The organism is Hymenobacter koreensis (genome assembly GCF_039541855.1).
In the GTDB taxonomy this organism is placed as follows: Bacteria; Bacteroidota; Bacteroidia; order Cytophagales; family Hymenobacteraceae; genus Solirubrum; species Solirubrum koreensis.
Genome location: NZ_BAABHA010000002.1, coordinates 172,307 through 402,992 on the forward strand (window position 1 = coordinate 172,307; position 230,686 = coordinate 402,992).

Annotated in this window: 196 protein-coding genes (2 of these 196 cut by a window edge); 107 read left to right on the forward strand and 89 right to left on the reverse strand. The window is 58.7% G+C overall.

The genetic code is table 11. The features are described from left to right. The 8 genes from ABD903_RS03650 to ABD903_RS03685 form a co-directional block, all read left to right on the forward strand. Window positions 1-535 carry the final stretch of a carboxypeptidase-like regulatory domain-containing protein gene (locus ABD903_RS03650; RefSeq protein ID WP_345221503.1) on the forward strand. 731 nt of this gene lie to the left of the window's left edge, so only the last 535 of its 1,266 coding nucleotides appear in the window; the start codon falls outside the window, past its left edge; the stop codon is at window positions 533-535. Window positions 536-622: 87 nt separating this feature from the next. Further along, complete coding sequence (locus tag ABD903_RS03655) at window positions 623-1,321, forward strand: CoA transferase subunit A (protein WP_345221505.1); 699 nt, start codon at window positions 623-625, stop codon at window positions 1,319-1,321. 18 nt (window positions 1,322-1,339) lie between these two features. Next, on the forward strand, window positions 1,340-1,720 hold the full coding sequence (locus tag ABD903_RS03660) for a hypothetical protein (protein WP_345221506.1): 381 nt from the start codon (window positions 1,340-1,342) through the stop codon (window positions 1,718-1,720). Then, the gene (locus ABD903_RS03665) at window positions 1,713-1,961 is read left to right on the forward strand and encodes a hypothetical protein (RefSeq protein WP_345221507.1); all 249 of its coding nucleotides are present in this window, start codon (window positions 1,713-1,715) and stop codon (window positions 1,959-1,961) included. Before ABD903_RS03660 ends, ABD903_RS03665 begins: the two co-directional genes overlap by 8 nt. A 4-nt stretch (window positions 1,962-1,965) precedes the next feature. Further along, the gene (locus tag ABD903_RS03670; RefSeq protein WP_345221509.1) at window positions 1,966-2,622 is read left to right on the forward strand and encodes a 3-oxoacid CoA-transferase subunit B; all 657 of its coding nucleotides are present in this window, start codon (window positions 1,966-1,968) and stop codon (window positions 2,620-2,622) included. 138 nt (window positions 2,623-2,760) lie between these two features. Next, on the forward strand, window positions 2,761-3,918 hold the full coding sequence (locus tag ABD903_RS03675; protein WP_345221510.1) for a T9SS type A sorting domain-containing protein: 1,158 nt from the start codon (window positions 2,761-2,763) through the stop codon (window positions 3,916-3,918). 279 nt (window positions 3,919-4,197) lie between these two features. Beyond that, on the forward strand, window positions 4,198-5,844 hold the full coding sequence (locus tag ABD903_RS03680) for a carbon-nitrogen hydrolase family protein (RefSeq protein WP_425555428.1): 1,647 nt from the start codon (window positions 4,198-4,200) through the stop codon (window positions 5,842-5,844). Window positions 5,845-5,992: 148 nt separating this feature from the next. Next, window positions 5,993-6,691 carry an energy transducer TonB gene (locus tag ABD903_RS03685; RefSeq protein ID WP_345221512.1) on the forward strand — a complete coding sequence of 233 codons (699 nt, stop codon included), beginning with the start codon at window positions 5,993-5,995 and terminating at the stop codon, window positions 6,689-6,691. A gap of 76 nt (window positions 6,692-6,767) precedes the next feature. Here ABD903_RS03685 and ABD903_RS03690 read toward each other — a convergent pair whose 3' ends face one another. After that, on the reverse strand, window positions 6,768-7,139 hold the full coding sequence (locus tag ABD903_RS03690; RefSeq protein WP_345221513.1) for a hypothetical protein: 372 nt from the start codon (window positions 7,137-7,139) through the stop codon (window positions 6,768-6,770). A 74-nt stretch (window positions 7,140-7,213) separates the two neighbouring features. Then, entirely contained in the window at window positions 7,214-7,939 is a 726-nt protein-coding gene (locus ABD903_RS03695) for an RDD family protein (protein WP_345221515.1), read from the reverse strand. A 99-nt stretch (window positions 7,940-8,038) separates the two neighbouring features. Between ABD903_RS03695 and ABD903_RS03700 the strand changes: the two genes are divergently transcribed. The 10 genes from ABD903_RS03700 to ABD903_RS03745 all read left to right on the forward strand — a co-directional run bounded on the left by ABD903_RS03700 (window position 8,039) and on the right by ABD903_RS03745 (window position 19,319). Beyond that, complete coding sequence (locus tag ABD903_RS03700) at window positions 8,039-9,022, forward strand: stage II sporulation protein M (RefSeq protein ID WP_345221516.1); 984 nt, start codon at window positions 8,039-8,041, stop codon at window positions 9,020-9,022. Between the two features lie 2 nt (window positions 9,023-9,024). Beyond that, on the forward strand, window positions 9,025-10,047 hold the full coding sequence (locus ABD903_RS03705) for a hypothetical protein (protein WP_345221518.1): 1,023 nt from the start codon (window positions 9,025-9,027) through the stop codon (window positions 10,045-10,047). Further along, entirely contained in the window at window positions 10,028-10,897 is an 870-nt protein-coding gene (locus ABD903_RS03710; protein WP_345221519.1) for a DUF4129 domain-containing protein, read from the forward strand. Before ABD903_RS03705 ends, ABD903_RS03710 begins: the two co-directional genes overlap by 20 nt. Next, on the forward strand, window positions 10,894-12,156 hold the full coding sequence (locus ABD903_RS03715) for a DUF4350 domain-containing protein (protein ID WP_345221520.1): 1,263 nt from the start codon (window positions 10,894-10,896) through the stop codon (window positions 12,154-12,156). Before ABD903_RS03710 ends, ABD903_RS03715 begins: the two co-directional genes overlap by 4 nt. A gap of 19 nt (window positions 12,157-12,175) precedes the next feature. Continuing rightward, window positions 12,176-13,261, forward strand: coding sequence for an AAA family ATPase (locus ABD903_RS03720; protein WP_345221522.1), 1,086 nt, complete (start codon window positions 12,176-12,178; stop codon window positions 13,259-13,261). A 53-nt stretch (window positions 13,262-13,314) separates the two neighbouring features. Further along, complete coding sequence (locus tag ABD903_RS03725; RefSeq protein ID WP_345221523.1) at window positions 13,315-13,950, forward strand: hypothetical protein; 636 nt, start codon at window positions 13,315-13,317, stop codon at window positions 13,948-13,950. Window positions 13,951-13,968: 18 nt separating this feature from the next. Then, complete coding sequence (locus ABD903_RS03730) at window positions 13,969-15,324, forward strand: DUF58 domain-containing protein (protein WP_345221524.1); 1,356 nt, start codon at window positions 13,969-13,971, stop codon at window positions 15,322-15,324. 161 nt (window positions 15,325-15,485) lie between these two features. Then, window positions 15,486-17,567 carry a beta-N-acetylhexosaminidase gene (locus tag ABD903_RS03735; protein WP_345221526.1) on the forward strand — a complete coding sequence of 694 codons (2,082 nt, stop codon included), beginning with the start codon at window positions 15,486-15,488 and terminating at the stop codon, window positions 17,565-17,567. Window positions 17,568-17,630: 63 nt separating this feature from the next. Next, the gene (locus ABD903_RS03740; RefSeq protein ID WP_345221528.1) at window positions 17,631-18,503 is read left to right on the forward strand and encodes a hypothetical protein; all 873 of its coding nucleotides are present in this window, start codon (window positions 17,631-17,633) and stop codon (window positions 18,501-18,503) included. Window positions 18,504-18,692: 189 nt separating this feature from the next. Next, window positions 18,693-19,319: a 3'-5' exonuclease gene (locus tag ABD903_RS03745; protein ID WP_345221529.1), complete on the forward strand. Its 627-nt coding sequence runs from the start codon at window positions 18,693-18,695 to the stop codon at window positions 19,317-19,319. Between the two features lie 17 nt (window positions 19,320-19,336). On the opposite strand, the gene ABD903_RS03750 is transcribed toward ABD903_RS03745, so the two are convergent. From ABD903_RS03750 to ABD903_RS03835, 18 genes are all read right to left on the reverse strand, one after another. Beyond that, window positions 19,337-23,128: a hypothetical protein gene (locus tag ABD903_RS03750; RefSeq protein WP_345221531.1), complete on the reverse strand. Its 3,792-nt coding sequence runs from the start codon at window positions 23,126-23,128 to the stop codon at window positions 19,337-19,339. Between the two features lie 99 nt (window positions 23,129-23,227). Then, window positions 23,228-26,932 carry a sensor histidine kinase gene (locus ABD903_RS03755; protein WP_345221533.1) on the reverse strand — a complete coding sequence of 1,235 codons (3,705 nt, stop codon included), beginning with the start codon at window positions 26,930-26,932 and terminating at the stop codon, window positions 23,228-23,230. A gap of 151 nt (window positions 26,933-27,083) precedes the next feature. Then, complete coding sequence (locus ABD903_RS03760) at window positions 27,084-27,347, reverse strand: hypothetical protein (protein ID WP_345221534.1); 264 nt, start codon at window positions 27,345-27,347, stop codon at window positions 27,084-27,086. A gap of 46 nt (window positions 27,348-27,393) precedes the next feature. Beyond that, a complete protein-coding gene (locus tag ABD903_RS03765; RefSeq protein WP_345221536.1) occupies window positions 27,394-27,951 on the reverse strand; it encodes a DUF420 domain-containing protein in 558 nt (185 codons plus the stop codon). Next, window positions 27,938-28,612, reverse strand: a complete 675-nt coding sequence (locus ABD903_RS03770) for an SCO family protein (RefSeq protein WP_345221538.1) — start codon at window positions 28,610-28,612, stop codon at window positions 27,938-27,940. Before ABD903_RS03770 ends, ABD903_RS03765 begins: the two co-directional genes overlap by 14 nt. A 3-nt stretch (window positions 28,613-28,615) precedes the next feature. Continuing rightward, window positions 28,616-28,966, reverse strand: coding sequence for a cytochrome C oxidase subunit IV family protein (locus ABD903_RS03775; protein WP_345221540.1), 351 nt, complete (start codon window positions 28,964-28,966; stop codon window positions 28,616-28,618). A gap of 88 nt (window positions 28,967-29,054) precedes the next feature. Beyond that, window positions 29,055-29,801: a cytochrome c oxidase subunit 3 gene (locus ABD903_RS03780; RefSeq protein ID WP_345223078.1), complete on the reverse strand. Its 747-nt coding sequence runs from the start codon at window positions 29,799-29,801 to the stop codon at window positions 29,055-29,057. 44 nt (window positions 29,802-29,845) lie between these two features. Further along, entirely contained in the window at window positions 29,846-30,433 is a 588-nt protein-coding gene (locus ABD903_RS03785) for a cytochrome c oxidase subunit 3 (protein WP_345221542.1), read from the reverse strand. 67 nt (window positions 30,434-30,500) lie between these two features. After that, the gene (gene cyoE / locus ABD903_RS03790) at window positions 30,501-31,364 is read right to left on the reverse strand and encodes a heme o synthase (protein WP_345221543.1); all 864 of its coding nucleotides are present in this window, start codon (window positions 31,362-31,364) and stop codon (window positions 30,501-30,503) included. A gap of 51 nt (window positions 31,365-31,415) precedes the next feature. Beyond that, window positions 31,416-32,510, reverse strand: a complete 1,095-nt coding sequence (locus tag ABD903_RS03795; protein WP_345221545.1) for a COX15/CtaA family protein — start codon at window positions 32,508-32,510, stop codon at window positions 31,416-31,418. 104 nt (window positions 32,511-32,614) lie between these two features. Beyond that, window positions 32,615-34,471: a cytochrome c oxidase subunit I gene (locus tag ABD903_RS03800; protein ID WP_345221547.1), complete on the reverse strand. Its 1,857-nt coding sequence runs from the start codon at window positions 34,469-34,471 to the stop codon at window positions 32,615-32,617. A gap of 28 nt (window positions 34,472-34,499) precedes the next feature. Further along, window positions 34,500-35,561, reverse strand: coding sequence for a cytochrome c oxidase subunit II (locus ABD903_RS03805; RefSeq protein ID WP_345221548.1), 1,062 nt, complete (start codon window positions 35,559-35,561; stop codon window positions 34,500-34,502). Window positions 35,562-35,656: 95 nt separating this feature from the next. Further along, window positions 35,657-36,988, reverse strand: a complete 1,332-nt coding sequence (locus ABD903_RS03810) for a quinol:cytochrome C oxidoreductase (RefSeq protein ID WP_345221550.1) — start codon at window positions 36,986-36,988, stop codon at window positions 35,657-35,659. A gap of 2 nt (window positions 36,989-36,990) precedes the next feature. Further along, a complete protein-coding gene (locus ABD903_RS03815; protein ID WP_345221552.1) occupies window positions 36,991-37,713 on the reverse strand; it encodes a c-type cytochrome in 723 nt (240 codons plus the stop codon). Then, window positions 37,713-38,237 carry a DUF3341 domain-containing protein gene (locus ABD903_RS03820; RefSeq protein WP_345221554.1) on the reverse strand — a complete coding sequence of 175 codons (525 nt, stop codon included), beginning with the start codon at window positions 38,235-38,237 and terminating at the stop codon, window positions 37,713-37,715. The genes ABD903_RS03815 and ABD903_RS03820 overlap by 1 nt, the downstream gene beginning before the upstream one ends. After that, a complete protein-coding gene (nrfD, locus tag ABD903_RS03825; RefSeq protein WP_345221556.1) occupies window positions 38,230-39,684 on the reverse strand; it encodes an NrfD/PsrC family molybdoenzyme membrane anchor subunit in 1,455 nt (484 codons plus the stop codon). The genes ABD903_RS03820 and nrfD overlap by 8 nt, the downstream gene beginning before the upstream one ends. Before the next feature lie 73 nt (window positions 39,685-39,757). Beyond that, on the reverse strand, window positions 39,758-42,799 hold the full coding sequence (locus ABD903_RS03830) for a TAT-variant-translocated molybdopterin oxidoreductase (protein ID WP_345221557.1): 3,042 nt from the start codon (window positions 42,797-42,799) through the stop codon (window positions 39,758-39,760). Window positions 42,800-42,893: 94 nt separating this feature from the next. Next, window positions 42,894-44,222: a cytochrome c3 family protein gene (locus ABD903_RS03835; protein ID WP_345221559.1), complete on the reverse strand. Its 1,329-nt coding sequence runs from the start codon at window positions 44,220-44,222 to the stop codon at window positions 42,894-42,896. Between the two features lie 379 nt (window positions 44,223-44,601). Between ABD903_RS03835 and rpsF the strand changes: the two genes are divergently transcribed. From rpsF to ABD903_RS03870, 7 genes are all read left to right on the forward strand, one after another. Then, a complete protein-coding gene (gene rpsF, locus ABD903_RS03840; RefSeq protein WP_345221560.1) occupies window positions 44,602-44,979 on the forward strand; it encodes a 30S ribosomal protein S6 in 378 nt (125 codons plus the stop codon). Window position 44,980: 1 nt separating this feature from the next. Beyond that, window positions 44,981-45,232: a 30S ribosomal protein S18 gene (rpsR, locus tag ABD903_RS03845; RefSeq protein WP_151077796.1), complete on the forward strand. Its 252-nt coding sequence runs from the start codon at window positions 44,981-44,983 to the stop codon at window positions 45,230-45,232. A 30-nt stretch (window positions 45,233-45,262) separates the two neighbouring features. After that, entirely contained in the window at window positions 45,263-45,706 is a 444-nt protein-coding gene (rplI, locus tag ABD903_RS03850) for a 50S ribosomal protein L9 (protein ID WP_345221566.1), read from the forward strand. A 179-nt stretch (window positions 45,707-45,885) separates the two neighbouring features. Beyond that, window positions 45,886-47,928, forward strand: a complete 2,043-nt coding sequence (locus tag ABD903_RS03855; RefSeq protein ID WP_345221567.1) for a GSCFA domain-containing protein — start codon at window positions 45,886-45,888, stop codon at window positions 47,926-47,928. Window positions 47,929-48,015: 87 nt separating this feature from the next. Then, window positions 48,016-50,079 (forward strand): thioredoxin domain-containing protein, encoded by a 2,064-nt coding sequence (locus ABD903_RS03860; RefSeq protein WP_345221569.1) that lies wholly within the window; start codon window positions 48,016-48,018, stop codon window positions 50,077-50,079. A gap of 166 nt (window positions 50,080-50,245) precedes the next feature. Then, a complete protein-coding gene (priA, locus tag ABD903_RS03865) occupies window positions 50,246-52,810 on the forward strand; it encodes a replication restart helicase PriA (RefSeq protein ID WP_345221571.1) in 2,565 nt (854 codons plus the stop codon). 286 nt (window positions 52,811-53,096) lie between these two features. After that, window positions 53,097-53,693, forward strand: a complete 597-nt coding sequence (locus tag ABD903_RS03870) for a TM2 domain-containing protein (protein ID WP_345221572.1) — start codon at window positions 53,097-53,099, stop codon at window positions 53,691-53,693. A 76-nt stretch (window positions 53,694-53,769) separates the two neighbouring features. Here ABD903_RS03870 and ABD903_RS03875 read toward each other — a convergent pair whose 3' ends face one another. Next, window positions 53,770-54,321, reverse strand: coding sequence for a hypothetical protein (locus tag ABD903_RS03875; protein WP_345221573.1), 552 nt, complete (start codon window positions 54,319-54,321; stop codon window positions 53,770-53,772). Window positions 54,322-54,718: 397 nt separating this feature from the next. Here ABD903_RS03875 and ABD903_RS03880 point away from each other — a divergent pair, with 397 nt between their 5' ends. Genes ABD903_RS03880 through ABD903_RS03890 form a run of 3 tightly spaced genes read left to right on the forward strand, consistent with a single transcriptional unit; the run spans window position 54,719 to window position 57,178 of the window. Continuing rightward, window positions 54,719-55,417, forward strand: coding sequence for a class I SAM-dependent methyltransferase (locus ABD903_RS03880; protein WP_345221574.1), 699 nt, complete (start codon window positions 54,719-54,721; stop codon window positions 55,415-55,417). A 38-nt stretch (window positions 55,418-55,455) separates the two neighbouring features. Beyond that, the gene (locus tag ABD903_RS03885; RefSeq protein ID WP_345221575.1) at window positions 55,456-56,688 is read left to right on the forward strand and encodes an S-adenosylmethionine:tRNA ribosyltransferase-isomerase; all 1,233 of its coding nucleotides are present in this window, start codon (window positions 55,456-55,458) and stop codon (window positions 56,686-56,688) included. Window positions 56,689-56,743: 55 nt separating this feature from the next. After that, on the forward strand, window positions 56,744-57,178 hold the full coding sequence (locus ABD903_RS03890) for a hypothetical protein (protein WP_345221577.1): 435 nt from the start codon (window positions 56,744-56,746) through the stop codon (window positions 57,176-57,178). 69 nt (window positions 57,179-57,247) lie between these two features. On the opposite strand, the gene ABD903_RS03895 is transcribed toward ABD903_RS03890, so the two are convergent. Beyond that, entirely contained in the window at window positions 57,248-59,806 is a 2,559-nt protein-coding gene (locus ABD903_RS03895; protein WP_345221578.1) for a M14 family metallopeptidase, read from the reverse strand. A gap of 187 nt (window positions 59,807-59,993) precedes the next feature. Here ABD903_RS03895 and ABD903_RS03900 point away from each other — a divergent pair, with 187 nt between their 5' ends. Beyond that, the gene (locus ABD903_RS03900; RefSeq protein ID WP_345221580.1) at window positions 59,994-60,395 is read left to right on the forward strand and encodes a DUF2721 domain-containing protein; all 402 of its coding nucleotides are present in this window, start codon (window positions 59,994-59,996) and stop codon (window positions 60,393-60,395) included. On the opposite strand, the gene ABD903_RS03905 is transcribed toward ABD903_RS03900, so the two are convergent. Continuing rightward, window positions 60,392-60,670: a hypothetical protein gene (locus tag ABD903_RS03905; RefSeq protein ID WP_345221582.1), complete on the reverse strand. Its 279-nt coding sequence runs from the start codon at window positions 60,668-60,670 to the stop codon at window positions 60,392-60,394. The genes ABD903_RS03900 and ABD903_RS03905 overlap by 4 nt on opposite strands. A 180-nt stretch (window positions 60,671-60,850) precedes the next feature. Between ABD903_RS03905 and ABD903_RS03910 the strand changes: the two genes are divergently transcribed. Together ABD903_RS03910 and ABD903_RS03915 are read left to right on the forward strand one after the other, a co-directional pair. Next, on the forward strand, window positions 60,851-61,327 hold the full coding sequence (locus ABD903_RS03910) for a hypothetical protein (RefSeq protein WP_345221584.1): 477 nt from the start codon (window positions 60,851-60,853) through the stop codon (window positions 61,325-61,327). A 97-nt stretch (window positions 61,328-61,424) separates the two neighbouring features. Further along, on the forward strand, window positions 61,425-61,868 hold the full coding sequence (locus tag ABD903_RS03915; RefSeq protein WP_345221585.1) for a DUF5362 family protein: 444 nt from the start codon (window positions 61,425-61,427) through the stop codon (window positions 61,866-61,868). 160 nt (window positions 61,869-62,028) lie between these two features. Here the strand turns inward: ABD903_RS03915 and ABD903_RS03920 are convergent, their stop codons facing one another. Next, window positions 62,029-63,426 carry a RagB/SusD family nutrient uptake outer membrane protein gene (locus tag ABD903_RS03920; protein ID WP_345221586.1) on the reverse strand — a complete coding sequence of 466 codons (1,398 nt, stop codon included), beginning with the start codon at window positions 63,424-63,426 and terminating at the stop codon, window positions 62,029-62,031. Window positions 63,427-63,462: 36 nt separating this feature from the next. Then, window positions 63,463-66,507 carry a SusC/RagA family TonB-linked outer membrane protein gene (locus ABD903_RS03925; RefSeq protein ID WP_345221588.1) on the reverse strand — a complete coding sequence of 1,015 codons (3,045 nt, stop codon included), beginning with the start codon at window positions 66,505-66,507 and terminating at the stop codon, window positions 63,463-63,465. 326 nt (window positions 66,508-66,833) lie between these two features. Here ABD903_RS03925 and ABD903_RS03930 point away from each other — a divergent pair, with 326 nt between their 5' ends. After that, complete coding sequence (locus tag ABD903_RS03930; RefSeq protein ID WP_345221590.1) at window positions 66,834-68,030, forward strand: ribonuclease D; 1,197 nt, start codon at window positions 66,834-66,836, stop codon at window positions 68,028-68,030. Window positions 68,031-68,148: 118 nt separating this feature from the next. Here ABD903_RS03930 and aceA read toward each other — a convergent pair whose 3' ends face one another. Together aceA and aceB are read right to left on the reverse strand one after the other, a co-directional pair. Beyond that, a complete protein-coding gene (gene aceA, locus ABD903_RS03935; protein ID WP_345221591.1) occupies window positions 68,149-69,438 on the reverse strand; it encodes an isocitrate lyase in 1,290 nt (429 codons plus the stop codon). A 187-nt stretch (window positions 69,439-69,625) separates the two neighbouring features. Beyond that, window positions 69,626-71,254 (reverse strand): malate synthase A, encoded by a 1,629-nt coding sequence (aceB, locus tag ABD903_RS03940; protein ID WP_345221593.1) that lies wholly within the window; start codon window positions 71,252-71,254, stop codon window positions 69,626-69,628. Window positions 71,255-71,504: 250 nt separating this feature from the next. Here aceB and ABD903_RS03945 point away from each other — a divergent pair, with 250 nt between their 5' ends. Next, the gene (locus tag ABD903_RS03945; protein WP_345221595.1) at window positions 71,505-72,983 is read left to right on the forward strand and encodes a helix-turn-helix domain-containing protein; all 1,479 of its coding nucleotides are present in this window, start codon (window positions 71,505-71,507) and stop codon (window positions 72,981-72,983) included. Window positions 72,984-73,016: 33 nt separating this feature from the next. Beyond that, window positions 73,017-74,084 (forward strand): endolytic transglycosylase MltG, encoded by a 1,068-nt coding sequence (mltG, locus tag ABD903_RS03950; RefSeq protein ID WP_345221596.1) that lies wholly within the window; start codon window positions 73,017-73,019, stop codon window positions 74,082-74,084. On the opposite strand, the gene ABD903_RS03955 is transcribed toward mltG, so the two are convergent. Further along, a complete protein-coding gene (locus ABD903_RS03955) occupies window positions 74,081-75,541 on the reverse strand; it encodes a hypothetical protein (protein ID WP_345221598.1) in 1,461 nt (486 codons plus the stop codon). The genes mltG and ABD903_RS03955 overlap by 4 nt on opposite strands. Window positions 75,542-75,641: 100 nt before the next feature. Here ABD903_RS03955 and dtd point away from each other — a divergent pair, with 100 nt between their 5' ends. Continuing rightward, window positions 75,642-76,088 carry a D-aminoacyl-tRNA deacylase gene (gene dtd / locus ABD903_RS03960; protein WP_345221600.1) on the forward strand — a complete coding sequence of 149 codons (447 nt, stop codon included), beginning with the start codon at window positions 75,642-75,644 and terminating at the stop codon, window positions 76,086-76,088. 14 nt (window positions 76,089-76,102) lie between these two features. Next, entirely contained in the window at window positions 76,103-76,429 is a 327-nt protein-coding gene (locus ABD903_RS03965) for a nucleotide pyrophosphohydrolase (protein WP_345221602.1), read from the forward strand. Window positions 76,430-76,446: 17 nt separating this feature from the next. Here the strand turns inward: ABD903_RS03965 and ABD903_RS03970 are convergent, their stop codons facing one another. Continuing rightward, window positions 76,447-77,193: a 2-phosphosulfolactate phosphatase gene (locus tag ABD903_RS03970; RefSeq protein WP_345221604.1), complete on the reverse strand. Its 747-nt coding sequence runs from the start codon at window positions 77,191-77,193 to the stop codon at window positions 76,447-76,449. A gap of 105 nt (window positions 77,194-77,298) precedes the next feature. Next, a complete protein-coding gene (gene gcvT, locus ABD903_RS03975; RefSeq protein WP_345221605.1) occupies window positions 77,299-78,399 on the reverse strand; it encodes a glycine cleavage system aminomethyltransferase GcvT in 1,101 nt (366 codons plus the stop codon). Window positions 78,400-78,577: 178 nt separating this feature from the next. Between gcvT and ABD903_RS03980 the strand changes: the two genes are divergently transcribed. The 3 genes from ABD903_RS03980 to ABD903_RS03990 are packed head-to-tail and all read left to right on the forward strand — an operon-like array spanning window position 78,578 to window position 81,016. After that, window positions 78,578-78,949, forward strand: a complete 372-nt coding sequence (locus ABD903_RS03980) for a CZB domain-containing protein (RefSeq protein ID WP_345221607.1) — start codon at window positions 78,578-78,580, stop codon at window positions 78,947-78,949. A gap of 9 nt (window positions 78,950-78,958) precedes the next feature. After that, window positions 78,959-80,503 carry a sensor histidine kinase gene (locus tag ABD903_RS03985; protein WP_345221608.1) on the forward strand — a complete coding sequence of 515 codons (1,545 nt, stop codon included), beginning with the start codon at window positions 78,959-78,961 and terminating at the stop codon, window positions 80,501-80,503. A gap of 60 nt (window positions 80,504-80,563) precedes the next feature. After that, complete coding sequence (locus tag ABD903_RS03990) at window positions 80,564-81,016, forward strand: response regulator (RefSeq protein ID WP_345221610.1); 453 nt, start codon at window positions 80,564-80,566, stop codon at window positions 81,014-81,016. 77 nt (window positions 81,017-81,093) lie between these two features. Here ABD903_RS03990 and ABD903_RS03995 read toward each other — a convergent pair whose 3' ends face one another. The 3 genes from ABD903_RS03995 to ABD903_RS04005 form a co-directional block, all read right to left on the reverse strand. Beyond that, the gene (locus tag ABD903_RS03995) at window positions 81,094-81,669 is read right to left on the reverse strand and encodes a ribonuclease HII (RefSeq protein ID WP_345221611.1); all 576 of its coding nucleotides are present in this window, start codon (window positions 81,667-81,669) and stop codon (window positions 81,094-81,096) included. A gap of 131 nt (window positions 81,670-81,800) precedes the next feature. Beyond that, on the reverse strand, window positions 81,801-82,088 hold the full coding sequence (locus ABD903_RS04000; RefSeq protein ID WP_345221613.1) for a hypothetical protein: 288 nt from the start codon (window positions 82,086-82,088) through the stop codon (window positions 81,801-81,803). 117 nt (window positions 82,089-82,205) lie between these two features. Next, window positions 82,206-90,140, reverse strand: coding sequence for a T9SS type A sorting domain-containing protein (locus ABD903_RS04005; RefSeq protein ID WP_345221615.1), 7,935 nt, complete (start codon window positions 90,138-90,140; stop codon window positions 82,206-82,208). Between the two features lie 395 nt (window positions 90,141-90,535). On the opposite strand from ABD903_RS04005, the gene ABD903_RS04010 reads away from it, so the two are divergent. The 8 genes from ABD903_RS04010 (at window position 90,536) to prfB (ending at window position 98,867) form a co-directional block, all read left to right on the forward strand. Beyond that, window positions 90,536-91,117 (forward strand): NUDIX domain-containing protein, encoded by a 582-nt coding sequence (locus tag ABD903_RS04010; RefSeq protein ID WP_345221617.1) that lies wholly within the window; start codon window positions 90,536-90,538, stop codon window positions 91,115-91,117. Window positions 91,118-91,221: 104 nt separating this feature from the next. Beyond that, entirely contained in the window at window positions 91,222-92,049 is an 828-nt protein-coding gene (locus tag ABD903_RS04015; RefSeq protein WP_345221619.1) for a lysophospholipid acyltransferase family protein, read from the forward strand. Window positions 92,050-92,085: 36 nt separating this feature from the next. Further along, on the forward strand, window positions 92,086-92,373 hold the full coding sequence (gatC, locus tag ABD903_RS04020; RefSeq protein ID WP_345221621.1) for an Asp-tRNA(Asn)/Glu-tRNA(Gln) amidotransferase subunit GatC: 288 nt from the start codon (window positions 92,086-92,088) through the stop codon (window positions 92,371-92,373). A gap of 3 nt (window positions 92,374-92,376) precedes the next feature. Next, window positions 92,377-95,073, forward strand: coding sequence for a tetratricopeptide repeat protein (locus ABD903_RS04025; protein WP_345221624.1), 2,697 nt, complete (start codon window positions 92,377-92,379; stop codon window positions 95,071-95,073). Window positions 95,074-95,084: 11 nt separating this feature from the next. Then, on the forward strand, window positions 95,085-95,810 hold the full coding sequence (locus ABD903_RS04030; protein WP_345221626.1) for an ABC transporter ATP-binding protein: 726 nt from the start codon (window positions 95,085-95,087) through the stop codon (window positions 95,808-95,810). Window positions 95,811-95,938: 128 nt separating this feature from the next. Then, window positions 95,939-96,487, forward strand: a complete 549-nt coding sequence (locus ABD903_RS04035; protein ID WP_345221628.1) for a cob(I)yrinic acid a,c-diamide adenosyltransferase — start codon at window positions 95,939-95,941, stop codon at window positions 96,485-96,487. An 86-nt stretch (window positions 96,488-96,573) separates the two neighbouring features. Then, window positions 96,574-97,638 carry a branched-chain amino acid aminotransferase gene (locus ABD903_RS04040; protein ID WP_345221630.1) on the forward strand — a complete coding sequence of 355 codons (1,065 nt, stop codon included), beginning with the start codon at window positions 96,574-96,576 and terminating at the stop codon, window positions 97,636-97,638. 151 nt (window positions 97,639-97,789) lie between these two features. Continuing rightward, window positions 97,790-98,867 (forward strand): peptide chain release factor 2 gene (prfB, locus tag ABD903_RS04045; RefSeq protein ID WP_345221631.1). Its coding sequence is split into 2 segments (ribosomal slippage): window positions 97,790-97,840 and window positions 97,842-98,867, totalling 1,077 coding nucleotides; the frame shifts between segments, so codons are not numbered across the junction. A gap of 165 nt (window positions 98,868-99,032) precedes the next feature. Here the strand turns inward: prfB and ABD903_RS04050 are convergent. Continuing rightward, window positions 99,033-100,454 (reverse strand): RagB/SusD family nutrient uptake outer membrane protein, encoded by a 1,422-nt coding sequence (locus ABD903_RS04050; protein WP_345221633.1) that lies wholly within the window; start codon window positions 100,452-100,454, stop codon window positions 99,033-99,035. A 25-nt stretch (window positions 100,455-100,479) separates the two neighbouring features. Further along, complete coding sequence (locus ABD903_RS04055; RefSeq protein ID WP_345221634.1) at window positions 100,480-103,500, reverse strand: SusC/RagA family TonB-linked outer membrane protein; 3,021 nt, start codon at window positions 103,498-103,500, stop codon at window positions 100,480-100,482. 292 nt (window positions 103,501-103,792) lie between these two features. On the opposite strand from ABD903_RS04055, the gene ABD903_RS04060 reads away from it, so the two are divergent. From ABD903_RS04060 to ABD903_RS04080, 5 genes are all read left to right on the forward strand, one after another. After that, the gene (locus tag ABD903_RS04060; protein ID WP_345221636.1) at window positions 103,793-106,897 is read left to right on the forward strand and encodes a SusC/RagA family TonB-linked outer membrane protein; all 3,105 of its coding nucleotides are present in this window, start codon (window positions 103,793-103,795) and stop codon (window positions 106,895-106,897) included. Between the two features lie 21 nt (window positions 106,898-106,918). Next, window positions 106,919-108,328, forward strand: coding sequence for a RagB/SusD family nutrient uptake outer membrane protein (locus ABD903_RS04065; protein WP_345221638.1), 1,410 nt, complete (start codon window positions 106,919-106,921; stop codon window positions 108,326-108,328). A gap of 154 nt (window positions 108,329-108,482) precedes the next feature. Beyond that, window positions 108,483-111,680: a SusC/RagA family TonB-linked outer membrane protein gene (locus tag ABD903_RS04070; RefSeq protein WP_345221639.1), complete on the forward strand. Its 3,198-nt coding sequence runs from the start codon at window positions 108,483-108,485 to the stop codon at window positions 111,678-111,680. Window positions 111,681-111,699: 19 nt separating this feature from the next. Further along, window positions 111,700-113,256 (forward strand): SusD/RagB family nutrient-binding outer membrane lipoprotein, encoded by a 1,557-nt coding sequence (locus ABD903_RS04075; RefSeq protein ID WP_345221641.1) that lies wholly within the window; start codon window positions 111,700-111,702, stop codon window positions 113,254-113,256. A 38-nt stretch (window positions 113,257-113,294) separates the two neighbouring features. Then, a complete protein-coding gene (locus ABD903_RS04080) occupies window positions 113,295-113,924 on the forward strand; it encodes a hypothetical protein (RefSeq protein ID WP_345221642.1) in 630 nt (209 codons plus the stop codon). 163 nt (window positions 113,925-114,087) lie between these two features. Here the strand turns inward: ABD903_RS04080 and ABD903_RS04085 are convergent, their stop codons facing one another. The 4 genes from ABD903_RS04085 to lon form a co-directional block, all read right to left on the reverse strand. Then, window positions 114,088-114,816, reverse strand: coding sequence for an SDR family NAD(P)-dependent oxidoreductase (locus tag ABD903_RS04085; RefSeq protein WP_345221643.1), 729 nt, complete (start codon window positions 114,814-114,816; stop codon window positions 114,088-114,090). A 125-nt stretch (window positions 114,817-114,941) separates the two neighbouring features. Beyond that, window positions 114,942-116,360, reverse strand: coding sequence for an ATP-dependent protease ATPase subunit HslU (gene hslU, locus ABD903_RS04090; protein WP_345221645.1), 1,419 nt, complete (start codon window positions 116,358-116,360; stop codon window positions 114,942-114,944). A 192-nt stretch (window positions 116,361-116,552) separates the two neighbouring features. Then, complete coding sequence (porQ, locus tag ABD903_RS04095; RefSeq protein ID WP_345221647.1) at window positions 116,553-117,605, reverse strand: type IX secretion system protein PorQ; 1,053 nt, start codon at window positions 117,603-117,605, stop codon at window positions 116,553-116,555. Window positions 117,606-117,792: 187 nt separating this feature from the next. Next, window positions 117,793-120,300 carry an endopeptidase La gene (gene lon, locus ABD903_RS04100; RefSeq protein ID WP_425555388.1) on the reverse strand — a complete coding sequence of 836 codons (2,508 nt, stop codon included), beginning with the start codon at window positions 120,298-120,300 and terminating at the stop codon, window positions 117,793-117,795. 249 nt (window positions 120,301-120,549) lie between these two features. Between lon and ABD903_RS04105 the strand changes: the two genes are divergently transcribed. Beyond that, window positions 120,550-122,556 carry an OmpA family protein gene (locus tag ABD903_RS04105; RefSeq protein WP_345221648.1) on the forward strand — a complete coding sequence of 669 codons (2,007 nt, stop codon included), beginning with the start codon at window positions 120,550-120,552 and terminating at the stop codon, window positions 122,554-122,556. 319 nt (window positions 122,557-122,875) lie between these two features. Further along, a complete protein-coding gene (locus tag ABD903_RS04110) occupies window positions 122,876-123,526 on the forward strand; it encodes a hypothetical protein (protein WP_345221650.1) in 651 nt (216 codons plus the stop codon). Window positions 123,527-123,623: 97 nt separating this feature from the next. Here the strand turns inward: ABD903_RS04110 and ABD903_RS04115 are convergent, their stop codons facing one another. The 9 genes from ABD903_RS04115 to ABD903_RS04155 form a co-directional block, all read right to left on the reverse strand. After that, a complete protein-coding gene (locus ABD903_RS04115; protein WP_345221652.1) occupies window positions 123,624-124,136 on the reverse strand; it encodes a DUF6702 family protein in 513 nt (170 codons plus the stop codon). A 129-nt stretch (window positions 124,137-124,265) separates the two neighbouring features. Next, on the reverse strand, window positions 124,266-125,579 hold the full coding sequence (gene rseP / locus ABD903_RS04120) for an RIP metalloprotease RseP (RefSeq protein WP_345221654.1): 1,314 nt from the start codon (window positions 125,577-125,579) through the stop codon (window positions 124,266-124,268). A gap of 27 nt (window positions 125,580-125,606) precedes the next feature. Continuing rightward, window positions 125,607-126,002: a four helix bundle protein gene (locus ABD903_RS04125; protein ID WP_345221656.1), complete on the reverse strand. Its 396-nt coding sequence runs from the start codon at window positions 126,000-126,002 to the stop codon at window positions 125,607-125,609. Between the two features lie 33 nt (window positions 126,003-126,035). Beyond that, window positions 126,036-127,208, reverse strand: coding sequence for a 1-deoxy-D-xylulose-5-phosphate reductoisomerase (locus ABD903_RS04130; protein ID WP_345221658.1), 1,173 nt, complete (start codon window positions 127,206-127,208; stop codon window positions 126,036-126,038). A 112-nt stretch (window positions 127,209-127,320) separates the two neighbouring features. Beyond that, window positions 127,321-127,767, reverse strand: a complete 447-nt coding sequence (locus ABD903_RS04135) for a 3-oxoacyl-ACP synthase (RefSeq protein ID WP_345221659.1) — start codon at window positions 127,765-127,767, stop codon at window positions 127,321-127,323. Continuing rightward, window positions 127,760-128,248: a hypothetical protein gene (locus ABD903_RS04140; RefSeq protein WP_345221661.1), complete on the reverse strand. Its 489-nt coding sequence runs from the start codon at window positions 128,246-128,248 to the stop codon at window positions 127,760-127,762. Before ABD903_RS04140 ends, ABD903_RS04135 begins: the two co-directional genes overlap by 8 nt. Then, window positions 128,245-128,643 (reverse strand): hypothetical protein, encoded by a 399-nt coding sequence (locus tag ABD903_RS04145; RefSeq protein ID WP_345221662.1) that lies wholly within the window; start codon window positions 128,641-128,643, stop codon window positions 128,245-128,247. Before ABD903_RS04145 ends, ABD903_RS04140 begins: the two co-directional genes overlap by 4 nt. Window positions 128,644-128,694: 51 nt before the next feature. Beyond that, window positions 128,695-130,194, reverse strand: coding sequence for a GH3 family acyl-acid amido synthetase (locus ABD903_RS04150; protein ID WP_345221664.1), 1,500 nt, complete (start codon window positions 130,192-130,194; stop codon window positions 128,695-128,697). A 44-nt stretch (window positions 130,195-130,238) separates the two neighbouring features. Beyond that, window positions 130,239-130,769 (reverse strand): hypothetical protein, encoded by a 531-nt coding sequence (locus ABD903_RS04155; RefSeq protein ID WP_345221666.1) that lies wholly within the window; start codon window positions 130,767-130,769, stop codon window positions 130,239-130,241. A 115-nt stretch (window positions 130,770-130,884) separates the two neighbouring features. Here ABD903_RS04155 and ABD903_RS04160 point away from each other — a divergent pair, with 115 nt between their 5' ends. Both ABD903_RS04160 and ABD903_RS04165 read left to right on the forward strand, forming a co-directional pair. Further along, window positions 130,885-131,316, forward strand: coding sequence for an OsmC family peroxiredoxin (locus ABD903_RS04160; protein WP_345221668.1), 432 nt, complete (start codon window positions 130,885-130,887; stop codon window positions 131,314-131,316). 97 nt (window positions 131,317-131,413) lie between these two features. After that, complete coding sequence (locus tag ABD903_RS04165) at window positions 131,414-131,902, forward strand: hypothetical protein (RefSeq protein ID WP_345221670.1); 489 nt, start codon at window positions 131,414-131,416, stop codon at window positions 131,900-131,902. Window positions 131,903-131,979: 77 nt separating this feature from the next. Here the strand turns inward: ABD903_RS04165 and dnaA are convergent, their stop codons facing one another. From dnaA to ABD903_RS04185, 4 genes are all read right to left on the reverse strand, one after another. After that, complete coding sequence (dnaA, locus tag ABD903_RS04170) at window positions 131,980-133,536, reverse strand: chromosomal replication initiator protein DnaA (protein ID WP_345221671.1); 1,557 nt, start codon at window positions 133,534-133,536, stop codon at window positions 131,980-131,982. 129 nt (window positions 133,537-133,665) lie between these two features. Next, entirely contained in the window at window positions 133,666-134,604 is a 939-nt protein-coding gene (locus ABD903_RS04175) for a bifunctional metallophosphatase/5'-nucleotidase (RefSeq protein WP_345221673.1), read from the reverse strand. A gap of 108 nt (window positions 134,605-134,712) precedes the next feature. Continuing rightward, on the reverse strand, window positions 134,713-135,477 hold the full coding sequence (locus ABD903_RS04180; protein ID WP_345221675.1) for a 5'-nucleotidase C-terminal domain-containing protein: 765 nt from the start codon (window positions 135,475-135,477) through the stop codon (window positions 134,713-134,715). A 160-nt stretch (window positions 135,478-135,637) separates the two neighbouring features. Continuing rightward, window positions 135,638-136,867 carry a hypothetical protein gene (locus ABD903_RS04185; protein ID WP_345221677.1) on the reverse strand — a complete coding sequence of 410 codons (1,230 nt, stop codon included), beginning with the start codon at window positions 136,865-136,867 and terminating at the stop codon, window positions 135,638-135,640. Between the two features lie 152 nt (window positions 136,868-137,019). Between ABD903_RS04185 and ABD903_RS04190 the strand changes: the two genes are divergently transcribed. From ABD903_RS04190 to ABD903_RS04225, 8 genes are all read left to right on the forward strand, one after another. Beyond that, window positions 137,020-138,843: a methylmalonyl-CoA mutase family protein gene (locus ABD903_RS04190; protein WP_345221680.1), complete on the forward strand. Its 1,824-nt coding sequence runs from the start codon at window positions 137,020-137,022 to the stop codon at window positions 138,841-138,843. 159 nt (window positions 138,844-139,002) lie between these two features. Beyond that, window positions 139,003-141,255, forward strand: a complete 2,253-nt coding sequence (scpA, locus tag ABD903_RS04195; protein ID WP_345221681.1) for a methylmalonyl-CoA mutase — start codon at window positions 139,003-139,005, stop codon at window positions 141,253-141,255. A 117-nt stretch (window positions 141,256-141,372) separates the two neighbouring features. Then, a complete protein-coding gene (locus ABD903_RS04200; RefSeq protein WP_345221683.1) occupies window positions 141,373-141,981 on the forward strand; it encodes a hypothetical protein in 609 nt (202 codons plus the stop codon). Window positions 141,982-142,290: 309 nt separating this feature from the next. Beyond that, window positions 142,291-142,830 (forward strand): hypothetical protein, encoded by a 540-nt coding sequence (locus ABD903_RS04205; RefSeq protein ID WP_345221685.1) that lies wholly within the window; start codon window positions 142,291-142,293, stop codon window positions 142,828-142,830. Window positions 142,831-143,246: 416 nt separating this feature from the next. Next, window positions 143,247-143,951, forward strand: coding sequence for a hypothetical protein (locus ABD903_RS04210; RefSeq protein ID WP_345221687.1), 705 nt, complete (start codon window positions 143,247-143,249; stop codon window positions 143,949-143,951). A gap of 172 nt (window positions 143,952-144,123) precedes the next feature. Further along, window positions 144,124-145,617: an alpha/beta hydrolase gene (locus ABD903_RS04215; protein WP_345221689.1), complete on the forward strand. Its 1,494-nt coding sequence runs from the start codon at window positions 144,124-144,126 to the stop codon at window positions 145,615-145,617. A gap of 145 nt (window positions 145,618-145,762) precedes the next feature. Next, the gene (locus ABD903_RS04220) at window positions 145,763-146,164 is read left to right on the forward strand and encodes a hypothetical protein (RefSeq protein WP_345221691.1); all 402 of its coding nucleotides are present in this window, start codon (window positions 145,763-145,765) and stop codon (window positions 146,162-146,164) included. Window positions 146,165-146,210: 46 nt separating this feature from the next. Beyond that, window positions 146,211-146,684, forward strand: coding sequence for a hypothetical protein (locus tag ABD903_RS04225; RefSeq protein WP_345221692.1), 474 nt, complete (start codon window positions 146,211-146,213; stop codon window positions 146,682-146,684). A 221-nt stretch (window positions 146,685-146,905) separates the two neighbouring features. Here ABD903_RS04225 and ABD903_RS04230 read toward each other — a convergent pair whose 3' ends face one another. Further along, window positions 146,906-147,679 carry an MBL fold metallo-hydrolase gene (locus ABD903_RS04230; RefSeq protein ID WP_345221694.1) on the reverse strand — a complete coding sequence of 258 codons (774 nt, stop codon included), beginning with the start codon at window positions 147,677-147,679 and terminating at the stop codon, window positions 146,906-146,908. 142 nt (window positions 147,680-147,821) lie between these two features. On the opposite strand from ABD903_RS04230, the gene ABD903_RS04235 reads away from it, so the two are divergent. Together ABD903_RS04235 and ABD903_RS04240 are read left to right on the forward strand one after the other, a co-directional pair. Continuing rightward, window positions 147,822-148,160: a winged helix-turn-helix transcriptional regulator gene (locus ABD903_RS04235; protein ID WP_345221696.1), complete on the forward strand. Its 339-nt coding sequence runs from the start codon at window positions 147,822-147,824 to the stop codon at window positions 148,158-148,160. Between the two features lie 290 nt (window positions 148,161-148,450). Then, a complete protein-coding gene (locus ABD903_RS04240; protein ID WP_345221698.1) occupies window positions 148,451-149,416 on the forward strand; it encodes a GAF domain-containing DNA-binding protein in 966 nt (321 codons plus the stop codon). A gap of 84 nt (window positions 149,417-149,500) precedes the next feature. Here ABD903_RS04240 and ABD903_RS04245 read toward each other — a convergent pair whose 3' ends face one another. Next, the gene (locus tag ABD903_RS04245; protein WP_345221699.1) at window positions 149,501-149,980 is read right to left on the reverse strand and encodes a putative immunity protein; all 480 of its coding nucleotides are present in this window, start codon (window positions 149,978-149,980) and stop codon (window positions 149,501-149,503) included. A gap of 133 nt (window positions 149,981-150,113) precedes the next feature. On the opposite strand from ABD903_RS04245, the gene ABD903_RS04250 reads away from it, so the two are divergent. Both ABD903_RS04250 and ABD903_RS04255 read left to right on the forward strand, forming a co-directional pair. Beyond that, window positions 150,114-150,560 (forward strand): hypothetical protein, encoded by a 447-nt coding sequence (locus ABD903_RS04250; protein WP_345221701.1) that lies wholly within the window; start codon window positions 150,114-150,116, stop codon window positions 150,558-150,560. 315 nt (window positions 150,561-150,875) lie between these two features. Beyond that, window positions 150,876-151,838, forward strand: a complete 963-nt coding sequence (locus tag ABD903_RS04255) for a hypothetical protein (RefSeq protein ID WP_345221703.1) — start codon at window positions 150,876-150,878, stop codon at window positions 151,836-151,838. A gap of 189 nt (window positions 151,839-152,027) precedes the next feature. On the opposite strand, the gene ABD903_RS04260 is transcribed toward ABD903_RS04255, so the two are convergent. Then, window positions 152,028-152,444 carry a DoxX family protein gene (locus ABD903_RS04260; RefSeq protein WP_345221705.1) on the reverse strand — a complete coding sequence of 139 codons (417 nt, stop codon included), beginning with the start codon at window positions 152,442-152,444 and terminating at the stop codon, window positions 152,028-152,030. Window positions 152,445-152,728: 284 nt separating this feature from the next. On the opposite strand from ABD903_RS04260, the gene ABD903_RS04265 reads away from it, so the two are divergent. Further along, window positions 152,729-153,016 (forward strand): hypothetical protein, encoded by a 288-nt coding sequence (locus ABD903_RS04265; protein WP_345221707.1) that lies wholly within the window; start codon window positions 152,729-152,731, stop codon window positions 153,014-153,016. Between the two features lie 160 nt (window positions 153,017-153,176). Here the strand turns inward: ABD903_RS04265 and ABD903_RS04270 are convergent, their stop codons facing one another. Both ABD903_RS04270 and ABD903_RS04275 read right to left on the reverse strand, forming a co-directional pair. After that, window positions 153,177-153,665, reverse strand: coding sequence for an ankyrin repeat domain-containing protein (locus ABD903_RS04270; RefSeq protein ID WP_345221708.1), 489 nt, complete (start codon window positions 153,663-153,665; stop codon window positions 153,177-153,179). A 209-nt stretch (window positions 153,666-153,874) separates the two neighbouring features. Then, window positions 153,875-154,858: an alpha/beta hydrolase gene (locus tag ABD903_RS04275; protein ID WP_345221710.1), complete on the reverse strand. Its 984-nt coding sequence runs from the start codon at window positions 154,856-154,858 to the stop codon at window positions 153,875-153,877. A 160-nt stretch (window positions 154,859-155,018) separates the two neighbouring features. On the opposite strand from ABD903_RS04275, the gene ABD903_RS04280 reads away from it, so the two are divergent. The 5 genes from ABD903_RS04280 (at window position 155,019) to ABD903_RS04300 (ending at window position 158,791) form a co-directional block, all read left to right on the forward strand. Then, window positions 155,019-155,408 (forward strand): YybH family protein, encoded by a 390-nt coding sequence (locus ABD903_RS04280; RefSeq protein ID WP_345221712.1) that lies wholly within the window; start codon window positions 155,019-155,021, stop codon window positions 155,406-155,408. Between the two features lie 355 nt (window positions 155,409-155,763). Beyond that, entirely contained in the window at window positions 155,764-156,414 is a 651-nt protein-coding gene (locus tag ABD903_RS04285) for a L,D-transpeptidase family protein (RefSeq protein WP_345221714.1), read from the forward strand. A 135-nt stretch (window positions 156,415-156,549) separates the two neighbouring features. Further along, a complete protein-coding gene (locus ABD903_RS04290) occupies window positions 156,550-156,999 on the forward strand; it encodes a VOC family protein (protein ID WP_345221716.1) in 450 nt (149 codons plus the stop codon). Then, window positions 156,990-157,550 carry an NUDIX hydrolase gene (locus ABD903_RS04295; protein ID WP_345221718.1) on the forward strand — a complete coding sequence of 187 codons (561 nt, stop codon included), beginning with the start codon at window positions 156,990-156,992 and terminating at the stop codon, window positions 157,548-157,550. The genes ABD903_RS04290 and ABD903_RS04295 overlap by 10 nt, the downstream gene beginning before the upstream one ends. Before the next feature lie 143 nt (window positions 157,551-157,693). After that, a complete protein-coding gene (locus ABD903_RS04300) occupies window positions 157,694-158,791 on the forward strand; it encodes a lactonase family protein (RefSeq protein ID WP_345221719.1) in 1,098 nt (365 codons plus the stop codon). A gap of 97 nt (window positions 158,792-158,888) precedes the next feature. On the opposite strand, the gene ABD903_RS04305 is transcribed toward ABD903_RS04300, so the two are convergent. Continuing rightward, window positions 158,889-160,310 (reverse strand): DUF5723 family protein, encoded by a 1,422-nt coding sequence (locus tag ABD903_RS04305; protein ID WP_345221720.1) that lies wholly within the window; start codon window positions 160,308-160,310, stop codon window positions 158,889-158,891. Between the two features lie 147 nt (window positions 160,311-160,457). On the opposite strand from ABD903_RS04305, the gene meaB reads away from it, so the two are divergent. After that, window positions 160,458-161,435, forward strand: a complete 978-nt coding sequence (gene meaB / locus ABD903_RS04310) for a methylmalonyl Co-A mutase-associated GTPase MeaB (protein ID WP_345221721.1) — start codon at window positions 160,458-160,460, stop codon at window positions 161,433-161,435. Window positions 161,436-161,487: 52 nt separating this feature from the next. Here meaB and ABD903_RS04315 read toward each other — a convergent pair whose 3' ends face one another. From ABD903_RS04315 to ABD903_RS04340, 6 genes are all read right to left on the reverse strand, one after another. Continuing rightward, window positions 161,488-164,049 (reverse strand): DUF5916 domain-containing protein, encoded by a 2,562-nt coding sequence (locus ABD903_RS04315; protein WP_345221723.1) that lies wholly within the window; start codon window positions 164,047-164,049, stop codon window positions 161,488-161,490. A 248-nt stretch (window positions 164,050-164,297) separates the two neighbouring features. Beyond that, a complete protein-coding gene (locus tag ABD903_RS04320; RefSeq protein ID WP_345221725.1) occupies window positions 164,298-166,796 on the reverse strand; it encodes a M56 family metallopeptidase in 2,499 nt (832 codons plus the stop codon). Further along, window positions 166,793-167,209, reverse strand: coding sequence for a BlaI/MecI/CopY family transcriptional regulator (locus ABD903_RS04325; protein ID WP_345221726.1), 417 nt, complete (start codon window positions 167,207-167,209; stop codon window positions 166,793-166,795). Before ABD903_RS04325 ends, ABD903_RS04320 begins: the two co-directional genes overlap by 4 nt. A gap of 189 nt (window positions 167,210-167,398) precedes the next feature. Further along, the gene (folB, locus tag ABD903_RS04330; RefSeq protein ID WP_345221728.1) at window positions 167,399-167,770 is read right to left on the reverse strand and encodes a dihydroneopterin aldolase; all 372 of its coding nucleotides are present in this window, start codon (window positions 167,768-167,770) and stop codon (window positions 167,399-167,401) included. Between the two features lie 217 nt (window positions 167,771-167,987). Next, window positions 167,988-168,995 carry a DivIVA domain-containing protein gene (locus tag ABD903_RS04335; protein ID WP_345221729.1) on the reverse strand — a complete coding sequence of 336 codons (1,008 nt, stop codon included), beginning with the start codon at window positions 168,993-168,995 and terminating at the stop codon, window positions 167,988-167,990. A gap of 122 nt (window positions 168,996-169,117) precedes the next feature. Continuing rightward, on the reverse strand, window positions 169,118-170,044 hold the full coding sequence (locus ABD903_RS04340) for a WD40 repeat domain-containing protein (protein ID WP_345221732.1): 927 nt from the start codon (window positions 170,042-170,044) through the stop codon (window positions 169,118-169,120). A gap of 144 nt (window positions 170,045-170,188) precedes the next feature. Between ABD903_RS04340 and ABD903_RS04345 the strand changes: the two genes are divergently transcribed. Continuing rightward, the gene (locus ABD903_RS04345; protein WP_345221733.1) at window positions 170,189-170,842 is read left to right on the forward strand and encodes a 4'-phosphopantetheinyl transferase family protein; all 654 of its coding nucleotides are present in this window, start codon (window positions 170,189-170,191) and stop codon (window positions 170,840-170,842) included. A gap of 22 nt (window positions 170,843-170,864) precedes the next feature. Further along, window positions 170,865-171,467 (forward strand): redoxin domain-containing protein, encoded by a 603-nt coding sequence (locus ABD903_RS04350; RefSeq protein WP_345221735.1) that lies wholly within the window; start codon window positions 170,865-170,867, stop codon window positions 171,465-171,467. 76 nt (window positions 171,468-171,543) lie between these two features. Here the strand turns inward: ABD903_RS04350 and ABD903_RS04355 are convergent, their stop codons facing one another. The 11 genes from ABD903_RS04355 to ABD903_RS04405 all read right to left on the reverse strand — a co-directional run bounded on the left by ABD903_RS04355 (window position 171,544) and on the right by ABD903_RS04405 (window position 183,326). Continuing rightward, entirely contained in the window at window positions 171,544-172,443 is a 900-nt protein-coding gene (locus ABD903_RS04355; protein WP_345221736.1) for a transglutaminase-like domain-containing protein, read from the reverse strand. A gap of 380 nt (window positions 172,444-172,823) precedes the next feature. Then, a complete protein-coding gene (locus tag ABD903_RS04360) occupies window positions 172,824-174,281 on the reverse strand; it encodes a T9SS type A sorting domain-containing protein (RefSeq protein WP_345223081.1) in 1,458 nt (485 codons plus the stop codon). 21 nt (window positions 174,282-174,302) lie between these two features. Further along, window positions 174,303-176,663 (reverse strand): beta strand repeat-containing protein, encoded by a 2,361-nt coding sequence (locus ABD903_RS04365; RefSeq protein WP_345221738.1) that lies wholly within the window; start codon window positions 176,661-176,663, stop codon window positions 174,303-174,305. A 215-nt stretch (window positions 176,664-176,878) separates the two neighbouring features. Continuing rightward, window positions 176,879-177,289 carry a hypothetical protein gene (locus ABD903_RS04370; RefSeq protein ID WP_345221740.1) on the reverse strand — a complete coding sequence of 137 codons (411 nt, stop codon included), beginning with the start codon at window positions 177,287-177,289 and terminating at the stop codon, window positions 176,879-176,881. Between the two features lie 111 nt (window positions 177,290-177,400). Beyond that, the gene (locus ABD903_RS04375) at window positions 177,401-177,886 is read right to left on the reverse strand and encodes a GyrI-like domain-containing protein (protein WP_345221742.1); all 486 of its coding nucleotides are present in this window, start codon (window positions 177,884-177,886) and stop codon (window positions 177,401-177,403) included. A gap of 354 nt (window positions 177,887-178,240) precedes the next feature. After that, window positions 178,241-178,423 (reverse strand): hypothetical protein, encoded by a 183-nt coding sequence (locus ABD903_RS04380; protein WP_345221743.1) that lies wholly within the window; start codon window positions 178,421-178,423, stop codon window positions 178,241-178,243. Further along, window positions 178,420-178,989 (reverse strand): ATPase, encoded by a 570-nt coding sequence (locus tag ABD903_RS04385; protein WP_345221745.1) that lies wholly within the window; start codon window positions 178,987-178,989, stop codon window positions 178,420-178,422. The genes ABD903_RS04380 and ABD903_RS04385 overlap by 4 nt, the downstream gene beginning before the upstream one ends. Window positions 178,990-178,995: 6 nt before the next feature. Next, the gene (locus ABD903_RS04390; RefSeq protein ID WP_345221747.1) at window positions 178,996-179,601 is read right to left on the reverse strand and encodes a hypothetical protein; all 606 of its coding nucleotides are present in this window, start codon (window positions 179,599-179,601) and stop codon (window positions 178,996-178,998) included. A gap of 5 nt (window positions 179,602-179,606) precedes the next feature. Next, window positions 179,607-181,262 carry an acyl-CoA carboxylase subunit beta gene (locus ABD903_RS04395; RefSeq protein ID WP_345221749.1) on the reverse strand — a complete coding sequence of 552 codons (1,656 nt, stop codon included), beginning with the start codon at window positions 181,260-181,262 and terminating at the stop codon, window positions 179,607-179,609. 232 nt (window positions 181,263-181,494) lie between these two features. Continuing rightward, window positions 181,495-182,520 (reverse strand): MlaD family protein, encoded by a 1,026-nt coding sequence (locus ABD903_RS04400; RefSeq protein ID WP_345221751.1) that lies wholly within the window; start codon window positions 182,518-182,520, stop codon window positions 181,495-181,497. An 86-nt stretch (window positions 182,521-182,606) separates the two neighbouring features. Continuing rightward, entirely contained in the window at window positions 182,607-183,326 is a 720-nt protein-coding gene (locus ABD903_RS04405; protein WP_345223082.1) for an N-acetylmuramoyl-L-alanine amidase family protein, read from the reverse strand. Between the two features lie 332 nt (window positions 183,327-183,658). Here ABD903_RS04405 and ABD903_RS04410 point away from each other — a divergent pair, with 332 nt between their 5' ends. From ABD903_RS04410 to rplS, 10 genes are all read left to right on the forward strand, one after another. Continuing rightward, on the forward strand, window positions 183,659-186,322 hold the full coding sequence (locus tag ABD903_RS04410) for a putative LPS assembly protein LptD (RefSeq protein ID WP_345221753.1): 2,664 nt from the start codon (window positions 183,659-183,661) through the stop codon (window positions 186,320-186,322). A gap of 156 nt (window positions 186,323-186,478) precedes the next feature. Further along, entirely contained in the window at window positions 186,479-187,294 is an 816-nt protein-coding gene (panB, locus tag ABD903_RS04415; protein WP_345221755.1) for a 3-methyl-2-oxobutanoate hydroxymethyltransferase, read from the forward strand. A 90-nt stretch (window positions 187,295-187,384) separates the two neighbouring features. Next, entirely contained in the window at window positions 187,385-187,798 is a 414-nt protein-coding gene (locus tag ABD903_RS04420) for a hypothetical protein (protein WP_345221756.1), read from the forward strand. 17 nt (window positions 187,799-187,815) lie between these two features. Continuing rightward, window positions 187,816-189,285 carry a cell envelope integrity protein CreD gene (gene creD / locus ABD903_RS04425; RefSeq protein WP_345221758.1) on the forward strand — a complete coding sequence of 490 codons (1,470 nt, stop codon included), beginning with the start codon at window positions 187,816-187,818 and terminating at the stop codon, window positions 189,283-189,285. 11 nt (window positions 189,286-189,296) lie between these two features. Continuing rightward, complete coding sequence (locus tag ABD903_RS04430; RefSeq protein ID WP_345221760.1) at window positions 189,297-190,010, forward strand: RluA family pseudouridine synthase; 714 nt, start codon at window positions 189,297-189,299, stop codon at window positions 190,008-190,010. Window positions 190,011-190,210: 200 nt separating this feature from the next. Then, window positions 190,211-190,972, forward strand: a complete 762-nt coding sequence (locus ABD903_RS04435; RefSeq protein ID WP_345221762.1) for an acyl-CoA desaturase — start codon at window positions 190,211-190,213, stop codon at window positions 190,970-190,972. Window positions 190,973-191,137: 165 nt separating this feature from the next. After that, window positions 191,138-191,689: a 30S ribosomal protein S16 gene (locus ABD903_RS04440; RefSeq protein WP_345221764.1), complete on the forward strand. Its 552-nt coding sequence runs from the start codon at window positions 191,138-191,140 to the stop codon at window positions 191,687-191,689. 109 nt (window positions 191,690-191,798) lie between these two features. Continuing rightward, window positions 191,799-192,371 carry a ribosome maturation factor RimM gene (rimM, locus tag ABD903_RS04445; protein ID WP_345221766.1) on the forward strand — a complete coding sequence of 191 codons (573 nt, stop codon included), beginning with the start codon at window positions 191,799-191,801 and terminating at the stop codon, window positions 192,369-192,371. 102 nt (window positions 192,372-192,473) lie between these two features. Further along, window positions 192,474-193,223 (forward strand): tRNA (guanosine(37)-N1)-methyltransferase TrmD, encoded by a 750-nt coding sequence (gene trmD, locus ABD903_RS04450; protein WP_345221768.1) that lies wholly within the window; start codon window positions 192,474-192,476, stop codon window positions 193,221-193,223. Window positions 193,224-193,313: 90 nt separating this feature from the next. Beyond that, the gene (rplS, locus tag ABD903_RS04455) at window positions 193,314-193,670 is read left to right on the forward strand and encodes a 50S ribosomal protein L19 (RefSeq protein WP_345221770.1); all 357 of its coding nucleotides are present in this window, start codon (window positions 193,314-193,316) and stop codon (window positions 193,668-193,670) included. Window positions 193,671-193,752: 82 nt separating this feature from the next. Here the strand turns inward: rplS and ABD903_RS04460 are convergent, their stop codons facing one another. Next, window positions 193,753-194,160: a hypothetical protein gene (locus ABD903_RS04460; protein WP_345221772.1), complete on the reverse strand. Its 408-nt coding sequence runs from the start codon at window positions 194,158-194,160 to the stop codon at window positions 193,753-193,755. 153 nt (window positions 194,161-194,313) lie between these two features. On the opposite strand from ABD903_RS04460, the gene ABD903_RS04465 reads away from it, so the two are divergent. Both ABD903_RS04465 and ABD903_RS04470 read left to right on the forward strand, forming a co-directional pair. Further along, window positions 194,314-197,349 (forward strand): M1 family metallopeptidase, encoded by a 3,036-nt coding sequence (locus ABD903_RS04465; RefSeq protein ID WP_345221774.1) that lies wholly within the window; start codon window positions 194,314-194,316, stop codon window positions 197,347-197,349. A 3-nt stretch (window positions 197,350-197,352) separates the two neighbouring features. After that, on the forward strand, window positions 197,353-197,976 hold the full coding sequence (locus ABD903_RS04470; RefSeq protein ID WP_345221776.1) for an inorganic diphosphatase: 624 nt from the start codon (window positions 197,353-197,355) through the stop codon (window positions 197,974-197,976). An 84-nt stretch (window positions 197,977-198,060) separates the two neighbouring features. Here the strand turns inward: ABD903_RS04470 and ABD903_RS04475 are convergent, their stop codons facing one another. Continuing rightward, window positions 198,061-198,765, reverse strand: a complete 705-nt coding sequence (locus ABD903_RS04475) for a DNA repair ATPase (protein WP_345221778.1) — start codon at window positions 198,763-198,765, stop codon at window positions 198,061-198,063. 269 nt (window positions 198,766-199,034) lie between these two features. On the opposite strand from ABD903_RS04475, the gene ABD903_RS04480 reads away from it, so the two are divergent. From ABD903_RS04480 to ABD903_RS04495, 4 genes are all read left to right on the forward strand, one after another. Further along, window positions 199,035-199,442, forward strand: coding sequence for a 6-pyruvoyl trahydropterin synthase family protein (locus tag ABD903_RS04480; RefSeq protein ID WP_345221780.1), 408 nt, complete (start codon window positions 199,035-199,037; stop codon window positions 199,440-199,442). Further along, the gene (gene folE, locus ABD903_RS04485) at window positions 199,435-200,103 is read left to right on the forward strand and encodes a GTP cyclohydrolase I FolE (protein ID WP_345221781.1); all 669 of its coding nucleotides are present in this window, start codon (window positions 199,435-199,437) and stop codon (window positions 200,101-200,103) included. The genes ABD903_RS04480 and folE overlap by 8 nt, the downstream gene beginning before the upstream one ends. A 177-nt stretch (window positions 200,104-200,280) precedes the next feature. Beyond that, window positions 200,281-201,207 carry a TIGR01777 family oxidoreductase gene (locus ABD903_RS04490; protein WP_345221783.1) on the forward strand — a complete coding sequence of 309 codons (927 nt, stop codon included), beginning with the start codon at window positions 200,281-200,283 and terminating at the stop codon, window positions 201,205-201,207. A 210-nt stretch (window positions 201,208-201,417) separates the two neighbouring features. Next, a complete protein-coding gene (locus tag ABD903_RS04495; protein ID WP_345221785.1) occupies window positions 201,418-202,653 on the forward strand; it encodes a hypothetical protein in 1,236 nt (411 codons plus the stop codon). A gap of 5 nt (window positions 202,654-202,658) precedes the next feature. On the opposite strand, the gene ABD903_RS04500 is transcribed toward ABD903_RS04495, so the two are convergent. After that, a complete protein-coding gene (locus ABD903_RS04500; RefSeq protein ID WP_345221786.1) occupies window positions 202,659-204,917 on the reverse strand; it encodes a transglycosylase domain-containing protein in 2,259 nt (752 codons plus the stop codon). A 455-nt stretch (window positions 204,918-205,372) separates the two neighbouring features. On the opposite strand from ABD903_RS04500, the gene ABD903_RS04505 reads away from it, so the two are divergent. After that, entirely contained in the window at window positions 205,373-206,596 is a 1,224-nt protein-coding gene (locus ABD903_RS04505; protein WP_345221789.1) for a hypothetical protein, read from the forward strand. A gap of 103 nt (window positions 206,597-206,699) precedes the next feature. Here ABD903_RS04505 and ABD903_RS04510 read toward each other — a convergent pair whose 3' ends face one another. Genes ABD903_RS04510 through ABD903_RS04535 form a run of 6 tightly spaced genes read right to left on the reverse strand, consistent with a single transcriptional unit; the run spans window position 206,700 to window position 210,741 of the window. Further along, entirely contained in the window at window positions 206,700-207,038 is a 339-nt protein-coding gene (locus ABD903_RS04510; RefSeq protein WP_345221791.1) for a hypothetical protein, read from the reverse strand. Continuing rightward, window positions 207,035-207,175: a hypothetical protein gene (locus ABD903_RS04515; protein WP_345221793.1), complete on the reverse strand. Its 141-nt coding sequence runs from the start codon at window positions 207,173-207,175 to the stop codon at window positions 207,035-207,037. Before ABD903_RS04515 ends, ABD903_RS04510 begins: the two co-directional genes overlap by 4 nt. A gap of 14 nt (window positions 207,176-207,189) precedes the next feature. Further along, window positions 207,190-207,990, reverse strand: a complete 801-nt coding sequence (locus ABD903_RS04520; protein ID WP_345221794.1) for a ferritin-like domain-containing protein — start codon at window positions 207,988-207,990, stop codon at window positions 207,190-207,192. Between the two features lie 29 nt (window positions 207,991-208,019). Beyond that, a complete protein-coding gene (locus ABD903_RS04525; protein ID WP_345221796.1) occupies window positions 208,020-209,714 on the reverse strand; it encodes a DUF4153 domain-containing protein in 1,695 nt (564 codons plus the stop codon). Window positions 209,715-209,758: 44 nt separating this feature from the next. Beyond that, a complete protein-coding gene (locus ABD903_RS04530; RefSeq protein WP_345221798.1) occupies window positions 209,759-210,058 on the reverse strand; it encodes a winged helix-turn-helix domain-containing protein in 300 nt (99 codons plus the stop codon). Beyond that, window positions 210,055-210,741 (reverse strand): hypothetical protein, encoded by a 687-nt coding sequence (locus ABD903_RS04535; RefSeq protein ID WP_345221799.1) that lies wholly within the window; start codon window positions 210,739-210,741, stop codon window positions 210,055-210,057. The genes ABD903_RS04530 and ABD903_RS04535 overlap by 4 nt, the downstream gene beginning before the upstream one ends. A 79-nt stretch (window positions 210,742-210,820) precedes the next feature. On the opposite strand from ABD903_RS04535, the gene ABD903_RS04540 reads away from it, so the two are divergent. The 4 genes from ABD903_RS04540 to ABD903_RS04555 all read left to right on the forward strand — a co-directional run bounded on the left by ABD903_RS04540 (window position 210,821) and on the right by ABD903_RS04555 (window position 213,794). Continuing rightward, on the forward strand, window positions 210,821-211,279 hold the full coding sequence (locus ABD903_RS04540; RefSeq protein WP_345221801.1) for a hypothetical protein: 459 nt from the start codon (window positions 210,821-210,823) through the stop codon (window positions 211,277-211,279). 11 nt (window positions 211,280-211,290) lie between these two features. Next, window positions 211,291-212,076, forward strand: coding sequence for a class I SAM-dependent methyltransferase (locus ABD903_RS04545; protein ID WP_345221802.1), 786 nt, complete (start codon window positions 211,291-211,293; stop codon window positions 212,074-212,076). Between the two features lie 125 nt (window positions 212,077-212,201). Continuing rightward, window positions 212,202-213,086 (forward strand): UbiA family prenyltransferase, encoded by an 885-nt coding sequence (locus tag ABD903_RS04550; protein ID WP_345221804.1) that lies wholly within the window; start codon window positions 212,202-212,204, stop codon window positions 213,084-213,086. A 75-nt stretch (window positions 213,087-213,161) separates the two neighbouring features. Further along, on the forward strand, window positions 213,162-213,794 hold the full coding sequence (locus ABD903_RS04555; RefSeq protein ID WP_345221805.1) for a hypothetical protein: 633 nt from the start codon (window positions 213,162-213,164) through the stop codon (window positions 213,792-213,794). 26 nt (window positions 213,795-213,820) lie between these two features. Here ABD903_RS04555 and ABD903_RS04560 read toward each other — a convergent pair whose 3' ends face one another. After that, entirely contained in the window at window positions 213,821-214,486 is a 666-nt protein-coding gene (locus ABD903_RS04560) for a DsbA family protein (protein WP_345221807.1), read from the reverse strand. 142 nt (window positions 214,487-214,628) lie between these two features. Between ABD903_RS04560 and ABD903_RS04565 the strand changes: the two genes are divergently transcribed. Next, complete coding sequence (locus tag ABD903_RS04565) at window positions 214,629-215,492, forward strand: DUF3667 domain-containing protein (RefSeq protein WP_345221809.1); 864 nt, start codon at window positions 214,629-214,631, stop codon at window positions 215,490-215,492. Window positions 215,493-215,568: 76 nt separating this feature from the next. Here ABD903_RS04565 and rho read toward each other — a convergent pair whose 3' ends face one another. Further along, window positions 215,569-217,746, reverse strand: coding sequence for a transcription termination factor Rho (gene rho / locus ABD903_RS04570; RefSeq protein WP_345221810.1), 2,178 nt, complete (start codon window positions 217,744-217,746; stop codon window positions 215,569-215,571). 573 nt (window positions 217,747-218,319) lie between these two features. On the opposite strand from rho, the gene serS reads away from it, so the two are divergent. Continuing rightward, window positions 218,320-219,594: a serine--tRNA ligase gene (gene serS / locus ABD903_RS04575; RefSeq protein ID WP_345221812.1), complete on the forward strand. Its 1,275-nt coding sequence runs from the start codon at window positions 218,320-218,322 to the stop codon at window positions 219,592-219,594. A 105-nt stretch (window positions 219,595-219,699) separates the two neighbouring features. Here the strand turns inward: serS and ABD903_RS04580 are convergent, their stop codons facing one another. Together ABD903_RS04580 and polX are read right to left on the reverse strand one after the other, a co-directional pair. Continuing rightward, window positions 219,700-220,767, reverse strand: a complete 1,068-nt coding sequence (locus ABD903_RS04580) for a glycosyltransferase family 9 protein (protein ID WP_345221814.1) — start codon at window positions 220,765-220,767, stop codon at window positions 219,700-219,702. A 173-nt stretch (window positions 220,768-220,940) separates the two neighbouring features. Beyond that, the gene (gene polX, locus ABD903_RS04585) at window positions 220,941-222,710 is read right to left on the reverse strand and encodes a DNA polymerase/3'-5' exonuclease PolX (RefSeq protein ID WP_345221816.1); all 1,770 of its coding nucleotides are present in this window, start codon (window positions 222,708-222,710) and stop codon (window positions 220,941-220,943) included. 236 nt (window positions 222,711-222,946) lie between these two features. Here polX and ABD903_RS04590 point away from each other — a divergent pair, with 236 nt between their 5' ends. From ABD903_RS04590 to ABD903_RS04605, 4 genes are all read left to right on the forward strand, one after another. Next, the gene (locus tag ABD903_RS04590) at window positions 222,947-223,351 is read left to right on the forward strand and encodes a hypothetical protein (protein ID WP_345221817.1); all 405 of its coding nucleotides are present in this window, start codon (window positions 222,947-222,949) and stop codon (window positions 223,349-223,351) included. A 33-nt stretch (window positions 223,352-223,384) separates the two neighbouring features. Continuing rightward, complete coding sequence (locus ABD903_RS04595) at window positions 223,385-223,798, forward strand: EVE domain-containing protein (RefSeq protein ID WP_345221819.1); 414 nt, start codon at window positions 223,385-223,387, stop codon at window positions 223,796-223,798. Window positions 223,799-223,888: 90 nt separating this feature from the next. Beyond that, window positions 223,889-225,367, forward strand: coding sequence for a hypothetical protein (locus tag ABD903_RS04600; RefSeq protein ID WP_345221821.1), 1,479 nt, complete (start codon window positions 223,889-223,891; stop codon window positions 225,365-225,367). A 66-nt stretch (window positions 225,368-225,433) separates the two neighbouring features. Next, entirely contained in the window at window positions 225,434-225,994 is a 561-nt protein-coding gene (locus tag ABD903_RS04605; protein WP_345221822.1) for a DUF4252 domain-containing protein, read from the forward strand. Between the two features lie 132 nt (window positions 225,995-226,126). Here the strand turns inward: ABD903_RS04605 and ABD903_RS04610 are convergent, their stop codons facing one another. After that, window positions 226,127-227,419 (reverse strand): aminopeptidase P N-terminal domain-containing protein, encoded by a 1,293-nt coding sequence (locus tag ABD903_RS04610; RefSeq protein ID WP_345221824.1) that lies wholly within the window; start codon window positions 227,417-227,419, stop codon window positions 226,127-226,129. Window positions 227,420-227,680: 261 nt separating this feature from the next. Here ABD903_RS04610 and ABD903_RS04615 point away from each other — a divergent pair, with 261 nt between their 5' ends. The 3 genes from ABD903_RS04615 to ABD903_RS04625 all read left to right on the forward strand — a co-directional run. After that, on the forward strand, window positions 227,681-228,721 hold the full coding sequence (locus ABD903_RS04615; RefSeq protein WP_345221826.1) for a glycosyltransferase family 9 protein: 1,041 nt from the start codon (window positions 227,681-227,683) through the stop codon (window positions 228,719-228,721). 153 nt (window positions 228,722-228,874) lie between these two features. Continuing rightward, the gene (locus ABD903_RS04620) at window positions 228,875-230,134 is read left to right on the forward strand and encodes a M16 family metallopeptidase (protein WP_345223084.1); all 1,260 of its coding nucleotides are present in this window, start codon (window positions 228,875-228,877) and stop codon (window positions 230,132-230,134) included. Window positions 230,135-230,358: 224 nt separating this feature from the next. Continuing rightward, window positions 230,359-230,686: the 5' portion of a YDG/SRA domain-containing protein gene (locus ABD903_RS04625; protein WP_345221828.1), read on the forward strand. The gene runs 131 nt beyond the window's last position; only the first 328 of its 459 coding nucleotides appear in the window; its start codon is at window positions 230,359-230,361; its stop codon lies off the right edge, out of view.

Genomic DNA, 230,686 nt, shown 5'->3' on the forward strand with positions numbered 1-230,686 from the left:
TAACGGCCGGGTTGCCGACGAAGGCTTCGTGGCCAATCGGTTACGGCGCGTAGCCAACCCACGCTGGGTACTGGCCGACAGCATCCTGAACGTGGAACGAAAAGCCCATGCAGGCCAGGTGTGGCAACCCCACGATACTCTTATGCGCATGCTTCAGGAACCTCCGCGGTTTGCGTACCTCTACACGCTACCCCTGCCAGCCGACAGCCTGCGGCGCCCAGGAAACTCTTCCAAGCAAGTAATGCTGCGGTTTAAGCACCTCACCCAAGTTACGTACACCCGCGAAAAGCCGGACCCGGCCTATTACATTCCCACAGCCGTGGGCAAGCCGCCCATCTTCCCCAAGCAGCAGGTTTCGGTGCTGCACTTACTGCGTTCCGAAACCGAAATTACGCCCACCGGCCAGCTCCTTAACCCGCTCACGGTGTTTACCGAGGGGTATTGGGGCTTTGAAAAGGTAGGCGAACTGCTGCCCGTAGATTACGAGCCCGCTCCCGCGCCCGGCAGCATTGGGGGTGCGGGCAAGAAACAGTAGGTTTGCGCCGCAACCGTACCACGGCGCCACCGCCACCGAGTCGCGCTCTGTGGCGGGTGCATCACTTGCTCTTTCCCCATTTTCCCTATGATCAACAAAGTAGTAGCCGATGCCCAGGCCGCTTTGCACGGCATCACCGACGGCATGACGCTTATGCTGGGCGGCTTTGGCCTGTGCGGCATACCCGAAAACAGCATTCAGGAGTTACTGCGCCTGGGCGTGAAGAACCTGACGTGCATTTCCAACAACGCCGGCGTCGATGATTTTGGCATTGGCCTGCTGCTCCAGCGGCGGCAGGTACGCAAAATGATTTCCAGCTACGTGGGCGAAAACGCCGAATTTGAGCGGCAGCTGCTGGCCGGCGAGCTGGAGGTTGAGCTGATTCCGCAGGGCACCCTGGCCGAGCGTTGCCGCGCGGGCGGCGCGGGCATTCCGGCCTTTTACACCCCAGCTGGCTACGGCACCGAGGTGGGCGAAGGCAAGGAGTCGCGCGAGTTCAACGGCAAAATGTACCTGCTCGAAACCGCTCTGCACGCCGACTACGCCTTTGTAAAAGCCTGGAAAGGCGACACTGCCGGCAACCTCATTTACAAAGGCACGGCCCGCAACTTCAACCCCATGATGGCCACGGCCGGTAAAATCACGGTAGCTGAAGTGGAAGAACTAGTGCCCGCCGGTGAACTGGACCCCAACCAGATTCATACGCCCGGCATTTACGTGCAGCGCATTTTCCAGGGCAAAGACTACGAAAAGCGCATTGAGCAGCGCACCGTCCGGCAAGGGTGATTTTTAGGCTCTCTCGTCATGAAACTTGATCTTAGGACTCTCCTTGGGGTGCTTTGCTTGGTTGGTCTGCTCTCGGCCCTGCCATTGGCCTTCGGGTATTACGTCAACGAAACCGGTCCCCCGCCTACTTATAAGCTATTGGCTGACCGCTGCTCCCGTTACTGCGAAAAGCACGGCTGCCCCCACGCCACACCGGCCAATAGCCCTGCCTTTTTCCGGCTACGGCCGCTGTACGTGGGTACGATAAAGGCACTCGCAGCAGGCGGACTAGGCCTGTACGCCGCCGCCAACATAGCCTTCTATGTGGTCCTGATTCCGCTGCTGCTCATTTGGCTTACGTACGGGGCATTGCGAAACTCTGTATTGATTCGTCGCATCAAATCGGAGCTGCATGAATAATCTCCCGCAGTGGGTTGCCCGCTTTATCGATCTGGCTTTCTGGTACTGCACCGATTTCATGGTAAACCTGGGCAACCTTACGCACGCGTCCTACAACGAAGCCAATACGTGGGTGCTGCTCTTGCTCATCCCGGGTCTGATTACGCTGCTCATTGGCGTGCGAGTAACCCAATGGTTCCAGTTGCGCCGCCTGCGCCGCGCTTTGCTTCTTCGTTCTACTTCCGCCCCTTCCCATCCCTAATCCCATGCTCGACAAACACGGCATTGCCCGGCGCATTGCGCAAGAAGTACAAGACGGCTACTACGTCAACCTCGGCATTGGCATTCCCACGCTGGTAGCCAACTACATTCCTCAAGGCATCAATGTAGTGCTGCAGTCCGAAAACGGGCTGCTGGGCATGGGGCCTTTCCCCACCGAAGCCGAAGTAGACTCAGACCTGATTAATGCCGGCAAGCAAACGGTAACCACGTTGCCCGGTTCGTCGCTTTTCTCCTCGGCCGAGTCGTTTGGCATGATCCGGGGGGAACACGTGGACCTCACCATTCTGGGGGCCATGGAGGTTTCCGAGCGCGGCGACATTGCCAACTGGAAGATTCCCGGCAAAATGGTGAAGGGCATGGGCGGCGCCATGGACCTCGTGGCCTCGGCCAAAAACATCATTGTGGCCATGCAGCACGTGGCCCGCGACGGCAGCAGCAAGCTCCTCACCGATTGCACCCTGCCCATTACCGGCCTGCGCTGCGTGAAAAAGATCGTAACCGAACTGGCCGTTATCGACATCACCCCCGACGGCTTTGTACTACGCGAACGGGCACCGGGCGTAACCGTAGAGCAAATTCAGGCGGCCACGGCTGGCAAGCTGGTTATACCCGAAGGCGGCGTGCCGGAAATGCAACTGTAAAGATTTCAACAGAAGCTGTTTTCAGGGCAGTTATATCCCGGGTTGCTGGCACTAAGTCTGGTGGTTACACCATAATTTAGTGTCGGCCTGGGCTATAGCTGCCCTGCGCGTTTGTTTCAACTCTTCGCTTCGGCTTCTATGCGTCAACCTTTACTTGCCTTCCTTTTGCTTTTAGCGGCCCCGGTCTGGGCTCAGGTTTCGCCCATAATCGACCGCACCGACATGCCGGCCGTTACCGCCGCGGCTCCCGTTGACACCATGCGGATTAGCCGCGCCGCGCCAACCCTGCCGCCCAGCGCCCCGCCCCTTTCCCGCCGCGGAGCCAACCAAACCTGGAACTACGGCGCTTTGGTGGCTACGGCCCAGGCCGTGGACCGTTATGTGGCGGTAAGTGCTACGTTTCCCATCTATCAGCTTTCGTTTGGGGTGCTGGGAGGCGTAAATCGGGCCACGGTAGCGTCGCCGGAGCCGTTGCCGGCAGGCCTGGGGGGCACGTTGCCCATCACCGATCCGTACCAGTTCTACAACGTATCGGCGGCCACAGCCCCCGCGCAGGATTACCGCTCGGTCGGTTTCGGCGGCACGCTGAACGGCTTCCAGGTACCGGTTACGTACCGCAGCCAAGCTGAGCAGGACGTTATTTACCGCTTCCCTTTGAGTTTCGCCAGCGCACCCGATTCCAGCGTATCCTTTCTGGAAACGCCGGCCGCAGCAGCTGCTACGGGCTACTTTAACCGGCGCCGCAAGCGGGTAAACACCGTAGATGCCTGGGGCACGCTCACCACGCCGTTCGGCACGTTCCAAACGGTGCGGGTGGTATCCAAGCTCATCGACCGCGACAGTATCGCCTTAGGTGGCATGCCGGGTTTCGGCATTGCCGTTCCTGTTACCCGGGAGTACAAGTGGCTGGCCAAAACCCACCACGTACCTCTGCTTACCATTACCACCCAAATGCTGGGCGGTGTGGAAACCATTACGGCGGTGCAGTACCGCGACATTTACCGACGCATTGTGCTGGCGGCCCGGCCCACGGCCAATCTTCCGGAGCTAACCGTATTCCCAAACCCAGTGGCTACGGGTCAGTCTACGCACTTGAGCGGGCTGGGGAGCGGCTTGAAAGCAACGGTAACCGCTACCGATCTGGCCGGCCGCATGCTGTTCGAGCAAACGCTGGCAGTAACGCAGGGTGCATGTACCATCCCAGCCGATGCGTTCGGGGCTTTCCGGGGCGTAGCCTTGCTCACGGTGCAAACCGCACAGGGCGTAGCGGTGCGCCGTGTGGTACGTCAAAAGTAGGTTTAGCCAAGATTGTGGAGGAAGCCAGTGGGAACTCTCCTGCTGGCTTTCTGCCTTATAACGGGCTGGTGATGACGCGAGGAAATGCGAAGCAAACACCAGCAAAAAGCGCTGCGGCAACGTATGCCTGAGTTGATGCGGTGGCCCATCGCCCATTATTCCCGCCACCGCTTCTGTAATTCCTACTTTTGCCCCCACACTTCGTTTTCAGATATGGCTACTAATTCGCATTCCGCCAAAGTCGGCGGCAGCCACGCCAAAAAAAATACCTTGCCGGGCATGCCCACCGTCCCGGAGTTGATGACGCCCACGGCTGTACCCGCTCATAAATTGGTGCTGCGGGCCTTGCGCAAGTCTGATTTTAAGGCTGTGAAAAGCATCATGGACAAGGTGTACTCCAACATGGAGGGCGCCTGGGCTCAGGACGAGTACAATAACCTGCTCCGCAAATTCCCCGAAGGCCAGATTTGCATCGAAGACAACGGGGTGGTGGTAGCCGCTGCTTTAGCCATCATTGTGCAATACTCCGACTTTGGCGACCGACACACCTACGCCAAAATTACCGGTAACGGCAAGTTCGATACCCACAATGCCGAAGGCGACACGCTCTACGGTGTAGACGTGTTCGTGGACCCGGAATACCGCTCCCTGCGCCTGGGCCGGCGCCTCTACGACGCCCGCAAGGAGCTGTGCGAAAGCCTGAACCTGCGAGCCATGGTAGCCGGCGGCCGCATTCCAGGCTACAACCAGTACGCCAACGAAATGACGCCCGCCAAGTACGTGGAAATGGTGCGCAATAAGGAGCTGACCGACCCTATTCTCACCTTCCAGCTCTCGAACGAGTTTCACGTGCGCAAAATCATCCGCGGCTACTTGCCCTACGACTCTGAGTCGAAGGCCTTTGCCACGCTGCTGGAATGGATTAACGTGTACTACGACGAGGAATCGGAGAAGCTCATTGGTAACGTCAAGAGCAACGTGCGCATTGGTATTGTGCAGTGGCAAATGCGCGCCGTACGCAGCCTGGAGGACTTTTACCAGCAGATGGAGTTCTTCGTGGACACCGTGTCGGGTTATAAGTCCGACTGCGTGCTATTCCCCGAGTTCTTCAACGCTCCGCTGATGGCCTTGACGGAGGAATCCTCACCGGCAGTGGCTATTCGCGCCATGGCGGCTTTCACCGAGCCCATCAAAACCAAGCTGATGGAGTTTGCGGTGAGCTACAACATCAACATCATTGCCGGCTCCATGCCTGTGTACGAAGACGGTAAGCTGCACAACGTGGCCTACCTCTGCCGCCGCGACGGCACCGTGGACGAGCAGTACAAGCTGCACGTAACCCCCGACGAGACCAGCTACTGGGGCATGCGCGGCGGCGACAAGCTGCGCTGCTTCGATACCGACTTCGGTAAAATCGGCATTCTGATTTGCTACGACGTGGAATTCCCCGAACTGGCTCGTTTGCTGAGCGAAGAAGGCGTGAAAATCCTGTTCGTGCCCTTCTGGACCGATACCAAGAATGCCTACCAACGCGTGCGCCTCTGCGCCCAGGCCCGCGCCATCGAGAACGAGTGCTACGTGGCCATTACCGGCTCGGTGGGCAACCTGCCCCGCGTCGAGAACATGGACATTCAGTACTCGCAGTCGGCCGTGTTCAGCCCCAGTGACTTCGCCTTCCCCCACGATGCCATTGTGGCCGAGGCGACGCCGAATACTGAAATGACCCTGATTGCCGACCTCGACCTGGACTTGCTGAAAGACCTCAACAGCAGCGGCGCCGTGCGTAACCTGCGCGACCGGCGCAAGGACTTGTACTCGGTAAGCTGGGCCGTTAAGAAATCGGAACGCGACGATGAGCTACTGGCCCAGGGTGAGGAGCGCGCCCCGCGCAGCACCAAGCGCAAGCTCATGCACACGGCCGGGTAACTGGCTGAGTTGGAATACGCCGCCCGGAACCCCTTATTGGGTGTTTCGGGCGGTTTTTTTTCATTCTGCTGGTTAGCGCATTCGACTCAACTCATGTACCCTCTATCTTCGCTTTGCTATGCGTCAAAAACTACTTACTCGCGGTTGTATGTGCCGCTTACGATACCTTTTGCTGGTGTTCTTGCTCTTGCCAGGCACCCTTACCTCAGCACAGTCGTTGCTGAAACCCGGTAAAAACAAGTACGAGAAAGGCAAGCTGGTTAACGAGCGGCCCGTGGGTCTATGGGAATACTACGACGAAGCCGGCAACAAAGAATTGGCGGTGCAGTACGACTCCAGCCGCATCGTTTTTCAACGGCCTGATACCGCGCGTTACGAATTGCGAAGCGGTGACACTTGGAAACTGGGTAGGCCTTCTCGTGCGCCGCGGCTGTTGGGCAGCCATGCCAAGGAAATGCGTTTAATCACGGGAAACATCCGGTACCCCGGTGCCGCTTTGCGTGAGCAAGTACAGGGCGACGTATTGATTTCATACGTGGTGACGAAGGAAGGACGCGCCACTAATTTCACAGTTGAGAAAAGCCTTTCGGAAGCCTGCGACCAGGCCGTATGGAACGGGTTAAAGGAGCGACTGTCCACGTGGGTACCGGCCGTTTACCAAGGCCGGCCTACCGATGCGCGGTTTTACCTCCGCGCCACGTTCCGCATTATCGATTCGGAGCAAGACCTTCAGGAAAGCAACAAAAGACTGCAAGAGTCCGAAGCCCGGCAGCCATATACCGACCACGTGATTATCACGGCTATTTTCAAGCCCATAAACGTTCAACTACCACCGCAAGGGCTGTAAGTAGTAAGTATCTACCAACGCCAAGGGGCGGCTCCTGAAGCAGGAGCCGCCCCTTGGCGTTGAGGTGCGTGGCGTACTATTCGCTTTCTGGGCCATGGTGCGGGTTGGCAGGCTCGTTGGTTTCAATGTTCTGGGTGCCGCTGTGGCGGAAACGGGCGTCGCCGCGCTTGGTCTGATCCACGTCGGTGGGCGGGGTTTCCTGGCCGTAGCGGGGCTGGAAGCTTTCGGGCGTCTCAGCAGCCGGGGTTGAGCCGGCGGCGGGGGCCGCGTGGCCGAAGTCGCCGTAGTTCGGGCTGTTCTGGTGCTGGGCGTGCGCGTTAGGGTCGGCGGGTTGGCCGGGGCGGCCTTCGGGCCGGTTAGCGGCTTCGGCGCCGCGGCGAATATTTTCGGGCGTTTCCGCCTTGTTCAGCTCAGAAAATTCGTCGGGGTTTTGGTGATGCGTAGTCATGGGGCGGGATATCGAAGGTTGAGTTAATGCGTACGCATTCGGCCCGCCGAAGGTGACAAACCCACCCGGTTTCGTTAGGCCCGCTGGCCAGCCAGGTGCGCGTGGTCCAGCAGCACCGTGCGCAGAAACGGCTCGTCCTGCATATCGGTTTGAATTTGAATGAGGACTTTCACCTTGTTGGCCACTTCGTTCAGGAGCAGGTAGTTTTCGCGGCGCACGGCCTGGTGGAGCAGCTGGCGTACCAGGGCCGCGTCGTGGTCGGGTAGCAGCCCGGCTTCCGGGAAAGTAACGCGGTATTCCGCAGCACCGAGGGGCTTCAGCAGGTCGTAATCGGGGTTAGCGGGGGCGCGCAAACTCACCACGGTGGTACCGGCGGCCAGGTCGCCGAGGCGCTGCCCACGGCCGCTGAGCAGCACCGCCAGCAGCGCCACCGAACCCGCCGTCATGCTGATTTCGAACAAGCCAATGAGCCAGCGCAGCAGGTAGTCGCCGAGGCTGGGCCGGGTGCCGTCGAGGCGCGTGACCTTGATGTGGCGCAGGTGTTTGCCCAAGCTCTGGCCGTTGAAAAAGATTTCGCACACGGGGTGGTACACCAGCAGCGGCACCCCAATAATCACGATGCCCAGAATGTTCTGCTCGTCGCCCGAGTTCGTGGCCTGATCAATCAGAAAACCTACCACGAGGCTCCAGAGGATCATAACCAGCCAATCGAGCAGTTGCGCCAACAGCCGGTCGCCCACGCTGGCGGTTTCAAATTCGAGGGCCACGTTTTGGGCCGTCTGGATGCGCACCACGCTCATAATTTGCAAGCAAAAATCCCGTGAGCGGCGCCGTCAAATCAGTATATTTGAACGACGCCGCCATTAGCGTAAAGATAGTTTAGTCGTTGTTAGCGCCTTATGCGCGAAGCTGTATTTGTTCGTCAGCACCAGGCCCGCTGGCACCGTTACGAAACCCAGGTTCCGGCCGGCCCCGAGGAGCTGGCCTCCCGTTTTATTGAGCTTACCGATGACCTGGCCTACGCCCGCACGTTTTACCCGGACTCGACCACCACGGCGTACCTGAACACGCTGACGGGCAAGCTGCACCAAGCCCTTTACAAAAACAAAACCGAGGAAAGCGGCCGCCTGCTGCGTTTCTGGCGCCTCGAGCTGCCCCTGCTGGTGGTGCGCCACCGCCGGCCGCTGCTGCTGTCGTTGCTGCTGTTTTTGCTTTCCTGCGGCCTGGGTGCCCTCTCCGCTTCTCTCGACGATACCTTCGTGCGGGTCATTCTCGGCGACGGTTACGTAAACCAAACGCTGGCCAACATCGAGAAAGGCGACCCCATGGCCGTGTATAAGCGCGAGGGCGAAACGCTGATGTTCCTGCAGATTACCTTGAACAACGTAAAAGTGTCGCTGTACGCGTTTGTGGGCGGCATTACGGGCGGGCTGTTCACGGCTTTCATGCTGTTTCGCAACGGCGTAATGCTGGGCGCTTTTCAGCTGTTCTTTTTTCAGAAGCAAGTGGGGCTGCAATCCGTCCTGACCATCTGGATTCACGGCACGCTGGAAATTTCGGCCATTGTGCTGGCGGGCGGTGCGGGCCTGGTTATGGGCCAGGGGCTGCTGTTTCCCGGCACCTACTCCCGCCGCGACGCTCTGCGCCGCTCCGCCCGCGACGGCATGCAGCTGGTGCTGGGCCTGGTACCCATGTTTGTGGTGGCCGGTTTCCTGGAAGGTTTTGTAACCCGCCATACCGAAATGCCGCTGGCGGCCAGCTTGCTCATCATTGGCGGCTCGGCCGCGTGGGTACTCGGTTATTTTGTAGTGTATCCCTGGTGGCTGTACCGGCAAGGCACCCACCTGCTACCCCATTCTTCTGCCACATTAGTACGTGAATAGCCATGCGGCACCTTCCTTTTACCCATCCTTCGCACTTTCTGAAAGAACGCGACTTCGGTCAGAAAATCGAAGCGTCATTTGATTTCGTACGGGCGCATTTCCGGCCGCTGGGCCGGGCCCTGCTGTACATTGTGTTGCCAGCCATGCTGATATCGGGCATCCTTTCGGGGCTGATGCAGGCGCAGCTGATGGGCATGCTGGTGGGCTGGCAAGAAATGGCGAAGAGTGGCAACAGCGCGGCTGTGCTGTCGACCATGAGCGACTTTTTTTCCCAGCCCGAGTACTGGGGTGCTGTAATCGGCGGGCTGATTTCGTTTGTGCTCCTGACGCTGACCGTGTACGGCTACCTGGTGCTGCGGCTCGAAAAAGAAACTTCCGAAGAAGTTACCGTGCGTGAGGTATGGCAACTGGTGCGGCAGCGGTTTGGGGGTGCCATTTTGGCCTTTTTGGGGCTGGGGTTGGTGTTTGTGGTGGGCATGATGGGGCTTGGCTTGGTGCTGGGCATACTCATGAGCATCATGCGCAACTTTGTAACCGTCATCCTTTTTGTGGTGGGCCTGTACGGTTCCATCTTTTACTTCGCCGTCACCCTAAGCCTGTTCTTCATCATCTGGATGCGCGAGCGGCAGGGCTTTTTCGCCAGCCTGCGCCGTTGCTTTCAGCTAATCTGGGGCAAATGGTGGTCTACGTTCGGGCTGCTGTTCGTGATGGGCCTGCTGCTGATGGTGGTGCTGATTCTCGTCTCGGCGGTGGTATCGCTCATAGGATTGCCGTTTATATCGGCTGAAATAGGCGGCGACACTCCCCCCATTAACCGGGTTATATCGGTGGTTAGCAGCTGCATTCAGTCGGTGGTGGCCCTGGGCCTATACCCACTGCTGCTGCTGGCACCCGCGTTTCAGTATTTTAACCTGGTGGAGCGCAAAGAGCAGGAAGGAACGTACCTGCTGGTCGATGCCATTGGGCAGCCAGCCACACCCGTGGCCCCCCGTGCCGTTCGCCCCGATGAAGAAGGCGAGTATTAAGCGCCGCGCCTTTACCAGCCGCTCGCGGCTGGTTGGCCTGGTGCTGTGCGGCGCGGCCTTCACCTGTACGGTTGTCGCCGCGCCGCAACCCACGGCCGTACGGCAGCCGCCTGCCGTGCGCAAGTTGCCCCCGCCCCTCACCCCCACCGATTCGGTTGGTTCGCGCCGCCCCAAAGCGGAGGCGGCACCCGTAATCCTGCCTACCGACCGCAGCACGCCCGTGCAGCTGCGCCGGCCCGAACCGGAACGGCTGCAGGCCTATCGGGCGCAATCCGCTTTCCGGTACGTGGAACCAAGGCACAAGCCGCGCGGCGCCTGGGACCTGTTTTGGTGGCGGTTTGGTCAGTGGTGGTCGAGCCTGTTCGACGGGCCGGGCTACGACCGGTGGGGCCGCTACACGGTTTACGGAGCGTTTGGTCTGGCTTTGCTGTACGCCCTCATGCGCCTGCTGCGCCTCGACCTGACGGGCGCCCTGGGCCGGGCTCCGCGCACCGTACCCCTCGCCTACGACACGGCGCCCGAAGACATTCACGCCGATGACCTGCTGCCCCGCCTAACCGAAGCCGAAACCACGGGCAACTTTCGGGTGGCCGTGCGCCTGGGCTACCTATTGGTGCTGCGCAGCCTGGCCGAGCGGCACTTGGTGCAGTGGCAGCCCGAGAAAACCAACCACGATTACGTGCACGAGTTGGCCGGCACACCCTGGCAGCAGGGCTTTGCCACGCTTACCAGGCAATTTGAGTACGCCTGGTACGGCGAGCAGCCACTCACCGCCGCGCAGTACGCCGCCGTGCGCGAAACCCGCCACGCGTTCGAACGCCATTTCAGCCCCGCCTCCGCCCGCGCATGAGCAAGTTCCGCATGTACTTACTGGGCTTGGCGCTGCTGTTCGTGGGCTTTGTGGCCGTGGAATACTTTCGCCCTACGCCCACCAACTGGTCGCCCACCTTCATCAACCGCGACCGAATTCCCTATGGCACCTACGTGCTTTACGACCTGCTGCCCAGCCTGTTTCCGGGCCAGCCGGTGCGCACCATTCGGCAGCCCATTGCCAATCAGCTTCTGCCCAAGCTAGGCCACGACGTACTGCCCGATTCGGGTTTAACCGAAAAGAGCCCGGAACTGCTGACGCAGCAAGCCAACTACTTGTTCGTTGACAACAGTTTTACGTGCAGCCGCCTCGATGGCGAAACGCTGCTGCGCTACGTGGCCCGCGGCAACACCGCTTTCATCGCCGCTGAATACTTTGATGAGCAACTGGCCGATACGCTGCGCTTCCACATGGAAACGGCAACGGATATCGACAGCATCTTGGCTCGGCAGGAGCGCACGGCGCCCACGCGCCAAACCCTGGTGCAGCTCGCAAACCCCGGTTTTGCCAAGCGCCGGTTTTCGTTTCCGGAAACCGAGGTAGAATGGTTCTTCCAGGCCGACAGCGCCTGCCGGGCCACTGCGCTGGCCACCGACGCGCAGCGCCGGCCGGTGCTGCTGCGGGTACCCTTCGGCCAGGGCTTTTTTTACTTGAGCAGCACCCCCAAGCTGTTCAGCAACGTGGCCCTGCTCCGCCCGGGCGCAGCCGATTACGCCTTCGCGGCCTTGTCGTACCTGCCGGCGCGGCCGGTGTTCTGGGACGAGTACCAGAAGCAAGGGCCGCTGGGCGAGCAGTCGTTGCTGCGGGTGCTGAAGGAGCACCTGGCTTTGCGTACGGCCGGCTGGCTGCTGCTGGTGGGCGCGGTGCTGTTTCTGGTGTTCGAAGCCAAGCGGCGGCAGCGCATTATTCCCATTGTGAAGCCCTTACCGAACACCACGCTGCTGTTCACCCGCAACGTAGCCTCCCTCTACCGGCAAGGCCGCGACCATCACGCCATTGCGGCCCAAAAAACCGAGCTATTTCTGGAGTACCTGCGCACGCGCTTCCACGAAAAAACCGACCACCTCGACGACGAGGCCTTCCGCGAGCGGCTGGCCCAGAAATCAGGCGTGGCCCGCGAGCAGGTTAACGAGCTGATGCGTCAGCTCAATTTTACCCGCACGGCTCCGCGCATCGACGACCACCAACTGTTGCACCTCAGCGAGTTAATGCGCCGCTTCCGGCGCACGGCGCGCTAAGCTTTTTCTTTCGCTACCAATGACCGAATCTGACAACGCTGCCCTGAACGCCGCCGAACCCGCGGCCGATGCAGCCACTACTCCGGCCCAGCCCTTCTCTCCGGAAGCTCCCGCCGGCAGCCCAACCACCCCGGAAGCCGCAGCGCCGTTCGGGCAGCGCACCGACCTCAGCCAATTAAGCGCCGCCGCCGCCCGCGTGCGTGATACGCTGGGCCAGCGCGTTATCGGCCAGCACGGCATTGTGGAGCTGTTGCTCACGGCCCTGCTCGCCGACGGCCACGTGCTGCTGGAGGGCGTGCCCGGCGTGGCCAAAACCCTCATGGCTAAGCTGCTGGCCCGCTCCATCGACGTGCCATTCAGCCGCGTGCAGTTCACGCCCGACCTGATGCCCGCCGATGTACTAGGTACCTCTATTTTCCGGCCCCAGCACGGCGACTTTTCCTTCCGGCCCGGTCCTATTTTCGCCAGCGTGGTGCTCATCGACGAAATCAACCGCGCCCCGGCCAAAACCCAGGCGGCCCTGTTCGAGGTAATGGAGGAACGCCAGATGACCCACGACGGCGTGCGCCACGTGCTGCCCGAGCCCTTTGCGGTGCTGGCCACCCAAAACCCCGTGGAGCAGGAAGGCACCTACCGCCTGCCCGAAGCCCAGCTTGACCGTTTCCTGTTCAAAATAAGCGTGGGCTACCCCACGGCGGAGGAAGAAACGCGCATTCTGGAGCTGCATCACCAAGGCCCGAACGATTTGGCCGACATTCAGCCGGTGCTAACCGCTGCCGATATTGCGGCGCTGCGCCAGCAGGTGCGCCGCCAGCACGTAGAGCCCAAGCTGCTCGACTACATGGCCCGGCTCGTTAGCCACACGCGCAACCATCCGGCTCTGTACCTCGGCGCTTCGCCCCGCGCTTCGCTGGCTTTGCTGAACGGCTCGAAAGCTCTGGCGGCCCTGCGTGGCCGCGACTTTGTGACGCCCGAAGATGTGCAGGAGCTGGCCCCGTCGGTACTCCGGCACCGCATTATGCTCACGCCCGAACGCGAGCTGGAAGGCCAGACGCCCGACGACGTGGTAAAGCAGCTGCTGCAGAGTCTGGAGGTGCCGCGCTAATGGTTATGCACGGTTTTCTGGTGGTTTACTCGTTTTGTTTCGCGTTCTAGTTTATGACCGTATTTCGTTGGGCGTTTTCGGTAACGGCCTTCAACCGAATAAAAGTGGTTTTGATTCTGCTTGCAGGATTTGGCAGTACCGCCGCCCGGGCGCAGGCGCCGATTGATAGCGCTACGGTGGCCCGTTGCCTGACTGCGGCCACCGGCACCTATTTAGGCGCGCAAATAACCCAGGAGCGCGGCGTGGGCCGGTACGCAACTGTGTTGTACGGCTTGGGCGGGCACTACTCGTTTTACTCCACAACTTTACCCATTGGCGGCACACGCTTCGTGAACGTGGTCGATCCGTCTTTTGGGCGTGACTATTCCACAGCTGCACTGGTGCCGTTTGCGCTGCTGGAGGGGCGCTGGTACACGTCTTTGCAGAAGCGTGCAACCCGGCAGAGAAACACCCGCCACAACGCCGCCAACTACCTCGGTTTGTTTGTGAAGCTGCCGCTAGCTTCGGGTCAGCTGATTGACGTGCCGAACCTGCAGCTTGCCCGCGTGGTGGGCTTGCGCTACGGTGTGCGCCGGAACCTGGGCAAACGCATCGGCGCCGAAGGCAGCTTGGGGGTTGCCAGCAAACTCAGTCGTTCCCAACGCACCGTATTGCCCCGGCTTGACGGTGGAGTATCTTGGCTATTTTAGGCGTTAAGCGCCGCCGGTATGCGTAGTCTCTTTCTTACCTCGCGCTTCTTCGGGCTACTGGCCGCTTTGGCGACGGGTTTCGTGGTGGCGTTTTTTGTGCCGGTGCTGCTCGTTCCGCTGCAGGTGGCGCTGGGGTTATTTGTAGCCCTGGCCCTGCTCGATGGGGTGTTGCTGTACGCGCCCGGCACCGGCGGCAGCCGCGGCGGGGTAACGGCCCGGCGCGAGCTGGGCGACAAGCTGGCCAACGGCTCCGACAACAACGTGCGCATCTGGCTCGATAACCAGTACCGCTTTCCGGTGGGCACGCAAACCATTGACGAGTTGCCTGCCCAGTTTCAGCGCCGCGACGCCCTGTTTACCACCGCCCTGCGCGCCGGCGAAAGCACCGTAATTCACTACCAGCTGCGCCCCACCCGGCGCGGCGAGTACCATTTTGGTGCGGTAAACGTGCTCGTAACTTCGCCCATCGGGCTGCTGCGTCGGCGGTTCCGGCACGAAACCGAGGGCCGGACGGTGCCCGTGTACCCATCGTTTTTGCAGATGCGCCAGTACGAGCTGCTGGCCGTTTCTAACCGACTGACCGAGGCCGGCGTGAAGCGCCTGCGCCGGGTGGGCCACAGCATGGAATTTGAGCAGCTGCGTCCCTATGCGCCCGGCGACGACCCGCGCACCGTGAACTGGCGCGCCACTGCCCGCCGCCGCAGCACCGGCGCCGATGCCCTAGTGGTAAACCATTACCAGGACGAGCGCGCCCAGCAGGTGTACTGCCTCATCGACAAGGGCCGGGTGATGCGCATGCCGTTCGAGGGCCTAAGCCTGCTGGATTATGCCATCAATGCCACGCTCGTCATCAGCAACATTGCCTTGCACAAGCACGACAAAGCCGGTCTGATTACGTTTTCCGAGCGCGGGGGCACGGTGCTGGCCGCCGACCGCCGTCCCGACCAACTCCGCCGCCTGCTCGATGCCCTGTATCGGCAAAAAACCCGCTACCTCGAGTCGGACTACGAGCGGCTGTACCTGGCCGTGCAGAAAAACGCCCGCCAGCGCAGCCTACTGATGCTGTTTACCAACTTCGAGTCGGTGAGCAGCCTGCAGCGCCAATTGCCGTATTTGCGCCAAATGGCCCGGCAACACCTGCTGCTGGTGGTGTTCTTCGAAAACACCGAGCTGCAGGCGTTCCTGGACACGCCGCCGTCCACTACCGAGGACGTGTACAACCAAACCATTGCCGAGAAATTCGCGCAGGAAAAGCGGCAAATCGTGCGCGAGTTGCAGCGCTACGGCATCCACGCCTTGCTCACGCCCCCGCAGCACCTCACCGTTAACGCCATTAACAAGTACCTGGAATTCAAGTCGCGCGGCCTGATTTAGTGGCTGGCCATTGGGGCCTCACTCCCCGGCCCCCTCTCCCATGGAGAGGGGGCCGGGGGTGAGGCCACGGAAGATCCTGTACAACAAAGTCTCAGGCCCACCAACTGGCATTCGGCAAAGAAATTGCGTTCGGCTGCGGTGTTTCCCCGTAAACTCGCCCCATGTTCCGTTTACTGCTGCTCCTGTTGCTGCTACCCTTCGCAGCGTTTGCCCAACCCACTAACACCCGCCAGCTGCTACCCGTACCCACCGTTACCCAGTGGGGCGCCGGGCGTTTCGCGCTGCCTGCCGCCTGGCGCGTGCGTTTCGCGGCCGAGCCTGACCCTTCGGTACGCCAGGCGGTGGAGCGGTTTAATAACTGGCTAAGCACACAGGCCGGCGGCCCGAAAAAGCTAACCACCAGCTTCGTGGCCGCCGAGCCGGCAGCCTTGGTTATTCGTTCCAACGGCCCCGTACGCGCGGCCCTCACCGAAAACGAGGGGTATTCCTTGCGCGTTCTGCCCACCGGCATCGAGCTGTCGGCGGCGCAGGGCGTGGGCGTGGTGCGGGGCTTGGCTACGCTGCAACAGTTGCTTACGCGCATAAAGCCCGGTGGCGGCTTTTACTTTCCCGAAACCACCATCATCGATCAGCCGCGCTTTGCCTGGCGTGGCCTGCTCATTGATGCCGCCCGGCACTTTCTGCCCGTGCCCGTTATCAAGCGCAACCTCGACGCCATGGCCGCCGTGAAGCTGAACGTGCTGCACTGGCACCTTTCCGACGACCAGGGCTTTCGGGTGGAAAGCAAAGTGCTGCCCCGCCTGCACGAAGTGGGCGGCGCCAACGGCTACTACACCCAGGCCCAGGTGCGCGAGGTGCTGGCCTACGCCGCCGCCCGCGGCATTCGGGTAGTGCCCGAGTTCGACGTGCCCGGCCACACCACGGCTTGGATTGCGGCCTACCCCGAGCTGGCCTCGAACGACTCTACTTATGCCGTGCCGTTGCGCTGGGGCGTACTGAACATTGCTCTCGACCCCACCCGCGAAACCACGTACCAGCTCCTCGACAAGGTGCTGACCGAGATGACCGCCTTGTTCCCCGACGAATACTTCCACATTGGGGGCGATGAAAACGACGGCCGGCAGTGGCGCCGCAACCCGCGCATTGCCGCCTGGATGCGCGAAAACGGCTTCGTAAAGGAGAAAGACAAAAATCAGGTTGATAAACACGCCCTGCAGACGTACTTCAACCGGCGCATGCTGCAAAAGCTGAACGCGCTTAACAAGAAGATGATCGGCTGGGACGAAATCCTGGGTCCCGGCCTGCCCGAAAGCACGATAATTCAGAGCTGGCGCGGCCAGAAAGGCTTGGTGGAAGCCGTGCAGCAGAAACACCAGGCTCTGCTTTCGAACGGCTACTACATTGACTTGAACCACCCCGCCGCCGCGCATTACGTGGTCGATCCGTTGCCGGCTTCCTCTACCCTATCGGCCGAAGAAAAAGCCCGCGTGCTGGGCGGCGAAGCCGCTATGTGGAGCGAGTTTGCCGATTCCGTCATCATCGATTCGCGCATTTGGCCCCGGGCCGCGGCCGTGGCCGAGCGGCTTTGGTCGCCGGCTACCGTGACCAACGTGCCCGATATGTACCGCCGCCTCGCGCTGGTTTCGGATCAGCTGGAAACCCTGGGCCTGCACCACCGCCGCGCCCCCGAGCAGCTGCTGGCCATGATGGCGGCGGGCCACGACGTAGCCCCGCTTCGTACCCTGGCCAGCGTGCTGGAGCCGGTAAAAGACTACAAGCGCCACTTCCAGGGCTTTAAGTACACCACCCAAACCCCGTTGAACCGCCTCGTGGATGCGGCACCGGCCGAGTCGGAAGCGGCGCGACGGTTTGGGGCTACTCTCGACAGTTTGCTGCAACAGCCGCGCTCGGCGCAGGGGCGGCTGTCTACGGCCCCTGAGGCCCGGCGCCTGCTGCGGCGCGTGCAGGCCCAGCTGAAAACCTGGCAGCAAAACGACGTGCGTGTGCAGCCGCTGCTGCAAACCAACCCCGACCTGCGCGAATACGCGCCGCTTTCAACCCACCTAACGGTGGTTGCCACGCTGGCCCTGCAACGCCTGGAGCAGCTGGAAAAAGGCCAGGTGCCAAACGCCGAATGGATGGCCGCCGCGCAGAAGCAGTTAGAGGCAGCCCGGCAGCCGGCCGGTCAAACCGAACTGGCGCTGGCCACCAAGCTCGGCAAGCAATTGCTGATGCTGCCGTAGCCAAGCGGCGCTGGCTTGCGTACCACCTTTGTTCCGCTCGCCGATTTGCCCTTTGCTCTGCCCATGACGCTTTCCGCTTCCTTGCGCGCCTCCGCCTTGTTGGTGCTGCTTACCCTGGGCTGCCAACGCAGCCAGCCCGACACCGAAAACGCTTCACCCCAAGCCGTTACCGACCCGGCAACCACACCCGCCGCTATGGCGCAGCGCCTGAGCCCCTTGCTGCGCGGTGTGTGGGTGCGCACCGATTATGTGGAAGCCGTGCAGCGCACCCGCTCGCCGCTGGCCGCCGCCGGGCGCCTGCGCGGCGTAGTGGCCCTGTCCATTAACCCGGCGCGCCGCCGCGGCGACAGTTTGCTGGTGGAAGCCAACCTGAACAACCACGAAGCCGATCAGCTTACGGCCTATTTCCGGCCGGGCCGCACTGCTATGTCGCTACCCACCAACCGCGTCGATTACGAACGTTCCGGCGGGTTTTACGAGCTGACCGTATCCGTAAACGGCCCCGATACTACCCTGCTTTGGCAGCGCTACACCAAGAGTGAGCGGCCCCTCGAAACGCTGGCTTTCCAACGGGTACGTGGGCTGACTACCGCGCCCGGTGCTTCCGGTGAGGCCGTGCAGCGTGTAGTTAACGCCCAATTATTGGCTGGGGCTTACGCCGCTACCGACTCTACCGGGCGACGTAGCCAAGTACGCCTCCTGCCCAACGGCACCGTGCAAGGCCTGCCAGGCATCCGGAGCTACCGCGTGGCTACCGACTTTGTGGTGACGCTGGCCAACGACCGCGACAACATGGTACTGAACGCCGGCACCAAACGGCCCCAGCTGTGCACCTACGGCTTCCGCGGCGACACCCTGCGTATTTACGCCGCCCGCATTGTGGAGCCCGAGCTACGCCAGGGAGCGTTGCGTTATACCCTGGTACGCCAGCATTAAGCCCATCCGGCTCCACGCGCTGACTTGTTTCTCCGTGCTGTTTTCAGCCGGGTTTAGGATTGCGGGCGGCAGGCTCCGGGCCTCGTAGTATACTGACGCCACTTTTTACCTGCTGATATAATGCCTTACTTCGGGCTGCGCAACGCAGGCTGCGGCTGCCGCTACTCATTTTTCACTTCCCTTTTGGGTATGCAGCATAAGATTCAGCAAGACCTCCACGAGCTCAACTTTACCGCCCTCGACTTTGAAACGGCCAACGAGAAGCGGCACAGCGCCTGCTCCATTGGCTTGGTGCAGGTGCGCGGTGGCCAGGTGGTGGAGCGGCGGCAATACCTGATTCGGCCCGTGGAGCTGCGCGTGGAACCCATTAACTACAGCATCCACCGCATTTCGGTACAGCAGCTGCGCACGGCACCGTCGTGGCCGGAGCTATGGCCGCTCATCGAACCGTTTGTGCACGAGCAGCTGGTGGTGGCCCACAACGCCGCCTTCGATATGAGCGTGCTCGATAAAACCCTGCTGGCGTACGATCTGCCCACTCCGGCCTTCCACGCCATGTGCTCCGTTAAGCTGGCCAAAGCGGCGTTTCCGCACCTGGAGCGCGCACGCCTCAGCGACCTGGCCACGCATTTCGGCCTGACCCTAAACCACCACGACAGCCTCTCCGACGCGGAAGTTTGCGCCGAAATAACGCTGCGCGCCCTGCGCAGCGGGCATCCATTTGCCTTCTGCTTTAAGCAACGGGAGCTAACAAAAGGTTTAGGCACCAAGCCAAAGCCTTTCGTCGGACGCCGCACCAGCGGTTCTTGGGCGTAGCTACCGCTTCGTTTGGGTTAAAACAGCACCGCCACCTGCATGCGGCCGGTGTGCACCGTTTGCAGGCCGTTGGCTTTGCGGCCGTCGTAGCTTAGGTTCAGGTTCAGGCCGTTGCTGAGGCGCTGCTCCAGGTTCAGGTTCCAGGTGAGGTTGTTGCCGGGGCGCAGCGCGTTCAGGATTTCCAGGCCCACCAATGAGCCCGGCTCGCCCCGGAAGCTTACCCGGGTGAAGCGGGTACCGGCCGCCAGGGTGCGTTTGCTGAGTTGGCTTACGCGGGCTTCCACGCCCAGCTCGTCGAAGGTGCCGCGGGTGCGATTAACGTCGGTGGCGGCGGTGTTTTCGCGGGTGGTGCGTAAATAGGTGCCGGTGAAGCGGAAGGTGCTGCCGGGCTGGTAGCTGAGCTCGGGCGCCCACTCGTACTGCTCGATGCGGAAGTTGCGGCTCGGCAAGTAAGTACTCTCGCTTTCCCGAATGCTGCGCGTACCCGTGAGTCGGCTGGTGAACGACTGATTAAGGTTGCGGCGCAGCAGCAGGCTCTGGCTGGCAAGGTTGCGCGTGTCGGTGCCGGTGGAAAGCAAGGACTTCTGCTGGCTTTGCTGCACCGTGGCTTCGGCCCCAAAAACGGGATTCGAGCGGTTGAAGTACACGGTATTGCGCAGCAGCTTGTTCAGGGAAAGCAGCGTGGCTTCGTTGGTTTGGTAGGCGAAAGGGTTCAGACGGGCGCTCAGGCCGCGGTCGGTGGTGCGGCGGTCCAGGGTTACGGTGCTCAGGGTACTGAAGCGGGCCACGGCGCTTTTCCAGCCGCCGCCCTCGCGCCAGCCGCGCGGCGCAGCCGTGGTAAGGCGGTAGCCGAAGCGGTTGGTGAAGGCAGTGATGTAGTCGTCGGTGGGCAGAAACACCTTGATGTGGGTACGAAAAACGGCATCGGGCGTCTGGGCCTCGAAAAACTCGTCCTTCTCCTGCACGCCGTCGCCGTCGGTATCCTGAAAGTAGTGGGTGCCCTGGCCGTTGGGAATGGGAAGAAACGAATAGTCGCGACGCAGCTCGCGGCCGGTGGCTACGCTGTACGTCAGCTCCGAGCGCACCTGGTTTTTCAGCAGCGCGGCGTTCCAGCCCAGCTGCCCCAGCACGGTGTTTTGGCGCGCACTGTCGCGCGCTACCAGGTCGCGGTACGCAGCCAGTATGTTTATGTCCTGGTTACGGCCGATGCGGCTGCTGAGCGTGCCTTGCCAGGTTTGGGCGCGGCCGCGCAGGCGCAGGGCGTCCAGCTCGGGCGTGGGCGCTTGGTCGCGGCGGTAGGTGTAATCGAGGCGAAACTTGGTGCGGGCCGTGTCCTGACTCTGTACAAACACGGCGTGCTCGTCGAAGTAATTGGCCGAGGCAATGGAGTCGCCAGTGGGCAGCTGCACCCGGTTTTTATCGAAGCGGTAGGCGTAGCCGGGCACTATGCGGCCGCGGTTGTAGCGCACGGCGGTTTCGCCCCGGGCCCAGGTCGAGCGTTTGTTGCCCACGTCGGAGCCCAGCAGAAATAACGAGCCACGCAGCTCCACGTCGCCAATTTTCTGGGCGCCGTCCAGCCAGTGCTGCAGGCCGCTTACCTCGCCGGCCCGGTAACGCCGGCTTACCCGGTAGCCAAAATTGTTGTCGACGTCTTTATAAGCGCCCACGGCGAAGTTCAGAATGTTGTCTTCGCGGCCCACGCGGTTGACAGCGTTGGCCTGGGCGGTGCTGTTGGTGCTCCAGTTGCGCTCAAACTCAATGTCGCGGTACCGGTCGATGGGTGCGAACTGCTGGCTGGTGTACTCGTAATCGAGGGCCGAGCGAAGCCGGTACGCGCCTAGCCCGCTGCTCCCACCGAACCGACGCGCGTAGCCCGGCTGGCCCTTGCGCAGGCGGTAGCGGCTGGCGCGCCCAATGGGGCGGTCGTGAATTACGTAGCCCACCCGAAACGACTGGCCCTTGTCGGCCTGCGGCGAAAACCGGTTTAGGTCGAGCTGCGACGCGCCGAAGTCTACGAACACCGAGGCCGTGGAATCGACGCGGTAGCTGGCGCCCATGGTAATCAACTGCTTTTCCAGAGGAGTAGGCAACTGCCGCTCTACCCGAAAACGACCTTGGCGCACACCATTCACCGGGGCCACGTACCGGTACACCCGGCCGTTGGCGTTCTGGTTTTCGAGGCTGAGCACGTAGTCGCCGTTGCCCTGGCCCACATCAGTAAAGCGGGCGTTGTACACCCCGCGCAGGGAATCGGTGGTGTACACAAAAATGTAGGAACGCTCCAGGGTTATGGGGTCCACGTACAGCACGCGGTTGTATTGCACCTGACGGCGGTCGAAATCGGTAGAGTCGGCGCCGGGCACGGCCACAAGGCTGGCGTTGGCGGGCGAATCGCGCAGCACCTGCCGGTCATTTTCATTGAGGTTGAGGTTGGGCGAGTTGTCGGGGTTGTCGGCTTCGCGGTAGTAGTTGGCGTGCACTTGCAGGCGGCCGGCTTCCTGGTAATGGCTCAGGTGGTACAGCGAGCGGGAGTAATTGAAATCAGAATACTCGAAATCAATGCGAATGCGCGAGTTGATGGTGATTAAGTGCTGGGGCGAAAACGTGACTTCGGCCGTGTTATAGTCCACGATGTAGTCGTTATCGAAACCGCGCACCAGCAGGCGGCCGTCGAGGTACACGCGCTCGGAGTTGGCCAGCACAATGATGAACTGCTCGCCGTTCGGCCCGCGCAACCGGTACGGTCCCTGCACATTCTCGATGGGCGGCACAATGAGGCTGGCAAACTTGCCCTTGGCCACGCCCGCCGCCACCGTCGTGCTGCTGCGCAACGGCCGGAACCCCGACAGCCCCGCTCCCAGCCCATTCGTCGCCCCCGTAGCCTCGCCCGACGGTTGCGTAACCGCTACCTGCGAGCTGCCGCCCTGCTCCGGCGACAACGGCGGCACCTGCAGCCCGCCCGGCGTAATGGCGGTGGAGCTGGCGGTGCCCAGGCCGGGTTGCCCGCCGGTGTTTACTTCCACGGCCGCGCCCTGCACGTTTTTGTAGAAGCGCAGGAAATAATCGGGTTTGTTGCGCAGCACCACGTCGCCGGCCGTCAGCGTCCAGTTGGGGTGCGCCAGGGTAATAAAAATGCGGTCGAACTCCTGCAGCTGCTGGGTATTGCCTTCGGGCTGAAAAGGCACGTTCTGGTCCGAAATGTTGGCCGTCAGGCTGATGTTTTCGGTCAGCTTGCCTTCGAGCTGCAGGTTAAGGGCCGAATTCACGAACACGTTCTGGGCATTGCCGAAGGAAATGCCGCGCGTGAGGTTGCCGGTTTTGTTGATGCCCGGCGTCGATAAAATCTGCTCCCTTTGGGTGAAGTCGCCGAGCAGGAAATCGGGTTTGCCGATGAAGCCCAACGAGTCCATGGCGCTGCGCGGCCGCCGCGCCAGCGGTGCCGACAGCTGCAGGGGCAGCACCCGGTAGCACACCAGCACCGAGTCGGGCCGGTTGGTAACCACGCGTATATCGGGCTGGCCGGCTTCGGGCGCGGGCACCCGGCTGCCGGGCCACAGAATGCGGTAACGATCGGTACGGGCATCGTACGCCACCGAGCGGCCGTTTACCGCCACCGACGACGGCACCACAGTAAGCGTGTCGGGCAGGGAAAATTCAGTAGTGTCGCGCCCGGCCGGTACATGCACCCACACGCACCGCCGCGACGAGGGTACCGCCGACGGCCGTACCTGCGCCCAGGTTCGCGCACCCGCCGCCAGCAATACCAGCAGCAGCAGGGAGCGAACCAAAGTGCGTAAGGGGTGCGGCATAGAACGAGCCTTGCGGAAGAGCTTCGGCGAAGTAACGTACGGCAGGCTAACGTCGCATACGGCCGGAAAAGTCCGTGACCGAAAACGGAATTCCGGCGCTTACTGCGGCGCCAGCGGCAACTCAATGCAAAAGGTAGTGCCCACGTTTTCTTCGGTGTCAAACCAGATTTTACCGCCCGCACTTTCAATACCGCGCCGCGCCACGGCCAAGCCAATGCCCGAGCCTTTTTCCTTGGTGGTAAAGTTGGGCCGGAACACCATTTCGCGCACTTCCTCGCTCATGCCAGCGCCGTTGTCCTCAATGCAAATTCGTACCTGATCGGGCTTGGGCATCTCAATGCGAGCCACCACCGAAGGCTTGCGGCCGGCGGGCACGGCTTGCAGGGCATTTATGAGCAGGTTATTGAAGGTGCGCACCAGCAGGTTTTCGTCGGCGTACACAATGAGGTGTTCCGCTTCTTCGGGCAGCTCCAGGCGCACGTGTTGGTGCAGGGCTACGCAACGGCGCAGCACATCGGCCACCGCCAGCTTTTCGGGCCGCATGGCGGGCAGATTGGTGAAGTTGGAAAAGGAAGTGGCAATGTCCGTCAGCACATCAATTTGGGTGATGAGCGTTTGGGCAATGCGGCCGATGAGGTCTTCCAGGTTGTCGCGCTTCTCGCTGAGGGCCCGCTGCAAAAACTGCAGGCTGAGCTTCATGGGTGTAAGCGGGTTCTTGATTTCGTGGGCTACCTGCCGGGCCATTTCGCGCCAGGCGGCCTCTTTTTCCTGCATAGCCAGCTCCCGCTTGCTGTCTTCCAGCTTGTGAAGCATGGTGTTGTACTCGCGCACCAGCAGCCCAATTTCGTCGTTCGACTCGTAGCCCAGCGGCTCGTTCTGGCCCGTGAGCGTGGTGTGCCGCAGCTTTTCGGTAATAAGCTTGAGCGGCCGCGTGAGGTAGCGCGAGGCCAGGAAAGACAGCACCAGAAACAGGATGAACATCACGGTGAAGATGTTCAGGATGGTGGTTGTTAGCTCCGTAAGCTTGGTGTTCAGTTCCTTGGCCGAATCGAAGAATGGAATGCCCACGTAGCCAATTACCGCGCCCCCACCCGGCGACGCCGATTCGGCCCGCAACGGCAGGTACAAGGAGTTGAACGAAAGCGTGCCGGCACGTTCGGTGAGCAGAATGCGCGGCTGCCCGCGCTCGGCCAGCGCCACCACGGCCTGCGGGTTCATGAGGTTGCTGAGCAAACCCGCTTCAAAAATCAGCGGTTGGCTGCTCACCAGCAGCTGCCCTTGGGCATCGTACAGGTTCAGGTCGGTTTCGGTAAGCGTCGATACGTTTTCGGCCAGCTCGGTCAGGCGGTCGTGCTTGGTGGAATCGGCTAGAAAGCCAGTGTTTTTCAACAGATTCTGCTGGGCCAGTTGCCCGCGCCGCTCGTAGCTGCGGCGCAGGTCGCGCTTGTAGGTATCGGTAAACAAGCTGGCCGTGGCCAAACTCACCACCAGCAGCGGCACCACAATACCGATGTTCAGGAACAGCTGAATTTTGGTGCTAAAATTGGTGCGCAGCACCGCCAGGCGTGGCCCGCGGGCAAAAAGCAAGTACAGGACACCGGCCAGCAACAGCCCCGCTACGTGCAGCAGAAACCAAAACGAGAAGTTGGCCAGCCATTCCACCAGCGCGTACCGCACCGAAGACACCACCACGATGCGCTGCTGCTGGCCTCGCACGCCCAGGTGATGAACCCCGTTTAGCTCTACGCCCGAGCCATACAAGCGCGGATCTGCAAACAGACTGGCATCAAAGCCATTCACGTAGTCGAAGTCACCCTCACTGTATACCAGGCGTTTGTTTTCGTAGCCGGCGTAGCTTAGCTCGGCGCCTACGCCCGGCTGGAAATACTTCTGGTCGACCAACAGCTCAGGAACTACACTGTTGGCAGTAAGTTTTTTCAACGACAACTCAAGCAAAACCGTGGAGGTAGTGCCGCTCACAGTGCGCACGGGCACAAAAGCGGCATAGCGGCGCGTGTTAAACGAGCCTCCCGAGCGTAGCAGATAAATATTGGGCAGGTCGGTAGACGAAGCCTGACGCAGCAGCCGGGCGCGCACCTGCGCCAACCGTGGTGCTGAGGCCTCGGCGCCCATTTCGCGACCGGTGGCGTCGTAAAGGGTAGCGCGGGCTTCGTACTTGTCGAAGTAGTCGCGCATGTAGTACTTCACTATTTTCTGCCGAACTACGTCCTGGTTATCGAACGGGCTGCCCAGCTTGGTTCGAATCAGTGGATCGGCGGCAATGTTGCGGGTTTGGGTAGCCAGCAAATACTCTCCCTGTAGGTCGTTATCGACGAGCAAATTACCCGCTAAGCGTTGCTTGTTAAGCAGCAGTTGGTGGTCGAAGTGCTCGTAGAGGGCAATGGCTCCTGAGGCCGCGCTCAGCCCCAGCAGCAAAAAGCAAAACAGGTACAGCTGGTAGGGCAATACGGTACTCACCGGCCGCAGGCCCGTGATTCGGATGACTAGGAAGAATAGCAGCGTAAGCCCCAGAAAGCCTACCGTCGCTTGGTCGTTTATCAGGCCTACGGCAGTGAATATCACACCGAACACGGAAAGCAATATGGCTCCCAGCAAACGGGTTCGGGGCCGTACGGCCGCGTCGAACACCTGCGCCAGCAGCCAGAACCCGATCATGAAACTACCCGTGTGCAACACAATGGCGAAACACAGCAGCACTTTGAAACCCGAAAACTGCGTGTTTTGGGTAATGTCAAGTATCAGCTGCGAGTTGCTCACGCAACTCAGGTAAAAAGCATAGAGCAGCAGCAGCAAGCAATAAAAACCCAACACAGCGCCACTTCCAGCCAGCAGCCAGGCGTTCGGCTGCGACATTCGCCGGACATAGCGTACCACCCCGTACCGGCGGAACAGCAGCAATGCATACCACGCCAGAGTAAACAAGTACACCGCGTTAATGAGCAAGTCGCCTAGCGACGGCGAAGCCCAGGAAGCCGCAAACACCCGTGGGTCGAACAGCGGCAGCTCAATGAACGAGAACGGCAGGCCGAAATACAGCAGCACGGCCCGAAAGATGGTTAGCGGCAGCACCACGGCCAAGGCCCCCAGCAAGGGACGGCCCTCGGCAAATTTCCGGCGTGCCAGCCGCAGCCACCCCGCCACCGACAGCGCCAGGCCCAGCAAAACCAAGGCCAGCGGCAGGTACTTGCCAGCAACTGTATCGGGCTGCAGGTTATCGAGGTAGAAGAGTTCAGTCCCGTTTGCGGTTCGCAAAAGGGGCAGATCGAGCGGCCGACTGGACGACGTAATGGGGCGTATGCTCAGTCCTCGAAACAAGGCCCGCTCAGATCCTTCGCGCAGGTAGCGGTTACTTATTCCGTAGCGGCGTTCCAGCGGAATGTAGGTGAGGATAACGTAGGGCCCAACCGGCTGGCGCAGGGCCAGATAGGAGCCAAACCGCATTTCCACCAGCTTTTCGCGAAACCGTTGCGCTACGTTGTCGGGGTCGGGCCACATGGTGTGGTCCGACCAATACAGCAACTGCTCGCCCCGAAACACGAAGGTGGGATACGCACACGCCTGCAACTCTTCAAAACCCACCCGCCCGCGGCGCAGGCGCAGGGCCAGGGTATCGGCGTCGCGGCGGGCATCGTGTTCGGCGGCCGTTAGCTGCCGCTGCAGCCAGGATACGTCGGAGCGCTGCAGTATTTCAGCCCCGGCCGCGTAACGGTTGCTCACGTAAGCCGCCGCAAAGCACAGCAGGGCCGCAATCAGCAAAGTGTACGAGGAACGGGGTGCTTTCACCAGAGAAACCAGCGGCTAGGTATACATGAAACTGCTCCACCGGCGCAGTGTAAGGGGCTGACAGCAAAAATGCCGCCATCAGGCGGCATTAAGCAATATAAGGGCAATTCAGAAAGCGAAAGGCGTGCTACAGGCCCCTCGACCTCACAGGTTAGCGCGTTAGTGCCTGACGCTTCTGCTGCTTGTTATGGCGGTACCAGAAATACCCTACCGACCCGATGAGCACATACGGCACGGCCATCAGGTACAGAATGCCCGAGTTCAGGCCCGAAAAATCGTAGGCCTTTTCTTCACTCGTGCGGCCCGACTCCACGTTGGTTTTGCACATGGCGCACTGAGCCGCCGCCTCGAGCGGTACGAGGCTCAGCACAAGGGCTAAAACGCCCAGCAATACGGCAGCAAACGTCTTCTTCATACTTAAAAGAACACCTACGCGTAGGTTAAGTTTCCCTTGCGGTTTCTTACTGGTAATAAGGCGAAATCATGAGGTACACGATTACCCCGGTTACCGATACATACAGCCAGATAGGAAAGGTCCAGCGGGCAATACGACGGTGTTTGGCAAACTGGTTGGTTAGCGCAAAGTACAGCGTGAACAACACCAGCCCCACAGTCAGGGCAGCCAGCACAATGTGCGTTATCAAAATGAAGTAGTAAACCGTCCGAATCAGGCCTTCGCCACCGAAACGCGTGGTTACAGCCTGCGAGTGGTAAACAACATACGACACCAAAAACACAGCTCCCAGCAGAAAGGCCGAACCCATCATGGCGCGGTGCTGGGCTACCTTTTTCTGCCGAATGAATACATACCCGAGGACGAGTAAAACGGCCGTGAGCGAGTTAAGAACGGCGTTTACCGCCGGCAGGTAGCTCACATCGAGGCCCGCCACGCGGAACACCTGCGGAAAGTAGTACAAGATGGCCACTACCACCGGAATGATGAGGCCCAAAGCCAGCATTCCTATTTTGTAAGCTTGTGGCGTAGCTGGCGCGGCAACGCCAGAGTTATTGGTTGTCATAGGTGTAAAGCAAAACGCGGATTTCGGTGATGAGCCGATCTACTTCGCGCGGGTTCAGGCCGTCGTACAGGCCTCGTACGTGCCCCTCGCGGTCGACGAGCACCAGCCGCTGGCTATGTACCAAACCGGGACCCTGGCTAATGGTTGCCGGTCCGGGTTCCGTTACACGGTAATCCTCGAGTGCCACCCGCCTAATGCTATCCTGTGGGCCCGTTAGAAAAAACCACTTACCTGAAATAGCCCCGTATTGCTCGGCGTAGCGGGCCAGTACTGCCACCGAATCGTGCTGCGGATCGACGGAATATGATACCAGCTTCACGCGCGGTTCGGCCCGGTATTTCTCCTGTACCCGCTGCAATTGCGTGTTCAGCCGCGGACATACCTGCGGGCACGTTGCGAAGAAAAAGCTGGCCACGTACACGCTGCCCTTTAAATCGGCGGGCGCTAAGCGGCGCCCCGATTGGGTAAGGAAGCGTACGGGACTGACCTTGTGAAAAACAGTATCGCGCTGCCACTTACCTCCTACCTGCGTGGAATCCACGTGGCTGGGATAGTAAGTGCGCAGCGCGAAACGGTTAGCACCGAACAGGCTTAGAAAAACAAAAGCCAGAACCGGTACGAGCAGAATAAGGCCCAGAATGAGAACCTGCTTGGGCCGCATCGGCTATTTATAGGCGTTAAAGACTGACTCGCCTACAAAGCTGCCCTCAGAAATCAGGGCAACGAGTAGCCAGATCAACAGTGCCATTGGCACCATAATGGTCCAAATCAGGCCTTTCGTTTCGTGGCGCAAGTGCATAAACTCGGCTACGATAAAGAAGGCTTTGAAGATGGTCAGGATGATGAAGATGCTGTTCCGGAGGGTGCCGGCATCCATAGCAAAAGCCAGCACGAATTCGAAGGCGGTAATGCCAACAATCCAAAGCAGTGCCTTCAAAATAGGCTTGACGTTGGGCTTTCCGTGAACAGCTTCGCCGTGGGCGTTGTAGTCGGTTTCAGGAGCGTGATGAGCCATGAGCAGAAAAGTAAATAGGCCGTTGGGGAGGTAGCAGAAGTTGCGAGAAACGGAGCAGGGCTACCGCTTTTTCCTCCCCGTGCACTAATCAGATGAGGTAGAAGAAGGTGAAAACAAATACCCACACCAAGTCTACGAAGTGCCAGTACAGTCCAATCTTCTCCACCATCTCGTAGTGGCCACGCTTGTGAAAGGTACCGTTAACGGTAGCTATAAACGACCAGACCAGCAGGCAGACACCCGAGAATACGTGCGTTCCGTGGAAACCGGTAATAAAGAAGAACAAGTCGGCGAATAGCACCGGACCGTATTCATTCACCGTGAGATTCGCACCAAACACCGTGCTGCCATCGGCCATTTTCAGGCCATTGTCGCTACCAGTGATGAAGTGAGTCCATTCCCACGCCTGACAACCCAGGAACATTGCGCCGAACAGGATGGTCCACAGCAACCACTTTTGCACATCGTTCTTGTCCATGCGGTGGCCGGCCTCAACTGCCAGCACCATGGTCACCGATGAGAAGATAAGAATCATCGTCATCAGGGCCACGAAAGCCAACGGGATATCTACGCCGTGCAGGCCGGGGAAGGCATTAAACACCTTCTCCGGAATGGGCCAGTAGGCCGTGGAGAAGACGAAATCCTTGGCTTCGCCGACGTAGGCAAGGTGGCGGTGGCGCACCATGCCGTAGGTGGTCAGAAATGCCGCGAATGTGAAAGCATCCGACAGCAAGAAGAACCACATCATCAGCTTGCCATAGCTAGCTTTGAAGGGTTCGTTGCCGCCGTCCCAAGTACCGCTGCGCGGTGCCTCAGCCGTGGCCGCAGTTTGCATTGCCGCGTGTGGAATGGCCATAATGAGCGTGAAAAAAGACGAAACTAGTGGTTCAAAAGTAGGAACAAATACAGGTACAACCAAAGCGCGCCGAGGAAGTGCCAGTAGATTGCGGCGTTGGTCATGGTCATCATCTTGCGGGAATGCACCTGAAAGCGGAGGCTCATCAGAAACACTATCAGCAGGAAAATCAGGCCAGTAACTAAGTGAAAGGCGTGTACGCCCGTCAATACGTACAGGAACGAACCCGACGGATTAGCATCAACGCCACCAAAGAAAATCTTGTTGCGTACCAGTTCGCCCCACACGTTCCACTGCCCTACGAGAAAGGCTCCGCCCAGTGCCACCGTCAGAAACAGGCCAATCTGGAGCCGCTTGAGTTCGTCACGACGTGCCTCAAACCATGCCCACTGCATGCTGGCACTGCTGGCCACAATCAGCACCGTATTCACGAGCAAGCCCGTGGGCAGTGCGTAGTCCAGCCAGTTACCTTCGCCACGGCGCACCACGTAGGCGCTGGTGAAGGCGGCAAACATCATAATAATGCTGACAATCATCAGCCACATCAAGAAGCGCAAAGGGTGAATACCCGAACCTGGCTGCTTGTTGGTAAGCGTTTCAGAGGAGTGCATGGCGGTATGCGTTTTCGGTTAGTCGTTGCCCATTGCCGCTGCTTCCCTCCGCGGCTGGCACCGATTACTATATTTTGTCAAAAACCAAGGCTATCTGCACAATGGGCAGGTACAGGAAGGAACCGAACATGATGCTCATGGCGGCCTTTTTGGTGCAGGTGCGCATTAGGTAAAGCGTTTGCATCAAAAACAGCACGCCGCACACTACTGCTATTAGGGCTGAGGTTTTGCCCGTCATGCCGAATTGCATGGGCAATAAGCTCAACGGAATCAGCAGCAGCGTATACGTCATGATCTGGAATGCCGTGCGTAAATCGCGGCCTCCGGGCGTCGGGAGCATCCGGAAGCCTGCCTTGCGGTAGTCCTCATCTAAAACCCACGCAATGGCCCAGAAGTGCGGAAACTGCCACATAAACTGGATACCAAACAGTATCCAAGCCTCCACACTCAGTACGCCCGTAGCGGCCACCCACCCGATCATGGGCGGCAAAGCCCCGGGAATGGCCCCCACAGCCACGCAGATGGGAGAAATGGTTTTGAGCGGCGTGTAAATGAATCCGTAGAGTACGAGCGAGAGCAACGCCAATGCTGCTGTGAGCGGGTTAAAGTACCACCCGAGCAGCACCAGTCCGGCTATACCGGACACTGCTACAAAAGTCCACGCCTCCGGCACCGACAGCACCCCCTGGGGCATAGGGCGTTTGGCCGTACGCTTCATCAGCTTATCGAGGTCCTTCTCGTAAATTTGATTGATGGTATTGGCCGAACCCGTCACGAGCATACCTCCCAACATGACCAGCAATGCCCCGGTCCAATGCATCGTCCAGCTGAACTCCCGTTGCCCGAGCATAAAGCCAATGGCGGCCGAAAAAGCTACCGTGAGCGACAAACGGAATTTAAGCAGCTGAAAATAAGCCCTGACTTTGGTCATCAATTATCAAACAAACGAGCCGATGCTTAGGCTCCAAAACGGGCCGCAAAGTTACGCAACAACAGTTGGATACGGAGTCGATTGTGCGGTTTTCGCTACTCGCCGAAAGCGAATAAGTGCGAGAAACTGAACGCCGAATAGCAGCGTGCCAAGGGTTAAATGGATTGGCTGAACAGCAGCCGGCATGGCCCAGTAAGCCAATGTAATGCCCGCCAGTATTTCCAAACCAATTACCAGCATGGTAGCACCTGCCAATTGCTGTAGCATGGGGTTATTGGTTTTGAACAGCTGATAACAAGCGTAGGCATTACCAATTAATAACAGCGCCGAAAAGGTGCGATGTACCTTAAACGAGTTACCCAGTTCCGCAATCCATTGTTCGCGGTTCAGGTAATTCATCCCGAAAGCCACCACATCGATTTGTTCTCTAACCTGGGTACCGAGAATGATCTGACCGAAGGAGAGTACCGCCAATACTGCCAGTAAGCCGCTTAGTCTTACTTGGCTGGGCTGCATAGAACGCTGCGAGGCACCCTCTCCCACTGCGTCCTTATCGGTGCGTACCAAAGCCCATATCAGCAGCGCCACGAGTACCAAAGCCAGTGCCATATGAATGGTCACCAGCTCGGGCAACAAGTTGGTAGAAACTACCAGCGAGCCTAGCCATCCTTGAATGCCCACCGTAATGAAGCTGAGGAAAGTCGCCCAAAACACCACTGGGTCGCGTTTCAAGAAAGGCCACGACGTAACTACGGTCGCGAAAATAAAAACTCCGATAAGCGCGCCCAGAACCCGATTGAGGTACTCAATCCAGGTTTTAGTAGCGTTAAAGTCGGTTTCAATGTATTGAGTTGGGTGCGCAAACAGTTCGCGTGCTACCTGCGTGAAGCCCAGCTTTTGCAAGGTCACGGCTACGCGCTGGTTTTTAGCTACCCGTTGCGCCGTATACACCTCCTTGTAGTCAGCCGGCAACTGACTGGCTTCAGTAGGCGGAACCCACTGCCCGAAACACTTTGGCCAGTCGGGACAGCCCATGCCGGAGCCCGTGCTGCGCACGATACCTCCCACCAAAATGAGCAGGTAAACCGCTACAATCGTTAGCGTGGCCGTGAAGCGGAAACGGCCAACAAAAGCAGGTTGTTTCATCTGAAAGTAGAACAACAAAGCCTGTTAAATGTGTACAGAACAGGCAGCAAAAAGAAAGGGAAACCCACTGCGGGTTTCCCTTTCTGCGAGCTAAAAAGCCCGAATTACTCCATTTCCTTTTCGTACGGCAGGTTCGAAGACACTGTCTGCGAGTAAGGCACGTTTTGCGGGATAAAGTCCAGCTCAGCACCTGGCTTGCTGTAGTCGTAGGGCCAACGGTAGACCGATGGAATAGCACCGGGCCAGTTGCCGTGGCCGGGTTCTACTGGGGTCGTCCACTCCAGCGTAGTCGAGTTCCAGGGATTCTCGGTGGCACGACGGCCGCGGTAAATGCTGTAGATGAAGTTGAACAAGAACACGAACTGCGCAAAGAATGCCAGAATAGCAGCCAGCGAAATGAAAGCGTTCAGGTCAGCAAACTGATTGAACATCTCGAAGCCCGTCCAGGCATAGTAGCGGCGGGGGAAGCCGGCAATGCCTACGTAGTGCATCGGCAGGAAGATCAGGTACGCCGACAACATCGTCAACCAGAAGTGTACGTAACCCAGCTTCTCGTCGAGCATCCGACCAAACATCTTCGGGAACCAGTGGTAAACACCGCAGAACAGACCGAAGAAAGCTGACGAACCCATTACCAAGTGGAAGTGAGCTACCACGAAGTAGGTGTTGTGCATCTGAATATCCAGTGCGGCGTTACCGAGGATAATACCGGTCAGACCACCCGAAATAAACAACGACACAAAACCGATGGCAAACAGCATGGCGGTGGTAAAGCGGATGTTACCGCGCCACAGCGTAGCCAGCCAGTTGAACGTTTTCACGGCCGAGGGAACGGCAATGATCAGCGTTAGGAACATAAACACCGACCCGAGGAAGGGGTTCATGCCAGTAATGAACATGTGGTGAGCCCACACGACAAACGACAGCAGCGAGATGCCCAGCAGTGAGCCAATCATGGCACGGTAGCCGAAGATGGGCTTACGAGCATTCGTGGCCATTACTTCGGACACGATACCCATAGCGGGCATGATTACGATGTACACTTCGGGGTGACCCAAGAACCAGAACAAGTGCTGGAACAGTACGGGCGAACCGCCTACGTGGTTCAAAGCCTCACCACCGATGTAGATATCCGAAAGGAAGAAAGAGGTACCGAACGAGCGGTCAAAAATCAGCAGCAATGCGGCCGAAAACAGAACCGGGAACGAGAGTACACCTAGGATAGCCGTTAGGAAGAACGACCAAATGGTAAGTGGCAACTTACCCATCGACATACCAGCGGTACGCAGGTTGATGATGGTGGTAATGTAGTTCAAGCTACCTAGCAGCGACGACACAATAAAGAGTGCCATGGATACCAGCCACATCGTTTGGCCTAGGCCGGAACCGGGAATTGCCTGTGGCAATGCGCTCAGCGGCGGATAAATTGTCCAGCCAGCCGAAGCAGGACCGGTTTCCAGGAACAGCGACAGGAACATCACTACGCTCGACAGGAAGAAGAACCAGTACGAGAGCATGTTCAGGAAACCCGAAGCCATGTCGCGGGCACCAATTTGCAGCGGAATGAGGAAGTTGGAGAACGTACCGCTCAAACCAGCCGTCAGTACGAAGAACACCATGATGGTGCCGTGCATCGTTACTAGGGCTAGGTAGAATTCGGGGTTCAGCTTACCGCCTTCTACCCAACGGCCCAGAATGGGCTCCAACCACTGCAGAGTGGCCTCGGGCCAACCCAACTGTAGACGGAAAATGGTAGAGAGCGTAGCACCAATGAATGCCCAGAAAATACCTGAAATCAGGAATTGCTTGGCAATAACCTTGTGGTCGGTGCTGAAGACGTACTTCGTCAGGAAGTTGCCTTCGTGGTGCTCGTGCTCGTCGTGGTGGTCACCAGTGGCGTGGTGCTGCACGTGCGGAGCTTCCTGCGCATGTGCGTTCGTCGGGATGTTCGTAGCAGCCATCAGAAAAGCTTGCTTTAGTAAGTTACAGTTACAGCGAAGCCTTGGCTTGCGGTGTTGCCGAAGCGGCCGCCGTTGCTTCTTTAACCGACTCGACCTGTTTCTGTTTCAGGTCAGCCAGTACTTCCGGGTTCTGTTCCACGAACGGCTTTTGCTGGGCAACCCAGGCAATGTAGTCGTCCGGTTCGTCAACGATGATGTTGAGCTTCATGGCGAAGTGCCCACGGCCGCAAATCTGGTTACAGGCCAACTCGTAGTTGAAATTCGGGTTGCCAGTCTGGGCCCGCATTTCATCGGTGGTCTTGGTAGGAGTAAACCAGAAACGCGTTGGCATGCCGGGAACAGCGTACATCTGCACGCGGAAGTGCGGCATGTATACGGCGTGCAACACGTCGCGGGCCCGAATCTTCAGTAACACTGGGTGGCCCTTGGGCACGTGAATCTCACCGGTAGTGAAATCGTCCATGTTCTTCTGGTCGGTGAAGTCCATGCCCAATTCGTTGGTAGCGTCGATCAGGCGGAAATTAGCCGCGCCCAGCTGTTGGTCGCGACCGGGGTAGCGAACCAACCAGTTAAACTGCTTGCCCACTACTTCCACCAAAACGGATTCCTTGGGCGCTGGACCAGTAATGTTCGTCCACTGCTTCCAGCCGCCAAAAATCAGACCCGACATCACGATGGCCGGAATGACGGTCCAGATGATTTCAATCTTGTTGTTGTGCGAGAAGAAAAACGCACGGCGGCCTTCGCGGTACTGGTACTTGTAAGAGTACACAAACAAGGCAACCTGGGTAATTACGAACACAATGCCGATTACGAGCATGGTGGTCCAGAACATACGCTCCAAGTGTACCCCGTGAACCGAGGCAACGGGCGGGTTCATCTTGTCCCAGTTTTCCACGAACGAGTAGGCAAAAGCCCCTCCGCCCACAACCAGAAACACCAACATTAGAATGGCGTTGACCCGGTTGCTAAGGCCGATTTCGCGCGTGTAGCTGCCCGAAAAAATGGATGTCAGAACCTGTAGCCGGAACAACAGGCCGAACACGACCAGCAGCAGAACCAGCGCCAAGAGAATACCGAGAGCAATCATTTTGGAGAAGTTAGAAGCGAGAACCTAGAGCTTAGAGCAGCAGCTGAAACCTCCATGGGTTTGCATGTGCTACGCTACTATCTCAGTTCTAAAAATCAGGTGGTGTGGTGCATGCTTTCTTCCACGAACGGGTGGTTCACGGGAATCAGCGAAGCTTGCGAGAGACGCTTGGTCATCAGCGTCAGCCAAGCACCAAGGAAGATAAGTGCCACGCCTATCTCAATCATAAACCCACTGTCGGCCTTAAGCGTTCCGGGCATAATCATTAGATAGAAGTCGAACCAGTGACCGATCAGGATGGCAATGGTCACGAGTTTCAGCATGATCATCTGGCGCTTTGCATCCCGCGTCATAAGAACTAGGAAGGGGAAGACAAAGTTGATGATCAGGTTGAAAAAGAACATCCACGTGTACTTGTCGTTGAAACCGCCCAAGCGCTGGTTGTAGTACACCGATTCCTCGGGGATGTTAGCATACCAGATCAGCATGAATTGCGAAAACCACACGTAGGTCCAGAAGATGCTGAAACCAAACATGAGCTTGCCCAGATCGTGCAAGTGGTCTGCCGTCAGGAAGCGCAGGTAACCGGCTTGCTTGAGGAAGATGGCGCACAGCGTGATGCCGGCAATGCCCGATACCCACCACGAAGCAAAAACGTACCAGCCAAACATAGTCGAGAACCAGTGCGTGTCAATCGACATAACCCAGTCCCAAGCGGCAATCGATGAAGTAACGGCGTAGAACACGAGGAAAAGCGCCGAAACATTGATGCTCTTGTCCCAGAAGCCGGTGCCGCCCATCTGATCTTCTTCCAGCGACAGTTTGCGCAGACGCTCAGAGAAGAACCACCAGATGAACAGGAACACCACCATGCGAATCACGAAGAATGGCAGGTTCAGGAAGCCCGACTTGCCAGCAATGATGGCATCGTAATTCTCCGACTTTGGGTCCATGATACCAGGGGCCGTCCAGTGGAAGATGTCGTGGTTAATCAGGCTGACCCCAAATACAACCAACATGATAACAGCGCCAGGAATCAGCCAAGCGCTGAAGGCTTCTGCAATGCGCTTTACGATAACCGACCAGCCCGCGTAAGCCACGTAGTTGATGGCTACGAAAACGGTACCCACTGCGGCAATACCCGTGAAGAACACGTTGCTGTGCCACAAGCTTACAATGAGGCGCTTCAGCCAAATGGGACTGCCGTGATGCTCTACTGAAGAACCTGCACCAGCAGTATGGTGAGCCCCTTCAGCACCGGCGGCAGCGTGATGCTCAGCTCCTATGCCCAGATAAGATAAGATCAGACCGATGGCCAGCAGAATTACGCCAGCAACCATGAACAAAGTGAACCGGCGGCGAGCCGACGGAGCCAGCTCCAGAAACTCAGCCGTAGCGGTTTCGTGATGATGCGTCGTTGTTGCCATGTTTAGTTCGCCTTGCCGTTACGGGCCTTTTCACCTTGACCCGGCTCCTCCGACATATCAGAGGCCTGCGCTTGGCCGTAAGGTGCTTGAGTTTCCGGATTAGTTTTCTGCGATGATTCCAATTGGTCGTTTACCAGTTCGGGAAGCGCATCAGGACCTTTGCCTTTCTGCAACACCCGTACGTACATGGCAATCTTCCAGCGTTCCTCCGGGTTTACAATCGAGCCATGAGGCATCATGCGGTTCCGGCCCCATTGGATGACGTGGTAGATGTGCCCGTCGTTCATGGTGGCGTAGGTACCGGTGGCATAGTTGGGAACACCCTTGAACTTCTGCCCTACCAGCCCTTGCCCGTCACCCTGCTCCCCGTGGCACGGCGAGCAAACGCGGGTGTACAGCACTTTGCCTTCTTCCAGGTTCTGGCGGGTGTAAGCCAAGGGATTCGACAGCGTCGTTTCCGCAGTAGCTACATCGTCTTTGCCGATGTGGGTGAAGTAGCTGAGCTTACCGCGCGGTACCGTGGCAATAGCAGGTACGCGTTGGTTAATGCCCATCGGGTTAACCGTATTGGCATCTACTTGCTTCAGCGGCTCGTACGGAATGGATTCGTACATCTCCGGCGCGTATTCCAAGCCCGTGTCGTTGGCATCGTTGCAAGCCGTGGCCAGCACCGAAGCAAACAGAACAGCCGAAGCCTGTACGCCGTGTTTGAGGAAAGGCGTCATTATTCTTTGGTCATTTCTTTCTCGTTCACTTCCGATGCCCCGTTGGCACGGAGCAACTGGCCGAGCTGGCCCATGTCGGTACCTTCCTTCAGCTCGATAGCCATAACGAACTTGTCGTCAGTGGCCCGGACATCCATAACCGGTACTTTCCAGCGCGGCCACAGTTTGCTGATCAGGAAAAAGGTAATCATCATGCCGTGGGCCGTGAAGAGTACCGTTAATTCGAAGGAAACCGGGATAAAGGCGGGCAACGAAATGTGCGGCTTACCACCAATAATCATCGGCCAATCGAAGCCCAGCATGTAAATCTGCATCCAGAGCGCAAACGCCAGCCCGCATACGCCATAGAAGAAGGCGGCAATGGGCAAACGGGAGCGTTCGATACCGAGGGCATCATCGATGCCGTGGACCGGATAGGGCGAGAAAACGTCGTAGATTTTTACGCCGGCCGCGCGGATGTTTTCAATGGCGTGCAGCAGCACGTCTTCGTCCTCGAAGATGCCGAGGGCATAACGCTTAGTCATGCTTGTCGTAGTTTACAGGGGCGGAGGCAGGAACACCGGGGGTGCGGTAGGCCGACTGTTGGGACCCCGTATTGGGGCCACCGTAGGTCGGGCCGTTATCGACACCGTACTTGAGGATGGTTTTAACTTCGGCCATGTTCACCACGGGGAAGAACTTAGCGAAGAGCAGGAACAGGGTGAAGAACAAGCCCAACGTACCTACATAGATGCCGATATCGATAATCGACGGCGAGAACATCACCCAGCTCGAAGGCAGGTAGTCGCGGTGCAGCGAGGTTACGATAATCACGAAACGCTCGAACCACATACCGATGTTCACAATGATCGACAAGATGAACGTGGCCGGAATGCTGTAGCGAATGCGGCGGAACCACACCAGCTGGGGCGAAATAACGTTGCAGGTCATCATCGACGCGTAAGCCCACCAGTACGGACCGGTAGCCCGGTTGATGAAGGCATACTGCTCAAACTCTACCTGCGAGTACCAGGCGATGAAGAACTCCGTGATGTAGGCCACGCCCACGATGGAGCCCGTAATCATCATGATTTTGTTCATCAGCGCGATATGCTCGAGCGTGATGTAGTCTTCCAGCTTGAATACCACGCGGGTGATGAGCATCAGCGTGAGTACCATGGCGAAACCGGAGAAGATAGCACCGGCAACGAAGTAAGGCGGGAAGATGGTAGTGTGCCAGCCCGGTACAACCGAGGTAGCGAAGTCCATTGATACAATGGTGTGTACCGAGAGTACCAGCGGCGTAGAAACACCAGCCAGAATCAGCGAAACCGTTTCGTAGCGCGACCAGTGCTTGGCACCACCCTTCCAGCCGAAGCTGAGCAGAGCGTAAGCGCGGCGAGCAATGGGGCCTTTAGCACGGTCGCGGATGGTAGCGAAGTCTGGGATCAGACCGGTGTACCAGAATACCAACGATACCGAGAAGTAAGTCGAAATAGCGAATACGTCCCAGAGCAGCGGCGAATTGAAGTTCACCCACAACGAACCGAAGGTATTCTGAAAGGGCAATACCCAGAAGGCCAACCACGGACGCCCCATGTGCAACACCGGGAACATGGCAGCACAGATTACGGCGAAGATGGTCATGGCTTCAGCCGCACGGTTAATGGAGCTGCGCCACTTTTGGCGGAACAGCAGCAATACCGCCGAAATCAGCGTGCCTGCGTGACCGATACCTACCCACCACACGAAGTTTGTGATGTCCCAGGCCCAGCCGACTGTTTTGTTCAGGCCCCATTCCCCGATACCGTACCACAGGGTGCGGTACACGGAATAGAAGAAAATGCCCAAGAAGAACAGGGACACGGCCAGCGCGGCCATCCAGCGGATGTTCGGCTTGGCCTCCACCTGGCGGCACACGTCTTGGGTGACGTCGTGGTACGTTTTACCATTCGTTACGAGTGGTATGCGTACAGGCGAAACGTGCTGCATATGTTTTATGGTAAAGTAAAGGCGGCGTGACTGGCGTTTCGGGCGTAGTCGGCGCTACCGGTTGGCTCAGGGTTTAGGCAAAAAACTCGCTGGTCTCGCTGTTGCGGATCTTCGTCAGATACACAATGTTCGGCTGCGTGTTGATGGCTTCGATAACCTTAAAGGCACGTTCGCCATCCTCGCGGCGCCAGATCTGCGCCACACGGGAGTTCGGGTCGCGCAGGTCACCAAACACAATGGCTTGAGTGGGGCAGGACTGCGCACAGGCCGTCACTACTTCCCCGTCCTGCGGGCGGCGCTTCTCTTTCTTGGCTTCCAGCTTACCCAACTGAATACGCTGCACGCAGAACGAGCACTTTTCCATTACACCACGGGCCCGAACCGTTACATCGGGGTTCAGCACCATACGGCCGAGGTCGGTGAACATGTGACCGTTCACGGTTTCAAACTTCTCGTTGGCGTAGTACGAGAACCAGTTGAAACGACGCACTTTGTAGGGGCAGTTGTTTGCGCAGTAACGCGTACCCACACAGCGGTTATAGGTCATCTGGTTCAGACCCTCGGTGCTGTGGGTAGTAGCCAGTACCGGGCATACCGTTTCGCACGGAGCGTGGTTGCAATGCTGGCAGAGCATGGGCTGGAAAATCACCTGCGGGTTGTCCGAAGGGTCTTCCATGTTGGCATAGGTAGCCAGTTTGCCTTCCGTCTCAAACTCGTCCTTGTGGTGGTTCGAGCTGTAGTAACGGTCGATACGCAACCAGTGCATTTCGCGGCGGTTGATTACCTCCTGCTTACCCACCACGGCCACGTTGTTTTCTACCTGACAACCCACTACGCACGAGCCACAGCCAATGCACGAGTTGAGGTCGATGGCCATGCCCCAATGGTGGTTCTTATACTCGTAATCCTGCCACAACGAAACTTTGTTGGGCTTCTCACGACCTTCGGGAGTAGAGATTTTATCGTACTCCGTTACTTCTTTTGGATCCTTGCGGTACTGCGCCAGCGTCGATTCCTGCACCACCGGCTTGCGGTCCATGATGGTGTGGTGCGTCTGGGTCTGGGCAATCGGCTGATTAGCGCCGGTCTTCTCAATGGTAACCACCGTGTTGAAGGCCAGAGCACCGTCGCGAACCACGCCCAGCGGGTAAGCATTAGCGCCTACTTTGTCACCTACTTTGCCCGATTTCTCGCGACCATAACCAATAGCTACACTTACGGCACCTTTGGCTTGGCCGGGCTGTACGAGTACTGGTACTTCAATCGACTTACCGTTAGCCGTAACCTTTACTACATCACCTTGCTCCAGACCTTTTTCTACGGCCATGGCACGTGAAACCATGAGGTAGTTACCCCAGGTAGCCTTCGACACGGGGTCGGGCAGTTCCTGCAGCCACGGGTTGTTTGCGTGGTAACCGCTACCAATGGCTACTTTTTCGTACAGTTCCAGCTCAATACCGTTGCCGGCACGCTGACCTGCAATGGCTGCAGCAGCTTGGCCAGCATCGACAGCAGCCCCCAGTTGGGCCTGCGGAGCGGGGCTCAACGTACCAGCAGCTACGCCGTCGTGTACGGCTTTGTCCCAACCGGCTTGGAAGTTACCACCAAGCACGCCGCGCCAGTTGTTGCGCAAGTAATCGTAGTACTTCACTTGGCTGCCCATCCACGTCAGCAGACTTTCCTGAGCCTGACGGGTTTTGAACAACGGGGTAATAACCGGCTGCGCCAAGCTCAACGCACCACGCTTCGGCTCGAAGTCGTTCCACGACTCCAGCCAGTGGTGGTCGGGGCACTGGTACTGCGTTAGTGAGGTGGTTTCGTCCATCCGTTCGTTGAACGAAATGGTCAAACCAACTTTCTTGTCCTGCAGTGCTTTTTGAATCTGAGCACCCAGCGGGTGGTCGTAAACGGGGTTGGCGTGGTAGAAAATAACCGCGCCCACGGTGCCGTTGGTAATGTCGTTAACGAGACGCAGCATGCGGGCGTCGTCGCCTTGGCGCATGTACGAAGGGGCAGCAGGGTTGATAGAGGTACCAACGTTGCCCAAGGCTGCGTTGATAGCTGCCACCAGTGCCTGAACACCAGCATCGTTCGATCCACTAACCACGAGGCTACGGCCGCGAGCAGCTTGCAGCTCGCCAGCTACCTTATCCAAGGTAGCGTTCTTGTATGTGGAGGTAGCACCACCACCTACAATGCGGTTGTAAAGCGCCAAAACAGCGGCAGGCTGTTCCGAAGGCTTCAGCGGCACGCGTACGTCGGCGTTGGAGCCCGTAAGCGACATAGCGCTTTCGAACTGGTAGTGCCGCGACATGTTGCGGTTCTCGCTCGATACCTTCCGGTTCTGGATGTACTGGTGCGCAAACTCAACCGGCGAAAGCCAAGTACCGAGGAAGTCGGCGCCAAAGCTCACGATTACGTTGGCCTTGCTGAAGTCGTAACCTGGTACCACACCCCCGTTGGCACGCAACAGCCCCGATTGGGAGTGCGCATCATACATCACGTGTTCGGCACCGCCGAAGCGTGCAGCAAACTCCGCAATTACCCGCTTGGTGCTGGGGCTGATGATGGTAGGCGATACGATGGCCACGCGACCAGTTACGCCGGCCAGCTTGGTGCGAATCTCCTTATCTACCTGGTCCCGATCGGCCGGTTTGCCATTGATGGCAAACGACTGCAGACGGCTGTTGTCGTAGAGGTTCAGCAGCGAAGCCTGACCCCGGGCCGAAAGGCCACCGCGGGTTACCGGCGACTCCGGGTTGCCTTCCACTTTAATCGGACGGCCTTCGCGCGTCTTTACCAGCACGCTGTTATAGTCCTCGCCGGTGAAGTAGGTAGACGCGTAGAAGTTGGCAATGCCCGGATCTACTTCTTCGGGTTTGTTCAGGTAAGGAATGGCTTTCCGAACCGGCGCTTCGCAGCTAGCCAGCGTGGCGGCAGCCAAGCCAAAGCCCATCAGCTTGAGGAAGTCGCGGCGGGGCGCTACCGTCTCGTCCGACGAGGGGTGGCTATCCTTCACCGGCAACGAGCCAAACTCGCTAAAGGCGTTGTGCAGAAACTCCGGCGAGTTTTCGAGCTCCTCGATTCCCTTCCAGTACTTAGGCGACTCTTGCATTTCGTTAGTAGTCGGTATTAGGCAGTGAGTGTTGAGTTGGCTGTAGCGTGGAGCAGTTCCGGTCGCTCAGCACTCAGGTCTCAGTACTTTCAAATTAGTAGTGGCACTTCGAGCATTCCGTACCGCCGTTCGACGATACCGTGAAGGGAGCTGCCGCGTTAGCGTTGTCGTGCAGCTTCACGAGGTTGTCGTAGTAGCCGTTGTTCTTGGTGTTGAGCGGCGTTTCGCGGTGGCAGTTGATGCACCAGCCCATGGTGAGGGCCGAGTATTGGTACACTACTTCCATGTTCTGAATCGGACCGTGGCAGGTCTGGCACTCAATACCACCTACCTGCGTGTGCTGGGCGTGGTTGAAGTAAGCCAGATCGGGCAGGTTGTGCACGCGCACCCACTGAATGGGCTGCTGGCGCTGAATGGCCCGGTAGATTTTCTTGATTTCCGGCGACGTCGTCTTGATCTGCGAGTGGCAGTTCATACAGATATTGGCGGAAGGAATGTTAGCCGATTTGCTCTTGTACACCGAAGTGTGGCAGTAAGCACAGTTGATTTGATGCTCACCAGCGTGCAGCTTGTGCGAGAAGGCAATGGGCTGAGTCGGCTGGTAGCCCTGCTGCAAGCCTACAGCCATGATGCTTTGCAGCGAGCTGTATAGCACCACTAGCACGAAGAGAGTAACAGCAGTGCGGGTCAACCATTTGGAGCGCAAAATGCCACCCCAGTCGGTTTTTTGCTCAAGGACTTCCAAGTCACGGCCATCAAGGTCTTTGCGGCCGCGCAGCACGTCTTTCATGATGTTGGCAATGATTACCAACGTCACCACCAGCACGATCAGGACTACCACGAGCACCATCAGTACGGCGTTCATGTACTTGCCAGCGCCGCCTTCAGCGGTTTCGGTGTTGTCGCCAGGCGCAGGCACTGCGGTACCTCCACCTCCCGTAGGAGCGGCAGCTACTTTACCTTCTTCAGCTTTTACATAAGCCAAGATGGAGGTGATTTCCGCGTCGCTCAGAGCGAAGCTGGGCATCTGCTGCTTCTGGTACTCGTTAAAGATTTTCACCGCGTACTCGTCGCCGGCGGCTACCATTTTGCTGGAATTCTTGATCCAGCTGATGAGCCAAGGCGTAGGGCGGCGCTTGTCGATGCCAGCCAGGGCCGGGCCTACCACCACTTCATTAATACCGTGGCACTGGGCACAGTTACCTTTGAAAAGGGCATCACCGGCGGCAATAGCGGCGGCATCACCGGCGGGAGCGGCAGTGCCTGCTGCCGCAGGGGCAGCAGCGGCCGGCGTTGCGCCGGGGGTCACACCTTCTTTACTTACTGTTGCGGCGTCTTGCGCGGCCACTTGGCCAACGGCAGTAAACGTCAGGAACAGAGCAAGAAACCAGTGTGAAAAGGGACGTAGTCGGAAGCTACTCATTGCAAAACGTGCTGAGAAAACGTAAAAGCAGGGCGCTTTAGGGCCACAAATGTAGCCCACGAACGCCAGACAACAAACCGGGATTGGCTAATTTTTGGCCTTTAGCGCCTGCTTAGAATGATTCTAAGGGCTTATCCCGACACCTTATTATATAGCACTCCTTCTAGTAGTCTTGCTTTCTAGTGGGAGTACAATTTCTCTCTTCTGTGGTCCTACTAGAGTGTTAACTACCTACATGCCCGAAGGTTTGGCAGTTGGCAATCAGTTTATTGCCTCGGCATTTCGGGAAAATATTTATTACTCACTACTCGTGCCAAGCCGGAAAAGCCTTACCTTTGCCGGCTCATTCATCGTCTCACTTACAAATCTCTGTTCCAACATGGACAACAGAAACTATGAGACCGTCTTTATTCTGACGCCCGTTTTGAACGACGCGCAGGTTCAAGAGACGATCGAGAAGTTCACGCAGGTGCTTAAGGAAAATGGCGCCGACCTTCTGAACACGGAAAACTGGGGCCTGCGCAAGCTGGCCTACCCGATTCAGAAAAAATCGACCGGGTACTACTACCTGGTAGAATTCACTGCTCCCACCACGGCTATCGACGTGCTGGAACTGGCTTACCGTCGCGATGAGCGCGTTATCCGCTTCCTGACCACGGCCCTCGACAAGCACGCGGTGGCCTACAACGAGCGTCGTCGCAAAGGCGAGCTGAAAGAGCAGAAAGCAAAGTCCCAATCTGAAGCTGTAGCCCAGTAATATGAGCCTCGCTAACGAACGCATCCACAAGCAAGAGCAGCGCACCAAGTACTGCCGCTTCAAGAAGGCTGGCATCCGCTACGTCGACTACAAAAACCCGGACTTTCTGTTGAAGTTCGTGAACGAGCAGGGCCGCATTCTGCCCCGCCGCATCACGGGCACCAGCCTGAAGTTTCAGCGCAAAGTAGCTCAGGCCGTAGCCAAAGCCCGTCACCTGGCCATCATGCCCTACGTGGCTGACCAGCTGAAATAGTCTTCCACCTGATAACGACGACCGACTAAGATGGAAGTAATCCTGAAAGACGACGTAAAAGGTCTGGGCTACAAGAACGACATCGTTAGTGTGAAGCCTGGTTACGGCCGCAACTACCTGCTGCCCCAGGGCATTGCAGTGCTGGCCGACAAGACCAACAAGAAAATCGTAGCCGAGAACGTGCGTCAAGCCGCTCACAAGGCCGATAAAATCAAGGGTGATGCGCAAGGCCTGGCCGACCGCATCGGCGATACCACCATCGAAGTTCCGGCTAAGGTGGGCGAATCGGGCCGTATTTTTGGTCGTGTAACCACCCTGCAGATTGCCGACGCGTTGAAAGCCAAAGGCTTTGACGTGGACCGCAAGCGCATCAGCCTGGACTCTGAGCCGGCTAGCATTGGTGAGTACACTGCTACCATCGACCTGCACCGCGAAGTGAAGCACAAGCTGCGTGTAAACGTAGTAGCAGAGTAAGCTGCCTGCTTCAGCCATTTTTGAAAGCCCTACCCTCGTGGTAGGGCTTTCTTTTTTCCAGCCAAACTTACCCGCAGTACGTACGTCGGTTACAGGACAAATCGGCGTTGGTTTTGGCTAAACGCGCCGCGTTGCGTAGGTTGCTTGTCCATTGCGCGGCGCTAAAGCCGCATTTGCGAATGTTTCGGACTGAATTAGCTATAAAACCCGACCCGCAGCCGCTTTCCGTTGGAGCGCGGGTCTTCACCATCGGTTCGTGCTTTTCCGATGTTATCGGGGCGCGCCTGGCGGCACACAAAGTTGCCTCGCAGGTTAATCCTTTCGGCACGGTGTTCAATCCGCTTTCGGCGGCAAAGCTGCTGCGTGCCGCGGCCGGTGAAGAAGTAGACTGGCAGCAGCACGTGGTGGAAGCCCGTGGCCGCTGGCAGAGCTACGACCTGCACGCCAACTTTGGGGCTGACTCGCCGGCCGAGTTAGTAAAGCGCATCGAGGAAACGGTGGCTTCGGCCGCTGATTTTCTGCGCACCGCCGATGTTGTGGTATGGACGCTGGGCACGGCTTTTAGCTACCACCTGCGCGATACGGGTGAACTAGTAAACAATCTGCACAAGCTGCCTGCGGCTAGGTTCGAGAAAGAACTGTTATCGGCAGAAGACATTGTGACGGCCGTAGCCGAAACCCATGCCTTGCTGCGGCGCCTGAACCCCAAAATTCGGCTGGTGCTAACCGTTAGCCCGGTGCGGCACCTACGCGACACTTTGCCCCTGAACTCGGTGAGCAAATCGGTGCTGCGCATTGCTTGCCATTACTTGGCTGAGCTATTGCCCGGCACTACTTATTTCCCGGCCTACGAGCTGGTGCTCGACGATTTGCGCGACTACCGCTTCTACGGAGCCGATATGCTGCACCCGTCGGAGGTAGCCGAGGATTACGTATGGGAGAAGTTCATGGGAGCTTACTTCGACGAAGCCTTCCGGGACTTTGTATTCGAATGGGACGCCATTCAACGCTCGTTGGGCCACCGCCCCCTTCACGAAGGGGCCCCGGAGCACCGGCATTTCCTGGAGCAAACCGAAGCCCGTTTGCAGCGCCTGTCCAACGTAGTGAACGTGCGGCAGGAACTGCGTGAACTGCATAAACGGATTGTTGCGCTGCCGCCGCCTAAACCCGTGGTTCAGCCCGAAGACGAGGACGACGAAGAGCGCATCGATATCGGTGAAGGCTCAGCACCCGTATCTGAATCGGCCAAGAGACCTGCCGCCAGCGAAGCAGACGAGCCACTTGCGCAGGAGGTGTTTGACTGGGCTACAGCCTTGGCTGAGGAACAAACCGTGGCACCTTCGGTGAGCGTACCGGAGGCAGCTGCAGAAGCGCAGGAAGCCGAAATTGACGAAGAAAACGACTTCTTTGAATTTGTGGCGGGTAGTTCCCTCGACGAGCCGCAGCAGGTAACCGCTGCGGAAAACGCCGACGAAGAAGCCCCCAAACGGCGCAAGCGCAAGCGCGGCGGCCGCAAGCATAAGCGCGGCAACCGCGGCGAAGGCCAACCAGCCGAAACGGTGGAAAGCGAAACTGTGGACGCCATTCCGGTTGATGCCTTAGCGGTAGAAATTACGCCGTCGGAAACCAATGGCGCAGCTTCGGAGCATGAGCCCGAACCAATTGAAATGGTTTCGGAGGCAAAAGCACCTGAAGTAGCTGCGGTAAGAACCTCAAAATCCCGGCGTGGTCGGCGCAAAAAGCCGGCACCGTCAGCGGAAACCGTGGCCGAGACGCCTGCTGCACCAGTGGCAGAAACGGCGTCGATTGTTTCGGAATCCATTTCGAGTACCCCGGAAGCTAACATCGAGATTGAAACATCGGTTGCGAAGCCCAAAAAAGCATCTACCCGAAAGCCCGCGCGCAAACCCGCTCCGGCCCGGCCCCGTCCGAACCGCCAGGCCACGGCTGGCCTGGAGCCAGCGCCGCCGGTAGCCCCGCCTGCTCCAGCGCCGGAGGTTCCCCCAGCTGCCGAGGCGGCACCTGAGCAAGCCGCTGCCCCACGGCGGCGAGCAGCACCGCGCCGCAAGCCAGCAGTTGCGGCCGCAGTAGCGGCAGCAGCTTCGGAATTGGCGCCGCCCGTACCGCCTGCGCCGGCGTCAACTTCAGAAACGGCTCCGGCTGCACCCAAGCGGCGCGCCCGGCCGCCACGCCGCAAACCCGACGCGCCCGATGCCTCTTAACCATTGCCAAACCCGGTCCCACACGACCGGGTTTGTCTTTTAGTGGCTGTTACGCGTATTCCGTTAGCCCTCCTCCCCTACCTCGCCATGAAAACTCCCGTTCCATCTGCACAACCGAACCGCCTCATAACCGAAACCAGTCCGTACTTGCTGCAGCACGCTTACAACCCGGTCGATTGGTATCCGTGGGGGGAAGAGGCGCTGGAACGGGCCCGACAGGAGCATAAGCCCATCTTGGTCAGCATCGGTTATGCAGCCTGCCACTGGTGCCACGTAATGGAGCGCGAGTCGTTTGAGCACGAACACATTGCGCAGGTTATGAACGAGCGGTTCGTGTGCATTAAAGTGGACCGCGAAGAACGGCCCGACGTGGACCAGGTATACATGGACGCCGTGCAGGCCATGGGTGTAGGTGGCGGCTGGCCGCTAAATGTATTTCTGACGCCGGAGGCCAAACCGTTTTACGGTGGTACTTACTTCCCACCGAAAGGCTGGTATGAGCTGCTGCAACAGGTTTCGAACGCCTACGCGAGTGAGCATCGGTTAGAGCTGGACAGATCGGCGGAAGACTTTGCGCGGGTTCTGCGGGCCTCTGATTTGGAAAAGTACGGCGTGCAAACCGCAGCCGGAGCCGTGAACCGCCAAAAACTCCAACTCCTGCTAGCGAACCTCGAAAAGCGCTTCGACCGAAAACTTGGTGGCACTAGCCGGGCACCCAAGTTCCCGATGCCCACCATCTGGCGGTTTCTGCTGCGGGCCCACCTGCTAACCGGCAACCACCTGCTACTGACTCAGGCCCGCCTCACGCTTACCGAAATGGCCCGAGGGGGCATTTATGATCAGATTGGGGGCGGTTTTGCCCGCTACTCGGTGGATGAAGAATGGCTGGCACCCCACTTCGAGAAAATGCTTTACGACAACGGCCAACTCGTAAGCCTATTCGCCGAAGCGTATCAGGTAACCCAGGATGAAGAATACCGCGCCGTGGTGCGCGACACCATTGCCTTTGTGCAGCGTGAATTATTAAGCCCTGAAGGCGGCTTTTACGCTTCCCTCGATGCGGACAGCGAAGGTGTAGAAGGCAAGTTTTACGTGTTTACCTGGCAAGAGCTGCACGAGGTACTCGGCGACGAATCGTCGATGGCAGCGGCTTACTACAACTGTACGGCGGAGGGCAACTGGGAACACGGCCAGAACATTCTGCACCGTCGTCAATCAGACGTCGATTTTGCTGCCGTGCACCAACTCACGCCCGTGGTTCTAAATGAGTTGGTACGAGGCTGGCAGCAGAAGCTTCTTGCTTACCGCAGCCAGCGGGTGCGGCCGGGCCTCGACGATAAAATTCTGGCCGGCTGGAATGCCTTGATGCTGCGCGGCCTCTGCGACGCCTACCGCGCTTTTGCCGAGCCCCCATACCTAACGCTGGCTTTGCAGAATGCGGCATTCATCGAAACCAACCTCGTACGGGCCGATACGGGCGGATTATGGCGCACCTGGAAAGCCGGCCGCGGCAGTGTAGCCGCGTTTTTAGAGGATTACGCCCTTCTGATTGATGCCTACATCAGCTTACACGAAGTAACGTTTGACGAAAAATGGCTGCGCCGTGCTCAGCAGCTCACTGAATATGTGCTGACCAACTTCGCCGACGGAACCGGTGACCCGCACCTGTTTTACACCGATGCCACCGGTGAAACGCTCATTGCGCGTAAAAAGGAGCTGTTCGACAACGTGATTCCAGGCTCGAACTCCGTTATGGCTCACAACCTGCTGCGGCTGGGCACCTTGCTTGAGACGCCGGCGTGGCGTGAACGGGCGGCGGCCATGCTGGCTCGCGTTCAGGAATTGGCCGTAAAAGAGCCACAGCATCTTTCCAACTGGGCCTCATTGTACCTAAGCCACCTGGCGCCGCTGGCCGAAGTAGCCATCGTCGGCTCCGAGGCAGAGCAGCTGCGTATGCAGCTCAGCCGCCACTCGTTGCCTAACGCAGTGCTTACAGGCAGCACAACCGAAAGCATCCTTCCGCTGTTGCAAGACCGCATGCAAGCCGGAAAAACCACCGTGTACGTGTGCTATAACCACGCCTGCCAGCAGCCTGTGTATACCGCTGCCGAAGCCCTAACGCAAATCCAGGCCGCTGTTCTGCCCGAGTAAAGCCGTTTTGGCAGCTTAGGAGTTGTCGGCGGATGCTGAAAAAGATTGGTCGCTTTGCTGCTTAATTCGCCGACGATACCGGGCAAGGACGCTTTGGCAGAGCCAAATTTTCAGCATCATTACTGTTTTCGGTGGTCTATCTTTGTTGTTCGCCGCCCCCGAATCCGTGTCGCAGACCCAGCTGTTTATCCTTCCCGACTCCGAGCCTACCCCGGCTGTGGACCGCATTACGTTGTTTGCCGACGTGGTGCTGCCCCTGCCGCTGCCCAAGCTCTATACTTACCGCGTGCCTTACGAGCTGAACGACCAAGTAGTGGTTGGCGGAAGGGTGCTGGTACAGTTCGGGGCCAAGAAAACACTGAGCTGCATAGTGGCGGCCGTGCACGAAACCGCGCCTAAAGACTACCAGGCCAAGTACATTCTGGAGTTCATCGACGATGCGCCGGTTGTTACCCAGCCGCAACTGAAACTCTTCCGCTGGATTGCGGAGTACTACTTGTGTACGCTTGGCGAAGTAATCAATGCGGCATTGCCCTCGGCGCTCAAGCTCAGCTCTGAATCCCGGGTACAACTGCACCCGGCTTACCGGCGCGATGAGCACCCCTACCCGCTTTCGGAGCAGGAGGACAAAATCGTGGATGCACTCAGCACCGAAGAGGGCAAAGCGCTTACCTTCTCGGAAGTAGGCGAAGTGCTCGGCATCAGCTCGTTTCACAAGGTGATTAAGAGCCTGATGCAGAAAGACGTCATCTTTCTCTTCGAGCACATTGCCGATAAATATTCGCCCAAAGTGGTGAAGAAGGTGCGCTTGGCTCACCATTTCGTAAGCGAAGCAGCGCTGGAAGGATTATTTGAGCAGCTGGCCTCCAAAGCCAAGCAGCTCGACGTACTGATGCGCTACATCCAGCGCGTGCCGGTGTACCAGAACGAGCACCTCAACCACCGCGGCATCGAGAAGGCCGCACTTACCAGCAGTCCGCACTTGTCGCCCTCGGCGGTGAATACGCTCATCAAAAATGGCGTATTAGAGCAGTTCGACCAGATTGTGTCGCGCTTTCCGATGGACGACGGCGCCGACCAGCAGATGCCGTTTGCCCTGAGTGAGGGCCAGCTCTCGGCCCGCAACGAAGTGCTCGACCACTTCCAAAAGAAGGACATCGTGCTGCTGCACGGCGTTACCGGCTCGGGCAAGACGGAGATTTACATCGACCTGATCAAGAACGCGCTGGAAGGTGGTGGCCAGGTGCTGTATTTGCTGCCCGAAATTGCCCTTACGGCCCAGATTGTAACCCGCCTGATGCGCGTGTTCGGTACGCGCCTAGGCGTGTACCACTCCAAGTTCTCCGATAACGAACGGGTGGAGGTATGGAACGGCGTGCTTTCCGGCCGCTTCCAAGTAGTAGTGGGCGTGCGCTCGGCCGTGTTCCTGCCCTTCGACAACCTCTCGCTGATTGTGGTTGACGAGGAGCACGAGTCCAGCTACAAGCAATACGACCCCGCCCCGCGCTACAACGCCCGAGAAGTAGCTTTGATGATGGGCACCTTTCAAGGCGCCAAAATTCTGCTGGGCTCGGCTACGCCGTCGGTAGAAACCTACTACCAGTGCCGTGCCGGCCGCTGGGGCCTGGTTACCCTCACCAAACGTTTTGGCGAAGCGGGTTTGCCCGACATTGAGCTGATTGATACCCGCCGGAACGTGTCGCCAGGACCGAACGGGCAGGTAAAACGGCCCACTCACAACTTCACACCCGAGTTGACCACGGCCATTGAAGGCCGCCTAGCGCAGCAGGAGCAGGTAATTTTGTTCCAGAACCGCCGCGGCTACTCGCCCTTCATCACTTGCCTTGATTGCGGCTGGATACCCAAGTGCAAGAGCTGCGCCGTGAGTCTAAGCTACCACAAGCACGCCCACGAGCTGCGCTGCCACTACTGCGGCCACCACGACCAGATGCCACGCGAGTGCCCGGCCTGCGGCTCTATGGCCCTTCGTATGATGGGTTTTGGCACCGAACGCATTGAAGACGACCTGAAGATTATGCTGCCCCAGGCCATGGTACAGCGCATGGACCTGGACACTACCCGCGCCAAAAACGCCTACCAGCAAATCATCAGCGACTTCGAGCAGCAGCGCACCAACGTGCTGGTGGGCACCCAAATGGTGACCAAGGGCCTCGATTTCGGCAACGTGAGTTTGGTGGGCATCATCAATGCTGACTCCATCATTCACTACCCCGATTTCCGGGCGCACGAGCGGGCCTACCAGATGTTCGTGCAGGTGAGCGGCCGCGCGGGGCGAAAAGGGAAGAAGGGCAAGGTGATTATTCAGACCGGCGACCCGCAGCAGCCCATTTTCGATAAGGTGATGCGCAACGACTACGTGGCGTTTTACGAGTACGAGCTGGAGCAGCGGCGTGAACATTTGTACCCGCCGTTTGCACGCGTAATCAAGATTACGGTGAAGCACGTGGATGAGCGCGGTGCCCAGGAAGCCGCTATTAAGCTGGTTATTGAGCTGGTGGAAAGGCTGGGCCGCGAGGCCGTGCTGGGCCCCGAGGCGCCGTACGTCTTCCGCATCCGCAATTTTTACCTGCAGGAAATTACCATCAAGCTGAGCCGCGAGCATACCGTGCTTAAGCACGCCAAAGGCCAGATTTTAGAGGCCATTAACCTCATAAAAGCCGACAAGGACCACAAAGGCGCGCGCATTGCCGCTGATGTGGACCCGATGTAAAATCAGCCACTTACCAAACCGCAACACCCCGACGATGTGCCAGTCAGCATATCGTCGGGGTGTTGCGGTTTGGGCGCGCCTTGAACGTATATGTTGCGCTAAAGTTTATCACATAACCGTGCATCACATCATTATGTGGTGAAAACATAAGACCGGAAGTGGTTTGACCGGCCGATTATCTATCTATATTGCCACCGAATTGCGGGAAAATTCATTCTTACACCCGTTTTCCTATTTGAGGATCTTCTTTTCTACTTCTTCCTTTTTTTCTTTACCAACTACCCCTATGGGCAAAATCTCCTCCCTCCTGACGACCGCACTGGCTGTTGTGTCGCTGGCTTCGTGCAGCAAGGAAAGCTACACGTTCCGCAACTCCACTCCTTACGGCGCTACCTACACGGCTGCTACCAAGACGGCCCCTGTAACCGAAACCACAGAAGCTACAGCTCCTGAGGCTGCAGCCAAGCCAGAACTGACGGCTTCGGTAGCTCCGGTAGCAACGAAAGCTGCCGCCAAGCGCGCCTACATGGCTCCGGTTAGCAAAAAAGCCACGGCTCCGGCGGTTGCCAAAGCCGCTCCAACCAAAGCGGAGGTAAAGGAAGCCAAAGCCGCCGTAAAGGCGATGCACAAAGCAGCTAAGCAAGCCAAGGCGGCTTCCCCCATGGCTGCTACCGGCAAAAGCCAGCTTGTAGCGGCTCTGCTCTGCTTTTTCCTTGGCGGCTTGAGCATTCACCGCTTCTACCTGGGCTACACCGGCCTGGCTATTCTACAGATCGTGACCTGCCTGCTCGTCTTCGGCTTTATCTGGGTTCTGATTGACTTGGTACGTATTCTCACCGGCGACCTGAAGCCTAAAGGTGGCGAATACGAAAAGACGCTGTAAGTCTTCTTCGTAAATACGAAAAAGCCCCCGCTGCTCTGGAGCAGCGGGGGCTTTTTAATTAGCGCAAACCGTTAGGTTATACTTCTTCCAGCAAGCCAAGTACGAGGAATACCACGCCAATAATGGCCAGAATGTATCCCAGCAGGCCAAATACGATACCTACTACCAGACCTACCAACAGAAAGATGATGCCCAGCTTGATGTAGCGGTTCACGGCCTGCGTATCGTCGGCGGAGGCTACGTCGCGGTGCTTTTGCACCTGCGCTTTGGCGGCCAGTTTGTCGGCTTTCTTCAGGATTTTATTGATGGCCATGCGTTGCACCGGGTTCAGCTTGGGAGCGGGGGCCGCAGTGGCCGAACGCGGGGCCGTTACGGCAGCAGTGCTGGGGGCTACCCGAGCGGCTGGAGCTACCGGAGCCGTTACCGCAGCCGGAGCGGGCGCCTCAGCGGGCGTAGCGGTTGCTGCAGCGGCGGGCGCGGACTGCACGGCTACGGCGCGGTGCGCGTCGCCGTGGTACGAGCTGGTTTTGGGAAGCATGGCGTACTCGCCGCGGCTGCAGCTCGCAAGCGAGGCCGCAACTACTGCCCCGAAGGCAAGCTTATTGATCAGTTTGGCAACGTGCTTCATGGGTCATTGGGTTGGTGAAAAGGAACAATTTTGCGGTGTTGTACGAGCCGAAAGTAAAAACTGGCGGAAGATATCGGGCGAAAACGATGTATTAATTCGTTTGCTACCGGGTATTACCTCATCGTTTTCAGGCAACTAGCTGAGAAAAGAAAATACCTGAAAGCCTCTCAATACCCTCTCTAAAGCGGTTTTACTGACGGGTTTGCCTCCGGATTCCTCGTGTGAAATATATCCGGGCTACGCACGCAAACCGAACGCGGGGGAATTAGGCGTTGTTAACTGCCTGCGTATTTATTTGCAGCCATATATGCTCCTTCCGTTCCGTCCACTTCTACGCGAGGCCTTGCCAGGCCTTGTTCTCGCTCAACTCCTGGCCGCGTCGTGCGCGCAACCGCCCATGGAAAGCAAGGCCGCTGCCAGCGTGCAGGGCCGCTCCGATGTGGTACCCGATACGGCCGGTTACCAGCGCCGCGCCCCTCAAGACCCTAACGGCATTGGCAAGTACTACCTGAACCGGCAAATTGCCCACGTAATGGGCCACGAAGGAGCCGGCTGGCTGGAGCGCTCCAACCGGCAGCAGCAAGAAGGCACCGATGTTCTGCTTCGAGAATTGCAGCTTCGGCCTACGGACGTGGTTGCCGACATTGGGGCCGGGACCGGCTACTTTACCTTCCGCATCAGTCCCATGGTACCGCAAGGCAAGGTATTGGCCGTGGACATTCAGCCCGAAATGATTGCCGCGCTGAACAAAACCAAAGGGCAAAATGCCGCTGCTAACGTGGAGCCGGTGCTGGGAACCGTAAGTAACCCCAACCTGCCGGCCCAAACGGTGGACCTGGCACTCATTGTGGATGCCTACCACGAGTTCGACCACCCAAGGGAGATGATGCGTGCCATTCGCAATGCCTTGAAGCCCGGCGGGCGACTGGCTTTGGTGGAGTATCGGGCCGAGGACTCGAATGTGCCCATCAAACGAATTCACCGCATGAGCGAAGCCCAGGCTCGGCGCGAAATGGAGGCCGTGGGCTTGCAGTTCGTGGAAAACCGCACCAGCCTGCCGCAGCAGCACCTGCTGATTTTCCGCCGACCGCAGTAGCATTTGTTGCCCGGCGGCGTGCCTTACCTTTGCCGCCTATGCAGCCCGTCGACCCTCGCCTGCTCGCCATTGGCGACTACACCTATGATTTGCCGGCTGAGCGCATTGCGCCCGAGCCCCTCCCTAACCGTGACGCCTCGCGCCTGCTGGTTTGCCGCCAGGGGCAGTTGACCGACCGGGTTTTTCGCAACCTACCCGCCGAGTTGCCGCCCGATGCGCTGCTGGTGTTTAATAACACCAAGGTAGTGCGCGCCCGCCTGTACCTAAACAAAGCTTCCGGCGGCCAGATTGAGCTGTTCTGCCTGGAGCCAGTTGCGCCGCACCGCGCCCTGGAGCAGGCTATGCAGCAAACCGGCAGCTGCACCTGGCGCTGCTTGGTGGGCAACGGTAAACGTTGGAAAACGGGGGCCATCAGCACCGATTTTACCACACCTGATGGGCAAGCAGCCCAACTCCAGGCGGAGCGCGCCGCAGCGGAAGATGGCAGCGCCCTTATTCAGTTCAGCTGGCAGCCGGCTCCGTTAACCTTTGCCCAGGTGCTGAGCGGTGCCGGCAAGCTGCCGCTGCCCCCTTACCTTAACCGCCAGTCCACTCCTCAGGACGACGTGCGCTACCAAACCGTGTACGCCCAGCACGAAGGCGCCGTGGCTGCGCCCACCGCTGGCCTGCATTTCACCGATGCCGTGATGGAGGAACTTCGGCAGCGCGGAATTAGCTCGGCGCAGCTAACCTTGCATGTGGGCGCAGGCACGTTTCAGCCCGTGAAAGCCGACCGCATGGCCGACCACGCCATGCACGCCGAGCCTATTAGCGCCGAGGCCGCCTTGCTTCGGCAGCTGCTGGCCCACGCGCCCCGCCCCGTTATTGCGGTGGGCACCACCAGCTTGCGCAGCCTGGAAAGCCTGTACTGGCTAGGCCGGGAGCTGCACCTAACCGGCAAACTTCCGGAACTACTCACCCAGTGGACACCATATCAGGAAAACACTGCGGCCGGCGAAGTTTCAACGGAAACTTCTTTGCAAACCCTATTACACTACCTGACCGACACGGGCTCCGATACCATACAAGCCAGCACGCAGCTACTCATTGCGCCGGGCTACCGGTTTCGGGTAGCGCAGGGCCTGATAACGAACTTTCATCAGCCCGAGAGCACGCTGCTTCTGTTGGTTGCGGCTCTGCTAGGCTCCGGCTGGCGCAAGGTTTACGACCACGCTCTGGCCCACGACTACCGGTTTTTGAGCTACGGCGACAGTTCTCTTTTGCTGCCGTAGTATCCTTACTTGCCAGAAGCGCGTATGAGGCTCGATACTTAAATCGACCCTACCCATGAAAAAGATACTCATGCTTCTGTCGGCCGTTGCGCTGACCAGCGTTTCAGCCTTGGCTCAAACCGGCACTACTACCTCCTCTTCTACCACCAGCGGCACCACGTCGGGCACCATGAGCACGACCTCGGGTACCACTACTACTGGAACCACCACTGGAACTACTACCACGGGCACTACCAGTGGCAGCAGCACCTCTGGCACCATGTCGGGCTCTTCGGACTCGAACACCGGCATGGGCACTACTACCACCACCGAAACCACTACTACCGACCGTACGAAAGCGGGCCAAGCCATTAGCAACACGGCCAGCGACACCAAGCGTGTAGGTAAGAAAGTGGGCCGCACGGCTGGCAAAGGCGTGAAGAAAGTGGGCCGTGGTGTGAAGAAAGGCGCCAAGAAAGTAGGCAACAAAGCCGAGGACATTGTAGATTAGCCTAACACACCAATAAAAAGCCCCGTTGCATAATGCAACGGGGCTTTTTTAGTTATGGGTCCTATTTGCTTACTGACCGACCAGAAACACCGCGTTGGTAAACATCAGCTTGCCGGCCTGCCAAAAACCCCGAAACAAGGGGTTATCGGCCAAATACACGACGTGGCCGCGGCCCATTTCTTGGTGAGCTAATACCACGGTATCGTTGAGCTTACGACGGGCCCCGCTCCCGGCGAAGCCAGCCGTGTACTCGTTTTTCTTGAGCACGCCTACGTTCCAGCTGCCTTCGCCCAGAAACTGGTAGTTAAGCGGGTTGCGCACCAGGGCGTAGTAAGTATTGCCGTAACCAAACGCCAGCGGGTGCGAGTTATCGAGGCGCACGCGGTACACGCTGCCTTGCACTTGCTCGCCAATGGCTTCGCGTTCGGCATCGGCGTAGCGGCGCAGGAGGCGGTACGGGTCGGCTTTTTTGGTTTTGGCCGAATCGGCGGACTTCACTTTCAGGGCGAAGTCTTTTTTGCCGGCTAAATGACTCATGGCGCCTTCCAGGGCAATGAGACGGCCGCCGCCGCGCACCCAGGTTTTCACGTTTTCGAGCTGTTTCTCCGTCAAAATATTTGTGTAGTCCCCGTCGGGCAATACCAGCACGTCGAACTTGCCCAGCGGCACCGAAGCAAAGTAATCGGAGCCGATGACGGTGACGGGGTAGCCGAGCTGCTGCTCGAAAAAGTGCCACACTTCCCCGAAGGCCGTGGGCGTAATGCCCGCTCCGGCCAGCACCGCCACGTTCGGGCGGCCCACGGAATGCACGTACCCCGAACCGATGTCGTAGCCTTGGGTGGAGAAGCCCGATTGCACGGCCGTTAGCTCGGCCCCTACGGAATCGGCCATGGCGCGCACCAGCGCATCGAAGCGGGAACCGAGGGCCTCGTTGCCGGTGCGCGGAATAACCAGTGTACCCGATTGAAACTGTTGTTCGCCAGCCTCAAATCCTTTTTGGGCTACCCGCACCCGTACCTGCCGCTGCAGCAAGGCCGCAAGCAGGCGAGCATCGCGGCTGGAGTTCCAACGTGCGATGTAGGCGTAGGGCTTCTCAATTACCGCTTGTTGCCGGGTTTTGCCCGCCGGCGCAGGCGGCTGTGAGCTAACCCCGCTCAGCCTTTCTTTCAGGGCATAGCCTTGCAGGCCGTAAGCGTAGGGCAGCGCCCAGGCGGTAATGTCGTAGGTGAGGGAGTCTTCCAGCGCGGGGCTGGGTTCGAACAGGACTTTCACCAGCGTTGATTTCGGCTGGTACATGCTCACCACCACGTCGGTGGGCTTCAGCGTAAGTGACCCGGCCTGCCCCGTGGCGTAGTCGAAGCCGCGTAGCTTGCGCTGTTTGCCCACGTATCCAAACTCAATTTGCTGGCGGCGCAGGTAGTCGGTAAGTGGACGCAGCTGATCATCGGAGCCGCTTACCACGAAGGTTTTGTAGGTACCGCGCGGCTTGGTACGCGCATCGGTGTAATACTTGGTGAATTCGCGCAGCAGCGGTTTCTGGTTGTCGGCGGCTGCCCGAATGGTGGCCAGACTGGCGGCGTAATGGTGGTCGATGCGCTGCACAAGCGTGAGCGTATCACCGTCGGATTTGGTGACGCGTACGCCGGCCCGGCCCGAGCCGCCCTGCTCATAGGTCATGCCAATGGCGCCGTTAAACGAGGGCCAGGTGTCGCCGTAGCTTGGGTAAAACAGGTCGAAGGTTTCGCGAGTGAAGTACAGCCAGTTGTTCTGGTCGAACACCTTGCGGTTGTACTCGCCGATGGTGCCCTGAAACTTGCGCTGCCAGTCGGTAATGTCTTCGTGATAAGGCTTGGCCGCGGGCGAAAAGTAATAGGGGTCGTCGATGCCCATCTCGTGAAAATCGGCGTGTACCTGCGGCAGCCATTGGTTGTAGAGCTGCACGCGCTGCCGGCTTTCCTGCTGCGTTTGCCAGGCCCAGTCGCGGTTTAAGTCGAACAGGTAGTGGTTGAAACGGCCGCCGGGCCATGGCTCGCGGTGCTCCCAGCTAAGCGGCGACACGTTGGTGGGCGTGCCCGCTTTCTGGCCGTACCACTGCACGTACCGCTCGCGGCCGTCGGGGTTCACGCAGGGGTCGATGAGCAGGACCACGTGCTCCAGCCATTGCTGCGCATCCTTGTTTTGCGCATTGCTCAGGTCGTAGAGCACGCGCATCACAGCCTCGCTCGACACGGCTTCGTTGCCGTGAATATTGTAGCTGAGCCACACCACGGCGGGCTGGTCGGCGGTCGGGGTAGCGGCCCCCTTCTCCAGGCCGGCGAGCTGCAGGTTTTGGCGTCGGATGTCATCGAGGCGTTGCAGGTTGCGCGCCGAAGCTACCTGCACTACTTCCAGCGTACGGCCTTCGTAGGTTTTACCGTAGGGCTGAATGCGCAGGCGGTCGGGGGCCTGCTGCGCCAGATGCGCCACGTAGCGCAGCAATGACTCGTGCGACGTGAAGCGGCTGCCCAGCGGATACCCTAGAAACTGTTCGGGCGTAAGGGGCGCCTGTTGCGCAAAACCGGTGCTGGCTGTGCTTAAACTCACCAGCAGCAGGCCGGCTTTCAGCAAGCGCGTAAAGCGTTGTATCATCTTCGAATAAAGCGAAAAAGAACCTACTGGCAGGTTCGGATGCCCGCGAAAGTACGGCTAACTCACGCTGCTGCCACAGCTGCTTGCCGGGCCTGCGTGGCGGCGCAACGTTTGCTGCGGTAAAATTCCGCGTATTTGCGGGGGTATAGTAACTCGCCACGGTTTCAGCTTACCGTGTGTTGTTCTCATGGAAATTTCGCTTACCACTCCTGCGCTGCTGTTCCCGGCCCTTTCGTTGCTGCTATTGGCCTATACCAACCGCTTTATGGCTTTGGCAAACCGCGTGCGGGCACTTAAGTCGCAGTACGCCGAAAGCCACCGGGCACAGCACCTGCTGCAAATCCGCAACCTGCGACGGCGCCTGGTAATAGTGCGCAACATGCAGGCCGTGGGCATTGGCAGCATGTTTGGCTGCGTGCTGTGCATGTTTTTGCTTTACGCGGGCTTTGCCGACGCTGCTAAGGTGCTGTTTGGTGCCAGCTTGCTGGCGCTGCTGGTGTCGCTGGGCATGTCGCTCTGGGAAATTCAGATTTCCGTAGACGCCCTCAACATCGAGCTCGACGACATGCAGGAAGATGCCTCGACTTAGTCCAGCGGCATGGGCTCGGTTTTTCCGGCTCCTGTACGCAACTCGCCGGCGGGCTTTTCTCGCAGCTGATACAATACACTTTCGGCCACGCCGCGCCCAAATAGGCAAATGCCGGCGTTAAACACGCCCAGGGCCACCGTGCCGGCGGCCACCCATTGCCCGGTAGGCGCGCCCTCTTGCTTAAGGGCCGTAGCCCACTGCACCAGGCACGTACCGAAACCGATTACCATTAAGCCGCTGGGGGCAAACGTGAGCCACTTGGTTTTGTGAGTCATAATAAATGGGGGAAAACCGGAGGTGGGGAAGAAACCAACGTATCGGACTTCCCAGCTAAACCGCTTCGGAAGCCTGCAGGTTTTTCTTACGTACAAGCGGGCCAAGCGGTAACGCTACCTTTACGCCGCCGCCGTAGCCTGCGGGCCCGCGCACCTTTTCCCGTATACTTTCCGTTGCTTATGTCTGCTCCCGCCTTTCAGCGCCTGCTCGAACTCACCTTCGGCCCCGACAACACCGATTACCTCTCGCCGGCCGACTACGACGCCTACCTCGATTTTGAAGAAGCCCGGCCCGCCGACCAAGCCTTTCGCTTCGAGCGGGTACGCCTGCTGGTGGCCATGAGCCTGCTGAAGGCCCTCTCCGACCTCGGTGACCACGACGACAGCCGCAAAGTGCTGGAGGTGCTGCATCGCGCCTTGCAGGCCCGCACCACGGCCGAAATCGACGCTGCCATTACCAAAGACGCCCAGCGCTTCGAGAAGCTCTACACCGATTTGTACGTGAATGACGACGGCGGGCAGCTGCTGCACCTTTTCGAGCAGACTCTGGAAGCCGACACCGAAGCCGCCATGGCCCACACCATCGACGACGCGGCCGAACTGGTACAATCCCTCGACTTTACCGCCCCTCACGACGAAGACGAGGACGAGGATTAGTCCGCCTTGCTTAGGCCGTCTTGGAAAGTAGCGGTGCTGTTCAAAAGCATTTGCTTTTCTTTAAGCGGATTCTATTCTCACCCGCTTATTTCCTTCGATGGAACACGATTATACCGCTTCACCTACTGGACTAACCCTTAGCCAGACCGACCAGCAGCACTTATCCGACACCCGGCGCTGGACTAAATTTCTGGCAATTGTTGGCCTTGTTTTGTCGGGCTTTATTATTCTGGCCGGGGCCTCGTTTGGCCTGTTTAGCTCGGCCATATCCGGCAGCTACCAAGGCATGGGGGCCGTTGGCTTGGTGGCGTACTTGCTACTAGGTTTGGTGTACCTCATTCCGTGTGTGTACCTGCTGCGTTTCAGTTCCAGCCTGGGCACAGCGTTGCGGGAGCAGGACCAAAACGCCCTTACTCATGCCCTGTCCAACCACAAGTCGTTTTACAAGTTCATCAGCATATTCCTCATCGTTACGTTGGTCTTCTACGCCTTGGCTTTGGCAGGACTCCTGTTATTCAACCCCGCGCAATACTGGCGCTAGGAAGGCCCACTCCGGTTGTGCCGACGACGTGTAAAGCCGAACGAACCCGGCCCATGGAGCACAGCAAATGCTTAGGGCCCGGTGACTTGGTTTAGCCCGTTAACAAAAAACCGCTCCAGTTACCTGGAGCGGTTTTTTTGTTGTCACGACAGAACTTGAATTAATAACCCGGATTTTGCGGCAGGGCGTTGTTCAGGTTGATTTCGTATTGCGGAATTGGCAGCACGCGGGTTTGATCGGTAGCCGGCACGTTATTAATGGTGCGGCTGGTCCGGCGGTAATCATGGATGCGGAATCCCTCAAAAGCCAGCTCTAAATCACGCTCCTGGAGCACTTCGTTCAGGGTTACGGAACCTAGTGGGGTGGCATCGGCCCGTAAGCGCAACTCGTTAATGTCGCTGAGCGGCGCAGCCCCGACGCTCGTACCTAAGCGGGCGTTGCCCTCGGCCCGAATCAGGTACATTTCGGCCAGTCGAATTACGGGAATATCCTGAGCGGGGTCGTTCCATTTAAAGGAGCGACGCACGTTGGCGCGCACGGCGTCGCCTAAGTAAATCAACCCTTCGCCAATAACGGGCTGTTCCCCGCGCTTATCGTTGGCCCCGTACTGGCCCGCAAAAGCGGCCGAAACGGCCACATCGGCGCGGCCCTGAAAGCCCACCGATTTGCCCGAATAAAACGTGGCCAGGCCGTCGTTGGCGGTACCGGCGTTGTTTTGCTCGTTCTGCAGCACTTCAAACAGCACCTCCGCGCTGCCACCACCGGTAAAGGCATCCAGCACCGAAGGGTTCAAGGTGGCGCCGCTGCCGTTGATAACCTCGTTGGCAAGGTCGCGGGCGCGGGCGTACTCGCCCAATTGCAAGTGCACGCGGGCTAAAAGGGCTTTGGCGTCGTACTGATCGAAACGGCCGGTTTCGGCTTCTTCCGGCAGCTTGGTGGCGGCTGCGTTCATGTCGCTCAGAATTTGGTCATAAACTTCGCGTACCGTGGCGCGGGGCAGCTTTTGCGAGGCATCGGCTACCGTGCTATTGGCCTTGGTAACCACAGGGACACCCAGGTTACTGGTAATGCTGGGTTGACCGTACAGGCGTACCAACTCAAAGTGCATTAGGCCACGCATCAGCAGCATCTCCCCCTCATACTGGTCGCGCAGCGCGGTTTGGGTGAAGGTTACGCGGGGCAAAGCTTCCAGTACCAGGTTGGCAATGTTGATGGAGCGGTATGCCTCGCGCCAGGTGCGCAGCGCATCGGCGTTAACCGTGGTAATCTGCGCCTGGGTCATTTCGCGGTACGACTGAAACGTTCCCTGCCAGGCCAGGTAGCCGGTTGAGGCCAGCAAGTCGGGCAGCAGAATGAGGTTGGTACCGTAGAGGCCCGGCGTGTACAAACGCGAATAAGCGCCGGTTACAGCAGTTTGAATGCCGGGTTGGTCGCTTAGGGCCGTGGTGGCATCAATGGACTGCTCGGGCTCGATGTCCAGCTTCTTGTCGCAGGATATGGTGAGCAGGCCCAAGCTTAGCAGTGCCGCCGTAGCGGCACGGGATACTATGTATTTCATGATTCGTTTGCTTCAGTGGGGATGGAACGAGCGGGCCTAAAAGCCAAGGTTTACCCCAAGCAGCCAGGTTTTAGCCAGTGGCGGCGTGTAAAAATCGTGGCCGAGCAGGTAGTTCGTCGCGGCGGCGTTCAAGCCCGAGGTGTTTACTTCCGGGTCGTAGCCTTCGTACTCGGTCAGGGTGAGCAGGTTCTGACCGGTGATGTAGATGCGCACGTTCTGCAAAGCAGCCTTGCTGGTCAAGGTTTTGGGCAGATTGTAGGCCAGGGTCAAGTTTTTGAAGCGCAGGAAGGAGCCGTCCTGAACCCACCGCGACGAAGCACTGGCGCCGTTGCCTTCCAGGAAGCGGGCTTGGGGCACGTTGGTTTCGTCACCGGGCTTCTGCCAGCGGTTCAATTGATCAACCGTTTGGTTGTCGAAATAATCCCCGTTTACCGACTGGTACAAGCCGGCAATGTTGTAAATCTCGTTGCCGTAGGTGAATTGGGTCAGCAAGCTCAACTCCAGGCCTTTGTAGGAAAAGGTGTTGGTAAAACCGCCCGTAAAGTCGGGGTTGGGGTTGCCTAGCTTCACCATAGTGGCCTGGCTGGGGCGGTTGGTGGTACCGCGGTTCCGGCTCCCGTCGGCGTTAAACGTATTCAGGTAGTACAGAGCGTCGCCGTTGTTGGGGTCAACGCCGGCGTACTCACGGCCCCAAAATACCCCAATGGGTTCACCTTCGCGCACCCGACCCAAATTGCGGGCCCCCGAAATCAGCTCTTGTCCGTCCAGGTCGGTTACTTCGTTGCGGTTAAAGGAAATGTTGAAGTTGGTCAGCCACTTAAACTCCCCGTCGATGTTACGCGTGTTCAATGACACCTCAACGCCCTTGTTGGTGAGCGAGCCAAGGTTACGCGGCACCAACTGATACCCGCCTGTGAAAGGCAACTGCTGATTGAGCAGTAGATCGGTCGTTTTCTTGTTGTACACGTCTACCTCGCCGCTAATACGGTCGTTGAGGAAACCAAACTCCAGTCCCAAGTTGGCTTGGGCCGTGTTTTCCCAAGTCAAAATGTTGTTGCCTAGTTGTGTGTTGGGGATAATCCCGGGGGCAGTTTGGTACTGGCTGCCGGTGTAAAGCGTACGAGCGGCGAAGTTGTCGATTTCGGCGTTGCCGGTCAGGCCATAGGAACCGCGCAGCTTCAGCAGGGAAATGACACTGTTGTTCTGCAAGAAGCTTTCTTCCGTAATGACCCAGCCAAGCGAACCAGCGGGAAAGTAGCCGTACTGGGTGTCACGACCGAAGCGGGACGACCCGTCGCGGCGGATGCTGGCCGATACCAGGTATTTGCTGCGGAAGACGTAGTTCAGGCGGCTAAACAACGACACGAAGGAATAGCCCGTGCCCGTGCTGGACGTACCGGCGGTAAAGCTGCCCGCCGAGGCAATTTTGCGGAACTGGTCGCTGGGAAAGCCGCGGCCTTCCGCTGCGGTCCGCTCGCTGTCGTAGCGCTGAAACGAGAAGCCACCCAATGCTTCCACGGTGTGGTCTTCGCCGAAGGTTTTGAACCAGGTAGCTGTTTGGTTAGTGGTGTAATTAATGGCTTGTACCTGGTTGCTGTAGCCGTAGCCCTGCCCGGCGGCATCGTTGGTGAAGCGGCTGTAGTAGAGCTCTTCGCGCAGGTTCAGGAAGTCGGCGCCGAACTCAGAGCGCAGTACCAGGCCCTTAATGGGCTCCACCGAAATCCAGCCGTTGCTGAACGAGCGGTAAGTACCGGAGCGGTTGGTGTTTCGAGCAATACCCACCAAAGCGTTTTCATACAGCAGATTGCGGTTAAAGCCCGTGGGGTCGGTGCTGTTAAACGGGCTCTGAATGGGCGGCAACGCGTTCAGCTGTATAGGATTAGTGAAGGCGTTGTCATCGGGCACACGGTCGTTTACCGATCGGATAAGCGACAGGTTCAGTCCTACTTTCACCTTATCCGTGATGGAGTGGTCGAAGTTCGTGCGTAAGGAGCCGCGACGATACCGGTTACCGATGATAATGCCTTCCTGGTCGTTATAGTTGCCGCTGAGGTAAAAACGCGTTTTGGCGTCGCCTCCGGCCACGTTGGCATCGTATTGCGTTACGCGGCCCTTGCGGAAGGCCAACTCATTCCAGGGCGTATCGTTGTTGGCGTTGAAGTCGCTGCCCGAGAAGAACTCGTATACATCGGCCGGGGTAGAAGTGGCGTCGAAAAAGTCGCCGTAATCGGCCAGCAGCGTGCTGTTGGGGTCGTTCAGCGAGTTTTGCACGGCTTCGCCAAACAGTTCGCGGTACTGGGCTGCGTTCAAAAACTTCCGGATGCGGGTAGCGCGGCTGGTGCCCCAGTAAGCCCCCACGTTTACGCGGGTCTGCCCCTGACGGCCCTTCTTGGTGGTCACGAGGATAACCCCGTTAGAGGCGCGGGCACCGTAAATGGCCGATGCGGCCGCGTCCTTCAGGATAGAAATGCTCTCGATGTCGTTCGGGTTGAGGTCGGCCAGCGGGTTGATGGCTTCATCGGCCGATGCGCCCACGTCCTGCGACGTGACAACGATGCCGTCGATGACGTATAGCGGCTGGTTGGAGGCCGTTACCGAAGAGGCACCCCGCACCCGAATCTGCACGCCCGCCCCCAGCTTACCCGAGCCCTGGTTGATTTGTACACCCGGCGTGCGGCCCTGAATGGCCTGCTCAAAGCTTACCGTGGGCACGTTTTCTACCTCGCGGCTGCCCACTTGGGTAATGGCTCCGGTTAGCTCACGTTTGGCTTGCGTGCCGTAGCCCACAATCACGGTTTCGCTCAGTTCCACGTTGCCGGGCGCCAGCTTTATAGTCAGGGTGGTTTGGTCGCCTACGGGCACGTTCTGCGTGCTATAGCCAATGGAACTGATAACCAACGTTGCTGAGGGCTGTACCGTCAGGCTGAAGTTACCGCTGGCGTCGGTGGCCGTACCGTTGGTGGTTCCTTGCTCGAGTACGGTTACGCCGGGCAAACCCGTTCCGTCGGCAGCGGCGGTTACCCGGCCACTCACGGTACGCGTCTGTGCCCAAGCGGCTGCCCCCAGCAGGAGGTAAAGCACTAATGAAAGTAAAAGTCTGTGTTTCATAACGGTAGCCTCGCGGCTAATTAAGGGTGAAAAAAGAGTGTGAAACATTGTAATTGACCACTCGCAAGGCCTGCGCTACAACGTACGACACCCGTACCAAAGCCCTAGTTTACAACTAAGCCAACATACGTAGGCAAGCCTACCATCTGTCGCACCAGAAAAAGCCCTGATAACAAGTTAGTCCCGTTCAGAATTTTATTTCCCTGCCTTGCTCATTTCGGTCCCTTTTTGATTGCCTCCACTCCGTTTCTACCTTTACCCACTTGGCAGCCTCTGCCATCCATTCTACCCTTGCTCGAATGCCCTTGGCTAATATCCATTACCTGACCACGCCCGAAGCCCTTTCGGCTGCCGTGGCCACCCTGCGTAGTGCCCCGCGTATCGCCGTCGACCTGGAGTTCGACGACATGCGCCACCGTTACGGCCGCAACTTAGCCCTCGTGCAGGTGTTCGACGGCCAACAGGTGTACCTCGTTGACCCCCTGCCCCTGCCCAACCCCGTGCAGGATTTGCGCCCGCTCTGGGACGTGTTCGAAGATCCGGCTGTGGAGAAAATCTTTCACAGCTGCCGCTCCGATATTTTGCTGCTCGACGAAGTGTACGGCGTGCACGTACGCAACATCACCGACACCAGCGTGCAGTATCAGTTGCTGGGCGAAGCCGACAACAACATTTCCCTCGGGCGCTTGGTGCAACAGGAGTTGGGGCTGGAGCTGGACAAAGGCGAGCAAAAATCAAACTGGCTCAAGCGCCCTCTCACCGAGGCCCAGCTGGAATACGCCGCTAACGACGTTATCTACCTTTTCGAACTGGCTGAACGCCTGACCGCCCGGCTGGAGTCGTTGGGCCGCAGCCAGTGGTCGGCCGAGGAAAGCGCCGCTTTAGAAGATGTGCGCTACCAGCGCGACGACCGGCCGTGGATGAAAATTGCGGGCCGCTACCGCATCAGCCACGACGAAATGCCGCTGTTCCGTGACTTGTACCTGCTCCGCGAAGAAGTGGCTCGCGTTATCGATCGGCCGCCCTACATGGTATTTGCTAACGACCGGCTTTCTGAGTTGGTACGCGAAACACCCAAAGGCCTGGCAGCTTGGAAAAACGCCCGTGGCTTGCACCCCGACCTCAAGCGCACGCCCTACATTGAACGGCTGACCTCCATGTCGCCGGGCGAGTACCAGCCCCTGCCCGACCCGCCCGCGCAGTATCCGGAACGGCGCTACCCGTCGCGCCGTCGCCTTACCGGCGCCGCTGCCGCCCGGGCCGATCAGCGCGAGCAGCAGCTCATGACCCTGAAAGCCCGCCTAGCCGATGATTACAACGGCTATGTGGCCAACTTGGTGCTGTCGAACCGCCTGATTGCGGAAATCGTGGAGCAAGGCGCATCCGAAGCGCTACGCCCCTGGCAGCAGCAATTGTTGCGCGAAACCAGCCAACGACATGGGCTTGACTTCGAAGAGTTGGCCCGTCCGCTCGATATGGCTACTAGTCGGCGGTAAAATGCCATTAGACTGCTTGTAACGCAACAACGCCCGGCCATATGGTCGGGCGTTGTGCTGTTTATGCGAGCGAACGGAGCTTTTTGCGCCAACTCTGCACGGCCCGCACTTGGTTCAATTAATGCCCGTGAAACTGCTCTTCTTCGGTAGAACCCACCAAAGCTGCCGTGCTGGACTGCCCGGCTGACACCACGTTCTGCACCGCATCGAAGTAGCCCGTACCCACGAACGACTGGTGCTTCACGGCCTTGAAGCCGTCTTTCTGGAGGGCAAACTCGCGCTGCTGCAACTGCGAATAACCAGCCATGCCCCGGTCGCGGTAAGCCAGGGCCAGCTCGAACATACTGGTGTTCAGGGCGTGGAAACCGGCTAGCGTGATAAACTGGAACTTGTAGCCCAGCGCGGCCAGCTCCTCGCGGAACGTCTCCATTTGCTCCACGCTCAGCTTCGAGGCCCAGTTAAACGAGGGCGAGCAATTGTAAGCCAGCAGCTTGCCGGGAAACTTGGCATGAATGGCTTCGGCGAACTGACGGGCTTGCTCCAGATCGGGGTGCGAGGTTTCCATCCAAATCAGGTCGGCGTAGGGCGCGTAGGCCAGGCCGCGGGCAATGCAGGCTTCCACGCCGTTGCGCACGCGGTAAAACCCTTCGGGCGTACGTTCGGCTTCCTGCAGCACGAAGGGTTTGTCGCGCGGGTCCACGTCGGCGGTGAGCAAATCGGCGGCGTCGGCATCGGTGCGGGCTACGATGAGCGTGGGTACGCCCATAACATCGGCTGCCAGGCGGGCCGAAACCAGCTTCTGCACGGCTTCCTGCGTGGGCACCAGCACTTTGCCACCCAGATGCCCGCATTTTTTCGCCGACGACAACTGATCCTCGAAGTGCACGCCCGCGGCGCCGGCTTCGATCATCATTTTCATCAGCTCGAACGCGTTCAGGTTGCCGCCAAAACCGGCTTCGGCATCGGCCACAATGGGTACCAGCCAGTGCACGTCGCCTTCACCGGATAAGTGCTGAATCTGGTCGGCGCGCAGCAGGGCGTTGTTGATGCGGCGTACCACGGCCGGCACGCTATCGACGGGGTACAGGCTTTGATCGGGGTACATGTGGCCGGCACCGTTGGCATCGGCAGCTACCTGCCAGCCGCTGAGGTAAATGGCATTCAGTCCAGCCTGAACCTCCTGTACAGCCTGGTTCCCGGTGAGGGCGCCCAAGCCCGCTACGTATTCCTGAGTGTGCAACTGCTCCCAGAGCCGCTCGGCACCCTGGCGGGCCAGCGAGTATTCGATACGGACAGAGCCCTGCAGCTTTACCACGTCTTCGGCGGTGTACGGGCGTTCAATGCCTTTCCAGCGGGGGTTGGTCGACCAGTCCAGGGAAATGGCGGCAATGCGTTCGGAGCGGTTCATGGCAGTGGTATTTTGGGTTATGAGAAAGAGAAGAAAAGGCAAAGCGGTGGCTGGCTGAGGCCTTTTTGAGCTTCAGCGCCGGGGTAATTTGGTTCGGGTTTAAGTGGCTGCGGGCCTGTGAGGCAGCTTCAGCAACGATGCCGGCACTGCGGCTTTATGGTGCGTTACCACGGCAGCCTGTGCGGCGCTACGGCAGCAGCTCGTAGGCGGGCAGGGTTAGGAAATCGGCGCAGTCGTCGGCGGTTACGAGCCGGTCGAAGAGTTGCACGGCGGGGCGGTAATAGGTTATATAGGTTTCTTCGCCCACTTCCTGCCGTAGGCGGTCTACCACTTCTTTCAGCAGTTCGCGGTACAACTCGTTAGTCACAGGGCGGCCATCGGTCAGCACGGTTCCGGGGGTGTGCAGCCACTGCCACACCTGCACCCGGGAAATTTCGGCGGTGGCGGCGTCTTCCATCAGGTTGTAGAGCGGCACGCAGCCGTTGCCGCTGATCCAGGCGCCGAGGTAGCGCACGGCCACATCAAGGTTTTGGCGAAGACCGGCTTCGGTAATGGTGCCGTGCGGAGCCTGCAGCAGCTCGGCGGCGGTAGGCAATGGTGCGCCGGAGCGAGGCTTGTTAATTTGATTGGCTTCGGGCATCAGGTCGTTGAACACTTCCAGCGCAATGGGCACCAGCGCGGGGTGCGCCACCCAGGTGCCGTCGTGGCCGAGGCGGGCTTCGCGGAGCTTGTCCAGGTGCACCTTGTCGAGGGCTACGGCGTTTTCGGCGGGATTATCCTTAATCGGGATTTGGGCCGCCATGCCACCCATGGCGTGCACGCCGCGGCGGTGGCAGGTATCGATAACCAAGCGTACGTAAGCGGCCATGTTGGGCACCGTCATGGTTACCTGGCTACGGTCGGGCAGGCGGTAGCGCGGGTTCGCGCCCAGGGTTTTGATGTAGGAGAAGATGTAGTCCCAGCGGCCGCAGTTCAGGCCGGCGGAGTGCTGGCGCAGTTCCCACAGAATTTCGTGGGTTTCGAAGGCGGCCGGCAGCGTTTCGATGAGCACCGTGGCTTTGATAGTGCCCTTAGCAATTTTCAGCTCCCACTGGGCAAACTCGAACACCTCGTTCCAGAGGCGCGCTTCGAGGTGGCTTTCCAGCTTGGGCAGGTAGAAATACGGGCCGGAGCCGCGGGCCAGCAGCTCGTGGGCATTGTGGAAGAAATACAGACCAAAGTCGAGCAGCGCGCCGCTCACCGGCTCACCGTCGACGAGCACGTGTTTTTCCTCCAGGTGCCAGCCGCGGGGGCGCACCATCAGCGTAGCCGTGGTAGGGTTAAGCTGGTAGGTTTTGGCGGGCGTTTCGAGGGAAATGGTGCGGCGCACGGCGTCGCGAAGGTTTATCTGGCCCTGCATCACGTTGTCCCAGGTGGGGGCCGAGGAATCTTCGCAGTCGGCCATGAACACCTTGGCGCCCGAATTCAGCGCGTTGATAATCATTTTCCGCTCGGTGGGGCCGGTAATTTCTACGCGGCGGTCGATCAGGTCTTCGGGCAGCGGGGCTACTTGCCAGTCACTTTCACGGAGCGACTGAGTTTCGGGCAGAAAATCGGGGAGTTTACCGGAGGCAATTTCTGTGCGGCGCTGTACCCGGCGCTGCAACAATTCGCGCCGCTTGCTTTCGAAGCGTCGATGCAGGGCTGCTACGAAAGCCAAGGCCGATGGCGTCAGGATTTCGGCGTAGGGGCCGCAAAAGTCGCCCGACACTTTCACGCGCTCGGGGCACAGGAACTCTACTTTGCTGCTTACGATGGGTTGATCGAGGGTTTCCATGGTGTTTGGGTCAGGTAGAAAGGCGAATTTCTGACCAAACATACGCAAGCGAATAATTTAAGTCAAGCGAATATTCGCTAATAATTACTTTTTCACCAAAAAGACTTTATTCTCTGCGCAACTATAGCTTTCGTTTATTTGCATATCAGCCACGAAAGACCTTCCCGTCCAGGGCACCATTTCATCTGATAAATCCATACCCGTGAGCCAGTGTCAATAGCTTGTCTTGGCCGCGTTTTGATCTGCTTCTATGATTACCCAAGCCCAGGTGGTACGCCTGATTTTTGGCCTGAAACTGCGGCAGCTGCGGCAGGAACGCGGCTTTACGCCAGCCGCGTTAGCGCAGGCCGTGGAAGTTTCGGTGTCGTACCTGAATGAGATAGAGAAGGGCAAGAAGTACCCGAAGGCCGATAAGATTCTGGCCTTTTCCCGTGCTCTGAGCGTGAGCTACGACGAGTTGGTGTCGCTGAATCTGGGCAAACGGTTGGCGGCGGTATCGGAGCTGCTGCAGTCGGAAGTGCTGCGCGAGTTTCCACTGGACATGTTCGGCCTCGACCCCAGCCGGCTGGTGGAACTCATATCGGACGCGCCCACGCGGGTTATGGCCTTTGTGAGTACGCTCTGGGAGCTGGCGCGCAACTACGAGGTGCGGCAGGAGCATTTTTACCTGGCCGCCCTCCGCTCCTACCAGGAGATGCACGAGAACTACTTCGACGACCTCGAAGACGCCGTGCGCAGCTGCGTGGCCCGGTTCCGCCTGCGTACCGATCCGCCTTTCGACCTGCACCAGCTGGAAACCCTGCTTACCACGGAATACGGCTACACCATCGACCGCGAAACGCTGGCCACGCGGCCCGAGCTGCAGAGTCTGCGTTCGGTGATGCAGCCGGGTCCGCGCCGCTTGTTGCTCAGCCCGCGCCTTACGCGCATTCAGGAGGCCTTCGTGCTCGGCCGCGAGGTAGCTTTTAATTACCTGGCGCTGAAAGACCGGCCGTATACCAACGTGCCGTCGGCCACGCCGGGCTCGTTCGAGCAGGTGTTGAACCACTTTCGGGCGTCGTATTTCGCGGTGGCGCTGCTTATGGAGGAAAGCGCAATGGTGGCCGATTTGCAGGCGTTCTTCTCGGCTCCGCGCTGGAATGCGGCTTTGTTGCTGGGCTTGCTCACGCGCTACGAGGCCTCGCCCGAAATGCTGCTGCAACGCGTAACTAACCTGCTGGCCCGGCACTTCGGCATCGGCAGCCTGTTCTTCCTGCGTTTCGACCAAGCCGCCGGTGACACGCGCTACCAATTGACCAAGGAGCTGCATCTTTCGCGCCTGCACAATCCCCACGGCAACGAGCTGCAGGAGCATTACTGCCGCCGCTGGGTGAGCTTGTGGCTGATGGAGCAGGCCAAACAGGCCGCCAGCCCCGGCCTGCGCGTGGCCGCGCAACGCTCCCGCTACTGGGGTACCACCGACGAATACCTCTGCCTGACCATTGCCCGCGTCGATGCCTCGGGCCACGCCACCAGCGTAACCGTGGGCTTGCCCGCCGATGACAACCTGCGGCAGAAAGTCGCGTTTCTCGACGACGAGGCCATTCCCACGCGCTGGGTAAACGAAACCTGCGAGCGGTGCTCTATTCCCGACTGTGAAGTGCGCGCTGCGCCGCCCGTAATTATTGCGCGCCAGCAGCAGCGCCGGGAATTGGCCGAGGCCGTGGCTGCGTTGGTACAGAGCAAGTAGCGCTGCTCGTTTTTCACCCCGAATACTTCGCTTTTGACTGCTAAAACAAGATCCTCTTCCTCCACCTGGCGCCGCGTGGGCTTCACGCTGCTGTTTTTGCTGGTGCTGTTAGGCGCCGCCGGCCTGTACGCAGCGTGGCGGGTGCTTTGGCGACCAAACGTGGTGACTTCGCCCTACGGACCGGCATACTTATACATCCGCACCGGCGGCTCGTTCCAGAATGTACTCGACTCACTACAGCGGCACGAACTGCTCGAGGAGCCGGCTACATTCCGCTGGCTGGCGGAGCGGCGTAACTATCCCGCTCGGGTGCTGCCCGGCCGCTACCGCTTGGATTTTGGCTTGGGTAACGAGGCGCTGCTCGACCGTTTGATGCGCGGGGAGCAAGACACTGTGGAGTTCGTGCTCGATGCATTCAAGTACAAGCCACAGCTAGCCCAGCAGATGGGCAAGCAGTTGGAAGCCGATTCCACGGCGCTACGACGCTTGCTCAACCGCCAAACCTGGCTGCAGCAGCAGTACAATGTAGATACCACCACCGTTCTAACCCTCTTTATTCCGGGCCGGTACCGCCTGCTCTGGAATACCTCGGCACCCCAGTTTGTAGATAGCCTGGCAGCACATCACCGCCGTTTCTGGGATGCTGAACGCCTGCGCCGGGCCGATTCGCTTAAGTTGTCGCCGGCCGAGGTGCACGTGCTGGCCAGTATTGTGCAGCGCGAAACGGCCAAGCCGGAAGACAAGCCCGTTATTGCCGGCGTGTACCTGAACCGCCTGCGCCGCGGCATGCGTCTGCAAGCCGACCCTACCCTGCTCTGGGCCATTGGCAACTTTGGCGTGAAGCGCGTGCTGAACAAGGATAAGCTGGTGGACTCGCCCTACAACACGTACAAGCACAAAGGCCTACCGCCCGGTCCCATTACCTCAGCCAACCGCCAGAGCCTGGATGCCGTGCTGAAGCCTGCCACCCACGACTACATATTCTTCTGTGCCCGTCCCGACGGCAGCGGCTACTCCGACTTCGCGGTAACCTATGCCGAGCATAAGCGCAATGCCCGCCGATATCAGCGTCGTTTGGATAGTCTCAGCATTAAACGCTAGGGCAGCTCAATCAACCGGAGCTGCACCGAATCCTGCGCGGCTTGCTGCTGCCGTTCCAGCGTGGCCTGGTAGCCAAGCCCCGTAAACTCGGAATGCTCCAGGTACAGCAGAGGCGAAATCAGCGGCTTTTCAGGCCAGGTTGCAACGGCGGGCAGGTTACGGAGCGAATCGAAAGCGGTTATGCCGGCCACGCGGTAATAATCGTCGAGCAACACGAAGCGGTAGCCTTGCCGGCGCAGTGCAGTTAGTTGAGTTAGCGTGTTTGCGGGAGCAACCGCAATGCCTTGTATCCGCGCAGATGGGGTAATGCTGATGCCGGCAGCGGTAACTACTCGCCTTACCTGGTGCTGGTGGAGCCAATCGGCCACTTGCGGATAATTGGAAGGCAGATACGCGTAAATCTGACGCTGCACCTGCCATACGTTATAGCCTATTGCCGCCAACAGCACTGCTATGCCCACCGCCCGAAACCAGCGTTGCAGCAGCAGCACGACCAGCGCATACAGCGGCACGTAGGCAAATAACAAACCGCGCGGCGCCTTAATCAGCAACGACATACCCGCCAGTGTACACGCGGCCCACACTAGCAGGTACGTGGCTACCGGGACTGGCCGCTGCCGAACTCCGCTGCTAAACCATACCAGCGCGGCGGCCAGTCCCGGTAGCAATAGCGGCGACTCGAAATCGGTGAGAAAACGCAGGTAGTAAGTAAAATCGACCTGCATGGTCCCCTGCCGGCCGGCGGCGTTGGCGGCAGCGGGAAACATAATAACGAAGTACACCGCCGGCCATCGGTACACCGGCACCCCCGAAACCGCCCACGCCAATACGCCCAGCACTACAAACGGGGTGGCCAGAAACAGCAGCACGCGCCACCAATGTCCGTTGCGCCACAACAAACCGTCGGACTGTTGCCACTCCAGTACCGCCAGAATGGGCACCGTGAGCAAGAACTTGTAATTGATGCTGAGTCCGAACGCCAGCCACACGGCCGTACGCAGCAACGTGGCCCGCGACGGTTGCTGCAGCCGCTGCCAGTGCGCCCGCATAAGCCCAGCCAGGGCCAGCAGGCTCATGGAACTCATGGTAAAGTCGCGGCCGGAGAAGGTGAGAAACACCGAGGAACCGGCCAGTAGCGTCAGAAGCGCGGTTTCGGGGCCGGGCAGGCGGGCAGCACGGGCAATCCAGTGCGCAAAAAGGCCGAGCGCGGCTACGGCCAGCAGCGCGTTCAGCACGAGGTACAGGCGGTAATCGGTGCTGAGCCAGGCTACGGGCGCGTAGAGCAAGTAAAAACCTGGACTGCCGTGATGGAAAAGGTGCGTGAGGTCGAAGCCCGCCACTTCCTGCACAATCTGCCAGTTCCGCACCGAGTCGAAATCGGGCAGCGGGGCTTCGGGCAAACGCCACAGGCGTAGCGCGGCCACGGCAGCCAAGGCCGGCAGCAGCCAGCGCAGCACGTGTGGGGGAGCAGAATGCGAAGTGTAAACCGGCTGCACGGGCCGAAGATGGGCAATTGCTGCCTTTCTTTGCTTCCTCATCACCCCAAATGGCTCAAATATGCGAGTGGTAGTGCAGCGCGTCAGCGAAGCGTCGGTTACCGTGGAAGGCGAAATTACCGGGCAAATTGGCCCCGGCCTGCTGGTACTAGCGGGTTTCGCCCCCACCGATACGGCCGCCGACCTCGACTGGATGGCCCGCAAGCTGGTGCAGCTGCGCATTTTCTCCGACGAGGACGACAAGATGAACCGCTCGGTGCAGGACATTGGCGGCGAACTGCTTGTGGTTAGCCAGTTCACGCTTCTAGCCGACGCCCGCAAAGGCAACCGCCCTAGCTACATTGGCGCCGCGCCGCCGCCCGTGGCCATTCCGCTCTACGAGCAGTTCGTGGCCTTGCTCGAACGCCTCATGGGTCGGCCCGTAGGCACCGGCCGCTTCGGCGCCGATATGAAAGTGTGCCTACTCAACGACGGCCCCGTTACCATTGTCCTCGATTCACCCCAGTAATTCATCCCGCCGCCATGACCATTGAAGAAGCCCAAAAAACCGTCGACCAGTGGATTCAGACTACCGGCGTGCGGTATTTCAACGAGCTAACCAACATGGCCATGCTCACCGAGGAAGTGGGCGAAGTGGCCCGCATTATTGCCCGGCAGTACGGGGAGCAGTCCTTCAAAGCTTCCGACCGCGACAAAGTGCTGGCCGATGAGTTAGCCGACGTGCTATTCGTGGTGATTTGCCTCGCCAACCAAACCGGCGTAAACCTGACCGAAGCCCTCCAGCGCAACCTGGAAAAGAAAACGCAACGCGACGCCACTCGTCACCAGGAAAACGAGAAGCTGAGTTAGTCGCTGCGCTGGTTGAATCAGGCGTTTTGCAGCTGCCCTTGCTTAACAAATGGCACGAGGCGGTCGGCTTGCCAGATGGGCAGCGTAGCGGGGTATTCGTCGAGGCGCAGGCAAAACTCAAAGTCCTTGTTGGCTTCGAGGGAGTTTAGGCGGCGCACGTGCGAGGATTGCAGCAGGTAAGCGTGTAAATCGGCTTTGGCTTGCTGCCAGAGGTGCAGTGCGGCCAGCGTAGCATCGGAAGAAGCCACGTCGAAAGTATCGGCGAGGCGTTCGGCTAGGGCGCCGCCAAACACGGTATCTTCCAGGCAGAACTTTCCTTTCCAGCCGGCGCAGACCACCACCACATCCTTCTGCTGCACCTGCGCGAAATCGACTACGGCCTGCAAGTTTAGGAAGGCGCCTACCACCACGGCATCGGCCGATAAGGAGCGACGCAGGGCCAGCGTACCGTTAGTGGTGCTAATGGCAACGGCGCGCCCGCGCACAGGCAACACACCATCCAGGTAACCGAAAGGTGAGTTGCCGAGGTCGAAGCCTTCGGCGGCGCGGCCATCACGCTCGGCGGCGGTGAGGCAGCCGTGCTCCTGGCCCAGGGCCGCGCATTCGGCTAGCTCGGCCACAGGAAAAACATGCGTAACGCCGTTTGCTAGCGCCGTGACAATGCTGGAAGTAGCGCGCAGAATGTCGACCACCACAGCCACTTTGCCTTTCAGGTCATAAAGCGGCAGCAGTTCCGGCGAGAAACAGATATCAACGGTGGGCATGAAACGAATATAGAAAAGGTCATCCTGAGCGAAGCGAAGGACCTTACCACGCGTGGTAAGGTCCTTCGCTTCGCTCAGGATGACGGACAAATTACCAACTCAAGATTACTCTTCGGTGCCTTTCACAAACGGCAGCTTGCTGACTGTGGCCGGCAGGTTTTTGCCGCGCACCTGCACGAAAATCTGGCTGCCGGGCTGGCTGTACTCCGTTTTCACGTAGCCCAGGCCCACGCCCTTGCCCATAGAGGGCGACTGCGTGCCCGAGGTAACCTCACCGATGGTTTCGCCGGCTTCGTTTACTAGCGGGTAGTGGCTGCGCGGAATGCCGGCGGCATCCATCACAAAGCCCACCAGCTTGCGGGTTACGCCCTGTTCCTTCTGCTGCTTGAGGGCGGCGGAGTTGGTGAATTCCTTGGTGAATTTGGTAATCCAGCCCAGGCCGCCTTCCAGCGGGGAGGTTTGGTCGTCGATATCATTGCCGTAGAGGCAGTAGCCCATTTCCAGACGCAGCGTGTCGCGGGCACCCAGGCCGATGGGCTTCAGGCCGAAGGGCTGGCCGGCTTCCATGATTTTGTCCCACACCTGTTTGGCGTGCTCGTTGGGTACGTACAGCTCGAAACCGCCCGCGCCGGTGTAGCCGGTGGCCGAAATGATAACGTCCGGCGCGCCGGCGAAGTCGCCCTGCACGAAGGAATAGTACGGAATGCTCTTCAGGTCGGCGCTGGTTAGGCTTTGCAGGGCGTCGGCAGCTTTGGGGCCTTGCACGGCAAACAGGCTCATCTCATCCGACACATTCTGCATGTCGGCACCCTGGGTGTTGTGCTGGCTGATCCAGTTCCAGTCCTTGTCGATGTTCGAGGCGTTTACTACCAGCATGTAGTCCTCGTCGGCCAGCTTGTACACCAGCAAATCGTCCACAATGCCGCCTTCGTTGTTGGGCAGGCAGGAGTATTGGGCTTTGCCGTCGGTCAGTTTGCTGGCGTCGTTGCTGGTTACCCGCTGAATGAGGTCGAGGGCATGGGGGCCGCGCACCCGGAACTCGCCCATGTGCGACACGTCGAAAATGCCCACGGCGCGGCGTACGGTGTGGTGCTCGTCGAGGTCGGAGGAGTAGCGCACGGGCATGTTGTAGCCGGCGAAGGGCACCATTTTGGCACCAAGTTGCTGGTGCACGTCGTTGAGCACGACGGTCTTCAGGTCGCTCATAAAACGGGATGCGTGAAGTAGAATGGGGAAAAGCACGACTGCGAAGCCGCGCCGCAAAAGTAGCCAATTCGGGCGGGCGCGGCACAGTCTCTATCTTTGCAGGACTGCTGCCCGCTTTTATAGCTTTTTCGCCTCTGCCCTGCCTGGGTTCGGCTGTTTTTAGATTATAAACCGCCGAATGGCCCCCGACGAAATAAAGCGTGAATTTGACGCCGCCCGGCTCAAGCACGTCGTATTTAAATCCAAGCTACGTTCGTTTTTATACGGCAGCCGCACCGCCGAAACCCCTATTCGGGATGCGCATGTATGCTCTTTCGGGCAGTGGCTGGAGCAGGTAGGGCTTCCGCGCTTTGGGTATTTGCCCAACATGCAACACCTCGACCGCCTGCATACCAGAATGCACACGGTGGCAGGCCAACTCATGGATCTGCACGGCACCGGCGAAACCGACAAAGCCATAGCCGGCCTAAGCCAAATAAACGCCATGGCTACCGAACTGCTGAGCTTACTGGACACTTTAGAAGCGGAGTTGCGTACAGAGGGCCACTAACCTGCTCTCGTGCCGCCACTCTCTTCGATGAAGCTGAAGCTTTCTACTCGCCTGTTTCTGGGATTTTCGGCCATTGCTCTGCTGTTCGTGGCAGTGGTGTTTGTCAATTACCAACTCTCGCGCAGCGTGCTGCGCAACTCCCAGCGCATTGCGCAGTCGCAGAACCGCACGGCCCAATCTACGCGGATGTTGCGCAGCGTGGTGGACATGGAGGCCGGTTTCCGGGCTTACCTGCTCGTGGGCAACGAGCGGCTGCTCGACTCTTATTACGAAGGCGAACGGCAGCTATTGGGGAGCTTTGCCACCCTCCGAAACGAGTTTTTGCCCGACGACCCGCAGTACCAGCGCCTACTCCGCGCCCAAAAGCTGTACGAGCAATGGTCGGCGTACTCGCACTTGCTGGTGGCCGAAAAACGGGAAGCCCGCCTGCGAAACCCCAAGCAGGAAGGCCTCGATGGCATGGAGCACCGCAACCTGGCCGCCGACCTAACCGGCAAGCGGCTCATGGACCAGATTCGGGTGCTGTTCCGCGGCTTCGACCGCTCTGAGTTAGCCTCGCGGGAAAAGCAGCGCGACAAGCTGGCCGACAGCATTCAGCAAACCCGCGTGCTGTCGGTGGTGCTGGCGCTGCTGGCCTTGCTGGTTGGTCTGTTGAGCGCCTTATTTCTGGCCCGGCTACTCTCACGCCGCATCAGCACCATGGTGGAGCTAGCGCAGCGCATTGCCAAGGGCGATTATAACGTGCACGTTACCGACCCCGAACAGGACGAACTGAGCGAGCTGGCCGCCTCGCTGAACTCCATGGCCGGCACCATTGGCACCACCATTGCCCAGCTGGAGCGTCGTAACCAAGAGCTCGATCAGTTTGCTTACGTGGTGTCGCATGATCTGAAAGCGCCGCTGCGCGGCATCGAAAGCGCCTCGCGCTGGATCGAGGAAGACATGAGCCAGGAGCTGCCGGCCCATATTCAGGAGTTTCTGGTGCTGATGCGCGTGCGCGTGCACCGCATGGAAAACCTGATCAGCGGTATTCTGGAGCTGGCGCGCATCGGCCGCGTGGAGCAACTCGACGAGCGGGTGGACGTGCGTGAACTGCTCACCGAAATTGTGGACGTGCTCAGCCCGCCCGAAGGCTTTCGAATTCAGTTTCCCACGTACCTGCCCGTTATTCTGGCGCCGCGCGTGGAGCTGCACCAAGTATTCAGCAACCTGCTCAGCAACGCGCTTAAGTATCACCACGAGCCCGAGAAAGGTATGGTGCGGATTCAATACCGCGAAACGCCCACCGAGTACGTGTTTTCCCTCACCGACAACGGCCCCGGCATAGCTCCCGAATACCACGAGCGGGTGTTCGTCATTTTCCAAACCCTCACCGAGCGCGACACCCTGGAAAGCACCGGCGTGGGACTGGCCATCGTTAAAAAAATTGTGGAGCGCCACGGCGGCTCTATTACCCTGAATTCATCTGAGGGCCACGGCGCCACGTTCACTTTCACCTGGCCAAAAATGTCGGCGGCGGCCCCAGCCCTTGCCCGCAGCGGCGGCGCCAAATAACATTTTGGAGCCGCACTCCCGTATACCCCTGACTTACCCTCGTCTTTCCCTCCTTGCTATATGTCCTCTGATGCTCCTACTGCCGCTGGTATCCTGTTGGTCGAAGACGACCAGATGGACATCATGAACGTGCAGCGCGAACTGCGCAAACACGATATAAACGTTCCTCTGCACATAGCCCGCAACGGCCGCGAAGCCCTTTCATTGCTGCGCGGCGAAGGCGGAAAATCCCCCATTCCCAAGCCCAACGTGGTGATGCTCGATGTGAACATGCCGCGCATGAACGGGCTGGAGCTGCTCGAAAATCTGCGCTCCGACCCCGAGTTCGTGGGCCTGAACGTGTTCATCATGACTACCTCTGACCTCGAATCGGACCGGCTTAAGGCTCAGCAGCTGGCCGTAAGCGGCTACATCATCAAGCCCCTGAACTTCGACCGGTTTGGCGAAGGCGGCTCTACCGTCGACGGATTCAGTTTGTTCCTCGACCTGCTGCGCCTGAAGGAACCGCAATAAGTTACCTCATGGCACCAAAACGCCCCGGCCGCCCGCTGACTGTTCAGCGGGCGGCCGGGGCGTTTTGGTGCAGGGGCCTACAGTAACCGAAACCCCATGCGGTGGTGCGGCGTTGGCCCGTGCGCACGAATGGCGGCCCGGTGCTGGGCGGTAGGATAACCCGCGTTCTGGGACCAGTTGTACTGCGGGTATTCCGCGGCCAGGGCGCACATGCGGTCGTCGCGGAAGGTTTTGGCCAGCACCGAGGCCGCCGCAATGTGCAGATACAGCCCGTCGCCGCGCATGATGCAGGTGTGTTCGATGCCAGCGTAAGGCTTGAAGCGGTTACCGTCGACGAGCAAATGCGTGGGCGTTATCCTGAGGTCGGTCACGGCGCGGTGCATGGCCAGGTAGCTGGCTTGGGCGATGTTGTAGGCGGCTATTTCATCGGGCGAGGCTTCGGCTACGGCCCAAGCCACGGCCTCGCGGCAAATGATTTCCCGTAACGCCTCGCGCCGCTTGGCCGAGAGCAGCTTGGAGTCGGTGAGGCCGGCAGGGGCGAAATCGGGCGGTAGAATGACGGCGGCGGCAAAAACGGGCCCGGCCAGGCAGCCGCGGCCGGCTTCATCGAGGCCGGCTTCAAGCGGCTGACCGGTAAAAGAGGCTAGTAGCATACGTGCGACAAAAGTAGACCCGATCCTTTTGTACCCCGGCAGGCAGCCCGCAGTTTCTGATGCCCGCTTACACGAAAAACCGCCTCCCCGCAGTGGCAGGAAGGCGGTTGTATATCGAACAGCAAGCCGAGCTAGTGCTTGCCGGCGGTGCTTCCGGTAATGTTCTGGTCTGGTTCGCCGCGACGCTGGCCCTGGCTGTCACGCGGGCCTTCGTCCAGTTCGCCGTCTTCGTCGGTGGACATGTATACGTTAGTGGTCGGCCCCAGGCCGCCCGTTTGCTTTTCCAGTTCGGCCTCTACTTGCGCGTGCTTCAGGTTGAAGAGCGGGTCACTAGGCTGTTGTTCTTTGTTTTGGTTGGAGGCTTTTTGGTTGTTGGCCATAGTAGTGCGGCGCCGGTCGGGATGGTAAGCGGCCGGCATACCTCAAGGTACGGAGCTTCCAAATACTGAGTTAACTCTATGTTACCAAAGTCGCACAAAAAACGGCCGCCACCCGAAGGTGACGGCCGTTTGCCGTTCATAAAGGGTCCATCCACCCTATTGCTTTACGAAGCGGCGGGTCAGGTTTACGCCGTTGGCGGCCTGAACCTTCAGGATGTAGGCGCCCGTTGGCAGGTTGCTTACATCCAAAGTCGTGCGCAGCGAGCTGTCGAGCGACTGGGTCATGAGCAGCGCACCCGTGGTCGAGAATACCGTAACCGTCGCCTTATCGGCCGTGGCGGTCAGGCTTACGTTCAGCGAGTTAACCGCCGGGCTGGGGTACAGCGCCAGTTCCACCGAGGCTTTGGCAGTGCCGAAGAGGACGCTACGTACCGGCGAAGTAGCGCTGGTGCCGTCGAAGTCCACCTGGGTGAGGCGGTAGTACACTTGCGTGGCAGCGTTGGCGGCATTTACGTCGGTGAAGCTGTACTGCTGCTTGGTGGCGCTGGTGCCGTTTCCTTGCACCGAGCCGATCTTCACGAAGTTCTTGCCGTCGAGGCTACGCTCCACGTCGAAACGCTCGTTGTTTTTCTCCTGCGCCGTTTCCCAGGTCAGCAGACCGTCGCGGCCCTTGGCCTTGGCTTCGAAGACGGTCAGCTCTACCGGCAGCGGACGCACCCCGATGAGGAAGGTTACCGGCTGCGTGTTGGTACCACCACTGGCATCAATTGTGGTGATGTTCAGCGTGTAGCTGCCACCGCGGAGCAACGTCCGGTTGGTTACCCGAATTTCACCCGTTACTGGGTCCAGCGTGAGGCCCAGGCTGGCGAGCAACGTGGAACCGGCGGCGTCAGTAGTGGCCGAGCGCACACCGTTGTCGGTACCGGGGATGATGGTACCGTTGTTCACTTCAGGGTTGTAGATAGCGCCGCTGCTGTTGTAGCGGAACGAGTTGGCGTCCACCACGCTGGCAATCAGGTCACCGTTAACGTAACCGGCTACCGTACCGCCCTTGTTCGGAGCGTTAACGTACACCGAGTTTACATCCTGTCCCACGGCAATGGTGTAAATGGCCGTGTTAGAGGTAGCCGGAGCCGTGGCGTTATCGGTTGCCGTGTAGGTAAAGAAGGCGTTGCCGATAAAGTTGGTCACCGGGTCGAAGCGCAGCGTGCTGATTTGCGCGGCGGTCAACGTCTGGTTCACGCTAATGGGCGAACCCGTGCCAGCACCCAGGTACAGGATGCCTGACGTGGTGGCCGGCAGCGAGGTAATGGTGTAGGTAAGCGTGTTGCCGTCGGCATCTGTAGCCACCAGCGGCGAGATGAGCAACGGACCAGCCGTGTTGGCTTCCGGCGTCTGGAGGTTGTTCACCACGTTGTACGCCACTGGAGCACGGTTGATCGATGTGTTAACCGTCACCGAGTTGTTGCTTGTTACGTCGCCGGTAGCGCTGCCTGGCAGCAGAACGGCATTCACGCTGTAAGCCACGCTCGGCGCCGTGAACGACACGTAGTTGGTTACTTCACCAGCCAGGCCTACCGGTTGGTTGGCAATAGCCGGGAAGGTGACGGTGATGAAGCCGCCCGAAGGAGCCGACTGCGTGCTGCCTGCCGGCACTACAATGTTGGTGGCTGCAGCCGGAATTCGCACCGTTTGAGTTGAGGAAGCCGGCGAAACACCGTTGTTCAGCGTCAGCACTGCGTAAGTAACCGTGGCGCCGGGCAGCGCGGTGGCAGGGCCGCTCACGCTGGTTGCCACGTCGGCCGAAGCCGTTACACTAATGGTAGTGCTGGCGATGTTGTTGTCCAGAACCGTTTCGGGTGTGGACGAGGTGACAAAGGACGTAGCCGTTACCGAGCCGCTGGCCGGCGCCGTGAAGGTTACGCGGTACGAATCGGTGGTTAGGCCAGCACCGCCGTTCAGGTTGCCGGGGCTGTTCCAGGTTACCAAACCGGTGGCGTTGTTGTAAGTGCCGCCCGTGCCACCCGCTACCGTTACGGTACCGTAGGTGTTCAGACCTGCTGGCAAAGCCAAGGAAGGAACTACCGCAGTAGCCGTACCCGAGCCAGTCACGTTCGAGAAGTTCGCTGTTACGGTTACTTGAGCACCGGCTGCTACCGTGGCCGGAGCCGCAATGGTAGTAGCCAGATTGGTAGTCGTGGTGCCCGGCGCAACCGCCGTGGTTGCTACCGAAGCGTAGTTGTTGTCGAACTTGGTTTCGGACGTGCCCGAGCTAACCCGAGCCACGCCGTTAACGCTGCTGGCATCGGTCATCAGGAAAGTAGCCGTGCGCAGGAAGCTGCTGCCGCTGGGCAGGGAGGCCACCTCGGAGAAGGTTACCACGCCCGTGCTGGAGTTGTAGCTACCGCCGCCGGTTACCAGTACCGAGCTCAAGCCGGTGGGCAACTGCAGCGTAGGCGCTACGGCAGTGGCGGTTGAAGGGCCGTTGTTGGTCGTCGAAACCGAGTAGGTTACCGCGCTGCCAACTACTGCCGTAGCCGGACCACTTACACTCACAGCCAGGTCCACGAGGGGCTGCACGGTGGTGTTAACGGTTGCAGTGTTGTTGTTAACCACCGTTTCCGGAGTCGTGGTGCTTACGTTCGCCACGGCCGAGTAGTTGGTAGCGCCCGTGGGTACAGTAAAGGAAATGGTGTTCGTCTGGGTAGAGCCTTTCACCAGTGCGTCAGCGAAAGTGAAGGTCACGATACCGGTGCTAGAGTTGTAGCTACCGCCACCGCTAACCGTTACCCCGCTCAAGCCGGCAGGCAGGCTTACGCGCTGCACCACGCCTACAGCCGGAGTTTCGCCCAAGCTGCTGGTGGTAACCGTGTACGTTGCTGTTTGGCCGGGCACCACCGTGGTCGGGCCAGCCACCGTAGTGGCTACATCGGCTACCGGGTTGATTTCAACCTTGGTTTGGGCCAGGTTGTCAGCGGCTACCAAATCAGCAGAGGTGGTGGAAACCGTAGCCGTGGCCAGGACGATACCCTGCGCCGGAGCAGCGAAGGTTACCGTGGCCGAGGCGCTGGCGTTGGGGGCCAGGTTCCCGAAGGAAGTGAAGGTCACCAGACCGGTAGCATCGTTGTAAGTGCCGCCGTTGCTCACGGTTACGGCCAGAGTGCCGCCGCGGGTCAGGCCAGCCGGTAGCTGCAGGGTTTCTGTTACAGATGCTGCCGTGCCGGGGCCGGCGTTGGAAGCCGTTACCGTCAGGGTTACCGAACCGCCGGGAGCTACGTTAGTAGCCGAGCTGCTGATGGTGGTGTACACGTTAACCGAAGCAGCGCCGGCAACCACGGTGGCTACCGTCGGGTTCGTAGCCAAGCCGTTCAGGTTAGCCGAATTGTTGGTGGTAGCAATGTCACCGGCGTTGTTGCTGCTGGCACCGGCCGTTACCGTAGCCGTGGGGCCCGTAAAATTGGCCGCAGGAGCTGCAAAGCTGATGGTGTTTACCACCGACTGGCCCACCGGCAGAGAGCTGATGGCCGGGAAGGTCACCAGGCCGTTGCCCGAGTTATAGGTTCCGCCGTTAGAGGCAAATACGCCCGTCAGGCCGGCCGGCAACTGCACCGTCTGGATAACGTTTGGCGCGGGCGAAGCCGAGCCGGTCGTCGTCAGGTTGCTGGTGGTAACGGTGTAGGTTACCTCATTGCCGCGCACCACGCCCGTGGCCGGGCCGCTGATGGTGGTAGCCACGTCGTAGCGCGGGGTAACGGTTACCGTCGTCGAAGCCACGTTGTTGGTCGTGCTCGTTTCGGTGCCGGTGCCGCTAATGTTGGCCGTGGCCGTTACCGGACCGCTGCCGGGCATGGCGCTTACCGCTACCGAGTAGTTCTGCGAAGTATTACCGGCGAGCGTGCCTACGGGGATGGTCACTAGGCCCGTCGTGTTATTGTACAGCGTGGTGTTGTTAGTGTAAGCACCACCGCTTACCGTTACCGTGCCAAGGCCGGCTGGCAACTGCAGGGTTTGCACCACACCGTTTACGGCGGTGCTAGTCGTGTTCGAAGCCTGTACCGTGTAGGTCAGGGCTGCACCGGCGTTAACGGCCGTGTTGTTAGCCGGAGCCGTGATGCTCGTGGCCAGGTCGATGCTAGCGTTACGCACTTCCACCGAAATGAAAGCCGTGTTCGAAGCTGCGCCCGAGGTGTTGTTAACCGTGTAAGGAACCGTAGCCACGCCCGTGAAACCAGCGTTGGCCGTGAACGATACCACTCCGTTGGCCGTGAAGGTGAACGTGCCACCGGTTACGGTTACGGCCGTAGTGCTACCCGGCGCTTGCCCATTCAGGCTCACCGAAGCAGGGTCGATGTTATTCTGGTCGTTGTTGGTAACGTTCAGCGTTACCGTGCCACCGGGAGTGGTAGTCGCAAAATCGTTGTTAGCTACCGGAGCCTGCAGAACCGCAGCCGTACCCGAAAACTCCGAGGTACCTTGGTTACCGTTGCTCAGTGCGCTTAGCGTGGCCGTGGCCGTGATTTTAGCACCAGCCGTATTCAGTTGCGCCAGTTGTTCAGCGGACAGCGAAGCCAACGAAATGGAGAACGAGAAGCGTCGCTGACCGGTTTCGGTGCCTTGAGCTAAGCCGTTTACCAAACCGGGGCCGTACGTGCCCGTGGTGGCGTCGGCATCGGAACCGCTGCCTTCGGTGCGGCTTGCCAAATAGGTTTTGCCTTCGCCAAAGCCGGCGGTAGCCGTGAAGTTGTCCGACAAAAAGAATTCAACCACCGCGTTGGACGTAGCGTAGCCCGAAACAATCAGGTTGCCGTTGCGAATGATGGCCGATTGAATAACCGGGAAGTTGAGCAGGCCATTGGCCGACACCGCAGCGCCCGAACCATCGGCGTCGCCCGACTCGTTGAGGGTTACACCGTCGCCGTTGTTGTTTATGTTCGGCGCCAGATCAATGGCGAGGTCCCCGTTATCGTAGAAAGAGTTCTGCGAGAAAACGTTGTTCACGCCCAGCTTCGCCGAAATACCGTCGCCCACGTTGGCCGTGAAGGTGTTGCCGCTGATGACGTTGTTCGAGCTGTTGCTGCGGATGCCAATGCCAGCGGTTTGCCCGTTGTCTGTGGTTTGGCCGTTGCCTTTGAACAGGTTGCCGGTGATGGTGTTGCCGTCGTTGGCGCCGCTGATGAAGTCGATACCGTAACCAGCATTGTTGATGAACTGGTTATTGGTAATCGTGTTGAGCGACGAGTTGGTTAACTCAATGCCATCCGAATTATTAGCCAAGGCGTTGCGGAAGATGTTCCCCGTTACCGTAACCAGGCCAATATCGTTGATGCGCATGTTGGCGCCATTGCTGTAAAACGTATTGTCTTGCACCAGGGCGCCGGAAGCACCATTCAAAATGCTCAATGCGGCGCTACCGGAACCCGCAGTAGGCGCGGCATCGGTGAAGCCCAGGCTAATGACCTTGGTGTTAGCCGCACCTGTCGACAGGCCAGCCTGACCGTTGAAGTCGATGATAACCTCGGGCCCCGTCGAAGATTCCGTTATGGGTGCGCTGGGGTTACCGTAGAGGCTGCTCTGCGTCAGGCCGCTGAGCGTCGTGTTGGCGTCGGTGATGGTTAGGGGCGTGGTGCCAGCTAAGCCAATGGTGGCCACGCCGTTTACTGCGCCGCCGCTAACACCCGAGCGGGTACCAGCCGGCACGTTAGTCGTGCGGCCGTCGCTGATCATGAAAATCGATACCTCGGCACCGGCGGTTTGACCGGTTTGGGCCAGGTTGGTATTGGCCAGGCCGTTGGCGTTGGCAACAAACTGAGCAAAGGAGCCTTGTCCGCTGCTGTTGGTATTCACCACCACGTCAAAGTTGTAGCCGAAATTGATGTTCGTGGCTCCCGACGCAGTGAGGGTAATGGGAGCAAGCGACTGGGCCGTGAAAGCCGTGTTTCCCGCACCATTTATTAGATCGGCCAGGCTCTGAGAACCGGTATTTGCGGCCACATCTTGCTTGATGGGGTCTTCGCCACCCACGCGGTTCACGTCGCCGTTCACGAAAGTTTGCACCGGCACCAAACCGGTAGCTCCCGAGTTTAATCCGCGGGCCGAGGTTACGGTTGAATTAACCACGCGCACCGTGTAGTTGCCGGCACCAGGTGAGTTAAAGCTGTAAGCACCGCTGCTGTTCGTGGTAGTAGTACCTACCAACGTTCCGCTGCTGTTGTACAGTTCCACAACTACCCCGGGGCGCAAAATAGCGTTGTTGGCAAAGCCCGAAGCAGTTGCCGACGTATTGGCAGCGGCCAACGTACGGCCTGCGCCGCCGCCGTAATTCACGTCTTCAAAAACGTTACCGCTGAGTATTACGGGCGTTACCGCAATGCTGGCCGTAGCCGTATTGTTTACGGTAGAGGTTTCTGCCGTGGTAGTGCTGATGGTAGACGTAGCCGATACCGGACCGGAGCCAGGCGCGGTGAAGTTAATTCGGGCGGAGAAAGAGGCGCCGGGAGCCAAGGTGCTTACCGGAGTTCCGGCAAACGTTACCAAGCCGGTGCCTGCGTCGTAAGAGCCGGTCACCCCCGTTGTAAGGTTGGTGAAGGTAACGCCACTCAAACCCGACGGCAGCTGAACGCTGGCTATTACTCCCACGGCGGCGTCGCCGGTGGCAGCATTTGCGTACGTTACGTTAAATGCGCCAGTGGTACCGGCCGTAACCGGCGTAGCAACGGCCGCAATGGTAGTCGACACATCTGCTTGGCCACACCACGAAAACGTTTCAAACGTCATTACCTGCTGGGCCGGGTTGGTAACGGTAGCTTCAACAACGTTAGCGTACGTCACAACTACACGTGTAATGGCCTGCGGCCACGTAACCACGGTATTGGCATCGGCAGTGGAGCTACCGACGGTTCCGGTAATGATGTTGTTACCCGAGTACGTAGCGGCGTTGCCTACGCGCACATCTGCGGCGGCCAGTGTTACAAGAGTGCCAGCGGCCGTGTAGCCTTCCAGCTTAACTTGGTCTATCCAGCCCCCGGCCGACAAGTCAATGTCACCCAACGACATGGTAAAACCGGTTAGAGCCCGGCTAAAGGAAAACGAGACCGAGGCCGAGCGGTTAGCCACGGCAGTACCTTCGGGGTAGTCGGATGTCCATACCAAGGCTTTGCCGGGCATGGTTGGGTTGTCCTCCATGCGCAACGCAGTACCCCCTGCCAACGCAGCATAGCTACCGGCCGAAATAGTTACGCCCTGCACGGTAGCCGTACGAACAACCGTCCAGTCTTCTAATTCCGCGCGTGGGTAAAACAACAGGTTGTTGCCCGAGACGCACGAAGCATTGCTTACTGGAATGGCATAGAAAGCCGGCGTGGCATCGGTTCCAGTATTATTATCAACAGCTCTGTAACGGAACGTAACCGTACCGAAGGTATTAGCGGCGGGGTCGAACGTTAAGCCCGCTGCGTCGGCAGCTAAAATATTCTGGTTCAGAGTAACAGCCGTGCCGTTCAGCGCAAGCGTACCAGAAGCAGGAAGGGCAGTAACAACGTAGGAAGCAACGGTGCCATCGGGGTCAACGCCAAACAGCGGGGTTTGGAGCAAAGTGGCTCCCGCCGTGTTCAATAGCGCTTGGGAGGTTTGATCCCGCGTAACAGGAGCTTGGTTTACGCCGGTCGCGTTAGCAACGTTAATGGTGTAAGTAGCCGTGGGTGACACGCTACCGCTGTTATCAACCCCCGCAAATGAGAAAGACACACTGCCTCGGCCATCAATGGGGTCGTAGGCCAGGTTGGGAAACTCAAAAGGATTAACCTGCTGGTTAGTAGAATTGATTATGACAGCTCGCCCAGAAGCCTGGTTGTAAGCCCAAAGCGTCCCCGATGTGGTGGCCGGGAATGTCACAAACCGATAGGCTGCCAGTGTGGGGTTACCATTCGGGTCGGTCACGTTCAGGTTCGTGATAATCGTCCGGCCATTGGCATCCGGCAACGTTGCACTTGTGACGTTCGTTGCCACCGGAGCTACATTTTGTGCCCAAGCGTTTGTTCGTCCGAACGCGACCCACATCAGCAGCAGCACTGCCAAGCGTAAGGTTGTTCTCATGAATAAAGTATGTTTGATGGATGGAAAATCGGTTATCGGTATGTCGTGAGACGGTACAAAGCTATTTTTAGGGGGTAGCGCCTGTCGGGCTTTCTTGCCGAACGGCAGCTTTGCCTTAGCGAATGTTTAGCTTTGCTTTGTGTAAGAATCCAGAGCCTGCAATAGGTCTTATTTGGCCCTCAGCTACGTAGTCAGCGGATGTAGCGGATTTATAACATTGCACATTTTCCGGTGTCCATTCCGACTATGTGCTGTTCGCGCTTATCCTGTACCCTACCGCGTTTAGAGCTGATTCACAAGCATTGTATAACGACAAAGTCTAACGGAGTAGTTTTAATCATATATAACCAGGAAGCGTTTTTATATAACAAAACCAACAGCACAAACAAGCTTGTATGTCACTTCATAACGACCCTAACGTTGACGAAACGCGGAACCCGTGGCAGGTTTTAGGCTCCGAAATCAAGTACCAGAACCCCTGGATTAGCGTGCGGGAAGACCAGGTCATTAACCCCGGCGGCGGGCGCGGCATCTACGGGGTAGTTTCCATGAAAAACAAGGCGCTGGGCATCGTACCCGTCGACGAACACGGCAACACGTGGCTGGTAGGCCAATACCGCTACCCGCTCAATGAGTACTCCTGGGAAATTCCCATGGGCGGCGGCCTCATTGGTATCGATATCCAGGAGTCGGCCGAGCGTGAGCTGCAGGAAGAAACCGGTCTGCTTGCCCGCCGCTGGACCAACATTGCCCGCCTGCATACCTCAAACTCGGTGACCGATGAAGAGGGCTTCGTCTTTTTAGCGGAAGACTTGGAACAAGGCGAGCTGGCCCCCGAGGAAACCGAGGAGCTGCACCTTTGGAAGCTGCCCCTGAGCCAAGCTGTGGAAATGGTAATGAGCAACCGTATTACCGACGCCATTAGCGTGGCTGGACTGCTGAAAGCCGAACGCGTGCTGGCCAGCCGCGGTTTCTAAGCCTGCGGCGCGGTTTCGCGTCCTCCACTGGTCCTAAGGCAAGAGTAAGCGTGAGAATAAGAAGCACGTAGGGTTCCGCGTTGGCATCTTGTTAACTTTGTACTATGCCTTCGTTACTGCGCTACCTCGGACATCGGCTTTACACCACTTGGGCAACCTTCTGGTTTGCTGCGCCTTTCGTGGTGACCTATCCCCTGCAGTGGGCACTAAGCCGCTTCCCGGCCGGGCACCCCTACCTGCACGCCCTAAACCGAGCATGGTCGAAGCTCTTCATCCGAATGTGGGGGGTACCGGTGGAGGTTATTCACGAAGCACCGTTGCCCAAAGGCCAGCCCTGCGTGTACGTACCTAACCACAGCTCGTACATCGATATTCCGCTGTTGTTCAAGGCAATTCCGGGGTTCCTGAACGTAATCGGCAAAAGCTCCCTGGCCAAGGTTCCATTGTGGGGGCCCATTTTCGGCCGCACCTACATAACCGTAAACCGCGACAACGTTATCAGCCGCGCCCGTTCCATCATTCAGGCCCGTCAGAGCTTGGAAGAGGGGCGCTCGGTTATCATTTTCCCTGAAGGCTCCATCTCGCCCAAGGCGGGCCAGGAACTGCTGGATTTTAAGGATGGCCCCTTTCAACTGGCCATTTCACTGGGAGTACCCGTAGTGCCGGTAACCATGCCCTACAACCACCGCTTTATGCCCGATGTGGAAGGCACGCTGCGAGTACGTTACGCACGCTTGCGCATTGTACTGCACGCCCCTATTGCCACAACCGGAATGGGCGTGGCCGATGTAGCTCCCCTACGCGACAAAGTCCGCGCAATTATTGCGGGCGCCCTCGACCCCAGCGCCGGCGGTATCCCCGATCCAAGCACGTGGCGTACCTTCGCCGCGTCGGCCCCCGTTCATTCCACCGAAGCGGTAGCCGTTCAATAGCCGTTGGCTGCTTTTTCTTCCACTTACGATTCATCTGTGAGCACCGACTTAAACACCCTGCGCCAGCTAGCCCATTTGGCCCGCCTCGAATTCGACGAACGCAACGAGCAGAAAATGCTCGGCGACCTAAACAAAATCCTGGCCTGGGTAGAGCAGCTGCGTGAACTGGACACCACCCAAGTGGAACCGCTGGTACATCTGTCGCACGAGCTGAACGTGCTCCGTGAAGACACCCCGCGCAACACCGTCAGCCATGCCGAAGGCCTGCTGAACGCCCCGCGCAAAGACAGCGACTATTTCCGCGTGCCGAAAGTATTGGAGTAAAGCGTGCCCGACCCCGTAGCCAAACCACTCCGTTTTCGCGGCTTCACCGCGCTGCTTGGCACCTTGGTGGTGCTGGCCCTGGGCCTCGCGCTCTATCAGTTCTTCACCGGCAACGACCACACCCTGCCCGTGGGTACGGTGGCTCAGCTCACGCCTCGCCCCGTTACCGTAGCCCAAATTCCCACCGGCCTCGACAGCCTTGCGCTGCAAGCCAACGGCTACCTCATCACACAAACCCGCGACGTGGGCGGCCCCGAGCTGTGGCCTGCTGCCGCCACTTTGTGGGTAGCGCTGCTGGCCGTTAGCCTTGTGGTTTGGCTGGCGGTGGTCAGTACCCTGGCGCGGCGCGGCTTCATTGGGGGCATGGCCGTGGTTATTTTCCTGCTCATGTCGCTGAACACCGATCTGCTGGAGGTGTTCGGTACGCAGCGCTACTTTCTGCTACTCATGCTGGTGGTGCTGGGTGGGGTGGCTTTTGTGCTGAACGCCGTTCTGGAGCGAGTCTCCTTAATTGCACGAATAGGGCTTTTTGCGCTTCTGGTCCTGAGCCTGGGTTTGCTGCTGTACGTGCGTGCCCCCTACCCTGCCACTTACATTACCCTGCACTTGGCTGCGTACGGTACCTTAGCTGGCGCGGCTGCTACCACGCTACTGGCTTTGTGGGTAGGCATCGAGCTAATATTTGGGCTATTGTGGCTTAATACGCAAGGCCCCACGCCGCAAAGCCGTTTTGGCCTGTTGCCCTTTGTGCTAACCAGCATCTTGCTTCTGGGCTCTTTGCTGCTATATTACCTAAACGGCGGTCAGCTGCAGATCTTCCCCGGCGGCATTTACCTCGACCCGTACGTTATTCTGCTGCTGGCCGCTGCCGCTGGGTGGTGGAGCCTACCGTTGCGGGCACGTACTTACGGAGAATCGCTGCCGTACCGCTCCGCCGCATTGCTGTATCTCACGGTGCTTTTGCTGGCTATAGCGTCGGTGGGTTACGCAGCCGCTACGGCCAACGGGCCGGTGCTGGCGGCCGGGCGCCAGTTGGCCGCTTTGTCGATGTTGTGTATCGGAACGGCTTTTCTGCTGTACGTACTGTTTAATTTCACGCCTCTGATCCGGCAGCGGATGCGGGTATTTCGCGTGGCATACGAGCCCCGCCTCGTACCTTTTTACACCGTTTACCTGCTGGGCTTCGCCGCGCTTGTTGCTGTCCTGCTTCGCAACAAATTCGATTTACTCGACCAGGCCAGCGCCGGCCAGTACGTGCAGCTCGGCGACCTGACCCGCTTCCAGAGCGAGGGCCAGCCCGACGATGAATACCTCACCTTGCTGGCCGAGCGCTATTATGCCGAAGCCGACCAATTAGACCCGCGCAATGCCCGCGCCGCCCTGGGCCGCGCCGCGCTGTATCGGCAGGTGTCGCAGCGGCAGAACGAGATAAATATTCTCCGCCTCACCTTGCTGCGCGAGCCCAACGAGAAGGTACTGCTACGCCTGGCCGCCCGTTTCGACCAGCCCTCTGATTTTTTCGATCAGCAGCTCATCCTACGCGAGGGCCTGGGCAGCTTCCCCGCCAGCCGTTGGCTAAACGCGGAAATGGCCCAGCTCTACGCTCGTTCTGCCCTCACCGACTCGGTCATTTACTACCACCAGCGTGCCTTGGCCGCCGATGACACTGACCCGGTAGTACACACCAACTGGCTGGCCTTTTTGCTGAAAAACGACCAGTTAACCGCCGCCCGCGCGGCGACCAGCAAGCAGGCATTTCCCGAGTGGCCGGCGTGGCGCAGCAACCAAACCTTGCTGCGCCTCATGGCGGGCGAAACCGCCGCGCCCGAGCCGCTGGCCTTACCCGATTCGGTGCTCAACGTGCCGCAGTTTGCGCGCCTCTACCACACAGGCCTGCAGCACGCCGCCCGGCGCGACACCTCTTTGCTGCCCCTACTGCACAGCCTGCGCCAGTTGCCCGCCAACGATGCGTTTGCCGATCAGCTGATGTTTCTGCAGGCCCTTACCCGGTTGCGCGGCCCGCGCCCGGCCGCCGGGTTCGATCAGCTCGAAAACCTGGCGGCTGGCAATAGCAGCTACTACCATCATGTGCTGGGCCTTTACCTGCTGGAGCGCGGCCTATACGCATCCGCGGCGGCACGCTTAACCCGGGCTCAGCAGTCCGGCAATCCTTCGTCGGCTCTGGCTCGCTCTTACGCATTTGCCCTAAACGCCCAGCCCGATTCAGCCTTGGCCGTGTCCCGGCAAAGCACCGACAGCACCCTGGTTTCGGGTTTTGGCCGCCTGCTGCCGGTATTGCCTCTCCAAACCAAAGCGCCGGTGTACCAACCCACGGCACAGGAGTTTCGGCGGGCGGCTACATTGCCCAAAAACCGGGCAGAAGCCGCGTATCGCAGTTTGGCGGAAGCTGATCCGTTTGCCGAAGACGGCATTATTCAGGCGGCTGATTTTTTGGCCAAGGACGGTAAATACCTGGCCGCCTACGAAATGCTGCGCCGGGCCCTGCAGTACAACCCCGAGTCGGTGGCGCTGCTGAAGCGGTTTGTATTAGCCGCCGACGATGCTGGGCTGACTAATTATGCCGAAGACGCTTTAAGGAAACTGCGCCCGTTGCTTCCGTCGGCAGAATATACTACCTTTCAGGGCCAACACGACAAGCGGCGCGCCGTCCACCGGGCCGCCGCAGCACCCTGGGACTAAAACCACGCGCTATGCTGCCGCCTGTCATCGACACATCCGAAATTTCCAAACTGTACCAGATGGGTACCGAGCGCATCCATGCGCTGCGGTCCATCACCATCCGCATTCAACGGGGGGAGTACGTCGCCTTCATGGGCCCTTCGGGCTCGGGCAAATCCACGCTGATGAACATCGTGGGCTGTTTAGATACCCCCACGTCGGGTTCGTACGTGCTCAACGGCAAAGATGTCAGTCGGATGACGGACAACCAGCTGGCGGAAGTGCGCAACCGCGAAATCGGGTTCGTCTTCCAAACGTTTAACCTGCTGCCGCGCGCTACCTCGCTCGACAATGTGGCCCTGCCGCTGATTTACGCTGGGTACAGCAAGTCGGAGCGCGAAGAGCGGGCCATGGAGTCGTTGCGTTCTGTAGGCTTGGCCGACCGCGCCAAGCACAAGCCCAACGAGCTGTCGGGCGGCCAGCGCCAGCGCGTGGCCATTGCCCGCGCCTTGGTAAACGACCCCAGCATTATTCTGGCCGACGAACCCACGGGCAACCTCGACAGCAAGACCAGCTACGAAATCATGGACCTGTTTGAGGCGCTGTACGCCAAAGGCAACACCATCATCATGGTGACGCACGAAGACGACATTGCCCACTACGCTCACCGCATCGTACGCCTGCGCGACGGCCTCGTGGAAAGCGACCAGGTAAATGAGAACGTAGCCTCACACCATGCCGCCATGCGCGGTGAGTAGGTGGCTTGGCCGTTTCCGAAGATCTGAATTTCAATGCCTCAGCCCCATCGGCTGAGGCATTATTTTTTGCCTGTTACCTTCGATGTCGCTAACGTTCGTTAGCTTACCTTCACTCCTGCTCTTCTGCTGTGAAAATCTATACCCGCACCGGCGACAAAGGTCTTACGTCCCTCATCGGCGGCACCCGCGTGCCCAAGTCCAGTTTGCGCATCGAAGCGTACGGAACCGTGGACGAGTTGAACTCCTGGATTGGTTTGGTACGCGACCAGGACGTGAGCACGCCACACCGCCCGCTGCTCAAGCAGGTGCAAGACCGCCTGTTCACCATCGGTGCCACCTTGGCCTCCGACCCCGAACGCGCCCGCATGCAGCTCCCCGATTTGCTCGACACCGATGTGGAGGCGCTAGAACGGGAAATGGACCGCATGAATGAAATCCTGCCCGAGCTGCGTAATTTTATTTTGCCCGGTGGTCATCAGTCGGTTTCGTATGCCCACGTGGCGCGCTGCGTATGCCGACGCGCCGAACGGCTGGCAATTGCCTTGCGCGAGGAGTCATTCGTGCCCGATTTAGTGGTCATGTACCTGAACCGCTTGTCGGATTACCTGTTCGTATTGTCGCGCCTGATGAGCCACGACCTTGGTAGCGAAGAAGTGGTTTGGCAACCGCGCGGCTAACGGGTTCGTTTCAGTTTAAGTCCAACGCCAGCGGCAAATTCCCCGCCCAAGCTTTCCCCCTACTTTCCCCTTTTCCCTCGTTTGTCATGACGGAAACCCTCACGATTAACATTCAACGCAGCGCTACTTCCCGCCTCGGCGAGTTGGACCCGGCGAACATCGAATTTGGCAAGCTCTTTTCCGACCACTTGTTTGTGGTTGATTATATAAACGGAGAGTGGCAGGAGCCGCAAATTCTGCCGTACGGCGAAATGGCCGTTAGCCCGGCTAATTCGGCCCTACACTACGGTCAGGCCATTTTTGAGGGCATGAAAGCCTACCGCACCGCCCAAGGTGGCGTCTCACTGTTTCGTCCCCTCGACAACCTTCAGCGACTGAACGCATCGGCTGAACGCATGTGTATGCCTACGCTGCCTGAAGAGCTGTTCATGCAGGGTCTAACCCAGCTCATTCGCCTCGACTCGGGCTGGGTGCCCAAGGCCGCTGATACGGCCTTGTACATCCGTCCGTTCATGTTTGCCACCGACGGTTTTCTGGGGGTGCGCCCCTCGGAATCGTACCGGTTTATGATCATTACGTGTCCGGTCGGTGCTTTTTACAACAAACCGTTGCGGGTGCGCTTCGAAGAGAAATACGTGCGCTCGGCCGAAGGCGGTGCCGGTTACGCCAAGAATGCCGGGAATTACGGCGCTGCTATGTACCCTACTAAATTAGCCCAGCAGCAAGGCTATAACCAGCTCATCTGGACTGATGCCTCAGAGCACCGCTACGTGGAAGAATCGGGCACCATGAACGCTATTTTCGTCATTAACGACCGGGTTATCACCCCGGCCCTCAGCACTTCCATTCTCGATGGCATTACCCGCCGCAGCGTGCTGCAATTAGCCCGGGATTGGGATATGCCCGTGGAAGAGCGGAAAGTATCGGTGCACGAAATAGTTGAGGCCCTGGAAGCCGGAACCCTTCGCGAAGCCTTTGGAGTGGGTACTGCCGCTACCATCGCGCCCATAGCCGTTATCGGCTTCGAGGGCCACGATTACGAACTACCTATGACCTCTGCCAATTCATTTTCACGGCGGGCCAGCACAGCCCTTGCGGCCATCCGCAGTGGCCAGGCCCCTGACGCTCACGGTTGGATGACGGCCGTGTAATCTTTTTGTAATGCTTTTTACGTGCTGCCCGTTGTTTGCCAAGCGCAAACGGCGGGCGGCACTGTTTTTAGCGCTGTACCTTTACCCACTTAGCCTGCCTGCTGCGCATTGCCGGGCAGTTGCCATTGTTTAACCCGCTACCCTTTCGCCCATGACGTTGGAGCAAGTGAAAGACTTGAGAGGCCGTGTGGAGGCCTTAAGGAGGTATCTTTGACTACGATGCCCGCAAAGAACACGTAACCGCCGTGGAGGCGCAAAGCCAGGCGCCCGGCTTCTGGGACGACTCGCGTGCGGCCGAAACCACGCTCAAGGAATTGAAGTCGGTGAAAGTCTGGACCGACGATTACGAGGCCGCCGCCAAAGCGGTGGATGATGTGGAAGTACTCTTCGACTTCTACAAAGAAGGAGAAGCTACCGAAGCTGAGATACGGACTGAATTTGACCGTGCCGTACAAGCCGTCGAACAGTTGGAATTTAAGCGCATGCTCTCCAACGAAGAAGACCAGCTCTCGGCCATCATCGACATCAACCCCGGCGCGGGCGGCACCGAAAGCCAGGACTGGGCCGAGATGTTGATGCGCATGTACATCATGTGGGGCGAGAAGCACGGCTTTAGCGTACGGGAAATCAACTACCAGCCCGGCGAAGGAGCTGGCATTAAATCGGCCACGCTGGAAATTGAAGGGCAGTTTGCGTACGGTTACCTGAAAAGCGAAATTGGGGTGCACCGGTTAGTGCGCATTTCTCCTTTCGACAGCAGCGGCCGGCGTCATACGTCCTTCGCCTCGGTGTTTGCTTACCCAGTGGTTGACGATACCATTAACATCACCATTAACCCTGCCGATATTACCTGGGATACTTTCCGGGCCGGCGGGGCAGGTGGCCAAAACGTAAACAAGGTGGAAACCGCGGTGCGCCTTACCCACGCGCCGTCGGGCATCATCATTGCCGTGCAAATCGAGCGCAGCCAGCTCATGAACAAAGAGCACGCGCTACGCATGCTTAAGTCGCGCCTGTACCAGATAGAAATGGACAAGCGCAATGCGGCCCGCGAGGTAGTAGAAGCCGGTAAGAAACGTATTGACTTCGGCTCCCAAATCCGCAACTACGTGCTGCACCCGTATAAACTGGTCAAAGACATCCGTACCGGCGTGGAGCGCACCGATGTGCAGAACGTACTGGACGGGGATTTGGATGAGTATATCAAGGCTTGGTTGATGGAGAACTAGGCGGGCGCGAGCTACTACCGGGCACATGTGTTGCTTCACCCGCGTCACAAGCGGTTACTTAACTTGGCTGAACGCGGACTCGATGTTGTTTATCATCTGTAAAAGCTCACAAAAAAACCCTGCACCGTTTGGCGCAGGGTTTTTTTAGAACCAGACTTATCTGAGTTAGGGGTTCACGCTGTCCCAAGCCTTTTCTGCCGCCGGACGCGGCATCTTGTCAATTAGACGGTAAGTCGTGTTACCCACTGTGCCGCTGAAAGCCAACGTGTAGGGACGGATGGCCGGCGGAGAAGCTACTACCACCGGGCGCAGGCGGCCGGTGCGGCGCAGGTCCACCAGAGAGTGCCCTTCGAAGAACAACGAGTAACGCCGCTCACGCAGAATGTAGTCCAGCGCATTGGCAGCCGTAAGCGTACCAACTGGCAACGCAGCCAATCCAGCGCCGGCTCGCACTACGTTCAGATCAGTTAGAGCACCAGCCAGATCGGGCGTTGCGCCCAAGGCTTTGGCTTCCGCCGAAATCAGCACTAATTCCTCGTTGCGTATGATGTCGAGCGAGGAAGTGTTGGTAGGAAACAAACGGGCCTCGTTGGCCTGAGAAATACCGCCGGTGACGCGTGGAGCGGTACGCTGCCCAATTTTGCTCAGGCGTGTGTCGCCTGGCTCAGCTTCAGTCACCACGTTGTCGGGGACGCCCACCACGGTTGAACCCGTATTGTTGGCCACTTGGAAGTACGGGTTGCCAGCGTCGCCGGCAATGGCCGGGTTAAACGTGATTTTCGGCCCTACGCCGAGCGTGGTGGATGTAGGGGCATAGAACGAGGTTGCAAGTGCCGTACGCGCCCCGGCATAATCGCGCTGATATAGGGCTACGCGAGCGGCCAGACCGCGGTTAAAGCGCTTAAACGTAGCCGGCGTATTGAAGCCTGCGAAACCAGCCGACAGCGGAAAACCGAACGTGGCACCGGCTTGGTCTAGGTCAGCAACCGCCTGATCGAGCAGTCGCCGGATGTCAGCCAGCGCCTCGGCCTCGGTCACAAACTTACCCGGCCGCAACGGATTGTCCACGTCGATGCGGATGCCGTTGTCGCCCTGCATATTCAGCAGCAGCAGCTTGGCCAGTGCTTCATATGTGCGGCCAAACCCAGCTGCACCAGCTTTTTGCTGGGCATCGTATGCTTGGCTGTTGGCAGCTGACTCGCGGAACACCTGCGCTGCACGACGCGTTTGCGCCAGCGGGATGTAGTACCCGTTGTAATAAGCTGCATCGTCCAGGTTATTGCGAGACCCTTGCAGTTCCCCGTACCAACGCGACTCGGTAGTGGCCAGCACCGTCACTTCACGGCCCAGCACTCCTGCCACCCAGTTATAAGGAGCGTTGCCCGTGTGCGCGTTGCGCAGAGATGCCTCTACACCAACAGCCAACGCATCCAGCTGAGGCCTTGTGGCGTTGGTAAGCACGGAACTTAAGCCAGGGCTATTGGGGTCAATAACCGGCTCGGTTTCAAAAAATGCGCAGGAAGAACTTCCTAGCAGCAGAACAAGCGCAGCCACAGCCAGCTTGTGTCGGGAAAAAAAATATTGCATGTGGAATGGTGCAAAAAAAGCAGCGTTAGAAATCGATGCCGAAGTGGAAGAATATGCGACGGGTGTTCGGGTAGCTGGCCACGTCAACCTGAGCTAGGTTAGATACCGCGCCAAAGTTCGATACCTCAGGGTCGTAGCCTACATAATCCGTCCAGGTCAGCAAATTGTTCCCCGACACGCCCACGCGGATGTTGGACACGTAATCTTTAAATAAAGACGTGCGGAAGCTAGCCGGCAGCGAGTAGTACAGCGAGGCTTCGCGCAGACGCACGTAGCCCGAGTTCTGAATAAACTCGCGGGCCGTCAGACCCGCGCGGTAGATACCGTTCGGAACCACGGTGCCATCGTCGTTGCGCTGGCCGCTGTCGCCGCTCCAGTCCTCCGTGGTGCCGCCTTCGTCCTTGAGCAGGCGGCTCAGGTTGCTGGTGTAGCCATCCTTCTTCCAGTGGAATAGGAACGACAGTTCCAGGTTCTTAGCAATGGTCAGCGAGTTTAAGAACGACATCTGAAACGTAGGCTGGGCTTCCTCGTAGCGTGTCAAACCGCTGAAGTTCGGGCTGTTTGGGTCGTTAGGAGTTCCGTACCAGCGCGAGGGCGATTCGCCTACCACAAACACGTTACGGCCGAACGTGGCGCCGAAACCCAGTCCGGTGTTGAAGGGCGGCACCACCAGCGGCGTTTCATTGAGCTTGGTGACTTCGGTACGGTTAAACCAGAACTGCGTCGAGGACGTCCAGTTGAGAATGCCTGTGCGTACCGGGTTGGCATTCAAAGCCAGTTCCAAACCGCGGTTCTGCAGGTCGCCAACATTATAAGCGCGGATAGACGTCAGGCCGGTGCCAGGAGCCAATCCGTAGGTGTTGATCAGATCAAACACCTTTTTGTTGTAGACCGTCGCTTCAAAGCCAATGCGGTTATCGAAGAAGCCCATGTCCAGACCGGCTTCCAGTTCGGTAGCGCTTTCCGGTTTCACCTCGGGGTTACCCAATAGCGTGGAAGGCAGCAGGCCGGGCCGCCCGCCCGTTGAAATGGGATTGAGCGGTGAGTACAGGGCGTTGAAGAACGCCGGGCCGCCGGTGGCGCCGTACGCCACGCGCAGCTTCACCAAGTTCACCGGCTCCACGCTCCAAAAGTCAAACTTGGCCACATTGACAGCCAGCGAAGCTTTCGGGAAAGCGTAGTATTTATCCGGGTCGCCGTTGCGGTTCGACTTATCGAAGCGGATGCCTGCCGTCGCCACCACTTGGTCGCGGAAGTTGGCCTCTTGCTGAGCTACGAAGCCTACGTCGGCCTCCTGCGTCAGGAAGGTTTCCTGCGTGGTTACGGTGCCCCGGTTAGGGGTGTAGGGCGGGCCAGGCGACAGGTTCTGGCCTTGCGCATAGGTTAGGTCCTGCCTTTGCGATAGGCGCACCGTACCCACCTGCGAGGTCAGGTTCAGCGCATCGCCCAGCTTCCAATCATAGATCAGGAAGCCCTGCAGATTGGTGTTGAAGAAGTTGTTTTTGGCCAGGCGAGCTACCCCCGGCAGCGGACGTGCCCGCTGCGACTGCATGTCGCCGGGCAAGGCCAGCAGAGCTTCCGAAGCTGAGTAATCGACCCCACCCTGCACGGCGAAGCGCAACGAGGTAGCCTCCTTGTCAATTATCCGCACCGTCAGGCTGCCCGTCTGCACGAAGCGGTTGGTGCTTTCTTCGTTGATGGAGCGCTCCACCACGGCCAACGGGTTGTCACCGGTGTAGGGCGAATCCGGGAACTCACCCTTTTCGTTGGGAAACAACTGGGCATAGCTGGGTGTGTAAGCTAGGTTGTAACCCAGCGAAATGCCGTTGTTGTCGTTGCCGGCAAAGCCACGGCGGTTCACCGAGTTGAGGTAGTTGCCGCCTAGGCCAATATCCACGCGCTGGCCGATCTTGTGGTCTACGTTCAGGCGCAGGGAGTGGCGCTCAAACCCAGTGCGCTTCACAATGCCATCCTCTTTGGAAGTGGCGCCAGCTAGGTAGAATCGAGTACGGTCGTTACCGCCGGATACGCTCAGGCCAGTGTTGCGCAGAAAAGCGGTATTGCCGAAAACTTCTTTCTCGTAGTCGTAAATCCGGCCCGATGCCTGCGCACTTGCCAGAGCGGCTTTCTCCTGAGCCAGGCGGTTGCCAGCGTAAAACTGCTCCAGTTTGGCATCGGTCCAGTCCTCCTTGCCCAGCAGGCGCCAAGCTTTGGCAAAGCCCAGGTCTTGGTTAAAGCTAATGCGGGTTTTGCCGGCCTGCCCACGCTTGGTCCTTATGACGATTACCCCATTGTTAGCCCGCGTGCCGTAGATGGCGGCGGCGCTCGGCCCTTTCAGCACCTCGATGCTTTCGATGTCATTAGGATTTAAGTCGGCCAGACGGTTGATGCCGTTGTCCTGAGTGGTTCGGCCCGTACCCGCCGCAGCACCCGAAAAGGCAGCTGAACCGGCTCCGTTACCAAAGTCAGCGTTGACGGCATACACCCCATCGATAACATACAGCGGCTGGGCCGAGCCGTTCAGGGTGCTGATGCCGCGTAGTTGCACTGACATACCCCCGCCGGGGGCGCCACTGGTTTGCGAGATATTAGCACCTACCACCTTGCCGCTCAACGCTGCATCTACCGTTACCGGACGGGTGCTGCCTACCAGTTCTTTGGCCGAGATAGTGGTTATGGCGTTTGCGAGATTTGAACGCTTGATTGAAGTAGCCAGACCAGTTACAACTACTTCTTCAATTTGACGAGTGTCAGTTTGCAGACTAACGTCGATAGATGAGGCGTCTCCTATAGGTTTCTCAACTGCGCGAAAACCTACGGAGGTAAAGGACAAAGTGGTTGCCGAGGTCGGAACGCTCAGGGTATAAGCACCATTGGCATCAGTAGAGGCCCCTATGGTGGTGCCCTTCACGATGACCGTGACGCCGGGTAAGCCCTGCCCATTGGACGCGTCAAGAACCCGTCCCGAAATGGTCCTGCTTTGCGCCGCCGCCTCGTGCACCATTAACGGTGCCGCGAGCAGAGACGCTATTAGAAGTTTTTTCATTGGTTATGGTGAGTGATGGTGAATGAGTGTGACCAAACCTAACATTATTTTGTCTGAAATATCAAAAACGGCAATTCTGCATTCATATCGTAGTAATACTTAATTCACACTACATTATTTCAAATCACCTATTAGTCATAGAATTAGAAGCGCAACTGTTCAGCTACTCGCACCGCTCACTATAATAGGTTCACTGTTGGCAACTGCTCTGAAATTACACTATACTTGCTACTGGGAACATGGCTTTTGTCAGTTCTCCCCCGCCCACCTACCCCACCAACCTTTTTTTTACATGAAGAAAACTCTACTCATGAGTCCTTTGCTCATGATTTCTTTGCTGCAGCCCGCAGCAGCCCAGGTTCGGAGCATCTCCGGCCGGGTGTACGATCGTACCAGCGGCGAGGCCCTGCCCGGCGCAACGGTGCTCGTAAAAGGAACTTCAGCAGGCGTTTCAACCAATGCCGACGGCACTTTTACCCTAGAAGTACCGGCCGGCGGCACCACACTGGTTATTACCTCGGTTGGCTACTTGCTAACCGAGCAGCAGCTCGGCAAACAATCCCGGCTCGACATTGGCTTGGCGCCCGACCTCAAGCAGCTTAAGGAAGTGGTAGTAGTAGGCTACGGCGAGCAGTCGAAGACCTTGATAACAACGGCGGTTTCTACCATCGACAATAAGCAGTTTCAGGGGCAGCCCGCTACGGGTGTCGACCAGATTTTGCAGGGTCGCGCCTCGGGTGTTCAGGTAACGTCCAGCTCGGGTACGCCCGGCGGCGGCGTATCGGTACGAATTCGCGGCAACAACTCCATTACGGCCGGCAGCCAGCCGCTGTACGTGGTTGACGGAACCCCGGTGTTGTCGGGCAGCTATTCCGACATCGGCACCGGCGGCCAAGCCCTGAATGCGTTGTCGGACATCAACCCGAACGACATTGCTTCCATCGAAATTCTAAAGGATGCTTCGGCAGCGGCCATCTACGGGTCGCGCGGGTCGAACGGCGTTGTTCTGATTACCACCAAGCGGGGACAGTCAGGCCGTACGAAGCTCAACTTCGATATGTACGTGGGCACCCAGGAGGTCATTAAGAAGCGTGAACCGTTGCCTGGTAATGAGCTTGTACAGCTTATTAGGGAGGCCTACGGAAATGTTAATGAAGCGATTGGCGGTTTACCGCCCGATACAACTGATATTAATACCAACTGGCAAGACGAAATCTTCCGTTCAGCGCCTATTTCGAATTATACCCTCACTTTATCGGGGGGCGATACCAAAACCAAAATACTAGCTACGACTTCCTATTATGATCAAAAGGGAATCGTCATTGGCTCTGGCTACAAGCGCGGCAGCGGGCGTTTGAATATCGATTTCAACATTTCTGACAAGGTGAAAATCGGCACTAACATTGGTTTGAGCCGCTCATTAAGCAACCGTATCTACAACGATAACAACATTTACGGTGTAGTGTCCGGAGCAATTCTGGTAGGATCTTACGTGCCTGTACGAAACCCCGATGGCACGTTTGCAAGTGAACCAACCGGTGCTAACCCCGCCGCTAACCCTGTACAACAAGCAACGGAGGCCGTTTTTGATTCTCGTTCCACACGCTTGGTAGGAAATACTTTTGTAGAGTATGAACCAATTCGCGACCTGCGTATTCGAACCAACTTTGGCACCGATTATATCAATGTTAAAGAAGACCAGTTCGAACCAAGCACATTACCACAGGCTTTTGCTTCGCGTGGCGCAGGCACATCCAATAGCCGTTCGGAGATACTATGGCTGAATGAAACAACAGCTCGTTATAACCGCACCTTCAACAGCGACCATAATCTTAGCTTGCTACTAGGGGCTAGTGTGCAAAGTAATTACCAAGAAGGCCAGCAAACGAGTACTACTAACTTCCCTGGCAACGACATTAAAACGGTGGGCGCGGGTGCTGTAAACGTAGGCGCTGCTTCCGACATTACCGAATGGAGCCTCGTTTCGGGCTTTAGCCGCCTGAACTACGATTACAAAGGAAAATACATTGTTCAAGGCTCTATACGCCGCGATGGTTCATCCCGCTTTGGTCGTAACAACCAATATGGCTGGTTCCCGGCTACTTCAGTTGCTTGGCGCATTGGTCAAGAAGGTTTCCTCACTTCTTTCACCACACTGAGTGAATTGAAGTTACGCGCGGGTTACGGACGCACTGGCAACCTCAACATTGCAAACTTTGCTTCGCGGGCCTTATGGTCACCAAGTTACTATGGCAACTTTGCCGGTCTCGCCCCCACCCAATTTGGCAATGATGATTTGACTTGGGAGAAAAGCGGCGAGTATAATGTAGGCTTAGATTATGGTTTTTTTGACAACCGCATCTTGGGCTCGGTTAACGCATTCTCACGTAAATCAATTGACCTGCTCCTTAATCGGCAAGTTCCGTCCTCTTCGGGTTACAGCACCCGTGCCGAAAACTCCGGTGCAGTTACAAGTAAGGGATTGGAATTCGATTTGACCACCGACAATATCCGTGGTGCAAATGGGGCATTCAATTGGACCACCAACTTGAACTTATCGATCATCCGCAATAAGATTACTCAACTGGCAACGGACAATCAATTGCAGGGTTTTGGCAGTATTCTGAAAGTTGGGCAACCACTAGGCGCATTCTACGGCTATCGCGTCGACCGTATATACCAGAGTATAGAGGAAATCAATGAAGATAATCGTATGGCCCGCCAATTAGCCGGCCGGCCCGATGACGCCTCTATCTTCTATCAATTCATTTCTCCTACAGTTGGCAACAACCGCGGCAGAGGAACCATGCCGGGAGACATTCGATTCAAGGACCTAGACGGCGACGGGAGGATTACCTCCGCCGATCAAGAAATTATCGGTTCGGCTCAGCCTAAGTTCTTTGGAGGCATGACCAATACGTTGAACTGGAAGGGCTTCGATTTAAGCTTCTTTGTGCAGTTCACATACGGCAACGATATGTACAACAGCACAAAGGACTTCGGCGAAAGCATGTCCTCTGTGTTTGGCCAGTTTGCTACCGTTCGCGACCGGTGGAAATCCGCAGATGAACCAGGTAACGGCAAACTACCTCGTGCAGCCAAGGGCGACCCAAACAGCAACCGTCGAGACAGTGACCGTTACGTGGAAGACGGCTCTTACGCGCGCTTGAAAACCGCTACACTGGGTTACAACTTACCTACCCATTGGCTTAGAAAAGCACATGTGCAGTCGGCTCGCATTTACTTGGCAGGTCAGAATTTGTTGACCTTCACCAACTACTCTGGTCTAGACCCCGAGGTAAGCACTTTCAACACCACCAACACGGCGTTGGGCACCGACTTTCTCACTTTTCCCCAAGCCCGTACTTACCAGTTGGGTTTCAACTTGGGCTTCTAACCAAATTTGAACTCTCGCCGGATGAAAATTCGTCAAAAAGCTATCTGTATGGCCCTATTAAGCCTACTGATGAGCATCACTTCCTGCAAGGATTTTCTTGATGTGTCCCCTCGCAATCAAGTAGAAAATGATAAAATGTTCGGCAACCCACAAAGTGCCGAAGCTGCAGTGCTAGGTATTTATGGGGGGCTATCGTCAGCCAATTATTTGGGGCTACGCTATCCTTTGTTTGCTGACCTAGCTGCCGATAACCTAGCTTGGAGTGGCACGTTTACTACGTTTAATGAAATTGACAACGCGAGTATTCAGCCAAGTAACGGCGAGGTAACGGCAATGTGGGCCGCCATATATGCGGATATCAATGCTGCTAACAACGTCATAGAACGTGTTGCTACCACACCGGGCTTACCGAAAAATCTCGCAAGGCAATATGTAGCAGAGGCTCGTGCCTTGCGTGCCTTCAACTACTTTAACTTAGTTCGTTACTGGGGAGGGGTCCCTCTGATTTTGCAGCCCACTAAATCACAAGAACCGATTTCCGTTTTAAGCGTGCCGCGTAGTACAGTAGACGATGTTTACAATCAGGTCCAATTAGATCTGGATTCGGCTCAGGTTAGTCTGCCAAACACCTCATCAGTTACACGCATTAACAAGTGGGCTGTACTTGGTCTGAAAGCCCGTTTAGCACTGTACCGGCGTAACTGGCCAGTTGCCGCTGCTCACTGCGATTCTATCCTAAAAAACCTAGCCTACACCCTCGAACCTAATTATCGTAATCTTTTCGAGAGCGGGTTGACGAAGGAAAGCATATGGGAAGTTGACTTCACGGAAACTAACCCAAGCCAGTATGCTTTTTTCATGTTTCCCAATAGCTTCGGCGGACGATTAGAGGTAACGCCAAACGGATCCACCGGTAATTTGGCAACTGCAAGCACAAATGGCACTTCCTTTGAAGCTCGTACAGATCGGCGCTATGCAGCGACCTTATCTCAGAACTTCCAACTGAATGGTCTCGCAGTACCTTCCAATACGGTTGTTAAGTACGATGACCCCGGCAATGGCAACGACAACTACATCATTCTGCGTCTTGGGGAAATTATTCTCACAGCAGCAGAGGCTAAAGCGGAACTTGGTCGCGTATCTGAAGCACTAGCACATCTCAACACTATTCGTGCACGGGCTGGCTTGACGGCAAGAACTACTACATCACAATCGTTGCTTTTAACGCAGATTGAGCGCGAGCGACGCGTTGAACTTGCCTTAGAGGGACACCGCTGGTTTGACTTAAAGCGTCGGAACAGAGTTCAAACAGTATTAGGCCCACTTGTTCCAAACCTATCTCTGAGTCGTGACCGGGAGTTATTTCCTATTCCAGCTCGTGAGCTGACCAACAACACCGCTTTAGCAGGAAACCAGAATCCAGGGTACTAACCCCCCTGTCACATTCAGAAACAGCCCTGACTTTACGTAGTTGGGGCTGTTTTATTTTTATTTCTTACAGTTTTTATTCTTCTCTATTGTAACAATGAGTACAGGGAGAGTATTTTTAAGAAAAACTTTCTCTTTCATACACACTCAACTTCGTATGAACAAACTCTTACTGGGTTTAATACCCTTGGTGGGCATTGCCCACCATGCGGATGCCCAAAACCGCCAGATCAGTGGTCGGATAACCGACCGTGCGACTGGGGAAGGACTACCCGGGGTCACCGTATTGCTTAAAGGCACAACCAACGGTGTCTCCACTAACTCTGATGGCAGCTTCTCGCTAAGCGTACCGGCTAGCGGCGGAACCCTGCAAATCAGCTCTGTAGGTTACGCAACCATCGAGCGTGCCATTGGAACCGAAGACCGCATTGATGTGGGCATTTCCGCCGACACCAAGCAACTGAGCGAAGTAGTAGTAACGGCTCTGGGTATCGAGCGTGACACCCGCTCTCTGGGCTACGCTACGCAGGAAATTAAGGCTGATCAGATTTCCCAGAAATCGGAGCCTAACGTTCTCAATGCCTTGCAGGGCAAAGTGGCAGGGGTAAACATCACGGGTTCCAGCGGTCTGGCAGGTTCGTCTACGAACATCAATATCCGCGGCATTACTTCGCTACAGAACGGCAACCAACCTCTGTTTGTAGTTGACGGTATTCCGATCAGCAATGACCTTGACCGTACCAACGGTGGCCCGCTCGGCACTTTGGGTGCAGCTCAAACGTCGAACCGTGCCCTTGACATCGATCCAGAAAGCATCGCCAGCATAAACATCCTTAAGGGTCCGGCTGCCGCTGCGTTGTATGGCTCGCGGGCTTCCTCAGGTGCTATCATTATTACCACTAAAACGGGTCGTTCAGCTAATAAGAAGACGGAAGTAACCGTTACTTCCAGCTTGAACGTGCAAAACGTATATGGTATTGCCGAGTTGCAGGATGAATACGGCCAGGGCACCCAGGGCGTTAACATCACCACCGATGGCCTAGGAAACGTGAATACGGGTTCCCGTGCTTCTTGGGGACCTCGCTATGGCACAACGCCTACACAAGCCAACGGCTTGTTGCTAGCCGATGGCAGCGTCTTAGATTATCGGCCGTACGATAACATTGAGAATTTCTACCGCCAGGGTCGCATTCTGACCAACGGAGTAAACATCGCGGGTGGCAACGAGGATCAGAACATTTCGTTCAACGCTACCAATACGGATCAGAAAGGCATCGTAGAGAGCTCGGAGCTCAACAGAACCAACGTATCGTTGGGTGGTAACGTTAAGCTGATTAACAAGCTTCGCGTTGGCGGCTCGGTTAACTTTGTTCAAACAAACCAGACCGGTCCCCAAATCGGCAACGGCGGCTCAGCTTTTGGTCAGATTGGAGCCATTCCGCGTAGCTACGACCTGCAAGGGCTTCCTTCGCAGGACCCAATTACGGGGGCTAACATCTTCTTCCCTGGAGCTGACAACCCGTACTTCAACCTGCGCAATAACCCGACTACTTCCAACCTGACGCGCTTCATTAATGTAGCTAACATGAGCTACGATTTTGCGCCTTGGTTGAATGTTACCTACCGCGCTGGTCTCGACACATACACGGACCGGCGCCGTCAGGTGTTTGCCTTAGGCTCTAACCGCGCGCCTGGAGGTTTGATCCGAGACGAAGCGTTTATTCGTAGCGAGATTAACGGCGACTTACTGGTAACGCTGAAAAAAGACAATATTTTGACTGAAGGCTTCAACGCTTCGTTGTTGCTAGGTCAAAATATCAACCAGCGTCGTTTGCAAAGAATTACGTCGCAAAGCGAAGCTATTATTGAAGGGCTTCCGAATGCTGCAGCTGGCACCGTTTTTTCAAACGGAACGGGTGAATTCTCGAATGTGCGCCGTCTTCTCGGCTACTACTCGCAGCTATCGTTGGCTTACAACAACTACCTGTTTCTGGAACTGACGGGACGCGTAGACCAATCATCAACGCTGCCAGTTAATAACAACACGTTCTTCTACCCGGCCGCAACGCTGGGCTTCGTGTTCAGCGACGCGTTTAAGATTTCCAACGACATTTTCTCGTACGGTAAGATTCGAGCAAACGTGGCTCAGGTGGGTAGAGATGCTGATCCTTACTCGCTGGAAACCTACTACGTTGTAGGAACGCAAGGAAATAACGTTGCCGGTATCAACTTCCCCTTCACCGCCGCTGGCACTACCTATTCGGGCTTCGGAATCAACAACGTTCTTGGTGGAGGCACAGCACTAACGCCGGAGTTTACCAAGTCGTTTGAAGTAGGCACAAACTTGGGCTTCTTCAACAACCGCTTGACGTTTGACCTGACTTATTTTGCTACCCGCAGCGAAGATCAGATTCTACCCGTAACCGTTGCGTCGTCTTCTGGTTATACCCAACGTTTCACCAACATTGGCCGGGTAGACAACAAAGGTTTTGAAGGCTTGGCCGTAATTACGCCGATCCGAACCAACGACTTCCGTTGGGATGTCAACCTAAACTACACCCGCATCCGTAACGAAGTTGTTTCAATCGCCCCAGGCGTAACAACGGCCTCCATTAATGGCAATGCTTTTACTGGCAGCATTCCCTCGTTCCGGGTGGGTGAAGCTTATGGTGTAATCATTGGTGGCCGTGTACCCCGCGTTCCTGCGATTAACCCCGTTACTGGTAATGCCAACGACCCTAGTCTCGTGGGCCGCTACATTATCAACCCTGCTACGGGTGCTTTCGACACCAACTTGGTTGCGAATGAAATTCTTGCTGATCCTAACCCAGAATGGCAGGGCGGTATTACGAACTCATTTACTTACCGCGGTGTTTCGCTTTCGTTCCTCGTAGATGCTAACGTGGGTGCTGAACTTCTTTCTTTCACCAATGCCCAATTAAAGGCTAACGGTGCCATGAAGGAGACGGCGGAGAATCGTGATGCACCACGCGTGATTCCAGGTGTGATTCAGAACGCTGACGGTACGTACCGTGAGAACAACATTCAAATCGATGCCCAGCAGTACTATGGTGCTATTGGCGGTTTGCAAAGTGAGTTCAACGTGTACGATGCCACAGTTTACCGTTTGCGCGAACTTTCTCTGGGCTACGCTTTGCCAAAGAGTCTGCTGGAACGCACGCCTTTTGGCGGCGCTAGCATCACGCTCACTGGGCGCAATGTGTTCTTCTACGCTCCCAATGCTCCCTTTGATCCGGAGATTAACTCACAAGGCGCGGGTAACATCCGTGGCCTGGAAGCCCAGAGCCCGCCTAATACGCGGAACTACGGTGTGAACCTCCGTTTCACTTTCTAATCTGTGATTTTCACTTCTCATGAAAAATAAACACTTACTTGGCCTTGCTCTCGCTGCTAGCTTAGTGATGAGCACCGCGAGTTGCAGTAAGGACGAGTTTCTGGACGTCAATAAAGACCCTAACAGAACCACTGCCATTGGCCTACCGGTTCAGTTGACTAACATCATCGTTAGTACTGGTTTTACTGTTGGCAATGACATCGGGCGCGTAAGTTCTTTGCTGGTTCAGCATATGGCAGGTGCCATTAACCAGCCGGCGACCTACGATGTGTACAATATCCGGGGGGCTTTCGATAACCAATGGAACTTTGAACTGTACAATGGAACATTGGTCAACTCGAAACGGCTAATTGATCAAGCGGAACTTGCCAACAGCCCGGCTTATGCTGGTATTGGTAAGTTGTTGTTGGCGTACAATTTTGCATTGACCACGGATATGTGGGGCGATATCCCCTACTCCCAAGCTCTGCAGGGCTTAAACAACCTCGCGCCGCGTTTTGACAAGCAGGAAGATATTTACAAGGGTAACTCCTCAAAAAATATCAAAGGCCTGATTGAGTTGGTACGTGAGGGCTTGGCTGACCTTGACAAACCTTCTGCATTGACTCCTAGTGGGGCTGCCGATCCTGCTTACGCAGGCAACATAGCCAAGTGGAAGCAAATGGGTAACACGCTGTTGCTCAAGCTTGCTACTACCATGAGCAAGAGAGAGCCCGCTCTGGCTGGCTCCATTATTAACTCGGCGCAGGCAGGAGCCATTACAACGAACGCAGACGATTTTCAGGTACCGTTCGGTACGGCAGTTGGTAACCGCAACCCTTTGTTTGAGTACAACTTCGTTACTCGTCAAGACGACCAACTGCTTAGCCAGCGTTTGCTCGACAGCATGGCTTTACGCAACGACCCGCGTTTGCCTGTTTTCTTTAACACTACACAACCCCGGACGGCTACGGTAAATACTACCGGCACCATTACTCCATTTGGTACCTTCACGGGTTTCCAGAATGGCGCTAATGCTCCATTACCAGCCCGCATACCAGTTACTACTAATACTGCTCTCACGAACCGTTCACGCTACAACGTGTACATCCGTGGTGCGCAAGGCGAAGCTCCTGTTCGTATTTTGACCAACTTCCAGCGTCTCTTCATCTTAGCTGAAGCAACGCAGAGGAACCTTCCTGGTTTCACTCCGCCGGCAGGTGCAACTGCTCAGTCGTTGTATCGTGATGCTATCCGCGCTTCCATGACGAAGGCTGGTATTACTGATGCCGCTGTAACTGCTTACTTTACTGCAAACCCAGCAGTAGCCAACTTAAGCACTAACTCTGAGCGGGCCTTGAATCAAATCCTGACCCAGAAATGGATTGCATGGGTAGGCAATGGGTACGAAGCTTACAACGACTTCCGTCGCACGGGTTACCCACGTTTGGCTTTGGTGGACAACCCAGCTGGCGATGATCCAACGGTCATTCCACAACGCTTGCCTTACCCGAACACCGAAATTAACGCAAACAACGGTGCAGAAGGTCTGGATCCGAATATCAGAACCAGCGCACGGGTGTGGTGGGCTCAATAATTGCGGAGACAGTCCATTCACTTCGAACTTGACTTGACATGAAAAACCGATTGATCAGACTTTTTAGCCTGGTTTTGCTTGCCACCACTGCTTTTTCTTGCGAAAAAGAGTACGACGACAAAAACCTGGATCCACTGGCTCCCAGCTTAGCTGAAATCCCAGTTACGGTAACTAATGCCAATTACTTTGAGCGCTTTCCGGTGATTGAAGTTAAAGGCAACTCCACTCCTCCGCCTCCACCCGCTACAACTCCTGTTGCGGCGGCTCCTACTGTGGCTGCACCTGGTGCTTTTTCTATCACCTTTTCCATTCCTTCGGACAGAGGAACGATTAAGGAAATCACCCGAGTTGCTACTGGAAACAACGGTTTGACTGTGATACAAACGGGTGCGGCAGCAGCTCAGTTGAATTACAATGGTAATGCGGCGGCGCCGGCTACTGTTCCTGTTCAAGGAAATGGCACCAACACCATCACGTTTACATCGTCGTTGCTGGATTTTGCTAACTACCGTACACGAGTAGGTACAGGTGCAGGCCTAGCTCCTTTGTATGCCACCAACCCACGGGCCCCTACGCAAAACTTGTATTACTTTCTGTTGACCCTGAATACTCCAAATGGCGAAGTTCAGGTAATTCCGATGGCAGTGCGTGTACGCGTAGTTGCATAGTCTACTGTAACCGATTTGCTTAGTAAAAAAGCCTGGCTTATAGCCAGGCTTTTTTACTGTAATACAATATTGGAAAACTGTCTAGCCTTTTTTAGTGAGATAGGCATTTTAGTCTTTGTGAAGTTCCTGCTTTTTGCAACAGCTGCTCTAAAGCTGTGTACTGTTACATATCCTGCAAGTGTAGTACAGGACTCTCCCCGTGCGATGGTATTTTTTTTACCCAGTCAACTATTTTTCTGGCTACTTGATTGACCGGTAGTAATTCACCCTCCTTGTGCAAAGTAATAAATCTACTAACCCCACTGAACTGACTTTGCTTCGCGCCACGAATCTGTGCCTGCATATCTGTATCAATAACACCCGGAGCTAGGCTGCGTATGCGCACCCTGCTACCGCGCAGGTCCTGCTCTTTCTGAGCTACTTGGCTGAGCATGTCCAGAGACGCTTTAGAAGCGCAGTAGGCGCCCCAGCCATCTACAGGTCGTTGAGCTGCTCCGCTGCTAATGTTGAGTACCGTGCGCCGGGCAACTGACCCACTATAAGCACTCAGGAAGGTATTCATAAGCATGGCAGGGGCAATGGTGTTTATGCTAAAGACAAACTCGTAATGCTCGTTTTGCTGCTCCCCGACGTACCCTATTTCGCCGATGACTCCAGCGTTATTGATAAGCGTGATGGACTCGGCGTCGGTATAGTGAGGAAATATCTTGTAGAGGTTGTGTTGTACGGCCGTCAGGTCAGACAGGTCCAAGGGCTGATGCCGGTAACGCGCGTGCTCAATGGTAGCATGGCGGGACACGCCCAGCACGGCAGTATGAGGCTGGGATAAGGCTTCTAAGGCCAAGGCTTTACCTAGTCCTTGGCTTGCACCGGTGATGATGTAGTAATGCATACAATTCAGTGTTGAAGTACCAAAAGCAGGAAGTGCCGCCTAAGAGCCCGGCTGCTTTCCGCAACAGATTAGCGGTAGCACGGCGGGCCGTTAAACGGCACTTCGGGATGGGGTGTTATCCAGCCTTACAGAATGTACTGGCTCAGGTCGCGGTTTTTGACCATGCCCTGCAACCGCTCATCTACCAAGGCTGCCGTAATCTGAATACGGGCATTGGCACCGATTTTATCGGGGACATCGAACAGAATATCATTCAGCAGGCGGCTCATGACGGTATGGAGCCGGCGCGCCCCAATGTTTTCCATTTCGCTGTTCACATCGAAGGCTATCTGGGCGAGGCGCTCCAGGGCGGCATCGTCGAAAAGCAATTCTACTTCCTCGGCCTTGAGTAGGGCTTCGTACTGCTTGGTAAGCGCGTTTTTGGGGTCTTTCAGGATGCGGTAAAAATCGTCCTTGGTGAGGCTTTGCAGCTCTACGCGGATGGGAAAACGGCCCTGTAGCTCGGGAATGAGGTCGGAGGGTTTGCTGACGTGGAAGGCCCCGGCCGCGATGAACAGAATGTGGTCGGTGTGCACGATGCCGTACTTGGTGTTCACGGCCGATCCTTCGACGACGGGCAGCAAGTCGCGCTGCACGCCTTCGCGGCTCACGTCGGGGCCGCCCTTCTGGGTGGTGCTGCTGGCTACTTTATCGATTTCGTCGATGAAAATGATGCCCGCGTTTTCGGCCAGCCGAATGGCTTCGTCCTTTACCTCGTCCATGTCGATGAGCTTGGCGGCTTCCTCATCGAGCAGGATGCGCCGGGCTTCGGCAATGGTAACCTTGCGCTTGCGGGTTTTCTTGGGCATCATCGAACCCAGCATGTCCTGTAGGCCAGCTAGCGACGCTTCGTCGATGCCGGTCTGTCCGCCCATCATGCCTAAAGCCGGACTGGCCGACTGCTGTACTTTGATGTCGATAAAACGCTCTTCCAACTCACCTTGGCGCAGCTTTTCCCGAAACCTCTCGCGCGTGCGCTCATTCAATTCGGCATCCGAGCTGGGCATTTCCTCGGAGTTGCCCATGTCACCAAAGCCCACCGACGACGGCTTTATTACCGAACTACCAATACCCGGTAACGGCGGAATGAGCGCGTCTAGAATGGCATCTTCCACGAGCTGGGCCGCTTGGGTTTTTACGGCCTCTTTGCGGCGTTGCTTCACCAGGTTAACGGCCTGCTCGGCCAAGTCGCGCACCATGCTTTCCACGTCGCGGCCTACGTAACCTACTTCGGTGAACTTGCTGGCCTCCACTTTGGTGAATGGCGCATCGGCAATAGCCGCGAGGCGACGGGCAATTTCGGTTTTGCCCACGCCGGTAGCGCCAATCATAAGTATGTTGTTGGGTACGATTTCGCGCTGCATATCGGCGGGGGCGTGCAGGCGGCGCCACCGGTTGCGCAGGGCAATGGCCACGTTGCGCTTGGCATCGTGCTGGCCGATGATGTATTTGTCGAGTTCGGCCACAATTTGGGCCGGGGTGGGGAAAGTGGCTGAATCTAACATAGGCGAAGGGCGACGCGCATGACGTCGGCAGTGTAGATACTAAGCGAATGGCTTGGGGTTGCCTGCACAGCAAAAACCGGAGCGGGCATCCTCTGCGTGTCGTTCTGGCAGAAAGCCGTGGGCGGGGCTAAAAACGCGAAGCCCCGGCTTATAAGCCGGGGCTTCGCCTGAATGTTAACAGCAAGTCCTACTTCACTCTTTCTTACCAAATAGCTCGTCGATGTTACGCGAAAGGGTGAGGTAGTTAGCCGCGCCTGACGTGTGGTAATAGGCGCGCGTGTACTCGAACTGGTACTGACTCAGCTTCAGCAACACCCCAAACGCCAGCCCGGCACCGCCGGAGGTGTTGTCGAGGCGCAGCTCGCGGCGGCGCAGGTGGTTGTAGCTCACGCGTACGTTTAGGCCCTTGCTCAGTAGTAACTCCCCTCCTATCACAAAGTGGCGGGCAATTTTGTCGCCGGTGCTTTTCTTCTGGGTTTTTCGTTCGCCGTCGAGGGTTTGCCGGTTGGTTTGGGCCGTATCGAGGTACACGATATCGAACTGCGTGAGGTGGTGCGCCGTGACGGTAAAGCGCAGCGGCATGTGCTCGGGCTTGATGGTAAGTCCCAGCTGCACGTCGAGCGGGAGTGGCTCCCGTTCGGCGCCCTCGAAAGGCTTGATTTGGTAACCGAGGTTTTTAACGGCCAAGCCCACCGAGAAATCCTGCTTGGGGTGCTTAAACACGCCGCCGATGTCGGTAAGCAACGCCATGGAATGGTTACCGGCAATACCGGCCACCGCGAAACGGGCAGTGCCGGCCAGCGTAATGGGGCCCATGGTGTGGGCATTGGCCACGCTGAGGTGGTAATCGTTCACCGAAAATTCGCCCATGGGGTTGCCGGCGGGGTCGTACATGGTAAAGTCGCCGTAGCTGAGGTACGACAGCCCGAAGCCCCAGCGCCCGAGCTTGTCGGTATTGCGGGCGTACACGGCGGTGCTTTGCCGGATGTCGGCCAGGTAGTCGCCGTAGCTCAGGGCGAGGCGGCCGTCGGTGTCGGCATTCAGCAAGGCCGGGTTGCCGTACAGCATGCCGGGGTCGTTGGTAGGGCCCGAAACGGCTACGCCGCCGAGGCCCGCCAGCCGGGCCGTAGGCGGCAATGCCAACGAATTAAACACCGACTGCCCGCCAATTTGCGCTTGCGCCGACACGGCAAGTGCGCATACGGGCAAAAACAAGACAAGAAAGCGGCGTAAGGGTCGAATCATCGTAGCTAAGATACAACAGGTTTGCGGGGGCATAACGCCACCGCGCTGGTTTTATGGTGGTGCGGCAGTAGTGAATTTACCGCCACTGGTTTCCTTGCAGCCCCCTTACCCAGCAGCCAATTAGAAACGCCGCGCCCCGCTCGAGAGGCTTTTCGAGCGGGGCGCGGCGTTTCTGGGTATTGCTACACTATTGCACTTCTACCTCGTGTACCGACAAAGGCGTCTGACTTTCCTCACGAACGGTCAGTTTCAGCGGCTTGCTCACCTTCTCGTCGAGCAAAGCCACGCGTAGCACGTCATCTACGCGGTCGACGTAATGGATTTTCAGGCCCTTCACGTATTCGGCGGCTATTTCGTGGAGGTCCTTGCGGTTCTTTTCGCAGAGAACAATGTCCACGATGCCGGCGCGCTTGGCGGCCAGGATTTTCTCCTTAATGCCGCCTACCGGCAGCACCTTGCCGCGCAGGGTTATTTCGCCCGTCATGGCGAGGTGCGAACGAACCTTGCGCTGCGTAAACACCGACGCAATGCTGGTGAAAATAGCAATGCCGGCCGAGGGGCCGTCTTTGGGCACGGCGCCTTCGGGGAAGTGAATGTGCAGGTCGTACTGATCGAAGAGGCGGTAATCGATGCCTAACTCCTCGGCGCGGCTACGCAGATACGAAAGCGCCGTTATGGCCGATTCCTTCATAACGTCGCCTAGTTGGCCCGAAAGGGTGAGTTTGCCCCGGCCCCGGCTCAATAAGCTTTCCACGAACAGAATGTCGCCGCCCACGCTGGTCCAGGCCAAGCCCGTTACCACGCCGGCCGTTTCGTTGTCCTGGTACAGGTCGCGGTCGAAGATGGGCACGCCCAGAATACGATTCACGTCTGCCGCCTCCAGCTTGCTCGGGAACGACTCCTCCATGGCCTTGTGCTTGGCAATGTTGCGCACCACGGCGCCCAGCTTGCGCTCCAAGCTACGCACCCCCGACTCGCGGGTGTAGTCATCGATTACCCGCGAAATGGCGGCGTTGCTGATGCTCACATCCTTTTGCGTCAGGCCGTGCTCGGTCACCAGCTTGGGCCAGAGGTGCTTTTTGGCAATCTGGGTTTTCTCTTCCAGCGTGTAGCCCGTCACATCAATAATTTCCATCCGGTCGCGCAGGGCCGGGTGAATGGTATCGAGCGAGTTGGCCGTGGCAATAAAGAGCACCTTCGAGAGGTCGTACTCCACCTCCAGGTAGTTATCGGTGAAGGTGGAGTTCTGCTCGGGGTCCAGCACTTCCAGCAGGGCCGATTGTGGGTCGCCGCGAAAATCGGCGCCTACTTTGTCAATTTCGTCGAGAATAATGACGGGGTTTGAGGCGCCGGCTTTCTTGATCTGCGAAATAATGCGGCCCGGCATGGCACCCACGTAGGTTTTGCGGTGCCCGCGAATTTCGGCCTCGTCGCGCACGCCGCCCAAGGACATGCGCACGTACTTGCGGCCGAGCGACTGGGCTACCGAACGTCCCAACGAAGTTTTGCCCACGCCGGGAGGACCGTACAGGCACAGGATGGGCGCCTTTAGGTCGTTCTTTAGCTTGAGCACGGCCAGGTATTCCAGAATGCGCTCCTTCACCTTTTCCAAACCGTAATGGTCTTGGTCGAGGATCTTGCGGGTGCGCTTCAGGTTGAAATTGTCCTTGGTGTACTCGCCCCAGGGCAAATCGAGCAGAAACTCCACGTAATTCAGACTCACCGGGTATTCGGCGGCCATGGGGTTCAGGCGGGAAAGTTTATCGAGCTCCTTGCCGAAATGCTTGGCCACGGTTTCGGGCCACTTCTTGGTTTTAGCGCGTGCTCGAAACTTGTCTACGTCCTGATCGGGGCCGTCGTGGCCCAGCTCGTCCTGCAACACCTTAAGCTGCTGGCGCAGGAAATAGTCGCGCTGCTGCTGGTCGATGTCAGTGTGAACCTTGCTCTGGATTTCGTGCTTGATTTCGAGCAGCTGAATTTCCTTGAGCAGCATCTCCAGCAGCTGCGTGCCGCGCTCGGCGCCGTCGTTGATTTCGAGCAGGCGTTGCTTCTGCCCCACTTCCACGTTCAGGTTCGACGACAGGAAGTGAATCAGGAAAGCGGGCGACTCGATGTTGTCCAGCGCTACTTGGGCCTCTTGCGGAATCTCGGGGTTGAGCTTCAGCATTTTGGTGGCCGCGTCCTTCAGCGACGACATAAGAGCCTTGAGCTCCTTGCTCACCCGCGTTGGCAACGACTCGGTCAGGTACGTAACGCGGGCCGAGAGGTAGGGCGTTTCGGAAGTTGGCTCGTCGAGCTGGAACCGCTGCTGGCCCTGAATGATGATGGTGGTGTTGCCGTCGGGCAGTTCCAGCACTTTCAGAATGCGAGCCAACGTACCTACCTGGTGCAGGTCGGTTACGGCGGGGTCTTCGGCGGTGCTGTTTTTCTGGGCAATTACCCCCACCAGCTTGTTCCCGCGGTACGCCCGACGGACCAGCCGAATGCTTTTTTTACGGGTAACGGTGACGGGCAGCACCACGCCCGGAAACAGCACCGTGTTGCGCACGGGCAGAATGGGCAACACGTCGGGCACCTCACTCACCTCGTTCTGGCCCTGCTCAGGGTCGGTGGAAACCAACGACACCATCTCGTCGGGGCCATCGGTCATGAGCAGAATCGTGTCGGGAAAGCGCGGATCGGATTTTTTTGTCATAAATAGCAGAGAGCCGCCAAGCCGTGCCAGAGTGGCAGGCCTGAAGCCGGAGCGCGGCAGCTAATTTTCGAAGATACAGCTTTGTCAAGAGCTATGCCACGGGTGCTGGCACCGCAATTTTCGGCCATGGCGGCACGTAGCGCCCCAAGTATCTGGCCAGAGCGGCAGTTAAATACCGGCACATGCCCGAAAAGGTATATTTTTGATACCGCGTTTCGCTTCCGCGGCCCGTTCGCCCTTACCCCGTTTATGTTTTTTCTCATTCGCCCGCTTTTCCTGCTCTTCGCGCTGCTGCTTACGGAGCGGGTGGCGGCCCAGCAGCCGGCCCCCATGCGGCAACGCGCCTTATCGGGCAAGGTTATACGGCAATTACGTGTACGAGCCGATGCCACGCCCGACTTTGTAAACGTGAATCGCATTGCCTACTTCGAAGACAAGAAGGCGTTGAAAGCTATTCAGAAGGCGGAGAAACGCAAGGCCTGGACCCAGGCCCGCGGCTTGCTGGAAACCTACGTGGCACAGTTCGGCATCCAGAATTTCTACAAAAACAACCAGATGCTGTGGCGCCTGGGCCAACTGTACGAGCGCGCCGGCAACGAAGCTAAAGCCAAAGCTTATTTCCGGCTGGCCCTTAAGCACCACCGGCAGGACGTAACCAAAATCCAGCTGTACTACGACTCGCTGGAGCAGAAAACCGCCGACCTCTACGTGCCCCTCAAGGTGTATTACGACATTGTGGAGTACCGAAAGAACATTGCCACCTTTCGACCGCCCAAGGGCGTGTACACCAACATGGGCTCGGGCATTAACTCCGATGTGGAGGACTACGGCCCGAGTTATAGCGACGAAGCCGGTCAGTTGATTTTCACTTCCAAGCGCAAGCGCCGCGGCATTCACGGCGTTATCGATGAGGATTTGTACGTGGCCAAACGCGAAGGCGAGCAATGGCTGGACGCCGAGCCGCTGCCCAAGCCCATTAACTCGCCCTACAACGAAGGCTCAGCCTGCCTGAGCAAGGACGGCACCACCATGTATTTCTCGCGCTGCGAGTGCCCCACCTGCCACGGCAACTGCGACTTGTTCGTGAGCAAGTTCAAAAACGGGCAGTGGTCGGTGCCGCAGAGCTTGGGCATGACCGTGAACTCGGCAGCCTGGGACTCGCAGCCCACGCTTTCCCGCACCGAGGACACACTGTATTTTGCTTCCGACCGCATCGGGGGCTTTGGCCTGTCGGACATTTGGTTTACCTACAAGCTAAAGAACGGGCAGTGGGCCAAAGCCCAGAACATGGGACCCATTGTTAACACCCGCGAGAGTGAGGTAAGCCCGTTTTACCACCCGCTCTACAACGTGCTCTATTTTTCGTCGCGCGGTCAGCTGCTGAACTTCGGCGACTTCGATATCTACAAGGCGTACCGTGTGGCAGGGCGTTGGCAGGAACCCGTTAACATCGGGCCGCTGGTAAACGGCAAGGGCTCGGAATATTACTTCACCATCGACGCGGCATCGAAGAACCTGTACTACGCCCGCTCCGAGGAAAAACAGCTAAAAAACCTCGACTTGTATTCCTTTCCGCTGCCTATGGAGGCCCAGCCGCTGGCCACCACGCACATCGAAGGCTCGCTCATCGATTCGGTCACGCAGAAGCCCCTAGGTGGCATCGTGAGCATCATCGACGTGGACAATGGCATTGAGGTGGCCTCGAAGTACATCCGACCCGATGGTACGTTTGATTTCGACCTCATCGACGGCTCGAAGTACATCATGCTCATCCAGAGCCCCGATTACTTCACGGTAGAAAAGAAGTTCGACTTGCAAGCCGATACGGTCATGAAGCTCATGACCACCAGCATTGACTACAACATTCCGCTGATTTTCCGCAACATCGAATTCGACGAGGGCAAGTCGAATATTCGGACCAGTATGCAGGGCACCCTCGACCGCATCGTACTATTCCTTGTCGACCACCCCGAAACGCGGCTGCGCATTGCCGGCCACACCGATGCCATGGGCGACTCCGAAGTGAACGAAAAACTCTCGCAGGACCGCGCCGATGCCATCCGCAAGTACATTGAGGCCAAGGGCAAACTGAAACCTAACCGCATCGAAAGCTTTGGTTACGGCAGTTCCCAGCCCATTAAGGATGAGGCCACCGAAGAAGACCGCCGCACCAACCGCCGCGTGGAATTCCGGTTGGTGAAGCCGCAAACGGAGCAAAAGCCCGCCGGTAAAGACGCAGGCGGCGGCTGGAACTAGAACGCTGCAGTTCGTCCTTTCTGGTCGATTCTAAAAGTGGTCGTTAAACGAAGAGGCCGACGAATTTCGCGCAGCTTTTGCAGAACAGGGGTATAGCGAAGATTACAGAACCTGCTTGCGCAAAGCCCTAGGTAGCCAACGTCAGCAGGGGAAGAATCCGATCCGGGCACGCGCATAGACTCGAATAAAGGTATAGCCACCCTCGCACCACCATCTGGCGCGGGCGTGCCTATAGTCTGTTCACATCTTTATGTGAGCTGGCCAAGCCAACCCTTACCGGTTGATTTGGCTCTCTGACTCGAGAATGTACCGCTACCTGATGAAAAGACTGATTACTACCCCACACCGGCTGCTCATGCCAGCCTTGATACTAAGCCTGAGTTTTGCCGCCACAGCCCAAACGCCCACTTCGGCGGGCTCCACCCGCTACCGGGCTACGTCCATCGGCATCTCCACGGGCTGGAATGCACCGTACGCCGCCGGCTTGGAGCTCAGCCATTTTATAACCCGTCAGTTGGATTTGAATGTGGGTGTAGGCACCGGCCTCAGCGGCAAAAAGTTCGGCGTAGGGGCACGCTACTTCGTGGCGCCGGAGCGTCGGCTTTCGCCCTACTTCGGGCTAAATGCAGTGTACTCGCCCGGCCGGCGCGACATCGAAGTAAATTCTTTGCCGGCTACCTCGGTTTTCGCTTCCGACCGCATCGGTACTTTGGAGGTGCTGCCAACCGCCGTGCTGCACCTACGCTCGGGACTGCGCTGGCAACCGGGCAAAAAACCGGGGCGCGTCGGGTTGCTCGGCAGCATCGGCTATGGTATTCGCAGCCGCAACCCCATGCGCTACACCATGTACGAGGGCGAGGCCGAACCCAGCCCCGAGTCGAAGCAAAACTACCGTTTCGTATTCGCTCCAGGGGGAGTAGAATTGTCGCTGGGCCTGAGCATAGGGCTAGGACAAAAGATGCGGGAATAGTTCGCGTCTACCAAATGCGCCGCCCCGGAGCCGGGTCATTGCCGAAGCGGCAGGGGCCCGGCTCCGGGGCGGCGCATTTGTTCGCGGCAGCTACCACCTACCAGCTAAGCACTTGCGCCTCGTTGCCGTCGCGGAACAGGGCGCTTTGCTTTTTGCCGTTGGCCTCCACGTTCACAATGTTCATCTGGTCCGGAAACAGGTCGAGCATTAGGCGCTGCTGCAGCCGCACGCCTTGCATGGGCCGGGGCAGTTTCACGGTGAAGAACAGCCAGTGCGCATCGTTTTCCTTTTCCATACCCAGGTATTTGAGCGGAATATCTTCGCCGGGCTTGCCCGAGAAAACAACGGTACGCCGCAAGTAAGCCGCAATTAGCGGCTGCACCTCTACCGGCGAAGCTTGCCCAAGCGTAATGGCCCGCGGCTGCCCTACAGACAGCGCCTTCTCTAAGTCGTCGGTAAATACCTTGAGGGCCACCTCCAACTGCTGGGTTTTACCGTTCACCTTCACCTCCATAATGCTGGCGTGGTAGGCGTGAGCAAAGGCCGCCACGCTGAGCAGCAAGGCAGCAACAACGGCAACAAGGCGACGGGGCATCCGAAGAAAACGCATAGAAGAAAGGAGAAAGACCTTACCGCGACCAAACGAGTGCCGCGGGGCAAGTCGTTCAAACCGGGTAAGGTCTTTGGGTACGGCACCTTCCTGAGTTGCCAGGAAGGCACGCTGTATGTGAGTGGTAGCTTAGAAGAACGACTTGAAGATGTCGTTGAAGAACACGAATACCATCAGCCCCAAGAGCAGCACCATGCCCACTTTTTGGGCGTTTTCGAGGAATTTATCCGATGGCTTACGGCCCGAAAGCATTTCGTAGGTGAGGAATACCACGTGGCCGCCGTCGAGGGCGGGAATGGGCAGCAGGTTCATGAAGGCCAGCACCATGGACAGCATGCCGGTGAGCGTCCAGAACTTATACCAGTCGAAGGTGCTGCCGTAGGTTTGGGCAATGGCAATGGGGCCGCCCAGCGACTTACGGGCCGAAGCTTCGCCGCTGAAAATCTTACCGAATGCCTTCAGCTGCGCGCCAATAATGCCGAACGCCTGCTTGGTACCAGCCGGCACCGACTCGGCCAGGCCGTACTCGCGGGTAGCGTAGTTCAGCAGCGACTTGGGCCGGAAACCTACTTTGCCTTCTTCGTCCACGTTCACCGTGAGGGTCACGTTTTCGGTGCCGCGCTGCACCAGCAGCGGCGTGGGCTTGCCGGCGTTTTGCTTGAGCGCGGCCTGTAGCTGGGGGAAGAACTGAATGTCCTGGCTGGCTACGCGCAGAATTCGGTCGCCGACCTGCAAACCGGCTTTGGCCGCCGGGCCGGCGGGAACCACCTCGCCTACTGCGAAGGGGTCGTTGGGCACCACGAACAGCGCCTGGTCTTGGTCGGCCAGCTTGTCCATGAAATCGTTCGGCACAGCAATGTCTACCAACTGGCCGTTGCGGTCCACGGTGTAGTAAGCACCGGTTCCCATCACTACGTCGGGGGCATACACGTCGTTGAACTGCTCGAACGGACGGCCGTTGATCTTCACGATTTTGTCGCCGGGCTGAAAGCCAATCTGCTGACCCAGCTGGTTGGGCACCACGCCAAAACGCTCGGCCTCGCGGGCGGGCAGGTAACTCTCGCCGTAAATGAAGGTTAGCAGCGTGAAGATGAGGATACCCGTCAGCACGTTCACGATGATGCCGCCCAGCATAACGATCAGGCGCTGCCAGGCTGGCTTGGCCCGGAACTCGTAGGGCTGGGGTTCCTGCTTGAGGGCATCGGTGTCGAGGGACTCGTCCACCATGCCGGTAATCTTCACGAAGCCGCCGAGGGGCACGGCGCCAATCATGTACTCGGTTTCCCCGATTGTCTTGCCAAAAATCTTCGGCGGAAAGCCGATGGAGAATTTCTCCACGCGCATTCCAAACCACTTGGCCGACAGCATGTGCCCTGCTTCGTGCACGCCCACCAAAATGGTGAGGCCCAGCAGCAGCTGGCCGGCCATTACCAAAATATCCATCTATTGTTTGTTGTCAGTTGAGAGTTGTCAGTTGTTAGTCGGTTTTGCGCCAGGCGAAGGCAGTAGGGTACGGTAATAGCGAATGAAACCTTGCAGCAATTTGCGGCACTCGCCTATTTCAATTAGCACCGCAGCGAGTTGCTCGCCCGAAAGGTACTGCTGATCGGAGGCCAGATAACACTGTGTTTCTAGTTCAAAAAGCGAACCGCGGGCAATGAAGAGGAATTGTATGGTGTCGCGGGAATGTTGTCGGCCGCAGCCTTCGGCAATATTCGAAGGTACCGAAACAGCCGCCCTGCGCATTTGGTTAGTCAGGCCCAGTAGCTCTTCACGCGGGAAGAAGCGGGTGAGGTCGTAAATGGCTGCTACCAGCACCCGACTACGCTGCCATACCTGCAACTCCGTGTAAGGACGATCGAGCATGGCTACTGACAACTGATAACCAACAACTGACAACTATAATTTCACCAACTCCAGGGCTATGCGCCTTGTTTCGGCATCCGTCTCCACGTAATCGTCCAGCGACGGATCGGCAAGGTACGAAACCTTAGAGAGGCAATTCTCCACCACGTCGGGCAGCTCCAGAAACTTGATTTGGTCGCGCAGGAAGGCAGCTACCGCAATTTCGTTGGCCGCGTTTAGCACGCAGGGTGCGTTGCCGCCGCGGCGCATGGCCTCGAAGGCCAGCGGCAGGTTGCGGAACGTGCTTGTATCGGGCTGCTCGAAGGTGAGCGTGGGGTAATCGAGGAAGGAGAAGCGCGGGAAGCTGTTGGGCAGGCGTTCCGGAAAGCCGAGGGCGTACTGAATGGGCAGCTTCATATCGGGCAGGCCGAGTTGGGCTTTCAGCGAACCGTCGGTGAACTGCACCAGGGAGTGAATGATGCTTTGCGGATGCACCACTACCTCAATTTGCTCGTTCGTCAGCCCGAACAGCCACTTGGCCTCAATCACCTCCAGGCCCTTGTTCATCAGGGAAGCCGAGTCGATGGTGATTTTGGCGCCCATGTCCCAGTTGGGGTGCTTGAGGGCTTGCGCCTTGGTTACCTGCGCTAAATCCTGCGCCGAGCGGCCGCGGAAGGGGCCGCCAGAAGCGGTGAGAATGATTTTCTCCACCGAATCGGGCTTCTCCCCTACCAGGCACTGGAAAATGGCGGAGTGTTCGGAATCGACGGGGTAAATGGCGGCACCGTGTTGCTTGGCCAGCGCCGTAACCAGTTGCCCGGCCACCACAAGTGTTTCCTTGTTAGCCAAGGCAATGGTTTTGCCGGCCTTGAGCGCGGCTACCGTGGGCAATAGCCCGGCGTAGCCCACCAGGGCCGTCAGCACTACGTCTATTTCGGGGCGGGCCGCAACGTCGGCTAGGGCTGCTATTCCCGCCAGCACTTCGGTTTCGGGCTGATCTGCCAAGGCGGCTTTCACGGCCAAATACTGGCTTTCGTCGCCGATGACCACGGCGGCCGGCTTGAACTCGCGGGCCTGGGCCACCAGCAAATCGGCACTGCGTTGCGCCGATAGCACGGCCACGCGGAAGCGGCCGGGGTGGGCGCGCACGACGTCCAGCGTTTGGGTACCGATGGAACCAGTAGAGCCCAGCAGGGCCAGGGTGCGTTGGGGTTGGGGAAACGACATGTATTCGGAAGCGCGGCCGCTTGGGCACGACAACGCGCGGGCAAAGGTAACGGGAAGGGCGCGGACGTTATTGGCCCGGGCTCTAGGTAAGCTTCTTCTCCCGGAACCTAAGTTATTCTACGGCTTCAACCCGCACGGTTTTTCCATTAAAAGAAGCCTGTTCCCCGGCTCGTTTGCCGCTGAGTGCTGCCGCAACCGGAGCCGCCGCCGATACGGCGAAATAATCGGTGCCATCTACCGCGAGCTTGCCGGCGCTGATGCAAATGTAGAAACGGCCCATGCTGGTGGTTACCAGCGCGCCAGGATGCACTGAGTCGCAGGGTTTAGCGGGGTCGATGCGGGCTAGCTCTCCGAGCAGCTTGCGGGCTTCAGCGAGCTGCACCAAGTTTCGGTCGCGTTCGTTCTGGGCCATGGCGCGGCCGGTTTCGTACTTGTCGCCGGCGCTGCTCTTGGTTTCGGAGTTGGCCGACTCTTGGGCGGCGTTGATGGCGGCCTGGCAGGTGGCCATGCGGGCTTCGGCGTACTGTTGGCAGGCGGCGTAAAGGTCTTGTTTAATCATCTGCTGAATCTGGAGGAAGCCAACCGCTATTGATCAGGCCGATCAATTCTACCACTCTATTCTGATAAATACCCTCTGCGTCGAGGCATACTATTGTATCCACTGGCTCTTTGCACATATCGGGGCCACACAATGTGGCAAACCAAAAACCATTGTCAATGTCTACATCTGCTGTTGTTGCCAGCAGGTTCTCATAATAAGGTCGCTGATACAACTCTTCCCATTCCACGTCCCGGACAACGATTTCTATATCAAACCAGTCTTCCAGCCGCGACGCGCTTTGCCCGGCACAGCAAATAGCCAGCGGCTGACGATTTAGACAACTTGTGGTCAGCTGCTCAAACAGGTCGTGGTCGTACTGGTCGGCAATGACGAATAGCAGCCAATTGGCTGCGGGCAAAGTATCGGCCCAGTTAGGAGCTTGCTTGACCGACGCATATACTACGCTGCGCTTATTGACTTGACCAATAATTGGCATCAACTGGTTTGTGCTTCCCACAGTACTTCAGAATCAACGTCGCATTTCCAATTGCTTAACAAGTTGCCAAGTGCATTTATTGAGGCGACTTCAGCTGGAATAAAGAATTCAAGCCTCTGAGCACGAGGTAGCAGTTCGTTGTTGTTTACAACTATTTGCAAAGCAGAATGCCCGAAATGGTCGTAACAAGCCGCTGTGAGTAGTAGATAAGGGTACCCCAATCCTATACTTTCTTCTCCAGTTTCGAAGACGACCATATCATCTATTCTTCGAGGAAAACCTCTCAAACCTGCTCCAAACTCACTAAATGAGTCCACATCACCCCAGAAGTAGGAATGCACTTTCAGATCAGGAGTCGAAATTTCAATATCGAATACACAATCTCCATCGTGGTCCACGCTAACCGCTATCCTTATTCTACTCACTCTACTCACTGGTCTTGCTAGCTTCTACATTGCGCTGTTTAGTAACCCATCGGCCAGCGTCCGGTCGTTGCTGAGGCGCGGCACTTTGTTTTGCCCGCCCAGCTTGCCTTGGCTTTTCATGTAGCGCTGAAACGCCCCGGCCGGCAGGGCCGTGAGCAGTAGCGGCGCGAGGATGTTGCCGCTGAGCAAATCGTCGTAGTACACGTTGCGTCGGCGCAGGCCGGCGTCCAGCGCGGCAGCAAAGGCGGCGGCATCCTGCGGCGGGCGGGCGAATTCCACCAGCCACTCGTGGCGCGAGGGTTCGGCGGCGGTATCGCTCACGCGCGGGGCCACGGTGAATTCCACCACCTCAGCCTCGGGAAACTGCTGCAGCACCTCGCGCAGCGTTTGCTCCACTTCCTCGCCGATGACGTGCTCCCCGAAGGCGGAGAGGAAATGCTTGATGCGGCCCGTTACCACCACGCGGTGCGGACGCAGGCTCACGAAGCGTACGGTGTCGCCCACGGAGTAGCCCCACAGGCCGGCATTGGAACTGACGACGAGGGCATAGTTCTGCCCCAGTTCCACCTCGGCCAGCGTTAGGCGCGGCGGGTTGGGCTCGAAAAAGCGTTCGGCGGGAATGAACTCGTAGTAAATGCCCGCGTCGGCGAGCAGCAGCAGACCGTCGTTGCCGGGCTGGTCCTGAAAAGCAAAGAAGCCTTCGGAAGCGGGGAATAGCTCCACGGTATCTACGGGCCGGCCAATGCTTTCCAGCAGCTTGCGGCGGTAGGGCTCGAAGTTCACGCCGCCGTACACGAACAACTGAAACTGCGGAAACACTTCCCCTACCGACTTCCCGGTGCGGGCCGTAATGCGGTCGAAGTACATCTGCACCCACGGCGGAATGCCCGAAATCAGCGTCATGGGCTGGCCAAGTGTTTCCGCTACCACGCGGTCGAGTTTCTGCTCCCAGTCTTCGATGATGTTGGTTTGGTAGCTGGGCAGCTGGTTGCGGCGCAGGTAGGCCGGCACGTGGTGGTTGCTAATGCCCGAAAGGCGGCCGGTTTTGATGCCCGCCACTTCCTCCAATTCGGGCGAGCCGGACAGGAACATCAACTTGCCATCCAGAAACTGCGGCTTGCCGCTGTGGTGGATGTAGTGCAGCAGCGCATCCTTGGCCCCGTTGATGTGGTTGCCGATGCTGGCGCGGGTGATGGGAATGTACTTGGCACCGGAAGTGGTACCTGAAGTTTTGGCCAGATACAGCGGCTGGCCGGGCCAGAGCACGTCCTTTTCGCCCTGTTTGATGCGGGCTATGTAGGAACTCAGGGCTTCGTAGTCGCGCACGGGCACGCGCTGCTGGAAGTCCTGGGCGGTGCGGGCGGCAGCCAGGTCATGGGCGCGGCCAAAGGCGGTGGCGGGGCCGTGGCGCAGCAGCTCCCGCAACACACGCTGCTGGGCGGCTTCGGGGTGCAGCGCCCACTTGCGGTACTGGTTAACCGTGTAGGCAGCGAGCGGACGACTTAGGAAGGACTTCAGGCCCATTCGGGATAGGGGGTTCGGGAACAGCGGGAAGGTAAATGTAGCGGCTACTGGTTTACCCGCTGCCAGCCGGTTTCGTTGAAGTTCGTAGTATCAACGGGCTCGACGTGCTGCCATAGGTTCAGTACTGGCGTGAGTTTCACCACCGAGCTTTGGGGCCAAAGGGTAGCAAATCCCAAGTCGCGGCTCCGCCTTACTACTTGCTCTCCGGGGTCGGCCAGGTTCACATACAGGACTTGGTTAGTCTTCCACCTCAATTCAGAGGCCCCGACTTTCAGTATAAACAATCCCCAAAGCAAGGCAAGCGGGGTGAATAGGCCAGCAAAGCCTATCAACACGATGCATAATACATTGGGACCCTTCCAGCGCCGCAGCTGCAGAATCAGCGCCACCGGCCAAAGCCACCACAGCGACGCCTGCAACACGCCAAAGGCTTGGCTTAGTCCTACGCTGCTGGCTTCCAAATTTTCCCATGAACTAAGGTAGTCCAGTCCCATCAGGGCAAAGCCGGTCCAGCCCAGGGTAATAATCCAGCGACGCCAGGCGTCCGAGCTACTTTTTGAGGAGACTGAAGTCATAATGCATCATCACAACTGCCGATCAGTGGCAACGCAACGTCAAGTTTAAGCAACCTCCGCCGTACCTCCGGGGTATTGCATGGACACGCTTACTATTCAACCTAACCCCACACCCATGATCAACCAACGTGGCAATGCCGTTTGGAACGGCGACATCAAAGGCGGTGGCGAAATTTCCACCCAGAGCGGCACCGTAAAAGCACCGTACTCCGTGGGCGCCCGCTTTCAGGGCGAGAAAGGCACCAACCCCGAAGAACTCATTGGCGCGGCCCACGCCGGCTGCTACACCATGTTCCTGACGGGCAACCTCACCAAAGCCGGCAAGCAGGTCAAGCAAATCCGCACCGAGTCGAAGGTGACGCTAGATACCTCCGGAGACGTGCCCAAGGTGGTAAAGATAAGCCTCACAACCGAGGGCGAGGTAGAAGGCGTTTCGCAGGAGGAGTTCCAGCAATTCGCCGAAAACGCCAAGGAAAACTGCCCGATTTCGCAGCTGCTAAAGGCCGTGCCCGAAATGGAGTTGGCCAAGGCTACGCTCAAGCAGTAAAACAACCGTCGCCCCGGCGCAACGCCAACTTTACCTGCGCCGGGGCACCACTACGGCGTTTTGCGTAGTTTTGCGACCATTCTGCCATTTTCCGCCTATGCCTTCGTCCTTTACGCGCTTTCGCCTCACTCCTGCTAACAACTCCCGCATCCCGTTTTGGGGGCAGCTAGCCATCGGCGGTTTCTGGATTGCCTACGCGCTGTTTTCCATGATGGCGGGCCGGGGCCGCGGCGACAACAACGCCTTCCACTACATCTTCCTCACGTTCGCCGTCATTTACGTGCTGTACGTGCTCATTCAGAACGCGCCGGTATTCGGCACGCAGAGCTACCTGGAAATCACGCCCGACTACATCGTGTACAAAGGCGGCTTGTTCAAGCCCAAAGAGCCCATTCAGGCTTCCGATTTGAAGTCGATTGACCTGGCACCACGCGAAATGCGCCTGCACCTCAAAGACGGCGGCATGTACCCCGTGAGCCTGCGCCAGGTAACGGGCCAGCGCCGCAAGCGCCGCCTGCGCGCCGAACTGCAGCAGTTTGTAGAGCGCAACAACGTTCCGCTGCGGGAGCTGATGCCTACCAAGTAGGCTATTCACCAAATAAAAAAGAACGCGCTGGGAGGCGCGTTCTTTTTTTATGGCTACCAATCAGGCACCTCCGGAAACTACTTGTTGCTGGTAAACTTCTTGCGCAGCTCCTGAATGGTAGCGCGGAAGGTCTTGTCGGAATCAATAAGGTCCGACACGGTTTGCACCGAGTGAATAACCGTGCTGTGGTCGCGGCCGCCAAAGTGGTAGCCAATGCTCTTGAGCGAGTGGTTGGTGTGCTCCTTGGCGAAGTACATGGCTACCTGGCGGGCCGTTACTACTTCCTTCTTGCGCGTTTTGGCCTTCAGCAAGTCCACCGGAATGCTGAAGTGCTCGGCCACGGTTTTCTGGATGAAGTCAAGGTTTACCTCGGCCTCCACGTCCTCGATGATGTGGCGCAGGGCCTGCTTTGCCATTTCCAGATCTACCTCGCGGCGCGTAAGGCTGGATTGGGCAATCAGTGAAATCAGCACGCCTTCCAGTTCGCGCACGTTGGTTTCCACCGAATAAGCGAGGTACTCCACCACCTGCGGCGGAATATCAATGCCATCGGCCTGCATCTTGTTCTGGATGATGGCCACGCGCGTCTCGAAGTCCGGGCTCTGTAAATCGGCGGTGAGGCCCCACTTAAAGCGGCTCAGCAGGCGCTCCTCAAAGCCTTTCAGCTCGCGGGGCGGCACGTCGGAAGTCATAATCACCTGCTTGCCGGCCTGGTGCAGGTGGTTGAACACGTGGAAGAACATTTCCTGCGTGCGGTCTTTGCCCGCCAGGAACTGCACGTCGTCCAGAATCAGGATGTCAACCAGCAGGTAGAAGTTGCCGAAATCCTGCACTGAGTTGTTGCGCAGGCTTTCGATGAACTGGTTCGTAAACTTCTCGGCCGAAACGTAGAGCACGAATTTGTTGGGCGCGTGCTCCTTGATGTGGTTGCCAATGGCTTGCACCAAGTGCGTTTTGCCCAGCCCCACGCCGCCGTAAATCATCAGCGGGTTAAAGCTGGTAGTACCCGGCTTGTTGGCCACGGCGAAACCCGCCGAGCGAGCCAAACGGTTGCACGAGCCCTCGATGTAATTGTTGAACGAGTAGTTCTGATTCAACTGCGACTCGAGGTAGCTGCGGTCGGCCACGGAGCGGGCCTCGAAGGGGTTACGCAACGGCGGCGGGGGCGCCATGGCCGTAGCAGCGGCCTGGGCATTGGCCGCTTGCCGCGCCGCGTTATTAGCCACGCTGCCGTTACCGCCAAACGCCGACACTGCCGGATTCTGGTTGCCCGCCATGGGGCGCACCTGGGCGGCCGTGGGCGTGTTGGCCGGGGGCCGCTGCCCGGTGGCGCGGGCCGCCGGTAGGTTTACTGTACGCGGCCGCGACTGTTCGTTTCCTTGGTCGACTACAATGGAGTACTCCAGCTGCCCGTCGGGCCCCAGTTCCTGCACAATGGCCTTCTTCAGCACATCTACATAGTGCTCTTCCAACCATTCGTAAAAGAATTGGCTGGGCACCTGAATGATGAGCAAGGTACCCTGTAATGCCACCGGCACGATGGGCTCAAACCACGTGCGGAAGCTCTGTTCCCCGACGTTAGCCCGGATAACATGCAGACAGTTGGCCCATATGGTACGGCAATCCTTCTGCATTAATCAGGTGGCGCAAGCGGTGTGGGCGAGGTAGGAACGGGGCAGTTAAAAACCGGATCGGATGGCAACGATTCGGCGAAAGGGAGACAAAATTGTGGAAAAGTCGGCAGAGCGCCAAACCCTTTTCTGCTACCCCAAAGCCGAGGCGTTGATACTCAGCGCCCCAGCCGCTGCCACGCCCATTTTGCGGGTAGCGCGGTCGAAAGAATAGTCGATACGACCAAGTTTAATGCCCGACCAGCCCACTTGGTTAACCAACGTTCGATGGCCTTGGGCACCTTCCACCACCGTGGGCGTATCGAGGAAAGTGTGGGTGTGGCCGCCCAAAATCAGATCGATACCGGACACGGCCGCGGCTAGCTTGTGGTCGTCGACTTTGGCACTCTGGTATTTGTAGCCGAGGTGCGAGAGGCAAATAACCAAGTCGCACTTTTCCGCGCCGCGCAGGTGCTGCACTTGCTCTTTGGCCACGGCAATGGGGTCGAGGTACTTGGTGGCGCCAAAGTTCTTGTCGGCCACCAAACCGGCCATTTCAATGCCCACCCCGAACACGCCGATGCGCACGCCCTGCTTCTCGAATACCTTGTAGGGCTGAAAGCGACCTTTCAGCGGCGTTTGCGAGAAGTCGTAGTTCGCCACAATGAACGGAAACTCCGCGTTGGGCAGCTGTTTCTGCAAGCCTTCCAGGCCGTTATCGAAATCGTGGTTGCCGAGAGTAGCTGCGTCGTACTTCATCTGGCTCATGAGCTTGTACTCTAGCTCGCCGCCAAAAAAGTTGAAGTAAGGCGTGCCCTGCCAAATGTCGCCGGCGTCGAGCAGCAGCACGTTGGGCTGCTCATTCCGGATCTTCGCTACCAGCGCTGCCCGCCGGGCCATGCCGCCTTGGTCGGCCCACTGCGCGCTACCCACCGGAAACGGGTCGATGCGGGAGTGCATGTCGTTGGTGTGCAGAATGGTGAGGCGTACAGTACCTGCTGCGGCGCTGGCCGAGGAAATCAGACCGGGGCCGAGCAGGCTCAAACCGGCAGTGGTCAGGGCCGAAGATTTTATAAAGTCGCGACGGTTCACGGTGGTAAGGTGCTACTGTGGGAAATGAGTAGATGTGCTAACAATGGGTGATTTGAAGCGGGCCGCAAGCATTTTGAGTTTGTGAGCCTGCTCCATCACATCAGCGCATCAAGACTTCACGCGGCCTTCAACTTTGGCCTCTACCGTTTTGCCAGCTTTGGTAAGCGCCCGAATGTGGTCGTTAACGGCCGTGCGCACTAGTACGCCGGTTTTACGGGGCGTCAGGGGCTTGAGGAAGTCGAGCCGGTCGCCGCCGCCGGCGTGGTAATCGGAAATGGCAATGGTATAAGTGCGCGCGGGGTCCAGCGGTTTGCCACCGATCAGGATATCGGTGGCTTTGCCGTTAACCGAGGTGTACGTAGCCCCCGAAAACGCCATTTTGATGGCGGCCGCGTAGTCGAACATCTGCTGCACCAGCGGCCCGCTCAGGTCGAGCACTACCACTTCATTCTCGAAAGGCATCAGCTCGAATACCGAGCCCACGGTGATGTTACCGGCAGGTAGCTCCGAGCGCAGGCTGCCGTTGGGCATAATACCCAGATCTACGGGCTGACCCAGGACCTCCCCGGCTCGTACCCGCACGACGTCGGCCACAAAATTTGCCAGCGGCGACTCGCCCTGGTTTTTTCGCAGCGCCACCGGCGCTGTGCCAATCACCTCGCTCATTTGCTGCTGCACCCGTTCACGATACGGCACAATTACGGCTTCGGCTTGTGGGTCGATGGGCTGCGTCCCGCCTACGGTTTCGGCAACGGTAGTGCCCAGCGTGGGTTGGTAGCCGGCGCGCTGGCAAGCAGAAAGCGAAGAGGCGCCCACCACCAGCCCTAGGGCTAAACGGCGCAACGACGCGGAACGAAAGGACGGAAAAAGCATGAAAGCGCGCCACCAGGGCGTGTGGTACAACAAGGTGTAAAGATACAACGGGCCGCCAGCACTTACCGTGCGGCGGCCCACATAACCGAGCAGTTCGAACCACCTTAGTGAACCACCCACTAGTACACAACCTCTCGGTAAGCCGGTTGGTCGGCGTAGGTTACTTGGTGATGTCGAACAGCAGCAGCCCGTGCACGCGAACCAGCCTGGTTCTAACACCTGTTGCTTCCGAGAAGCCGTTGCCGCGCTCTACCTGCAGCAGCAGCGAAACGTCGCGCTTGTCAATCCGCTCGGTTTTCAGGCCCAGGCCACCATTAAGCGCCTGCTCATACCGCCTTTGTACATTCTCCCCGGTTTGCAGCGGGCCGTAATTATCCGGTCCCCCCAGTTGTACCTGCTCTTGGTTCTTAAGCTTGTAGGCATACGCATTCGTGAAGCCGATTTGCACGAAGGGCCGCACCGCACCGGTTGGGAAGGTATACCGCACACTAATGGGCAAGCGCAGGTACGAGGCATCATATATCGAGCGGCTTGGAGTCGACCAAAAGCTGTTAGGGCGCCGTGGCGTAGTAAACTTTACGTGTTCGTGCAGCAGCGCAGCCTGCCCGCTTATCCTGTCGTTTTGGCGGCTTAGGTTTTTGCTTAAAGTAAGGCCGAAGATGGGGCTGGTGTAGTCGTCCTTCTCGTCGGTGGTAGTGGAAGAGCTGTATGTAAGGCTGCTTTTGTTCACTCCTGCCGTTAGCCCAAAGACCACGCGCTGCTTCCCCGATTGAACAGCTCTCGGCGCCGGCGAACTACCAACGCACGCATTGTAGCTGCGCACTGTTTCGCGCAACTTGCTTTCGGCATACGACAAGCGGATTAGGCCCACGCGTACGGCTGGGCAGTCGGTCATGAGAGAGGCGAGGGTAGCCCGGTACAGGTTATTTTCCTGCATCACTTTGCGTTCCGAGGTGGTTCCGGCTTCGAGCACCACCTTCTCGGTTCGTTTTTCCAGCAGCACTGGTTCCTGTCCCTGCACGGCGACGTAGTATAGCTCCTTGCCCTTGGCATCGGTGAGGTAATACAACGACATTTTGCCCTGTTCCAGCACTTCCGCAAAGTAGCGGGCGGCAGTGCCGTTGGGTGGCGTCAGGGTTTGGGCTTCATAAACCTTGCCGTTGCGGAAGCCGTAGCCCCGCAGCCGATCCGGCTGAAAGCTTTCGGGGGTGGCTGTAGCCGTTGCCCGAAAACGTGCTACGGTACTGTTGCGCTGCGCACCACGAAAGTCTACTTCGCCGCGCAGGGTGTCGCCGGTTAGCGGCACAATGTAACCCGGTCGGAACTCAGATTGTGCGAGACTTACGCCGCTCACGAACAGTAGAGCAACAAGTAATAAAGGTGTTTTCATACCAGAGTTGGATATAAATCAAAGACAAAGGTAAGCGCCGCTTCTGCTTTTGGCGGGAATAATGTGCCGGCCCCGGCTACGGCTTTATCTGAACCCGAACCAGTATCTTTAGCCGCCCTCACAAGCCTCTTTCTAGCTTTTTTCGCTGCTTTATGGCCGATACTCCCCGTTCCACTCCCGTATCGTTTGCTGAGTTCGAGCCGCTTACCACGGCCGCCTGGCAGGAACGCATCCGGCGCGACCTGAAGGGCGCCGATCCGGCGGCCCTGGTGTGGCAAACGCCCGAGGGCTTTCCGGTGGAGCCTTTTTACCACCGCGAAGCTCTAACCGCGCTGGGCACAACGCCCGCGCCGCAGGTTCGCAGCCATGCCGGCCACGCCCCTAATTCCTGGCTGAACATCCCTACCCTATCGGTTCCGGCCCACGCCGACGGCCACGCCCAGATCGACCATGCTGCCGACGCGTTGCAACGCGGGGCCGACGGTGTGCACTTCGACCTGGCCGATGCCGCCCACTTCGACCTGCGCTACCTGGCGGCTCGCCTGCCGCTGAATACCGCCACGGTGGGCTTTACCATCAGCCAAACGCCCGACGCGTGGCTGCAGCGGCTGCTGGAAGCGGCCCCGAACGCGGAGCTGCGCGGCTTTCTGCGCTACGCCCCCGGCCAGCACAGCTCCGCCGACGACTACGCCCAACAAACCAATGCCCTGCGCCGCTGTGTTCAGCTAACCCGCCACCTTCCGGGCTTTCTGGCCCTGGCCGTGAACGGGGTCTTTTTCAACAACCGCGGCGCCTCGGCTACGCAGGAGCTGGCCTACACCCTAAGCACGGCCTCGTCGTTTCTTTACAACCTGCCCGACCACAAAACCGATTTGCTGGAAGTGGCTTCCTCGCTGCAGGTGTGCCTGGCCGTAGGCACCAGCTATTTCATGGAAATAGCCAAGCTGCGGGCCATACGCCGGTTGTGGGCTACCCTGCTGCACGCCTACGGCCTGCCGCCCGAAGTGGCCGCGCACCTGCGCGTTCATGCCACCACGTCGTCGTGGACGCAAACCACGCTGGACCCGCACACCAACCTGCTGCGCGTAACCACCGAGGCGATGAGCGCCGTGTTGGGCGGCGCCGACTCGGTTTCCGTAACGCCCTTCGACAGCCTCTACGCGGGGCCGAACGACTTTTCGGCCCGCATTGCCCGCAACGTGCCGGTGATTTTACGCGAAGAAGCCTACCTCGACCGCGTAACCGACCCGGCCGCTGGCTCCTACTACCTCGAAACCCTTACCGACCAGCTGGCCCGCGAGGCCTGGGCCATGTTTCAGCGCATTGAAGCGGCGGGCGGCATTTTGGTTAACCGCGGCCACATGCTCGACGAGCTGCGCCACGTGGCCATGGAGAAGTTCCACCGCATTGCCAACGGCCAGCAGGTGATTGTGGGTACCAACCGCTTCCAGAACGCGCAGGAGCAGTTCGACTACGACCCCAAGGCCCTGTTGCGCAGCCGCCATTTCGATACCACCCGCGCCGCCTACCCTACCGAGGTGCTGCGGCTGGCCACAGCGCTGCACTTCATTCGGCGCGAACAGAAGAAGAAAAAAGCGGCCGTGGTACTGCTGGGCCGCGACACCATTGGGCTGATTCACGACCTCTACCTGCGGCTGATTCCTGAAGCCGAACGCCCGCTGTCCGCCGATTTACCACCCGAGGGCACCCTGTCGCTGCTATTCTCCACCCCCGACGCGGCCACGCTGATGTGGGCCAACGAAGACCAGCTGCGGGCATTTGCCAGCTTCGTGGCCAGCACCGGCGAAGCTGAATCGGCCGATGGCGAGCTGCAGGACGCCAACCTGGAGCCTCCCCTGCTCATGACCGCCGACCTGGCCACCATGCAGGACGCCGTGCGTCACTTCGGCTTCCGCGAGTTTACCGTGCACGGCCACAGCACCGACGACGTGCTGGCCCGCTTGCAAGGACGGTAACAGAATCTAAACAGTAGCCCTAAAACAGAACGTCATCCTGAGCAACGCGAAGGACCTTATTACTCCAGAACGAGTAGCCTCACCACGTGACAAGGTCCTTCGCATTGCTCAGGATTACGAAGCAAACCGCTTTTCTGCGGCAGCAGCCAACTCTCCCCGATGAAACCCGACTTCGCCCATATTCCTTACGACGCGGCGCCGCTGGCTTCGCTGCCGGCCAAGCCCGCTACCAACTCCACGCCCGAGGGCATTGAGCTAAAAGGCCACTACACGGCCCACGACGTGGCTCGTTTGGACCACCTCGGCTTTGGCGCGGGGCAGGCGCCGTATTTGCGCGGGCCGTACAGCACCATGTACGTACAGAACCCCTGGACCATTCGGCAGTACGCGGGCTTCTCCACGGCCGAGGCTTCAAACGCCTTTTACCGCCGCAACCTGGCAGGCGGGCAGAAGGGCTTGTCGGTAGCGTTTGATTTGGCCACGCACCGCGGCTACGACTCCGACCACCCGCGCGTGGTGGGCGACGTGGGCAAGGCCGGCGTGGCCATCGACTCGGTGGAGGACATGAAGATTCTCTTCGACCAGATTCCGCTGGACCAGATGTCGGTTTCCATGACCATGAACGGGGCCGTGCTGCCGGTTATGGCCTTCTACATTGTGGCGGCCGAGGAGCAAGGCGTAACGCCCGATAAGCTGGCGGGCACCATTCAGAACGACATTCTGAAGGAGTTCATGGTGCGTAACACCTACATCTACCCACCCGAGCCGAGCATGCGCATCATTGCCGACATCTTCGCTTACACGGCGCAGAAGATGCCCAAGTTCAACTCCATCAGCATCTCGGGCTACCACATGCAGGAGGCCGGCGCCACCGCCGACCTGGAGCTGGCCTACACCCTAGCCGACGGCGTGGAGTATGTGCGCGCCGGCCTGAAAGCGGGCATGACCATCGACCAGTTTGCGCCGCGCCTGTCCTTTTTCTGGGCCATTGGCATGAACCACTTCATGGAAATTGCCAAGATGCGCGCCGGCCGCCTGCTGTGGGCCAAGCTCATCAAGCAGTTCGGGGCCGAGAATCCGAAGTCGTTGGCTTTGCGCACGCACTGCCAAACCTCAGGCTATTCGCTCACCGAGCAGGACCCGTTCAATAACGTAACGCGCACCTGCGTGGAGGCCCTGGCCGCCGCCCTTGGCGGCACTCAGAGTCTGCACACCAACGCCCTCGACGAGGCCATTGCCCTGCCCACCGACTTTTCGGCCCGCATTGCCCGCAACACCCAGTTGTACCTGCAGCACGAAACCGACATTACCCGCGTGGTGGACCCCTGGGGCGGCTCCTACTACGTGGAAACCCTCACCCACGAGCTGGCCGACAAGGCTTGGGCGCTCATTCAGGAAGTGGAGGAGCTAGGCGGCATGGCCAAGGCCATTGAAACTGGGCTGCCCAAGCTGCGCATCGAAGAAGCCGCGGCCCGCAAGCAGGCCCGCATCGACTCGGGCAAGGAGGTGATTGTGGGCGTGAACCGCTACCGCCTCACCGACGAGCAGCAGGCCCGGGAAGCCAAAATTGAAATCCTGGACATCGACAACGCCGCCGTGCGCGACTCGCAGATTGCGCGCCTCAACAAAATCAAGGCCGAGCGCGACAACGAGGCCGTGCAAAAAGCGCTAGAGGCCCTGACGGAAGCGGCCCGTAGAACCTCACCCCCCAGCCCCCTCTCCCGTGGAGAGGGGGAGCCTACCGACCCGCAAACACAGCAGCAGCTCGCGTCTGGCACCCCTCCCTACGGGGGAGGGGCCGGGGGCGGGGTTGACAACCTCCTCGCCCTGGCCGTGGAGGCAGCTCGCCTGCGCGCCACGCTGGGTGAAATTTCCGACGCCCTCGAAAAAGTGTACGGCCGCCACCAGGCCACCATCCGCACCGTGTCGGGGGTGTACTCTGCCGAAATGGACTACGACCAGGAGTTTTCCAAGGCCCGCCAGCTGGCCGACGAGTTCAGCCAGAAGGAAGGCCGCCGCCCCCGCATGATGGTGGCCAAAATGGGCCAGGACGGCCACGACCGCGGCGCCAAAGTTATTGCCACCTCCTTCGCCGACGTGGGCTTCGACGTGGACATTGCCCCCCTGTTCCAGACGCCCGAGGAAGTGGCCCGCCAGGCCGCCGAAAACGACGTGCACGTGGTGGGCGTCTCGTCGTTGGCCGCCGGCCACAAAACCCTGGTGCCCCAGCTCATCGAGGAGCTGGCCAAGCTCGGCCGCGAAGACATCCTCGTTATTGCCGGCGGCGTTATCCCCGCCCAGGACTACCAGTTCCTCTACGACGCCGGCGTAACCGGCATCTACGGGCCGGGTACCGTCATTGCCGTGGCCGCACAGGAGATTTTGCAGAAGCTGGGGAATGTTGTCGAGTGAGCATGTATTAAAGAATGAACCAGCTCTACAAAGACTTAGGCTTGTAATACAGCAATGCAATACGTCACTTTTCTTAGAGCTTCCGATCCGAAGGTAATTGGAGTCAGCAACGGCATCATGCAAGTCGAGTTCTGCGACCAGACCTTTCTGCGCGCTTTCCGGGCGGTGCAGTACGACCTGAAACAGATCATCGAAAGCAAAGAGCTAGACACTTTGCAGATAAGGTGCGTCAAGCAACTAAAGAGGGCTAAGGTCACGGACTTTGTTTCTTTCGGGCCTTATTTATACCGTTGTGAGTTTCTGATGAGCCCTAGAGTCGCCGATATCCTGCGCCGCTTCAACACCACCATCGTGCGCACGTTCGGCGTAGCAGCGGAAGAACCGTCGGGGGATTTTGGGGGCTACCAGCTGGCTGTGATGGACAGCTTAAGCTACGACATGATAGACTACCAGAAGTCCATCTTTAAATCCGGTAACGACTTGTTCGGCAACAAGCAATACCACGCCGTCGCCGATGCAGAAGCCTACAAAGATTACCTTAAAACCTATTTGGATTTCCCCGAAAAAATTGTCCTGAGCAACGCGTTCGACCGTAGCCTCGATTTTTTTATCGTGCCGCCCAGCTACCTGTGCATCTCCGAGCGGCTGCACGCGGCATTTACGGACGCTGGGGTCACCGGAGCCAACATTTCCGCCACCCGCTTGCCTGTGGTTGTGGGCTCATAGCGCGAATTTTATAGCTGGCATCTGCCTTCGTGCGAGGCTGCGCCTCGCAGCAAAATGACCAATCAGCTTGGCTCGCTATTTTAACAGGTCAATTTCTTTGCGGCTTCCTAAGTCCTCTGTCTCGCGCAAGCTTATAGTTCGAGTCAGTCTTTTAACGAGGATGCTCCTCACAACACGAACAACATTCAGCCCGGCCCGCCACCCCAGCGGGCCGGCTTAGTTCCTCCCTTTCTGCTTCCTCAGTCGCTTAAGCAGCCCGGGCAGCGAGGGGTGGGTGCATCAACTAAATGGTTTGTTTTCTTTACGTCTATGTCGATTTCTGGCTTTTTAAGATTCGGGTTTGATGATAGAATCAAATGGAGGCAGATGCGCTCCATTATTGCGGCAACTATCGGCCAGGAGATGACTAAAATGGGATTCAAGAATCCTGGTTACATCATGTATCGTCACCGTGAATTTTTTGTGGACGTAATGCAATTTGTGCGTTCAGAGGATGGCAACTTCTATAGTATTGCTGTCGGCACGCATCCCCGTAAGGACATATCACAGAAAAATTTCCCTCACGCCTGGCGTTGCATGTTCATAGGGGTCTTCCAAGCAGGTTCTGCTAAAAGAGCCTCTTTCCCGATCTTCCCTACTCAGGAATGGAATAAGGAACAATTACTTCGTATGGCTCCCGATGTCGTCCAGTATTGTGACTTCTTTTTCGGGCACTTCCATACCATTCAGGATGGACTCAAAGCGCTGGAAGAGGACAACCGTTACGATGATCTGCTTATGGATAAAGCTAAAGTAGGCAGCCCTCGCCATGAAGCGGACTACCAACTGCTGCAATCGTTGCAGTTCTAATTTGTCGTGTAGGAAGTGGTTTCAATCGCCCCAACTAGCGCGAGCTTGTAGCTCGTGCTAACCTTTGGGCGAGGCTGCGCCTCGCAACAGCACAACCCCTCCCACCAGCCCGCCCAACGGCGGGCTGGTTTCGTTAAGACCCAACCCGCTTCAACGCTTCCCCAGCTCCTACGGGTTCTTCCGCCGCTCCGAAGGCCCTTTACGCCGCTCCAAATGGCATTTACGCCGTTCCGAACGGTCTTTCCGCCCCTCCGAATCCTGTTTACGCCCTTCCGAACGCGGCTTCCGCCGTTCCGAAGGGTGTTTACGTGCTCGTAAAGACGATTCGGAACGGCGGAAGCCGCGTTCGGAATAGTTGGAAGTATTAGAGAAATCAAGTATTCTTAGAACAGTTTAAACCCTTTATATCAAGCAGTATGAGTAAGTCAGAAGTACGCGTGTATTCCGAGTCCGATGCCGACATGCGCCAGCGCATGCGCACCATGCACGGGCATTTTGTTACCGATGCCGCCGCGTTCGGCGCCTTTAACCCCGACCTGAACGCGGCCTTTGCCACCGCCTGGCTGGCCGCCCTGGACGCCGCCGATCAGGCCACGCCGGGCACCGTGCGCGTGGGCGAGCTAAAAGAAGAAACCGCCGAGGTGAACGACGTAATGGAGCAGGCCCGCCAGCAGGTGCAGCAGCTGTACTACTACGTGGGGCAGGCCTTCCCCAAGAACCCCGGCCGGCTGGAGCAGTATGGCAAGAAGCTCTACGAGAAGGCCCGCACCAGCCACGAGCAGATGCGCGCGCTGCTGGACGTGGCGGTGAAATCGGCGGAGCGCGACGAGGCGGCGCTGGCGGCCAAGGGCTACCCGGCTACCAAGCGCCTGGCCCTGCAGGCCCTCAGCAGCCAGCTTACCAGCACCAATACCACCCAGGAGGTGAAAAAAGGCGAGAACAAGGAAGCCTCTGGCGGCTACCTGGCGCTGCAAAACGCGGCCTACGGTTTCGGCCAGCAGGTGAGCAGCGCCGCCAAGGTGCTATTTGTGGCCGATGCCACCCGGCGCAGCCTCTACCGCCTCTCCGATGGGGATGCGGCGGCCCGGGCAGCCAAGAAGAGCGGCACGGCCACGGTGTAAGCAGGCCACAGTGCAAAGCAGCCTAACCGGCCCGCCCTCCCGGCGGGCCGGTTTTGTTTTGGGCCCGGGGTGGTTCCTCCGGTGAGGGAGGATCGGCGACCAGCAGCGGTTAGGGGGGCTTTGTATATTAGCGACCGGATATTCTTTTACCCTTCAGCAACGCCAATTGGTTATGAACAGAGGTACGATACTGCTTGGTTTGGGGTTGGTGGTGAGCGGGGCACAGGCCCAGTCGGGGGTGGAAGCGCCCGGCCCCAAAGAGCACTACCTGGCCGAGCAGAAGAGCACCGGCAAGGTTTTCGGCGCCTACTTCTACCCGCGGTACAGCGGCCTGTATGCCCTGGCGCCGGCCGCGTTCGTGACCAAGATGGATTCGGCCCGGCAGGTATTCGATGGCTTGCTCGGCCGGTACGCCCCGCAGCTGGAGGCCCGTTTTGTGGAGGAGCAGCGCACCGAAAACCGCTTTTACTTCGACCGCCTGCTGCTTGATTACCCCGATGTTCACCACACCTACACCGGCCAGAAAGCGACCCTACCCGCAGCCGTAACGCGCCGCCTGCGCCGCAACCAGGCCGACTTCGACCGCCCGGAGCTACTCACCAACAACGACTTCAAGGAGTACTTCCGCTCGTATTTGCGGCTGCAGGTGAAGCGGGAGCTGCGCAAGCCCGCCTACGCCCGCCAGGACAACCAGTGGCTGCAGGCTACCTGGCAGCTGCTGCCGCAACTGATCCAAAACCGGCAGTGCCGCGAGTTCTGGCAGCAGGAATACCTGTACAACCACCTCGATAACCACGGCGTGAAAAACGTGGCCGACATGGTCGGAAGCTTTAACGCCAGCTGCCAGGACACGGCTTACCGGGGCAAGATCAACCGGCTGTACGAGCAGGAGCTGGCCGGCCGGCGCGGCCATATGGTGCGCAGCTACAAAACCGTGGGGGCGCAAAGCCTGGACCTGCACCTGTTTGGGGCGGCCCCGAGCGGCGCCGAAAAAGCGCGGCCCGCCATCGTGTTTTTCCACGGCGGCAGTTGGTCGGAGGGTAAGCCGGATTGGTTTTTCGGAGTCTGCGAAGACTTTGCCAAGCGCGGCTGGGTGGCCTGCGCCGTGGAATACCGCACCGTGGACCGGCACAACACCCTCCCGTTTGCCGCCGTGCGCGACGCGCGCTCGGCCATGCGCTGGCTGCGCCAACACGCCACGGAGCTGGGCCTCGACACGGCCCGCATCGTGGCCACGGGCAACTCGGCCGGCGGGCACCTGGCGGTGGCCACGGCCCTGGCTACCGGCCACGACGAGCCCACCGATGACCTGCGCTGGAGTCCGCACCCCAATGCCGTGGTGGCCAACGCCGGTGTGTATGACCTTACTACTACCGGCAACTCCTGGATCGGCAAAGACCTTAAGGATAAAGCCCAGGTTCGCAGCATCTCGCCGGTACACCTGGTGCGCCCGGGCTTGCCGCCCATGCTGCTGCTACACGGCACCCAGGACGGCAACGTGCCCGTGGCCACCGCCGAGGCCTTTCGTCAGGCCGCGGCCGGGGCCGGCAACCGCATCGAGCTGGTGACCTTGCCGGGCGCCGGGCACTTCATCTGGTTCGACCCGCGCTTCGGCAAGCAGGTTGCCGAGCGCCGCAACGCTTTCCTGCAGGGCTTGGGCTACTAAACCGGCCGAAGCGCACACCGCAGGCCTCGGTTCACTGTTTGCTGTGCCACCCAGGCAGCCAGCCGGTTTATGAATCCGCGCCGGTGTGTTGTGCCTTGCGCTTGCCCCCTGGCTCTGTTCGTAACCCAGCTCTTACACCGATGCCATGCCGTTTCAACCACCACTAACTTCTATTCCGCCCCGAAAGCTTTTCCTGTTGGATGGGTTGGGGGCGCTGCTGTCGGCGGTACTGCTGGGCGGGGTGCTGGTGCGGTTCGAAAGTGTCTTCGGCATGCCCCAAAAGGCGCTGTACTTTCTGTCCCTCGTGGCGCTCCTCTTTTTTATTTATTCCGTATCGTGTGCGTTATCCGCCCCGCGCAACTGGCGGCTTTGCCTGCGCATAATTGCATCCCTTAACCTGCTGTATTGCGGTGTTACCATTGGGCTGATGGTATACTGGCACCATCGGATAATGGCTTTGGGCTGGCTGTATTTCGCCGCCGAGTGCGTGGTCATCGTTACCCTAGCCGTTGTCGAATTAAAAGCGGCCAGCGCTGCAAGCGCCTAGCATTATTGCCGCTTCACATTCCGTCCTGCCTTTACACCTTGTGAGCATGAAATGCAACATCGTAACCTATACCGACACAGAATCCAGCTTTAGGCTCTTCGGCATAGACAGCTATGTAAATGAGGCGCTCAATGCGTTTTTGGCGGACAAGGAGTATGGGGCCGATTTGCAGCAGGTGTGCGTAGGCGCGCTGTGCTTAGCCCCTGGGCGTGCGGCTTCTTACCCTGTCAAACGGCCCAGATTTTTGCGCGGCAAGCGTACTTCCAAGGGCCTGATTTCGCCCTATACAGGCGAGAATATTCTTACCTACGACATAGAGCTGCCTTACGAAGAGGTTTGCCAAGCGTCACCGAACCAAGTGCTTCGCCTGCTGCTTGCTGAGTTGATTTCCTCGTTTCAGCTCATTGCTCGTGGCCAGAAGAAGTATCCAAACTTCAGAACGCAGCAATTCATAGACGAACTCAGCTTCTTTCTGCTCCACGATGTGGTAACTGACTTCCAACCGGACGCTCTGGTGTAGCGCAGTCTTATTGCGCGTCTGCTTTCCCAGTGCCCTGAGAAGCACGGACTAGTACGGGGGGGTTACTTGCAGCATAAGGGGTAGACGCAGCCTAGCTGGAAACACGGAAAACAGAAAAAGCCGGGCGTTACGCCCGGCTCCTTTCAGCTGTGGTAGGCAGGTGCATATGGCTTTTACCTCAAGCGAAGAACGTTCCCCGAAACTTGGCGCTACTTGGTGGGCTAGTGAGACTGGGGCAGCGGCAGCCATTCGCCGTCGGCGGGCACGTGAACCTGGTTGCTTAGGCCCTGCTGGGTTAAGTAGGCTTTGGTGGCGGCGCGGTCTTCCTGGCTGTGGTTCACGGTTTCCAGGTGCACGGCGTACACGGCGGCATGCGGGGCGTAACGGGCCACTTTCGCTACCTCGGCCGCCGTCATCACGATGGGGTCGCCTTGCAGGAACTGGGCACCGCCGGCGTTCAGCACAATAGCCGTGGGGCGGTGCTGGTCGAGGGCCTGGGTTACTTCGTCGCACCAAATGGTGTCGCCGGCAATGTAGAGGCGCTGCTGCTCAGCTTCCAGCACAAAGCCCGAAACGGTGCCCATCATCTGCCCGATTTCGCCGGTGCCGTGCTGGCCGCCGGTACGGCTGATGCGAATGCCTTCCCAATCGAGCTGCGGCTCCACGGGCAGCACCTGCGTGAAGCCCTGGCCGCGCAGGGTGTCGATGTCGGCGGGCTGGCACAAAATGGGCAGGTGCTTGGGCAGCATTTGCTGGGCTACGGCGTCCCAATGGTCGCGGTGGGTGTGGGTAAGCAGCACGGCATCTACGCCGGCCAGCAGCTGCGGTAGCTCCTCAGCCGGAAACGGGAGGTCGACCAGCGGAATGCGCACCACGTTAGCCGACATGGGCACGGGCTCGTCGGCGCTGCGCGGGGCCAGCATGGGGTCGACGAGCAGGGTTTTGCCGGCCATTTTCACCAGCAGCGTGGCGTGACGAAGGAGTTGAACTTGCATGAGGGAATGGGTTGTATGGTACCTTGGGCCGAGCAGTTAACGTTGCGTACCCATGCCCGGTAGGTCAAAGGTTATACCTGCAACCCTGCTGGCCCAAGAAGGTTACTGGCGGGTTACCCAGTCACCTTTTCGTTCACCACGCATGCGTCATACCTATCGTGATGTTGAGCAGTGCGCCACCAAAGTGGCCCTCGACCTGATTTCGGGCAAATGGAAGCCAATTATCTTCTTTCATCTGTCGTCGGGCGCTATCCGTTTTACGGAGCTGTGGCGCGCCATTCCCCGGGTATCGAAAAAGGTGCTGCTGGAGCAGCTGCGCCAGCTGGAAAACGCGGGTTTGGTGGAGCGCACTGTGCACAACAACTTTCCACCCGAAGTTACTTACCAACTCACCCCCAAAGGCGCCGCGCTGGCACCCATCCTGCACCGCCTCGACCAATGGGCCATGATGTACGTTCAGGGGGTGGTACAGATATCCTGAAAGCGCCCGTTGCCAAGTGGTGGGGGTTTTACAGAAACTGTATTTACGACTGGCCTGGAAGCAATAGGCCTGTTTTGCTGCCCCTTCCCCGCCTTTTCAGCCATACAACAGCACGGGCTAAGTGAAATAAGCAATGCGTGTTATGGTACCCTCGCAGTATTTTTTGCTGCCGTGCTGGCACATGCGGGGGCTTCGGGAGTAGCTTTATGGCAGCAGCGGCATACTACCGGACCGTTGCAGGCTGAGGTGTCACCTGCTGTGGCCTCGGTTTCTCCCCATACCGCCGAATTATGACGTCTGCCGACCGAGCGTCTGCTACCTCCACAAAACCGCTGCAGGAACTGCCCCCATCCTACGCCGCCCGGCTGATTCGCGCCCTCAGCGACCAAGACCGGCTGACTGCGCTACGGGCGTACCAGATCCTGGACACCGAACCCGAAGCTGCTTTCGATAACCTGGCCAAGCTTGCCGGTTACATCTGCGAAACGCCGGTGTCGCTGGTTACTTTTCTGGAGCAGGACCGGCAGTTCTTCAAAGCCATGGTGGGCTATAACCTGCCCAGCAGCATTCCACAGGAAATAACCTTCTGCCAGCACATTTTACTGGAAGAAGACCTGGTCGAAATAGAAGACGTTACGCTGGACGTCCGCTTCCGCGACAACCCCTTTGTGGCCAACACGCCCAACGTGCGCTTTTACGCCAGCGCCCCCATCATCACCGCCGATGGCCACAAGATCGGCTCTATTTGCGCCTTCGATTTCAAACCCCACCGCCTGACGCATGAACAGCGCGACGCCCTGCGTACTCTGGCGCGGGAAGCCGTGCTGAACCTGGAGCTACGCCAGGCACGCGTGGAGCTTGAGCGGGGCCAGCAAGACCTGGACGACCTGCTGCGCCTCATTAACGACAATGCCGAAAGCGGCGTAGCCAGCAGCCTGCAGGAACTGTTTGTAAAGCAAAACAACAAGCTCGTACGCCTGAACACCGCCGATATTTCCTACATCGAAGCCCTCGGCGACTACGTTAATATTTACGCCGGCTCGGGGCGCTACACGGTGTACACCACCATGAAGGAGCTGCTCCAGCGCCTACCGGTGCGGGACTTCGTGCGCGTACACCGCAAGTACATTGTGAACATCGACAGCATCATTGCCATTGCGGGCGACGCGCTGACCGTGGACACGAACCGGAAAGCTCTGGTGCTCATCGGCAGTTCCTATAAAGCCGACCTCATGAGCCGGCTGAACGTGGTTTAATCGGCCCCCGCCCCATCAGACCATTTACGCCCCGGAACCGTGGCGGCGGCCGAAACTGCCAGCGCGACCGAAGAGAAGAAGCGGCTACCGTGCCTCGGCAGATGGGCTAGTTTTTCGCGGAAAACCAATGGCGTGCAAATCCCCCGGCAACTGCCGGCGCTGCCATGCTCGCTCATTTTCGCGGGTGGCAGCGCCCTGCACCGGCGCTACCGCTTGTGCGGCAGCTTTAGCAGCATACGCGGCGGCATGCGGAGCATGAGCGTACGTGTGGGCCGTAGCAGCTGCCTGGCCCGCGGCCCGGGCCGCCGCCACCGCTGCAGGATTTGTGGCGACCCGGGCAGCAGCATGCGCGGCAAACGCGGCGGTGCGGCACTGCGTCATTGTTTGCTCGCCGCGCACCCAGGCGCGCAGGGCTACCAGGGCCAGCCGAGGGCGCGGGTCCTCCGGATATTGGTCTTCGAACAGATGCAAGGTGTGCTCGGCACAGGCCGCCGCCCACAAAGCCAGGACGTGGTGTACTTCGGAAGCAAGATTGGCAAAATGCTTTCTGGCGGAGCTGCTCATGGTGTCAAGTTAATCGGCTGCGGTTTGCCTCTGCCTTTGGTAACGTGAGCTACCGCCGCGAGGAAATACCGCGGCACGTGCTTCCGGGCTGTTTCGGTAGTTTTGGCCCTTGATAACCCACTTCCCTGTTAGTATGCGCATCGACGGCCTGGAACAGCAAGACTCCGATATCGACTGGTTTGCCGTGGATAACGACGGCCACGTGGTACACGTCGCTTCCGGAGGCGGCGTGCTGCCCGAATCGGTGGCGGCTTCGGAGGAAGACTTGTTGCAACTCCACCAGTATTTCCTGACGCTTCCCGAAACCACGGCTGCCGCGCAGGTACAAGTGGAACCAAATGCGGTTCAGAGTGGCCGCAGCGCCGAGGGCGCCGTGCGTTACGCCCGCCGCGGCTTGTTTTCCTTCGATAAAACGCGGCTGAACAAGCACCGGGATACACAATACCACTTGGTGGCCCGCCCCGCACAGCCGCTGATGCTGGCCGAATTGCCTGGGCGGGTTGCCACGCTGCTGCTTCGCACGCAAATGCCGCTATCCGTGGCAGATTTAACGGGGCTTGACGTAGCCGGCATTGGCTAATCACCTTGTCAGCGGCTGGCTATGTTTAGCCATTCATCGGAACGACACCGTCCTCGGTAAGTCAGCGCCCAACTGGTCCTTTGAAAGCCTTGGTGGCACTTAGGGTTGAGGGACTGAACGGAAGCATAATTTGGTGGAGGCACAGCTCGGCTGGGCCCACGAGCGGGCAGCGTCAGGAAGTGTAGCTCAACAACGCAGACAACTTTGCTCCCACCTCAAAATCAGGCCACTAACATCATTATGTGAGGCTTCATAGCATCAATAAACCCCCACGATCCGCTAGGTTTGCCCTACCACATTCGGCAACCTAGAGCCATGAGAATCTTCATCGTAAGCCTGCTGGCTGGGCTTTTCTTCCTGCAGCTGCCAACCCTGGCAGCCGTGCCCGCCCCCACCGATACCGTACTGCGCGTAGAAGCCAACCCGGCCAAGGGGTTTCACTACGCGTACTTTCTGATGGTGCCCAAGAAAGCGCCTCGGCAACAGCCGCTTTACTTGTTGGTAGAGACCAATAATACCGGCAAGCTCAACGACACCCTGGCCGTACACGAGCGCGCGGCCCGAATCATGGCTGCCGGGCCAGGCGGCGCCCTGGGCCGCCATTTGGCCAAGAACCTGGGTGTTCCGCTGCTGGTACCGGCCTTCCCCCGCCCGGCCGAGCAGGGCAATACCTACACCCACGCCCTCGACAAAGATGTAATGCACGCCGGTGGCACCCTCAAGCGCCTGGACCTCCAACTGCTGCGCATGATCGAGGATGCCCGCACGCAGTTGCAGCCATTGGGTATTGCGCTGCAACCGCAGGTGTTACTGAACGGGTTTTCCGCCTCGGGTACCTTCGCCAACCGCTTCACCCTGCTGCACCCCGAGCGCGTGCGGGCCGTAGCCGGCGGCGGCCTGAACGGCCTGCTGATGCTACCGGTAGCAAAAGTGCAGGGCGCGGCCCTGCCCTACCCGCTGGGCACCGCCGACTTCAAGCAGCTTACCGGCACCCGGTTTAACGCCCGCGCTTACCGCGCCGTGCCGCAGTTCCTGTACATGGGCGCCCTCGACGACAACGACGCGGCGCCCTTCGACGATGCCTACGACAACGCAGAGCGCCAGCTGATTTACCGGTATCTGGGCGAGAAGATGCAGCCGGACCGCTGGGCATTCTGCCAGCAGGTATATACCCAAGAGCAGGCTAAGGCGACCTTTAAAACCTACTCACACATCGGCCACGGCACCGATATGGTCGTGTTTAACGACTTGCTGGCTTTCTTCAAGGCTCACCTTTAAACCCTGACCCGTTTCCGCATCCTGATAAACAAAGGGAAAAAACGAATAGGGTACTGCTAGAAAACTGGTCAACCAGCTGGCCTTGCTGCCACTCAACCGTGAGGCTAAAACCCTCATCTGGAAGGCTGCAGTAACGGATGAAACCACACAAAGCTCGCACGCCCCGCCACTGTATCGAGCCAATGTTATTTACGTGGCCCTTGCTGCTACCGGTCCCGTGCTACGGTGCAGCAGGTTATCCACGGCCCAAGGCCCAGGACCGTGAAAGAAAATGTACAGGAAGGCGAAGCAGAACAGCACCGCCGGCTCGCCACCGTTCAGCAGTGGCAGCGGGTGCTGCGGTGCGTGCGCCATGAAAAAGGCCACGGCCATTTGCCCGCTGGCCAGAAAAGCGGCTACGCGCGTGAACAGCCCCACAGCTACCAACAGCCCGCCTACCAGCTCAACAATGCCCGCCACCCCCATTTGCGAGGCCAGCTCTACCGGCGGTTTGTCGCCGGGAAAGCCCAACAGTTTCTGGCTGCCGTGCATGGCAAACAGCAAGCCGACCACAATGCGAAAGAGGGCGTACACATACGGTGCATACCGCGACAAAGAACTGTTCATGGCTGGGTGCGTTTAGGCTGATGCTACGGAGCGAAGGCGGCGGAATACCAAGTGTTTGTTACGTACGAAATGTCCATGAGTTGAATCCGTTCTGTTAACCCTTTTACGGCTGTTAACGCCCCCTGGCAAAGCCTACTTGCTCCATTTCTCCCTTGGTTTAGCAGGTTCATACCATACCGAATACCCAGGCCCTGGAACGCCTAAAACGTCAGCAAAAACTCTATTCTCTAGGCCGCCTTTGCAACGGGTGCGTACGTAACTACTGCACTTTACCATCAGCTTTTATGGAGCCTAACACCACCATTCCCACCGCCGTGTACGCCCACATCAACCACGAGGGCCAGCACCTGACGGTGGTAAAAATACAGGAAGCATTCAGCGGCTCGCCGCAAACGCTGCGGCAGCGGCTGCATGCTATTCTGCAACTTGCACCCGGCACGTCGCTGCTGGTATTGCCCACCGAAGGTGGCCCATTGCTAAACGAAAGAGGCGCCGAGGAAGCCTACAACTCCTACCTCTCCACGAATACGTCGGCCGTAGCCGACCAGCCGTGGCAGCCGCTACCGGCGTAGAGCCGAAAGGGGCTTGTCCTGCCAAAATTAAAACGCCGACCCGTGGTGGCACGGGTCGGCGTTTTTTGAGTATTCTCTCAAAGCAAGGGCAAGCCTTTCGTTGACTTGATAGCACTGAGGTTTAAGCCACCGGATTATACTAAACAAGTGGAGCCAAACCTTACTCAGCCGGCAGCAGCTGCAAGGCGGGCTCGTTGCCTTGCTGCAGGGCCAGGTCGCGGGCCGATAGCCCGCGCATGTCGCGGATGGAGGCATCGGCGCCGGCCTGAAGCAGCACCGGCAGTATGTTGTGGCGTCCGAAGAGCACAGAAAACATGAGTGCCGTGCCGCCGTTGCCGTTTTGCAAATCGAGGCCGGCCCCGTGCTGAATGAGTAGTGTGGCAATTTCAGGATAGCCCTTAAAACTCACACCCATCAGGGCCGTGTTGCCGCTCACGTCCTGCACGTTGGGGTCGGCGCCGGCTTCCAGCAGCAGCTTAGCGGCTTCCAGATGCCCATCGTAAGCAGTCAATATTAGCGGCGTGAAGCCCTTGCCGTTTTGGGTGTTCACATCGGCCCCGTCATTGAGTAATTGCTGCAGGTAAGCAACATCGCCTTGGCGAGCGGCATCAAACAGCAAATCTTCGGGGCGGCTGGAGGAGAAAGACATGAATTTATACAGACGTGAAGTGGGAGAAAGTACGCTTAAGAACAGGCTATAGCCCAAAACCTATCGAATTGTTTCGTGTACCGCCAACGCGCCGCGCCATTGGCCTTTCACCCAAGTCGGTACCGCTTACGCGTTTGTACCAACCGAGGAGCGGATACCGGAGGGCTGTAACACTCATTACGGCACAGGAATTATCTGGAATGTCTTTTCTAACGTTCCTCAACCGGCAGCATCTCAGCCAGCCAAGCGAATAATTGCCGGTACACTTCGGCCCGCACTGCTGGCCGCGACAGCACCAAATCGTGCATGCCGCCCTCAATGGCACACAGGGTTACGTGCGGCCCCAGGCGCGGCGCCAGCTGCTGAATGTGTTTTACGTTCAGCACGCCATCGGCCTCGAAATACTCGTCGCTGAACGGGTGGTAGCGGCGGACTGTGCGGGCCGAATGCAGCACCAGCACGGGTTGCGCAATGCGCAAACCCGCCGCCAGCTGCCGATGCCCGGCTCGGATGGCGCGCAGCCAACCGGCATTCACCGGAAACACTTCCAACGGCTTCCAGGGCAAGTGGTAGTCCCACTCGCCGCGCTGGGAGTTGTGCAGGCTTTGCCCGTAGCTGCGCGGCAAATTGGCCGGCAGCGGCAGATTGGGCAACACCGCGCCCACGCGCGCCACCAGCGGAATACCCACCCGGCGCAGCAGCCAGGGCTGGTTCATCTCAAAAAACGGACTGTTGAGTACCAAAGCCGCCAGGGCCGTGCGGCGTGCGCCGGTGTGGGCATACAACGCGCCAATGAGTCCACCGGTAGAGTGCGCGTTCAGCACCACCGTCTTGCAGCCTTCGGCTTGCAAAACGTCCAGGGCCGCGTCGAGGTCGGGGAAGTATTCACGCAGGTCGCGCACGTTGTTGGGGCGCTGGTGGGGCAGCAGCGAGCGGCCGTACTTGCGCAGGTCGAGGGCGTAGAAATGATAGCCGTGCTGCAGCCACTGTTCGGCCAGCTCGCGCTGAAAAAAGTAGTCGGTGAAGCCGTGCAGGTACAGCACCGCCCGGCTGATTGCGGCTTGCGGATGGCGGCGGCGCACGATCGTGCAGCGCACTCCGCCTTCATAATCGTCGGGCTGCGTTATGTTGCACTGCTCGAAATCGGGGCCGAGCACATCGGGCACGTAAGCGGAATTGAGAGCGGTTGCCATAGCGCAGAACCTGATAAAAGCTTTGTTGAAGATAGACGCAGGAGCTGTATCCGGCACTGGAAACTACGGCCGCGTGAAAAGGCCCGTTGCCAAAGCGGTTAAATCTGATACCTTGAGGTACGCAGTTCGTTCTCCACGTCCACTTCTTTCCTCGCCCTTCATGGAAACCCTCTCCGACACCATTGTAGACGACATTCGCCGCATCAATCAGCAGCTGGAAACCAGCTTAGAGCGCGGCGACGCGGCCGCCCTGGCTACTCTGTACACCGCCGACGGTATGCTGCTGCCCGCCGGCAGCGACACGGTGCAAGGCCATTCGGCCATTGCGGCGTATTGGCAAAGCGTAATGGACCAGGGTTTCCGCCGGGCCGAGCTGCACACCGTGGAAGTAGACCAACTCGGGCCCGACTCGGCCGTGGAGCTGGGCACGTACCGCCTCACCGGCGACAACAACAGCCCCGACCACGGCAAATACATTGGCGTATGGAAGCGCGAAAACGGCCACTGGAAGCTACAGCGCGACATTTGGAACAGCAACACCGCAAAATAGCCTCTGGCTGCCGGCTTGGCAGTCAAGCATAGAACAGGGCGTGCATCGACGGGAAAAACCCACCGATGCCCGTGCTGCTGCTTAACCATCCCGTCTGGCTCGTAGCAACAGAAATCATGTGAACTGAGCAGCCGGTGGCACCCGATTCCTTTTCCATGAAATTATATATAGCCGGCATATAATAACGCCAAGCTCGGCCGTTACTTTGTGACAGGAGAGGAAGAAGTCTTTAAGGCCCTCGGTGGGCCATCAGCAGGCTTCTCCACCGTTTGCTATGCGGTATTGGTTGGCGGCTCTCACGGGGCTGTTGTTAACAAGTGCAGGTCCGGAAGCGCCAAGTTTTCGCGATGCTCAAATGGCGCACCCGCGGGTGCAAGTGGCGTATGGCGAAGCGTGGCCCAACCTACGGCGTCAGTTGCAGGAGCGCGGCATAGAGCCGGCAAAAATGGAAGTGTTTTTCCGGGTGTTTAAAATTGGAAAGCGGTTAGAAGTGTGGGCACGCAACCGCGACGCACCCGCCTTTACGCTTTTCAAGACCTACCCGCTGGCCGGCACCTCGGGCACGCTCGGGCCAAAGCGCCGCGAGGGTGACGGGCAAGTGCCGGAGGGCTTTTACCGCATCGACCGGTTTAATCCCCAAAGCCTGTACTACCTCTCGCTCGGTCTTGATTATCCGAACGCTGCCGACCGCCAGTTGGGCAGCGCCCGCCCCGGCGGCGACATTTTCATTCACGGCTCTAACGTTACCATCGGCTGCCTGCCCATTACCGACGCCGGCATTAAAGAGGTTTACGTATTGGCCACGGAAGCCCGCCAAGCGGGCCAAGAGGAGCTGTGGGTGCATATTTTTCCCTTCGAGTTAACCGAAGATCAGCTTCTTGGCCGGCGTACCAGCGTCCATCATGGTTTCTGGCAAAGCCTGGCGCCCGGCTACCGCCAGTTTGCCCAGCACCACACTTTGCCCACCGTCAGCATCAACGCCCAAGGCACGTACGTACTGAACTAGCGGCAATAGCTTGGCCCTTGCCTTCCGTTATTATAGCACGTATGGTTAGATTGTGCCGCCGCTCCTTGTGTAGTACAGCTCGTCTTTACCGCGTGCTATGCTGCATTATCTGGTAACTACGCACCTTTTTTGCTCATGCCGCTGCTCCACGCCCGCTACGCTCATACCAACTTAACCGCCGAAGATTGGGAAGCCCTGGCCGCCTTTTACGAACGCGTATTCGGCTGCGAACCGGTGCTGCCCCAGCGCGACTACCACGACCAGGCCCTGACCAGTGAGGGCAACGCCCGGCAGCGGGGCATTCACATGCGCCTGCCCGGCCACGGTCCCGAAGGCCCCACGCTGGAAATTTTCGGCTACGACCCACTCAGCAACCGCGCCCGCACCGCGCCCAACCGCCCCGGTTTTGGCCACATTGCGTTCGAGGTAGACGACGTAGCCGCCGCCCGCGCCGTGGTGGTAGCCGAAGGCGGCTCGGCCCTGGGTGAAGTTGCCTCGCACACGACCGCGCTGGGCCGGACCGTAACTTGGGCCTATGTGGCCGACCCCGAGTGTAACGTCATCGAGCTGCAGCAATGGGGGTAGCCGGTTCCGCACCTAACGCAGCCGCCACCCCCCTGCGCGACGCGGCCGTGCTGGTGCCCGTGTTTCGCGACGCGGCCGGCGAGTTGCGCTTGGTGCTGGTACGCCGCGGTAATTTTGGCGTGCACGGCGGCCAGCTGGCATTTCCCGGCGGTAAAACCGACCCCACCGATGCTTCGCCCCTGCACACCGCCCTGCGCGAAGCTGAGGAAGAAGTAGGCTTAACGCCCGAGCAAGTAACGGTGCTGGCCAAGCTACCCGTCATCAGCACCCTCACCACCGGTTTTCGGGTGGCGCCGTTTTTGGGCCGCATCGAACGGCCGGCACAGTGGCGCTGGCAAACCAGCGAAATAGACGAAGTGCTGGAAGTATCGGTGCCGGAACTGCTGGCGCCGGGCACACACGCCACCGAAATGTGGCAGCTGGAAGGCTGGCCCCGGGCGGCGGAAATATCGTTTTACCGCGTGGCCGGCGGGCATCATCTCTGGGGCCTGAGCTACCGCATTGTGCAGCAGCTGTTGCCGCGCCTGCTGGCCGGCGAGTGGGCTATTTAACGTTCCTGGTACCGCTCAGTACCTTTCTTTGCGACCTTCAGGGCGGCATATTTGCTTCCCCCGGTCAATTTTTGGCACGGATTTACGTTAAACGAACTCATGCGCGCTGCTGTCGATAACCCAGCAGGCCTTTTTCACTGCACATGCACAACCGTTTTTTACTTCTCCTCGGCATTTGGCTGCTTGGATTCCAAGCGTCGGCTCAGCAGCAACAGTCCATCTGGTATTTCGGCGGTGAGGCCGGCCTCGACTTTCGCAAAGGTGCCCCCGAGCCCTTGCTCGACGGCAAGTTGAGCACTTACGAAGGCTGCGCCGTGGCCACCACGTCGCGCGGGCAGCTGCTGTTTTACACAAACGGCGTGAACGTGTGGAACCGCCAGCACCAGCTTATGCCCAACGGCAAGGGCCTGATGGGCAGCAAATCCAGCGCCCAGAGTGCCCTCATCGTGCCCGACCCCGGCAGCGGCAACGTGTTCTACATTTTTACTACGGCGGCCGAAGGCACCTCGGGCGGCATGCGTTACTCCGTGCTCGACATGACGGCGGAAGGTGGCCTGGGCGACATCAAACGCACCAACGCGCTGCTGATTTCGCCGGTGGCCGAAAAACTGGCCGCCGTGCGCCACCGCAACGGCAAAGACGTGTGGGTGGTAGGCCACCGCTGGAACTCGGGCGCCTTCGTGAGCTACCTCGTAACGGCCGACGGCATCGTGACCAAACCCAACCTGAGCAACGTGGGCAGCATGCATGCCGGCCCTGGCCGTAACGCCATCGGGTGCATGAAATTTTCGCCCGACGGCCGCAAGCTGGCCGTGGCCATCTGGCGCGAGGCCAACCGCGTGGAAGTGTTCGATTTCGACAACGCTACCGGCAAAGTAGCTAACCCCAAAGCGTACAAAGGATTTGAGGAAGCCTACGGCGTGGAGTTTTCGCCCGACGCCTCGAAGCTGTACGTGACCAGCAACGGCAACGGCGGTGGCAATGCCCAGGTGTGGCAGGTAAACCTGAAAACCGGCGAGAAAACGGCCATCGGCAACTCGGCGAACCGCAAAATTGGCTCCTTGCAGCTGGGCCCCGACGGCCGCATTTACGTGGCCCGCGAAGACAATCCTTTCCTGGGCGTTATTCAGGAACCCAACGCCGCCGGCGCGGCCTGCAAATACGCCGATGACGGCATTAAGCTCGGCGGCCGCCGCAGCAAGCTGGGCCTGCCCAATTTCGTACAGGTCGGCCCGCGCTAACCGTTCCCGTTTCAATAAAAAAAGGCCCCGGCTGTTCAGCCGGGGCCTTTTTTTATTGAAACGGGAACGGGTTTAGAAAGCGGTCTTCAATAGCGGTTCACTGCGTTTGTCCGATTTTAAAGCGCAAGAAGCCCATGGCCACCGACACGTACGGGTTTTCCGAAGTCAGCAGGCCCGGCAGGTCGCGGGTGCTGATGCCGGCTTCGTAAACTTTGGTGGTGAGCGTAACGCCGAGCGGCACACTGAAGCGGTAGCCGGCCCCAGCCGTGGCTCCGGTGCTCAACCGAATCCAGTGCACGGGTTTATAATCGAGCCCCACGCCCACGAACGGCGCCACAATGTTGCCGGCCACGTTATTGAGCGGCACTGTTACGTCGAGGCCGGTTTCGAAATACTCGCTAAGGCGCAGTCCCACGCCGCCGCGGATTTTAGTGGGCAAGGAGGCTTTGCGCTCGGCACCGGGCTGGTACTGAAACAGGCTATCGGTGCCAGCGGCAAACAGCTCGGTGGCTTCCTTGATGAAGTTATAGCTCCCCACGCCTGCCGAACGCAGGCGCTTCAGCTTCTGGTCGCTGGCCGTAACCAGGTTGCCTTCCCAGGTCATGTTGCCAATATCGGTAATGGCCAAACCGAGGCGCACCGCTTTGCCTACTTCCGCCGATACGCCGAGGTCGAAGCCGTGCCCCTTGCCCACGGGCTGCAAACCCGACTCGCGCTGGCGCAGGTTGAAACGGGGATTCGAGGCGAGTTGCCCGTAATCGATGTCGAACAGCGGCGAGAGGGCCCCAAAGGCTTCTACTTTGCCGTCCTCTATACGCACGTCCACCATGCCTACACCCTCAATGTAGCGGTAGCCCGCGCCGGCCATTATCTGCAGGGCCGGCAAATCGAGCACGCGCGTACCGTAGGCCAGGTTGAACTCGTTCAGCCACGAAACCTGCAGCTCGGAACCTGCCAAGGCTTCCGACACCAATGGTATGGTAGCTAGGTTTTTCGGCGAGCCGTCGGGGTTGAAATTGTTGGTGATAATGGGCGCATTAAAGCCGAGGAACAGCAGCTCCGCCGCGTTTTTGTTCAGGCCCACGTGTGTGCTCACGCGCTGGTGGTTGCTGATGGCAATGGTCCCGATGCTGGGCACGGCCACCGACAGCCCAAACGTGGTGGCGTCAATGTTGGCGTTCAGGGCGTTATCGGAGGTAAACGAAGCGGAAAGGCTTTGCTTCTCAGCCGGGGTTAGCTTTTGCTCCGTGTTGTAGAGCAGGTTGTTCAGCTGCGTGCGCGTGAGCGACTGGGAGCCGGCGCCGGCCCCAAACTCCCCGATACTGAAGGCCACCTTAGCACCGCCGATGCGGGCCAGGTTAGCTGGATTAATGCCGATGGACTGGTAGTCGCTGACGAAGGTGGTGGCCACGCCGCCGCGGCCGGTAGCCGTAAAGTTGCTCAGCTCGTTTTGGGCCTGCGCCGCACCTGCGCTTAAGGCCAGCGCCGGCAGCAACAGGGTCCGCAATAGGTGTTTCATTGAAAGCGAATGTGAATGATGAGGCCCGTACGCACGTACCGGTATAGCCAACGGCAAGCAAGTAGCTACTTTTAAGCCTCGCAACCAACGTTAGCCGGCCGTTAACCTTGCGTTTGCGGCGTCTTGTCTGTTTTTCTCCCATTCACCTTGCCCAAACGCCTCACCCTCGATCAATACCTCGACGGCCTGCGCGCCGGTAACCGCTTTGTGCTCAGCCGCGCCATAACGCTCGTCGAAAGCACCCTGCCCGCCGATCAGCAGCTGGCCCAGCAAGTCATTGATGCCGTGCTGCCCAGCACCGGCCGCTCGGTGCGGGTGGGCATTACCGGCGTGCCCGGCGTGGGCAAAAGCACGTTTATCGAGGCGCTGGGTATGCACTTGGTTGCCGAGCAGGACTTGCGCCTGGCCGTACTGGCCATCGACCCCAGCAGCCAGCGCGGCGGCGGCAGCATTTTGGGCGACAAAACCCGCATGGCGCAGTTGGCGGCACATCCGCACGCGTACATTCGGCCCTCCCCTGCCGGCCGTTCCCTGGGCGGCGTAGCCCGTGCCACCCGCGAAGCCCTGCTGCTGTGCGAAGCGGCGGGTTATAACGTGATATTCGTGGAAACCGTGGGCGTGGGCCAAAGCGAAACCGCCGTGCACGGCATGGTCGATTTTTTCCTGCTGCTGATGCTGGCCGGGGCCGGCGACGAGCTGCAGGGCATCAAAAAAGGCATCATGGAAATGGCCGATGCCGTGGTGATTACCAAAGCCGATACGGGTAACGAGTTGGCCGCCAAACGTGCCCGCCGCGAATACCAGAGCGCCCTGCACCTGTTTCCGCATGCGGCCTCGGGCTGGGCCCCGGTGGTGCGCACCTGCTCGGCCCTCACCGGCGAAGGCGTGCCCGGCGTGTGGGAAGAAGTGCAGCGTTACCTGGAACTGGTGCGCGGCAACGGCTTTTTTGCCAGCCGCCGGCAGGAGCAAAACCTGCACTGGCTGCACCAAACCATTCGGGAGGCGCTGGAAACCCGGTTTTACGCCCGCCCGGAGGTACAGCAGCGCCTGGAGCAGCTTCAGCAACAAGTGCAGGACGGCCGCAAATCGGCTTTTGGGGCGGCAGAGGAGCTACTGGCGTTGTAACGGGCCGGTTGGCAGGCTGCCCGCGTCGGCACCAGCCCGGCATGCGCCGCCATTAGCTCCCGGCCGGCCGCTTGCGCTTCAGGTCCACGTAGTCCAGAAAGTAGAGGATGCGCACCGAGACGGAATTGTTGTGCGGGGTGTTGATGGTGCTGCCCAGGTTGTCGAAGTACAGCGGCGTGGCCTGGTCGGCCCGCAGGAAGGTGGAGCCGGCGTTTTTCCACACAATGCTCACCTGCGAGCCGGGCGCAAACCACCATTCGTAGAAGGCGTCCACGTTGAAGGCGTTGAAGGTGGTATTGCGGTTGCCCTGGTAATCCACCGTTTCCTCTTGTGCGCCCGGCCGCAGGCGAATAAACTCCTGGTACTTCACGTGGCTCACGTAGTGGCGCGTGCGAATGGTGAACGACATGCGGTTGTTGAAGGTGTAGTTGCCCGACACCGTGTTGTTCACCGTCACCACGTCGCGGCGGCCCAGCAGCGGGTCGCCGGCGGCCCGCATGTCTTCCAGGTGGGTAAAGCCGCGCACCTCGTCGGGGCTCAGCACGCCGGCGTAGCCAATCTGGTGGCTGCGCAAATCCCAGCCCAGGTTGTAGCGGAAGTTCAGCTGGTTGTTAACGCGGTAGCGCGGGCTCAGCGACAAGGAGTAGCCCAGCCGCCGCGGCCGGTCGCCGTCGCGGGCAAACGCGCGGTAGCCCCAGTTGAAGTCCAGGGCCAGTTTCTTGCGGTAGTCGCTGGACAGCCAGCCGTTAAGTCCCACGTTGGCGGGCACCCGCACGTAGTACCGGCCCAGCGGAAACACCCGCGGCTCAAAGTAGTCGTTGTTATGCAGGTTAACGTCCAGGTTATAGCCCAGGCTCAGGAAATTCTTGGTGAAGGTGGTGTTGGCGCCGTGGTAAAAGCCCAGGTTTTGGTAGAGCGTGGGCCGAAACAGGTAGCGGTTCTCCACCACGAAGTAGCTGCTGAAGCGGTTCACTTTCCAGAAGGGCTTGAACTTAGAGTAGTTCAGCTCGGCCACCTGCGAAATAAAGTTATTGCCGAACTGAATGCCCAGGTCGCTGATGTTGTACGTCTCCGACTCGATGCCGTGGCTCAGACGCCACTGAAACTGCCCGCCAATTTTGCCCACGCCCACCTGGTATTTAAAGCCGTCTGGGTCGCTAACGTCCTGCTCCTGCCCGAACTGCTTGCCGCGGCGGCGCGAGTAAATCAGGCTGGCATCCAGCGCGTACGAGTTGCTTTTGTTAGCCAGGCGCAGCAAGCCGCCGGTTACGTTGGCGTCGTAGGTGCGGCCGCCGCGGGTTACGTTGGTGTTGATGAGCGACACGAACGAGTTGTTTTTCAGGCTCTGGTCGAGCACCGCAATGCTGTAGTTGGTTAGGGGCTGGGTGGTAATGCGGCGCGATTCGCCCGTGGCCTCGTTGGCCACCTCCGCGTGTGCCTCCTTGGATACCGCGTTAAACAAGCCTATGCCCAGGCCCTTGCTGGTGCGCCCCGATACCTTGGTGGCGTTGAGCAGGCGCGTTTCGGCCGGGTTGCGCACAATTCGCTCCCCGCTCTGCAGCTGCCCTTCCACCTGGTACAAGCCCATGGGCTGCGAGCCGATGCGGCGGGAATAAAACAGGTTGCCTTTGTTGAACAGCTCGGTGCCTTCGGTGAAAAACTGCCGGTTCTCGTTGAACTGCACCTCAAAGGGCGTCAGGTTCAGCACCTGGTTGTCGCTAATGACCTGCCCAAAATCCGGTACCAGCGTGGCGTCCAGCGTGAAGCTCTCGTTAATGCCGTATTTCACGTCGGCGCCGCCGTTAAAGCTGGTGGTGGAGTTGCGCACGCCTTCCTGGTTGTAAGGAAAATGGTTAACGTAGCCCGACACGTAGGGCGTGAGCGAGAGGCGCACCGGCGCTTTAATGTCGCGGATGCCCGTCAGCAGGCCCCACTGGTTCACAAAACCGTCTACCTCGGGCTTCACGTTGTTCCAGAAAAACCCTTGTCGGGTGCTCTGACGGTTGCGCATGAAGTTCAGGCCCCAGGACTGCTCCGGTTGGGTACTGAAGCGAATGGCCGAGTACGGAATGCGCATTTCGGCTACCCAGTCGGTGCCTTGCAGCAGGGTACGGCTCGTCCACACGGCGTTCCAGGCGAAGTCCTCGCCGCTGGCCGGCGAGTAACGTGCATCGGCCTGCACGCCCGCTGCCGTCACAAAAAAGCCGTAACCGTTGAGCTTGTCGTTGTAGGTATCCAGAAAAACGCCGAAAAAATCGGTGTTGCCGAAGTTGTCGCGCTGGCTGAGCTCCCGCAGAATGGAATCAGGGGCGACATCGTGCATGACAGCGCCGATGTAGAGGGCCGCGTCGTCGTAGAGGATGCGCACTTCCGTTTTGTGCTGCTCGGGCGGGCCGGGGTTCGGCCGGTTCTGGATGAAGTCGGTGGCCACGCCGGCCTGCTGCCACGCTGCCTCGTCGAGCACGCCGTCGAGCTTGATGCTGCCGCTAACGCGCACGGCCGCCAGCTGCTTTTTCGGCCCCAACGTCGTTACAGGCTTTGCCTCAGGGGTTTGGGCGGCTACCGTGCTTGAAAACAGCCCCAAAACTGCTAACAGCAGCGTACAAATGCGCATATCAAAAATAAGTCTGGTCGAGGAAGGCAGGCTGCCTTGCCGTTTCTATCGCGCAGATAGATGCAATCGGGCCACAAGTCGTTGCTTGCAGGTACAATTAATTCCCAGAAGGTTCATCCGAGCCCGAAATGTCCTATCAAGGCACCAAAGCAAAAGCCGACCGGATCTTACTTCCGGCCGGCTTGTCCACACGCGTTTACACTCAACTATAACCGCCGGTGGCTGCTCACTAACAAGGAATTTCCCAGCTAATCGTTGTCGATAACAATGTCCATGTTCACCGAGCGGCTGCCCTCGGCGCCGCCCAGCAGCTTGCGGTAGCGCTCGGCCACTTCTGCCGGCTGGGCTTTGCCGTTCACTACCATTTCCTTGTTATTCAAACGAAACTGCAGGGTTCGGTCGCCGGAGTTAATGAGCTGGTCGCGCAGCAGTTCCGAACGAATGTCCACCGAATTCAGGAACGTGGTTTTGGGAGCCTGTGGGGCGCGGGGCGCCCGAGGAGCACGTGGTGCGGAAGGTGCGCTAGGGGCGCTCGGAGCGCGTGGCGGCCGGGGCGGCGCAGGCATGTACGAATAAGACTCCGCGTCGCGGGTAATCACGTGCTCATCGGTGCCATTCCGCGCAATGCTCATCGAGCCCGTGCTGGTCATGTCGCTGCCGTGCACTTCGCGGTAAATCTTCAGGTATTTGCGCAGTACTGTCTCGGGCTGCTGCTTGCCGTTTAGGGTCAAGCTGCTGTTGGTGAGCACCAGGTTAAAGTTACGGGTATCGGTAATCAGCCCGTCTCGGCGTAGTTCGCCCACAAATTTTTCTTCGAAGATGCGCGAGCGTTCGGCCCGTTCGCGGGCACGTTCCTCTCGTACCCGGGCCGCTTCTTCGCGGCGACGCGCCTCAGCTTCCCGGCGTACGGCGGCTTCTTCACGTCGCCGGGCATCGGCTTCCCGACGCACCGCATCGGCCTCGCGGCGGCGCTCATCGGCGTCGCGCCGAACTTCATCCTGCATTTCCAGCCGGCCACGCAGTTCGGACAGCTTCTCTTCCATCCGCTCCCGGTCACCATCGGACAGGTTGCGGTCTGATAGCGCCCTTTCTAGGCTCCGGGTAGCGTCGCGCAAGGAATGCTCAACCAGGGCCGCTTCGTCGACGTCAGGGTCCAGGCGAAACACCCGCACGTTGCCATCGGAGCCCGTTTCGTACTTGTACTTGAATCCCTTCTCGAACTCTTTCCGGACTTTGCTTTTGAAGGCTTTGTCCAGCTCCTTGTCCGCGCTGCTATTATTTATGTATGTGTAGCTGCCAGGCAATGTGTGGTAACGCACGTAGTCCGAAGCAGGCATTTGCACTATCTGCACCCGCTCGTCGTCTTTTTTACCGCCGCGCCGGTCCGGAGTATCGGTTTCTATGCGCTGCCCATTCACGTACAGCTCTTTGAGCCGGCCTTTCTTATCCTTTTCAATAATAACCGAGCCGGGGGCACCGCGGCGTGAAGATGCGGTATTTCGATCCACCACAATTAACTGGGTGTCTTTGCCCCGTTGACGCTTGGCTTTGCGCTTTCGGTCATCGTCGTCATCGTTGGATGGCGCTTGCGGAGCCTGGGGAGCTAGCGGAGCCAAAGGCGCTGGTGGCGCGGCCGGCACAGTCAAAGCCGGTAGAGCCTGGCGCAGCAACCGGGGGGCGGCAGCAGCCAAATGCGGATGCGCCAGTGCCGCTACCGCGCTAAGGCACAGCACCACCATGCCCATCATTACCACGCAGGCGGCCATAAAGCCTTCGGAAAAAGTGGGTGCGCCGCGGCCCTGCACCAGCCGGCGTACCCGGCCTAGCAAGGAGCCTCGCGGGCCTACGGCGGCCATGGTAAGGCGCGGGGCGGCGGTACGCTCAAGACCCAGTTCGGCCAGCGCGGCCAAGGCACGGGCCAGCACCAGCGGGTCGCCGCATAGGGAAGCTGCCACGTCGTCGCAGCAGTTTTCGCGCTCCGAGCGCAGCGTGGCCGTCAGAAACCACACGGCCGGGTGATAGAAAAACAGGATTTCGGCTACCGACTGAATGATGTTGATCAGATAGTCGCGGCGGGCAACGTGCGCCAACTCATGCGCCAGAATGGCTTCCATTTGGGCAGGGCTGAGGCCTGCTACCGCGCCCAAAGGCAGCAGAATCATGGGTTTCAGGTGCCCGATTACCACCGGCACGCGCACCAGGCTGGATTCCAGCAGCGCTACCGGGCGCTTCAGCCCAGCCCGTTCCGAGAGGTTAGCCAAGCGGTGCTGCCAGGCCAACCCCAGCGGACGGGTGCCATAGTGCCGCAGCCGCTGCACGTAGGCTAGGCCGCCGAGCAGGCGCAACGTCATGGTGAGCAGCCCCAGCAGCCACAGCGTAACAATAAGTGGTAGGTTGTGCTCGATGTAAGCCAACACCACCTGCTTGCTGAGCGGGTGCGCCGCCGGTGCTTCGGCTACTGCGGCCTCGTAAGCAGCGCTGGGCACCTGCACTTGCTGCGCTGCCTCGGTTACCGCTTGGGGCGCCGTGAGGTAGTACCGCGTGAACGTAACGCAGGCCAGCAGCAAAATAAGGCCCAGGGAAGCCGCCGTAACCGTGTACCGCACTTGGGCGGAGTGACGGCGCAGCAGCAACAAGAGTCCCGCCAGCGCCAGCGCCACCAAGGCGCCCTGCCACAGCGAGTGCAGAAGCGTGTAACCAACGGCGCGCACCAGCGCAGGCGTCAGCAGGGTCTCTAGCCAGTTCATTTAGGGTCGGTATTAGGGGTTTGGTCGGGTTGGTCGGAGTCCATCTGATCGAGCAGGTCGCGGATTTGGTCCAGCTCTTCGCGGGAGGTTTTGCGGTTGCCCAGGGCTTGCTGCACCAGCTTCAGGGCCGAGCCACCGAAAGCCGCTTCCAGCAGCCGGTCGATGAGTACGCCTTGGGTTTCCTGCTCACGCAGGGCGGGCCGGTACACGTGGGTACGGCTGGAGTCGTCGCGGTCCACAATGCCTTTCTCGTGCATCAGTTGCAGCAGTTTCAGCGTGGTGGTGTAGCCTACCTCGCGGCGCTTGCTCAGCTCATCGTTTACCAAGCGTACTGTGCTGGGACCGTGCTGCCACAGTACCTGCAGTATTTCCAGCTCCGATTCCGTCGGGCGCGGTACGTTTTTCTTTCCCATCACTCAGGTTCGTATTTACGAATGCTTTCGTATCACAAACATATACGAAAGATGTCGTAGAAGTCAACTTTAATCTACGAAATATTTCGTGATACTAGTCCACAGACAGTCAGGCCCCGAAAAGGGCTGCACCGTTAGCCTTAAATTCGTAAGGATGCCACTGAGCAACAGCGCATCCAGGGCTGGGGGTTACAAGGCCGGCGCCGGGCGCTTGCGCTTGAGGGTAACGCGGGCCCGGTGGCAAATGCCGCCCAGCGGCGGGTTAAACTTGGATACGCTGACCTCTACCCGGCGTACGTGTGGCAACTCGTGCATCACGCGGTCGATAATGCGGTGGGCCAGGTGTTCCAGCAGGCGGGCGGGCGCCTGCATTTCCTCGAACACCAGCTTGTAAAGCACCTCGTAGTTCACGGTTTCGGGCAGCTTATCGGTAGAGCCGGCGCGGTAGAGGTTGGTGCGCACTTTCAGGTCGACGCCGTACTTGTTGCCAATTTTCTGCTCTTCGTCGTAGTAGCCGTGAAACGCAAAAAACTCCAGTCCTTCGAGCGAAATCTGGCCCATTGAAACGATGATTGAATGTGTGAGTGAATGGCTGAACGAATGACCAGCAACTCTTGCAAGCAGAACCACGGGAAAGCCGCCTTGCCGCGGCCAACTGCCCGGTAAGCTCCGCGCAAAGGAAACGAAAAAGCCCGCGTTTGGGCGCGGGCTTTTTCGTTTCTGAATTTCACCTGATCTGGCCAAGTGCAGCCGAGCGCGACATAAGCCGTGGTCCGGCTTATATCTCGTCGAAAAACGACTTCTCGGCTTCAGCCGTAGCGGGCACGGCAGCCATGCCGGGGTGCGTTTGCGGCGTGGGCGGAGCTATTTCGGGCGAGTTAGGCGTTACCGGCTGAATGTCGGGGCGCATGGGCTCTACCTGGGGCGCGTCGGGGCTGGGCACGCGGGCGGGCTCGGGCACGTGAATGCGCGAGGGTTCTGAAACGCCGGGATGCTCGCCGGGCTGTAGCGGATCGATTTCGGGGCCGGGCGTGTGGGCCGGCTCACCGGGCTGGGGCTGTTTGCCGGGCTGCGGGCCAATGGGACGGTTGGTAGGCTCGGCGCCGCGGGCGGAGCCGCCGTTGGCCGGTGCAGTGGCCGGAATAGAAGCGCCCGACGAAGCGGAGGATGTGTGCACGAACATAGGTGTGTCGGTTGCGGGCGAGGCGGGTTCCTCGCGGTTAACCTTTACGCTAGCTGCCCGCGAAAGGATGGCGGCCACCGAGCCGCGTGGGCGCTGCTGGGCTTTTTCCACCTTTTCCTGCACGCCCGCTGCCAGGTGCTGCAAGTCGCGCATGAGGGTATCGAGCACGCTTTCGAGGCGCTGGTGCTCCTGGCCCAGCACGTTCACTTCGCTCTGCATATCGGCCACGGCTTTCTCGGCCTGCTGGTAAGCTTCGTCCACTACCCGGCGGGCTTTCTGACGGGCGTCGGAGAGCAGCTGTTCGGCTTGTAGCTGGGCTTCGCGCTGCTTGAGCTCAGCCGATTTCTGAGCCTGCTCCACAATGCTGGTGCTGGTGTCTTCGGCCGTTTTCAGGGTGCGGTAAAGCGAGGTTTCCACCTCGCGCATTTTCTGCACGTCGTGCTGGGCCTGCTCCAGCTGGCGGCGCAGCTCGCGGTTTTCGTCGCTCATTCGCTCCCACTGCTGCGAGAGGGTAAGCAGAAACGCATCTACCTCGTCTTTATCGACGCCGCGAAACGCGCGCTCGAAGGTTTTCTGCCGAATGTCGAGTGGGGTAATTTTCATGGTATTGGTATTGCGTACGGAGGGGAAAGCAACGAGTAAGCGGTGAAAATCCGGCGGTTTGACGCAAGCACCGCTTCGGTCCGTCAAACGGCTTTTACCTACCCCAGACCAACTTCTCAGTACTAACTAACCTGCCAAACGGCAAGGCTGCGGTCGTCGCTACACGAAACTAACCGATTCTGCCTCCCCGACCAAAACAAGCGGTTTACCGAAGTGCCGTGGCCGGCGCTGCGGGCGCGGTCGGCCACGCGCAGCAGGCGGCCGGTGCTGGTTTCCCACAGCTTAATGCTCTTGTCCATGCTGCACGTAGCAAACATCTGCCCATCGGGGCTGAAGGTGAGGTGGTTAATGGCAAACAGATGTGCCACTACAGTCAGGCCTTCGGTGTAACCCTGTGCCACTTCGTAAGCACGCAGGTGAGCGTCGCGGCCGGCGGCAAAAAGCCGCTCGCCGTCGGGGCTGTAGGCCACGGTGAAAACGGAGTTGGTGGCCTCGGTGAGGGTGTGGCGCACGGCCAGCGTATCGGCGTCCAGGATACGCACGGTGGCATCGGAGGAGCCGATGGCCAACTCTCCGCGCTCTTCGTGCAAGGCCAGGCTACGCAGGCTTTTGTGGGCAACGCGCAGCAGCTTTTCGAGGCTGAAGTCGTTGGCGCGGAGCACGGCCAGAGTGCCATCGGCCAAGGCCACGTACAAGCGGTTGCGCGGGGCGGAATAGGCGAAATCGAAAATAGCTACGGGCGGCAGGGCGGTGGCGCGCCAGAGCTGCTTTTCGTGCAAATCAATGGCCTGCACGCCCTGGTAGTTGTGACCGATGAGCAGCAGCTGCCGCTCGGGCACGTAATGCAAGGCATACACGGAGTTTTCGACGCGGGCTACCAGCTGCCCGTCCTGCTCGGGCGCGTTTAGGCTCCAACTCACCACAAAGCCGTCGGCGCCGGCCGAGAACAGGGCGTCTTCGTTGGCGTGGCCAGCCAGCGCGTACACGCAGTCGCGGTGGCCGGTGAGGGAAGCCAGCTTCTGAATTTGCGGACGGTGCAGCAGGGTCATGGCAAGCGGAAAGCGGGGCCGGGCAGTCGGCAGCGCGAAAGTACGGCGGGCGGGCGGTACCGACCCAGACGTGCCCGAACGTTTCGCGCGGGCCTTACCTTCGGGTTCAGCAACGGGCAATTGCCCCTCGCGTATTTGTTCCCTATGCCTCTGCACCGCCTTTCGCCCCTCCCCCACACGCCCGCGCTGCTGGGTTTGTGGCAGCTCACCGAATCGGTAGAAGAGCTGCTGGCCCAGGTACCGGCGGCCAGCGGCTATGCAGAGCACCTGCCCGCGGGCCGCGACCCGGAGCGCCCGCGTCAGTGGCTGGCGGCTCGCGCCCTCGTGCACGCTCTGCTCCCGCAGCTTTCCGATGCACCGGGCTACGTGCGCAACCACGCCGTTACCAACCAACCGTTTATCGAGCAGCTGCCCTCTTTCGGCCTTTCCCTATCGCACTCCGGCCCATGGGTGGCGGCGCTGCTTACCCCCGCTGGGCGCGTTGGCATAGATGTTGAACTAGTGCGCCCGAAGGCTCGCCAGTTGGCAGCTAAATTTCTCACCGAAACCGAACGCGCCGATGCCGGCGACGACGACGTAAAATACAGCTTGAACTGGAGTGCTAAGGAAACGCTCTACAAGCTGTACAGCCGCCGCCGCTTGCTGTTTAAAGAGCACATTCTGCTCGATCCGTACGTTCGGCAGGAAAGCGGCATCTTCACGGGCCACTTGCTCACCGACGAAGCCAGCAGCCAACACCGCATTCAGTACGAATGCCTCTCCCCCGACTGCGTGCTTACCTGGTGCCACGCTTCCTGACCGCCCTTTGTTTTTTCGCCCTATGTCTTTTCGTCGTCTTTCTCTGCTGGCCGCTGTTCTGCTCCTTACTGCTACGGTAGTGGTTACCTCGGCCCGCGCCCAGTCGGGCGTGGTAACCGATTTCACTCTGCAGAGCAGCACCAACAGCACCGTTACGCTCAGCTCGTTTGCGGGCAAGAAGGCAGTGGTGGTGGTGTTTACCAACGGTAGCTGCCCTTTTTCCAAGCTCTACGAAAGTCGCCTGCAGGCCTTGGCCAGTCAGTACAGCGCGCAGGGTGTGGAGTTTCTATTCGTGAATGCGCCCATTAACCTGGAACAAGCGCCTACGGCCACCGGAGCCGATAAAATAAAGGTGAAGACCGAAGGCCAAAGCATGGCCCAATACGCCGACGAAGGGCTGAAAACGGCCGCGTTACTTGGCGTTACCAAAACCCCAGAAGTGGTGGTGCTGCAGTCCACCAGCGGCGGTTTTGCCATGCGCTACCGCGGCGCAATCGACGACAACCCCCAAATGGAAAGCTACGTGAAGGATCGTTTCCTGAAAGCTACCCTCGATGCTGTAGTGGCGGGCCAGGCAACCGGCTTCACCGAAAAGCGCGCCTCGGGTTGCTTAATTAAGAAGTAACAACCTGCTTTGCCAATCAAAAGCCCCCGGTGTTGCGTGCAACACCGGGGGCTTTTGATTGGGGTTTATTGGGCGGCTACTCCTCTCCTTCTGGCGTGTCGTCGCCTTCCGCGGTTTCGTTGGCGGCGGGCTCAACGGGGCCGTCGGTTAAAATGGAAAGCAGCACACCTACTTCGGCGGCCTTCTGCGGTTCCTGCATTTTCTCGAAGCTTACGGCCAGGTTGCGCAGGGCCCGGCGCACAATATCCAGGTTTGAGCAGGGCTCGAAGAAGATGTTGTTGGCCGGCAGGTTCAACTGGGCTACGTAATGCTCAATGTCGGTGCGGGTGAGAATAAGGCCGCGGTTGTAGCAATTGATGTAGAACGGATCCTCGTCGGCGTCCTCGGGCCGGAACGTGAGAATGAACAGGTTGGGCAGATTCACACCCGAAACGGGCAGCCCCAGTCGCTGAGCCACCAACAGGTAAATAACACAGAGGGTAAGCGGATTGCCGCGGCGCGTTTCCAGTACCAGGTGCAGCATGGAGTTGGCCGGGGCGTGGAAGTTCTGGGTGTTGGCCGAGAACTTGTGCACCTTGAAAAACACGTGATTCAGGGCCCGTACAATGTCCACGGGGCCCATTTGGGGCATCAGCAGCATCCAGGCTTCGTAGCGAAGCTGTTCCACGGCGCGGTTCAGGGCCTGCAGGTCGGCGTCGGGATACTGGTAGGAGTTAATGAGCCACATGCCTTCCAGCAGGTTTTCGCCGCCCGATTCGCGCCACACGCGCAAGCGTTCCTGCACCCCGCCAAACTGCAGGTCGTGGATGAGGTCTTCCAGCCGGCGCTGCTGTGCCGGGTCCAGGGTTTCCTCCCAGGCTTCTTCCAGAAACGGAATAACGCTTTCGCCCAACTCCTGAATTCGCCCCTCGATGTGGGGCCGGATTTCGGGGTCGTCGAGCAGCGAAATGAGGGCTTTGATTTCTTTGTTGGTCATTCAGGGAAAGACGCCAAAAACGCAGCCCGGCAGGTGCTGGCGCAGCTTTTATGTTGTAAAAGTAACTTATAAAACCCGGTAAGGCGGCAAAAGGACCGTTTGCGGGCCGGATTACCCGGGCAGAACAATCCGGTTGAAACAAGCCCGGTTGGCTGTTTGATAATACGGCGTTTGGGCCTGCTTTGGCTGCTGGCCACGGAACATTCTTCCGCCCCGAAAATTACGCTGGCCTCTGCTGAGACGAAAAACAGGGATTGTACTAAACACCAACGGCAATCGGTTCGGTCGAAGATGACCGAACCGATTGCCGTTTATTGGTTGGGTAATACTGTCTGTTTTACAGCGTACCCCTGGAAGGAATAATTACCACGAGCGGTTTCTCATCGGCGAACCAGCTTAAGTGTCCGCTGCTGCCCGCTGTGTTGTACCCTAACCAGGTAAACGCCCTCCGGCAACTGCGCAGCCTGCGGCAACGAGAGGGTATTTGTTCCTTTGATTAGAACGGCCCGCTGGCTGAACAGACTACGGCCCACGGCATCGGTCAGCTCTACAGTGGCGGTACCAGCTTGCGGAGTATTCACCAGTACGCTCAGCGCCTCGTCGCCGAACGGGTTCGGCCAGGCCTGTACCACAAGGTCGGATTGGGTGGGCACGGCTACCGTTCGCACCGGCGAATAGGTCTCCGTTCCATCTTGGTCTACCTGGCGCAAGCGGTAATACACGGTTTGAGCAGCGTAACGAGTCACGTTGAGGTCGGTGAACTGGTAGTCGCTGCGGGTTGTGGCAGTACCGCGGCTGCTTGCTTGCCCCACCTGCCGGAAAACGCGCCCATCGGGGCTGCTTTCCACGGCGAAGTAGCTGCTGTTTTTTTCCGAGGCCGTGGCCCATTGCAGCAATGCATCGGCACCGCGGCGCTCGGCCGTGAAACTGATCAGCTCCACGGGCAAAGGATTAGCCGCGTTGCTGACCGTAAACCGCCCAAAAGCCGCAACCGTGGTGCTGATGCTGCGGGCAGAAGCATCGGTTCGTGGGCCCGTGGTTTCCCAGGAAGCCGCCGGGCTTGCCTGCCGCCACACCTGTGCTTGCGAAAAGCTAGTTAAGCCGTTGTCGTCATCGGCGAGCCACGAAAGGCGCAGCGGCACGGCTGCATTCGGGGACTGAGCCGCGGTGATGGTCCAGATTCGGTCGATACCCTTGGTTGTGGAGCCAAGCCGGTTTCCGTAGCTGAGGTCTGCGGTGCGCAGGCCCGCCGTGCGGGTTACACTGATTTCGCCCAGCGCGTGGCCGGTACCATCCAGCCACACACCATGGCCGAAATCGGTGGGGCCATTTACGGCGGCACGGGTGATGCGCAGGTTTCCTTGCACGTAGCGGCCCGGTGCCTCACCAAGCAGTGCGGCTCCTGCGGGCAGGCTGATGGTTTTGCCGGACGACGTATGCACCATGCCGTTAATCAGCCGCAGCTGCTGCGCCACCGCCAAATCATCGGTTATTACCAACATGCCTTGGCCAGTTAAGCCGGTGTTGTTCACTTCGAGCTGCGCAAGCGTGGCGCCGCCGGGTACCATGCGCTGCCGGGAGCTGCCTGCAAAGCGCATCAGGCCGGTTGATGCGAGCGTGCCGGCGTTGTTCAGCGTACGGCCCAGCTGCAGGGTGCCATGGTTCGTTAGCTGACTACCGGCGCGGTTTAGCAAGGAATCGGGTACCGACAAGGTGGTACCGGCCTGCACCGTTAGACGGGCGCCGTGGTTCGTGAGAGTTTGGGCGGTCAAAGAGGTGCCCAGACCTAGCAGTAACGCGGGCGCTACTGCTAGGCTTTTCAGGAAGTTGCGGGACATGTTCTGCACGCGAAAAGTCCGTTAGTCGCGGCTGGTAACAATCCACGTCGTGCCGCTGCTTTGCACCGTGAGGCGCTTAGCGCTGGCCAGAGAGCTTACGGTGCTGCCCAACACGTCGTCGTAAATGCTGGTGCCACCTGTTACCGACAAGCTCAGGCTGACGGTGCCGCCCGAGGCCGAGTTGATGATGGTGTATAGGCGGCCTCGGCACGTAGAGGGGTCCGGCAGCGTCATCAGGTTGCAGGAGTTTATGCGGCGCACGGTTTGATGCAGCGAGTTCAGGGCAAAGCTGCTGCCGGTGGTGGTTTCCACGAACGGCACGGCCATGGCGCCACCCAGCGTAACGGGGCTGGTTATTTCAGCCATGGAACCCGAGGCCAGGCCCACGTTGCCGCCGGTGAAGGCAAAGGTTTTGTTGGCCTGAATAATCACTGTATTCTCCGCCAAGGTGCCGCCCAGGGCAATGTCGTTGCCGGTTTTGGTGAGGCCGCTGCTGGCTGTGGTGCTGCCGCCCGTAGCAGCGGTAGTTTGCGTAGTGCCATCGGGGAAGCGCAAGCCGTTGCCCGTGCCGCTGATCTGTACGTTGCCCGCTACTTCCAGCTTCTGCGTGGGGCTGCTGGTGCCCATGCCCACGTTGCCGGCCGGGTTCAGGGCCATGATGGGCGCCGCACTGGAGCGCAGGTACGTGCGGAAGATCAGGTCGCAGCCGCCCGAAAAGGAGTCGTTGCCACCGGGATATAGGGCGCTGCAATCGTGAGACGCGGCGGCCGGTATGGTAGAGGCCAAGCGGAAGGTGTACACAGTGCCTGCCGCCAGGGTTAGCGGGGTTGGCAGAGTGAAGGTTACCACCGCCCCCGCGTTGTCGGTGACCAGCGTAACACTTTGGCTGAAGGAGGTCAGCAAGGTGCCACTGGTGCCCGTGCCATTGTACACCGACAGGGTGGTGGTCCCGGAGGTCGGGCCAAAGGTGGAGCCCTTCAACCGAACGTCTATTTTGCTAAGCTGCCCCGCGGCTCCCGCCGTAAACGACTGCCATGCCGGCAGGTCCAGGGAGCTGGTGGTGGCTATCTGGGAGGATTGGTCGACCACGTCGCCGCTGATGCTGCTCACAAAGCTGAAGGCGTTGCCGTTGGTTGCTACTTGCGTTGCGCCCGCCAAGGTGCCACCCAGGGCAATGTCGTTCCCGGTTTTGGTCAGGCCGTTGCTGGCCGTACCACCGCTGCCCGTAGCGGCAGTGGTCTGGATGGTGCCGTCGGGGAAATGCAGGCCGTTGCCGGTACCGCTGAGCTTCACGTTGCCAGCCACTTCCAGCGCCTGCGTGGGGGTCGTGGTGCCGATGCCCACTTTCACGGCATCGGCGCCGGTGCCACCCAGCACCAGGGAGTTGCTCTGGCTTACCTGCGCCCGGTAGCCGATAGCCCCCGCGTTGGTCAGGTTACCGGTGGTGGGCCCCGCCAGATAGCCCAAGGCTAGGTTGTTAGTGCCGGTGGTGTTTTGCCCACCGCTATTCGGCCCGATAAACACGTTTCGGTTGCCCGAGGTGTTTGCAAATCCGCTTTCGTACCCGCTGAAATGGTTGGTATTACCGCTTGTGTTGTTCCGTCCGGCCCGGTAGCCGCTAAAGTGGTTGTTGTACCCAATTGTGTTATCGGCGCCGCTGATCTGGCCAACAAAAAAGTTGTTGTAGCCGGTGGTGTTGCTGTAGCCGCTTTCGTTGCCGCTGAAGTAGTTCTTCTCCCCCGTGGTGTTGGAGTAACCGGCTCCAAACCCCGAAAAGTAGTTGTTGAACCCGCTCGTGTTGGAGGCACCGGCACGCAAGCCGCTGAAGTGGTTGTAGCTTCCGGAAGTGTTGGAATAGCCGCTTTCCACGCCCACAAACTGGTTGAAAGAACCGGTGTTAACCCTACCCGCTTGCTGGCCGATAAAGAGGTTACCGGAGCCCACGTCGCCCATCTGCAAACCACCGTTACTGGCAACCCCAATGCCTAGGGTGCTGCCGTTGCCGGTTAGCTTGTGGGTGCCCAGGTTTATGTTCTGGGTGGCCGTGTGGTCGCCCAGGCCATCGGCGCCGAGGCGCTGCCAGCTGGGAGCGGCGGCGCTGCCCTGGTTTTGCCACAAACCCAGCTGCAAGCCGTCGGTTTGGTACACGAGCAGGCCCGGGGCCGGGTTGGCAATGGCGGCGCGCTGAGCAGCCGTCATACGTGGGGCCAGCAGGCCTTGGGTGGTGGAGCGCAGCTCCAGCAGGGCGCTGCCATCGGGGGTAAAAGTAGTAGTGCCAATGCCAACGCCCGTGGTTTGGGCCAGGGCCGGCAGGGCCAAGGAACTCATCAGGCCCAACGTGGTCAGAAACCCGAGGCGGCGCAGTGTAAATGGGAAACGCATAAGAGAAAGGGGGAGTGGAGACAATCCCGGCCCAATGCCGGGAATGGAGGCCACAAAGGTCCCGGCGCTGCTTATGCGGCGGTATCACATGTACATGCACCTTTCCTGGCCGCGCCCCGGTTGGGCAGGCCCCACTATCCCCTGTTCATGTGAGAAATGCTCCAGATGCTTCTTTTTGCGTCAGGTGCGCATTCGCGGCCTGATCCACGGCCGCACTATGCCGTAGCCCTCGCACTACCCGCGGCCAACCGGGTGCAAAGCAACGCCAGCAACAGCGTGAGCGGCGTGAAAACCAGGCGTTCGGTTGGGTTAATCGAAAACACGTTGCCCACGGTATTCAGCGCAAATAGCCCGGTCATCAACCACAGCACTACCCGCAGCACCGTGGGGTGAACCCGCACCCGCAGCCAACCGGCGCGTACCGCTACCACGGCCAGCATTAGCAGGTTCAGCAGAATAGATACGGTTTCAAACTGCAGCATTTGCTCGCGCGTTTTCAGCCGCCCGCCCCACACCATCTCGAACGGCACGATGCCCAGCAGCACTAACGCGTGAAACGCCACCACCAACGAGAAAATTAAGACCATGGCGTATAGGGCAAACCGCTCGGTAAGCAACGTTTTCATGATTTATAAGCCCTTTTGTGGTGCAAGGTTCGCCTTTCAAAGCTGGTAAGGAAAAGTCCCGATGACTTCCTCAGTCGGGCCAGCGGAGCAGGTTGACGAAAGTAGGCGACGTCAGACTTTTAGCCGGATGGGTATCCAGATTTCTTCCTCCGAAGTGGGGTCGTCGTTCTTGTACTTCACGCCAAGCACCTCGAAATGGGGCCGGTCGTCTAATACGTAGGGCGCGGCGGGCAGCCACGTTTCAAAAATAAACCGGAACGTTGCAGGCGCCGTAGCAGCTGCTCCCTTGTGCAGAAACACGGCGTAAAGGCCGCCCGGCAGGGTGTAGGCGTCCATTCCCGGGGGCACCCACTCGAAGTCCGCGACTTCCACCGCAGCCCATTTCTCGAAGACGGTGCGCGGGTTAAGCAGCGCCGGCGCCGAGACCTTGTCGTACACCTGCACCGAGAGCAAGTCCACCGTTAAGGCGTTGCCTATTTCGGCGCGGCGCGGCATGAAGCTGCGCCAAAGCTCGGGCGTGCGGTTCTCGGCCAGGGACATGACCAAGCGCTTGCCGATTAGTTTCTTTTCCAGCAGGGTCTCAATTCGCGGTGTCACGTTGTGTGTTGGTTGGGGCTGGGTTGAATTGGCGAACAGGCTGCGCTAACCGCTTACTGCCATTGCCAGGGTTTAGCGCCGCAGCCGGTGGATTTACTCCGAGAAGTAACCCTGCGGCAACGCACAGGTTACATGCCCGTGGGAATTTTGCGCCGAGTAAAGTGCCGCGCCTTGGGTGGGTGGCACCAGCTGTTAGCAAAACGCCCCGGCTGGGTGGCCGGGGCGTTTTCGTATTTTCAGACGGGGGCGCGGAGCTGCACGGAATTGGTTCACGCGGCGCGGCCAAATTCGCAGCGCAGCTGCTCAGGCGTAGGCGTCACTCGGCGCAGCCGAGCGACTGTATGCAGCCTGAACTTAGGCCGCTGTGGGTTTAGCCGGCGGCATCTCGTCGGGCGAAACGGCCAGCACCTGCCCGTTGCGGGAGATGATGACGGGCGTCTTTTTGTAGCGCTTGAAGGCGAGCATAGCTTCGTATGCGGCGACGAGGCCTTTTTCCAGCTGTCGGCTGATGTGCGCGGCTTGTTCCTCGTTAGTCATTGGTACTGCGCGGTTAGTCGTTGCCAAGTTACTACGTCAACCACTTCTTCCTGAGTTAGGTTGCCCGCGGCTATTTTGCTCGGTTTGCCAGAAGAGTTATCGAGCAGCGCCCAATGGTCTACGACTTTCCGATACTGTCGAAAGAACTGCCGCAACCCGCCCTCGTAGCGCCGCCGAATGGTGGGCTCGGGAATGTTGTGCCCACCTTCCCGCACCCGAATTTTCACGCGTTGCACGGCCGCGTCGGGCGAATCGAGCCAGAAGAAAAACAGGCTTACGTAATAGCCCTGCGCCTGGGCCTGCCGGATAAAGGGCAAGTATATGCGCGTAGCCAGCGTCGTTTCCAACGCAAAATTCTCTCCCGCCGCCAGCAACTCCTGCAGCCGCGTGAGCATCAGCCGCCCGGCCTGCACGCTCACCGCCTCCGGCTGGAAGGGCGAGAGGCCCCGCGCTATTTCGTCGGCGTTGACGAACTCGCGGCAGTCGAGCAGGTTCGGCAGCAGGGCGTAGGCGGCAGTGGTTTTGCCCGCGCCGTTGCAGCCAGCGAGAAGGTAGAGGTGCTTCATAAGAACCTACGCATTCGGGTTCAACGCGTTTTTAGCAATTATTTCCTGACCAAGTTTATCGTATCCAACAGCTTTCGTTAGGCCTTGCAATGATTTCAAAGTAATAGAGTGCTGGCTTCTGGTATAATTATTTAGTTCGTGCGTTGCCAACACATAGAATTCCCATTGGTCCAAGTTCAATGGGTCGCACGTCTGTTTATTCTCGTGATGCAACAAACAGAAAACGTACACATCGGCAGAACGGCCAGCCGTTTTAGATTGAATGTTCGTGGCGCTATCCCAGTAAAGAGCAGCTTTGGTGCTGAATGAGATTTTGGAAAGTGCCCGCTGAAACCAAGATTGGATATAAGCCGCCGATTTCACTTCTACTTTGATTCCGTCGGGTGTTTCAAGATCGAACGCACTCCATTCGTCCCTTATTCGTCCCATATCAATATCCGCCGCCGCTGCCACAATGAACTCAGCAAAACGCCCTCTAGTAGCGTTGCTCAACATATCGGAAACGCTCCAGCGCCAGAAGTCAAGCAGCGAGTACTCCAGCGTCGTACCGCGGTACACCAACTTCTCTTGGCCGGTTTTAACAGCCGCTTGAATTCTGTCTAAATCTGCCATCGACCTCACACTTGAATAACTCCCACGTTGTAGGCCTTTTCAATGGGCGCGTGGTTGGCCATTTCAATGCCTTGGGAAATGACGCGGCGGGTTTCCAACGGGTCAATTACGGCATCTACCCAAAGGCGGGCAGCGGCGTAGTAGGGCGAGAGTTGCTCGTCGTAGCGGGCCTTGATGCGGTCGAGCAGTTCCTTTTCGGCTTCGGGGGTAATTACCTCGCCTTTGGCTTTTAAGGAGGCGACCTGAATCTGGAGCAGCGTGTTGGCGGCGGCGGCCCCGCTCATTACGGCCAATTGGGCGGTGGGCCAAGCCACAATCAGGCGCGGGTCGTAGGCTTTGCCGCACATGGCGTAGTTGCCCGCGCCGTAGCTGTTGCCGATAATGACCGAGAACTTCGGCACCACGGAATTGGCCATGGCATTAACCATCTTCGCGCCGTCCTTGATAATGCCGCCGTGCTCGCTCTGCGAGCCAACCATGAAGCCGGACACGTCGTGCAGGAACACCAGCGGAATCTTCTTCTGGTTGCAGTTCATGATGAAGCGCGCGGCTTTGTCGGCCGAGTCGGAGTAGATAACGCCGCCCATTTGCATGGCGCCCTTCTTGCTCTTCACAATTTTGCGCTGGTTGGCCACAATGCCCACGGCCCAGCCGTCGATGCGGGCGAGGCCGCAAATGAGCGTTTGGCCGTAGAGGTCCTTGTAGGGCTCGAACTCGGAATTATCGACCAGGCGGTGGATAATGTCCATCATGTCGTAGGGCTTCACGCGGTCGGAAGGCAGCAGGCCGTAGATTTCCTTCTCGTCCTTGGCGGGCGCCAGCGGGGCTTTGCGCGAAAAGCCGGCCGTGGGGTTAGCGCCCATCTTGTCGAAGATGTTCCGGATGTGGTCGAGGCACTCCTCGTCGGTCTGGAACTTGTAGTCCGTCACGCCCGAAATTTCGGAGTGCGTGGTAGCGCCACCCAGCGTCTCGTTGTCGATGGTTTCGCCAATGGCCGACTTCACCAGGTACGAGCCGGCGAGGAACACCGAGCCGGTGCCGTCCACAATCATGGCCTCATCGGACATAATGGGCAAGTAGGCACCGCCGGCCACGCAGGGGCCCATAATGGCAGCCAGCTGCACAATGCCCATGCTGCTCATCACGGCGTTGTTGCGGAAAATGCGGCCGAAATGCTCCTTGTCGGGGAAAATCTCGTCCTGCATGGGCAAGTACACGCCCGCTGAGTCGACGAGGTAGATAATGGGCAGCTTGTTTTCAATGCTGATTTCCTGGGCCCGCAGGTTCTTCTTGGCAGTAATAGGGAACCACGCGCCGGCCTTCACGGTGGCGTCGTTAGCCACAATAATGCACTGGCGGCCCTGTACATGGCCAATTACCACCACCACGCCGCCGCTCGGGCAACCGCCTTCCGACAGGTACATGCCTTCGCCGGCAAAGGCACCGATTTCTACGGTTTCCGAGCCTTTGTCAATCAGGTAAGCAATTCGCTCCCGTGCCGTGAGCTTGCCCTTGGACTTATGCGCTTCGATGCGCTTCTCGCCGCCGCCTAGCTCCACCTTCTTCAGGCGCTGGCGCAGTTGAAACAGAAGCTGCTTGTTGCTGTCGTCGTTTTTGTTGAATTCGAGGTCGGTACGGGAGGAAGCGGTAGGTTGGTTCACGGGATGGGGAAGCGTAGGGGAAACTAAACGGGTGCCCCGCCGGGGCACATTTCAAAGGTAATTGATTTCGTGCGTCAGCCTAACGAGCGTTAGGGTTCAAAACCCATGCAACTGCTCGGCTCGCATTTCGTTTGCCGGGCGCTGCTTCCTCCTTGGGCATGGTAGCTCAGCTTGTGCCAAACAAAAAGCCCGCGTGGTTGGCGCGGGCTTTTGAAACAGAAAAGTGCAACGCTTAAGGCTTCGCGGCCGAATCGGTTTGCGACACCGTTTTGGTTTCGCGCTCTACCGTACCGTTGCTTTTCACTTCGGTTTCGGTCTTCTTTTTGGTTTTCTTTTCGCCGCCTCCGCCGCCAAACACCGAGAAGTGTACGTAACGCTTGGGGTTGGCTTTGAGGTCTTTCAGCAGGGCGTCGGAGCTGGCGGCAGTGGCGTTTAGGTTTGTGTATAGCGAGTCGTCGTTGATGAGCTTGCCCAAAGAGCCTTTCGTGCTGGTAAGCGACTGGTTTAACGACTTCATGGCTACCTGTGCCTCCCCTACCGTGGTGTTCAGCTTGCGTACCGTACTGGCCAGCGGCGCGGCCTTCAGGGTATCGGTAATCTGGGCCAGGTTGCTGGCCAGGCGGTCGAACTTCTGCTCCGTGGCGTTCAGCGAACGAGTCAGCTGGGCCATTTCGGTGGTAATCTGGTTGATGTTGCGCTGGTTCATAATCAGCATGTTGCGCAACGCTTCCGTAGTACCCTGAGCGTTCAGCAGGGTTTGCTGCAGGCTGATCTTGGCCTCTTTGCTGAGGAAGCTGTTCACCTTCGTCAACGTAGAGTCTACGGTGCCGAGCACCGGCAGAGCCCGCGCCTGAAAAGCATCGGTAATGCTGGCCACGGTGTACGACTTCAGCTCTTCGCCGCCTTCAAACACCTTGGTGTTACGGCCTTGCAGCAGCACAATGGTTTTCGAGCCCAGCAACGAGCCGTTCAGGCTGGCAATGGTGGAGTCGCCCACCACCACGTCTTTCCGAATTTCGAGGGAGGCCCGCACGCTGTTGCCTTTTTCGGGCTGCAATTCCAGGTTTTTTACCAGCCCCACCTGAATGCCGTTCAGGTAAATAGGAGCCGAGAGCGGGAGGCCCTCTACGTTGGCGTAAGTAGCGTAATATGTTTTATCGGATGAGAAGACATTGCTGCCTCTCAGGAATTTAAAGCCTACGAACAGTGCTACCAGGGCAACAATAGCCAGCAGGGCAACTTTAGCTTCTTTTGACACGGGGGCGTGGTAGCAAGGTTGAGGAAGGAGGATACGGCGGACGCCAAGCGGCGCACCAAATATGGCACAGAAGCAATAACCGCCTGTTAGTCGGCGGTATTCATCGCCTCGAGTTCCTGCTTATAGTTACGAAACGCCCGGTAAATACCCGAGGCCATATACGTCTGGCCAGACTTATCGTTCAGATACCGTTCCTCGGCGGGGTTGGTCAAAAACCCTACTTCTATGAGGGCCGAAGGCATCGTGGATTTCCACAGCACCAGAAACCCGGCCTGCTTTACCCCCCGCGACGGCCGCTTCACCGACGTGCGAAACTCGTGGTCTATTTTGGCCGCCAGGCGCAGGCTATTGTCGATGTGGGCGCTTTGGTAGAGCGAGAACAGGATGTGGCTTTGGGGCGAACGGGGGTCGAAGCCGCTGTAGCGGTCCTTGTAGTTGTCTTCCTGCAGAATTACCGCGTTTTCACGCTTGGCCACGGCCAGGTTCGCCTCGGTTTTGTGCGGGCCCATGGTCCATACCTCGGTGCCGTGAGCTGCCGAGGGCCCGGCGTTGCAGTGCACCGAGATAAACAGGTCGGCGTTGTTTTTATTGGCAATGCCGGCGCGGTCGGCCAGCTCCACGAACACGTCGGTTTTGCGGGTGTACACCACCTTCACACCCGGCATGTTCTCCTGAATAAGCTGCCCTAGCTGCAGGATGATTTTCAACGACACATCAGCCTCGCGCGCCGATTTACCGGCGCAGCCGCGGTCCTTGCCGCCGTGGCCGGCATCGAGCACCACGGTACGCAGTTTGTAGCCCCGCACCGGCGCCGGCAGCGCTTTGCGCAGGGAATCGGGAACGAGGGTGGGCTCTTGCGCTATGCTGGTAGCCGGCCCCACAAAGAGTGCCAGCACCGCAGCGCCGAGAAAGACAATATTCCGCACGGAGTTCGTTAGATGGGGCAGCTACCCGCTACTTTTGCACACTTAGCCACAAAATAAGCGAATTAATCTGCGTGAGGTGTTCTTTGCAGCTCGTTGAAACAAGGTACACAAGCCGGTGGCCGGGCTTACGCACGCTCCTGGTTTGCGGTTGGCTGCTGCTGCTGACGGCTTTTCCAGCCCTGGCGCAACGCCCGGCCACGAAGCCGCGCCCAGTGCCTGCAACCACCGTGCCGCGCGACACCAGCGTGGCCGTGTCGGGTACGGGCGACTCCGTGCGGGTGGGCGTGGGCGGCCGTAAAGGCGACATCGAAACCACCGTTAAATACAAGGCCAAGGACTCGATTCGGTTTGAGATACAAAACCGCATAGCCGACCTCTACCGGGAGTCGAGCATCAACTACGGCGACATGAGCCTCGATGCGGCGCGCATCACCATCGATTACAGCAAGAACATCATTACGGCCGAAGGGCAGGCCGACTCCACGGGCCGCGTGCAGGGCCGTCCCTACTTTAAGAACGGTGCCGAGGCCTACCAGGCCGGGCGCATTGCTTACAACATCAAGACCAAGCGCGGCCGCATTACCGACGCCGTAACCCAGCAGGGCGAAGGCTACGTGCACGCCGAGGTGGTGAAGAAAAACGAGCTGAACGAGATTTTCGGGCGCAACGGGCGCTACACCACCTGCAACCTGGAGCACCCGCACTTCTACATCAATGCCACCAAAATGAAGGTGATTCCCGGCCAGAAAGTGGTAACCGGTCCCTTCAACCTGAGCATTGGTGACATTCCTACGCCTCTGGGCTTTCTGTTCGGCTATTTCCCCACACCGGGCAAAACCCGAGCCTCGGGCCTGATCTTTCCTACCTTCGGGCAGGCTGCCGACCGCGGCTTCTTCCTGCGCAACGGCGGTTTTTATTGGGCTGCCAACGAATATATTGGCGTGCGGGTAACCGGCGACATTTATTCCGGGGCCCTCGAACAATGGGGCGGCTTTAACGTGACTACCGAGCTTAGCTACCGCAAACGGTACGCGTACGACGGCCGATTGGGCTTCGATTACGCCGAGCGGCCCTCGCAGCCCCTGCTGCGTTCGGACGCGGTTAACACCAACCCCAACACCATTACCCGCTTCACCCCGCGCACCTTTTGGCTGAACTGGAGCCATACGCCGGTGGCCCGACCGGGCGGCGGGCGGTTTTCGGCCAACGTGCGCACGGGTAACCCCGAGTACAACTTCCAAAACTCGTTGAACGAGCGCAACTACCTCACGCCGGCCTTTAACTCCACCATCAGCTACGCCAAGCAAATCCGTAACTCGCCCGTTAACTACAACATCACGGCCAGTCAGGATTTGAACACCCAAACCGGCACCATTAACGCCACCCTCCCCGATGTATCGGTGGGCGTGGCCCGGCAGTACCTGTATGAGTTGCTGGGCTTAAGCTCGCAGGGCAAATGGTACGAACAGTTGGCCGCAGCCTACACTTTTACCGGACAAAGCCGCTTCTCAAATACCGAAGCAGCCCGCACGCTGACCAACGGCGTACCGCTGCTGGGTGGTACTACCACCGGCCGAACCCTGCCCATTAGCCTGAACAACTTGAGCCCGCTGTTGCGCAACAACCAGCTCAGCCTGAACCACCGCTTCGATATTGCCCTGGGCAGCTACCCCGTGCTCAAGCACCTGAATTTTACCCCATCGGTGAGCTACGGCGAGAGTTGGTACCTGAAGCGGCTGGACTACACGTATGTGGAAGCCGCCCGGGCCGTGCGCATCGACACTTTGCGCGGGTTTAACCGGGTTTATAACGCCTCGGCCGGGGCGTCGTTGCAAACCAACATTTACGGAACCATCGTGCGTAAGGGCACCCGTAAAATTCAGGCCATTCGCCACCGCCTTTCGCCCAGTCTGAATTACAGCTACTCGCCTGATTTCACGAAAAACGAGAACCTGTACGACCTCAACGTATTACCTGCAGAACTCATCGACCCTACTACGGGCAAGGTCTATTTGAACCGCGACTTCTCGCGTTTTCAGGGATTTGGCGGCAACATCCCATCGGGCATCGAAGTCAATCAAATCAGTTTTGCGGTGCAAAACCAGATTGAAATGAAGGTGCGAAACTCCAATGACACCACCGGAACCGAGCCATTCAAGAAAGTTAGCCTGATCGACGGCCTTGACTTTTCTTCGGGCTATAACTTCGCCGACACCTTGCACATGCGCCAAGGATTAGCCGGCTCGCTTCGCACGCAGGTAGCCCAGAAGCTGAACGTCATTGTTTCATCGGCCTTCAGTTTTTACCAGCGTGACACGCTGGGCCGTGATATTAACAAGTACCTCTGGCAACAGGCCAACCCGCGCCTAGCGCGCCTAAACAACGCCTCCGTTAACCTGACCTATCAGTTTGATAGCAGTCAGAAGCGCCGCCAGCCCGCTAACGCGGCCCCGCTGGCCCCCAACAACAACCCCGCGCTGGGCAGCCCCGTGCCCATCGACCCCTACGCCGACTACGTAGACTTTACCATTCCCTGGACGCTGAGTGCCTCGGCCAACGCCTTTTACCAGAGCCCCGGACCCGTTCCCCGCGGCCAACCGATGCCGCGGGCGTGGTCGGCGGTTTCCTTAAACCTGAACGGCCAACTCAAGCTCACCGATAAAATGCGTGTGGGCTACAGCACGGGCTACGACTTCATCAGCAAGCAGGTATCCTTTACCTCGCTCGACTTTTACCGCGACCTACACTGCTGGCAGATTTCGGGCAACTGGTGGCCTTTTGGGCAACGACAGGGCTTTAACGTCACCATTGGGGCGAAATCCTCGCTGCTGCAAGACCTGAAACTCAACCGTAACCGCACCTTCCTGAACCGCTAACGCTTGGCATAGCCAGTATTCAAAGGCCGGGGCCCCACCAACTTGGTGCGGCCCCGGCCTTTTTGTGCCTTGTTCGGCAGCGCCCTTCCGGCTCCGATTAGTGGAATTTGCTCACTTTTGCCATCTACATCCTACCAACTCACCACCCCTACGCTCATGTCGCAGCACAAGGAAATTAAGCGCGTGACCACCCATCAGCTGCTGGCTATGAAGCAGCGCGGCGAGAAAATATCCATGCTCACCGCCTACGACTTCTCCATGGCCCAAATCCTGGACGGTGCCGGCATCGACGTGCTGCTCGTGGGCGACTCGGCTTCGAACGTCATGGCGGGACACGAAACCACGCTGCCCATCACGCTGGATCAAATGATTTACCACGCCGCCTCGGTGGTGCGAGCTGTGGGCCGGGCCTTTGTGGTGGTAGATATGCCGTTCGGCTCGTACCAAGGCAATTCCTCGGAAGCGCTGCGTTCGGCCATTCGCATTATGAAGGAGTCGGGCGGGCACGGCATTAAGCTCGAAGGCGGCGCCGAGGTAAAGGAGTCCATTATCCGCATCCTCACGGCCGGCATTCCAGTAATGGGCCACTTGGGCCTCACGCCCCAAAGCATTTACAAATTCGGTACCTACACCGTGCGTGCCAAGGAAGAAGCCGAAGCCCAAAAACTGATCGAAGACGCCAAGCTGCTGGAAGAAATTGGTTGCTTTGCGCTTGTACTGGAAAAAATTCCTTCGTCCCTGGCCAAGCAGGTAGCCGAGCAGCTTACCATTCCGGTTATTGGTATTGGCGCCGGCCCCGATGTGGACGGCCAGGTGCTGGTGGTGCACGACATGCTGGGTATAACCAAGGAATTTAAGCCCCGCTTCCTGCGTCGATACGCCGAGTTGGGCGGCCTCATGCACGATGCTGTGGCTCATTACATAAACGACGTAAAGAGCGGCGAATTCCCTACCCCCGACGAAGCTTATTAGTCAGCGGGAAACCAGTTGGTTTAATAACCCTGTGAGAGGACATAAATGAACTTACAGCTTGTGACTGGCCGTACGTATGTGTTCATTGATGTGCTCTACATCGACGACTTCGAAGGCCTAACTGCTGCCGATCTTACCAAGAATAACTTGGCAGGTCTAAGAGCAGAAGTTTTCCCCTACGCCGGTAATCCGTATGCCATATTCAAGTCCGATACGAACCAATTCTATTTGTCAAGAATAGCGTACGTGCCAAGTGCCCAAGCGACATCTGACAATCTGCACGAGTTCTGTTCCGACAGTGGACTGATCTTGGCAATCAATGCAGAAAGGCTCTTTGACTTGGTTAGTCGGGCAAATGCTGAGATTTTATTTGACTTAGCAGGTGAAGACGGCATGGAGAATTGGCCGAAACCCCTTGAGGATTTCAACGGGCAGGCTCACCTGTTTTACACAAGTGAAATAAACAGTGGCTTTGCAGGTGGAGGCAGCTTTAGGATAGAGTAAAGCATATCTTACTTGCCATGACTCCCAACCCGCCTTCCTCCTTCTTCGAACGCCTGAATACTTGGCTCCGGCAGTCCATCACCATCAAGATGGTAAGCATCGGTATCCTGATTTTGCTGCTGCTGATTCCGGTTTCGATGGTGGAAAACCTGATTCAGGAGCGGGCGCAAACCCGGGACGAAGCCACGGCCGAAGTTAGTGCCAAATGGGGCGGCGCGCAGCAGGTTACCGGTCCGGTGCTGGTGGTGCCCTACCGCCGGATGGAGCGCGACGAGAAAAACCGTTTGCTCGAAACCACCGCCTACGCCTGCTTTCTGCCCGATACATTAAACGTAAATGGCACGCTGGCGCCCGAAAAACGCCGCCGCGGTATTTACGACGTGGTGGTATACAGCTCGAAACTTCAGGTGCGCGGTTCCTTCAATACTGCCTCCTTAGCCGATTGGGACTTAAGCCCAGCCGACATCCGCTGGCAGGAAGCGTTTGTAGCCGTGGGCTTGTCCGACATGAAGGGCATCCGCAGCGGCCTGAACCTGCAGTGGGACGGCGCGGCATTTCCCTTCGAGCCCGGCGTAGTTTCGCCCGAAGCCCTACCAGTTTCATCCGCGCCCAACGCCACCTCCGCCGCCGATGGCCTGCCCCCGTCTGAGGGACGGAGAGGTTACTACCCCGTCGAAACCACGGCCGCCGCTGCCGGTGGCGCGACTGAGGCCATGAGCGCCCGGGTGCCGCTCGCCGATGCTGCCGCCCTGCAAGCCCGGCACCGTTTCGCCTTCACACTCGACCTAAACGGCAGCTCGGCCCTGTTTTTCGCCCCGCTCGGCCGCGAAACCCGCGTGCACCTGAGTGCCCCCTGGCCCGACCCCAGTTTTGCCGGCGCGTTTCTGCCCCGCACCCGCTCGGTTTCCGCCGCCGGCTTCTCGGCCGACTGGAAAGTGCTGCACCTGAACCGCAACTACCCGCAGCGCTGGCGCAGCCCCGATATGCGTCCTCAAATTGACGGATCCGCATTCGGCACCCGGCTCATCGTGCCCGTCGACGAGTATCAGAAAAACATGCGGGCCGCCAAGTACGCGCTACTCACCATTACCCTTACTTTCCTGATCTTTTTCTTTGTGGAAGTGCTCAACCGGCGGCGCATTCACCCTTTCCAATATATTTTGGTGGGGTTGGCACTGATTATTTTTTACACCCTGCTGCTGGCGTTTTCAGAACACATGGCATTTAATGTGGCATATTTGTTGGCAGGAACCACCATCATTGGATTGGTCACCGCGTACGCCGCCAGCATTTTTCGCAACCGGCTGCTCACGTTGGTTACGGCTGGGGTGTTGATAGTGGTGTACGGTTTCGTATTTGTGGTACTGCAACTGCAGGATTATGCGCTGCTCATCGGCAGCCTCGGCCTGCTGGGCGTACTGGCTACTGTGATGTACCTCTCGCGGCGTATTCGTTGGTACGCGCCTACCGAAATTTCTTCCGAATAGCTTTTACCTAAGTGAATAGACCTGCCATCTGGTCGGAACAGAAAGAAATTCTGTTCGAAGACAACCACCTGCTGGTGCTCAACAAAACCGCCGGCACGCTGGTGCAAGGCGACGAGACGGGCGACGAGCCGCTCTCTGCCAAGGCCGCCGAATACCTGCGCCTGAAGTACAAAAAGCCCGGCAACGCTTTCATCGGAGTCTGTCACCGCATCGACCGGCCCGTAACCGGCATTGTAGTGCTGGCCAAAACCAGCAAGGCCCTGAGTCGCCTGAACGAAATGTTCCGCGACAACCAGATGCACAAAACCTATTGGGCCCTGGTAGGCAAAGCGCCCGAGCCCTCCGAAGGCACGTTGGTGCATTGGCTGCTGAAAGACCCCATGCGCAACGTTACAAAGGCCTACGCGCAGAAACACGTGCAAGGCCAACGTGCCGAATTGCATTACAAAACCCTCGCCCAGGCCGGCCACCGCTACCTGCTCGAAATCAATCCCATTACCGGCCGCCCCCACCAAATTCGGGTGCAGCTCTCTACCGGCCTCGGCACGCCTATTACCGGCGACGTGAAATACGGCGCCATGGCCCCGCTGCCCGATATCAGCATTGCCCTGCACGCCCGCCGCCTCCAGTTCAAGCACCCCGTTACGCAGCAGGAAATGACCATTGAGGCACCCCTGCCCGATGCTGATGTGTGGAATCCGGTGCGTGAGTTGGTTTTGACCTAAACGAATCCGGGCCCGCAGCGCTACTGTTTATCCGCGGCGTTGCATCTTGAATTTATGGGCAACACACCTTACCACCTGACTGATTAAAGTCATTTTTCGGGTGGTTGCGTAGCTGTACGTTTACGGCACTCAATGAACCAATCAGGCCTCAGTTCGTTTTACACGTCCAAGGTCGTCCACCATCATTCCCGTTTCCTTCCATGCCGATTCTGTTGTTTTTCGTCGGGCACTGGTACCTGTCGCTGTTCGTGCAGACATTCTACCTGCACCGCTACGCCGCGCACAAAATGTACACGATGAACCGTTTTTGGGAGCGGTTTTTCTTTGGGCTGACTTACGCAGCCCAGGGTTCCTCGTACCTCTCGCCGCGGGCCTACGCGCTGCTGCACCGCATGCACCACGCCTTCTCCGACACCGAGAAGGACCCGCACTCCCCCCACTACTCGTCGAACGCCTTCACGATGATGTGGAAGACGAAAAACATTTACAACTCGGTGCTCAACAACGAGTACGAGCTAGCTAAGCGCTTCGAGGGTGACTACCCCACCTGGCGTTTCCTGGAGCGCATCGGCGACCATTGGATGTCGCGCGTAACCTGGGGCGCGGCTTACGTGCTGTTTTACGTGGCCTTCGCTACGCAGTGGTGGATGTACCTGCTGCTGCCTATTCACTTCCTGATGGGCCCTATTCACGGCGCCATTGTAAACTGGAGCGGCCACAAATACGGCTACCAGAACTTCGATAATAACGACAAGTCGCGCAACTCTTTGTTCTTCGACTTCCTGACCGGCGGCGAGCTGTTCCAGAACAACCACCACAAGCTCCCAATGCGCGTGAACTTCGGCGTAAAGTGGTGGGAGCTTGACCCCACGTACCCCGTTATCTGGACCCTCGATAAAGTGGGCATCATCAAGCTCAAGAAGGAAAAATCGGCGCAGGAGCCGGAGCGCATGGCCGCTTAGGTTTCCGCTGACAATCATCACAAAAAGGCGTTTGGGCAATCCGAACGCCTTTTTGCATTCCAAGGCTAAAGCAAGCTTCCGAATACCGGAGCTTTTATCTACCTTTGCCCTCCCAAATCTTTTTTCACCCGACGCACGGGTTGCGTCACCTAACCACTACGGTTTATGGCAGTTAAAATCCGCCTCGCCCGCCGCGGCCGCAAAAAGGCCGCTATGTACGACATCGTTGTTGCTGATTCGCGTGCTCCGCGTGACGGCCGCTTTATCGAGAAGATCGGTACGTACAACCCCCTCACCAACCCCGCCAGCATCAACTTCGACGCCGACAAGGCTTTCGATTGGATCATGAAGGGTGCTCAGCCGACCGACACCGTACGCGCTATGTTGTCGTACCGCGGCGTGCTGATCCGCAAGCACCTGCAACTGGGTGTTATCAAAGGTGCCATCACGCAGGACGCTGCCGACCAGCGTTACCAGCAGTGGCTCGACGAGAAGAATAACAAAATCGAGAGCAAGCGCACGAACGTGGGCGCCGCCAAGGACGAAGTGCGCAAGCAGCAGCTAGCCGCCGAAACCAAGGTTCGCGAAGCTCGCGCTGAGGCTCTGCGCCAGAAGCAAGCCGCTGCTCAAGCTGCTTTGAACCCGGCTCCGGCCGCTGAGGAAGCTGCCGAAGGCACCGAAGAAGCTCCGGCCGAAACCGCCGAAGAAAACGCTTAAGGAATTTACTTCGGCAACGAAGTAGTCCGTTTTGGGAGTTTAGGAGTGGCCCCGCGCCGGCTCTTAAACTCCCAAACTTTTTACCCCTCCACTCCTTTATCCGACAGCCATGACGCTCGACGAAAGCTATGAACTAGGCTACGTGGTGAAAACCCACGGCCTGCGCGGCCAAGTGGTGGCCGAATTCGACGTGGACGACGTGGAGGAGTACCTCGACGTGGAAGAAGTGTACGTGGAGCGCCCGGTGGGTTCGGGCAAACTCTACAAGTTTGAGGTGGAGCGCCTCAGCCAGCAAGCCGGCACACGCGTGCTACTAAAGCTCAAGAACGTCGACCGCATCGAAGACGCCGAACTATTGCGTGGTCTGAAGCTTTTCCGCCCCTTGGACGAGCTACCCGAGCTGGAAGAAGATCAGTTCTACTTCCACGACGTGGTGGGCTTTACCGTAGTCGATGCCAACCTGGGCAAGCTGGGCGAAGTGGAAGCCTTTTACGAGCTGCCCGAGCAGGACTTGTTGGCCATGCGCTACCAAGGCCAAGAGGTACTCATTCCGGTGGTGGATGAATTGGTGCAACACGCCGATGAAGACGCCAAGGAGTTGTACGTAACCCTGCCCGATGGCCTGTTGGAAATCTACCTCTCGCCCTCTTCGCGCGAGCGGGACGAGGCCGACGAAGAATAGCTTCTAGGCTGCTGGGTTAACTGATGAACAGCAGTTGGTTCTATAACCCATCAGCGGTCAGAAAAACAGCTGTAAGCACGCAGTCAACAGTTCCTGAAAGCCATGCGTTTCGATATTGTAACCTGTCAGCCAGAACTGCTCCGCAGCCCGCTGGGCCATTCTATTGTGCAGCGGGCGCAAGACAAAGGGTTGGCGGAAATTTACGTACACGACCTGCGCCAGTTTGCCATTAACAAGCACGGCCAGATCGACGATTACGTTTTTGGCGGTGGCGCCGGCATGGTGCTGCGTCCCGAGCCCATTGCCGCCTGCCTCGATGGACTGCTGGCGGAACGCACCTACGACGCCGTGATTTACCTCACTCCCGACGGACCTACGTTCCGGCAAGCCACGGCCAACCGGTTGTCGTTACAACAGAACATCATTCTGCTCTGCGGCCACTACAAAGGCGTGGACGAACGCATCCGCGAAGCGTACATCACCGACGAAATCAGCATTGGCGACTTTGTGCTGAGCGGCGGCGAGTTGGGCGCGGCCGTGGTGGTCGATGCCGTAGTGCGGCTGCTACCGGGCGTGCTCGGCAACGAGGAGTCTGCCTTGAGCGACTCTTTCCAGGATAATCTCCTTTCTCCACCCATATACACCCGCCCGGCAGAATGGCGCGGCCAAGCGGTACCTGCCATCCTACTCTCGGGCGATACGCCTAAAGTAGATGAATGGCGACAGGAGCAAGCATTAGAGCGTACTCGTTTGCGTCGCCCCGATTTGCTGGCTGATTTGCCTGCGGAAGCCTTTGAGACGCCCAAACCCCGTAATGCCCGCAGTAACGCTCGCAAAAAACCTAAGGCCTAGTGTTGTAGCTACGCCACAAACCCGTATATTTGCGCCTCCTTACCGAACCCATGTGGGCGGCGGCGCCGTCCCTTCGTACTTTTAGCCGTCATGAGCCAACTTCTCGACCTCATCAACCAGGAATCCAAAGAGCGCCGCGCTAGCTTTCCTGATTTCGCCGCTGGCGACACCGTTAACGTTCACGTGAAAATCCGCGAAGGCAACAAGGAGCGCATTCAGCAGTTCCAGGGTGTTGTTATTCAGCGTCGGAACCCTAACTCGAACGGCGAAACCTTTACCGTGCGTAAAGTTTCGAACCAGATCGGCACCGAGCGTATCTTCCCGATCATTTCGCCCAACATCGACAAAATCGAGGTACTGCGTCGCGGCAAAGTTCGTCGTGCCCGCTTGTTCTACCTGCGTGGTCTGTCGGGAAAAGCTGCTCGTATTAAAGAGAAGCGCGCTTAAGCTTCCACAGCTTATTCCAGCATCAAGGCCGGGCTTCCGCAAGGAGGCCCGGCCTTTTGTTATGCTCGGCTGTAGCAAAAGATTACGCGCCGCGGTTGGCCGAATCTTCGCGCAGGTCTTCTTCGGGTGATGTTTGGTTGCGCTGAATGTTGCGGGCCGCCTGTAGCAGGGCCTCGCCCAGTGCTACTACACGGGGACGGGTGTTTCCTTCGGCTATGTCTGCCACCTTGCCGGTGTTTTCGCCGAGGCGGTGCAGCAACTGCGCTACCAGCTTGCTATCGATGGTACCGCCGCCGAAATGGGCTTTCAGGGCCTGCAAATCCACTATAATGTCGTGCATCTGCGGGTTGTTGGTGTCTTTCAGGTCTTCGATCCAGCGCTGCAGGTTGTTGTCGAGGCCGGCGCGGTTGGTTTCTTCCTGCAGGTCGCCGGTGAGTAGTTGGGTGGCGGCGCCCAGGTGAACCTGGTGCTGTACTTCCTTCTTTTCCATGGTGCGGTGTTGGTTGATGAGTGCGGAATACGGGCCGGGTTGGACCAAACGCAGACTTGGCTAACGGCTGAGGGCGGCTCAAGTTGCCACCGAACTCAACGGCATCCGCTCCGAACACGTACTTTCGCCACGCTCTTCCCTTACCCATTTCCTATGCACAAGCTATTGGTCGGCCTGACGCTGGTCGCCCTGCCCCTTGCCGCGCTGGCCCAAACTGCTCCGACAGCCGCCACCCGACCTTACTTCCAGCAAGAAGTCAACTACTCCATCGACGTAACCCTTGACGACCAGCAGCACGTGCTCACGGGCCGAGAGGAAATGCAGTACGTGAATAACTCGCCCGATGCCTTGCCCTTTATTTGGGTGCATTTGTGGCCTAACGCTTACCGCGACAACCACACCGCCTTTGCCCGGCAGCAGCGCCAGCTGGGCAAGCGCAAGTTTGAATTTGCCTCGGCGCAGCAGCGCGGCTACATCGACCAGCTCGATTTTAAAGTGAATGGCCAGCCCGCCAAGCTGGAGTACGACCCCAAAAACCCCGATATGGCCAAGCTGGTGCTGCCGCAGCCGCTGGCCCCCGGTCAGCGCGCCACCATCAGTACGCCGTTTCGGGTGAAGCTACCCGATTCGTTTTCCCGCCTGGGCCACGTAGACCAGAGCTACCAGATTACCCAGTGGTACCCTAAACCGGCCGTGTACGACCGCGACGGCTGGCACCCGATGCCCTACCTCGACCAAGGCGAGTTTTACTCGGAATTTGGCTCGTTTGACGTGCGCATTACCCTGCCCGAAAACTACACCGTGGGCGCTACCGGCGAGCTGCAGAATCCCGACGAAATAGCTCGTCTGGATCGGCTAGCCTTGGCATCGGCCGCAAAAGCCAAGGCCGAAGATTTCGGCAGCGAGGTAAGTTTTCCAGCTTCGGCTTCGACCACCAAAACCCTGCGCTTCACCCAAAACCAGGTACACGATTTCGCCTGGTTTGCCGATAAGCGTTTTAACGTGCTGAAGGATACGGTGCAGATTCCCGGTACGGCGCGGCCTGTTACCACATGGCTGATGTTCACCAACCGCAACGCGGGCGAGTGGCTCAAGCGCCGCGACGATATCAAGAAGGCCCTGGTTGGCTACTCTAAGTGGGTTGGGCCCTATCCCTACTCGGCCGCTACCGCTGTAGATGGCGCCCTGAGTGCGGGCTCTGGTATGGAATACCCCATGGTTACGGTTACCGAGCCTGCGGCCATTATTCACGAAGTAGGTCACAACTGGTTTTACGGTATTCTGGCTTCGAACGAACGCGACCAGCCTTGGCAGGACGAAGGCGTAAACAGCTACCTTGAAGCGCGGGTACAGCGCCAGGATGACCCCAACAAAACCTTCATGGGCTCCATGCAGGGTTTCCCGGTAAAAGCGCTGGGCCTCGATGGTTTGCCGCCCGATGCCATTGAGCACGCCGCGTGGCAGGCCCCTGCCAGCCGCGGCCTGGACCAGCCAGCCGGCAACACGGCCTCAACGCAATACCCGAGCTACAATTACGGCGCCATTGTGTACCAGAAATCGGCGGCGCTGTTGCGCTACCTGGCCGGCTACCTCGGCCAGGACAAGTTCGACCAAGGCATGCGGCTGTATTACGACCGGTGGAAATTCCGGCACCCGGCTCCGGCCGATATGCAGGCGGCCTTCGAGGAAGCTTCGGGCCAAAAGCTGGATTGGTTTTTCCAGTCCATGCTCAACACCACTACCCGCTACAACGCCACAGTATCAGACCTGCTGCTGACCAACGACCAGATAAAGGTGTTGGTGCGTAACGAATCGAACGCGGCGTTTGCCGTGCCGGTTTCCACCGTCGATGCCCAAGGCAAGGTGCTGGAAACCCTCTGGACGCCGGCCTTTGGGGGCCCCGAGGCAGAAGCCCAGGCTTCCGACCAACTCGACACCGACGTTACCCAGCTCAATTTCCGCCGCACGGCCGAAGTAGCGGCGGTGGTAATAGACCCGCAGTACCTCTCCCCCGAAATCAACCGCCGCGACAACCGCCGGCAGCTCAGCGGGCTGCTTCCGGGCCTTGAACCCATCAAGCTACGGCCCTTGGCGAGTCTGGAACGCTGGGACCAAGCCGCTATCCATTGGCTGCCGGTGCTGGGTGTTAACACCTACGACAAGCTGATGCTGGGCGCCGCGTTCTACAACAACCCACTTGTGCCGAAGAAGCTCAGCTACGTGCTCATGCCCATGTTTAGCTTTAACCGCAAGGACCTTAAAGGCGTTGGCCAGGTAAAGCTGACATCCATTGCTTCAGGCCGAGTTTTAGAGCGCGTTACCACCAGCTTCCTGGCCACCCGCTTCGAGCGGTACACCAAGTACGAACCCAGCCTGACGCTTGATTTCCGACGCGCTACGCCCGCTTATCCGCGCCAGCAAGTACAAGTGGCTTACACCCGCATTAACCAGATGGGTAGCGAAGAGGGCGTCCGGGGTGAAGCCAACTACAAAGGTTCGCCCGATTACTTTGTGCCCACGTTGCGCTACACCGTGGCCGGCGGTAACGCAGTGCGCAAGTACGGCGCCGACATCGAGTTCAATACCTTCGTGCCGGATTCGCTGGGCGTGAACTCGCAGGCCGCACAGCTGCTGCGCATGACGGGCACCTACGAGCATCATTATGCGCCGAACCGCAGTTTTCGCGTGCGGCTGTTTGGGGGCCGGTTCCTGACACAGCTTCCTAACTCGCCGTTTGTGATTGGCCTATCGGGCAGCCCGGACTACCGCCGCCAAACGGCATTCCTCGACCGTCGGCAGATTTCGAATACCTGGACGGCCCAAACGCACCAAAGTGACGACCGCGACGGTGCTTTCAAGGCATTTCTGCCCGTATTCAGCCGCAAATGGTTGGCCACTTTAAACCTGGAAACCGACCTGCCCAAAACCCCGCTGATTGTGTTTGCCGACCTGGGCGTCACCAATTCTCAGCAGCTGATCAGCCCCATGCGCAACCAGCGTCTGTTCTACGATGCCGGCTTGGCACTGTCGACCTTAGATGGCGCCCTGCGCCTGTATGTACCCATCGTGGGGTCGCAGTACACCAACGGCCTGCCCGACGGCCGCAAGGATTTCACCGACCGCATCCGCTTTGTTTTTGATTTGCAAAAAATGAATCCGCTACGTTTGCTCGACCAAGCTTTCAACTAGCCGATGCCTTTTCGCTCGTTTTACTTATCCGTGGCGCGCCTGACAGTTGTTGGGGGCGCCACGCTGCTTGTAGCTGGTTGCCGCACTTCCTACGAGGACTTACCCACGTATTCCGAGGAGCGCAACCTGCTACAAGTGGTGGTGGAAACGCCTGCCGGGACCAACCACGAAATCCGGTACTCCGCGCGTGACCATGACTTCCGGCGCGTTCAGCAGGCCGGCTCCGACCGCGTGGTGCCCTTTTTGCCTTACCCGGCCAATGTGGGGTTCATTCCCTCTACGCGCGGTTCGGCTACAGCCCGGCGAACGGGCACAGGAACACTCACGGCCTTGGTGCTGGCCGAGAGCCAGCCTTCCGGTACAATAATGGAAGTACTGCCCGTGGCGCTGCTCATGCTCGATAATGCGGGCGAGATGCAAACAGTGGTAGTTACGGTACCTGCCCGCCCCAGCCAGCAGGTAATCGCGGCAAGCTCATGGCACGAACTGACCACGCAGTATCCCGGCGTACGCGAGGTTCTGCACACCTGGTACCAGCACCATGCCGGTCGCGGCCAAGTGCGCGTAGTAGGTTGGCGCGACGAACACGCCGCCGAGCGGCAGGTACGCGAGGCCCAACGTCGTTAGGTGATGGTAAGCCAAATAAAAAAGGTCCTGCTGGAATCAGCAGGACCTTTTTCAGCATGAGCACAGACGAACCGTGCGGTCGTGCTACTCGATTTTATTCATGCGGTCTTTCACCGACTCCAGCTGCACGCGCATGTTCACAATGTCGGCACGGGCGGCTTCCTGCTCTTTCAGGTTGGCATCAACCAAGTTGTTCAGCTTCACGAGTTCAGCAGCGTTTTCGGCCAGCATCTGCTGGATTTCCGTCTTGCGCAGCTTGTTCTTCTCGATGTCCTTCTTGATCATGTCCTGCTTGCCGATAACCGCCATGTGGTTGTTCTGCGAGGTTACCAAAGCCTTTTCAGCTTCCTGCACCTGCAGGGCAATGTCTTCGCGGTAGAGGCTACGGGCAAAGTCTTTCAGGTAGTTTTCGGCCGACTTCCACTGCTGGGGCGTGGCGTCTTTGCTCAGGTATGCGTTACCCAAGTCAATGGACCACCAAACGGTGGTACCGGTGGGCACTGCATCCACTTTGCTGATTACGCGGATCGGCGTTTTGGAAATAGGATCCACTACTACACCATCCATGGTGTAAACGCCCTTGTCGACTTTCACTTTCCCAATTTTCTCGTTGAGAAGCTTTACCCAGGAGTCTTCGACGCGCTTGCTGTCGAGCTGTACGGTAACGCGCTGGCCTTTACGGGGAATACCCTTGATGGCCATATCGGTTTCGTCGACGGGCGAGCGTTGGGCAAAGCCGGCAGTCGTCAGGGCGAACAAAAGGAATGAAAGAAGTACGCCTGATTTCATACGATGCAAAATGAGGTGTGTAAGTAAGTGTGTGAGTGTGAAAACCTTTCCGGCTTGTGGCTTTCTATTACATCAAATTTAACCACCCCTTTGCAATGCACCAGTCGTTCGGGACGATTTTTTTGCGACGATTTTACTTTTATTGGTTAATACCTAACATTTATTGAATACATGCAACATTTTGCACTTTTCAAGGCATTCCGCTTCTTAAGGCCGCTCCGTTCAACGGGCTTCGAAACAAAAACCCTCACCCGTAAGTTACGCCGCTTATGAAAGTAACCATCGGGCGAACCGAACATTTCAACGCGGCCCATCGTCTCTACCGTCCAGACTGGTCGGATGAGCAGAACACGAAAGTGTTTGGCCTATGCAACAACCCCAATTACCACGGCCATAATTACGTACTCACGGTGCGTCTTACCGGGGTGCCTAACCCTGAAACCGGCTACCTGTACGACCTCAAAGACCTGAGCACGCTCATCAAGCGCGAGATTCTGGATACCTTTGACCACCGAAACCTCAACCTCGACACCGAGGATTTCCGTCACCTCAACCCTACGGCCGAAAACATTGCCGTGGCCTGCTGGAACCGGTTGCGGCCGCACCTGGCGTCCGAGCTGACTCTATCGGTCACTCTTTTTGAGACCGACCGCAATTTTGTAGAATACCATGGCTGATAAGCCCGACCCTACGGCTGCCGAAGCGGCGGCCGATGCTCACTTAACTCCCGCACTGCGTACACCCCTGCGGTCCGACGCTTTTGCGCTGAGCAACGACGAGAAAATTGACGGCATTGAAGAGCACTTCCGCCACATTATGGATTTGCTCGGGCTGGATTTAACCGACGACAGCCTGAAAGGCACGCCCCGCCGCGTGGCCAAGATGTACGTAAACGAGTGGTTTCGTGGCCTCGACCCTGAAAACCGCCCGGAAGTACGCCTCTTCGATAACCGCTACGACTACCACCGCATGCTGGTAGAGCGCGACATCACGCTCTTTTCCTGCTGCGAACACCACTTCGTGCCCATAATTGGCAAGGCCCACGTGGCATACCTGCCGGCCGGCAACGTGGTGGGCCTTTCCAAGCTGAACCGCGTGGTGCAGTACTACGCCCGGCGCCCACAAGTGCAGGAGCGGCTTACCCGTCAAATTGCGGAGGAGCTCAAGCAAGCCCTGCATACCGACGATGTAGCCGTGCTCATCGAAGCCGACCATTTGTGCGTAATGAGCCGTGGCGTGAACGACACAAGTAGCTCCACCATCACGGCCGAGTACGGTGGGGCGTTTGGCGAGGATGAGAAGCTGCGCAGCGAGTTTTTACGGCTGATCGGCAAATGAGTCGGTTAGGCAAATAGCCCTTTGACTTACTTGAAAGCGGTAGCACCATCTGCCCCCGAAAGGTGTTTAAAAGTGTGGCTGCTTCGGTGTTTGCTTCGCCTTCCTGCTTTTTCATTCTCACCGACTAGCTTTGCGGCCTTTTGGTGCTAACGCCTAAGCGTAGTGCCGCCGATTCTTATGAAACAGTCGTTGCGTAAAGTGTTGATTTCGGGTGGACGGGGCCTTATTGGCATGCGCCTTTCCGAAATGCTGATTGATGCGGGGTATGAAGTGGCGCATCTGAGCCGGCAAACCTCGCGTGGCCATTACTGCTCGTTCCGTTGGGACCCGGCTACTGGCCAAATTGATGAGGGCGCCATTGCTTACCCCGATTACGTGGTAAACCTCGCCGGTTCCTCCGTGTCGGAGGGCAAGTGGACGGAGGAACGCAAGCGCGACATTATGGCCAGCCGTGTGGGCGGCACCAACCTGCTGGCCCGCGAACTGCGAGAGAAACCGCACCACGTAAAAGCGTTCATATCGGCCTCGGCCATTGGCATTTATGGCGACGCCAACGGCCGCCTGCTCGATGAAACCACGCCTCCAGCCCCAGCCGACGACTTTTTGGCCGACGTGGCTACCCAGTGGGAACAGGCAGCCCATCAAGTTGCCGAGCTGGGCATTCGAACTGTGGTAACGCGCATTGGCATTGTGCTAAGCCACGAAGGCGGCGCCCTGCCCCAAATTGCGCGGCCTATTAAACTACTGGCCGGCGCGGCGCTGGGCTCGGGCAAGCAGTACATGTCGTGGGTGCACATCGACGACCTTTGCCGCCTGATTATTCAAATGATGGAGGAAACCGAGTGGCAGGGCACTTACAACGCCGTAGCCCCTAACCCGGTAACCAATCAGGAGTTTACCACCATCTTGGCCGATGTGCTGCACCGCCCGTTGGTACTGCCCAAAGTGCCCGAGTTCGGCCTTAAGCTGATGATGGGAGAAATGAGCGAGATTGTACTGGCCTCCCAACGCGTAAGTGCCCAGAAAGTACTGCAACAAGGTTTCCAGTTTGAATACCCACTGTTGAAACCGGCTCTGGAAGCGCTGTACAGCGACCAGGAATAAGGCAATTAGGTGCGCCCAAGCAAGCCGCGGAAAAGCGCAAGCACTTTTGTTCTGCAGCTGCTTAAAGACGTAATAGGCAGTTCGGCTAAAAGACACCGCACGAACCTAGGCGTTGGCAAAAAAGTCCATCTACTCTGCAAGCACCGTTACTTATGCGGTAGCTAGCAGATCAAAATTTGGTTTGCCAACGGGCGGGTGCAACTTACCGGCATGATCAAGGCTGGAAAAGCATGTATAAGCCTATTGCTGTTGCTTGGGTTGGCTGGTGTATTCTATCTGAACGCAGCTCTGTTCCGCCACCATCCGATTGTATTGGTGCAGGGCAAACCGCTAGATGCTGACGTACTGGCGCAGCTTCACCACCTAAAAACGCAGCTACACACAGGCGCCGCAGATGAGATGCAGGCGCTTTACCCCGAAGGCTTCGTGTTTCTGAATGCGCTCTACAGCTTGGCTTGGAGCGAGGTTGGCGCAGCAGTACCGCAAGGCACGACCGTGCACCGCGAAGCCATTACCGAGAGCAGATGGGCGGTGCGGGAAATAGCATCGAACCAGGCCCGTAGTGTTTTTGATTCTGAATTACCCCTACCCTACGGAGCATTTTACAACGGCTGGCTGGGCTACGCGCTTGGCAAGCATTTGCAAACGTTACCCCCAGAGGATCGGCGCACACCAGAAGCCGCGCTTTTCCAGCGCACCTGTGCGCAAATAGCCCAGGCCGTAGCCGACAGTCTCTCTCCTTATCCTGAGTCTTATAGCGGAGCGGTTTGGCCCGCCGATGCCACGGTATGCCTGGCAGCGCTGGCCCTGCACGACCGACTATACTCGCCTCTTTATCAAACAACCATACAGTCGTGGATACGGCGCGTTAGCCTCCGAACCGATTCGCTGGGGTTCATACCGCACGAGGCGGCACCGCGTACCGGGCAGGTTCGAGCGGCAGCCCGCGGCTCCTCGCAAAGCCTGATCCTCAGCTTACTTATGGATATCGACCCCAAGTTTGGCCAGCAGTACTTCACGCGCTACCTCTATTATTTTGCAGACCAACGCTTAGGATTACCGGGAATACGCGAGTATCCCAAGGGCTCGGCCGGCACCGGCGACATCGACTCCGGTCCCGTGATTTGGGACATAGGTGGCGCAGCTTCGGTAGTGGGTCGGCGTACTGCCCAGCAATACGGCAATGCAGAGCTTGCCGTAGGCTTGCGCAACAGCATCGAGGCTTTCGGCATGGCTGGCACCACAAATGCCAAACGCTCCTACCTTTTTGGGAAGCTGCCCATAGCCGACGCCTTTATTGCCTGGAGCAACACCTCGGCATTGCACAAGCCGTTGGAAGCGGATACCAACTGGCGCTGGCGGTTTCAGTTGCTGTCCTTGGCTGGGAGCTGTGTACTGCTGGGCCTTTTGCGTGTGCTGTGGCGCAAACCGCAGAACGCCAGATAAACTCGCTACGGAGTCTTCAGGCTATCGGGCACGTCCGCCGCACCGCTGTTGATCTGTTCGAGCAGATTATCTACCGCTATCGAATCAATCTGCACGGTTTCGCGCTTGGGGCGGGAATAGTCTTCGGTGTAACAGATGTACTTCTTGTTGATTTTACCCGCGTACTTCGGAAACGGCCCCATGGTAATGTCGAGCTTTGGGTCGCGGTAGAGCTTCTCCATGTACGTACCGAAAACGGGCAGCGCCATGCGGCCGCCTTCGCCCTGCTGGGTGCGGAAGAAGTGAATGGAGCGGTCTTCGCCGCCCACCCACACGCCGGTAACCAAGTCTTTGGTCACGCCCATGTACCAGCCGTCGGAGTAGTTGGACGTGGTGCCGGTTTTGCCGCCAATCTGGTTGTTCTTCTTCCACAGCTCGTACTCCCACAAAGCCTGCGAGGTGCCGCCGGGCTCGTCCATGCCGCCGCGCAGCATGTACAACATCAGCCACGCCGTTTCGGCCGGAATTACCCGCTTTTGTTGCGGATCGAACTGTTTGATGACGTTGCCGTTGCGGTCTTCGATGCGGGTTACGATAAGCGGTTCGGTGCGGAAGCCGCCGTTCACGAAAGTGCTGTAAGCGTTTACCATTTCGTACACGCTCACGTCGCCGCCCGAGCCGAGGCCGATGCTGGGTACCGGCAGCAAGCGGCTGCGAATACCCACTTTATGAGCGTATTTGGCCACTTCTTCCCAGCCCACGCGCTCGGTTAGCTGAGCCGTTACGGAGTTTACCGAACGGGCCATAGCATGGCGCAGCGTCATGTTAATGCCGGTGTACTCCCGGGTTACGTTGTCGGGCTGCCACTCCATGGGCTTGCCGTTCTCCACGTACTTAATGGTTACGCGCTGGTCCCGAATTCGGTCACAAGGCGCGTAGCCTTTGTCGAGGGCGGTGAGGTACACGAAGGGCTTGAACGTGGAACCGGCTTGGCGCTTGCCCTGCTTTACGTGGTCGTACTGGAAGAAACGGTAGTTCAGACCGCCCACCCACGCTTTCACGTAGCCGGTGTGCGGGTCCATGCTCATCATGCCGGCTTGCAGAAAGTGCTTGTAATAGGCCAGCGAATCGAGCGGCGACAGAATAAGCGTGGTGTCACCGTCGCCCTTCCAGGTAAACACCTTCATGGGGCGCTTGGCGTTCAGGGCCGAATCCAGCCGTGCAGGTTGCCCTTTGTAGCGCTCGGCCAGCCGCTTGTAGAGGTCGGTGCGCTTGATCTGAGTTTCGATGAAGTTCGGAATTTCGTTGCCTTCTTCATCCACCCACGGGTTCGAGCCGCGGTTACGCCAGAACCTGTCGAACTGCTGCTGCAGGGCCTTCATGCGCTTTTGCACAGCTTCCTCGGCGTGGGCCTGCATGCGCGAATCGAGGGTGGTGTAAATCTTCAGCCCGTCGCGGTACATGTCGTAGCCGTTCTTTTCGCACCAGGCATTCACGAACGAGCTGATAGCGCCACGAAAGTAGTTTTCGGGCCCGTCGACGTGCTTTTCCACTTGGTACTGCAGCACAATGGGCTCGGCCTGGAGCTGTTGCACTTCGGCGGCAGTTAAAATACCGGACTGGCCCATGCGCTGCAACACCAGGTTACGGCGTTTGGTGGAGGCTTCGGGATGAAAGCGCGGATTGTAAGCCGTGGGGTTGTTAAGCACGCCCACCAGCACGGCCGCCTGCGAGGGCGTGAGGCTGTCGGGCGAGGTGCTGAAGAAGGTTTTGGCGGCTACTTTAATGCCGAAGGCGTTCGAGCCGTACTCCACGGTGTTGAGGTACATCCGCAGAATTTCCTCCTTCGTGTAGCGACGTTCCAGCTCCACGGCCGTCAGCCATTCTTTCATTTTGGCCACGAGCGTGTTTACCACCGGCACGTGCCCCAGCAAGCCGCGGGTTTCGCCGCGGCGGGTTTTATAGAGGTTTTTGGCCAGCTGCTGAGTAATGGTGGAACCTCCGCGCTTGTCGCCGCGCAGGGCCGCGTACACCGACCCCACCAAGGCTTGCGGGTCGATGCCGGCGTGCTCGTAATAGCGCACGTCCTCGGTGGCCACCAAAGCCTTAATGAGCACCGGCGCCATTTTGCTGAGCGGCACCGGCGAACGGTTTTCGCGGTAATAGCGACCAATGAGCAAACCATCGGATGTGTACAGTTCCGAAGGCTGCTCCACTTTGGGGTTTTCCAGCTCTTCTAATCCCGGCGACTTGCCAAACAGGAACAGAAAATTAGTGGCTACCAAGATGGGCAAGAGCAGGAAAAATCCAGCCGCGGCCGCAAAACCCGCCCATAGCAAGCGCGAAAAGCGGTTGGGCCACGACCGTTTGGGCCGTGCCACCTGGGGCTGAAGAGGGTTCGTTTTCAGAGCTTCTTTCGGAGGCATTGGACGGCAGTCACCGGGCGTGAGTCGCATTCGCAGGCCGGCGGGAATACAAATATACCGGTTAGGTCCGGGGCACGCGGCAAAAGAACCGGCATCAATCGGCAAGCCTTGCTCTTGGCAGTCCATCTGTACCACCACTAGCGTGTGCCCGCGGCCGGCAGAAGCGCATTATCCTTTGCCGGGCCAATTGTATTTCGCAATAGCTTTTGCAGGGCCACTAAGTTGCGGAAGCTGAACGGCTTGTGCTATGTTTGCAGCATTACAGCGCATAAACATCTCATTTTCAGACTTCGTACTTAAATTCATATTTTACTATGAGAAAAGCTTACGTCTTCTCTCGCATTGCTGCTTTCCGGTTGCTTAGCCTAACTGCAAGTGTGGGCCTTGTAGTTGTGGGGCAAACTCATGCGCAATCGGTAGGGATTGGCACTACCACGCCCGATACCAAGGCGGCGCTGGACATCAGCAGTACCGATAAAGGCCTGCTCGTACCGCGCCTCACCGAAGCCCAGCGCACGGCCATGGGCAGCAGCGGTTTGCCAGCAGGCCTCATGGTGTTTCAGACCGATGGTACCCGCCCCGGTTTCTGGTACTTTTTTGGCGGGCAGTGGCTGGCGCTGCCCAACCAGCAGACCGCCGGCGACAACCTGGGCAACCACACCGCCACCCAACCGCTGCGGTTCTCGAGCAACGAGAGTGATAAAATTCTGTTCACCCCGTCCGGCCTGAACGGCTCCCGGCTCCGGCATAACTTCGACTGGTCCTTCGAGTACATTGCTGGCCCAAGTTCGGGAGGCTTTACCTCCGGGTCCCACATCTTCTATACCTACCAAGCCGGATTGGGCTACACTGAGCGGCTGCGCGTTAACCCAAACGGCAACGTGGGCCTAGGCACCTCCAGCCCTGACCTCCGCCTGGAAATCAACGGCTCGGCGTACGTAAACGCCGAGAACAGCGGCTTCATTGCCGACGAAGGCGGACAACGACGCGTAGGGCTGATGAAGTACGCCGGCCGCCAAGCCGGCATCTGGCGCGCCGGCACGCGGCCGTTTGAAATCGGCCGGGCCAACGTCAGCGACCTGGCAGCAGCAACCGCCAGCAACCAGTTCGTGACTGACCTCTACGTATCGGGCGACGGCCGGGTGGGCATCGGCAGCACCGCCCCGGAACAGCAGCTCGACGTGAGGGGCAACGTAGCAGCCAACAACGCACAACTTCGCGACCGGGCTGGCAACGGGAATACCTTGCTGGCCGTTAATAACGACGGTTTTGTGGTACGTCCGCGCACCTTCAGTGCCGATGCGCCCAACGGCGGGTTGCTGGGTTTTCAAACCACGCGCTTCGTGTGGAATCATAACCTGGGCCGCAAGCCACTGATTATGGCGGGCGTTGAAATACTGAACTTCAGTGACGACGCCCTCCTGCTGGTTTCCTACCGCCACATTGATGATAACAACGTTTCGATTGCCGTGCGTAATATGGATAACAACGCGGGGGCGCGGCGCAATTTTATCGTAAAAGCCGTCATTGTTGACTGATTCGGCACATTTTCTACTGGGCTTAGTGGTTCTTACAGACGGTAAAACACCTGTGCCACTGGCAGGAGGCTTAGCAGCAAATGAGTAACTACCGGTGCCTCCGCTAGAAAACCAGCGCTACGCAGCAACCAAAGGTTATGAGGCTTGCCAGAAACCACCCACCCAAGGAAACCAGCCGGAACAGCTGTTGCAGCCACCATTGCGGCAATTGCCCGGCCAGCCGCCATAGCAAATACGGCGCGTGCCACCCCAGCACGCACAACCCCGCCAGGCTCAGCTTCAGCGTTTGTTCCCGGTGCTGCACCGGGTTCAACCACAGCTCATTTTCCAGAATCAGGCTCAAAACGCCCAGCACTACTGCGGCCCCGCCCAGCAGAAATGCCGCGCGGTAGCGGCCCGAACGGGCTTCCCACACCGACCAAACCAGCGCCACCCACTTCATCGGTTCTGGTGGTTAAGTGCCGCAATGGTGAGCGTGTCTTTAAGCTGTTGGGCGCGGGCCATCCAGCGGCCGGCTTCGCCACCGGAGTGCAAGCCAGCAGCGAGTAGGTGGGCAAGTGGGCTTAATACAGTAGCCATGGGAAAGGGAGGAGTCAGGCGCCGAATGCCAGAGTTGAGGCAGAACGATGCCGGTTGGCTTGGACCTGATCGGCCGAAACCGAAGCCGCTTTTTCCTGTCCGCGCACCCGAATGGTTTCGGGGTGGCGGAGCATTTCCATGGCCCGCTCCCATTCCGCCGAAACGGATGCCGCGAAGCCCACGGGCCCCACGCCGGCGGCCCACAAGGTGCGGTTGTAGCTCAGCCATACCAGCACCGTGGTGCCCATCATTAGCACCGCGTGCAGCCGTTGCCGCCACCACCACCCAACGGCGCTGCTTTTGCGGCGTTCCTCGCCCAGCGTAAAACACTGGAAGTTGATGTGCATTTCCTCGTCGCGCAGGATGCGCAGGCACAGTTGCTGCAGCAAACTGGAGTAGGTAGCGTGGTACAAGGCCCGGTAATACACCGCCGCAATGATTTCGGCCGTGAGCAGCACCCGAATGGTGTGCTCCAGCGTGCCCCACTGGCGCAACCACCGGAAGGCGCCGTCGAGCCAGGTGGTGCGCAGGCAAGCCAGGCCCTGCTTGCTCAGGAAGCGGCCCAGCACCCGGGCATGAGCTTGCTCTTCGCTAATGAAAAGCCGGATGGCAGCCACGTAATCGGCATTGCCGGTGTCTTTGGCGCGTTGGTAGAGGTGCTTGCCCTCGGAGCTTTCACCCCGCTGAAAGTGCTGCAAAGAGCGGCCCACGGCCCGTCGTTCCCGGTCGGTGAAGCGGTAGGTATCGTCCCAGCTCAAGTCGTCGAGGTGGGTTTGGTTGGCGCGGAAATAGGCAGTCCAATTGGCAAAAGTCATGGCAGTAGCTAGGCTAGAAAAGTGGATGATTAGCGAGCCGCCGTGGGTTCAGCCGCCCGTACGGCGGAGGCAGACCTGCGCAAGCTTTGGTAGGCGGCCCAGTCGGCGTAGGTCCAGTCCTGCCAACTGGCCTGGGCTTCGTAATCGGCCCGCCACTCGGCTGCGCGGGCGTCTAGCATGCGTTGGGCGGTGGCAAGGTCCACGCGGGCAGGTTCGCGGTAGGTGTTCTGCACGCCGAAGTGCTGGTACTCGTTGAGCACCGCCCGGCGGGCCAGCAAGCTGGGCAGCACGCGGCCGGGCATGCGCAGCAGAAAGCCGAGGTCGAGGTGAGCGAGGTTCTTGCTGGGATGCTCGCGTTTACTGGTGAGGTTGTAGCGTGCAATCCAGATTTCCCAGTTGCCCAGCGCCAGCGCCAGGAGCACCGCGTAAGCCGCCAGGCTGTTGAGCCGCACCAAGCTAAAAGTTGAGCGGCGCTGCCAGATTTTTAGCAGAATAGTGGCCAGGCCAAAGAGCGTCAGCAGCAGGAAAAAGCACACCCCAACGCGCTTGTAGGCTAGGCCCATGTGCGTGATGTAGTAGTAGTTGCGCAGCCCGACAGACACGGCCAACACCGCGTTTTGCAGCACCCAAACGGTGGCGCCAAAGCGTAGCGCAGGCAGGCCCGGCTGGTAAAAGTTGAGGTTGCGCCGGAAAAACCACAGCACAATACCCATGGCCAGCAGAATACTGAAAATGAGCACGTAAGTACCCTCGTGCACAAACTGAGCAAGGTTAAAACCGGGGGCCGGCACAAAGCCAAACCACAGCCATTGCACGTCAATCACGTTTACAGCCAGCAGCAGCAGGTTCACCAAGCCAAACACCGCCAGTGCCGCCAGGTACTCCTTGCGCAAATCGGCCATCCGAAAGCGCGAGGCCTGAAAATTTGGATGGCGCACGCCGAAAGAAGCTACTCCGTCGCGGCGCCGGCGAATGAACTCGGGGAAACGGGCTTCCCACTGCGCCAGCCCCGGCACCGGCACCCGCAGCAGCACCCCGGCCGTAACCACCAGCCCCATGAGAAGAAACAGCACGTGCAGCACCGTAAGCTGCGGCAACAGCGCAGCCAGCCACTCTCCTATCTGGCTTAGCACCTTACCGGCTAGCGCGCCGTAGCGCGGATTGGCCACGGCAAACAGGAAGTGAAACACCGCCAGCACCGCTACCGGCACCAGAAAAAGCCGAGCGTACCAAACCACCCGGCCGGTTTGGCCCAGCCATTTGGGCGGACGCGTTAGCAACCGGGGCAACCCGGCGGCCACTTCTACCGCGCTACCCAAGCCCGTAAGCAAGGCCAACGCCAGCAGTTTCAGGTGTGGCTGGTTGGCGTAGCCCAGCAGCATCAGCAACGAGCCCACACAGGCAATGCCCGCAGCCGCCGAGCCATACAGGACCACCGCCCCACACGCTACCAGGGTGCCCCCCAGCAGTAGCCGGAAATACCCCGACCTCCATGCGGCCTTGGGTTGCCCAGCCAGCAGTACCACCACGGCCAGCAATGTGAACAGTGCCAGGTTCAGCCCTACGCCCTGATTCCAGAAAAAAATATCAAAAACCAATACTCCCAGCGGCAGCAGCAGTTTTTGAACGGCAGTAAGCACCAGCGGCGCCGGCCACGCGGCCGAAGCAGAAGCCCCGGCGGGTAACGCCACGGCACGGGAAGCAAAAAGGGGAAATGAATCCATATTTTGAAAGTGCTTTGAATTTCAAAGTTTAAGGACAAAAAAATTTAGTTGTCGCTTCGGAGGAGTTTTTCGAGGGTGCTCAGGTGGTCCTGAAACGCCTGTTTACCTTCCTTGCTGGCGCTGTAAGTAGTGTTGGGCTTTTTTCCCACAAACTGTTTGCTCACGAGCACATAGCCTACTTTTTCCAGGGCCGAGACGTGGCTGGCGAGGTTGCCGTCGGTTAGCTCCAAGGTTTCCTTCAGGTCGTTAAAGCTTACGGCGTCGTTGGCCATGAGCACGGCCATAACGCCCAGGCGCACGCGGTGGTCGAAGGCTTTGTTGAGCTGGTGGATTACGTGCTTCACGGGCGAGGGGCGCGTTCGTAGCGGTTGTACATGAGCAAGCCGTAACCAATATGGCCCAGCCCAAACCCAAGCGCAAAGAACAGGAAGGCATAGTTAGGCAGCAAACTGGCCACCAAGCCCAGTGCCAGCAAGCTATAACCCAGCAGCTTAATTTCGTCAACGGTGTACTTGCTGGCATTCAGCAGGGCCATTCCGTAGAACAGCAGCATGGCCGGCACTACCAGCCCGGCTGCGCCGCGCACGTACAACTGAATGCAGAACAGGCCACCGGCTACCAGCGGTAAGGCCAGGCTCCAGAACAGGCGGCGGGCTACGCCGTCCCACAACGAGCGGCCGTCTTGCTGGGCGCGCCGGCGCGTAAACCAGAAAGCCACCGCCAACGCCAGCAGCACCGTACCCAAGGCCAGCCCCAGCAGAAACGGCAACGTAGCCAGCCGGTCGGCTTCGGAACCTTCCATTAACTGCACGAAGCCGGAAGCTTCGCCTATCGAGTTGCCGTACACCTCGCCGCCCGTGCCGCGGAACTGCGTGTGGAGGTACCAATGCCCGAACGCCGCTCCCGCCAACGCCACCACGCCCGCCCCAATGCCGGAGAGGCCGCTGAGCGAAATGAACCGCGAAGAGCGTTCCATGATGGCGCGAATCTCGGTAAGCTGGGCTAACGGGTCGACGGCAGGCTTCATATTTTCAGAGCACTTTGTGTGACAAAGCTAACGTTTCCCTTTTTCTTCGCAATACCTTCATCCCACATTTTATTTTGGCATGAACCCTACCCGCGAAACGATTTACACTTATTTAACCAGTTGCCTGGGTGGCTCGCTCACCTCGGCCGTTGCGTTTACGTGGCGTGAATACCGATACGATATGCGCATAACCGGCGGGAATAATGACTCGCTGGCAACAGACCTAGGACAGTACCTGAGCGCCGGCTTAACTTTTTGGCTGCTGTTTCTGCTGGGCGGCCTGGTGCTGCTGGCCGTTTTTACTCCGATATATAGAACCATTACTTACCTCTTGGAGCGCCGCGCCCAGCCGTGGCTGGTATTGCTAAGCCAGCTGGTTCTGGTGGTGATGCTGTACCTCATATGCCAGGCATTGGGGAACAAGTGGGCAATGGGCCCTCAGGTAACGGCCAACGTCCGTTTGTTTATCGGGTTCCCGGTGTTGGCAGCCTGTGCAGCCATCTACTTTTACTTCGAGCGTAGCGCCACGCACTCGTAACCGTTCGTTCCGTGAAGCTTCGCCTGCACTTGTTTGAGTTTGAAGACCAGCCGTGGTTTCCCGCGGTCATTCGGGCAGGCATGATGGATTACCTGCGCTTCATGATTACGCGGCTGCACACTTACCGTCCCATTGCGCCGCTGCTGGCCGAAGGATTGCGCCGCACCGATCAAACCAACGTACTGGAGTTGTGTGCCGGAGCCGGTGGCGGTGCCGAAGACGTATTACTGACCCTGCAGAAGTTAGGATTGGCCGAAGCCTGCATCACGCTCACCGATTTATACCCGCAGCCTGAAGCCTGGGCGCACATCCGGCGCCAAACAGGCGGTGCTATCGGCTTTGCTCCCGCATCGGTAAATGCCTTGCAGGTACCGGCCGAACTACCGGGCTTTCGAGCCGTGTTTTCGGCTTTCCACCACTTCCGGCCGGCCATGGCCGAAGCCCTGCTGCGCGACGCCGTACTGGCTGGGCGCGGCGTGGGGGTATTCGAAGGGGCGGGCAAGCACTGGCTCGAATTACTGCTGGCCTGCACGGTTATGCCGGTGGCCTTGCTGCTCATTACGCCCTTTATCCGGCCGTTTCGGCTGAGTCGGCTGGTGTTTACGTACCTCCTACCGCTCATTCCGCTGTTTACCATTTGGGACGGCATGATCAGCATTCTGCGCATGTACCCGCCTGATACGCTACTTGCCTTGGCCCGCCGCGCTGACCCCGAGGAGCGGTACGTTTGGCAAGCCGGCAAAAAACGCCACTCCTGGGGCCCTGAGGTTACTTACCTCGTGGGCTGGCCGAAATAGCCCGCAAGGGCCGTTAGCAGGCGGCCAGCATGGCCGCGTGTGCTGCCAGTGCGCGGAAATTGCAGTTCCCGGAAATGCGAACTAAAAGTTCGCGCTACATTCGGCGGCCCGCCCGCTTTGCTTCTATGCTCCCAGCCTACCGTCGCGCTCTGCTGCTGTTACGCATCCCGTTTTCGGTGTACCTCATGCCGGTGTTCTGGTTTGCGCTGAGTGCGCTGCGTGAACCGTTTTCCTGGGGGCGGGCGGCGGCGGTATTCCTCGTCATTCACCTGTTGGCTTATCCGGCTTCCAACGGGTACAACTCCTGGTTCGACCGCGACGAGGGTAGCATCGGCGGGCTAGAACGCCCACCGCAGGTTACTCGCGAGCTGTGGCACTTGGTGGTACTTTTTGATGCCCTGGCCGTGCTGGGGGCGCTGCTGGTTTCGGGGCCGTTTGCGCTGCTGATGGCCGGCTACCTGCTGGTTTCGAAGGCGTACAGCTACGATAAGATTCGCCTGAAAAAGTACCCCATCATCAGTACGCTGGTGGTTGTGGTTTTTCAGGGGGCTTATACTTTCTGGATGACGCAGGTGGCCGTGGGCGCTACTGCCGCCGAAATCTACGCGCCGCAAAACCTGGTGCTGGCCCTGGTAAGCAGTCTGTTTTTATGCGGCTCTTACCCGCTCACGCAGGTATACCAGCACCAGGAAGACGCCCGCCGCGGCGACCAAACCCTGAGTTTGTTGCTGGGCATTCGGGGTACGTTTGTTTTTGCGGCTGGCGGGCTGTTGCTAGGCGCTGCGGTGTTGGGCGCGGCCTATGTGTGGCGCGCGGAACCGCGCAACTTGGTGGTGTTTGCCGTGGCTACGCTGCCCGTAGTGGCGTTGTTCAGCCGTTGGGCGTGGCAAGCTTGGAACAACCCGGCCGCCGCCGATTTCCGCCGTACCATGCGCATGAACCAGGTGTCGTCGTTGTGCCTGAGTGCAGCCTTTCTGTTGATGCTGGCGTTGCGTTACTGGATGCACTAAGGAGTTAAACAAGCCGTTATAAGTCCGTATTCCTGCGGAGTAAACGTACCGGCTGCCCCTATCGTACCATCTATCATGCTAACGCGCTACTGCACATTCCCCTTGCTCGTTGCGCTGCTGGCGGCGTGCTCCTCCCCCACCACCGACCGCACCACCAGCGCACCCGCCGCCTCCGACTCGTCCGACGCGGCACCGGTTGAACCCATGGATACCGCCGCCGCCTCGGTCGCCCATGCCACCTCCGATACCCTAAAAGCGGTGCGCAAGCGCCGTTTGTTCTCCTCGCCCACCGCGCCGGACTTGTTCCAATTGGTGCTACGCGGCGACTCGTTGCTGAGCAGCGAAGCCACGTTCAGCATAACTGCCGCCGACGGCACCGTAATTTTCCGCGAAGCCCTGTCGTCGGCCGACTTGGAGGCGGCCATGGTGTACGAGATGAAGAAGCCCGGCGCCACCAAGGCTGAGCGCGAAGCCTACATTCGGCGCCGCATGGATGAGTTTTTCGCTGACAAAAACTTCCGTACTCCCGCCATCGGCCCGCAGGAAAGCTACCAGCCGGGCACCGTGGACCGCGCCGTGTGGGATGATTTGCGCCGCCGCACGGGTGTGGTAGCCTTTCAATACTTGGTGGGCAAGGAAGACGGCCGCCGCATTGCGTGGTCGCCGCTACGCAAGCAGGTGGTGCGCTACGGCTCGTTTGGGGGTTAACGCGGTTGCCGGCACCGCGGCCGCAGCTATTCTTTAGCCGTGTCGTGCAGCAATTGCTCTATACCCGCTTTCAGGGTTTCGTACGGTTGGTAGCCGCGAGCCAGCACGTACCCTTGTTGGCCGTGCGCAAAAATCAGCGTAGGGAAACCTTGCACCCCTAGGCGCTGTACTACTTCGAATTCCTGCTGCGTGGCTTGCCGCACGGAGTCGCTGTCCCACCACCGGCGGAATTCTGCTGCATCCAACCCAAACGCCAGCGCCAACTGCTCATAGGTTTCGGCAGCGTTCAGGTCGCGGCCTTCGCCAAAATGTGCCTGCTGAATGGCGTGCGCAAAGGCTATTTCGCGCCCTAGCGGATCGAGTTGTTTGAATGTTTGCAGCGCCCGGCTCGGCGGCTCGGAGTTGTTAATGTAGCTGCCCTCCTCGCCCAGTTGCCGGAACGCAGAGCCGAATTGCACGCCCGTTACGTTCTCCACTTGCACCAAGGCCTGCCCGATGTAGTCCCACGATTCACGTATTGGTCCTACATCGTCGCCGGTTACCATGCCGCCGCTGAGCACCGTAATAGGCAGCCGCTCGGCGTATTCGGCGGCGAGTTGCTGCATTACCGGGCTCATGCCGAAGCACCAGCCGCACAGCGGATCGAATATGTAAAGCAGTTGGGCGTCGGGCAGGGCAGCGCGTGTTTCCATGGGCCAAACATAGGCATTAGCGTCGGTGCTGGCCTCCGCACCGCCTCACGTTACCTGACAAAAGGGGCCTTTCCGTCCTTAAGACCAGCATAAGCGTGGGTTTCTGTCTATATTCCGCTTCCGCTTTTATAGGTATTGCTTTATGTCAGCTCACGCTGCGGTTGTTGCCGAATCCCTTGGTACGTGTGCCACGTGTAGGGCCCCTTTACACGGCCCGTTTTGCTCGGAGTGCGGCGAGAAACGCCTTAACCGCCACGATTATTCCCTCAAGCACTTTCTCGAGCACGCCGTCGATACCGTCACGCACTTTGATCTGCGCGTGTTGCGCGACTTGTGGTGGCAGGTACGTCGGCCGGGCTGGCTGGCCGCCGAGTGGTTACAGGGGCGTCGGGTACACCACGCGCCGCCCATGCAGCTGTTTCTGATTACCAACCTGCTGTTTTACCTCGTGGCCGGCTTTACCCATTTCAGCCCTTTCCAAACCAAGCTTCAGTATCACCTGGGTTCTGGCTTCGGAGGTTTCGCCCAGCGTCTCCTCGACAAACGCTTAGCCCAAGCCACTCTCTCGCTGGCCGACTTTACCACGCGCTTCGATACACTGGTTCACGTGTACTCCAAGAGCCTGGTTTTTCTGTTCATTCCCATGCTGGCTCTGCCCTTGTGGCTGCTGTTTCGGCGGCAGCGGCGCTATTTTGTGGAGTGGCTGACGTTGAGCACTTACATGTTCGGCGGCATTTTGCTGCTTTTTGGGGCGGCCGCCGTGTTTTCCCTCACCGCAAGGCTGCTGCCGGTAACGCGGCCGGTTTTCATCAGCAACGACCTCATCACCGGTGTCATGTTTGCGCTGACTACCACTTATTTCGCCCTGTTCATGGGCGGCGCCTTTCCCACGCAACCCCTCTGGAAACGAGTGCTGAAGGCCACCTTGATGACGGCTTTTTTCCTAGTGGCGTTGGTTATTCCGTACCGCTTCGTCCTGTTCATGGTAACGTACTGGTCGATTTAAATTTCGGCTAACCATAAAAGCCAAAAAGCCCGCTGCAATTGTTTCAGCGGGCTTTTTGATACTAGAAGGCAGGCGTTTAGCCGTTCATCGACACCAGGAATTCCAGGTTGTCCTTGGTGCCGCGCATGCGGTCCTTGAGGAACTCCATGGCCTCCGTGGCCGACATATCCGACATGAACTTGCGCAGCACCCAGGTGCGACTCAGCTCTTCCTTGCCCATCAGCAGGTCTTCGCGGCGGGTGCCCGAAGCCGGTACGTCGATGGCCGGGAACACACGCTTGTTGGCCAGTTTGCGGTCCAGTACCAGTTCCATGTTACCGGTACCCTTAAATTCCTCGAAGATAACTTCGTCCATCTTCGAGCCGGTGTCTACCAAGGCGGTAGCCACGATGGTGAGCGAACCGCCGTTTTCCACGTTACGGGCCGCACCGAAGAAGCGCTTAGGCTTCTGCAGGGCCCCAGCATCGATACCACCCGACAGGATACGGCTCGACGAAGGCTGCACTGTATTGTAGGCGCGAGCCAAACGCGTAATCGAGTCGAGCAGGATAACCACGTCGTGGCCGCACTCCACGAGGCGCTTGGCTTTGTCGAGGGCCATGCCGGCAATTTTCACGTGGCGGTCGGCCGTTTCGTCGAAGGTCGAGCTGAGTACTTCGGCTTTCACCGTACGCTGCATCTCGGTTACTTCCTCCGGGCGCTCGTCGATGAGCAGCACGATGAGGTATACCTCGGGGTGGTTTTCGGCAATGGCGTTGGCAATTTCCTGCAACAGCACCGTTTTACCCACTTTCGGCTGAGCCACAATCAGACCGCGCTGCCCTTTGCCAATGGGGGCAAACAGGTCGAGGATGCGCGTGGAAAGCTGTGAGGGCGTGGTGGTGAGTTTCAGGCGCTCATCGGCGAAAAGCGGCGTGAGGTGCGAGAAGGAAATCCGGTCGCGCACATCTTCCACCGAGCGGCCGTTGATGCTTTCCACCGAAACCAGCGCGTAGTACTTCTCGCCTTCTTTGGGCGGACGCACCGAGCACTTCACCGTGTCGCCGGCCTTCAGCGAGTACTGCTTTACCTGCTGCGGCGACACGTAAATGTCATCGGGCGAGGCAAAGTAGTTGTAGTAGGGCGAGCGGAGGAAGCCGTAGCCACCGTCGGGCATCATTTCCAAGGCGCCTTCGCTCGGAATTACGATATCGAGCGACTCCACGCGCGGCGGTTGCTGCTGGCGGGGCTGGTCGCCGCGTTGCTGCTGATCGGGACGGTCGGTGCGCTCCGGGCGGTCGGGTCGCTGATCAGGGCGTTGTTGCTCCATGCGCTCGGGACGATCTGGGCGGTCTGGGCGTTCCGGACGGTCCATACGCGGTTGGCGCGGGTCGCGGCCAAAACGGTCGTCGCGGCGTGGCTGGTCGCGCGGGTCGCGGCCGTCGCGCTGGGGTTGCGGTGCCAGCGGAGCCCGTTGCTCGGTTCCGGGAACAGCCGGCTGTTCACGCGGGTCGCGGACTTCGCGCAGCTCGGCGCCGGGCTCGGGGGGAGCTACTACTGGGGCTGGGTTGCGGCGGAAATCATCGCGACGGCCTTCGCGGGGCTCGCGCATGGTGCGGCCAGGCTGGGGCACTACAAAGCGTTGAACCGGGGGCTGTACGGGCGCTTGAGCCGCAGCCGGGCGGTTTTCGCGGGATGCCTCGGTGGTTTGGGGCTCGGTGGCTACCGGCGCGGTGGCATCGGGCGCAACCGAGGCTACGGCCGGTACCTCTACGGGCTGCGGAGCGGCCGGAGAGTCGGGGGCGTCAATCGTTACGCCGGGCGACAAGGCCTCTGCCGGAGCCGCTGTGGGCCGGGCGCGGCGGTCAGGGCGTTGGCCCGGACGGGCAGCGCGGCCGTTTACGGCGGGGGCCGCAGCAGGCGCGACGGGGGCAGCTGGAGCTTCCGCTGCAGCTGGAGCTTCCGCTGCAACTGGAGCCACAACCTCGGCAGAAGCGGCTACGGGGGCGGTGCGGGCGGGGGCAGCCGTACGGGCCGGACGCCGCTCTACACGGGCTGGCGCAGCCGGAGCAGCGGCAACGGGTTCGGTGGCAACAACGGCGGCCGGCCGGTTTTTGCTGGGCAATTGCTCGGGCGGCGTAATAGCCTGCTGGTCGAGAATTTTGTAGATGAGGTCCTGCTTGCTTAGGCGGCGAAAATTGCCAACGTTCAAGGATTCGGCAACCTCTTTCAGCTCGGACAGCAAACGGTCCTTCAGCTCATCAATAGTGTACATACAGGGGTATGGGAGGAAGATAATTGGGTGGCCGCGCCCTACGATGGCCGCGCAAACAGCGGCGGCATCAATGGAAAAGCCAAAAAGGCGGGGCGCATCCGCGCGGGGCAAGGGAAAAAACAAGTAGGGACTCCGGTACTGGAATCAATCGGGCCGCGGCAGCACGGGTGTAGCACCCGGCGGGACCCGGCATCAGTGGCCGGCTTGCTAGCGCAATGTTACACATTACGCCTAAATCGCCCAACAAGATACGTTGATTTTGTGATTGGCGAACTGAAGTTTGTATTTCCTGCTCGTATAGATTGAAAACCTACACCCCGGACTTGCTCCCGCGCCAGCTACAACCTCTTCATCAGCTAGCTGCGGCACATATTAGCCGATGCCCTTAGTTTTGACCAAGGGCAGTGTAGCATCGCACCGGGTTTGGCACTTACTGTGCAACTTGGTTATGCGTAGCGCATATCCAACATTGGTTTTCCGCTTCCATTAGAGCCGATTATATAAGCATCGTTTCCTTGCCGCGGGCGAAAACTGCTACTTTTGCCCCGTTCCATTGCGTATTGTCGCTTCTGTATGCTGCAAGTTTCCGTCCTGAAAGAGCAAACCGACCGTGTGCTGGCCGGCCTTACTAAAAAAAACTACCCCAACGCCGAAGCCGAGGTGCAGCGCATTTTGGAGCTGGACCAGCGCCGCAAGCAGCTGCAAACCGAGCACGACCAGTCTCAGGCCGAAGCCAACGAGCTGGCCCGCCAGATTGGGGGACTAATGAAAAGCGGCGACAAAGCCGGAGCTGAAACCTTGAAAGCCCGCACCGCTGAGCTTAAAGGCCAGACCAAAACCGCCGCTGAGGAGCTAACCCAGGTAGAAAGCGAACTGCAGAACGCCCTTTACCGCCTGCCTAATTTGCCCCACGAGAGCGTACCCCAGGGCCGCTCGGCCGATGACAACGAGGTGGTGCGCGAAGTAGGCGTGCAGCCCACGCTGCCCGAAGGCGCCCAGCCTCATTGGGAGCTGATCAAGAAGTACGACATCATCGATTTTGAGCTGGGCAACAAGATTACCGGCGCCGGCTTTCCCGTGTACAAGGGCCAGGGCGCCCGGTTGCAGCGGGCCCTCATCAACTTTTTCCTCGACGAGGCCATGGCGGCCGGCTACACCGAAATACAGCCGCCCATTCTTATCAATGAAGCCTCGGGCTACGGCACCGGTCAGCTGCCCGACAAAGAGGGCCAGATGTACCACGCCACCGCCGATGACCTCTACCTGATTCCGACGGCCGAGGTGCCCATTACCAACCTTTACCGCGACGAAGTGGTGAGCGTGGACCGCCTGCCCATTCGCAACACTGGCTACACGCCCTGCTTCCGCCGCGAAGCGGGTTCGTGGGGGGCGCACGTGCGCGGCCTCAACCGCCTGCACCAGTTCGACAAAGTTGAAATCGTGGAAATAGACCTGCCCGAACGCAGCTACGCCACGCTGGAGCGCATGCTGGGCCACATTGAAGGACTGTTGCAGAAGCTGGAGCTGCCTTACCGCGTATTGCGCCTCTGCGGCGGCGACATGGGCTTCACTTCCGCTCTTACTTACGACTTAGAGGTGTGGAGTGCCGCGCAAGGCCGCTGGCTGGAAGTATCGTCGTGCTCGAACTTCGAAACCTACCAGGCCAACCGCCTCAAGCTGCGCTACAAGGACGCCAACGGCAAAAATCAGCTGCTGCATACGCTTAATGGCTCGGCCCTAGCCTTGCCGCGCATTGTGGCCGCCTTGCTGGAAAACAACCAAACGCCTGATGGCATCCGCCTGCCGCAGGTGCTGCACCGCTACTGTGGGTTTGAGCAGATTGGGTAATTGCCCCTTGGCTGAAAGGAAGCCGGGCTGGTTTATACCAGCCCGGCTTTTTTATCGGCCCAAAACGCATCATTCGGCCCGCATATTAACTCCCATTATTGGGCATTAGCGTCCGTCGCGGGCGGGGGGTAAATCCAGGTCGAAGCGGATGTCGCGCATGCAGCGAAAGTGCCCTTGCGGGCACTTCTCGTAGCCGATTTTAGAGCACGGTCGGCAAGCCAGGCCTTCCACTTCCAGCAGGCGAAACTCGGTGCGGTACGGGTACATGCCGAACGCGGGAACGGTGTTGCCCCACACGCTGAAGATTTCCTTTTTGAACGCGGCTGCAATATGCATCAGGCCGGTGTCGTGGCTAACGACTAGTTGGGCCTGCCGCACCAACGACGCCGATTGATGGAGCGTAAACCGCCCGCAGGCATTGTAAATAAGAGTTTGCGACGGAGCCAGCGCCGTTTTGTTGAAATAATATGGGCTGTTGGGCAAGCTGGGTGCGGCGGCGGGCAATTTACCGGCGGCCTTCAGGTTCTCGAAATGAAGCTCCACCACGTGGCCCACGGTTTCATCCTCGGGCCCGCCCAGCAGCACAATGGGGCGTTGCAGTTGCGCACACAGCTCAATAATGCGCTCCACCGGCAGGCGCTTGGTAGCATGCTGCGCCCCAATGGCAAAGGCTACATAACCGTCCCGAAACGGCGCGGGCAGAACTTGCTCGGTATTTACTTCCTGTGCCGGCGGAATAAAGTAGTCGAGGCCGCGGCCGTCGTCGCGCACGCCCAAAGGGGCGGCCGCGGCCAGGTAACGCTGCACAATGTGCACCGGCGGCATCACGTTAATTTTCAGGTTCACGAGTAGCCATTTACGCCAGTTCAGCTTATTAAAACTGGCCGACGGCCGGCCCAGACGGGCTTTCAGGAGCAGCGTACGCAGGTTGTGGTGCAGATCAATAACGAAATCGAATTGCTCCTGCCGCAATTCGGCCACCAACTCGTCTAACGACCCCGTTAGGCAGTGCACCTTGTCGACGTACGGATTCGCTTCCAGCAGCCCCCGGTAGCCTGGCTTGGTACAAAAGTGTACCTGCGCCCCGGGCACCTGCTGCTTCACGCAGCGCACCACGGGCGTCGTCAGTACAATGTCGCCGATTGAGGAAAAGCGCAGGATCAGGATTTTCACGGATGCGAGGACGAAGGCTAGCTCCTTTTTCCGGTTGTATAAGAAGAGATATGGCGCAACGAGTAAACAGCTCGGGCAAGCTCGAAACGCCTGCCCAGCACAACTCCAGCGACGGTAGTTCACCGCCTTACCATGGTCCTCTCCTCAATTGGAGGAAAGGAGTTTCGTGCCGGCTAGTTAAACAGCGGGCCGAGGTCCACGGGTTTCTTTGAGTTTGTTTTCCCGCTGAATTTGACAGCCTGGGCCCGGCGCTCCTCAAAAAAAGCAGCCAGTTCGTCGGCTGTAAGGGCGTTAACGGTAGCGGCAGCCGTTAGCCCGCCTTTGCGACCTTGTAGCACCCCAAAGCGCATGTCGGCGTAACCGTCGGTGTGGTGGGCGTCGGGGTTAATGCTCAGCTTCACGCCCTGCGCCAACGCGTAACGCACCCACTGCCAGTCGAGGTCGAGGCGCCAGGGGTTGGAGTTGATTTCAATGCTCACCTTGTGCTCGGCGCAGGCGTCGATAACAGCTTTGAAGTCGATAGGGTACCCTTCGCGGCGCAACAGCAGCCGGCCCGTGGGGTGACCTAGCATGGTGCAGAACGGGTTGGCAATGGCCCGCAAGAGCCGTTCGGTGGCGCGTTCCTGGTCCATTTTCAGCCCACTGTGCACCGAGGCCACTACAAAATCGAACTCGGCCAGCACATCGTCGGGGTAATCCAAGGAGCCGTCGGAAAGAATATCGGACTCGATGCCCTTGAAAATGCGGAACGGCGCCAGCTCTTGGTTCAGCTGATCTATTTCGCGGTGCTGCTTGCGCACTTCCTCTATGCTGAGGCCGCCGGCGTAGTGCGCGGCGCGGGAATGGTCGCAGATGCCAAGGTACTGGTAGCCACCTTCGCGCAGAAACTCCGCCATTTGGCGCAGCGAGTGGGCGCCGTCGGAGTAGGTGCTGTGGTTGTGCAAGGAGCCGCGCAGGTCGGCATCGGTGAGCAGCGTGGGCAGGCGGTGCTCCCGGGCTTCCAGTACTTCCTCGCCGCCTTCCCGCATTTCGGGCACTACGTAATCGAGGCCGGCGGTTTGGTAAAGGGCTTCTTCGCTGAAAAACTTGGTGCGGCGCACCAGTTCCCGGAGCGTGGCGGCGGGGGCTTTGTCGCCTAAGGAGGCGGCCAAATGCGCCTCGGAACCGGTTTGCAGGAACAGGCAGTTGGTATAGTTCTCGGGCTTGGCCAAGTGAATTTCGACTTTCACACCGGAGGCCGCAGCGGTGCCACGCCAAGCGAAAGGGCCGGAATGGGCGTCGTCGGCCACCAGGCCTTCGGTGGCGTTCAGCAGCTCGTGGGCCTGCCACGGCTGAGTGGTAGCGGCCACTACGCGCACGGTTTCCACCACGGGCAGGGCACGGCGCACCTCGCCGGCTGCGCTAACCTGCTCGGTGCGCAAGGTTTGTTGCAGGGCGTCTACTAGTTGCTGGGCCAGCTGCTGGGCTTGGGGCAGCAGGAGTTTGCCCCGGCTTTGGTCGGTGAAGTCAATTACCTGCAAAATGGCCTCCTGCGTTTTCTGGCCGAAGCCTTTTAGTTGGCTGATGCGGTTCTGCTCGCCGGCTTCCCGTAGCGCGTCAATCGTTTCCACACCCAGTTCGCGCCACAGCACGCGCAGTTTTTTCGGGCCGAGGCCCTTGATGCTGAGCATTTCCACCACGCCGGGCGGGGTTTGCTCCTGTAAACGGGCCAGTTCGGGAAACGTGCCGGTGCGCAGCAGCTCGGTAGCGGCCACGGCCGCGCTCTTTCCCAAACCGCCGGTGGTCGTGAATTCGGCCGGGTCAAGGCCAGCCAAGGGCACCTCCAGCCGCTCAAGTGCAGCTGCGGCGCCTTCGTAGGCCCGCACTTTAAAGGGGTTTTCGTCGTGCAGCTCCAGCAGTTGGGCCATCAGGCGAAAGGCACGAATCAGGGCACGGTTTTCCATGGAGCAAAGCTAGGTTCTGGGGGCTGATTGTTCGGCCGTAGCGGGCTATTTATTGGCAAATCTTGCGGCCGAACCCACTGGAATACGATTTCCCTACGTTTACTGCCTAAGGCCTCCGCAGTATCTTTACCCCTGGGCTTGCGTAGCTGGCATCGGTTGCGCGCCCGGGGCGCTGCGGCCAAGCCGTATTGGCCAGTAAGCACCATTCAATTGCCAGATTGCGTATGTTACGACCTATGCGACTCTCCGTCTTGCTTTTTTGCCTTAGCGTGCTGCTGCTCTCCAGCACTTGCCGCAACGATGTGGCCAGCTCCCCCGAAATGAAAGTACTCTACCGCACCTGGCTGCATGCCCACGAAGAAGACCAGGGCGACGTGCTGGTGTACCGCCCCAATACCTACAGTTTTAAACCCTCGCGCGGCCGCACCGGCTTTGCCTTCGACCAAAACGGCCTGTTTACCCAGTACGACATAGCGCCCACCGATGGCATGGAAGGCCGCACCGGCCGCTGGACTGCCGAAAGGGAACGGGTGCTGCGCATTTCCTTGAACGACCAGCGCGAACCCGACTACCTGTTGGAAGTCGTGTCGGCCACGCCCGAGCTGCTGCAGGTACGGCGCTTGCCGGTGCCGGCCAAGTAGCGAAGCACCGGGCCGGCGTTGTAGCTTGCGCCCATGAATTACTGGCTCGTAAAATCTGAACCCGCCGCTTACAGCTGGACCGACCTGGAGCGCGACGGCCAAACCGACTGGACCGGCGTACGCAACCACCAGGCACGTAATTATTTGGCGCAAATGCAGCCCGGCGACCAAGTGCTGGTCTATCACAGCGTATCCGATAAAGAAGTGGTGGGCGTAGCCCAAGTAGCCCGCGCCGCCTACCCCGACCGCACCGCCGAACCCAACACGCCCTGGGTAGCCGTGGACCTGCAGCCCAAGCTGCGGTTGCCGCGGCCCGTGTCGTTGGCAGCTATTAAAGCCGATGTGCGCCTGCAGCAAATGGGCTTGCTGCGGCAGTCGCGGCTGTCGGTTATGCCCCTGCGCAGCGACGAGTTCGACGCACTGCTGGAGCTGGCTCACCACGCGTAGTCAGTTGCCGGGTACGGCGCCGGAAAAGCGTTTTTTCCCGCCGCTTCGTCGTATCTTGTACATGCGCCGCTTTGCTCTTGTTTGCCTGCTATGAAACGTTTACTGCTTTGGGTATTACTGCTGGCTCCCTTGGCGTTACGGGCGCAGCCTACCCAGCCCGCGCGCCTGGAGCTGCTCATGCGTGCCGAGGAAAGCGACGTACGCGTACTGCCGTTGGCCGACAGCTCGGTGGCGCTGGTTACGGAAAGCATAGCGCGGGGCTCGTTTCGGGAAACGTATGCGCTGCTGCACTACAGTTCGAAGCTGGAGCCCATGCAGCACACCGAGCTGCCGGTACCACGCGAGTACGTTCTCAGCCAGGCCAGCGCGGAGTTGCCGTATGCTTACGTTCTGTTTCAGTCGCAATACTCCGCGGCCAAGTTGCTGCTGCTGCGCGTGAACATGCGCACCGGCGCCCTTCGCGAGTACCGTTTCGACACCGAGAAGGTAGACGACGTATTCAGCCTCGAAGCGCTGAGCGGCAACCTTTTCGCTACCGTGGAGGTCGATGGCCACCTCACGGTGCTGCACCTCGACGTGGCCCAGGAGCAATTCCGGCTTCTGACCTCGCTCTACGAGCCCTTGCCCACCCAACTCACTTTTTTGGCCGACTCGGTGAGCAACCGGCTGGCTTTTGTGCTCAGTCAAAGCAACGGGTACCGGTCGCGGCTACAAATCAAGCAGCTATCAGCGCAGGGCAAGCTGCTCGGGTCGCAATTTATTCAGGCAGAAAGCGAGCGGGGCCTCATTACGGCCGAGCTAAGCCCCGGCGACAGTGTTTCCCGTTTGCTCACAGGCACTTATACCCTGCGCGACCCGCGCTATTCCCAAGGCTTGTTTGCCACCGACATTACGCCGGCGGCCACGCTGCGGACGCCGCTTCGCTTCTACGATTTTCTGACGCTGAAGCATTTCTTTGACTTCATGAAGCCCGAGCGGGCGGCCCGGTTGCGGGCCCGCGCCGCTAAGCGCCGGGCCGAAGGCCGCGAAGTTCGGCTGCACTACCGCCTGCTTACTCACCGCCTGATACCGTTTCAGCAGGGCCACGTGCTGGTGGGCGAAGTGTATTACCCGCGCTACCGCTACGATTCGCCTTACGGCACCATGCTCTACGCGCTGCGTGCTTTCGACGGCTACCGCTCTACCCAGGCCATTGTGTGCGGCTTCGACAAAAACGGCACCCTGCTGTGGGACAACAGCTTTCTGCTGAAGAACGCCGATAAATACACGCTGGCCGAAACCGTGCGCGTGCGCCCCATGCCCGACGGCCAGCGGCTGGCGCTGGCTTACACGAACGAAGAATTTGTGCGCTACAAAATTATCGACCGTACCGCGCCCGCGTCGAATGACCTGCAAGTACCCATTCTGACCAACTTAGAAGGGCGCAAGGAAAAAATCGTCACCACGAGCCAGGAAGGCATTTTGCCCTGGTACGGCAGCCGCTTTCTGGCCTTTGGCTACCACCGGGTTCGGCCCGAGCGTGGCGACTCGCGCGAGGTGTTTTTTGTAAATGCCGTGGCCTTCGACTAAACCCCAACCCACCCCTGGCGCGTAGGCGGAGACATGCATACTGTTTCACCTCCTACTTCCGCTGCCATGAACACGCGACTTTTTCGCCTTTGCACGCTGCTGGTGCTCGTGTGGCTGGGCGCTTGCCGGGCTGCCGGCCCCGAGAAGCCGGCCCGCACCGTAGCCGAGTTCTTCAATAAATACGAAAGCCGCTCGGGTTTCCGCGCCACCACCTTCGAGCCGAACTTGCTGACGCGCGTACTGCTGGCGCGGGTGGGCAAAATATCCGACACGGATGCCGTGCAGGCCCTTACGGCCGTGCGCTCCATTCGGGCCATTACGTTTGCCCCCACCACCAGCACCTCCCGCAACCTCACCGAGCGGGGCCTGACCGCCGAAGTAGACGGGCTACTCCAAAGCGAGCGGTATGAGCCGCTGGCGGCCCAGCCAGCCGGTAACGCCGGTACCCAGTACCGCTACGCCGTACGCCGCAGCGGCGACCGTATTCGGGAAGTGGTAGCCACTGGGAAGCAGGAAGACGTGCCCGACTCGTTTGTGCTCATGGCCATCAGCGGCGACTTTACGCAGAGTCAGCTCGATCAGCTAACCAAAATTCTGCCCGGCATTTCGGGCGAAATCACCAAGTAACACTGGGTCCGTTATTTCCCAAAAACCCCTCGGCCCCGGTTCGTACACACGAACCGGGGCCGAGGGGTTTTTGCGCTGTTGCAGCTGTTTATGCGCTACCGCACGGGATTCAGCGGGAGCAAAGTCGAAGGCCTAGCTGCGCGCCATCAGTCGCTCGATGTCGTCGGCTTCCAGGGGAATGTCCTCCATCAGGTCTTCGCACTGGGAGCGGGTAATTACCACGTCGTTTTCGAGGCGAATGCCCAGACCTTCTTCGCGGATGTAGATGCCGGGCTCCACGGTGTACACCATGCCGGGCTCGAAAACGCGGTACTTGGCGCCCACGTCGTGCACGTCGAGGCCTAGGTAATGCGAAGTGCCGTGCATGAAGTACTTCTTGTAGAGCGGCGCGGCGGGGTCCTGGTTGTTCACGTCGCCTTGGTTGAGCAGACCCAGCCCGATGAGTTCCTGCTCCATAGTGCGGCCCACGGCGGCGTGGTATTCCTCAATGTTGTTGCCAGCCACCAGCTGCGACTTGGCGAATTTCATCACCCGCAGCACGGCCTCGTACACCTGGCGCTGGCGTTCGGTGAACTTGCCGTTCACCGGAATGCTGCGCGAGAGGTCGGCGGCGTAATTGCCGTATTCCGCGCCGAAGTCAAGCAGCAGCACGTCGCCGTCGTGGCATTCCCGGTCGTTGCTCACGTAGTGCAGAATGCAGGCGTTGGCACCCGAGGCAATGATGCTGCCGTAAGCCGGACCGCGGGAGGCGCTGCGGATGAACTCGTGCACGATTTCGGCCTCAATTTCATACTCCATTACGCCTGGCTTCACGAAGCCCAATAAGCGGCGGAAGGCGTTGCCGGTGATTTCGCAGGCCCGGCGCATCAGTCGGATTTCCTCGGGGTGCTTAATGGCGCGCAGGTTGTGCAAGATGGGGGCGGCGCGCTTGTAATTGTGCAGCGGATACTGCTCCCGAATTTCCCGGATGAAGCGGGCGTCGCGTGTTTGCACCTCCACCACGGCCCGAATGTGCTCATTGGTATTCAGGTACACGTGCTCGGCTTCGTTCATGAGCGCGTGCAGCACCTGCTTAAAGGAGTCGAGCCACATAATGGTTTTCACTCCCGACTGCTCGCGGGCCTGCTCTTTGGTGAGCTTGTAGCCTTCCCACACCAGAATATGCTCGCTGGTTTCCTTCAGAAACAGGATTTCGCGGTACTGGGGCAGCTTGGCGTCGGGAAAGAGCAGCAGAATGCTTTCTTCCTGGTCGACGCCAGCCAGGTAAAACAGGTCGTTGTTCTGCCGGAACGCCAGGGTACCATCGGCGTTGGTGGGCATCACATCGTTTGAGTGGAAGATGGCCAGCGAAGCGGGCAGCAGCTGCCGCTCGAAGTTGCGGCGGTTATTGGTAAAGAGGTCGGGGGAAATGGAGCCGTAGCGCATGAAATCGGGTTAAAAGCTCGGGAAAGACTGCCGCCGGGGCGGGCGGTTGCAAGTTAATGGGAGTTGGGAGGATGCACGGTTTCTTCGAACCAGTTACGTAGTCCTGTTACGGTGACCGAGCGTTTACCTTCGCCAAATTTTCGGTGGGCAAACCCGTTTCGTGGAAACAGCAGCCTGAGAAAACGTCGACAGTTCAGGAATAGTACAAGCACTAGCAGGTGCGCGGACCCGGCGGTATATTTGTAATCCTGCCCCAGCTATATGCCGCCACTGCCCACCAACCGTGCGATTCTTCTGATTCAGACTGCCTTTATCGGCGATGTTATTCTGGCCACGGCCCTGTTGGAACGGCTGCACGAAACCGAACCCGATACGCCCGTAGACGTGCTGGTGCGGCGTGGCAACGAAGGGCTGCTGCAGGGGCATCCGCACGTGCGCCGGGTGTTGGTGTGGGACAAGAAAAAAGAGAAATACCAAGGGTTGTGGCGCCTACTTGGGGAAATTCGCGCCGCTCGCTACGAGCGGGTGTACAACTTGCAGCGCTTTGCCTCCACGGGCCTGTTAACCGCCTTTTCAGGCGCCAAGGAGCGGGTCGGCTTCGATAAAAACCCGCTGAGCTGGGCCTTTACCCACCGCGTACCGCACGGCTTCGCGCCGGGCCTGCACGAAGTAAGCCGCAACCTGAGTTTGCTGGAGCCGGGCATTGCCGGCCCGCTTACCCGCCCCCGCCTCTACCCCTCCCCTGCCGACGAAGCCGCCGCGGCCCAAGTGGTTCAGTCGTCCGGTGACGCGCCTTACATCTGCATTGCGCCCACGTCGGTGTGGTTTACCAAGCAATTCCCGCAGGAGCAATGGCTGAAGCTGCTGGCCGCTTTGCCGCCGCACTACACCGTGTTCTTGCTGGGCGGCCCGCCCGATGTGGCCGCCTGCGAAGAGCTCAGACAGGCCGCTAACCGCCATAACGTGCAGAACCTGGCTGGCAAGCTGTCATTGCTGGCCTCGGCGGCGCTCATGCGCGGGGCCGTGCTGAACTACGTGAACGACTCCGCGCCGCAGCACTTGGCCTCGTCCGTCGATGCACCTACTTGCGCTGTGTTTTGCTCTACGGTGCCGTATTTCGGTTTTGGCCCGCTCAGCTCGTTTGCGCGCGTGGTGGAGCTGCGCGAAGAGTTGTCGTGCAAGCCGTGCGGGCTGCACGGCTACGCCAAATGCCCGTTGGGGCACTTCTACTGCGCCCACGGCATCGAAACCCGGCAATTACTAGCTGTGCTGGCCGAGGCCGAACAGCTGGTAAGCGCCTGAGGATACGCACTTCCTCTAAACTATTGTCGGCCCTTGGCGGTCTATCTTTGCAGACTTTCCCCGGCCGGCCTTGCCTAGCCGGTGGCCGACGTTTCTTCCGTTATTCTTATGCGCCTGTTCTGCCTTACCGCAGGGCGGCGCCAGCTTCCATACATGCTCGATTACGACCTTCACGAGTACCCCAACGGCATTCGGCTGCTTCATAAACAGGTGCCGCACACCAAAATTGCGCACTGCGGTTTTCTGCTCGACATTGGCTCGCGCGACGAGCAGCCGGAGCAGTACGGCTTGGCTCATTTCTGGGAGCATATGGCCTTTAAAGGCACCGAAAAGCGCAAGTCGTTTCACATTCTGAACCGGCTGGAAAACGTGGGCGGTGAGCTGAACGCCTACACCACCAAGGAAAAAATCTGCTTCTACGCTTCGCTGCTCAGCACCCACTTCGAGCGGGCCTTTGAGCTGCTCACCGACCTCACGTTCCATTCTGTTTTTCCGCTGAAGGAGATTGAGAAGGAGCGCGGCGTTATTCTGGAGGAAATGTCGATGTACCTCGACGCTCCCGAAGACGCCATTATCGACGATTTCGACGGGGTGGTATTTGGGCAGCACGCCCTGGGGCACAACATTCTGGGCACGCGTGAAAGTGTATCGGGCTTTCAGCAGGCCGATTTTCAGCGGTTCCTGCGCGAGCAGGTGCGCACCGACCGGTTGGTTTTTACGTCCGTTAGCAACCTGCCCTTTAAGCAGGTAAAGCGCATGGCCGATAAGTACCTGGCCCCGTTGCCGGCGCAAACCGGCGAACGGCCGCGCACGCCTTTTTCGGTGCATACGCCCACGCAGCAGCTAGTAGAAAAGCCCATTACGCAAGCGCACTGCCTGATTGGTTGCGCCGCTTACGCCCTACCCGATGCGCGACGCCTGCCCTTCTTTATGCTAACGAACATTTTGGGCGGCCCCGGCATGAATTCCCGCCTCAACATGGGCGTGCGCGAGAAGTACGGCCTGGTGTACAGCATCGATGCCACCTACTCGCCTTATACCGATACGGGCTTGTTCGGTATTTACTTCGCCACCGAAAAAGGCCAGCTGGACCGCACCACACAGTTAGTGCTCAAGGAGTTGCGCAACCTGCGTAACAAAGCCCTTACCACCAGCCAGCTGCATGTAGCCAAGCAGCAGCTCATGGGTCAGTTGGCCATGGCTGAGGAAAGCAACGGCGGCCTGATGCAACTGCTCGGCAAAAGCACCCTCGACCTGGGCCACGTAGAGTCCCTGAACGAGATATTCGAGCGGATTCAGCAGGTAACGGCGCCCGAGCTGCAGGAACTGGCCAACGACGTGCTGCGCGAAGAACAGCTGAGCATGCTGCAGTACGTGCCGGAATCGAAGAAAAGCGCCCGGCGCAGCCAGTAAATGGGTTGTCAGTTGTCAGTTGTCAGAGCACACTGTAACGCGCAAAAAACGACAACTAACACCTATAGCAGTTCTCAGGTCCGTGTACTGGTCGTTTCGTTCGACCCCACCCCCGTCCCCTCCCCCGTAGGGAGGGGTGCCAGACGACTTCATTTCCAGAACGCACCCCTCCCTACGGGGGAGGGGACGGGGGTGGGGTCCGCGTACAATACAACGAACAACCAATGAACACCAGCCGCTTCGGTCACATCGGCTCGTATTTACCCGGCGACACGTTTCGCTCGCGGCTGGAGCTGCGGCTAACCGGCATGCACCGGCCGGTGCGGGCGGGCATTGCCGGCTCGCAACACACCGGCGCCGAAAGCATCGTGATGTCGCAGGTGTACGAGGATGACGTGTTCGGTGAGGACGAAATCATTTACAGCGGTCAGGGCGGGCGCGACCTAAAAACCGGCCACCAAATCAGCCCGCAAACCGAAAACGACCGGAATCTGGCCTTGATGAAAAGCGCGGAAACCGGTTTGCCCGTTCGGGTGCTGCGCAAAGTATTCG

Bases quoted from the DNA above. Each gene is read 5' to 3' on its own strand.
- ABD903_RS04190 (WP_345221680.1), top strand. From the start codon at position 137,020: ATGGCCGATACTCCCCGTTCCACTCCCGTATCGTTTGCTGAGTTCGAG.
- ABD903_RS03800 (WP_345221547.1), bottom strand. From the start codon at position 34,471: ATGGCTGCTACGAACATCCCGACGAACGCACATGCGCAGGAAGCTCCG.
- ABD903_RS04550 (WP_345221804.1), top strand. From the start codon at position 212,202: ATGCTCCCAGCCTACCGTCGCGCTCTGCTGCTGTTACGCATCCCGTTT.
- ABD903_RS03720 (WP_345221522.1), top strand. From the start codon at position 12,176: ATGACCGAATCTGACAACGCTGCCCTGAACGCCGCCGAACCCGCGGCC.
- ABD903_RS03995 (WP_345221611.1), bottom strand. From the start codon at position 81,669: ATGCTACTAGCCTCTTTTACCGGTCAGCCGCTTGAAGCCGGCCTCGAT.
- ABD903_RS03900 (WP_345221580.1), top strand. From the start codon at position 59,994: ATGGAAATTTCGCTTACCACTCCTGCGCTGCTGTTCCCGGCCCTTTCG.
- ABD903_RS03970 (WP_345221604.1), bottom strand. From the start codon at position 77,193: ATGCCCACCGTTGATATCTGTTTCTCGCCGGAACTGCTGCCGCTTTAT.
- ABD903_RS03860 (WP_345221569.1), top strand. From the start codon at position 48,016: ATGAAAACTCCCGTTCCATCTGCACAACCGAACCGCCTCATAACCGAA.
- ABD903_RS04315 (WP_345221723.1), bottom strand. From the start codon at position 164,049: ATGCGCATTTGTACGCTGCTGTTAGCAGTTTTGGGGCTGTTTTCAAGC.
- aceA (WP_345221591.1), bottom strand. From the start codon at position 69,438: ATGAACCGCTCCGAACGCATTGCCGCCATTTCCCTGGACTGGTCGACC.
- ABD903_RS04125 (WP_345221656.1), bottom strand. From the start codon at position 126,002: ATGCTCGATCGTCCTTACACGGAGTTGCAGGTATGGCAGCGTAGTCGG.
- ABD903_RS04065 (WP_345221638.1), top strand. From the start codon at position 106,919: ATGAAAATTCGTCAAAAAGCTATCTGTATGGCCCTATTAAGCCTACTG.
- ABD903_RS04215 (WP_345221689.1), top strand. From the start codon at position 144,124: ATGAACAGAGGTACGATACTGCTTGGTTTGGGGTTGGTGGTGAGCGGG.
- rho (WP_345221810.1), bottom strand. From the start codon at position 217,746: ATGTACACTATTGATGAGCTGAAGGACCGTTTGCTGTCCGAGCTGAAA.
- ABD903_RS04040 (WP_345221630.1), top strand. From the start codon at position 96,574: ATGACGGAAACCCTCACGATTAACATTCAACGCAGCGCTACTTCCCGC.
- ABD903_RS04130 (WP_345221658.1), bottom strand. From the start codon at position 127,208: ATGTCGTTTCCCCAACCCCAACGCACCCTGGCCCTGCTGGGCTCTACT.
- ABD903_RS03665 (WP_345221507.1), top strand. From the start codon at position 1,713: ATGAATAATCTCCCGCAGTGGGTTGCCCGCTTTATCGATCTGGCTTTC.
- ABD903_RS04155 (WP_345221666.1), bottom strand. From the start codon at position 130,769: ATGACTTCAGTCTCCTCAAAAAGTAGCTCGGACGCCTGGCGTCGCTGG.
- ABD903_RS04475 (WP_345221778.1), bottom strand. From the start codon at position 198,765: ATGAAATCAGGCGTACTTCTTTCATTCCTTTTGTTCGCCCTGACGACT.
- rseP (WP_345221654.1), bottom strand. From the start codon at position 125,579: ATGGATATTTTGGTAATGGCCGGCCAGCTGCTGCTGGGCCTCACCATT.
- ABD903_RS04285 (WP_345221714.1), top strand. From the start codon at position 155,764: ATGGCGCACCCGCGGGTGCAAGTGGCGTATGGCGAAGCGTGGCCCAAC.
- ABD903_RS04070 (WP_345221639.1), top strand. From the start codon at position 108,483: ATGAACAAACTCTTACTGGGTTTAATACCCTTGGTGGGCATTGCCCAC.
- ABD903_RS04305 (WP_345221720.1), bottom strand. From the start codon at position 160,310: ATGAAACACCTATTGCGGACCCTGTTGCTGCCGGCGCTGGCCTTAAGC.
- ABD903_RS04370 (WP_345221740.1), bottom strand. From the start codon at position 177,289: ATGAAAACGTTGCTTACCGAGCGGTTTGCCCTATACGCCATGGTCTTA.
- dnaA (WP_345221671.1), bottom strand. From the start codon at position 133,536: ATGCAGAAGGATTGCCGTACCATATGGGCCAACTGTCTGCATGTTATC.
- ABD903_RS03830 (WP_345221557.1), bottom strand. From the start codon at position 42,799: ATGCAAGAGTCGCCTAAGTACTGGAAGGGAATCGAGGAGCTCGAAAAC.
- ABD903_RS04010 (WP_345221617.1), top strand. From the start codon at position 90,536: ATGTCACTTCATAACGACCCTAACGTTGACGAAACGCGGAACCCGTGG.
- ABD903_RS04160 (WP_345221668.1), top strand. From the start codon at position 130,885: ATGATCAACCAACGTGGCAATGCCGTTTGGAACGGCGACATCAAAGGC.
- ABD903_RS04005 (WP_345221615.1), bottom strand. From the start codon at position 90,140: ATGAGAACAACCTTACGCTTGGCAGTGCTGCTGCTGATGTGGGTCGCG.
- ABD903_RS03750 (WP_345221531.1), bottom strand. From the start codon at position 23,128: ATGCCGCACCCCTTACGCACTTTGGTTCGCTCCCTGCTGCTGCTGGTA.
- ABD903_RS04345 (WP_345221733.1), top strand. From the start codon at position 170,189: ATGCCTCTGCACCGCCTTTCGCCCCTCCCCCACACGCCCGCGCTGCTG.
- ABD903_RS03680 (WP_425555428.1), top strand. From the start codon at position 4,198: ATGCCCACCGTCCCGGAGTTGATGACGCCCACGGCTGTACCCGCTCAT.
- ABD903_RS03660 (WP_345221506.1), top strand. From the start codon at position 1,340: ATGAAACTTGATCTTAGGACTCTCCTTGGGGTGCTTTGCTTGGTTGGT.
- ABD903_RS03690 (WP_345221513.1), bottom strand. From the start codon at position 7,139: ATGACTACGCATCACCAAAACCCCGACGAATTTTCTGAGCTGAACAAG.
- ABD903_RS03905 (WP_345221582.1), bottom strand. From the start codon at position 60,670: ATGACTCACAAAACCAAGTGGCTCACGTTTGCCCCCAGCGGCTTAATG.
- ABD903_RS04210 (WP_345221687.1), top strand. From the start codon at position 143,247: ATGAGTAAGTCAGAAGTACGCGTGTATTCCGAGTCCGATGCCGACATG.
- ABD903_RS03725 (WP_345221523.1), top strand. From the start codon at position 13,315: ATGACCGTATTTCGTTGGGCGTTTTCGGTAACGGCCTTCAACCGAATA.
- ABD903_RS03715 (WP_345221520.1), top strand. From the start codon at position 10,894: ATGAGCAAGTTCCGCATGTACTTACTGGGCTTGGCGCTGCTGTTCGTG.
- ABD903_RS03835 (WP_345221559.1), bottom strand. From the start codon at position 44,222: ATGAGTAGCTTCCGACTACGTCCCTTTTCACACTGGTTTCTTGCTCTG.
- ABD903_RS03930 (WP_345221590.1), top strand. From the start codon at position 66,834: ATGCCCTTGGCTAATATCCATTACCTGACCACGCCCGAAGCCCTTTCG.
- ABD903_RS03810 (WP_345221550.1), bottom strand. From the start codon at position 36,988: ATGGCAACAACGACGCATCATCACGAAACCGCTACGGCTGAGTTTCTG.
- folE (WP_345221781.1), top strand. From the start codon at position 199,435: ATGGCTGATAAGCCCGACCCTACGGCTGCCGAAGCGGCGGCCGATGCT.
- ABD903_RS04605 (WP_345221822.1), top strand. From the start codon at position 225,434: ATGAACACGCGACTTTTTCGCCTTTGCACGCTGCTGGTGCTCGTGTGG.
- panB (WP_345221755.1), top strand. From the start codon at position 186,479: ATGTCGCAGCACAAGGAAATTAAGCGCGTGACCACCCATCAGCTGCTG.
- cyoE (WP_345221543.1), bottom strand. From the start codon at position 31,364: ATGACCAAAGTCAGGGCTTATTTTCAGCTGCTTAAATTCCGTTTGTCG.
- ABD903_RS04230 (WP_345221694.1), bottom strand. From the start codon at position 147,679: ATGCAAGTTCAACTCCTTCGTCACGCCACGCTGCTGGTGAAAATGGCC.
- ABD903_RS04535 (WP_345221799.1), bottom strand. From the start codon at position 210,741: ATGAAGCCTGCCGTCGACCCGTTAGCCCAGCTTACCGAGATTCGCGCC.
- scpA (WP_345221681.1), top strand. From the start codon at position 139,003: ATGAAACCCGACTTCGCCCATATTCCTTACGACGCGGCGCCGCTGGCT.
- ABD903_RS03920 (WP_345221586.1), bottom strand. From the start codon at position 63,426: ATGAAATACATAGTATCCCGTGCCGCTACGGCGGCACTGCTAAGCTTG.
- gcvT (WP_345221605.1), bottom strand. From the start codon at position 78,399: ATGAGCGACCTGAAGACCGTCGTGCTCAACGACGTGCACCAGCAACTT.
- ABD903_RS04110 (WP_345221650.1), top strand. From the start codon at position 122,876: ATGAAAAGACTGATTACTACCCCACACCGGCTGCTCATGCCAGCCTTG.
- ABD903_RS04055 (WP_345221634.1), bottom strand. From the start codon at position 103,500: ATGAAAAAACTTCTAATAGCGTCTCTGCTCGCGGCACCGTTAATGGTG.
- ABD903_RS03735 (WP_345221526.1), top strand. From the start codon at position 15,486: ATGTTCCGTTTACTGCTGCTCCTGTTGCTGCTACCCTTCGCAGCGTTT.
- ABD903_RS04270 (WP_345221708.1), bottom strand. From the start codon at position 153,665: ATGTCTTTCTCCTCCAGCCGCCCCGAAGATTTGCTGTTTGATGCCGCT.
- ABD903_RS03655 (WP_345221505.1), top strand. From the start codon at position 623: ATGATCAACAAAGTAGTAGCCGATGCCCAGGCCGCTTTGCACGGCATC.
- ABD903_RS04460 (WP_345221772.1), bottom strand. From the start codon at position 194,160: ATGGAAAAGAAGGAAGTACAGCACCAGGTTCACCTGGGCGCCGCCACC.
- ABD903_RS03795 (WP_345221545.1), bottom strand. From the start codon at position 32,510: ATGAAACAACCTGCTTTTGTTGGCCGTTTCCGCTTCACGGCCACGCTA.
- ABD903_RS04320 (WP_345221725.1), bottom strand. From the start codon at position 166,796: ATGAACTGGCTAGAGACCCTGCTGACGCCTGCGCTGGTGCGCGCCGTT.
- ABD903_RS04080 (WP_345221642.1), top strand. From the start codon at position 113,295: ATGAAAAACCGATTGATCAGACTTTTTAGCCTGGTTTTGCTTGCCACC.
- ABD903_RS04590 (WP_345221817.1), top strand. From the start codon at position 222,947: ATGCGACTCTCCGTCTTGCTTTTTTGCCTTAGCGTGCTGCTGCTCTCC.
- ABD903_RS04350 (WP_345221735.1), top strand. From the start codon at position 170,865: ATGTCTTTTCGTCGTCTTTCTCTGCTGGCCGCTGTTCTGCTCCTTACT.
- ABD903_RS04510 (WP_345221791.1), bottom strand. From the start codon at position 207,038: ATGAAGTGGGTGGCGCTGGTTTGGTCGGTGTGGGAAGCCCGTTCGGGC.
- ABD903_RS04520 (WP_345221794.1), bottom strand. From the start codon at position 207,990: ATGACTTTTGCCAATTGGACTGCCTATTTCCGCGCCAACCAAACCCAC.
- ABD903_RS03980 (WP_345221607.1), top strand. From the start codon at position 78,578: ATGGCCCCCGACGAAATAAAGCGTGAATTTGACGCCGCCCGGCTCAAG.
- ABD903_RS04275 (WP_345221710.1), bottom strand. From the start codon at position 154,858: ATGGCAACCGCTCTCAATTCCGCTTACGTGCCCGATGTGCTCGGCCCC.
- ABD903_RS04200 (WP_345221683.1), top strand. From the start codon at position 141,373: ATGCAAGTCGAGTTCTGCGACCAGACCTTTCTGCGCGCTTTCCGGGCG.
- ABD903_RS03910 (WP_345221584.1), top strand. From the start codon at position 60,851: ATGTCTGCTCCCGCCTTTCAGCGCCTGCTCGAACTCACCTTCGGCCCC.
- ABD903_RS03990 (WP_345221610.1), top strand. From the start codon at position 80,564: ATGTCCTCTGATGCTCCTACTGCCGCTGGTATCCTGTTGGTCGAAGAC.
- ABD903_RS04600 (WP_345221821.1), top strand. From the start codon at position 223,889: ATGAAACGTTTACTGCTTTGGGTATTACTGCTGGCTCCCTTGGCGTTA.
- ABD903_RS04505 (WP_345221789.1), top strand. From the start codon at position 205,373: ATGAGAAAAGCTTACGTCTTCTCTCGCATTGCTGCTTTCCGGTTGCTT.
- ABD903_RS03770 (WP_345221538.1), bottom strand. From the start codon at position 28,612: ATGCGGCCCAAGCAGGTTCTCATTCTGGGCCTTATTCTGCTCGTACCG.
- ABD903_RS03805 (WP_345221548.1), bottom strand. From the start codon at position 35,561: ATGATTGCTCTCGGTATTCTCTTGGCGCTGGTTCTGCTGCTGGTCGTG.
- dtd (WP_345221600.1), top strand. From the start codon at position 75,642: ATGCGAGTGGTAGTGCAGCGCGTCAGCGAAGCGTCGGTTACCGTGGAA.
- ABD903_RS04180 (WP_345221675.1), bottom strand. From the start codon at position 135,477: ATGCTTTTTCCGTCCTTTCGTTCCGCGTCGTTGCGCCGTTTAGCCCTA.
- ABD903_RS04280 (WP_345221712.1), top strand. From the start codon at position 155,019: ATGGAAACCCTCTCCGACACCATTGTAGACGACATTCGCCGCATCAAT.
- ABD903_RS04610 (WP_345221824.1), bottom strand. From the start codon at position 227,419: ATGCGCTACGGCTCCATTTCCCCCGACCTCTTTACCAATAACCGCCGC.
- ABD903_RS04050 (WP_345221633.1), bottom strand. From the start codon at position 100,454: ATGCAATATTTTTTTTCCCGACACAAGCTGGCTGTGGCTGCGCTTGTT.
- ABD903_RS03815 (WP_345221552.1), bottom strand. From the start codon at position 37,713: ATGACGCCTTTCCTCAAACACGGCGTACAGGCTTCGGCTGTTCTGTTT.
- ABD903_RS04225 (WP_345221692.1), top strand. From the start codon at position 146,211: ATGAAATGCAACATCGTAACCTATACCGACACAGAATCCAGCTTTAGG.
- rpsR (WP_151077796.1), top strand. From the start codon at position 44,981: ATGAGCCTCGCTAACGAACGCATCCACAAGCAAGAGCAGCGCACCAAG.
- ABD903_RS04565 (WP_345221809.1), top strand. From the start codon at position 214,629: ATGTCAGCTCACGCTGCGGTTGTTGCCGAATCCCTTGGTACGTGTGCC.
- ABD903_RS04205 (WP_345221685.1), top strand. From the start codon at position 142,291: ATGTCGATTTCTGGCTTTTTAAGATTCGGGTTTGATGATAGAATCAAA.
- ABD903_RS04245 (WP_345221699.1), bottom strand. From the start codon at position 149,980: ATGAGCAGCTCCGCCAGAAAGCATTTTGCCAATCTTGCTTCCGAAGTA.
- ABD903_RS04085 (WP_345221643.1), bottom strand. From the start codon at position 114,816: ATGCATTACTACATCATCACCGGTGCAAGCCAAGGACTAGGTAAAGCC.
- ABD903_RS03775 (WP_345221540.1), bottom strand. From the start codon at position 28,966: ATGGCTCATCACGCTCCTGAAACCGACTACAACGCCCACGGCGAAGCT.
- ABD903_RS03675 (WP_345221510.1), top strand. From the start codon at position 2,761: ATGCGTCAACCTTTACTTGCCTTCCTTTTGCTTTTAGCGGCCCCGGTC.
- ABD903_RS04185 (WP_345221677.1), bottom strand. From the start codon at position 136,867: ATGAAAACACCTTTATTACTTGTTGCTCTACTGTTCGTGAGCGGCGTA.
- ABD903_RS03870 (WP_345221572.1), top strand. From the start codon at position 53,097: ATGGGCAAAATCTCCTCCCTCCTGACGACCGCACTGGCTGTTGTGTCG.
- ABD903_RS04525 (WP_345221796.1), bottom strand. From the start codon at position 209,714: ATGGATTCATTTCCCCTTTTTGCTTCCCGTGCCGTGGCGTTACCCGCC.
- ABD903_RS03880 (WP_345221574.1), top strand. From the start codon at position 54,719: ATGGAAAGCAAGGCCGCTGCCAGCGTGCAGGGCCGCTCCGATGTGGTA.
- ABD903_RS03945 (WP_345221595.1), top strand. From the start codon at position 71,505: ATGATTACCCAAGCCCAGGTGGTACGCCTGATTTTTGGCCTGAAACTG.
- ABD903_RS03685 (WP_345221512.1), top strand. From the start codon at position 5,993: ATGTGCCGCTTACGATACCTTTTGCTGGTGTTCTTGCTCTTGCCAGGC.
- serS (WP_345221812.1), top strand. From the start codon at position 218,320: ATGCTGCAAGTTTCCGTCCTGAAAGAGCAAACCGACCGTGTGCTGGCC.
- ABD903_RS04165 (WP_345221670.1), top strand. From the start codon at position 131,414: ATGCCTTCGTCCTTTACGCGCTTTCGCCTCACTCCTGCTAACAACTCC.
- porQ (WP_345221647.1), bottom strand. From the start codon at position 117,605: ATGATTCGACCCTTACGCCGCTTTCTTGTCTTGTTTTTGCCCGTATGC.
- ABD903_RS04480 (WP_345221780.1), top strand. From the start codon at position 199,035: ATGAAAGTAACCATCGGGCGAACCGAACATTTCAACGCGGCCCATCGT.
- ABD903_RS04295 (WP_345221718.1), top strand. From the start codon at position 156,990: ATGGGGGTAGCCGGTTCCGCACCTAACGCAGCCGCCACCCCCCTGCGC.
- ABD903_RS04365 (WP_345221738.1), bottom strand. From the start codon at position 176,663: ATGCGTTTCCCATTTACACTGCGCCGCCTCGGGTTTCTGACCACGTTG.
- ABD903_RS03670 (WP_345221509.1), top strand. From the start codon at position 1,966: ATGCTCGACAAACACGGCATTGCCCGGCGCATTGCGCAAGAAGTACAA.
- ABD903_RS04620 (WP_345223084.1), top strand. From the start codon at position 228,875: ATGCTCGATTACGACCTTCACGAGTACCCCAACGGCATTCGGCTGCTT.
- rplS (WP_345221770.1), top strand. From the start codon at position 193,314: ATGAGCCAACTTCTCGACCTCATCAACCAGGAATCCAAAGAGCGCCGC.
- ABD903_RS04235 (WP_345221696.1), top strand. From the start codon at position 147,822: ATGCGTCATACCTATCGTGATGTTGAGCAGTGCGCCACCAAAGTGGCC.
- ABD903_RS04000 (WP_345221613.1), bottom strand. From the start codon at position 82,088: ATGCCGGCCGCTTACCATCCCGACCGGCGCCGCACTACTATGGCCAAC.
- ABD903_RS04240 (WP_345221698.1), top strand. From the start codon at position 148,451: ATGACGTCTGCCGACCGAGCGTCTGCTACCTCCACAAAACCGCTGCAG.
- ABD903_RS03890 (WP_345221577.1), top strand. From the start codon at position 56,744: ATGAAAAAGATACTCATGCTTCTGTCGGCCGTTGCGCTGACCAGCGTT.
- ABD903_RS04340 (WP_345221732.1), bottom strand. From the start codon at position 170,044: ATGACCCTGCTGCACCGTCCGCAAATTCAGAAGCTGGCTTCCCTCACC.
- ABD903_RS03785 (WP_345221542.1), bottom strand. From the start codon at position 30,433: ATGCACTCCTCTGAAACGCTTACCAACAAGCAGCCAGGTTCGGGTATT.
- ABD903_RS04495 (WP_345221785.1), top strand. From the start codon at position 201,418: ATGATCAAGGCTGGAAAAGCATGTATAAGCCTATTGCTGTTGCTTGGG.
- ABD903_RS04265 (WP_345221707.1), top strand. From the start codon at position 152,729: ATGGAGCCTAACACCACCATTCCCACCGCCGTGTACGCCCACATCAAC.
- rpsF (WP_345221560.1), top strand. From the start codon at position 44,602: ATGGACAACAGAAACTATGAGACCGTCTTTATTCTGACGCCCGTTTTG.
- ABD903_RS04250 (WP_345221701.1), top strand. From the start codon at position 150,114: ATGCGCATCGACGGCCTGGAACAGCAAGACTCCGATATCGACTGGTTT.
- ABD903_RS04015 (WP_345221619.1), top strand. From the start codon at position 91,222: ATGCCTTCGTTACTGCGCTACCTCGGACATCGGCTTTACACCACTTGG.
- ABD903_RS03745 (WP_345221529.1), top strand. From the start codon at position 18,693: ATGCAGCATAAGATTCAGCAAGACCTCCACGAGCTCAACTTTACCGCC.
- ABD903_RS04030 (WP_345221626.1), top strand. From the start codon at position 95,085: ATGCTGCCGCCTGTCATCGACACATCCGAAATTTCCAAACTGTACCAG.
- ABD903_RS04360 (WP_345223081.1), bottom strand. From the start codon at position 174,281: ATGTCCCGCAACTTCCTGAAAAGCCTAGCAGTAGCGCCCGCGTTACTG.
- nrfD (WP_345221556.1), bottom strand. From the start codon at position 39,684: ATGCAGCACGTTTCGCCTGTACGCATACCACTCGTAACGAATGGTAAA.
- ABD903_RS04260 (WP_345221705.1), bottom strand. From the start codon at position 152,444: ATGAACAGTTCTTTGTCGCGGTATGCACCGTATGTGTACGCCCTCTTT.
- ABD903_RS04115 (WP_345221652.1), bottom strand. From the start codon at position 124,136: ATGCGTTTTCTTCGGATGCCCCGTCGCCTTGTTGCCGTTGTTGCTGCC.
- ABD903_RS04255 (WP_345221703.1), top strand. From the start codon at position 150,876: ATGAGAATCTTCATCGTAAGCCTGCTGGCTGGGCTTTTCTTCCTGCAG.
- ABD903_RS03820 (WP_345221554.1), bottom strand. From the start codon at position 38,237: ATGACTAAGCGTTATGCCCTCGGCATCTTCGAGGACGAAGACGTGCTG.
- ABD903_RS04300 (WP_345221719.1), top strand. From the start codon at position 157,694: ATGCACAACCGTTTTTTACTTCTCCTCGGCATTTGGCTGCTTGGATTC.
- ABD903_RS04290 (WP_345221716.1), top strand. From the start codon at position 156,550: ATGCCGCTGCTCCACGCCCGCTACGCTCATACCAACTTAACCGCCGAA.
- ABD903_RS03885 (WP_345221575.1), top strand. From the start codon at position 55,456: ATGCAGCCCGTCGACCCTCGCCTGCTCGCCATTGGCGACTACACCTAT.
- ABD903_RS04560 (WP_345221807.1), bottom strand. From the start codon at position 214,486: ATGGAAACACGCGCTGCCCTGCCCGACGCCCAACTGCTTTACATATTC.
- polX (WP_345221816.1), bottom strand. From the start codon at position 222,710: ATGGAAAACCGTGCCCTGATTCGTGCCTTTCGCCTGATGGCCCAACTG.
- ABD903_RS04380 (WP_345221743.1), bottom strand. From the start codon at position 178,423: ATGACTAACGAGGAACAAGCCGCGCACATCAGCCGACAGCTGGAAAAA.
- rplI (WP_345221566.1), top strand. From the start codon at position 45,263: ATGGAAGTAATCCTGAAAGACGACGTAAAAGGTCTGGGCTACAAGAAC.
- ABD903_RS04615 (WP_345221826.1), top strand. From the start codon at position 227,681: ATGCCGCCACTGCCCACCAACCGTGCGATTCTTCTGATTCAGACTGCC.
- ABD903_RS03965 (WP_345221602.1), top strand. From the start codon at position 76,103: ATGACCATTGAAGAAGCCCAAAAAACCGTCGACCAGTGGATTCAGACT.
- ABD903_RS04465 (WP_345221774.1), top strand. From the start codon at position 194,314: ATGCACAAGCTATTGGTCGGCCTGACGCTGGTCGCCCTGCCCCTTGCC.
- ABD903_RS04220 (WP_345221691.1), top strand. From the start codon at position 145,763: ATGCCGTTTCAACCACCACTAACTTCTATTCCGCCCCGAAAGCTTTTC.
- ABD903_RS03740 (WP_345221528.1), top strand. From the start codon at position 17,631: ATGACGCTTTCCGCTTCCTTGCGCGCCTCCGCCTTGTTGGTGCTGCTT.
- ABD903_RS04490 (WP_345221783.1), top strand. From the start codon at position 200,281: ATGAAACAGTCGTTGCGTAAAGTGTTGATTTCGGGTGGACGGGGCCTT.
- ABD903_RS04325 (WP_345221726.1), bottom strand. From the start codon at position 167,209: ATGGGAAAGAAAAACGTACCGCGCCCGACGGAATCGGAGCTGGAAATA.
- ABD903_RS03895 (WP_345221578.1), bottom strand. From the start codon at position 59,806: ATGATACAACGCTTTACGCGCTTGCTGAAAGCCGGCCTGCTGCTGGTG.
- trmD (WP_345221768.1), top strand. From the start codon at position 192,474: ATGCGTTTCGATATTGTAACCTGTCAGCCAGAACTGCTCCGCAGCCCG.
- ABD903_RS03780 (WP_345223078.1), bottom strand. From the start codon at position 29,801: ATGCAAACTGCGGCCACGGCTGAGGCACCGCGCAGCGGTACTTGGGAC.
- ABD903_RS03855 (WP_345221567.1), top strand. From the start codon at position 45,886: ATGTTTCGGACTGAATTAGCTATAAAACCCGACCCGCAGCCGCTTTCC.
- ABD903_RS03760 (WP_345221534.1), bottom strand. From the start codon at position 27,347: ATGAAGAAGACGTTTGCTGCCGTATTGCTGGGCGTTTTAGCCCTTGTG.
- ABD903_RS04390 (WP_345221747.1), bottom strand. From the start codon at position 179,601: ATGGCAGATTTAGACAGAATTCAAGCGGCTGTTAAAACCGGCCAAGAG.
- ABD903_RS04470 (WP_345221776.1), top strand. From the start codon at position 197,353: ATGCCTTTTCGCTCGTTTTACTTATCCGTGGCGCGCCTGACAGTTGTT.
- ABD903_RS04105 (WP_345221648.1), top strand. From the start codon at position 120,550: ATGTTTTTTCTCATTCGCCCGCTTTTCCTGCTCTTCGCGCTGCTGCTT.
- ABD903_RS04515 (WP_345221793.1), bottom strand. From the start codon at position 207,175: ATGGCTACTGTATTAAGCCCACTTGCCCACCTACTCGCTGCTGGCTTG.
- hslU (WP_345221645.1), bottom strand. From the start codon at position 116,360: ATGTTAGATTCAGCCACTTTCCCCACCCCGGCCCAAATTGTGGCCGAA.
- ABD903_RS04355 (WP_345221736.1), bottom strand. From the start codon at position 172,443: ATGACCAACAAAGAAATCAAAGCCCTCATTTCGCTGCTCGACGACCCC.
- ABD903_RS03915 (WP_345221585.1), top strand. From the start codon at position 61,425: ATGGAACACGATTATACCGCTTCACCTACTGGACTAACCCTTAGCCAG.
- ABD903_RS03705 (WP_345221518.1), top strand. From the start codon at position 9,025: ATGCGGCACCTTCCTTTTACCCATCCTTCGCACTTTCTGAAAGAACGC.
- ABD903_RS04060 (WP_345221636.1), top strand. From the start codon at position 103,793: ATGAAGAAAACTCTACTCATGAGTCCTTTGCTCATGATTTCTTTGCTG.
- ABD903_RS03700 (WP_345221516.1), top strand. From the start codon at position 8,039: ATGCGCGAAGCTGTATTTGTTCGTCAGCACCAGGCCCGCTGGCACCGT.
- ABD903_RS03695 (WP_345221515.1), bottom strand. From the start codon at position 7,939: ATGAGCGTGGTGCGCATCCAGACGGCCCAAAACGTGGCCCTCGAATTT.
- ABD903_RS04555 (WP_345221805.1), top strand. From the start codon at position 213,162: ATGCTAACGCGCTACTGCACATTCCCCTTGCTCGTTGCGCTGCTGGCG.
- ABD903_RS03875 (WP_345221573.1), bottom strand. From the start codon at position 54,321: ATGAAGCACGTTGCCAAACTGATCAATAAGCTTGCCTTCGGGGCAGTA.
- ABD903_RS04135 (WP_345221659.1), bottom strand. From the start codon at position 127,767: ATGATTAAACAAGACCTTTACGCCGCCTGCCAACAGTACGCCGAAGCC.
- ABD903_RS04385 (WP_345221745.1), bottom strand. From the start codon at position 178,989: ATGAAGCACCTCTACCTTCTCGCTGGCTGCAACGGCGCGGGCAAAACC.
- ABD903_RS04150 (WP_345221664.1), bottom strand. From the start codon at position 130,194: ATGGGCCTGAAGTCCTTCCTAAGTCGTCCGCTCGCTGCCTACACGGTT.
- ABD903_RS04440 (WP_345221764.1), top strand. From the start codon at position 191,138: ATGGCAGTTAAAATCCGCCTCGCCCGCCGCGGCCGCAAAAAGGCCGCT.
- ABD903_RS04595 (WP_345221819.1), top strand. From the start codon at position 223,385: ATGAATTACTGGCTCGTAAAATCTGAACCCGCCGCTTACAGCTGGACC.
- ABD903_RS04335 (WP_345221729.1), bottom strand. From the start codon at position 168,995: ATGAAAATTACCCCACTCGACATTCGGCAGAAAACCTTCGAGCGCGCG.
- ABD903_RS03710 (WP_345221519.1), top strand. From the start codon at position 10,028: ATGAAGAAGGCGAGTATTAAGCGCCGCGCCTTTACCAGCCGCTCGCGG.
- ABD903_RS03765 (WP_345221536.1), bottom strand. From the start codon at position 27,951: ATGACAACCAATAACTCTGGCGTTGCCGCGCCAGCTACGCCACAAGCT.
- ABD903_RS04075 (WP_345221641.1), top strand. From the start codon at position 111,700: ATGAAAAATAAACACTTACTTGGCCTTGCTCTCGCTGCTAGCTTAGTG.
- ABD903_RS03730 (WP_345221524.1), top strand. From the start codon at position 13,969: ATGCGTAGTCTCTTTCTTACCTCGCGCTTCTTCGGGCTACTGGCCGCT.
- rimM (WP_345221766.1), top strand. From the start codon at position 191,799: ATGACGCTCGACGAAAGCTATGAACTAGGCTACGTGGTGAAAACCCAC.
- lon (WP_425555388.1), bottom strand. From the start codon at position 120,300: ATGACAAAAAAATCCGATCCGCGCTTTCCCGACACGATTCTGCTCATG.
- ABD903_RS04435 (WP_345221762.1), top strand. From the start codon at position 190,211: ATGCCGATTCTGTTGTTTTTCGTCGGGCACTGGTACCTGTCGCTGTTC.
- creD (WP_345221758.1), top strand. From the start codon at position 187,816: ATGACTCCCAACCCGCCTTCCTCCTTCTTCGAACGCCTGAATACTTGG.
- folB (WP_345221728.1), bottom strand. From the start codon at position 167,770: ATGGGCCAGATTTCGCTCGAAGGACTGGAGTTTTTTGCGTTTCACGGC.
- aceB (WP_345221593.1), bottom strand. From the start codon at position 71,254: ATGGAAACCCTCGATCAACCCATCGTAAGCAGCAAAGTAGAGTTCCTG.
- ABD903_RS04540 (WP_345221801.1), top strand. From the start codon at position 210,821: ATGAACCCTACCCGCGAAACGATTTACACTTATTTAACCAGTTGCCTG.